Below are 230,686 nucleotides of genomic sequence, written 5' to 3'. Positions count from 1 at the left end.
GTATTTAATGTAATATCAGATAAAGTCATATTATCTATAGAGGCAGATTTTACAATTATATCGGGTTTATATTTTTCTACATATTCTCTTGTAATTTTATTAGCCTCTGATTTTACTCTAGAGCATGATACAGCTATTATTAATAATAAAATTGATATTTTTATTAATTTCATTATTCTGTAAATGTCAATTCTTTAGTATAAGGGAATTCGAATTTCATTCCATATACAGTGAATGTTAAAGTTATTTTAGCATCACATTTAAAAGATTTTGATTTTATAGCATCAAAAGCTGTTGTAAATACATCTAAATATTTAGCTTTAAAATCTAAATTAATATCTCTTGCCTGATTTGCAGGTATCTTTAATGTTTCTACAGAAGTAGCTGTTGCAAAAGTTTTTCCTGAAGTATTAATAAGGTCTATTTTTACTTTATCAATAGGAACTTCAAAGTCTAAATTGTTCTTTATTTCAAACAAAGTAGTTAAAGTGATATCCTGTAATGTTACACTTGATATTTTAGCACTTTTTGCTTTTATATCAGGTTTATGTTCTTCTATGTAGCTTCTTGTAATTTCTCTTGCTGATGACTGCAATGTTTCGCATGAAGATAGTATAAATAGCATTGATAATATTGAGATTATAACGGTTATTTTCTTAATCATAAATCATACCTTTTTATTTAGTCATATTTATATAACAAATATAACTGAAAATAGTAATATATAATAATGTATTATTGATTATCACTAAAAATAAATTAAATAGTTAGTTCTATGAATTATATAGATGTTTTATAATATCAAGTATATCAATATTATGCTCATAGTTTTTTAAATTTATTGGTATTATAGAAAACATATTTAATTTAGCAGTTATTATATGAATTTTAAATATTGATTTTTTAAAATTAAAGAAGTTATTTATTAAGTTTGAAAATTCTTTATTGTATAAAATTACATTAAAAGTAATATCTTTATTTTCTCTTGATTTTATTGATATATTATTGCATTCACTATAGGCAAATTTTTCATTTAAGCAATTAATAAGATTGAGTTTTAGATTTTCTAATTTTATTTTTATAGGATAATTATTCTTTATATTTAATGTTATTTGAAAGTATGTGCTGTCCCATTCAAATTTCTGAAGAACAAGATTTTTTATCTTAACATCTACAAGTAATTTCATTATAAATAGATTGTATCATAAAAAAGTTACAATCTGAATCAGACTGTAACTTTTTATTTTATAATTAAATATTAATTAGCTAATTTTAAATTGCATTCATGCTCTTCTTTTTTGTACATAGCCTGTCTTTTCATAAGAAGATCGAAATCGATTAAGTGTCCGTCAAATTCAGGGCCTTCAACGCATGCAAATTTAGTTTGATCTCCTACTTTTACTCTGCAGCATCCGCACATACCAGTACCATCTATCATAATAGGGTTTAAGCTAACAACTGTAGGAAGATTATATTTTTTTGTGAGCATAGCAACAAATTTCATCATTATAGCAGGACCTATAGCTATAACTTCAGAAATTTTTTCGCCTCTTTCATATATTCTAGTGATCATATCAGTTACAAGACCTTTTTCTCCGTAACTTCCATTATCAGTACAGATAAGAACTTCATCAGATATTTTTTTCATCATATCTTCCATAATGATAAGTGATTTATCTCTAGCACCCAATATAGAAATAACTTTATTACCAACTTTATGATGAGCTTCTACTATAGGATGTAAAGGAGCAATACCTACACCGCCGCCAACACCTAAAACTATACCATCTTTCTTTTCTATATGAGTAGGCTGACCTAATGGTCCTATGATATCCAATATTTCATCACCAACTTTAAGTCCCATAAGTTTAGTAGTTGAATATCCTATACTTTGAGTAACTATAGTAATAGTACCAGCTTCTGCGTCAGCATCAGCTATAGTTAGGGGTACTCTTTCACCTTTCTCATCTAGTCTGAATATGATAAAATTACCAGCTTTACGATGTTTAGCAATATCCGGAGCTAGTACTTTCATCATAAAAACTTTTTCTGACCATTGCTCTCTGGCAACTATTTTATAGCCCATAAAATTCTCCTTAAAATATTAAAAAATATTATTCTGCTGAAGCTGAATTATTTTCTTCTGCTGCTGTATTTTCCTCAGCAGTATTTTTTATTAAATCAGAATGTTTAGGTATTTTTACGCCCAATCTTTCTACTAAGCGAGCTTTTTTACCAACTTTATTTCTAAGATAGTAAAGTTTAGCTCTTCTTACTTTAGCTTTTCTTATGATATCAACATGATCTATTCTAGGAGAATTTAATAAGAATATTCTTTCAACGCCTACGCCGTAAGATATTTTTCTAACAATAAAACTTTTATTAATTCCTTTTCCGCGAATAGAAATAACAGTACCTTCATAAGCCTGTAATCTTTCTCTATCGCCCTCGATGATTTTTACCCATACTTTTACTGTATCACCTATTTCAAAAGGTAGTATGGCTTCTTTTTTATATTTTGCTTCTACTAATCTTATCTGTTGATCCATTTGTAATATCTCCTAATTAATTTTATTTATATTAATGTTATTTAATTTCCGTAAGAATCTAAAATAAACAAATATAACATTATAGAATATAGTTGCAATATTCTATCATAATATGTTAATTTTATCAAGTAAAATTCAAAATAAATTTTAATAATATTAATTTTGTAAATTCTCTAAAAATATTATTTTAGAATCAGAAACCTCCCAATTAGTACTAACATTTTTCTTGTATATCATTTCAAACATCATTTTACCGGCATTATATCCTTCCATAAATACGCCTTCCATAACAGTAAATGATATTATGCCTGATTTTATTAAGTTTTTGATGCTTTCTGCCATACCATGAGTAACTATTTTCTTATCTTTCAATATGCTTTTATCTATCATATCATAAATTTCCTGAGCATATCTATTAATATAAATTCCTTTAATATTCTCTTTAGAGCATATTTTTTTGATAGTATGTATGCTGTCTTCTATATTTCCGCAGTAAATAGGACCTATAGTATCTATTTTGGTATCTTTTATTCTTTGTAAGAAACCTTCTAAATACATTCCTGAAGAAATATTATCATCTCCATTATCTATAATAAGAAGTTTTTCATTATCTCTTAAAAGATTAGAAACTATTCCGGCAACTATAGAGCCTTGTTTTATATGATTAGGTCCTACATGCGGTATATTTTCAGATAATCTTGTTCCTATGGATATTATATTAATTTTACCGAAATATGGTTTTAGTATATTATATATTACTTCTCTATTTAAAGGTGTAATTATTAAACCGTCAATATTACCTTCTTCTAAGATGTTTTTTAAAATCTCTACCTGTTTTTCTGGAGAATGTATTTCTGTTGGTGTTATTTTTAGATTATAATTATATATAGAATATTCTTTTTGAATAGTATTAAGTCCACGTACTATTTCTTTTGTATAAAATTCATTAAAAGAATTAGCTATAAGGCAATGAACTGTTTTTTCTTTTTGATTTGCTAAAGAACTTCCTATATAATTTTTTTCATAATTCAATTCTGAAGCCAATTCCAATATTTTTGATTTAGTTTCTTCTTTAATAAACTCACTTCCGTTTATAGCTCTGGCTACAGTTGTTCTGCTTATTCCAAGTCTTTTAGCGATTTCTTTCTGCGTTACTCTTTTTAGGTTTTTCAATTCTATTACATTATCGTTCATGATGCTTCATACTATCCGAATATTTAATTATTTATATTATAGTAAAAGTTTTAATTTTTGCAAATATAATTAATAATATATTTTTATTTATTGAAACATATGTGAAGTTTGTGCTATAATATTAGTTCCTGTTTCAAATTTTAAGAAAGGAAATTTACCCATTATACCTGCTACTATACTTGAAGGCGGAGTTGTAGTAAGTCTGTTATATTCCAAGACATGATCATTATAAGCGGATATATATTTTTTTTCATCTTCTATTATAGGACGCATTTCATTTATAGCTTCTATGTAATTAAGATTTGTTCTTAATACCGGATAATTTCTAGCCGTATAATTAATTTTATTTATATTTTCAGTTATTCTTGCCTGAATATATTGATATTCCTGAAATGTTAATGGCTTTTCTATTAAAGTAGAGTCTGCTTCTATTGATTTTATTCTTTCTATATAATTGCTTAAAGAATGCAAAACGTATATATCTATTTTTGGTATTACAGATACTGCATTATAATAATTTTCTGAGGCTATATTTTTTTTATAATAAGTATCTAATATAGAGTCCAATGATTCTCTAGATAATTTTTCTTCTGTTAATATAGATTCTTTTATTGAAGTAGTGGATACTATCATAAATATGCTGATAGCTATTATATTCACTATGATAAATATTATTGCTACCGCAGAACCTCTCATATATTTTACATCTCCATTTTTATTATTTAATTATTTATTATTTAGGTAGAAATTATATATTATATATCTTATTAATTCAAATTCATTTATGTGATAAATCAGCATTTTAAAAGCATATATTTTACCTTGACTTTTTTACATTATTATATAGAATTATTGCAAAAATCTAGAAAGTAAAGGGTTTTATTATGTTTAAGAATAATATTATAAAAATAGTTATAGCTTTGTCAATGGTTTTAGTTCTATTCATAAGCTGTCAAAAGAAAGAAGAAAAAAACAAATTATATGTAGGTACTAATGCAGAATTTGAGCCTTTTGAATACAGAGAAGGTGATAAAATAGTTGGTTTTGATATGGATTTAATAGCAGAAGCAGCTAAGTTAATAGGTAAAGAAATAGAAATAGTGGATATGCAGTTTGACGGACTACTTCCTGCTTTAGAGGCTAAAAAAATAGACGTTATTGCAGCTGGTATGACAGCAACTGAAGAAAGAAAAAAGTTTGTTAATTTCACAGAGCCTTATTATAATTCAAAACAGTCTATAGTAGTTCAGGCAGCAAATACAGATATAACTTCTTTTGATAATTTTACAGGTAAGAAAATAGGTGTTGTTTTAGGATATACAGGTGACATTTTGGTAAGCGAGATGCCTAATGTAGAAGTTCAGAAATTCAATACTACTGCAGAAACAATATTAGCTTTGAAATCTCAGAAAGTTGATGCTGTTGTATTAGATTATGAGCCTGCTAAGAACTATGTAGCTCAGAATACTGAATTAAAATTGGTAGAAACTGATGCTGCTGTTGAAGAGTATTCTATTGCTATGAGAAAAGAAGATACAGAACTTCTTGCTCAAATGAATGATGCTTTAAAAACACTTAAAGAAAACGGCACTTATGATGCTTTAATAAGTAAGTATTTTGGGAAATAATATATATTTTATATCTTCTTCTTATTTTCTCGATTTTGTATGGGATTATAAGAAGAGGATATATTTTTTATAAGGGTTTATATATATGCTTGAATATTTAGAACTTCTAAAGTTAATATTCATATCAAATGAGAGATACATCTATATTATAAAAGGATTATTATTTTCTGTAGGAACAACAGCATGCTCTACTATAATAGGTGTTATACTAGGTATATTAGTGGCATTGCTTCAGCTTTCTGAATTTTATCCGTTCAAAAACTCTAAAAAGTTCAAAGATTTCAATCCTTTATCAAAATTGGCATTCTGGTATGTAAATATTTTAAGAGGAACTCCTGTTGTAGTACAGCTCATGATATGGGCTAATGTTATTTTTGTTGATAGTTTAAGAGATACTCCAATACTTATTATAGCGGCAATTGCTTTTGGAATAAACTCCGGAGCTTATGTTGCTGAAATTATAAGAGCAGGCATACAAAGTTTGGATAAAGGACAAATGGAAGCTGCAAGGGCTTTAGGTATGAATTATTCTATGTCTATGAAAGAAATTATAATACCTCAGGCTATCAAAAAAATACTTCCTCCTCTTGTAAGCGAGTTTATAGCATTGCTTAAAGAAACTTCTGTTGTTGGATTTATAGGCGGAGTTGATTTGCTTAGATCTGCTAACATCATTACAAGTCAAACATATAGAGGAGTTGAGCCTTTAATTGCTGTGGGAATAATATATTTTATACTTACTTCTGTATTTGCGATGATTATGAAGAGAGTAGAGGAGGGTTTGAGAGAAAGTGATTAAGGTAAGAAATTTATATAAACAATTTGGAAAATTAGAAGTTCTTAAAGGTATAGATGTTGATATTGCAAAAGGAGAAATTATCGCTGTAATAGGACCTTCAGGAAGCGGTAAATCTACTTTTTTAAGATGCTTAAACAGACTTGAAGAACCTTCTCAAGGTGATATTATCATAAATGGCAAAAATATCATGGATAAAGACACTGATATTAATGTTATAAGACAGGAACTTGGAATGGTATTTCAGCATTTCAATTTATTTCCTCATAAAACTGTTATGGAAAATATCACTTTAGCCCCTATGAAAGTAAAAAAAATTTCAAAAGAAAATGCTGAGAAAAAAGCTATAGAACTTCTTAATAAAGTAGGTTTGGTTGATAAAAAAGATGTTTATCCTAGCAAGCTTTCAGGAGGACAGAAACAGAGAATAGCTATAGCAAGAGCTTTGGCTATGGAGCCTGATATTATGCTTTTTGATGAGCCTACTTCTGCTTTGGATCCTGAAATGATTAAAGAGGTTTTAGATGTTATGATAGAGCTTGCCAGAGAAGGCATGACTATGATAATTGTTACTCATGAAATGGGTTTTGCTAAGAATGTTGCTACTAGAATACTTTTTATGAATGACGGAAAGATACTTGAGGATGAAAAACCTAATGAGTTCTTCTCTAATCCTAAACATGATAGAGTAAAAGAATTCTTGTATAAAGTATTGAATCATTAATTTTTATAATAGTTGAGTTGATATATAAAGAAATATGAAGTCTACATCGAAATACAAAATCATAGAAAATTATATACTAGATAAAATTAATAGTTCATATTATAAAAATGGGGATTGCATACCAACAGAATATGAATTAGCTAAACAATTTAATGTAAGCAGATTAACAGTAAGGCATGCTACAGATAATTTAGTTGCTAAAGGTTTTTTGGTAAGAACTAGAGGAAGCGGTACATATATAGCTAAATCTAATATAATTTCAAGAAGCATACCTATAAAAAGTTTTACTAATGAGATGTCAACATTAGGCAAAAAAGTAGAAACTAAAGTAATAATATTTAATATAATTCAAAAATCTGAAAGAATATCGCATATATTAAAAATACCTGAAGATGAAGAAATATATTATTTTGAAAGATTAAGACTTGCTGATGGAATACCTATGATGTATGAAAGCACATATATGTCTGTGAGTAAATTTCCTGATTTGTCTTATGAAGTGCTTCTTAATTCTAAATATGATTATGTAGAGAAGAAAAAAAATAAAAAAATAGTATGCTGCGAACATACTATTGTACCAATCATAATAGAAGATGAGAATATAAAAAAATTAATGGGGATATTAGATAATACCCCCGTTTTAAAAATACATAATATTACATATCTTGAAGAAGGAGATGTATTGGATTATACCGAGCTTATAATAAATACTCAGTATTATCAATACAACATAACAAAAACTATTTAATAATTATAAATAGTCATTTGGATCCTTAGAACTAGGATTTAAACAAGTAACTTTATTTACTTTCCATTTTTTATCAACTTGTATATTTCCATTTAAAAGAGGATCATTTGTTTCTTTCATAATCTTATCTAAACTATTTCTAAGATTTTGTAATATATCTGCATATTTATTATCATTAATAAGATTATTATTTTCTCCTATATCATATAGAAGATCATACAATGCTTCTTTAGACTTTTCAATAGTTTTTAAATCGTTATTGATATAATAATCTTTTGACTCAGAATTATCTATATTAGACAAATTGATATTTAAATAACTATCATCATAATATTTTATGTATTTATATCTTTTTGTTCTTATAGATCTAACAGGTTCATAGGATGTATGGAAATTAATTTCAGAGAATATTTCTTTTCTAATTTCAGTATCTTTAGAATTAAATATTTCAGCAAAAGATATTCCTTGTAAATAATTAGGTTTTTTCACTCCGATTAAATCGCATAAAGTAGGAAATACATCAACATGAGAGATTAAATTATCATATACTTCGCCGTTTAATTTTGAGTTTGGCACTCTCATTATAAATGAAACAGCTATTCCGCTATCTTTCAAATTACATTTTGCAAATGGAAATGCTATTCCATGATCTGTAGTGAATATGATAATGGATTTGTCATAAATACCTGCTTTTTTTATAGCTTTGATAATATTATCAAATGCTTTATCAAAATATTTTGCTGAATCTAAATATCTTGCATAATCTCTTCTAGTATATTCATTATCCACTATAGGCATTGGAGGTTTTACATAATTAGGATTTTCTCCGTTTTCATTATTTATAGGGAATTTTCTGTGAGTTGCAAAAAATCCAAAAGACATAAAAAACGGCTTATCTGAATTATAATTAGAAATCCATTGAGCAGCATTCAATGAGTTATTATAATCCCAATTATGCAATTCTTCTTCTTTTAATCCTGTATTATCAGTTGATATATCTTCATCGTATCCTATAACATTTGCACCATTTTTATGATCAAGATATGAACCTGCTTCATGCTGTATTCCGCATAAAACAGTATGATAATTATTGCCTTTTAAAAATTGTACTAAATGTTTTGAGTAATCGTATATGCTGAATCCCCTTTGAGCAAGCCCTAGCATTCCATTAGAATGAGGATACATTCCTGTTAATAAAGCTGATCTGCTTGGAGAACATGTAGGAGATGCTGCATATGCTTCTCTAAATAAAAGACTATCCTGAGCAAAATTCAAAAGCGCATCATTTTTAGTATTATATCCATATGGACTTAATATTCTTCCGCTGTCATGAGTATGTATATATATGATATTCATAAAAGTCACCTACATATGATTTTTTTATTTATTATATTGTTTTTCCTATAGATTGTAAATATTCATCTATCTCTGTTCTTATCAAATTAACTTTAGGTCCGTATATAACCTGAATATTTTTACCTCTAACTATTGCATTAGGGCTTCCTGTTTTCTTTAAATTCTCTATATTAACAGGTTCTATTTTTTTCACTGTTACTCTTAATCTAGTAGCACAGTTATCCAATTCTACAATATTTTCTATTCCTCCTAAAGCATCTAATATCATTTGAGGATTACCTTTGAAATCTACATTTAATTTCATTTCAGAGCTTAATTCTGTATCATCATCTAAACCAGGTGTTTTAGCATGTAATTTTTTAATTAAGAATTTAAATACAAAGAAATATACTACAGCTACAGGTATGCCTACAAGCAATAATGATAAATAATTAGTTTTTGAATTTCCTTGGAATACTCCGAATAATAAAAACTCTAATATACCTGCTGAGAATGTAGATCCTATAGTAATATTTAATAATGCTGCTACAAGGAATGAGAAAGCAAATAGTATAGCTTCAGCAATAAAAAGCATAGGAGATGCAAATAACAATGCAAATGATATAGGCTCTGTAACTCCTGTTATAAAACATGTTAAAGCTATTGATAATAGGAAACCAAAAGTTGCTTTTCTTTTAGGACCTTTTGGTATAGAATAATACATAGCAAGACAAACTGCAGGAAGTCCGAATATCATATGTATGTATCTTCCACTGTTATATAAAGCTATGTTGCTAAAGTATTTAACAGTATTTGGATCTGCAAGCTGTGCTAAGAATATTTGCTGCCATCCTTCTATTACTTTTCCGCCAACTTCTAAAGTACCGCCTGCTGCTGTAGTCCAGAAAGGAAGATAAAATACATGGTGCAATCCTATTATGTAGAATAGTCTTAATATAAGTCCGTATATGAATGCTCCTAATAATCCTAAATTTTGAGTTATTTTACCTATATAGGAAATTATATTTGCTATTCCAGGCCATATAAAGAACATTATTAAACCTACAAATAAGAAAACAACAGTATTTACTATAGGGACAAATCTAGATCCTCCAAAGAAAGCAAGATAATCAGGTAATTTAGTTTTATAAAATCTATTATGAACTATTCCTGTTACTACTCCTGCTAATATACCGCCAAATACATTCATATTAAGAGTTTTTATTCCAAATTGCATGCCCTGACCTAATAATCTCATATCAACGCCTTCAGGAGCCATTTTTCCTGTTATAGTAAGTAAGGCACTGATAGAAGTAAGAAGTACAAAATAACCTACAGTTCCGGATAATCCTGCAGCTCCTTTTTCATTTTTAGCTAAACCAACAGATATACCTACAGCAAATATTAATGGAAGTGCTGTGAAAACACCATTACCAACTGCATTCATTATAGATAAAATATCCTGCAATACTACATTACTAAGTATAGGGTATGTAGTTTTAACTGCCTGAGATGATAATGCTGCTGGTATTCCTAAGAACAAACCTGCTACAGGCAAAACAGCTATAGGCATCATAATTGCCTTTCCTAATCTTTGACCAAGACCGCCTATTTCATCTTTTAAAAAGGTTAATAAATTACTTGACATATAAAAACTCCAAAGTTATTATAATTTTAAGATATCCAAATAGGAGATGACCAAGCAACGGCTCCATCTCTTTGAATTACTTTTACTAAATAATAATCTCCGATATTCGTTTTATCTGTTTTGAAAGAGCAATTAACTTTATAAGCCATTTCAGGTGCTCCTTTTAATAAACGAACTTTATAAGCATTTTGATAGAAAGGATCGCCTCTGTAGAATTCTTTTAAATTGTAACGTTCCAATACAAGTTTTTTAGCTTCGTCCAAAAATACTATTAAATCAGTATTGGCAAGTATGTCAGAGATTTTTTTCTTAAACTCTTTTCCGTTTATATTTAAAATTAAATCAGAGTTGATATTATCTTCTATTTCAAATATTACTGCTTCATTTGTAATAGGAGAAGGTCCCATCCATTTTCCGGATTGAGTATTTTTATGTGATGTAAGAGTGAATTTACATTTATTGCTTTTATTATCCCATTCTAAATGCTGTCCGAATGTAGAGAAACATTTTTCAACTGATACTATTTTTCCGCTTGTTTGAAGTTCAACGTCCCATACTTTACTGCTTATATCTTCAAATATTTTTGTATCTGGTCCCCAGCCAAATTCTATTTTAAATTTGAATTTTACAGTATCACCTAATTCTTTTTCTTCCCAAGTTCCGTTATGTACATAAGTTTGATGTACATTTCCATTTTTTATTAACTCTATTCTTGATACGGCATCTGAAGCATATACTTCTACATTATGAGTATTTTCTTTATAATCATAATCTAATAATATTTTACTAGATGTAACAGCATAAACTTCTCTATTTTTTATAGCTTCCCAAATATCGTTTTTTGATTTAGATTTTGCTTTTATGCATGCAAATCCATGTTCATACATTGTAGAAACTACATGGTTATCTCCGGAAGCTATTATTCCAAATTTATAGCCTCTATTTAATCCGTCAAATACAGTTCCGCCTCCTGTTCTAGGTCCCATATGTATATGTCTTACCATAGGAAGATCTGTAAATGCACTTTCAGAAGAACCATGAGATGAGAATATCTCTACAACAGGAGATACTTCTTCATTATGAGTATCCCAATTCTTGCCTCTGAATCCTTTTAAGTATCCAACATGATGCGGTATTGCTATAGCAGTTTTAGGCAGCTGATCGCATAATTCCTTATATGTTAAAGGAAAAATAGGTTCGCCGTCATCTAGAAAAAATACATTGTGATCTCCGTCCTCACCATTACCCTGCCATTCATATGCTAAAAATACAGGGAAGTTAGGATCGTTATGTTCTTTTAAAAAATTACGTATATACTCCCAGTCTTTTTTTATTATTTCATCTGAATGTATTGTTTCTACAGGCATTCCGCCTTCTGTTTTTACCACATGGTATGGATAATATACCACAGCCCAAAAATCAAGCATTTCTTTTGCATGATTATACCATTTTTCTAATTCATGAATTTGTTCATGATGTAAATTTGAATGTAAATCTGTAAATAATTTTAAGTGTCTCATACAATAAAGTATATATAAAATTGTATATATGTCAATATATATTTTAAATTTATATATATAAATTTAAAATATATAACAAATTTGTATATATATTTGTTGTGTAAATTTTTTAAATTTGCAAAAAATATAATTTATACTAAAATTGTATAAGTTTCTTATATTTAAACATCAGATATTTTAAGGAAATGAATAAAAAATGGTTTATGAAATATTTTCTAACAAACTTTCAATAGGCATTATATCCTATGTTGTATTTATAATATCAGCAAGTACACATGAATATTCTCATGCTAGAACAGCATTTATGTTTGGAGATAGAACAGCTATGAGTCTTGGAAGGCTTACTTTAAATCCTTTAGCACATATTGATATATTAGGAAGTGTAGTTCTTCCAATAATTGCAGCAGTTACAGGTATTCCGGTTATAGGCTGGATGAAAGCTGTACCTGTTAATCCTCATAATTTTAATAATTTTGAAAGAGATCAGGCATTGGTATCATTTGCAGGTCCTTTTGCCAATCTTGTGATAGCAACTGTATCATTTATTATATTGAAAATACTTACATTTAATGTAGATGGTACTTTTATCATATATAAAATAATAATGTTTTTAGAGCATAATGGTAATGCTTTATCTAATATTTTAATTAATGCCTTGCCTGTAATTTTAACAATGTTAGTTATGTTTTATATGATCAATATAATGCTTATGTTTTTTAATTTTCTTCCTTTTCCTCCATTAGACGGCGGTTGGATATTAAGATTTTTCTTATCTCCTAAAGGAAAAGATACTTACGATAGAATATATCCTTATGGTTTTTTAATACTTTATGCATTGTTATTCTTTGGAATATTAAGAACTATACTAGCATTCATACAGACCATATCCCAGCATTTATTAGGAAAGAGTATTAATATTATATTTTCTATATGATTATATAATATTTATTTTTTTAAGCTCCACCAATCCCATTGAGGAGTATAGAACATATATTCTATAGCAAAATTAAATGTTGCAGTATTTGGTGCATTTCCTGTTCCATATACTGTTTTCTGATATGATACAGTCATATATAGAAAATCAGATATTGTTGCTTTGAATTTTACAAATATATCTAAATAGGATAAATCTGAGTCTTTAGTATATGGGAATATATAATTTACGCCGGTATATAAAGTTATGAAAGGAGAAGTTATAACCTCTATTCCTCCGGATATTTCACCTGTATTAAGTATATCTTTTAATAAATTATCTCTTGTGTCAAACGTGTAGCAGAAGAAAAAATTAAGAGGTATTACCTTTGGAATTCCTGCAAACATTATAGTTGTATATATATTAAAAGGATCTTTTATATCAGCATATATATGATTATTTTTCATAAAGCTGTAACTTAATCCTACTTTAACCCCTATAGATAAATACCAATCTAAAAGTGTAGCTTTCATAGTAGCATTTATAGAATCAAAATTAAAAGTATCAGTCATATTTGTGGCGCTTGTTATATCATTTCTCCAATCCTGCCTTTGATATGTGAAGCTTGTTGATACTCCCAATTCTAAATATTTTATAGGTCTTACTTTGAAATAAGGCATAAATGTAAAATATAAATCTCTTCTGCTTATATTAGGGTTATAAGGATCCAAGATATTTAATTTACCATTATTAAACCAGCCATTATATTCAGAAAATATTCCTCCCATACCTACAGAAAACATTTTATTTTTCTCTATAAGCGGAGTTACATCAAATTCAAAATCATTTCTTCTTGCAAAAGATATTTGAGAAAAACAGAATAATATAAAAAATATAAAGTATATAATTAATAATCTATTTTTCATAATATTAGTTAATAATCACTTCTTTAATAAATCAATATTTTTTTCTATATTGTATCTGTATCTTAGATCTGTAACTAATATTTGATATTTTTGCTGAGTTTTAGCTTCAACCACTAAACTGGCCAATGCCTTTTGGGCATCTGCATAAGGCAAAGAATCTATATTATACATTTTACCATATCTTTCATAAGCAAGATTAATTTCTTCTTCTGTAGGAGTAGGTATAGTAGATCTTATAGTTTTATCTATATAATGTGAAGTAACAGCACTTCTAGTTAAGAAATTTTCTATGGCTTTAGCTTGAGGAGTATCATAAAATCCTTCCTTTTTAGCTTCATACATCATAATTTCTCTTGCAACAAAAGCTTTAAACATTCCTTCTTTTGCCTGTAATCTCAAAGCTGCCGGTATATTAGCTCCTGCTTGTTTTATAGATTCTTCAAACATATCATTAAATTCTGACAAAGGTACGGTTTGATCTTCTATAGTAATGCAAGGATCTGTATCAGCTGAATATTTCAAATTATATTTACTTTTTCCCATTTCTATAATTTTGTCATATTCATTTCTCATACGCTCTTGAAGAATTGTTGTTTCTATTTCCATAGCAACCTGTTCATATCTTACATTAGGACCTACAGCAGCTCTTATTCTTGATATGTTATCATTGAAGAATTTTCTTTTTTCAGCATCTGTTACTACAGCAAAATTATCAGATACTTTACTTTGCATATAAATCTGAGATAATTGATTATCTCTTTCTTTTGCTATTAATTTTAATATCTCTTCATCTTTATCATATCCTTCTTCAACAGCTTTTAAGTATAGTACTTCTTGTTCTATGATCTGTGAGGCAAACTGCCATAATTGCAATTCATTAGTAAGCAGAGTATTAACAGCCTCTTCTGGAGCTCCTCTTAAAATGGTAAGATTAGATATTTCAGATAATGCTTCCTCAACAGTTATAAGTTTTTTGATATTTCCTTCGCTGTCTCTTATTCTAATTACCCAATTTGTATCCTGTGAATATAAAAAAGAAGAAAATAAAATTATACAAAAGATTGAAAAAAATATTTTTTTTATCATAACTAAACAATTCCTAAATTATAAATCAAAAATCATCATCATCATTTTCTGTGAAATCATCTTTTTTTCTATTTTTACCAGTGAATAAGGCAAATATAGACTTAAATATATTAATAATACTAAAATTATTAGATATATCTGTAGTTATAGAACTGAAATTATTAATACTATTAGATAAACTATTAAAAGAATCATGTATGCTGTCTAATGTTACTTTTACTTTATTAGCTTCATCATTAACTGTATCAGTGATGCTTCCTATTTTTTCACTAATAGATTCGATATTTGCAAGTATTCTATCGAACCTATTAGTAAATCTAAAATAACCTGCAAGTAAAACAAAAAATATAGCTAATACTAATATCAATATAGAAATAGCTATGAAAGCTAAAGATATAGCTATAACATTAATTTGAAATGTAATATCTTGCATGCTAATTATTATTCTTCAACAGTTTCTTCAGAAGATTTTTTCTTTCTTTTTTCAAAGAAATCATTAGTTCTTTCTTTTCCTTTTTCAACTAATTCTGAAGTTTTTAATACGCTTCTATGATAAATATCATCTACTTTATATTTGATATTGTCCATAGTTTCTTTGATATCTTCTCTTGTTTCTTCACCTGCTTTTGGAGCAAATAGTACACCTAATGCTAAACCAGCTGATAAGCCTAGTAAAAATGAAAACATACCTGATACTTCTTTAGACATAATAATATCCTCCTAGTTACATAACTTAGCTTTAATATTAAATTTAATTTACATTTTTGTCAACTAATCAAAAATGGTTTTATAGTATAAAAACTATAAATAAACTAATAAGTAATATTGTTTTTTTATATAAAAAGCATTAATATGTATGATAGTTTTTGCAGATAATGTAAGTGAGTTTATCTATTCTATAAGCAATAATAGGAGTTTTATATATGGAATTAAAAGTATTAAATAAACAAAACAATTCAAGAATGTGTTTAGTATGCGGTTTTAAAAATGATTTAAGTTTGAAAGCTGAATTTTATGAATTAGAAGATAAATCATTATGTGCTTTGGTAACTTTTAAAGATGTGCATCAAGGTTATCCATCAAGAGTTCATGGCGGTATACTTGCTGCTATATTAGATGAAACTATAGGAAGAGCTATGATGCCTTATACAGGAGAAGATAAATGGGGTGTTACTATGACACTTACAACAAAATATAAAAGACCTGTACCTATTAATGAAGAAATCAGAATAATAGGAAAAATCACTTCCGGAGACGGCAGAATATTTGAAGGCGAAGGTTATATACTTCTTAATGATGATAAAGTTGCAGTAACAGCTAAAGGTACATATATATGTATGGGACTTGAAAAAATAGCTGAGATGGATCCTAATAATGAGGAAGATTGGACAGTTGAGAAAAAAGATACCGATCCTACAATAATAAATATACCTTAATTTTATAAAGCATTATTAAATTTGACTTTGATTAATACTTTTTGTATAATAATCTTTAATTCTTAAGTATAAACAAATATAAAAAATTTTGACTGAAATGTAAATTATGAAAATAAATGAATTAGTATCTATATTGGTTCCTGTATATAATATAGAAAAAACAATAGAAAAAAATATTAATATACTTATAGAAAAAGTTTCTCCTTTTTTTATGAATTTTGAAATAATTATTTCTGATGATGGAAGCAGCGATAATTCAAAAGAAGAAATAAAAAAATTATGTGATAACTTTCAAAATAATAATACTAATAAAAATTTAAAAAATATAATAGGTATTTATGCAAGAGAAAATCAAGGCAAGGGACATGCTTTAAAAAGAGCATGCGAAATGTCAAGCGGTGAATATATAATATTTTGTGATGGAGATATGGAAATAGATCCTTCTCAATTAGAAAATTTCTTTGTTATTATGCAAAAAGAAAATGCTGATGTTGTTATAGGCTCTAAAAGGCATAAAGATTCTATAGTTAATTATTCTAATATAAGAAAATTAATATCTTTTATATATTTTATGTTTGTGAAGGTATTTTTTCATCTTCCAATACAGGATACTCAAACAGGATTAAAACTTTTTAAAAGAGATGCCATTATAAATATTTTTCCTAGAATATTAGTTAAGGCTTTTGCTTATGATTTAGAAGTATTAGTGGCTTGCAATTCTAATGATAAAAAAATAGTATCTGCTCCTGTTATAGTTAATCCTAATAGGCATTTTGGATTTATTAGATTTCCTATTCTTTGGAGAACATTCATTGATACATTAGCGATATTTTATAGGCTTAATATTGTTCATTTTTATAAAGATTTATTTTGCGAGTTAAAAGAAAAACCGCTTGTAAGTATTATAATACCTTTAAAAAAAATCAATGATTATATAAAAGAAGAAACAGAATATTTACTTGAACAGATATATACAAACTTTGAAGTGATAATACTTCCAGACAAATATACAGAAGATGAAATTGATATAGAATTATTTAAAGACAGCAGAATAAGAATAATAGAAACAGGAGAACTTCCTCCTGCAATAAAAAGAGCTATAGGAGTAAAAAAATCTAATGGTAATATATTAGCATTTTTAGATGATGATACATATCCTGAAAAAGATTGGCTTTTAAATGCATTGAGGGCTATGGAGAGCACAAAAATTTCTGCTTTAGGCGGTCCTGCTATAAATACACCTAAGGACAATTTTTCAAAACAGATAAGCGGACTCATTTACAGTTCAACACTTATGAGCGGAAAGCATAAGGCTAGATATATCCCAGACAAAGTTCAGTATGTTAACGACTATCCTAGCTGCAATTTTATTATTACAAGAGAGCTTTATGATAGGGTAGGAGGTTTTGACAGTGAGTATTGGCCTGGTGAAGATACTATTCTTTGCAATAACATCATGAAAGAAAATGAAAAAATATTATATACTCCTGAGGCATTAGTTTATCATCATAGAAGGGATTTATTCTTCGGACATTTCAAGCAGTTAAAAAGTTATGCTTGGCATAGGGGATATTTTGTTAAAAGATTTGGAGGCAACTCTTTAAGTTTATCATATTTCATTCCTTCAATATTCTTACTTTATACAATTTTTGTGCCTTTTGCTTTATATTTTAATTTACCCCAAGTTTTAAATAATTATATTCCAGCTATTAATAAAAATATATTTTTAGCTTTATTATTATTTCCTCATAGTTTTTATGTATTATGTTTGATTGGAAGCTGGGTTAGTACATTATCGCCTATAAAGGGTTTTTGTAAGGCTGTAGGTATATTTTTATCGCATCTTACTTATGGTGTATTTTTTATAAAAGGTTTTATAACAGGATTTATAAAAAAATAAAATTAGAATTCTATAAAAGATAATTCCATTTTTCTTATAATACTAGATATTGCTTTGATTTTTTCATCATTGTCTATATCTGATATTTGATAAGATTTAGGATCTGATTTTATCATTTCCAATAATTCAAAAGAGTAAACAAATAAATTTTCACTCATCATATCATCTAATACAATATCATCTTCTAACAATTCATTTATTTTTAAAGCATTATCTAATAATATTTGATAATCTATGTTTTCTATTAAGTTATTTAATTCTTCACAATTAGCCATATCTTTACATCCATTTATAAAAATTATACATAATTAATAGTATATTTAAATAAAATGTAAAGTCAATATTTTTTAATACAATAAAACAAAATATATTGTCATACTAACAAAAAATAAACAACTATTTATTAATAGATTTAGAAGAGGCAATATATTATAGATATTTTAGTATTTTGAATATAGTTATATTTTCAACTATGATTTTTTATCGCACGCAGAGTGAAGCTAAGAATATATATTTATTTATGATTCAAATTTTATTATATTTTAAATTTCGTTAATCGTGCGTTTAAATAAGTTAAAAATATATTTAACGCTTGGGTGGGTGCTGAAATTTCTAATTAAACTATAAAGATATTTAATATTAAAATTCAAAAGTTAGTTGTAAGGTATAAAGGGCGGGGTATGTAAATTAAGCTTTAAAATTTAATTACATTTGCCCGCCCTATAGGCTTATAGTTTATTTTTGATATTTTTGTATTATTTTTCTTTTTTGTTTTCACTGTTATTTTAGCTGTCCACCCAAGATTTTTTTAAATTTGCTGTATATTTACCGCACGAAAAATAAAATTATAAATATATATGATTATTAAATTAATAGAATTTTATTTATAATAAAGAGTATTAACCGTGCGTTGGGCTTATAATAAATAAAGCCGAGAGCCTTAAAAACTCTCAGCTTTTTATATGCGGTAATTATAGATTTTATCTTACACTCTTATCATAAGGAATACCTGATGCCTTAGGAGCCTGTGAATTTTTAGAAGTAAATGCAAGCACTATTATAGTTGTTATATAAGGAATCATTTTGTATATATTGTTTGATATAGGAAGACTTGCAAGTATAGGTATTCCTGAATAAGCAGAAGCTAATGTTTTCATAAGTCCAAAGAAGAAAGCCGCATAAAGTATTTTCATAGGCTTCCATTGTCCGAATATAAGTACTGCTAAAGCCAAAAATCCGTAACCTGCAACAGTAGCATTAAAGTTTGTAGAAGTAGGAATAACAAATACTAGTCCTCCTAAACCTCCTAATGCTCCTGATATAGCAACACCAATATAACGCATCTTATAAACATTAATACCAACAGAATCGGCAGCCTGAGGATGTTCTCCGCAGCTTCTTAGTCTAAGTCCGAATCTAGTTTTATAAAGTACAAACCAAGATAAAGCTAATATTATGAATCCGATATATGTTGTTATGTATGTGTTTTTAAATAATAATCCCCCTATTATTGGAATGCTTCCTAGTATAGGTACAGATTCTATTCTAAAATTATTAACGAAACTTATTTGCTGAACAACTTGAATAGCTCTTGTAACATATATAGCAAAAGCAGGGGCAAATATATTTAAAGCAGTACCGCTTATAACCTGATCTGCGCTCATACTAATAGCAGCATAAGCATGAAGAAGAGAAAATATAAGACCTGATAAAGCCGATATAATCATAGCTAAAAATAATGTGATCATAGGAGGGAAATTGGCTCCTAATCTGCTTATGAAAAATATACCGGCAAAAGCTCCTATTATCATTATGCCTTCAAGAGCAATATTAACTACTCCGCTTCTTTCAGAGAACATTCCGCCTAATGCTACAAGTAAAAGCGGAATAGAAAAAAACATTGTCTGCTGTACTAAAAAATAAATTGTTTCCATTAAAAAAATCTCCTTTTATATTTTCTATTCTTTACTCATTAGCATTCTTTTCTTCTTTTTTGATTAGCTTTTTAGATATGAATCCAACAATAGATTTGAAAAGCAAAGCAAAAGCACTGAAATATATTATAGATGATATAATCATTTCTATAATTTCAGGAGTAAAATCATATATCTGCATATAAAAACCGCCCACAGTAATATGAGCAATGAAAAGCCCAGCAATTAATATCCCTATAGGGTGAGAAAGTCCAAGCAATGCAATAGGTATTCCCATAAAGCCTTCTTCAGCAAGTATATCAACTACTTCTATATGCTTTCCAACACCAGAAAGATATAAAAGTCCGCCGCCAAGTCCCGCTAAAGCTCCTGCTATAACCATAGAAAGAACTATATTTCTTTTTTCGTTGATGCCGGCATATTTACTTGCATCTTTGTTCAGTCCGCATGCTTTAAGCTCGAAACCGAATGTAGTTTTAGAAAGAATTATATATACTATTATTACTACGATAACAGCAATGAAAAATCCTCCATTAGCACTTGAGCCTCTAAATATAACATTAAGTCCCATAGTAGGCATCATAGCAGAAGGAGGTATATTTTGCGACTGATTTTTAAGCATATCATAAACTGTAAGTGTAACAAGATAATTAACTAAATACATACCAATATAATTCATCATAATGCTTGAAATAACTTCATTAACATTGAAATGAGCCTTTAAAAAACCCGGTAAATAAGCCCAAAGTCCTCCAGCTATAAAAGAAACTATTAAGGCTACGAACCAATGTAGAGCAGGAGGAAGAAATGTGCATTTTACTGCCACTAATACAGCAGCATAAGCACCTACTATAAATTGTCCGGGAGCTCCTATATTAAAAAGTCCGTTTTTAAAAGCGAATCCAACCGAAAGCCCTGTTAGTATTAAAGGTGTGGCAGTGTATATAACCTGTCCCATTCCTCTAGAGCCTCCAGAGAATCCTCCTGAAAGTATTGTCATAAAAGCGGGAAAAGCATCATGAACATTACTTATAAGAAGTATTATAAGACCCAGAAGCAGCCCTATAATAATAGCGAGAAAAGAAGAAAATATATTAACAAATCCTTCTTTTTCCAAAATACCAGCCAATTTGTTTTTGAAATTCATTAAGTACTCCTTTTATAACAATACATTATTAATAATTTTATCTAGTATTTTTTATAAAAACTTGTTCGCTGTTGCTCACACATTTTTTATTTTTTATTTATCTATAAAAAAATTATTCGCTTCTAGGCTATTTTAAGTAAACTTAAAATAGGCTCATAATTTTTTTATTTCTTCTATCCTTTATAAAAAATTTATTCGTAATAAACCCTGCCATTCTATCGAATGTCAGGCACTCACAAATTTTTTATTTCTTCTATCCTTTATAAAAAATTTGTTCGTTAATAGGTCCTGCCATTCTATCGAATGTCAGGCACTCACAAATTTTTTATTATAGTTTTTCTACTTCTTCTATCCTTTATAAAAAAATTATTCTCTTTTAGGCTATTTTAAGTAAACTTAAAATAGGTTCATAATTTTTTTATTTCTTATATCCTTTATAAAAAATTTGTTCGTTAATAAGCCCTGCCATTCTATCGAATGTCAGGCACTCACAAATTTTTTATTTCTTCTATGCTCAAACCTGTATTCTCACTAATTATTTTTATATCTATTCCTGATTTTTTTAAATTTCTAGCTATAGATATTTGCTGTTCTTTTTTACCTCTTTCTATGCCTTCTTCAATTCCTAATCTTCTTTCTTCTTCAAGCATTATTTGATTTCCATATAAATATGCTTGTCTTTTATCATATTCATTCATCATAAGTCTGTCTTTTATGAAATTATTATATTTTCTTTGAACTTCTTCCATTATTGTTTTTTCTTTAACTAATTCGGACATAATTTTCTCCTTATTATCTTTCTCTTTCATAGTAAAAAACTTTAACCAGCAATTTAAATCAGGTTTTAATAAATTATACTGAAATTTTTTAAGTTCTATTATATGTATCTGTAAATGATCTGTCAAAAGTCTTTGATTAACTGTATCATAAATCATATAACAGGAATGTATATTATTACTTTCGTCTAAATTAAAATTAAGAAGATTAATATTTATTACTGGAGTTAGGGCATCATATTTTTCTCCATGTTTTAAAAGTTTACTGTAATTAGAAGCCCAATAGTATAATATTCTCTCTGGAAATCTTGAATTGCCTTGAAGCTGAATTTCTATTATAACAACCGAACCATTTTGGGTAATACATTTTACATCGGCAATTGTTTCTTTATCTTCGTAATTCTCTTTATAATTGAATGGAGTTAATATCTCTACTGATCTAAAAGTTTTCATGCCAGAATCAAGCATTATAGAGTTGATGAAATCCAATAATATAGACTCACTTCCTTTATCAGAAAAAAGATATCTCACAAAATAATCATTCAAAACATTAAAATCTTTATTACTTCTCATAATTCAATTATATAAAATATCATATCTTCATTAACTTTATGCACTTCTCTTAGATCCTGCCATGTAAAGACCTAATTCATTAATAGTTAAATCTTTATTATTAACATTAGCTACAATCTCGCCTTCATATATAACAAGTATTCTGTCGCTTAAATTCATAACCTCATCAAGCTCTAAAGAAACAAGTAAAACCGCCTTTCCATTATCACGCTGTCTTATTAATTCTTTATGTATATATTCTATAGCACCAACATCCAATCCTCTTGTAGGCTGAACTGCTATAAGTAAATCCGGATTTCTGTCTATTTCTCTTGCTATGATAGCCTTCTGCTGATTACCTCCTGACATACTTCTAGCTATAGTTTTAGCTCCTTCCGCACTTCTTATATCAAATCTTTTTATAAGTTCATTAGCATAATTTTCTATTTCTTTAAATTTTAAGAAGCCCTTATTTTGAAATCTTTCTGTGAAATAAGTTTGAAGTATTGTATTTTCTCCAAGAGTATAATCAAGTACAAGTCCATGTTTATGTCTGTCTTCCGGAATATGTCCTATTCCGCTTAAAGTTTTATTTCTTATTGATAGGTTAGTAATGTCTTTGCCATTTAAATGAATGCTTCCGCTTGACATCTCAATTAAACCTGTAAGTGCATATATAAGCTCGCTTTGTCCGTTTCCGTCAATACCAGCAATACATACTATCTCTCCTGCACGAACATCGAAAGAAACATTTTTTACAATATTTTTTTCACTATGAGGAGATTTAACATTGAGATCTTTTACTGATAATATTATATCTTTAGGTTTTGCCTCTGTCTTTTCTACTACTAAAGATACCTTTCTTCCGACCATCATTTCAGACATCTCTTCTTTTGTAGTGCTTTTTACATCAATAGTACCTATATATTTACCTTTACGAAGTACTGAACATCTGTCAGCAACTTCTTTAATTTCATTTAATTTATGGGTGATGAAAAGAATAGATTTTCCTTCTTTAGTTAAGGATTTCATAATTTTCATAAGCTCTTCTATTTCACTAGGAGTAAGTACGGCAGTAGGCTCATCAAAAATAAGTATATTATTATCTTTATAAAGCATTTTTAAAATTTCTACTCTCTGCTGCATACCTACAGTTAAATCGCTTATCAAAGAATCAGGATAAATTTCAAGACCATAAGTTTTGCTTAATTCCATTACTTTTTTTCTAGCATCATCAACCTGAAGTATTCCGTTTTTTACGGTTTCTACACCAAGCATAATATTTTCCAAAGCTGTAAAATTATGAACTAATTTGAAATGTTGATGTACCATACCAATGCCCAAAGCATTAGCAGTATTAGGATTATCAATATTTACTTCTTTACCATTAACTTTAATAATACCTTCTTCTTGTTTATAAAGTCCGAAAAGAACACTCATTAAAGTGGATTTTCCAGCTCCATTTTCACCAAGCAAAGCATGTATTTCCCCTCGTCTTAATTGTATAGTAATATTATCATTAGCTACTATACCTTTAAAACGTTTAGTTATATTAAGCATTTCAACTACATATTCAGAATTTTCCATTATATTTCCTATGATAATTTTTATTTAATAATTAAAAAACAATTATATATAAAATATAGTTAAATGATTTTAAATTGTCAAATATTTATAAAAAAAATAGAGATACCAAGTTATAATATCAGGTATCTCTTAAATATATTTTATTAATATTTTTATTGTATCAAATTAACTGTAACTATATCTAAAGGTAATTGATTAACATCTTTAGCATCTTTATCAGTAAGAACTTTTACTTCTCCATTATTAAGTTTTTGATATATCATATCATAATCATTTTGATTGAATTTTTGGAATTTAGAAGTAGCCATAGGAAGTCCTATACCATTAACTTTAGCATCAAGTATAACAGATTTTCCGCCAGGGAATTGATTTTTATAGAAATCATCTATAGCATTGTAAACAGATTCTCCAAGCATTTTCATAGCAGAAGTAATAACAGTAGGAGATTCAGCACTTTGATCAATATCAACACCTATAACTAATCCGTTATTTTGTTCAGCAGCACTCATAACAGAGTTTCCAGCACCGCCTGCAGGAGCAAATATTACCTGTACTCCGCTTTGATACCAAGAAGTAGCTAAAGTTTGATTTTCTGGAGTAGCATTAAAATTACCTATATAAGTATAGTTGATTTTTATATTTCCTACAGACATATTCATTTCTTTAGCGGCATAATTAGCACCTTGTACAAATCCATATCCGAATCTTATAACTGCAGGTACAGCCATACCAGCCATAACTCCTAAATTAGTATATCCTTCTTTTACTATAGCATATCCAGCTAAAAATCCTGCCTGTTCTTCAGCGTAAAGTACAGAATAAACGTTTTTTTCTATTCTGAAATCAGTATAAGTTCCGTCTTGAGGAGTACCATCCAAAAGTACAAAACTTACATTAGGATGAGTATCTTGAGCTCTATATACAGCAGGTTCAAATAAAAATCCTGGAGTTACTACCAATTTAGCACCTGCTGATACTGCTAAGTCTATAGCATCAACATAAGCATCTGTAGTTTTTTGAGCAGGCTGATAGTATTTATGAGATATACCTTTTTCCTGTGCATACTTTGTTAATCCTTCCCAAGAACCCTGATTGAATGATCTGTCATCTATGGTACCAACATCTGTTATTAATGCTAGTTCATATCCTCCAGACTTTTTTTCTCCTCCACCGCATGAAACTACTAGAATGAAGCTAATTAAGGTGATGATTAAAACAATAATTTTTTTCATAATCTGATGTCTCCTCTTTTTAATATATTTATTTGCTAAAAATTATTAAAGCCAAAAGTTATCTTATATAATTAATTTCTACTATATCCAAAGGTAATTCTTTTACACTTCTTGCATCCATATCTTTTAATATATTAATATTATCATTTGAAATCTGCTGATATATTGCATTATAATCATTTTCTGTGAAATTTTTAAACTGAGAAGTTTTTATAGGAAGCCCTATACCATTAACTTTGGCATCTAATACAACAGTTTGTCCTCCTTTAAAAGTGCCATTATAGAATGAATCAACACTATTATAAACAGAATTTCTTATTCTTTTTATGGCAGAAGTAATAATAACAGGAGATTCAAAACTTTGATCAACATCAACTCCTATAACTAATCCATTATTTTCTTCAGCAGCACTTATAACAGATTTTGCAGCACCTCCAGCAGGAGCAAATATTACTTGAACACCGCTTTGATACCAAGAAGATGCAAGTTCTTTATTTTCATCTGTATCATTAAAATTACCAATATATGTATAATTGATTTTTATGTTTCTAATAGGCAGGTTTAATTCTTTGGCGGCATAATTAGCACCTTGAACGAATCCATATCCAAATCTTATAACAGGAGGAACAGGCATACCTCCTATAACTCCCAAATTAGTATATCCTTCTTTTACTATAGCATATCCAGCTAAAAAACCAGCCTCTTCTTCTGCATAAATAACAGAATGAACATTTCTTTCTATTCTGAAATCTGTGTAATTTCCATCCTGAGGTATTCCATCTATAATTATAAAGCTTATATTCGGATGATTATCCTGAGAGATATATACTGCTTTTTCAAATAAATAATTAGGAGTTATTATTAATTTTACACCTTCATTAACTGCTAAATCTATAGCATCAATAAATGATTCTGTAGTATTTTGTGCTGCTTGATAGTATTTGTATTTTTTTCCTGTACTTTCAGCATATCTTATTAATCCTTGCCAAGCTCCTTGATTATATGATTTGTCATCAATTGTTCCCTCTGTGATTAATGCTATATCATATTCACTTTTTTCTATATTATCTTTATTATCTTTTTTGCAGGAAATAATTAGTATAAAAGCTGTAATAATTATTATAAATATACCAATTTTTTTCATACCAGTCTCCTAATTAATTTATATAATTAATTTTTACTAAATTTAAAGGTAATTTGTCAATACTTTCTGCATCAGTATCTTTTAATACCTTAATTTTTTTTTTCACAAGAGAGTCATATATTATATTATAGTCATCTTCTGTAAAAACTTTAAATTTAGAAGTAGCCATAGGTAGTCCTATACCTTTAACCTGAGCACCTAATACTGTAATTTTTCCTCCGTTGAAATTACCATTATAATAAGAGGCAATAGCATTATAAACAGATTCTCTTATCAATTTCATAGAAGAAGTAATAACAGTAGGAGATTCAAAACTTTGATCAACATCAATGCCTACAACTAAACCTCCATTATCTTCAGCAGCATTTATAACAGATTTTACAGCACCTCCTGCCGGAGCAAATATTACCTGTGTTCCGCTTTGATACCAAGATTCAGCTAAAGTTTGATTTTCAATAGAATTATTATAATTTCCAACATATGTGTATTTTATACTTATATTACCTTTAGGTATCTTTAATTCATTGGCAGCAAATTCAGCGCCTTGTACAAAACCATATCCAAATCTTATGACAGGAGGAAGAGCCATACCTCCTATAACTCCTAAATTAGTATATCCTTCTTTTACTATAGAGTATCCTGCTAAGAATCCTGCTTCTTCTTCAGCATAAAGAATAGAAACTGTATTTTTTGCTATTTTATAATCTGTATAAGTTCCATCCTGAGGTTTTCCATCTATCAATATAAAATGTACATTAGTATACATATACTGTGCTTTATAAATAGCTGTTTCAAATATATGTCCTGGTGTTACTATCAATTTAGCTCCCATACGAACAGCAATATCTATTGCATTTAACGTTAATTCTACATTTTTATCAGGAACTCTATAATATTTATAGCTTATGCCATAATTTTCAGCATAATCCTTTACTCCATTCCAAGTACTTTGATTAAATGATTTATCGTCTATATTTCTTACAATGACAGCTATTTCATAACCAGATGATTCCTCACCATCTATATCACTACAAGAAGCAGCATACAAAAAAACAATCATAATAAGAAAAGTAAGAAATTTGTTCATATTTCTAATTCACCTGTTACTGATAAATCTTTTTATATAGAGAATATAATCATTTTATATAATCCAATTTTATTGTATTTATTGGTAATTCTTTAGGAGTTTCTGCATGAGTATCTTTTAAAACTGTTATATTTTTATTCATCAGCATTTTATAAATAAAATCATAATCATTTTTATTAAAAATTTTAAACCTAGAATTATCCATTGGAAGACCAACACCATTAACACTAGTACCTAATATGGTTGTTTTTCCTCCGCCAAAATTGCCATTATAATAAGAGGCAACAGCATTATAAACAGATTCTCTTATTAATTTTATAGCAGAAGTAATAACCGTAGGAGATTCAAAACTTTGATCAACATCAACACCTATAACTAATCCATTATTATTTTCAGCAGCACTCATAACAGAATTGCCGGCAGCACCAGCAGCAGCAAATATTACCTGTACTCCGCTTCTATACCAAGAAGTGGCTAGAGTTTGATTTTCTGGAGTAGGGTCATAATTGCCTACATAAGTGTATTTTATATTAACTGAATCTTTAGGTAATTTTGATTCAACAGCAGCATAATCAGCACCTTGTACAAATCCATATCCAAATCTTACGACTGCAGGGTGAGCAACTCCTCCAATAAATCCTAAATTAGTATATCCTTCTTTTACTATAGAATAACCTGCTAAAAATCCTGCTTCTTCCTCTGAATAAAGAATGGCAACTGTATTAGATGATGTTTTATAATCTGTATAAGTTCCATCTTGAGGTTCTCCGTCTATTAATATGAAATGTATATTTGTGTAAATATCCTGAGCTTTATAAATTGCAGGTTCAAACATATATCCTGGAGTTACTATAAGTTTAGCTCCGCATCTAGCTGCAAGATCTATAGTATTCATATAAGAATCTATATCCTTATCAGGAACCCTATAATATTTGTAGCTTATACCATAGTTTTCGGCATAATCCTTTACACCTTCCCAAGATCCCTGGTTAAAAGATTTATCATCAATAGGACCTAAATCTATAAGTACAGCTATTTCAAAAGTACCTGTATCGGTATTTGTTTTTTTACCGCATGACAATACAAATAAAGATGTGATGAATAACACACATAACACTATTTTTTTAATCATAATTACATCCTAAAATTATTTTTTTATTATTGTTTTTATATTGTTATTATTTTTTATCTTTTTCTATCAAAATTTTAATTGATTCTATTATCAAATCTATTGCTTCTTCTCCAGTATAATCTTTTGGGTCATTAATATTATTTTTCACTCTCTCTTGATTATGTAAAACTAGCATAGCCGCTCCGGTTCTTACATTCTTAGCAGCACCTACTGCAAATAATGTAGCAGATTCCATTTCAGAAGCCAAACAGCCAGCTTTGATATAACTATCCCATTTATATAATAATTCTTTGTCTACTGCCATACTTTCAGGTGCATGCTGAGCATAAAAAGCATCTTTGCATTGTACCACACCAACATGAGTTCTTGTTTTTATTTTATCAGCTCCTTCAATCATAGCTTCAAGCACATCTATATTAGGCACGCATGGAAACTCTTTAGGTATATAATTGTCCATTGTACCACCGCCTTTTATAGCACCATTAACTATAACAACATCGCCAGGCAATACATCAATATTCATACCTCCGCAAGTACCAACTCTTATAAATGTATCAGCTCCAACTTTGATAAGTTCTTCCAAAGCTATAGCAGTTGAAGGGCCTCCTATACCATGAGAAGTAGCTGAAACTTTAACTCCGTTTATATATCCTGTATAAGTGGCATATTCTCTATAATCAGCTATTAATTTGGCGTCATCAAATCTTTTAGCTATTTTCACGCATCTTTTAGGATCCCCCGGCATAATAACATATCTTCCGACATCACCTTTCTTTAATTTCAAATGATGAACTAGATTTTCATTTTCTTGATAATAGGCTTTTGGAAACATATTTGATTACCTCTTTAATTACTTCTTTTCAGCTTTTTTGTCTTTTTCATTTAATAAAATAATAGCTTCTAACGCTGTTAATATCATATTTTCTATATTATCGCTGTATTCTAAATGAGTACCCATTCTTTCAACCATAGTATTTTCCACTATATGCATTATTCCACCGGCTCTTACCTTTCTTAAAGAGGCACATGCAAAAAGAGCGGCACATTCCATCTCTGAAGCTATAGCACCGCATAATGTATAATATTTAAGATTATTTTCAAATTTTTCTCTGAAAAAAGAATTCTGAGGTTCTAATTCTCCATAGAAACAATCTTTACTATGAACCACACCTATATGATAGTTAGCATTTATTTTTTTAGCAGCATCTCTCAATGCGAGCATAACATCAGTATTTGCAATAGCAGGATATTCAAGAGGTATGTATTCTTTTGTAGTGCCTTCATCTTTTATTGCAGCCTGGGCTATTGCTAAATCATTAGGCCTTACTTTAAGGCTAAGTCCGCCTGCAGTTCCAACTCTTATAAATGTATTAGCACCAACTTTAATAAGTTCTTCCATAGCTATTGAAGCTGAAGGGCCTCCTATACCTGTAGAAGTTACAGAAACATCTACTCCTTTATATTTACCTGTTACAGTAACATATTCTCTGTAATCAGCTTTTAATTCAGGATTATCCAAAAATTTTGCAATATATCCCACTCTTTTAGGATCTCCAGGAAGAAGTACATATCTCGCAACATCGCCTTTTTTTAATTTTATATGGTATTGAAGAAGATTATTTTTAAATGCATCTTCATCATAGAATGCTTTAGGTTCATTATATTCCATAGATGATTATCTCCTATTTTGATGCTGATTTTACTATTGCTATACTGCTGCTTGTTCCTAATCTATTTGCACCTGCTTCTATCATTTTTAAAGCATCTTCATAAGTTTTTATGCCTCCTGAAGCTTTAACTCCCATTTCTTTTCCTACAGCTTCACGCATAAGTTTTACATCATGTTCTGTTGCTCCGCCTGTAGAAAATCCTGTAGAAGTTTTCACAAAATCGGCACCGCATTCTTTTGCTATTTTACATGCCAATACTTTTTCTTTATCTGTTAGAAGACAAGTTTCTATAATTACTTTTAATATGCTGGCATGGCATGCATCTCTTACTTTTTTTATATCTCTTTCAAAAAGATCTATTTTTTTACTTTTTAAGAAACCAACATTTACTACCATATCTATTTCATCAGCTCCGCTATCAACTGCAACTTTTGTTTCATAAGCTTTTGCCTCTTTCATCATAGCACCCAAAGGAAAGCCTACCACCGAACATACTTTTACATCTGAATGCAATAAAAAATTATAAGCTACATTTACATAAGCTGAATTTACGCATACAGAATAGAATCCATATTCTTTAGCTTCTATACACAGCTTTCTTATTTCATCTATCGTTGCATCAGCTCTTAAAATAGTATGGTCTATTAATTTATTAAGATTATCCATATTTACTCCTCATATTAAATATGATATAAAACATTGTTCTATTTGTCAAATTTTTATGTTATATATTATTAGTATATAAATTAATTTATTAAAATCATGGTATTGTAAAAATTAAAAGAGAATTTTCTTATTTATTTAAATTTAAAATAAAAAAGCAAGTGCCTAAACACCTGCTTTTATCATAATTCTAAATTAATTATTTATTAACTACCTTTTTGACAGCCTCTATAACAATATCCTGTTCTTCTTTAAGAATATCATTATCTATAGGCAAAGCCAAATTATGTTTTGAAGCATATTCTGATACAGGCATATCTCCTTCTTTATATCCCAATTTTTTTACAAGTATAGGAGCCAAATGTATAGGGTGTGGATAATAAAGTGCTGTAGGTATTCCTAATTCATTTAATTTAGTTCTTACTTCATCTCTGTTATTTTCTACCTGTATAACATACTGAGCATGTACGCTTTGAGTATACTCAGCAACTTGAGGTACTTTTACTACATCTTTTAATTTTTCATTATAGTATTCTGCAGCACTTCTTCTATGATCCATATCAGCATCAAAGCCTTTGAATTTCTCAAGCAAAATACCAGCTTGTAAATTATCAAGTCTTCCTGTAGTTCCTAATTTAACATGAATCATTCCGCCTTCATCACCATGATGACGAAGCTGTTTAAGGTTTTTATATAATTCTTCATTATTAGTGAATACCATTCCGCCATCACCAAAACAGCCTAAAGGTTTAGCTGGGAAAAATGATGTTACAGCGATATCTCCTAATTTTCCGGAACATGATTTTATATTTTTATAGCTGGCTCCAAATGACTGACAAGCATCTTCTATAACAAATATATTATTCTTTTTAGCGATATCTAGTATAACATCAAAATTAGCACATTGACCAAATAAATTAACTGGTATAATAGCAGCAGTATTTTTATTTATTAAGCTTTCAAGTTTTTTTACATCCATATTAAAATATTCATCAATGTCGCAAACTCTTACCTTCATGCCTAAAAAAGCAGGAGCCTCAGCAGTTGAGAAAAATGTCATAGCTGGTACTATTACTTCTTTTTGAGAATGATCTTCTCCAGCATTGAATCCTAATGCTAAGAGGGAAAGTACTAAACCAACATGTCCTGATGAAACTCCAACAGCATATTTAGCACCTGTATAGTTTGATAATTCTTTTTCTAATGTTTCTAACTCTTCGCCGAATATAAATTGGCTTCTTTCTATAATAGAAGATATTTTTTTATCAATGGCTTCTTTTCGCTTTTCATATCCTCTGTAAAGGTTCATATATTTCATAAAAAATCCTTTATAAAAAAATAAAATAACAGTTAAATTGTATTCAAAATAGAATTAATGTCAATATTTTTATATTTTAAAAAACTTGACAATGGGTCTTATTTTTCTATACTTTATAGTTATATAATGTAATTAGTTATAGTATTATAGAGTTGAACTATGAGTATAGAATATTGCGGAAATAAAGTAGAAAAAAGATTATCGGTAAAAATTCCTAGTAATAAGTTATTGGTACCTAAAGTTTCCAATGATTTTTTATCCTTTTTACATTCTAATGGAGTAAAAGAATGTGATGCATTTCAAATAGCTTTTGAGGAAGCTTTGACTAATGCTATAATTCATGGAAATAAAAATGATTGTGATAAAAATGTAAATGTATGCTTCCATATTGATGATGAAATGGTTAAAGTAATTATAGAAGATGAGGGAGATGGATTTGATTATTTTTCTGCTATGATATGTTTAACAGAATCACAGGATAATATTTATAAAGACAGCGGAAGAGGAATATTTCTTATTTCTTTATATACAGATGATTTTTATTTTGAAGATAATGGAAGAAGGATAATAATAATAAAAAATAGAGATTAATCTTTTATTGTTTTTAATAAATCTGTACGATCATAATTTTATATTTGTTTTTCCAGTTATATTACTTAATTTTAATTCCAATCCCTTTTGTTTTTTGTTTTTGTTTATTATCATCTAACTATATTTAGTGTTTTTAGAAAAAAGCATGTCCGCCATAGTAATAATTATATTTAAAGATTTAATTAACGCACGGTGAACGGCATTTTTTAATATAATTAAGTTTGAATTCAAATATTATTAATATTTATAATTTAGCTTAGCGTGAGTTGAGTTATATGCTTTTTTAAAAAAGCTTGGGTGGGTGTTATAATTTCTTAGTAGATAATAATGAAATATAAAATTGTATATTTCTAAATTGATTGAAAAATAAATTGGGCGGGGAGTGAAAATAAGTTTTAAAACTTAAATTTCACAGCTTACCTAATATTTGTTTAAATTATTGCATAGTAATATTAATAATATGAATTAGTTTTGAATTATTAGTCTAATTTAATAATACTATTAATTCTTGCTTGGAATACCAAAAGGCATTCTTAATTTTACTATAGTTCCGGCTCCCTCTGAACTGTCTATATTTATTGTGCCTTGCATAGTATCAAGCAAATCTTTTACAACAGATAAACCAATACCCATTCCGCCGTACTCTCTTTCAAATCTTGAATCGGCTTGATAAAAAGGTATGAATACTTTTTTTAATTTGCTAGGCTTTATTCCCTTTCCAGTGTCTTTTACTATTATCTCAATTTCATTAGGTATAATATTTTTCATAGTATGATAATTAAATAAGTCTGGAGAGAAATCAAGTTCTTTTTTTTCTATAGTATCTAAAGTTCTTACATTTATTGATATAGTTCCGGATTTTGTGAATTTGAAAGCATTGGATATTATGCCTTCCATTATAAGCCGGAATCTTTCATGATATCCTATCAATGTGGTGCAGTTTTTTTCTATATTCATTTCTATATTTATATTTTTAGGGTAAATGAATTTATAACCTTCTATAATAATATCAAGCTCTTCTTTAATATTGAATTCTGATACATATTTATAACTTTCATCATCTTTTAAAGCTATCTGTATAAGATTGTTATTAGTATCATAAAGTTTTTTAATACTTCTTGAGACAATATTAAAGAATTCCTCTCTTTTTTCTTCAGGCATATTATTCTTTTTAAGAAGATTAATGTATCCCATAATTTCTGTAAACGGATGTCTTAATTCATGAGAAACGGTTGCTTTGAATTCTCTTATTAATTTATTATAATGTTCAGCACTTTTTTTGAGAGAATTTATTTCATTCAAAAGAGCATGAAGCCTTTTTTGAAGTATTAAATTATGATTCTTTTGATGTTCATATAGTATAGAGAAATAAAGTCTATAAAGTCCTATTTCAGTACCGGCATTTTTTATAACACCTTCTTTACACCATCTCATAGCCTTATCAAAAGGTACAAAAAAAGATTCTATATTTTCTTCCATTACAGAGCCGTCGGTTTGTATTTCCTTTTTCGGAGTTAATCCTGTTATGTCGCATGTGGCAATGTTGATTCTTTCTGTTATAATGCCTGAAGAACTATAATATCTATGACCTAATACGTTTATTTTTTTTAAATCTACATTATATCCTGTTTCTTCTTCAAGTTCTCTTTTAGCACATTTTTTTATTCCCTGATTAGGATTCTTTTCATTAATTTCATCTTCTTCAAGCATTCCAGCAGGGAACTCTAAGAAATTCATAATATGTTCATCTATCTCTTCTATTTTTTTTCCTGTCATTACTTTTTCTCTGTAATAAACAACAGGTCTGAAAGTACTTATCATAAGAACATGTATTTGATTGTCTATATAAGTATATGGTACTATAATAACAGCATCTCTTCCTTTTCTATTTATTATATCGCAGTTATATTCTCTGGAAAAAGAACCGTCATCATACTCATTTATAGCCATAAATCTTTCTAAGCTTACAAATCCTGTATCTAATTGTATAGGCGGAGATTTACGGAAATATTTAGTATTTTTTACTTTTTTTATTTTCTTATCATTGGACATAAATTGAATCTCTTTAAAATTATTTTTATTGTTAAAATTAACCGACAGATAATAATGTCTTTATCGCTTTATAAATTAAAAAATAATTATTTTTACTACTCTTTTTTTATTAATTTTATTAATGTTATAACATTGCCTTTTTTATTAAATTTTACTTCATCAAAGTATGATTTAATCATCATAATTCCTCTTCCGCTTTCACGTGCAAATCCATCATTATTTATTTTTTTAGCTTCCTGTTTAGGTTTAAATCCAAGTCCCTGATCTTTAACAGCAATAATAATATTATCATCTTCTATCTGCAATGTTATTTCTACATGTGTATTTTTGGCTTTTTCAGTTTTTAGAAGTTCTTTTAATTTTTTATGGTAAATATTTTTCTTGAGCCAATTTTTTTTAGTTTCATATAAGATATTAAGATTTCCATGCTCAATTGCATTCATAATTACTTCATATAAAGCAGCAGAAAATAAATCCATTTCATTATTTGGTATATATTTTTTTACCTCAGCAGATAAATTTTCTATTAATGGAGTAATATCTTCCAATTTATTCTCAAGTAAGTATTTCTTCATTCTAGTATTATATCATTAAATCATATAATATCAAATTTATAAATGAAATATTATAATATATTAATATATAGCTGTTTTTTTGCATTGTTTTTGTGTACTTGACAAGACTAAAATTGTATAGTATAATACTCGAGTATATTTGTATAAATTTTTTTAGTATGAAAATCAATAAAGAAATATAATCTTTAAGGAGACATATATGAAACGAACTTATCAGCCAAGTAAGTTGCGTCGTGCCAGAAAATTCGGATTTTTTAAACGTATGGCAACTAAACATGGACGAGATGTTTTAAAACGCAGAAGAAGAAAAGGTAGATATCGCTTAACTGCAGCAGATGAGTAAAATATTAAGCAATTATTAAGCAGTACTTATGGAAAACTGTTACAGGGAATACTCATTAAAATTGTATAGTAAAGAGCGGTTAAAGCACAGAAGCGATATATCAGCATTCTTTAATAATAGCAGCAGTGTTAAAAGAATTTATAATTCTAAATACACTGTGCTCTTATTAGAAAATAATCGCTCATATTCTAGGTTTGCTGTAACTATAAAAAAAAATAAAACTAATTCTGTGGGTAGAAATAGAGTTAAGAGAATAGTTAGAGAAATATATAGAACTCAAAAAGATAAAATTCCTGTTGGATATGATTATTTTATTATAGTTAATAGGTTTGATAGTTATAAGCTGCCTTCATTTGATGATTATAAAAAAGACTTATTAAAATTATTTCAGAAGGTTTTGCATATATGAAAAATGTTCTTTTGTTTTTGATTTTTTTATATCAGAAAGCTATTTCCCCTTATTTAAGACCTTCCTGCAGATATATACCTTCATGTTCTGAATATGCTAAACAGGCTGTAATTAAATATGGAGCTATAAAGGGTGGTTTTCTTGCAATTGCCAGAGTACTGAGATGTAACCCGCTAGCAAAAAAAATATATGATCCTGTACCATAGTATTTTTATGTGTTAGTCCATCTTCCTTTTTTAATTGCTTAACGAATTCTTGTTTGTATATAATTGATTTAAGGAGCTTAAACATTTTATGAGCAATAATAAAAGAATGGTTATAGCTATTGGACTTTCCGCTATAATAATGTTTCTATACATGTTTTATCAGGCAAAAACAGTGAAGCCTGTTTATAATTCTAATGTAAATACAAATTCAAATGCTGTCAGTAATAATAATACAACTTCTGAAAACACTTTATTAAATACTGCTCAAATGCAAAAAATAGAAAATACAAATGCATCAATTAATAATGAAAAAATACTTGAAAATGAGTATGTTATAGCAATTTTTAAAAATGGTTCTTTGTATTCATATAAATTAAAAAATTATTATCCACAGGATTTAGGTGCGGATGCTACTAATGAAATTATTGATATGGTAGAGCAAGTTTATGAAGGTATTTATCCTTTCACTGTAACTTTTCAAAACCTATCAAATTCTATCGCAATACCTGAAAATTTGGATTACCAATTGATAGAAGAAAGCAGCGATAAAGTTTCATTTTCTGCTAATGCTATTATAGATAATACAGAAGTTAAAATAACTAAAACTTTCACTTTTGGTGAGGATCCTTATCAGTTAAAAAATTCTGTTAATATAGAGAATATCGGTGAAAAAGATCTTTCTCTATTCTACTCATATTTCTTGGCTACAGGTATAGGGCCATATAGAACAGATAAAAATGCTATAAGAGAAGATGCTACTAAGGCGCAATATCTGATAAAAGGAAATGGTAAATCCAAAATATTATTAACAGGAGATATAGTAAAAGATAATATTTTCTCTAGATTATTTGGATTTGGCTCTTCTTCAAGAGGAATTAAAACTAATCAGATGAGATATGCTGTATATGAAGGTGAGGATAAATGGGTAGCTTTGAATAATAGATATTTTGCTATTATTTCTTCTCCTGCTCAATCTAATAATACAGTTTTTGAAACAATGACTTTTTCTAAACCTTCGACTAATGAATATAGAAATGATTTTCATGTAGCAAATTTAATGTCTAAACATACTATTAAAAGCGGTTCTTCTATTACTGATAATTATTCAGTATTTATGGGACCTAAAGTAAGAAGAACTTTTTCTAAATATTATTTGGAAGAATCTTATGAGTCTATATTCCAAGAATCCTTTTTAGGACTTAATTTGAGACCATTAACTTATATATTGGATGTTATTCTTAATGCTTTGTATAATATTACAAAAAATTATGCTTGGGCTATATTACTGTTTACATTCTTGTTTAAGCTTGTAACTTTTCCGCTCAATCATGCTTCTTATAAATCTATGAAAAAGATGCAGTTGGTTAATCCTAAAATAGAACGTATAAGGGAGCAGTATAAAGATAACCCTGATAAATTGAATGCTGAAATAATGGCTATTTATAAAAAAGAGAAGATTAATCCTTTAGGAGGATGTCTTCCTATGCTTCTTCCATTTCCACTTTTGATAGCATTTTTCTATCTTATGCAGTCTATGGTAGAATTAAGGAATACTCCATTCTTATGGATAACAGACCTTTCTTCTCCTGATAAGTTATTTGTATTTCCGGCAGGAATACCTATATTAGGTGGATTTAATTTTAACTTATTCCCTATAGTGATGGCTGTAACAAGTTATTTAAGTATGAAACTTCAGCCTTCATCTTCTGCATCAGGTGGCGGAGCTGCTGCAACGCAAATGAAAATGATGACTACTATTTTCCCGCTTATGATGCTTCTTATGTTCTATAATTTTGCAAGCGGTCTTGCTTTATATTGGACAGCACAGAATATATTTGGGGTTGCTCAGCAGTTCATAACTTCAAAGATAGATAAAGCTAATACAAATGAGATAGTTGAAGAAGAGGAAGTAAAACAATCAAAAAAGAAAAAGAAAAAAAGAAAGTAATAATTAAAGTGGTATTATATATACTTTATCATATGAAAGGAGGATACTATGTTAGTAAAAGAGTTTAGTGGTAAATCAGAAAAGGAAGCCGTTAGTAAGGCACTGGAGGAACTTAATCTTACGGAAGATCAGGTTAGAATTGAGGTAATAGATAAGGGTAAACGAACATTGTTAGGTTTTGGAGAGGAATCTCCTACTATTATAAGAGTTTATTATGAAGAAATTTCTACAAATTTGGGTGAATTTCAATCTATAGTATCTAATATATTAAAATATATGGGGGTTGAGGCTGAAGTTACTGCTAAGGAAGAGAGCGAAAAGAGAATTTATATTAACATTTCTACAGATGATTCTGGTGTATTAATAGGAAAAAAAGGTGCTACATTGGAGGCTTTACAATTTATAATTTCATTAATAGCTTCTAAGAAATTTAATGATGATATTGAAAGACATATTATATTGGATGTTGATGGATACAGAGAAAGACGCGAAGAAACTTTGAAGCATATTGCTCGTCAAGCTGCGCAGCAGGCTAAAAAGACTAGAAGAGTTGTAGCTTTAGATCCTATGTCGCCTTATGAGAGGAGAATCATACACTTAGAACTTCAAAATGATAATGATGTTGAAACTAAGAGTGATGGTGAGCCACCATACAGAAGTGTAAAAGTATATTCAAAAAGAAAAGGCGGTTACAATAATAAAAGATATAATGATAGAGGCGGTTATAATAAATCATATTATAGAAACAGATAATTATTATATGATTTAATTAATAATGGGGGCTTTTAAAGCCTCCTTTTTATTATATTGAAATTTTATTCACATTCCCCCCTATATATTTATTGCCTTTATTTCACATATTTATATTCTTTATTTTTTTTAACTCAATACAAAAAAGCATAACCCACCCAAGCTTTTGATTAGATTTTTTGACTATCTCAACGCACGGGAGAAGATTTTTATTATATAATTTAAATTTGAATGATTAATTAATTTACATATTTAGAATTGCTAAACGTGCGTATTGGAAATCTATATATTTAAAATAAGCTAGGGCGGGCATGTTTTTTTAATTATAGCCGTAAAGGAAATAAAAACAAAAATTTTATAAATTAATTGAAAAGCATAGAGGGCGGGGAATTAGAATAAAGCTATAAAAAAGGGACTTAATTTAAGCCCCTTTTTTTATAAATAACAAAGTAAATAATGTATTTAGTCAGCAGCCCAGCGTGATTCAAAATTATCTTTTTCAAGTTGTAATGAGTTATCTATTGTATCAAAAAAGTCTTTATTACTCAATTCTAAAGTACTATATTGACCTTTTACAGCATTACGTATATCTTTTAATGAAGCTTTTGCTTTACTCCAGTTTTGAGGGCTAAATACTTTGTTATTATTAATAGCTTCTTCTCTCGCTATTTCAAATGCTATATTTAAAGATTGAGCAGTAAATTTTATTACTGTATTAAGTAAATTATTATTTTTTAATTTTTCTAACACTATATAAGGATTTGGTACTAAATCATGCATTTGATTTACTTCACAAAATAATAGAGAAATGGCATATAAATGATGAAATGGTATATATGCTTTCATAGCAAGTAGGGCTTCATTTAGTCTTAATGGATTTTTATTATTCCAATTTTTTAAAATGTTATCATATAACTCATGCAATGCTTGTATATTTTCTGCTTTGTATTCTCTATGAAATAATTGATCAAAATATTTATCGAAAATTTTACTTTCGCTATATGAAATAGTAGGTCTTTGAGAATGCCAAGCTATTAGCTGCTTTCCTAATAATGTTAAATCTACGATATGAGCCGTATTATATTTAAGCGGATCAGCGAATTCTCCGCGTTTAGTAATAAAATATCCATCTGAAAAATACTGTTCATAATCTTTTTTCATCATAAGTACATTTTTATCATTACTTCTAAGATCTCTAGCTTTTACAGTACTTTGAGAATTAGTTGATGTACTAATATTATCAGCATATTGAGCATCATTTATCTCATAAAAACGGAACATTATATACGCATTGTCAGTATTGCGTATTGATTGACTGCAGTTAAATATAGTATTTAATGATTGGCAACCATTTACTACATTAAGTTCTTTTACGCTTATAATACCATTATCAATATTTATTGACGAACAAATAGCAGTTATACCATTATGAAGGAAAAAAAATTTTTCCGGGTCACTCCTTAATGTATGGGCTATGCCTTTATTCACTTTATTATCCATACCCAAAGACTGACGTACATTTTTTCTAAATAAACTACCATCTTTAATACCAGGAATTTTAATACATTCTTTTAAAGGTATTGCTGCTATAACAGCTTTTTTATTACCAATATACATTTCCATATACTTGTTTGATTCAACACTGAAATTATGATTAATATAAGGTCTATTCATATTTAATGCTTCATTGTATCGTGTTTGTAAAGTTTCATTATCTACAACTATGAGATTAGCATTAAATTTATCATTTTCAGAAATAGTTTTTTGAAATATTTCTAAATCATTTTTTGCAGAATCTGTTAATTCAGATGTTGTAATTAATTCAAAACATATACTATAGTCATCATCAAGTGCAGATGCAATTTCAGTAATTTTTACTTTAAGTTTTTCATTAGCATTATGCTGTAATTCTTCTAAATTTTGAATTTGAATCCATGATGATAATACTTCTCTTAAAGGTTTAGAATCTATATTTTCTTTTTCATGAAATTTTCCTTGAATAATATAAATAGTTGAGTTTTGGTTATTTATATAAACTGCATCTATCTGTTTATCACCTGCTCCATCTGTAATACAATCTTTTGTTTCATACTCATCTAAATTAAATATATTTCTAAGATACCATGCTATAAAACGCTGTCCATCATTAGGAAAAGTTTTTGTATAATATTCTTGTGAAATATCTTCTTTAATTTTATTATACATAATATAACTCCATAACTTATTATACAAAAAGAGGCTCTGAAAAATAGAACCTCTTTATTTATTTTACATTTACTATGAATATTATTAAATATTATCTGTCATTATATCCGTTAGGGTGATTCTTATGCCAATTCCAAGCAGTTTGTACTATAGTTTCTAATGAGTCTATAGTAGGAGTCCAGCCTAAAATTTCTTTTGCCCTCTTACTGCTTGCTATAAGCTCTGATGAATCTCCCGCTCTTCTAGGACAAACTTCTGCTGGTATAGGGTGTCCTGTTACCTTTCTAGCTACTTCAATAACCTCTTTTACACTAAATCCATTTCCATTACCTAAATTACATGAAACACTTTTTCCGCCTTTCTTTAAGTAATTCATAGCAGCAATATGAGCCAAAGCTAAATCGCATACATGTATATAATCTCTTAAACAAGTTCCATCAGGAGTAGGGTAGTCATCACCGAATATTTTTATAGACTCTCTTTTTCCAAGCGGTACTTGAAGTATTAATGGTATCAAATGTGATTCAGGTTTATGATCTTCTCCAATATGTCCGTCTGGGTGAGCACCTGAAGCATTAAAATATCTCAAAGCTACATAATTAAAATCATAAGCTTTACTATACCAAGAAAGTATTTTTTCTAATGCTAATTTACTGTCTCCGTAAGGGTTTGTAGGTTCTTTTCTGCAATCTTCTTCCAAAGGAATTTTTTCAGGTTCCCCATAAACAGCAGCAGTAGAAGAAAATATAAAATTCTTTACTTTGGCTTTGAGCATTGCATTAAGAAGATTAATAGAATTGGATACATTATTGTGATAATATTTAGCAGGATTTTGTACACTTTCTCCTACTTCTATATATGCGCATAAATGCATTACAGAATCTATATCATGACTTTTAAAAATTTTATCAAGTAAATCACTATCTCCTATATTTCCATGATAAAAATTCTTACAGTCTTTGATAGCATCTTTATGCCCATATTCTAATGAATCTATTATAACAGTTTCTATATTCTGTTTTAAAAGTTCATTAACTACATGTGAGCCTATATATCCGGCTCCTCCGCATACTAAAACAGCCATATTAACACTCCAAATTAAAAGTTTTATTATTATAAGTAAAGTATAATTAAATTATAAAAAAAGTCAAAGAATTATTTTGATAAAATAAAATGTAAGCTTTTGATTATAATTAATATTTTATTTTTTTCTTTTTTCATATATACTCATTTATATGTATTAATATTATTTACTAAACAATAGAAATCGAGGAGTTTATATGATTTACACTTTAACACTAAATCCTGCAGTAGACTATTATATTGATATGAATAAATTAGAAGAAGGAGAATTAAATAAAGTAAATACTTCATATACTTTGGCAGGCGGAAAAGGAATAAACGTTTCTAAAGTATTAAAAAATTTTGGCATTGAATCTGTTGCCTTGGGATTTTGCGGAGGCTTTACAGGGGAGTATATAAAATCAGATTTAAATAAATACGGAATAAAAGATAATTTTATCTCTCTTTCACAAAATACTAGAATCAATGTAAAAATAAAAACAGAAAAAAAAGAAACTGAAATAATGGGTAAATCTCCTAAAATATTGCAGGAGAATATAGATCAGCTGCTTTCTATTATAGATAATAATATTCAGGATAATGATATATTAGTACTTTCAGGAAGCGTGCCTAGTTCAGTAAAAGAAGATATTTATAAAGATATTATACAAAAAACAAAATTAAAAAATAATGTAAAAATAATACTAGATTCCAGAGAGAATGCTTTTAAAATAGCAGTTAAAGAAAATGTATTTCTTACAAAGCCAAATAGAAAAGAATTATCTGAATATTTTGGAAGAGATATAAAAACTGTTTATGATATCATAACCTATGCTAAACAATTAGTGGAAGATGGAAGTGATAATGTTTTAGTATCATTAGGAAAAGATGGTTCTGCATTGGTTACTAAGGAAGGATCTTATATAGGAAATGCCCCTGAAGGAAAACTTGTAAGTTCTGTAGGTGCAGGGGATGCCATGGTGGCTGGTATTGTATATGGAATAAGCAAAAATTTAAGTATACTAGATTCTTATAAATACGCTATAGCTTCAGGTACTGCTACTGCTTTCAGTGAGGGGCTTACGACATTTGAAGATATGAATAATTTACTTGATAAAGTTGAAGTTAAAAGCATAAATTTAAAATAAAAATTTTATTTGTTATATTCTTTTTTATTGCAGCAGAAGGCTAATTTTTTAGTTTTCTGCTGTTTTTATTTCAATATGTAAACTAAAATCATCAAAAATTTTTTTTAATTTTGTATTTATTGTTGATTTTAATTGATAAAACTATCATAATATAATATAGAAAACTAAATGGAGTTGCTTATGAAAATAATAAAACAAATTATTATTGCTATGATTTTTATCAGTTCTTCTATATTGTATTCACAGTATTATGCAATAGGTGAATGGCATTTAGTTGAGAAAATAGACCCTATAACAGATGAAAAAGAAATTTCTATATTCATAAAAAAACAGGAAGAAAATAGTTTAAACTTCAATACATTAATGATAAAAGTAAACAGCAATTCCATAAATATAAATTTATATACTCCTTCTCTGCTTTTTAAACAACGTTTTAATGATAATGATAAAATAGATATCGTATATAGATTAGGCAAAAACGAACCTAGAAATACATCATTAAATAAATACGGAGAAACTGAATTTTATTCATTAACCAATTCTCAAATGGCAAGTCAGAAAAGTATAATGCTTCTTAAAGAATTATTACATCATAATACTTTTGCAGTTAGAGCTTTAGAAACTTTAGGCAGTGCAAAGTATACATATACTTATGTTTATGATTTAGAAGGATTAAAAGATATCTTATTATATGCTGATTTCAGCGGTACTATATTAGAGAATTATAAATCAGAATTTGAATCTATACTTGAAAATCAAAGATCTGAAGATAAAAGTTCTCAAGATACAGAAAGATCAGAAAATTCAGAAACATCAGAAGAAACTGAAACTCCTAAAACAAATCATAAAGATAATATCTATTTGATAGATGATATTAACTATAAAAATCCTATCATTTAATATTATTAAATATTCGGTTTCTTGAAGCATGGGCTAAAGCTATAGCTACGGCATCGGCTGTATCATCTTGAATAATATCGGCACCGGTAAAAAGGTTAACCATTTTCATCATAGCATCTTTATTAGCATTTCCGTTGCCTGTTATTTGAGATTTCACCTCTTTAGGTTTGTATTCATAGAATTCAATATTATTAAGTGTTAAAGCCAATATTATAACACCTCTAGCTTCAGCAACTTTTATTGCAGTTTTAGTATTTTTTGAAAAGAATAATTCTTCTATTGCGGCATTAGAAGGCTTGTATTTTTTTATAAGTTCATCTAATTGGGTATAGATAAAAGAAAGTCTTTGATTATATTCTTGATTTTGAAAGGTTTCAATAAGCCCGGAATCTACTATTTTGTATACGGAGTTTTTTGCTTCTATAAAAGCATATCCGCATCTAGCAAATCCCGGGTCTATTCCTAAAGTTATCATAAAGATATTAATTGCTTTTAATTGTTTATTTTATGATAATTATTATTCTTCTATTAAGTTATCAGTGATTTCTAAGTTAGTAGCTACTGCAGAAACATCATCATGATCTTCAAATAAACCTATTATTTTCATAACTTTTTTAGCATCATTTTCAGCTATAGTCATAGTATTATCAGCAACGCGTACTATTTCAGCACTTTCAGGCTCTATGCCTTTAGCTTTTAAAGCATCAACTATAGATGATAAAGTTTCCATAGGTCCAGTAATAGTAAATACTTCTTCATCTTGTTCTATATCTTCGGCACCAGCATCTAAAACTATATCCATTAAGCTTTCTTCAGTATTTCCAGCAGCAGGTATCATTACAACAGCTTTTTTCTTAAACTGCCAAGAAACTGCACCGTTTTCTGCCAAGTTTCCACCATTTTTACTGAATATAGATCTTATTTCAGCAGCTGTTCTATTTTTATTATCTGTAGCAACGTCTACTATGATAGCTACTCCGCCTGGAGCATAACCTTCATAAGACATTTCTTCGATATTAGCACCTTCGCCTGCTCCAGCACCTCTTTTTATAGCTCTGTCTATATTATCATTAGGCATGTTAGTACCTTTAGCTTTTACTATAACCATTCTTAATCTTGCATTCTGGTCTGGGTCTGGGCTTCCGCCTTCTTTTACTGCGATTGTTATTTCTTTTGCTATTTTTGACCAAATTTTACCTTTTTTTGAGTCATTTGCGGCTTTTTTATGTTTAATACTAGCCCACTTGGAGTGTCCTGACATATTACACCTCTGTTTATTAGATTTTTTATTTATAGATTATTTATTCGCCGTAATTATATATCAAAATACAACTATTGTCAACTTATAATATATATTTTGATTGATTACCATACTTATATTATCTCACCGCACGCAGAATAAAATTAAAATATAAGCTGATTATTATTATAATTTAAATAATAAATTAAAATGCATTAAGCGTGCGTTAAGCAGATTATATATTTAAATAACACTTGGGTGGGTGGCTTAATTTCTAATTGAAGCTTTAAATATAAAAAATACTAAAATTTAAATTTTAGCTATAAAGAATAAAGGGCGGGGTATGTAATGTAAGTTTTAAAATTTAATTACATTTGCCCACCCTCTAGGCTTACAGTTTTAATCTGCAATATAAGATTATTTTTTCTTGTTGCTTCAATTAGATTTTTTTAGCTGCCCACCCAGGATTTTTTTAAATTTATATTGCATTCACCGCACGCATAACATAGCTTTAAATATAGATTAATTGAAAAATAGAATTTTGATATATATAAGAATATGTTTACCGTGCGTTAATAAAATTTAATTTTGTTAAGTATATTTCATATTATTTGATTTTTTGTTAGAATTATATTGAGAAAATTATGAGGAGTAAATTTTATGTTAAAAGAAGTAATGCATATAGGTATTACTGTGAGCAATATAGAAAGATCTATTAATTTTTACAGAGATATTTTAGGCTTAACATTAATAGGCGAGGCTTTAATGGAAGGCAAAGAAACAGATGCACTTTTTGCCATGAATAATTGTAAGGTAAAAATTGCTTATCTTAACGGTAGTGATAATATAATAGCTCCTCCTATAGAATTATTGCAGTTTGTAAGTCCTGAAACTATAAAAGATGAACCTAAATTAAATAAAATTTCAGCATCAGAGATTTGCTTCAGAGTAGAGGATATAGAAAAAGTATATAAACATTTAATTGATAATAATGTGGAATGCCTATCAGCATCTCAGGAATTTGATTTTACTTCTTACGGATTTTCAAAGAGCAAAGCATTATATTTCAAAGACCCTGATGGTATAATATTAGAATTGATGGAAACATTTTGATTTCAATAATAGTATTTGTTTTGTATGATATACGTAAAAAATAAGGAAAATATGAACTATAATATACTAAATATATTTTTTATGCTTAATTTAATTATTGAAAAATAAAGCAAATGATTTAAAATATTAATATCAAATTATGGTGCTATGAGTATGAAACATCTTTATAAATTGGACAATGCTGCTAAACTTTTTGTTTCTATAAAAAATAAAAAAAATATACCAATATTCAGAGTGTCAGTTGTACTTAATAATGAAGAAGTTAATCCTGATATACTTCAGAATGCATTAGACATTACAATAAAAAGATTTCCAACACTTTCGCTTATGATAAAGAAAGGATTATTTTGGAATTACTTTGAAGAAAATCATAGAAGATTGATCGTAGAGGAAGATAAATATTATCCCTGCTATAATATAAACAGCAAATTAAATAATGGCTATCTTTTGAGAGTAGGCTATTATAAATATAGAATTTTTACTGAAGTTTATCACTCTCTTGCTGATGCTACGGCTTTAATAAGTTTTTTAAAATCTTTGCTATATCATTATTTTGTTTTGTTAGGAAAAAATATTGATGATAAAAATGATGATATATTTAAAGATACTGTTCCTATTATTGCAGACTATGATGACAGCTTTTCTGTGCATACAAAGGATAAAATAGAAACTAAAAAAGAAAAAAAGATAAAGAATGTTTACTTAATTAAAGGAAAGCCTTTGAAATTTTACGGCGATAATGTTGTGCATGGAATGATAAGTTTGAAAAGCATAAAGGAAGAGAGTAAAAAACATAATACCACAATCACATCTTATATATTGTCAGCTTTGGTTTATTCAATTTATGAAACTAGAATAAAAAACAGACTTGACGGAAAAAATATAGTGATGTGTGTGCCTGTTAATTTAAGAAGTATATTTCCTTCAATATCTTTAAAAAATTTCTTTGGTGTTGCTAATATATTGATTCCCACAGATAAGGAATTAACTTTTGATGATATTATAATGATCACAAACAGAGAGATGAAATATAAAATCAGTAAGGAAAAACTTCAGAATTTTATATATGAGAATACGAAATTAGAAAATAATATATTTGCAAAATTTATACCTTTAGTTATTAAAAATTTTGTTGTTAATTTAGCATTTGAACTTTTTGAAGATAAATTGAAAACTATGACAGTATCAAATTTTGGTAATATATCTTTGCCCGATGATATGAAAGATTATATAAGTCATTTTGAAGCTGTTGTATATCCTACAATAAACAGTCCTTTAAATTGCGGCTTATGCAGTTTCGGTGATAAATTATCAATTACATTTAATAGAACGGTAATAGAAACTGATATAATAAAATATTTTTTTAGATATATATCTAATATTACAGAAGTGGAAATTTATTCTAATGATTACGGAGTATAAATAAAATGGCGTATTGTAATAACTGCAGATTGAAAATTAAAACTAATAGAAATATATGTCCTTTATGTTTGAAAGAATTAAATAATAATGATAATGCTATAATAAATGAAGAATATCATTCTTATGAATGGTTTTATAAAATGCAGAAAAAAATCAATGCTCAAAAAATAGTTTTGCTTTCATCATTAGCAGCAATAATAGCTTTGATAATAGTAAATATTTCAACTAATTCAAAATATAATTGGGCTGTAATATCTGTTATATCAATATTATGTTCTTATTTTACTTATGTATGTTTTACAGCGGATACTTTATATTTAAGGCAGAAATTACTTATAGAGTTTTTTATACTTATGCCACTCGTGATTGTAATAGATATATTTACCGGTTTTTATAAATGGTCATTTAATTATGTTATTCCTTTCTTGTCGCTTGGTTTAAATATTGCTATGTTTTTTATTGCGGTTATAGATAGAAAATATTTTAATGAATATGTTTCTTATATAATGTCTGCTTCATTTATATCAATAATGATGATAATTCTGCCTTTATTTAATTTTGTATTTTGGAGCAGTTTATCAGCTTTGGGAGGAGGAATAATAGTTATTTTAGCTATGCTTATATTATTTAGAATTGATTTTATTTCATCTACAATAAAGATTTTTCATATATAATTTATAAGTTTAAGTTAAGGAGTATTCTTATGGAAGATAATAAAAAAGAAGAAAAAGAGCAAATAAAAAAAGAAAAAGAACAGAGGAAACTTGAAGAAAAAAAAGCCAAATTGGAGAGAAAACAGAAAAAAATAGAGGAAAAGATAAGAAGAAAAAATTTGCTTGGTGAGTATCTAACTTATCCAAGTATGGCTGTTAATTTTATAAAAGCTGATAAGAAAATAAAGCCTGAAAAGTATATATTCGATAAAAATAAGGCTCAATATATATTATATTTTGCACCTCAGTTAAAAGAAAATGAAAGTCCAAAGAAACAGGTTATAGTTTATCTATACGGCGGAGGCTGGAGAGAGGGTAATGCTAATTTATACAGATTTGTTGGAAGAAGATTTGCAAAAGAGAAATTCCATACTATTTTATTAGGATACAGACTAAGTAAAAAATATAAATACCCTGCTCAAATAGAAGATGTATTTGCAGGATTTAATAAAGCATTGGAAATTTTGAAAAATAAAAATATTGATTATTCTGATATTATAGTGATAGGCTCATCTGCCGGTGCACATTTGGGAGCTTTGCTTGTTTACTATAAAGAAATGCATAAGAAATATAATGTGGATTCTAATATTTTTAAAGGCTATGTATCTCTTGGAGGGCCAACAGATTTAAATGTATGTACTAATGATATAATAACTCCTATGCTTGATCAATTATTTGAAGAGGGCTACAATAGGGAAGAGGCTAATCCTTATAATCATATAGATGGAAGCGAGAAAACAAAGGTATTATGCGTTCATTCAGAGTTAGATCCTATTTGCGATGTTGATAATTCTATTAATTTTTCTAATAAGGTTAATAGCTTTCATGACGGCTTAGCTGAGTGTATTATATTTGATAATAAAAATATTTATCATAATAATTTAGTTAATGGCATATTCTTTGAGGCCATGGACAGTGAACATATATTGGATAAAGTATTTAAATGGATTGAAAAGTTAAATTAAATGTATAAAATTTAAATGCTAAATATTAATTTTAATCATACGATATATTTTAAAAGTTGCATCTGAATTTTATTAGTAAATTTATTGTAAATTTTAATATATGAGTATAAATTCATTGCAATTTTTTTACTATATTTTATAATTTGATTAGAGGTATAACTTAATGATTGAAAAAGTAAAAGATTTTTACAGGACGAAAAAGATTTTATTTTTCATAATTTTATTTGTTTGGTTATTATTAGTAATACTCTCTGGAATATTAATAGGATCTTGCTCAAAACCTAAAGTAATACCATTAAGTCCGGAAGAGGAAAACTCAAAAGCCATCAATCTTCTTAAAGAAGATGAGGAAAAAATTTTAAAAGGCGAAATGTTATCTACAAAAGAAAATCTGAATTTTGAAGATTTAGAGTACTCAAGAAACTTTGTAGAAAGCCGAAAAAAATAATACTAACTTTTAGGAGAGAATTATGCGTGTTTTTTTATGTTCTTCTATTGTTGCAATGTTTGTTGTGATCAATGCAGCATTTGCTCAGGAAACAATTACTGTACAGCCGGATGATCAGGTTGTAACTAATGCTTCTTCCGTTCGTGTGAAAAATGGTCCTATAGAAGCTGATTTGGTTAAGTCTGTAGATTTATCTGAAAATACACTTTTCTCAATTAAATTGAATGCTACTAACTTTGACAGATATATTCGTATAACAAGCTATTCTACTAATCTTGACTTCGTAAGATTTACAAGAGATAAAACTAATGCTTTCCTTACTTTCAGAACTTTAACTGCAGGTATAGGTAAACTTGATTTCCAAGTTGACAATGAAGAAAGTATCATAAGAAAATATTTCTATACTGTAAATGTAACTAATAGTCAAGGTATAGCTGCTATGGAAACTAATGCTATATTAGATCCTGATAACGATACTAACACTATGTCTACTAATGATATGATGATGACTAATGATGTTATGACTGATGATATGATGGATACTAACAATACAGATACTAACATGGTTAATACAAATGATGTAGTTCCTAATGATGCAAATCAGACTAATCAGGCAGCAAATAATGCTCAAACTTCAATAATAAAAAAAGAAACTGATAAGCCTGCTAAAGTAACTGAAACTAATCCTGAAATCATAGCATTATTCAATTCAGCAGAAGAATTAAAAAATGTTAAAGATTATGAAAATGCAATCAATGCTTACAGCAATATTATAACTTCATATCCAAATTCTAAATATTCTGTATACAGTCATTTTAGAATAGGAGATATTTATAATCAAAAGAAAGATTATAACAATGCTTTTAATATGTATAATGAAGCCTCAAAATTAAAAAATAGCGGCAACAATGAAAAAGCAGCAGCTATATATTCTATGGGCGTTATGAAAAAAGCTGAAAATAAACATGATGAAGCTATAGTATATTTTAATGATGTAATGAATAATTATTCTCAAACTCCTTTGTATGGAAATGCTGTTTATGAAATGGCTGATAGTTTGAAACAGCTTGGAAGAATTTCTGACGGTGCTGATATGTTAGAAAAATCTTTAGAAAAAAATGTTAAATTTTCTAAACGAGGAGATTCTATACTTCTTCTAGCTGAAATATACGAAAAAGGCAATAATAATATAAGAAATTTTGAAAAAGCTTATAAAACTTATAATCAATATTTAGCTGAATATCCTACTTCTTCTAAAGCTAAATATGCTAATGACAGAAAAAATTTCTTATCACGTAATGCTGTTCATTTACAATAATCTAATTAAATAAGAATTAATTACCCTTTTAGAAATACAGTTTTTCTAAAAGGGGTTTTTTTATTAAAAATATCAATTATACAATTTCTATCCCAACAAAATAAATTCTAATAGCATTCAGTTTTTTATCGATAATTTAAATGATATATAATACTCTGGAGTAAACAAGTGCCAAGATACGAGCAGCTCAAATCAAAATCTAAAAGTATATCATATACGAGACAAATTAGAAATGAAAGTAAAGAAATAAATTTGAAGAAACCTATTATAATATCTATAACTTTTATCATAGCAGCAGCTTTGATATTTACGGTTGTAAAAAAATATTCTCCTATGGTAGATATAGCTATAAAAGATTTCTTTTCTATTAATCATAAAGAAGCATTATTATTAGAAAGTGATGGTGTAACAGAAGATCAAAGTAAAATGAGCTTCTTAAGTAATATGCCATTATTCAATTTCTTTATAAAAACAGATACAAATGAAACTCTATCTGTAATGGCTTATGAAACAAATTCAAAAATAGAAACTTCTTTGGATATTATGTCAGATAGTATTACAAATTCAAGTATCATAACTAAAGAATCTTTGCTTCCTTTTTTTAATAATAGCGGAGTAAGTAATTCTATACTTTATGACAGCGGATATGTAGATTACGGCAATAATCATGAATCTATAATATATTCAAATAGTATGAACACATTAAATAGAATACCTGAAAATGATTCTACAAATAATACTAAAGAAAATATTATTGTTGCAGATATTGAAAATACTGTGAAAGAAGAAAAACCATACAATTATCTTGAGCAAATGATATTAGAAAATAGACAAGACAATAATACTCAAGATATTAAAACAAATATAAACACTGCTAAAAAAAATAGCACTGAAACTCAAAAAAGTATATTCGATGATATTCTAAAACCAAAAGATAATACTACCAGAAGAGAAACTACAACTATGAAGCCGGCATCAAGTACTACTTTCAGTACTAAGCCTCCTGCTAGCTATGTAGAAAATACTAAAAAAAATAATTCAAATACAAATGATGATTTTAATATTGATAAATATTTGAATAATAATGAAAATAAAGAAAGAGTAATAAATAACAATCAAGTTAATAGTAATACGCCAAATAATGATATAAAAGAAAATACAATAAATGATAATACTAAAAAATCTGCAAACAATACTATAGTAAATAATAATAATACAAAGCCAAATAGAAAAGATATAATGCAGACATCTGTTTATACAATGACTAATTCTTTTGATAAACCCAATATTGATTATAACAGAGTAATAAACGATTTGGTTAATCCAAATAATAATAATCCTGTAAGGGAAAATAATACTATAGTAAATAACAGCAGGGAAAATAATAATAATTCAATAATAAATAAGCCTGCAAATGAGAAAAATAATACAAAAGAAAGTATAGAAAGCACTATAGTAAAAAATAATGAATTAAAAGATAATATAAAAGAAACTGATGAATTAAAAAATAATAATATAATAAATAATAATACTGAATATAAAAAAGAAATTATTAAGAAAGCTCAGAATGATATTAATAATTACAATATCAAAAAAGCTAATAATAATATTACTAGAGATTTAAAAGAGAGAAAGCTTAAAGAGAATAGTAATGAAGGAATATATTTAGTTGAATATAGTGAATCTACAGGCTCTATTACATTGATATTTAGAGAAAGAAAATTTAATAATAAATCTTCTGTAGAGGAAGCTATAAAAGAATTATTGATTGGTGCTACTGATGAAGAAAATAACAGAAATATAATAAGCTGCATACCTAAAGATACAGAATTGCTTGATATATTCATTGAGAATAATACAGTATATTTAAACTTCAATGAGAATTTTGAATTTAATCCTCTTGGAAATGAAGGAACTATGGTGCAGATTTATCAGTTGGTATATACAGCAACTCAATTTGAAGGTATAGATAATGTCATATTCCTTATAAATGGACAATTAAATGAAACTATAGGTGCGGAAGGTGCTATAGAGAATATGCCTTTCACCAGATTCGAGTAAAATTTAATAAAAGTTATATTGATTTTATATATATTTATGTTATCATATACCTATAGTGTGTATATAAAAAATAGGTGTTTATAATGTTAAAATCTTTAAATGTTCAAGAGGCTGCTGATTTAATAAAGTCAGGTAATGATATAAAGTTATTAGATGTAAGAAGCAAAATGGAAGTTAATATGACAGGAGCAATAGAAGGAAGCATATTAATAGATTTAAATGATCCAAAAGCTGAAAATTTAGTTAATGGCTTGGATAAATCTGAAAAATATCTTTTATATTGCGCTACAGGGGCAAGATCTGAAGCATTAGCTAATTATATGGATAGGAACGGATTTAATGAAATCTATTATTTAATTTACGCCGGACACAGTCAATTAGCAATGGCCTTAGCAAAATAATTAATAAAAAATGATTAGAAAATAATAAAGAAAGTTAGTATTCAAAAAATCAAATACTAACTTTTTTTATTATTATGCTTTAATTTAATAATCGAAAAAATATGTATAAAATATAATTTTTATTCTAAATATGAATAAAAAAATCTTCTTATTTCCAAAGTATCAACTAAAACATTTTTTAATTTAGGACTTTGCATTGAACAAGATGTATAATGATAAATAGGTATAAAAGCCATATCTTCCCCTATAAGTTTATCTTCAGCCTTATGCATATTAGTCATTCTTATATTATTATCAATAGTGTTTTTAGCTTCTAATATAAGTCTGTCATATTCAGGATCATTGTATCCCACTCTATTTCCAGCACTTGTACTTATAAATAGATCAGCAAAAGTCATAGGATCAAGATAATCTCCTATCCAATCGGCTCTGCATACCACATAATTTCTTGTTTGTCTGTTCTTTTGAAATACTGACCATTCTTCCTGAGTGATAGTCATATCTATATTTAGATTCTCTTTCCACATTTGCTGAACAGCTTCTGCTATTGTAATGCCTGTTCCAGGATTTGTTTTAAACTCTAGTACAGGGAAATTTTCTCCATTAGTATATCCTGCTTCTTCTAAAAGTTTTTTGGCTTCTTCTATATTAGCTTGATAATCTTCTTTTTTAACACTGTAATATCCGCCTCCATTTTCTCTGAAATCACCTTTTACATCTTTTAAACCATAAGGTATGAAAGCAGCCGCAGGTATCTCTCCGCCTTTTGTAATATTTTCTACTATGTAGTTTCTATCTATAGCTAAAGCTAATGCTCTTCTTACTCTTTTATCTTTTAAAACTTCATTTGTATTATTCAAAGCATAGTAAGCTGTTCCTAGAGAAGGTGTTGTAACTAAATAGCCTTCCTCTCTTAGCAAATCTATATCTGTAGTAGGTATTTTATATGAATATAAAATAGATCCTTCTTTCAAAGCAGCATAAGCAGTAGATACATCAGAGAACATTATAAAGTCTATTCTTTTAGCTATCATAGCATCTTTATTCCAGTAATTGGTATTCAATTCTAAAGATATTATTTCATCCGGTTTTCTTTTTATCATTCTATATGGACCATTACCTATGTATGTATTGGTAGAGAAAGTCCAATCATCACTTATGAATTCTTCTCTAAGAGGTGAGAATATAGGTATAGCTGCTAATTCTAAAAAGTATGCTGTAGGGCTTTCAAAATATACTTCTAAGGTTTTGTCGTCTAATGCTTTTATTCCTAGCTCTTCTACAGGAAGTTCTCCTTTGAGTATTTTACCAGCATTTTTTACAGGAGTTATTAAAAAGCTGTATGCTGATGCTGTATTAGGATCTGCTAATCTTCTAAAAGAATATACAAATTCATCGGCAACAACATTCTTTCCATCAGACCATTTAGCATTATCTCTTAAATGAAATGTAATAGTGAGTCCGTCTTCAGATATATCCCAACTTTCAGCAACTCCTCCTATTATATTTCCATTTTCATCTTTTGATGTAAGTCCTTCAAATACATGTACTGCATAAATCATACTGTCTATTGCTGACAAAAATGAAGGATCTATACTTTGAGGTTCTGCCCCAATACTTACTCTTATAGTTTCAACGCCATCCTGATCATTACCGCATGATATCAATAATAAACAAACTGTGATTAATAAACAAATTATTTTTTTCATAGAACTTATCCAATATATTAATTTACTATGTTAACATATTATTTATATCCTAATATAAATATTTGTCAATAACTAATTAATTAAAATTTAATTAGCTGCTATATAAATTATAAATTGATAAAAAAATAGTGAATTTTATTTAAAGAATGTTGATTTATTAAAATAAAAAAAGAGGCTTATAATAAAGCCCCTTTTAAATTAGTAATTATCAATTATTATTTTATTGATTATTCTATGTAACAGTAATTGAATTTATGTTTTCCTAAAGCATTGTACACAACATTTTTTAATTTAGGACTAACCATCAAAGTATATGATCTATGATAAAGAGGTATAAAAGGCATATCATCAATCAAGAGTTTTTCTGCATCCATCATATATTTCATTCTAACAGCAGGATCAGCAGTTTTTCTAGCATTGTTAATTAAAGTATTATAAGCTGCATTATCATATAAACCATAGTTGAATGTATTGCCTTTTACCATAATCTCAAGCATAGTCATAGGATCTCTGTAATCTGCATTCCAAGCCATAGAACCAATATCAAAGTTTCTCTCTAATAAATATTGGAGAACTAAAGGATATTCATCATTCTTTAATGTTACATCTATATTTAAATTCTCTTTCCACATCTGCTGTATAGCCTCTGCAACTATTATATGAAGTCCAGGAGAAACTCTTATCTCTAATACAGGAAAACCATCTCCGTTAGCATATCCAGCTTCAGCCATCAAAGCTTTAGCTTTTTCTACATTTTCTGTATAGTTGTCAGTGTCTATAAGTATTCCTGCTTCTTCTCTATAAGGGCCATTAATACCGTCCATAGAAGGAGGAACAAAACCCTGAGCTGCTACCTGTCCTCCCATAGTAACATTAGATACTAAATAATTTCTATCAATAGCCAAAGATAAAGCCTGTCTTACTCTTTTATCTTTCAAAGCATTATTTGTAATATTAAGAGATAAATAGAAAGTACCTACTCCGTCTTTAAGAGCAATATAATTTTCTGCTTTTAATTTTTCTATTTCACTAGAAGGAGGTTCTAATGCTGAAAAATGTATAGTGCCTCCTCTAATTCCAGCAATAGCTGTATTAGGATCAGCCATAGAAATAAATTTTAATTTCTTAGCAACTGTTTCATCATTATAATAATTAGTTCTAGCTTCAAAAGTGATATACTCATCCATTACTCTTTCAGTCATTTGATAAGGACCATTACAAATATAAGTTTCAGGAGATAAAGTCCAATCATCTCCATACTGCTCTATAATATCTTTTCTAACAGGTGCGAAAACAGAAACTGTAGTCATAAACTCCAAGAAGTAAGCAGCAGGATCAACAAGCTCTACTTGGAAAGTATGATCATCTATAGCTTTTACGCCAAGTTCATTATAATCCATATTACCTGCATTAATCTCTTTAGCATTTTTTATTATTTCTAATAAAGAAGCATATTGTGCTGCAACATCAGGATTAACAACTCTTTTCCATGCATATTCAAAATCGTATGCTGTTACAGGTTTACCGTCAGACCATAAAGCATTAGTTCTTAAATGAAAAGTATATGTCTTTCCGTCCTCTGATATATCCCAGTTTTCTGCCATACCACCTGTAAGTTTTCCGTCAGCTCCTATTTTTGTTAAACTTTCAAATGGATGATACAACATAGCAGAAACAACATTCAAACTATTTAAACTAGGGTCTATAGTTCTAGGTTCTGCCCCCATATTAATTACTATAGTATCATTATTATTTCTTCCGCTTCCGCCGCATGACAGAACAAATAATGAAGCAGCCATTAAAAATAAAGTAATTATTTTTTTCATATTTTTTCTCCTAACATTTTATTATCTAATATACGAATAATTGAATTTATGTCTTCCCAAAGGATTTAATACTACACCCTGCAATTTAGGATTTTTCATAAAAGAATCTGCTCTATAATATAAAGGTATAATAGGCATTTCTTCCATAAGTATATTTTCAGCTTTAGCCATAGCAGTCATTCTTATATTATTATCTTCAGTTTGTTTTGCTGTTAATAAATTATCATCATATTCTTTATTAGCAAATCCTGTATGATTTACTCCGCCGCCGCTTGTCATCACATCAAGCATAGTCATAGGATCATTATAATCGCCAGTCCAGCCCATTCTAGCCATTTGATAATCTTTTTCTACCAAAGTTTGAAGTGTTATAGGAAACTCTTCCTGTACTAAAGATACATTAACATTTAAATTCTCTTTCCACATCTGCTGCAAAGCCTCTCCAACTAATACATAAATACCAGGAGAAACTTTTAATTCTATTACAGGATAATTTGCACCGTCAGGATAACCAGCCTCAGCCATTAATGCTTTTGCTTTTTTTACATTATTCTCATAATCATTAACATTTATATATTCTTTATTTTCTTTTCTAAATGTGCTGTTTAATCCTTTTACTTCAGTAGGAACAAAAGCTCCTGCAGGAACCTGTCCGCCTTTAGTAACATTCTTTACTAAATAGTTTCTGTCTATTGCAAGAGATAAAGCCTGTCTTACTCTTTTATCTTCAAAAGCTTTATTAGTGATATTTAATTCTATGTAATAAGTACCTATAGCATTATTTGCTACTATATAACCCTCATTATTTAATTTTTCTATTTCAGCAGAAGGAGGCTCTAATGCAGAAAAATCTATTGTACCGCCTCTTATACCGGCTATAGCAGTATTAGGATCGCTCATAAGTACAAAATTAATCTGTTTAGCTATTTGCTTATCAGCATCGTAATAGTTAGTATTAATATCAAAAACTATTTTCTCATCTATTACCCTTTCTTTCATCTTATAAGGGCCATTTCCTATATATGTTTCAGGAGTTAAAGTCCATTTATCTCCATATTGTTCTATAATATCTTTTCTAACAGGCATAAATACTACTGTAGAAGCTATGAAGTCTATAAAATAAATAGCAGGATTTTCAAGCTGTACTTCAAATGTATAATCATCAATAGCTCTTACACCTAAACTATTATAATCCATATTGCCTGCATTAATTTCTTTAGCATTTTTTACTATTTCCATCATATATGAATACTCAGCTGCAGTATTTGGATCAATAGCCCTTTTCCAAGAATATTCAAAATCATGAGCTGTTACAGGTTTACCATCAGACCATTTTGCATTCTTTCTTATATGGAATGTATATACCAAACCATCATCTGATATATCCCAAGTTTCTGCCATACCTGGTCTTACATTATTATTTGAATCTATCTTTGTTAAGCCTTCAAAAGCATGAAGTATATAAGATGATACAACATTGATAGAATTTAGTGTAGGATCCATAGTCTTAGGTTCAGGTCCCAAATTTATAGATATAGATGGAACTGACTCAGTACTTGTTTATGATTTTTTAGTGCATGATACTATAACCAAAAACATCATCAAAAAAACAATCAATATTCTTTTCATAATAAGCCCTTAAATATATTATATAAATTTTATTTATGTTATATCATAAACTTCATAATGTCAATAAAAAACTTCTTTATATAGTAATATTTTTCTATATTGACAAAATAAATAATATAAAATATTATGTTTACTAGATTTTTAAAATTTAGGAAAAACAATTATGATTAGAAATATTCTTGCATTATCTTTTATACTTTTAATAATATCATGTTCAAATAATAACATTAATAATAATCAAACCAATACTAATGCAATAGAAACTCAAACCAATGAAACAAAAACAAATGAATTAAAACAAGCCGAAGAATCAAACAATAATAATACAAAAAATGATAGTTCTAATACACCAAAAAATATAGAATGGATATCTCATCACTATTATATGAAAAATGATGAAGGAGATTTCTTTTCAGTTTATTTAAATGACAGATGGCCTGAAAATAACTCTGAATTAATGCCAAATTATGAAAAAATAAAGGCAGCTTTTAATTATAAAAATTTAAATGATATATACCAATTCTATGATAAAAACAGCATTCTTGATATAACAAATAATAGAATATATGCAGAAGCTGAAAACGGCGACAGTATAGAAAGTACATATTCAAATATTACATCATTTAAAATGACTTCCAAATCATTAAATAGTTCATCAAAAGAAATAAATACAACTTCATCATTAAAAGCAGCAGTATATAACTATGCATATTCAGATGTTTCTGAAACTAATGAATATGGAAGTGCATCAACATTCTCATATAAAGATTCTATATTTTTGCTTATACCTGATGACACTAACAAATTAGAAATATATGATAAAATTTCTTTTGATATAAATGAAGGTTTCAATCTAAATAATCTAAAAAGAAATGAAAATTTAGAATTTGAGGATAAAAAGGGAAGCATATCAAAATTATTTGAAAATGATATGAGTGATCCTTATGATGAATGGTTAACCAATTCAGCTGACAGTTATGAATCAAGTAAATCTATTAGTATAACTTATTTTAATGATAAAAGTATATCAATAAGAAGAACTTCAACATTATATTTAGGCGGAGCACATGGGGTGTACAATAATTACAATTTAGTATATTCATTAGAAACAGGTGAAAAAATAGAAGTTACTGATCTGATAAAAGATTTTGATGATAGTGAATTAAGAAGCATTATGAGAGATAAACTTTTATCGATAGAAGATAGAGATGAAGAAAGTTACTTAGTCCCTTTAGATGAAATAACTTTAGCTGATACATCTTTTTACATTTATGCTGACGGAATACATTTCGTATGGCCTATATATACTATAACAGCTTATGTTTATGGTGAAACAGAAATAGTTTTTGACTTTGATGAAATTAGACCGTTCATAAAAGATGAATATCTATACATAATAGAATAATTTTTTATTATTGCTAGCGATAAACTTATTATTAATAATAAAAATTGTTCGCTCGATATGCAAAGGCTCTGTAAAATAAACTTGCCAGAGGCTCACAATTTTTATTTTAAATATTGTTAGAGAACAACTTCATTCGTCAGTTATCAGCTGCTTCTTTATCACTCTAAAACTTATAACATCACTAATATTTAATTTTTTATTATTGATAATAAAAATATTATAGTATTATAGTATATAAAATACAAAAAGCGAACTGAAGCCATTCCATCAGGGATACAGGCGTGTAACTTAATTTATTAGGTTAAGACTTTAGGCGTATACGGGCATAACAATAATAATAAATAATAATTTTGAAATATCAGAATAAAAATATAAAAGCGAGTCGTAGCAGCTAGTGAGTTTATTCACTAGCTTATTGTAGGCGACACCTGCCTAGGTGGACTTCGTCGACGAGCATAGCAATAAATTTGTATAAAAAAACAGTAAAGAAAATTGGCTGGCATATGTAAATATTGTAAAATGTATAAAATTAATTGACGGTTAACATTAAAAATTAAGGTTAATATTTCCGAAAATATATAATAAGAAATATAAAAATATATATAATAGAAGAAGACTATGGCTATAATAGAATTTAATATACCAACAAAAATAACATTCGGAGTTGATTCTCTTGACTGCTTACCAGATGCAATAAAGAAATACGGCGGAAGAACTGTATTAGTTACAGACGGAGCATCATTTAATCAAACCGGATTAATAGATCAAATAGTGAGTAAACTTAATGATAATTTTATCAATGTAATGGTTTATTCTGATATAAATTCTACAAGCACAAGCGATGCTGCAGATATCATTGCCAATTTAGTAAGATATAGTAGAGCAGAATCTATAGTTGCAGTAGGAGGCTTTAAAATACAAAATACTGCTAAAGGTGCTGCAATTGTAGTAACAAACAGCGGAGAAGCTTCAGACTATATCAATGGTCAGCCTGTATACCATAAACCTTTGCCTATTATAGCTGTGCCTACAATATTGGGTTCTTTATCTGAAATATCTACAGGAATGTGCTTATATGATAAATATGAAGAAGTGAATAAGCAAAATAATGAATCTAATGTTTATTCATCTAATTGTATTATAGACCCAACTTTATATGCAACAGTACCTGTTAAATATACTATAAGCAGTGCTTTATCTGTATTTGCATTATCATTCGATATATATATGAGTAATACTCTTACAAGCATAACAGAGCCTTTAATAGTGCATGCTATGAAGATAAGTATGCAGGGCTTAAAAAAGCTTATAGCTGACAGTAATAATATAGATAATATAACAACTTTGGCAACTGCCAATATGTTATGTGCTACTTCAGCATGTCATAGCTCTTTAGGAGCTATAAGAGCTTTATCTATAGCTATAAACAGTGTATATGCCGTTAACAAATCTATGGTATGTTCTATATTACTTCCTCATATTATGGAATATTATATTACTGTTGCTCCTAATAAATATGTTGTACTTTCAAATGTTATAGATGGAATAGATCCTGAAATGACACCTTTTGAAATTGCTAACCAATCTGCACAGCATATAAAGCAGTTTCTTCATAATATAAATTTGCCTACAAGACTTAATGAAATAAATATAGACAGAAGTAAATTCGATAAAGTTGCCGAATTGGCATTAAAATATCCTGGAATGGATCAGCTTCCTAGAACTATGAATTTTGATTCAATAATGACAATATTGGATCAGGCTTATTAATCTTCACTTTTAGGAGCATATTTATAAGGCTTTTTGTGTAAAGCATCTATTAATTTTTTATTAGGTTTATAATGATTTACAGAAGGTAAAGTTTTATATTCTAAAAGCTGGCAATTATAACTTTCTGCATATTTATTATATGCTAAACGAAGCAAATGCTCTAAATTAATAGTATCCAATAGATTATAATGTATCAATGAATCTATAGCTGTTTCATCTTTCGTATCTTGATAATAATTCCATAGTAAAACAGCAGTATATCCATTAACACCTTCCATATCATCTCCTCTGGAAATACCTACATCTTGTTCTATCTTTTTTAATCCGCCTGTATATCCTAAATCTTTAAGTACAAAACGCAAATCTATTTGAGCAGATTTTATAGTTGTAGCAAAATATCTCTCTAAAAATGGTATATCAAAACAAGAACCATTAAAAGTTACAATGATAGAATAATTCTTTATATAATCTAAAAATTCATGCTCATTTCTGCCATGCACAAAAACTTTCATCTCTTTTCCGTCATAACATCCTATAACTGTAACATGTGCTTTGGACGGTTTTATACCTGTAGTTTCTATATCCAAAAATACAGTCTTATCCATAAAAATAGGATAAAGTCTGTATATTATAGAATCAGGAAACCTTTTTAAAAAATAACCATAATTTTTTGAATTATAATTATAAATAGATTTAGGAAGCTCATTTTTTAAAGCCTCTCTCATGCTACTTGGCATAGCATAATAATTTATATTCTTTAAAGTATCTTCCCAATCAACAGCACCTTCTTCCCATAAAAGAGTTTCCTTTTTAGGTCCTATACCTTCTATATGCTGAAATGTTTTTTTTATTAAATCCACACAATTCCTTTATATTTATTTTCTTTTCCACTTAACACCTTGAGGCGTATCCATTATCTCTATTCCCATAGATAATAACTGATTTCTTATCTCATCTGCTTTTTGATAATTTTTTTCTTTCTTAGCAAGAGTTCTTTCTTCTATTAATTTATTTATCTCATCTTCATTATCTGCTTTTTTATCAGTATCGCCTATATTAAAACAATTTATAATATTATTTACTCTCTCTATAAATTTTAATATAGCATCTCTTGTACTCACATTAATAGAATCAAAAGATGTATTTACAGTTTTCACCAAAGTAAATAATATACCAAGTGCCTCTGATATATTTAAATCATTATAAATAGAGTCTGAAAACTTTTCATTAGAAACTTCTAACTCTTTTAATAAATTTTGATTAACTTCATTAGATTCGGTATTATTTATATCTTTGAGTCTGAATATCAAATCATTAACCCTATCAATAGCACTTTGAGACTGTTTAATACCTTCAATAGTAAAGTTCAGCTGTTTTCTATAATGAGAATTAATAAGCGAGTATCTTATAGCCTCAGGAGAAAGTCCTTTATTAAGCAAATCTCTTAAAGTGTAGAAATTACCTTTAGATTTAGACATTTTCTCGCCATCAACTATCAAATGCTCGCAGTGAAGCCAATAATTAACGAATTTCTCATCAAAAGCAGCTTCATTCTGTGCTATTTCATTTTCATGATGAGGGAATTTGTTATCAACTCCTCCAGTATGTATATCGAAATGCTTTCCTAAATATTTGCAGCTCATAGCAGAACATTCTATATGCCATCCAGGTCTTCCCTTTCCGAAAGGAGAATCCCAATAAACTTCACCATCATCTTCTGTGTATGCCTTCCAAAGTACAAAGTCGCTTGCATTTTCTTTATCATATTCATCATTAAGAACTCGTCCGGAAGCCCCGTCTAATAATTCCTGTTTATCCAAATTAGCTAATTCGCCATATTGCGGGAATGTGCTTATTTTAAAATAAACAGAACCGTCTGACTCATAAGTATGTCCATTTTTTTTAAGAAGCTCTATAATCTCTATCATCTCTTTTATATGGTCTGTTGCTGCAGGATTTACTGTAGCTTTTTTTATTCCTAATGTTTTTATATCTTCAAAAAATGCTTCTTTATATTTCTTTGTATAATCATTCAAAGATATATGATTTTCTTTAGAATTTTTTATAGTCTTATCATCAACATCTGTCAAATTCATTACAAGCTTAACATTGTATCCGTAATCTTCTAATACTCTTCTAAGTAAGTCGCTGAATATATATGCTCTAAAATTACCTATATGGGCATAATTATATACTGTAGGTCCGCATGAATACATACCAACTTCATTTGCATTAATAGGTTTGAATACTTCTTTTTCTCTGGTTAGTGAATTATAAAATACTATATCTTTCATATTAAATTTTATTCCTTAAAATATAATTAACATTTTACTTAAAAGACTTTATTTGTCAAGGTGCTATTATTCATTTTTTACAAAATGATTTTTTATACAGTATTAATAATATAAAAAATCCCCCCTAAAACTTTTAGGAGGGATTCTCAAATTTTATTTATTAAAAATAAATAAAATAATTTTCTAAATATAATACTAAAATAATAAAATCAAACAGCCTTGCTTTTTCTTATTACTACAGTAGCCTGCTCCTTATATTTAGATATTAGGCTTTTAAGGTCTTTTTTTACCTTATCTTCTGTTTGTGTCATTATTTAATTCCTCCTTGAATAATGATTTTTTAGAAGCTGCCGTCTCTCCAAACTTTAAAGTCTGGATAGTCCAATTTCTTGGATTTATCTTCATACCATTTGCATACAGCTGCTGACATATTAATAACATAAAAATTAAATTCTGTCTTCCAACCGTCATTTTTAAATTCGGCAAATGATGGTATAAATTTATTATTAATAGAATTGTATATATTATCTTGTGCTGATTTTGTAGGAATATTATTATCTTTTATTGCTATTCTTAATATTAGATGTATAGACATACATGATAAAGTAGATGTTACTCTGCTGTATTCATTGAACATCTCATCTTTTGTATAATTAGCTGCTAAAGTATCCATCCATAATTTTATTATACTCCCTAAAGCTTCCAATTGTTCTGGGGTAGCATTTTTATTCATAATGATAGCGGCATAATTTTCTGCTAATTGCTGAAATGTCATAGTGGAATTTTCATCTGAAATGGATATATCTGCTACATCTTCTATTTGCATAGACTTTATCATAGATGCTGCATTATCCTGACTATAGGCATTAATGGATATAACACTAAATAAAACTAATAACAAATAAATTTTCTTCATAAAATATATTCCAGTATAATTTCGTTTTATTTATTATCGTCATCAATTAATTTGTCAATACATTTATTTTTTATTATTATCAATAAAATATAATTGTTGCATAATATAAAAAAAATAATATTATTAATGTATGAAACATGATTTAAAATCCGATTTAGACAAATTGGAAAATAGGGGAATGGCATTAGAAGATGATATCAATACAATGAAAGATAAGTCTTCAGAAGATCTTATACATTGTTTGAATGATGATAATGCTGTAATAAGAACATCGGCTTCTATCAATTTGAAGTATTATATATGTGAAGATAATGTACAAAATGAGTTATTAATGCAATTATCTATAGAAAAAAGTTTATATACTAAAATAGCAATATGTGAAACTCTTCAATGTGGAAATATTGACACTGCAGAAAAAATGACTGAATATCTTGGCATAATAGGAAATAATCAATATAAAAAATTGCCTAAAAAAATATCATCAAAAAAATCATATCCTTTGCCAAGAGATATAATAGCAAGAACTTTATCTAAAATGGATATAAGTATTATACCTGCCTTAATAAAAATACTAAAAAGTAATAATTTAATAAAAATTTATGAAGCTATAGATGCTTTTGGATATATATGTTTTTATAATAAAACTTTACAAAACGAAAAAAATCTTGAATATATAATAAAATTAATGAATAAATATAAAGATGATAAACTTCTTATATGGAAATGCCTCACTTGTTTATCATCATTTAATCTTGAAAAATCTAAAAACATATTAAATATATTCATAGATAATGAGGAAAATATTTTATCATTGGAAGCTAAAAGGTCTTTGTCTATACTAAACAAAAAAACTAAATAGAAAATTATCCAACATATAAACACTTGATAGATTAATAATTTCAATGTATTATCTTATATTAAAAATCTGCTATTATAAAAAATAATTAGTATATAAAAATAATTAATAAATTTTTTAAGGAAAATATATGACATATCCTGAATTTTTTACTCCTTATGTATTTCCGCCTAGCATACCAATATTAGGTGCTATAAGATGGTACGGACTTATGTATATAGTTGGTATTCTAACTTCATGCATAATTCTATATTTTGTTAAAAAAAGAGGCTGGATAAAATTCAATCTTGATGAAAAAAACGGCGGTATATATGACATGGTATTCTATGCCGCAGTTGGGGCTATAGTTGGGGCTAGAATTGGTTATTTTCTTTTCTATTCGCCAAAAAGTTTTTTAACACCTTGGGAAATAATAGGTATTAATCTTGATAATGGATTTACTTTTACTGGTTTTGCTGGAATGTCATTTCATGGTGGATTTATAGGAATGTTTATGGCATTATTTATATTCAGCAAAAAGTACAAATATGATTTTTATAATATCACAGATAACGGCACACTTCCTGCTAGTTTATGTTTATTCTTTGGGAGAATTGGAAATTTTATGAATGCTGAACTTTACGGAAGAGTTACAGATTCTTTTTTAGGAATGAAATTTCCATTATATGATGCAGTAGGCGGTTATGATAGATGGGCTTCAATGTTTCCAGCAATAAGACCATATACAGAATTAAGACACCCTTCACAATTATATGAAGCATTTCTTGAAGGTATTGTTCTTGCTTTGGTATCTTTTTTAATAGGTTATTTAAGCGAAAAGAATAAAAATATAAGACCAGGTACAAGGCTTTGGGTTTGGATTTTCCTTTACGGACTTTTCAGAACTTTAATAGAACAGTTTGCAAGGGACATTACAGAATGGACTGTAGGCCCAATCACAGCAGGTGCTATTTATTCTATGCCTATGATGTTAATCGGTATTGTTATGCTTGTTTATATTTACACAAGAAAAGATTATAATCCTGCACTTGAAGTAAATACAAAAGAAGCAAAAAAGAATAAAAAGAAATAAATTGATTAACAATCAACTTAATAATAAAGCCTAGTGTGGTAAAAGATATTAGGCTTTTATTTTTTTATAATATTATCATTTTAGAGTTTGTCAAAAAATACAATTTTAAATTTAGGTTATTTGTGGGGACTAGCCCCACCGCTCTGCGTACTTCGTAACCCCACAGTTCTTTTATACCAATAAAAGAACTGGTGTATGGGGCAAAGCCCCAGATATAAAAACAAAAATATAAATTTATTTTTGACAAAATATAGTTGTTTAGGTATATATTATGAATATCTCCTAGATGATAGTGTGAATATACATGCTGTTTCTACTTCTTTGCCTAATTCTATATCATTTATTCTTTTTTCTACTAATTCAATATTTCTTTCTTTTTCGTCTTTAGTATCTTGACTCTTATTTGTATATATTTCTAATACTCTTTTATATGTTTCTAAAGCTTCATTTTTATTTTCTAACTTTATATATAACTCTGCAATAGAACTCAAATAAAATATGTCTGATAAATCATTTTTGTCAGTTATTAGGCTTTTATATATTTTTATAAGCTCTTCATAAATCGGAATACTTTTATCTGGTTTTGAAACTTGTTGATATAATAATGCCAAATATGATAAATCTTTCATATAACAATCTTTATATTTTTCAATCGTATCTAATGCATTTTCATTTTTTAAATCTTCTATTTTTTTAATACATAATTCTATTGATTTATTGTATGTTTTTAATGCATTTTCTTTATCATCAAATTTTAAATGTAAATCCCCTAAATGTTTTAGAAATTGATAATAATCTTTATCTTCATCTATATTTTTTTCATAGCACTCTATTATAAAATTATATGTTTCTGCTGATTTTTCTTTATCATCAAATTTTAAATATAAATCCCTTAAATATTTTAGAAATTGATAGTAATCTTTATCTTCATCTGTATTTTTTTCATAGCACTCTATCATAGAATTATATGTTTCTATTGCTTTTTGCCTATCTCCTAGTTTTGCATAAGCATCAATTATTTTTTTATAATAAATACTAATATTGTCAAAAGAAATTAAATTCCTATTTTTTATAGTTTCTATTACTTTTTGCTTATCTCCTAATTTCATATAACTATTCATTAATTCTTCATGCAATTTATCTGTTCCATCTATACCATAACTTTCAATAATTTCTATCTGTTTCTTATAAAATTTAATAGCTTCATCATATTTTTCTAACTTTTCATAGGCATAAGCAATCTCTTTAAAATAGTATATAGTATCACAAATTTCTATAGCCTCATTATAATAATTAATAACTTCCTCATAATTTTTTGCCTCTTCATAAATATGAGCAATATCAATATAATAATTTAATTTATTATCCGGATATATTTCTATAAGCATTTTATATATATCTATTGCCTTATCATAATTTTTACATTCTCTATATGTTTCAGCAATATTTTTATAATTTTCAATAGATATTTGATTATATAATTCTATAGCTTTATAATATTCTCCATATCTTTTATATAAGTATGCTAACATTTCACGGTATGCAGCTTCTTTATATAAGTCTGATAATTCATTAACAAATGTATATTTTGAATAATAACAATATTTTATTATATCAGTGTATGCATGAACTATATCATTATAAGTTTCGCTTTTAAAATTTTTATCATCATCTGGTATAATCATAAATGGTGCTGATATATCTTTTTCTATACTATCTTTCAAGGCGTACAAAGCATCATCATTTTTACCGAGTCTTTTATATAAATCATACAATGACTTTATTGTATAAAATTTTTTGTAAAAATAATCATCTAACTCACTTCTTACATTTATATCTAATGCCTTTTTATAACTTTTCAAAGCTTCATCATACTGTCCGTTTTTTTCATAGCTTAAGCCTAAATAATGCAGTATTTGAGATAGAAAATATTCTTCAGATGAAATATTTATAGATTTTGTAAAATTTTCTATAGCCTCTTTGCTGTTTCCTAAATATAAATTTATTTGTCCTAATCTATAATAATAATCTTTTTTATGGTTATGAATTGTTTCCGTATAATTTATTTCAGCTGCTTTTTTATAATAGTATAGAGCTTTATTATAATCTTTTTTTATATTAAAATGTACATCTCCTAATGAATACCAATACTCAGAATCTTCATTATTTAATTCAATTGCATTTTCTAATAATTGAATAATTTTTTCATAATCATTGTAATAGCAATACCTATAATATGATGATGCTAAATAATATAAAACTTTATCTTTTTTATAATTAAGATTTAAAAGTTTTTCTAATGTTGTTATTACTTTTTTATATTCATCATTAATATATGAATCCTCATACTGCACCAGAGCTAATAAAAATAATAATTCTTTATTATTAGGATCATTTTTTAAATGCTTCTTTAATATTTCTTGAGCTTCTTCATAGTAAAGCACATCGTCATCTTCAAGTTCTTCATTATTTATTTTTTTATTTATTAATTCTTTTATTTCTTCTATTGTGTAATTTTTTTTATTATCAGACATTTTATTCTCCTATTTTTTCTAAAAAATTAATTAGCTAATAAAGCCTAGTATGATAAATAAAAACATATTAGGCTTTTATTATTTAAATACTATTTATCTTTTCTCCTATTGTTTATACTTCCTATTCCATAATTCAAAAATGTCTGCTGTTTCTACCTCTTTTCCTGATTCTATATCTTTTATTTTTTCTTTTGCTTCATTATTATCTTTATCTATTTCTAAAATCCTTTTATATGTTTTTAAAGCATTATCTTTTTGATTTAATTTTATATAAAGCTCTGCAATAGATTCTAAGTAAAATGTACTCTCTTCATCATCTGTTATATTTTCTTCATATATTTTTATAAGTTTTTCATAAATATTAATACAGTTTTCTGGTTTTGAAACTTTTTGATAGAAAAATGCTAAATATGATAAACCTTCCATATAAGAACTTATTTTATTTTTATCATCATTATCTGAAATCGATATTTTTTTATTTTCAAAACTTTTTATATTTTTAAGGCATACTTCTATAGCTTTATTGTATGTTTCTAATGTACTTTCTTTATCATCAATTTTCAAATATAAATTAGCCTGTTTTTCAAAAAGCCCATAATTATTTTTATTTCTTGATATTTTTTTATTATAGTTTTTTATTAAGTCATTATATATTTCAAAGGCTTTTTCTTTATTTCCTATTTTTATATAAATATATGCTATTTCTTTTAAATATCTTTTTTTGTTTCTCTTATCTTTTTTTATAAGTTTTCTGCATTTTTTTATGGCTTTTTCATAATATAAATTTCTATTTTCTATATCATTAAGTTTATCATATAAAGAAGCAATCTTTTTTAATGTATCAAGTTTACTGCTGCCATTTGTATATATATCATATAAGAATGGTTTATAATCTATTTTTAAATATTCTTTATATGCTTCTATAGAATTATTGTATTTTTCAAGACTTTCATAACATTCTGCTAATTTTTCATGATATTCGCATGGCTCATTTAAAATTTCTATAGCTTTATTATAATAATTAACAGCTTCTTCATAGTTTTCTAATTTTTTATATATTTCAGCAATATTAATATAATAGTCCGAATTTTCACTGTCAATTTCTATAGCTTTATTGTAATAATCAATAGCCTCATTATAATTTTCTGCCTCTTCATAAGTACGGGCAATATCAATATAATAATTCAATTCATTATCAGGATACATTTTTATAATAATTTTATATGTATCTATTGCCTTTTTATAATTTTTTGCTTTTATATATGTTTCAGCTATATTTTTATAATTTTCTATAGATATTTGATTATATAATTCTATAGCTTTATCATATTCTCCATATCTTCTATAAAGATCTGCAAGCTCTTCACGGCATGCATTTGACTGACAATAATGCCAACTACCATCTATAATATCAGTGTATGCCTGAACTATATCATTATAAGTTTCGCTTCCTTTAAAATCCTTATCACCAAAAGTTATAATCATAAATGGTGCTGATATATCTTTTTCTATACTGTCTTTCAAGGCGTACAAAGCATCATCATTTTTACCGAGTTTTTTATATAAATCATACAATGATTTTAATGCCTTTAAACAATCATAAAAATAATCATCTAACTCGCTTCTTACATCTATATCTAATGCCATTTTATAACTTTTCAAAGCTTCATCATACTGTCCGTTTTTTTCATAGCTTAAGCCTAAATAATGCCAATAATCAGATGCTTTATAAAAATCATTAAAACAATCTATCGAATCTTCTATAGCTTTTTTAAAATTTTCTATAGCCTCTTGGCTTTTTCCTAAATATAAATTTATTTGTCCTAATCTATAATAATAATATTCTTTATTGTTACAAATTGTTTCTGTATAATTTATTTCAGCTGCTTTTTTATGAAACTCTATAGCTTTATCATAATCTTTTATAACAAAGAAATGTACTGTTCCAAGTAAATACCAATATTCAGAATCTTTATTATTTAATTCAATAGTATTTTCTAATAATTCAATAATTTCTTTTTGTATTTTTTTATTATTATCATAATAATATCTGTCATAATAATATGATGCTGCTAAATAGTATAATACTTTATCTTTTTTATAATTAAGATTTAAAAGTTTTTTTAATGTTATTCTTAATTTTTTATATTTATTATTAAAATATGAATCCTCATACTGCACCAGAGCTAATAAAAATAATAATTCTTTATTATTAGGATCATTTTTTAAATGATTATTTAATATTTCTTGAGCTTCTTTATAGTAAAGTACATCATCATATTCAAGTTCTTCATTATTTATTTTTTTATTTATTAATTCTTTTATTTCTTCTATTGTGTAATTTTTTTTATTATCTAGCATTTTATCCTCCTATTTTTTCTAAAAAATTAATTTATAACTTTATTATTCATCAAAATTATTTGTATTAATTCCTATGTCTTTTGCTATGTTCAATATTTCTTTTGCCAAATCATCTTTATTTAATTTTTTATAACAGCTGTAAAGTCTATGATAAATGCCTATTTTTTCATCATAAGAATATTTATTTAGAACATCAAAATATATAAATAAAGCTTCTTCATACATTTCTAATTCTTCAAATATTTCTCCAATTTCAATAGAAGTTATATAACCATCATTATAATGAAATTCATTCATGTATGTTTTTATATTTTTACTTTCAAAAAAATGTATATCTTTTTTATTATTATCTTTTTCTCTGTATATGTAATCATTAAAAACTTCTTTTATTTTTTGATATTCTACTAAATCTTTATAGCTTAATAATGTGTATAATAATTCTTCTTTACTAACTCTTTCATATTTCCAATCAGTATTATGAAAATCTTCTTTTTCTTCTTCTGTTTCACAGTACTTATACATATTTTTATAATAAAAGTTTTTTAATATTTCCGCTCTGTTTTCAAAATTACTTATTAATTTATTATATATTTTATAAGCCTTTTTATCTTTTCCCTGTTTTTTATAACTTGCAGCAAGATAATATAAAGGAACTATATAGTCTTTATCTATTTTTAATGCTTCTTTTGCTGCTTCTATTGCTCTGTCATAATCATTAGATAAAAATCTGTATTTTGATAAATAAGCCCAGTTTATTTCTTCATCAGGATCAATATCAGCCATTTTTTCTCTCATATATGCTGCTTTGGAATATTTTTTAATAGACTCATAAATTTTAGCTAATCTTTCCATATAAGCTAGCATATAAAAATGTTTATCATTATCTTTCGCCAATTTCAGTATTTTTATTGCTTTTTTACTGTATCCTAGAAATAAATATATATCAGCTAATTCATATCCGTAATCGTAATAATCCCTGTATATATTTTTTCTGCAAATTTTTGCTGCTTCTTTGAATTGATTTGTTGAGTATAGATATATATTTAAAAGTGATTTTTCATCATATAATAATTTATATAACTCTACAGCATTATCATAACTATGTACTGTTTCATAAATATATGCTAATTGTTCAGTTAAAGATTTTGAATAACAGTTTTGATAAAAATTTTCAAGCAGATTAATAGCTTCATCATATTTATTTATCGAACATAGAATATTTGATATTTCTATTGTAATTGTTTCATCGCTGCTTTTTAATTCAATAGCTTTTTGTATAGTTTTATAGGCATTATCTTTATCATCTAATTCAATATAAGTTCTTGCTAAATTAGCAAATACTCTTATATCTTTATCATTAATTTCAAGAGCCTTCAAATATGCTTTTTCAGCTTCTTTAAAATTACCATACATATCCAAGTAATTACCTAATATTTTCCAAGCATTATAATTATTTTTTTCTATCTCCAAATATTTCTCTAAATATATTTTTGATTTTTTATAGTTTTCAATCTGCATATATGATGTGTATAGTGTTTTTAATGCTTCTTTATTTTCTGATTCATTTGATAATATTTCTTTTGCTTCTTTAATTTTTTCTTTTATAGTTTTATACATAATCATTAGCCCTATTAATTAACTCTTTATTTATATTATAAAGTAATGCTATGACAAAAAATGTCGCAAAAACTGATTATTTTTATATATACCTAAACAACTATATTTTGTTAAAAATTATTTTATTATTTTTATTATTTGTGGGGACTAGCCCCCACACCCCCAGTTCTTTTATTGGTATAAAAGAACCAAAAGAACTGCATTTTTTACCTAAAATACAAGTATTATTTTATAGTCAATACATATTCCAAACAACGAAGATAAATCTTTTGCATTTTTTGAAACTTTGACGAAGTACGCAGAGCGTATGCGGCGGGAAAAAGTTGAATAAAAAAATTGACAAAATTTAAAATTTTATTTAACACATGGTAAGCTACATTTTATATATAATTTAAATGTTATTATCATCAATTTATATTATAAATATAATTCAAAATAAAAAATTAAAATAATATGTGCTTTTGCAACTTTTGCCACGGGAAAAGTTGATATAAAAATAAATATTAATTTCTATTTTTTATTATATTAGAATTTCCTCAACGCACGGTAAACAAAATCTTTTATATAATTATCATGCCATTACTAATTAATTCATATTCATAAACTTCATTCTGCGTGCGGTGAGTATACAATAAATTTAAATACAACTTGGGTGGGCAGCTAAAATAACTATTGAAAGTTTAAAAGAAAAGTAATACAAAAATATCAGAAAAAATTAAAAAGCCTAGAGGGTGGGCAAATGTAATTAAGTTTTAAAACTTTATTCATATACCACGCCCTTTATTCTTAATTACTTTATTTTTATATTTTAACTTTTATTTACTTTATTACCATAATCAGAATTTCCAGCACCCGCCCAAGTGTTAATTAAATTTAAAATTTATTTAACGCACGGTTAATCAATTTCTCTTTATTGATAAAAAAATATGAATGTTAATCTATTAATATTTATTACTATGATCTGCGTGCGAATAATTTTATACTTTACTTAATATTTGAAAAAATATAAAATGTAATAAATAAATTTTAGGAATTATTTATGAAAAGTATACAAGATATAATAAATACAAAAGATATAAATAAAAGAAGAGAGATATTAAAAGAGAAATATTTTAAAGATTCAATATACTGCGTAACAGCAGAAGATTTCTCTAACGGCAGAAATAATATTGAAGTTGTAAAATCAATGCTTGAATCCGGAATTAAAATCATTCAGTACAGAGAAAAAGACAACCCTAATAAATATATGCGTGAAAAGTATGAAGAATGCTTAAAGATTAGAGAGCTTACGAAAGAGTATGATGCTTTGTTTATAATAGATGATTATGCTGATTTGGCAATTGCAGTTGAAGCTGACGGAGTTCATATAGGACAAAAAGATATGCCTATCGAAGTAGTAAGAAAAATTGTAGGATACGATAAAATAGTTGGTCTTTCTACCACTAATGAAAAACAGGCAGAAAAAGCCATTCATACAAGTGCTGATTATATTGGAATAGGACCTATATTTTCAACTAATACTAAACCTGATGCTAATGAAGCTACTGGTATTGATTATCTTGATTATGTAGTTAAAAATTTAGATATTCCTTTCGTTTGTATAGGCGGAATAAAATTAAATAATATGGATTTGCTTATAGAACATAAAGCTATGAGTTTATGCATGCTTACAGAGATAGTATCTTCTGAGGATATAAAAGCTAAATGCGAACTTCTAATCAAAAAAATGAAAAGATTATAAAGGCTTGTATTTATACTGTCATTATAATATTTGCTTTTATTTTTATTATAAAAACTTCTAATCTTAAAGAAAGCAAAGATTTAATCATTGACTCAAAATCAATAATAAGCATGATAGAAAATAATAAAGCAAGCATTATATATGATTATATAAAAAACAGAGATAAAGTTTATGTATTGTATGCTGGAAATGATGATAAAAAATATATAAAAACTCATTTTCCAAGCATAAAATTTATATGCAAGTTCAAACTAATTTTTTATACTTTATTTTTCAAAGACAAAATTATGTTTTATGCTAGCGATGATAAGCTGATTGATAAACTTAGATTTTTTAAAATTCATTATAGCCATGTAGTTTTAGATATTAACTATATAAACAGCGATGAATATTTAACTCTAAAAGATTCTTACAATACAAAACTTTTTCTATCATTTACAAATAAAGATTTTTATAATATAGATTCCAACTACAATAAAGAGCTGTCAAAATATTTAAAAGCCCTCGATAAAAATTCTATAAGAGTGGTAGACGGCGATACTATAAAATACAAAGATAATTATTACAGATTTATAGGACTTGATGCACCTGAATTAAAACAGAACTATGGAACCAATGTTAAAGACTATGTTGAAAACAAAATTAATAATGCTTCAAATGTTAGCATGCTCGTAGGCTCTTATGATGCTTTTGGGCGTATACTATGTCATTTATTTATAGATGATACTCCATTAGCATATTCTATGATGAAAGACAAGCAAGCCAAAGAAACCATAATGAAATACGGAGATAACGGATTTGTAAATATAGCAAGCAATATAGTTTATTTATCGAAATTTCAAGGTAGACGCCCATTCACAGATCCAGCCAAATTCAGAAGCGAGAACAGATAATATTTTTAATTATTACTTTTCTGTATAAAACACAACTCAGAATAAAATCTGGGTTGTGTTTCTATTTAGTTTATGCTGTTAAATTAAATTTTTTCAAATCTTCATCAACATTAGTTATTCCAGATATTCCAAATTTTGAAACTAATATATTAACTACATTAGGCGATAAGAAGCCAGGTACTGTAGGTCCAAGATGTATATTTTTAACTCCTAAATATAAAAGAGCAAGTAAAACTATTACAGCTTTCTGTTCATACCAAGCTATATTATAAACTATAGGTAAATCATTAATATCTTCTAAACCAAATAAATCTTTAAGTCCCAAAGCAATAACTGCTAATGAATAAGAATCATTGCACTGACCTGCATCTAATACTCTAGGTATACCGTTAATATCCCCTAAATCCAATTTATTATATCTGTATTTAGCACATCCTGCTGTTAATATTATAGTATCTTTAGGAAGTTTTTTAGCAAACTCAGTATAATATTCTCTTTCTTTATGTCTTCCATCACAACCGCCCATTACAATGAATCTTTTTATAGCTCCAGATTTAACGGCTTCAGCTATTTTATCTTTAAGAGATAATACCTGATTATGTGCAAATCCTCCCACTATAAAACCGCTTTCTATTTCTTTAGGGGCTTTACATTTTTTTGCATGCTCTATTATAGGAGTAAAGTCTTTATCATTTTCTTTATCAGTATGACTTTCTATATGTTTCAATCCTTCATAACCAGCAGCACCTGTTGTATATACTCTATCTTTATAACTTTCTAAAGGCGGTACTATACAGTTTGTAGTCATAAGTATCGGACCATTAAAGTTTTCAAAATCTTTTCTTTGATCCCACCAAGCTCCGCCATAATTTCCTACAAAATGTTTATATTTTTTTAATTCCGGATAATAGTGAGCAGGAAGCATTTCTGAATGAGTATATACATCTACTCCTGTACCCTCTGTCTGCTTTAATAATATTTCTATGTCCTTTAAATCATGTCCTGAAACTAATATACCAGGATTTGTACCAACACCTATATTTACCTTTGTAATTTCTGGATTGCCGTAAGTAGATGTATTAGCTTTATCAAGTAAAGCCATTCCATCAACTCCATTTTTTCCTGTTTCAAGCACCAATGACAAAAGCTCATCAGCATTTATATCATTTCTTAATGTTTCATTTAAAGCTCTTTGTATGAATGCATCTACATTTTCATTCTCATAATCAAGCATATTGGCATGCCTTATATAAGCACTTAATCCCTTAACTCCATATACAACTGTTTCTTTTAAACTTCTTATATCTTCATTTTTTTCTTCTAGTATTCCCACAGTTTTTGATTTAGCATATATATCTTCTTTACTTTTAGGTGTCCATAAAGATTCTTCAAGTATTAATGATTTATCCTTTACCTGATTTGCTAATTCATTACAAAGTTTTGAAGTATATTCTATTCTTTTATAAAAAACTTCTTTATCAAAGTTGGCATTTGTTATTGTGGTAAATAAATTGAATGTTATATCATGATTAATTTTTTTATCTACTTTTCCACCTTCTTTTCTTATAGCAGTTGTTATATTAGAAAGTCCTTTAGTTACATGTACAAGTAAATCTTCTAAATATGCTAAATCTGGCTTTTTACCGCATACTCCTGATATAACACAGCCTGTATTATTCATTGTTTCCTGACATTGATAACAAAACATTTTATTATCCATATAATAATTACTCCTCTATTTGTTTATTATTGTTTTTATTTTTTATCATTTGTTTTTTTATTTATTTTAAAATCTTTATCTAACAGATAATGATCTTTTATAGTATGGCTTTCCATATAATTTTTGAATTTTCTATTTATATCATTAACTAAATCACCCATTATACAGCTTGAACAATATTTGTCACATTTAGAATGAAACAAACAGCTTCTTTCCCAATTCTTGCCTTCTATAGTTTCATATATTTCAAGAAATGAAGTATTTTCTTTTCCTTCAGCTATTCTAAATCCTCCGGCCGGACCTTTTGAAGAAGTAATATATCCAGCCTTTACAAGCATTTGAAGTACTTTTGATAAATGATTTGAAGATACATCAAATCTATCTGCTATATCCTTTAGAGATGCAAAATCTTTTATAGATATATATACAACAGAATGTAATGCTATAGCTGAAGCTTCTGATATTTGAATCATTCTAGTCCCCTTATTTAGTATATTGGTACTATAATACCAAATTAATTTTTTGTCAATACTATATAATTTTTTATTATAAAAGAATTTCTAATCAGGTTTAAAATTTTAATCACATACCAAGCATTTATACTTATTAAATTATTTTTAAGCAAATTAGAATCAAAAGATTGTAAAGTGTAATGATAGTATCTAAGAAAAATAAAATTAATTACTATTGACAATAATTTTATATTGATATATAATCTATAGTTAATTATTAAATAAATATATTAGGAAATATTGTAAATGAAGACAATCATCGTTATGAACAAAATGTTTTGCCTCATGCAAATGTGTATGTTTAATAATGATGGCTGTAAATAATAATTTATTTTTTATTTTGTACTTTAAAGCCGTCAAAGTTATTTGGCGGCTTTTTTTATTTTAATCTATTAATATAAAGGAGTATTAAAGATGTCAAGAGAATTGAAATTTGAAACATTAGCTGCACATGCAGGACAGGATTATAATGATACATTCGGAAGCAGAGGAGTGCCGGTATACAAAACTACTTCATATTTATTTAGAGATTCAAAACATGCTGCTGACTTATTTGATTTGAAAGAACTCGGTTATATTTATACAAGACTAGGAGATCCTACAGCAGATGTATTAGAAAAAAGAATTACAGCTATGGAAGGCGGTAAGGCATCTATTGCAGTATCTTCAGGAACAAATGCTATTTTTTATACTATAATCACTATATGTGAGGCTGGAGATGAAATAGTTTCTGCATTCAATGTGTATGGAGGAACATATTCACAATTTGGAGCAATACTTCCTAAACTAGGAATTAACACAAAATTTGTAGATGCTAAAGATCCAGAGAATTTTGCTAAAGCTATAACTGATAAAACTAAATTAATATTTATAGAAACAATTTCAAATCCTTCATTAGATTTTACAGATATTGAAGCAGTTGCTAAAATAGCACATAATGCCGGAATACCATTAGTTATAGATGGAACTTTTACAACTCCTTATCTTTTGCAAACTATTAAACATGGTGCCGATATTGTAATAAACTCGCTTACAAAATGGATAGGCGGACATGGAAGTGCTGTAGGAGGAATAATCACTGACGGCGGTAACTTTAATTGGCAAAGCGATAAATTCCCTCTATTTTCAAAACCGGATGCAAATTATCATGGATTAAGATGGGCTTATGATTTGCCTGATGAACTTAAAAATATAGCATTTGCTTTGAGAGTAAGAACTGTACCTCTTAGAAATTTGGGGGCTTGTCTTTCTCCTGATAACTCTTGGATATTCATTCAGGGAACAGAGTCTTTGGCAGTGAGAATGGACAGACATTGCTCTAATGCTTTAAAAGTTGCTGAGTTTTTAGAAAAAGATGATAGAGTTGAATGGGTAAGATATCCTGGACTTAAAAATGATCCGTCTTATGCTACAGCAAGCAAATATTTAAAAGATAAATTCGGAGGTATGGTTGTATTCGGTATAAAAGGCGGATATGAAGCTGCAGTTAAATTTATAGACAATATAAAATTATTCTCTCATTTGGTGAATGTAGGAGATGTTAAGAGTTTAGTTGCACATCCTGCTTCCACTACTCATTCACAATTATCTGAAGATGAATTGAAAAAGGGAGGAATAAGCAAAAACTTTATAAGACTTTCAATAGGTATAGAACATATTGATGATATACTTTATTATTTAGATGAGGCTTTAACTATAGCAAATAAATAATAAATAATTTAAATATAAAAAACAGGGGTAATTACTCCTGTTTTAATAAGAGGATTATTTTATGAAGAATATTATAAAAAATAAAAAAGAAAAAGAAAACAATGAACAAGGAAAAACAGAAGTTAAATATTTTAATTATGAGAAGCCTTTCAAATTTGAAAACGGAGCTTCAATAAATGAATTAACTATAGCATATACTGTAAACGGACATTTAAATGTAAATAAGGATAATGCTATTTTAGTATGCCATGCTTTTACAGGAGATGCTGATGTTCTTGCTTGGTGGGATAATTTTGTTGGTAAGAAAAAGGCTATAGATACAGATAAATATTTTGTAATATGTTCAAATGTATTAGGAGGCTGCAGCGGAACAACAGGGCCTTCTTCCAAAAAACCAAATAGCCATTCATATTATGGTACAGACTTCCCAACTTTCACAATTAAAGATATAGTAAAAGTTCAAAAAATATTAATTGATAGCTTAGGAATAAATAAACTTTATTGCGTGGCCGGCGGTTCTATGGGAGGAATGCAGGTATTACAATGGACTGCAACTTATCCTCAAATGATGGAAAAAGCAATAGTAATAGCTAGTTCTATGAGCCATTCTCCTATGCAGATAGCTTTGAATGAAATATCAAGACAGGCGATAACAGAAGATACTGAATGGTACGGCGGAAAGTATTATGGTATGTCATCTCCTGACAGAGGTCTTGCGTTAGCTAGAATGCTTGGACATATAACATACATGAGTGAAGAGTATATGAGAAAGAAATTCGGAAGAAAGAGAAAAACAGCTGTTAAATATTTTACACCTTCTTTTGAAGTAGAAAATTATCTTCATTATAATGGAGAAAAATTTACAGCAAGATTCGATGCTAATAGTTTTTTATATCTTACTAAAGCTATGGATTTTTTTGACGTTAAAGATGAAATAAAAAAAATAAAACATAAAAAGAATATTAATTTAGAAAAAGTTCTAGTAATATCTTTTATATCAGATTGGCTTTATCCAAGTACACAGTCTGCAGAGATAGTTGCTGCTTATCAGCATTCTAATATAGATACAACATTTCAGGAAATAGAATCTAATTACGGACATGATGCCTTTTTGCTGAAAAATAGCGAACAAACTAAATATATAAAAAATTTTTTAAATAATTAATATTTTAATATTATATAAAAAAATAAAGGCTTGCTTATAATAGCAAGCCTTTATTTTTAATTATTATTAATAATGAATTATTGTCCCATAGTACCTAAATACTGCATTATCTGAAGTCTTCTGCTTTCAACATCTTTATCTAAATTAGCTATAACATCATTACTTGCAGCTAAAGGAGACATTATTCTTCTGAAGTCATTATAAATATTTAATGCCTCTACAATTTTATTTTGCTCTATGTATATATGTCCTATAGCATATAAAGCAAATGCACCGTCTTGAGTAAGATCATTAGTATATTTTGAATATGTACTTATAGCTTGATCATACATTTTATTGTTTAGATAAATATTAGCTAAATCAAACTCTAGTCCTCTTCTTTCATCTCTAGTCAAATCAGGCATTTTTAAAGTATCGTTCAATATGCTTATAGAACTTGCTGTGTCGCCTAAATTAGCATAAAGTATTGATATATCTTTATTAACACCTATTATATGATCTTTGCTTATAGCTCTCTTCTTAGCTTCCAATTTAGCCCATAAAGTTTCTTCTATATCTTGTCTGTTTTGATATATATAATTAGCATAAGAAGAATAGCTTTCAAAAGTATCTTCTTTCATAGCCTGAGCTTTAAGATTATCAGCCTGCTGTCTTGTAGTTTTAAGCTGCGCATCTATTCTAGCCATAAATTGTTTTATTTGCTGATAAGTTTGATTCTGTTCTCTTGCAGCATCTCCCATATCTTTTCCTCTATGGAAAGTTTTTTCTGCTCTTTCAAGAGTTTCTTTAGCTTTATTTAAATATTCTGCCTCTTTATCATAAGGAGTATCTTTTGAACGTGCTAAATATTCATAAGAAGCAGTCAAATTGAAATATGCAGGATAAATAAGTTTTTCTAACTTTATAAGCTCTTCAAACATCATAGCAGCTCTTTCATAATTGCCGTCCATAATAGCCTGATTTCCTACTGCAAAATATACATTAGACATATCAAAGCCTATAGTAAGCATTCTGTCTTCTTCTTGTTTCTTTAAATCCTGAAACTCTGCTATTTTTTGATTAGCCTCTGCTCTTGTTATACCATTTTTAGCAACATCGCCATTACCCATAAAGCCGAGTAATTTCTGATAAGTTTTTATTCTTCTATTATATAAATCTATTCTAGCTAAAGAATAAGAACTAACGAATATCTCTCTTGTTAGGAAGTCATAATGTGATATTTCTTCAGCAGTTCCCTGCATAGTATAGCTGTTCCAATAATCTTCTTCTGTTTTGAATTGAGGGAAAGGAAGTTCATACATTTTCACGAAAGTTATCTCTTCATTTCCGTCATATATATTTTTTCTTGCAACCGAAATTAAACCCTCATCTAATAATGCATTTAAGTCAGCTGCTAATTTGTCATTCTCATAATCTCTTTTTAAATGCTCTTTAGCAATATCTTTATAATCATTAACAGTAAGAACTTTAAAGAACTCTAATTCATCAACTAAAGCATATTTAATAGGCTGAACTTTGAATACCAAACCATAAGCCTTGAAATAATAATCTCCAAGTCTGTAAAGTCCGTCTCTTCTCCAAGCCATATAATAAGGTCTGCCTGATTCTATAAAGTCTTTATCAACAGCATCACTAATATCTCCAAGCCATCTGCCGTCTGTTTTCATAAGGTTACCGTATATTCTTTCAAATACATTACCTTTTTGGTCATATATTTTCAAATCCGGTCTTCTTCTTTCTACCATAGTATAATATACAAGTCCGAATACTTGGTTATCTCCTCCCTCTGTGGCAAATATAGCATTGTCCGGAAGTGAGTTCATCATATTGTATGAATAGTCATGGTTACTGTAATCTTTTGAGTTATTGTTACGGCTTAAATTCATAACGAATATAGGTATCATTATCAAAAGTATTGCAGCAAGTGATATAGCATGATAAGGCTTTAATACTGTATCTGCTGTTTCTTCTGATGCCGGCTTTAATACATTTTTTATATTAGTATTGAAATATTCCATATACCATTGAATACCAAATCCTATTATTACAAGCATATATAAAGTTGCTGGCAAAAAGAAAACTTCAACGAATGATAAAGTTCTTACACTTGGAGGCGGATTAGTATATGCCATTAAAGACACGGCAAAACTCAAAAGACCAAATACTGAGAATATACCTATAAACTTATTTTTCTTGAATATTTGGAATAATCCGGGTATTAAGAATAACAAACCTAATACTGTTAATTGAGTTTTAAATATATTTATTAAAGCAGATATCTGTTCTGGGTGAAGTATGAAGGCTGCAGCAATATCATTTCCTGAAGCTCCATACTGTTTTCTATGTATCATACTAAATAAATAACTTAAATTCTCCCAGCCTGAAGGTTCATTTAATTGTCCCCAGTTTAGAGGAGGCAATGCTCTGGCTCTTATAGGCATGTATGCATATATCATAACGCCTACTGCAAGCATTAAAAGCATTTTATAATATGATATTGATATTCCTGTGATAAAGTCATTATCATTATTGAATTTATCTATCTTGCATAAGAAATATCTATATACTAAGCACCAAACAACTACTAAAAATAAAGGCCAAAATACTAAGAACATACCTTTATATAAAGTAGGATAGAATGGCGACTTTAAATTCTGTATCATATCAGGTCTTAAATAAGAACCGTTAGCAAGTGCTGTAAATATATCGCTCATTATATTCATATCAGCGAAAGGCTTGAATATTATAGAGAATATTGAATCATTTGAAGCTACTCCAGGAGGGAAATATAAATAAGCCTCATAATTCATAATAAATCTATAGTATCCGAAACCGCCTATAAATAACAACACCAAAAATACAAATATTGATATAAATGAAGTTTCTATATGATTGATATATCTGTCTTTATGTACCAAAAATAAAACAACGGCTATAAACAAAAGAGGAGCAAAAGCGAAAGGCAAAGTTACATGGTGATTTGCAAGTGCCACACCATAAAGAAAGCCGAAAGCCATTAAAAATTTATTTCCATAATAAGGTACTTCATCATTAGCATGCTTCCAAACGCTTTCAAACCAGTAAACAAGTATTAAAAGCATAGAAGCTATTTGAAGTATATTCAAGCTGTAAACCTCGGCCATTGTAGCCTGTGCCCACATATTATCAGATATAGTAAAAGCAATGCTCGCAAAAAGTGCAGGTATCTGTACTATAGGAGAGAATCCTCTTTCAACTCTGTTTTGTCCTAATACTTTTACCATAATAAGATAGAAGAAAATCATTGCTATTGCAGCACAAGTACCTGAGAATAAATTTGTTCTCCAAGCAATATTTCCAAAAGGTATATAAGTAAATAATTTGGACATCAAAGTATAGAAAGGATATCCCGGAGCATGCCCTACTCCCAAGAAATAAGCAGCGGTTGTAAGCTCTCCGTTATCACCTGCTGAAAGTGAAGGAGTTAATGTAAATAAATACAAAAAGAATGTGAAAAGAAAAGCAACAGCAGCAAATATAGCATCTATTTTAGAAAGATGATAAGGCTTTATTTCATATCTCTTATAAATAGGTTCCTGATTTTCTTTCTTAGAGAATAATTTAGAAAGTATATTTCCGCCGTTTTCTTTATTTACTTTTTCTTTTTTAGTTTTTGTATTATTTTTTTGACTATTTTGCAGATTATTAATATATTCTTCTATTAACTCTCTGTCTTTTTCTAATTTTTTTGTAAGTTCATCAATGCTTTTATTTTTATAATTAGCTTTGATGTACTCTTTTTCCAGATGCGAAAGTTTTGCCATTTAGTTATTTACCTCTTATTGAATATTAGTTTTCATTAAGTGAAATTGCAGGGCTTTGCCCACCACGCTGTGTGCTTACGCAGCACCCAACTTCTTTTGCGACCAAAGGAAGTGGCTGTGCTATTGGCCAAAGAAGCTATATCCTAAATAGGCTCGGATACGCTTCGCGAAAGACTGCAATTTATCAATTTTATGATAAATAATTTATAATAATGTCTATTCACTATTTTTATTTACCAAAATAAAAAATATGTTAATATGAGAAATCATTATATAATAAAATCGCTTATTATTCAAGGATGTAAAATATATATTTTTATCTCAATTATCTTTTAGTATTGAAATAATACTTGTTTTAAATTATAGTAAAACTATATTTGTTAGTCATATTCAGGAAATAAAATGAAATTCTTAAAAAGAAATAGATTAACTATTATACTAATATTCATTATAATTTCTTACATATTTTATAATGACTTTATAAAAAATAATAACAATAAAGAAATTAACATTTATAATTTAAATTATATAGTAGAAGATAACTATATAATAGAAGATAATTATAATACAGACTCTGATATTAAGTATCAAAACATAAGAAGATACAGAAGTGATGTTGATCTTGACCTTGAAGAAGACAGAGTGTTTATTATGTTCATAGGCTCTCTTATTATAGGTCTTTTACTTAGTTTTATATTATTATTAAAAAATAGCTTACCTAAAAAAGAATTAATTGCTGCCAAAATAATACTCATTGTATCTGTTATAATTACAGGGCTAATTATTTTTATAAATTATGAGAATATAAAAAACATATTGGAGTATTTATCTTTACCTATAGGCTTTATAATAGGCTTTGTATTGGGAAGATTATTATTTAAATAAAAATAATATATTTGTTTAAATTTTATTCTAATTCCCCGCCCTTTAATAATTGTTAATCTCTTTTTCTATCAAACTTTATTTATAATAAAAATTAATATATTCTTTTTGGCCCCCGCCCAAGCTTTATTTAAAATTTACTAACCGCACGGTGAATAAAATTTTATAGTTAATAAGATTTGAATTATAATTAAATTTATGTTTTTAGCTTTGTTCTGCGTGCGTTAAATTTATTCTAATTTTATTAATACATTATGTAGGTACTAACAAATAACTTGAAATAAAAATCAATTTATGATAAATATGTATTAATTTGCAGTAAGTATTTTTTAAGAGGTTTATATGAAGATTAGTATATTAGCGGTTGTAGTGATTATCCTTTCTTTTATATTTTATAATGAAATTACAAAACATAAATATAATGTAATAGAAGAAATTGAAGAAAACAACATTTATAATGGAAACTATATAGTAAGTGATAATAATATTATTTTAGAAAATAGTTATGATTTTAATAGTAATATAGAAATTAAAGAAATTCGCCGCAACTACCTCAGATGGAGAGATAAAGAGCATCTTAACGTAGATTTTGAAGAGGATTCAAAAGATTTATATGTTAGATTAATAATAATATTTATGATGGGATGTGCTATTATAGGTGTTTTAATAGAGATAATCTTTTTTAGAAACTACTCTTATAAATTTTATATTATTCTACTTACAATAATTCTTGTAATAAGTTCTGTTATTATTTATAAAATACATGAAAACTTAGCTATTTTTAATATGGCTGGAAGTATAGATAGCATAATAGAATTATTAACCTTCTTTGGAGGCGGTGTAATATCATTTATAGGATTGTTAATTAGTAAATACATTAAGGCTAAAGATAGTAAAAAAAATAATGAATAATTATAAAGATTTCATGCTTGTATAACTAATGCAGAAACTTTTCTTAGATTCTTTTTTTATGTGTGTATAAAAATAGAAGTTGATAAAATAAAATCTATTACACATACAAAGATTAAGAAAGTATATTTTTGTCATTATATTTATTTTGATTTTTTCTTTTCAATTCTTTTAATTATATAAATAATTACAGTTGCAGATAAAATGAAAATTAATCCTATAATGATATAATCTTTTAATGTAATATCACCAAATAAAACCGAAGCAAAAAGATTGTTATATCCTAATAATAAGTCAGCAATACCTTTTTGAGTAGATAAGGTAGATTTCAAATCATTAGTATAATTATTTGTAATAGTTTGATTGTTCATAGATACATCATTTATAGTGGATGTAGCATGAAAAAATGATGCATATAAAAGTATAAGAAAAAATATCAAAGTTACAATTAATGTCTTTTTTGTATTATCTTCGTTTATATTGAATAATGCCGTTATAATACCAATGGTTATAAATATATATTCATAAGTATTTTCAATGTATTTTATTATAAAAAATCCTGATACTCCAAAAAATCCTATTATTAATATTATAATTATTCCCAAACCTATACCATTACTATCACCAATGAACTCATTAAAGCTAAAATCTCCTTTAATTAATACTAATATTAAAAACACTATTATAAAAGAGCATAAAAATAATGCCGACATTCTAAATAAATCATTTTCTGGTATATTGATTTTGTATATTAAATTAAAAATAATATCTTTCATAGATATTTATAATATCTCCTTAATTCTTAAATATCTTTGCGAGTAGTAAACCAACTGTAATTCCTGTTTATTTAATCCTTCTTTTTTATTTTATGAATTGCTAAATTACAAAACAGAGCCGATGCAAAGCTAAGAAAAAACATAATCGTAACTCCCAGGAATACATTCAAATTTCCTATAGTGAATACGGCTTGGAGTTATAAAACTTATAATTGAATTAAGTAAATCATGTTTTTTAGAATATTTATACATTGTTTCTGATTTATTATTTACTACATCATGCTTAGTTACTATTGTAGGTGCATTAATAATAAATAGTATCAACAATATCATTATTGCCATAGTAGGTACAATAAAAATAATAGCTCTTATATAAATATTTTCTTCTTTATGTTTTTTTATCATAACTGACTTTTAAGCCTTTATAGATATTATGATTAGAAAAATTAAAGACAATACTTTTTATTATAATATAGACTTTTATATAGGAAATAAAACTGTATTGTGTAAATTAATAAATGTCTAATTAAATAGCATTTTATTTTTCATAATCCTCATAATGATTTTATTATATATGCTTTTTTTGTCAATACAGTATAGATGTTTATTGAATTATTGACTGAATATAAAACAAAAAATATAGTTGTTTAGGTATATACTAAAAATTTTTAACTTTGTCAATTTTTTATTGTTCTTTTTCCCGCCGCACGCCTACCTAAATGTACTTCCTTCGGTCGCAGCGGATAGCGTCAAAGAACCTTATATCCTCGGCAAGCTCGGATACGCTTCGTGAAAGTGCAAGTGTAAAAATTAGTACTAAATCATACTAAAAATGTCTTACATGTAATATAATTTATTAAATTAAAGTCCAAATGTAGTCTTTTTGCTTCTTTGGGGCACCAAAAGAAGTGGGGTCTGGGGCAAAGCCCCAGATATAAAATTAAAAATATAAATTTATTTTTGACAAAATATAGTTGTTTAGGTATATACTAATAAATTTATGATATTTTTCTAATGATAATACAGGCTATAAAACCGAAAATCACTCCGCTGAAAGCTAAATATTCTCTATTACTTTCCATATTTATTACTGCTACTATTAAAATGAATGCAATTAATGCCAGAGTAATCAACCCTACTAATATTGTTCCTATAGTCTCTCTAATATCTTCTTTTATTTTTATATCTTCATGATAATATTTTTGGGCTATAATTGCGGTAATTGCAAGCGATAATATATAAGTCAGTCCATATACAATTAATACTCTTATACCAAGAATTTTTAAATCCACTTTTGAGCCGCTATATTTAGATGATGAATTTCCTTTTAATAATAATGATGTTATTATTTTTTGAAGTACTTCTTCTTTGTCAAAATTTGCTGCATTAGTTTGTTTATTATTATCTATTATTTCTTTATCATTATATATTATTTCTTTTTTTTCTTGTATATTTTTATCAGCCATAGCAAAAAATGATATTGCAGTGGACGGTATAATTAAAGATAAGAAGAGATATATTATTAAAACTATTACATTATCTTTGCTGTCATTTTTTTTCTTTTTAATTTTCATTTAACTACTCTTTAATTAAAATTATTTTTTATCATATATAGTTTTTCAATTCTAATGTATATAGTTTTTTTGTCAATACGGTATATATGTTTGTTGAATTACGTACGTTGTGCAGATTTTTTTAATATTAATAAATATATAATAACTTTAAAATAACATAGTAAAATAACTTTAATTCTAAGATAAAACTTATTCATTAATTTTTTATTAATTTCTAATATAGGCAATATATGTGTTGTATGTATCATTATTACATTTCTATATATAGAAATACTATCGTTATTACAACAAAATTTCCAAATGAGCAGAATTTTTATATTGATTTATATTTCACATAAATATATTTTTATAAAAAACAAAAAATGGAGATATTATGAAAGCTATTCAAATAAAAAAATATTCAAAGGAAATAGATATAGATATTGCAGATATTCCAATACCGGAGATTTCTGATAATGATGTATTAATTAAGGTAAAGGCTGCAGCAGTAAACCCTCTTGAAATGTTAATATTAACAGGGGCAGTAAGACTTATACAAGATTATAAAATGCCTTTAACATTAGGTAATGAATGTTCTGGAGTAGTTGAAAGTGTAGGTAAGAATGTAACCGATTTTAAGAAAGGAGATAAAGTTTATACTCGCTTGCCTATATCAAAGATAGGTGCTTTTGCCGAGTATGTAGCAGTGGACGGTAAGTTTATATCTCTTATGCCTAAGGATTATGATTTTATTACATCGGCTGCGATACCTTTAACTGCTCTTACTGCATATCAAGCATTTACAGAAGAATTGGAGGCAAAATCCGGACAAACTGTTTTAATAACTGGAGGTTCTGGAAGTTTTGGTGAACTTGCTGTTCCAATTGCTAAATATTTAGGTTTAAATGTTATAGTTTCTGGAAGTGAAAGATTAAAAGAACATTTCATTAATTTAGGTGCTGATAAATATATTAGTTATAATAAAGAAAATTACTCAGAATTAGTTTCAAATGTGGATCATGTTATAGATACGCTTGGAGCAAATGAATTTGACAGAGAATTATCAGTATTAAAAAAAGGAGGACGTCTTTTAAGTTTGAGAACCAGTCCTAATAAAAAATTTGCTGAAGACAATAAATTTCCTTTCTTCAAAAAATTATTATTTTCTCTTGCCGGTTCTAAATATGATAAAAAAGCAATGAAGGAGCAAAAAGAATACCGTTTTATGTTTGTGCGTGCTGACGGAGAACAGCTTCGTAAAATTACAAAAATTGTAGAAGATAAAAATATAAAACCTAAAATATATTCCACTGTATTTAATATTGATAATGCATCAGAAGCTTTAAAATGCATTTTACAAAAACATACAGATGGAAAAATAATAATATCTATGTAATTAACTTTATATTGGTTTACGCATGGTGTGAAGATTTTATAAGTAATTGAATTTATTTTTAGAATAAGCAAATATTTATAATTTCATTATTCATGCGGTAAATATTTTCTAAATTTAAATAAATCTAGGGTTGGTGTTAAAATAACAAAGCAAAACTAAAAAGAAATATAACACAAAAATAACTAATGAATATAAAAAGCCTAAGGGTTGGCAAATGTAATTTAAGTTTAAAAACTTTATTTACATACCCAGACCTTTATGTTTTATAAACTTATTTTTCAATTAAAATTTTATTTGAAGCTTTTGCCTAATAGAAATTTTCAGTACCCGCCCAAATGTTATTAGATTTAAAAAATTTATATAACGCACGTTTAACTTAATTTGATATATAATTTGAATTTGATTGATAATTAGTTTCTATTTATGATTTTTTTAGCGTGCGTAAAAATAATAAAACAAAAATGCAATCACCCAAAATTGAAGCGATTGCATTTTTGTTTACTTTTTTTCATATATTCTCTTAGTTTTTATTATTTTATTATATAACAGTTTTTTGTCAATACCCTATATACCTTTATTTTATTTTTTTAATTAAATTAAATGAATTAAACTTTACATTTTATTTTTACATGTTAATGAACTTCGTTCAAAAATTGTAGAATTCATATGATACCTAAATGAATAATAATAGATTGTATATGTGTATTTATTGGTACTAATTTGGGAAGTATAATAAAAAATAGAATACCTAATAAAATAAAAAATCCTATGAATGTAGTATTTTGACTTTCCGCTATGGCTATAGGTATGGCTTCTGTCATAAAATTTCCTTCTTTAGCTGCTATAATATTAGCTTTAATTTTGGGAGCATTGATAGGTGAGATTATTGATTTAGATTCAAAGGTAAAACATATATTTCATAATGCTATTGAAAAACTTAATTTTAAAATACATGGAAATAAAGATTATTATATGGCTTTTTATTTAATAGTGGTAGTTACATTCTGTACAAGCGGAACTAATATTTTTGGAGCTATTAATTAAGCTATAACAGGAGATTACAGCATACTTTTATCTAAGGCTATTATGAATATATTTGAGGCAACTATATTTGCTACAATTTTAGGTACTGCAATGAATTTAATTATAATACCTCAGTTTATAATACTTAGTATATGTTTTTATATAGCTAAATTTTTCATGCCTTTTATATCAACTACAATGCTTAATGATTTTGTGGCTATAGGTGTACTTTTAACTTTTGTACTTGGTTTGAGTATAGCTCAGATAAAACAGATAAGTGCAGTTAATTTACTTCCATCATTATTATTGATATTGCATAGTTCTTATTTGTTTAGTTTATTTATAGGATAAAAATATTATGTTTAAAAATATTTAAGGCTTGAATCTGATTAAAGACTCAAGCCTTATATATATTAATTACTTTAGAGAGATACAAAATGATAAAAGTTATGCCATTATTAATTGACCATTGTTTCTTATGCAGATTTCTAAAGAATTAGTTAATCTTACTCTATAGAACTCTATTCTTTTATTGATTTCAAATATATAAGTATTATTGTATTTTTTCATTATGTTTTTAATTTTACTTGCTATAGTTTTTGGAAGTATATTTTCAGATAATTTGTCATCGCTGCTTATATAGTTCCAAGAACCGTTTTTGTCAAAGTTGATATAAATACCATTACTTAATTTAATTTCATATTGATCTTTCACTTTATCGATATAAACGATTTTAGCTTTGCTGTAATTAGAAGCTATAAATCTTCTAATATTCTCAGGTAATTGGCTAGGTGTAATTTTAATAAAAAGGTTTAAGCTGTTAGTCATATTGTATCTCCTTATAGCGTATATTGTAAAATCTCTTTACATTTATAATTATAGCAGAATGTAAAAATTAAGCAATATTTATTTACGAATAATTTACAATAAATTTACAAAAATTAAATAAAATACGGTATTATAATACATATAATACACAAATAGATAGTATGTCAAGAATAAATGTAAAATATATTTACAAATACTATAAAATTGACTGTAAATACGATATTTTGCTATGAAAATTAGAATAAAATTGGAAATTTTTATTAAAATTTATCATTTTTAGAGTAATATAATTAAAATAAATTAAAAAAATTATTTACATACACCGCCATTTATTCTTTTGTATTTTGGCATAAAATTATTATTTTACTTTTCTTCATTTTCTTCAATGCCAATACAGAAATTTTAATCCCCACCCAAGCTTTATTTATATTAAAAATGTTCTATGCACACGGTTAATAGAATTTTTGATATTAATTATATTTGAATTTCAAATATATTTTTAATTTTACTTAGAGTGAGGTATAAGAATAAAAAATTAAAAAATATTAGGCTTTAAATCTAAAATAATAAGATAATTAAAAATAAAATGTAATTAATGTATTATAAACAGTTAAAAAAATTATAGGGTAGGGAATTAGAGAAAAATTTATAAAAAAAATTAATAAAATTATTAAAGATTAAAAAATATAATGCTTAAAAAATCAAAAAATTGATAAAATAGATATAATTTTTATGATTTTTATGATTATATTTAGGTATTTTTTGTGAGAATAACGATGTTTTTATAATTTTTTCGCATCATATGTAAGATATGTATAATACAGTATGTTTTTTAGATTTTTTTTATTAAAAAAGAGAAAAAAATGCTAAACCAAATTAAACTTTATGCCGACAGGGCCGAAAATTATTGTATAGCAAAATGAGAGTTCAAGTATTTGGCGGTCTCGAACTCCCTATTTGCTTAGTTGATACCATATAATTTATTAAGAATATATTTATTGGCGTTATAATATATTCTTTATATAGGATTTAATGGTATTTTGGCAACTTCATATAGTTAATTAGATTGTCGGAATACCTTAAATTCTCTTTAATATTTTTTGCCAATTAGGCACGGATGCCTTTTTGAATAAATATCATGGAGGATGACGATGATCATCAATAACAACATTAGTGCTATAAATGCACAACGTACTTTAAAATTTAGAAACGTAGACCTTTCTAAAGATATGGCTGCTCTTTCTTCTGGAATGAGAATCAACAGAGCTGGCGACGATGCTTCTGGATTAGCAGTATCTGAAAAAATGAGAACACAAATTCGCGGTTTACGTCAGGCTGAAAGAAATACTCAAGATGGTATATCTTTCATTCAAACTACTGAAGGATATCTTCAAGAGAGCCAAGACATCTTACAAAGAATACGTGAATTATCTGTACAATCTGCTAACGGTATTTATACTGATGCTGACAGAATGCTTATTCAAGTTGAAGTTTCTCAATTAGTAGACGAAGTTAACCGTATTGCTAGCCAAGCTCAGTTCAATACTCTTAACATGTTAACTGGAAGATTCTCTAACCCTAATGAAGGCGGAGCTCCAGTTGCTTCTATGTGGTTTCATATGGGTGCAAACATGGATGAAAGAAGAAGAATTTATATAGGAACTATGACTGCTGCTGCTTTAGGTTTACAAACTGCTGAAGGTACTGGTATTTCTATTTCTTCTATAGACAAAGCTAACAGTGCTATAGGTATAGTTGATGAAGCTTTAATGAAAGTTTCTAAACAAAGATCTAATCTTGGTGCTTATCAAAACAGATTAGAGCTTACTGCTCAAGGCTTGATGATCGCTTATGAGAACACTGCAGCTTCTGAAAGCAGAATAAGAGATACTGATATGGCTGAAACTTCTGTTAAATTTGCTAAAGACCAAATCTTAAGTCAGGCTAATTTAGCTATGTTGGCTCAAGCTAATACTATGAACCAAGGCGCTTTACGTTTAGTTCAGTGATATAGTACGTTTATAGCATACTAATTTAAAAATAGCTGGTCTCATTTTTATAATGGGACTGGCTATTTTTTATTTTATAGTTTTTACTAAATCCCGCCATATATATTTGTTAATCTAATTACATTCATTTATTTTCATTTTCTTTAATAAATAAAAAAGAAAAAACATGCCCGCCCAAGTGTTGATTAAATTTATAATCTATATTTAACGCACGGTGAATGCATTCTTATATTTTATTTTAGTTGAATTGATAATTTAGTTTATATTTTAAATTCGGCTCTGCGTGCGTAACGAGTATTTTTAAATTTAAAAAAGCTAGGGTGGATGCTGAAATTTCTTATTAAGTGATAAGGATAATAAAATTAAAAAACTCAAATAAAAATAATAGAATATAAAGGGTGGTAATTATAATAAAATTAAAAACCGCCATAATATATTTATTATCATGACAGTTTTTATTAAATATTAAATTATTCTAAAGCTCTAAAAGAAACACCAAATGTAAACCCAAAATCTAAATTGGAATAATCATATTTATATAACATTCCGCCGCTAGGAACATAATAGTTATGTAATTCTGGTATAATACTATTTAATACAGAAGTATCATACTTCATACCAAAGTTATATTCAAATATACTCCAAGTACGAAATCCATTTCAGCATTATCCATTTTATAAGGTCTTAATGCATACTCAGCAGTTATCTTTATATATGGTGCAACAGGACTTTAAATATCTTTTTTATATATGCATAATCTAATTCCTTACTATAAGGTGAAATCATTGAGGCATTTCTTATTGGCATAAGTACAGATGTTATTACATTCTCAGGATTATTTGAAATACCATAACCAGATATTGGAAATAATACACCTGCTCCTATACCTATAGAAAAATTGTTAAAAACTATTTTTTCTAAAGCACCTAAAACTAAATTATAAAGATAAACTATATCTGTAAAAGTATAATCTTTATATTTATCATTACCTTTATATGTTGTACTTATTATATATGGGCTGTATCCTATTTCTAAAAGAGAAGTTAAGCCAGAACTATATTATTATTAATATTGTTTTTTACACCTAATTGAAAAATAGCTTCAAAATCTACAAATATATCGCCTTTTATTGTTTTGAAATCAACTAGGTATGAATATTCATTCTGATTTACTTCTGTTTTAGTAAAAATTTTTGAACCGCCTATATTCATAAATATACCAATTTCTGGAGAAATACTTATTGAATATAAAATGTTAATATTAAATAAAATTAATATAATTGATAATACTATTTTCATAATAATAACCTAAATAAAAACTGATATAGATATTGTAAAAAAAATAACTTATGTCAATGTATTTTACTTAAAATTTATTTTACATATCCCGCCCCTATACTATATTGCTTTTATTTCATTTTATAACCCTTAAATATTTTTTAATGCAAAATAAAAAAGCATTCCCGCCCAAGTGATGATTAAATTTAAAATCTATTTAACGTACGGTAAATGAAATTAAAAAAATAATAAAATTTGAATTATATTTTTAGTTTTATTCTGCGTGCGGTAATAGAGTAAGAAATTTAAAAAATCTTGGGCGGGCGTTAAAATTTTTAATTGAATTAGTAAATATAATAAATTAAAATGTATGAATTAAATAATAAAATATAGATGGCGGGGGATTAGAATAAAATTTTATTTACTTGAAAAAAATATTACTTATACTATACTAAATCAAAGTTTAAAATAAGTGAGGGATTTTTTATGACAGTACAGGAAGAATATTTTCAAAAATTATCTTTAGTTTTAAAAGATAAATTCAATAAAAAAGGTTTTGCTTTCGATAGTTTTTCAAATAAAGAAGAAGCAAAGAAATTTATTTTATCTCTTATTAAAGAAGATGATACTATTACTTTCGGAGGAAGCACATCAGTCAATCAAATGGGAATATTAGAAGATTTAAAAAACTATAAGAATTTTGTAGATAGAAATAATAAAGAATTAAAAGCTGAAGCAGAGATTAAAGCATTTAGCAGTGATGTTTATTTATGTTCAGCTAATGCAATAACAAAGAATGGTGATATAGTATCAACAGACGGTGGCGGAAACAGAGTTGCTGCTACTATTTACGGACCTAAAAAAGTATTTTTAATTGTTGGAAGGAATAAGGTTTGTAATACAGTTGAAGATGCTGTAAAAAGAGTAAGAAGTATTGCTGCTGGTGAAAATTCTGTAAGATTTAAGGTAGATAATCCTTGCTGTACAGGAAATATGGTTTGCGATGAAGCAAATTGCGATATAGAAAAAAGATTATGTGCCTATACTATTATAGTTAATAAATGCCATATAAAAGACAGAATACATATTATATTTATAGATGAAGAATTAGGATTTTAATTTTCTATTTAAAAGTTATATTGTGCTTATAAAAAATATTTATTATGCACAGTATAACTTTAATGTATTTATAGGTTTTAAATATAAAAAATAAGTTTAAAAATTTATTTATATATCCTGCCCTTTATAATTTTCTGCTTTATCCTGAGTTTTTATATTAATTATCTTTATAGCTTCATTAGAAATTTTAGTTCCCGCCCAAGTTTTAATTAGATCTATAATCTATTTAACGCACGATGAACTAAATTTTATGATATAATAAAATTTGAATTGTTATTAAAATTATATTATTAGTTTTGTTCTGCGTGCGGTGGGTAAATAAATTAAAAAATTACTTACATACCCCGCACTTCAAAATTTATAGCTTTATTCTGAGTTTTTATCTTAATTATATTTATAGCCTCATTAGAAATTTTAGTTCCCGCCCAAGTGTTAATTAGATTTATAATCTATTTAACGCACGATGAACTTAATTTTATAATATAATAAAATTTGAATTATTATTAAAATTATATTTTTAGTTTTGCTTTGAGTGCGTAATAAAAGCAAAATTTTTAATATTTATTGTTGTAATATCTGACTCTTATATTTTTCCAATAGAGTTCCAGAGAAATCAGTTTTCTGCATTGCCTCTTTTAATCCTGTAATATCAATAGTATATGCCTGACTATTACTACTAGGTTTTATTGATAGAGTTTTACTGTTTATTAATCTGCTTAAGAACTCAATAACTTCTTTTTCCTGTATGATTCCAAAAGCAGGTGATATTGTGTATAATATATCGAAATTATCACTTGAAGATCTCATAAAAGGCTCTACAGATTTATAAGGTGAATTATTGAAACTATATTCTACTACAGGAGTATTTTCATCTACTTTATCTTTATACCAGTTTATGCTTACACTAACTTGATTATTTCTAGCTGCTATATATACCTCTAAACTATTATTGTTTTTTATAGTCATTGTAACAGTTTTTGTATCAGTATTGTTATATGTTATTCTTCTTATTTTCCAATTATTATAATGTGTTGTTACAGCAGCAGAGAATGCCTGTATTGATATTGTTAATAATGTTATAAACACAAATACAATTTTTTTCATATGTTTTTTACTTCTCCTGTATTTTTATTAATTTTATTCAACTATATATTATGTTTACTAATTATAATTCTCGTTAATTTTTTGTAAAGTATTAGAAATAAAAAAATTATTATTATTTTAATAAATAAGCAATTTTATATCATTGTACCATTTATTCATATAGTTTTTTAACTCTTCATAGCTTATAACAGACTTCTCAAATTTTTCAACATGCCAAGGTGATATTATATCAGCAATATTTTTCATATTGTTATTAAAATTTTCTTTACTCATATTTTCTTTATTGAGGTTATTTATAAAATTATCTATTTCTTTCACTAATTTTTCTTTATCTATATTCTCTTTTAAATAGTTTTTAATTTCTATATTTTTATTGTTAGAATTTATATTGTTATTATTGTATATTTTTACATTTTTTATGCTTGCAGATTGTACTGTTAAAGTGAAAATATCAGTAGTTTCAGAAATCTCCTGAATTAAAGATTCAAAATGATTTTTATAACTCAAAAGTGATGAAGAAGTATTTCTATAAACATTATCGTAGCATTTTATTTTTTGATTATCATTAAGCCTTTTATATTTAGCAGATTCAAAAGTTTTTAATTTACTACTGTTAATATAATCATGGGCTGAAGCATTTGAATATTTAGAATGCGTTTTATCATCAATATGACAAAAATCACATCCTGCAAGCAATATATATTTAGGATTGAGCATATATGCTATTCTTAAAGCAGGCATTATAACGCTTCCTTCCATATAGAAATATATATTGTTATTATCATCATCATTTATAGGATATAATATCTTTTCGAAACTTTCATCATGTGAGAAATAAAATATTCTTTTGTTTTCTATATGAGTGAGAGGAAAAGGATATGCTGTATGCGTAGTGAATATATTTATATTTTCATTTTCTTTTTTAATAAGTTCTTTTAAATGTATCGACGAATAAAAACCGCCGTCAGTAGATACAACAGCATCAGGCTTTATATTATTTTTTATTAAGCTATTAAAAGCATGCGATAATACTATAACAAAATGTGTTTTTGATAGTTCTTTAATGTTTTCTATATAATCATCAGCTGAGGCACCTGCAGATACTAATAAAACAGGCGTTTCTCTTTTTAATATATTATAGAATGTTTTTATAGAGTATCCTTCATTGAAATGCATATTATATAATGTATTTCTAGCCCATACAGGAGCAAAATAATAATTAGATGTTAATGACATTAATTTTTCTTTTATACTGTTGGCAAGCGATATATTAATATTGTCATAATATTCTCTTGTTTCATCATCTATATTTGAAGCTCTTATATGTCTTATATAAACTATTTTTTTAGAATCATTATCATTCATATAAAAATTAAAGAATGCCAATATATTTTCTAAATCTTCATTCAAAATGAGTATGGTATTCTTTAATATATTTTCATTTGAAGGCTTTAAATTTTCTAAAATAATCTTAACTATTTCTATATCTTTTTCTATTATTATTGCTTTGTTATTTTCATTTAAAGATAAAAAATATTCTATATGAAAGAATGATGCAATAGATAAAAATATGCCTATATGTTCATTGTTATTTGTTATGAATTGAGATATTAATCTTTTAGCTTCTTCCATAGGATTATATAGAGAAGTCAAAGGCTTATTATTATACATAACAGCAAACAAATCATTTTTAGCCTGCTTTAATTGATATTTATTATTAGATGCATTATATTCTATTAATTTTTTTACAGCCCTGAAATTATATTTATTTTTATTTAAAAGCTCTATATTTTTAGTGAATATAGTATTATCCATTTTATATTTCTCTGCAGATTAATTTTAGAATATGCCGTATTTTTCTATAAGCTCGTATGTAGCATCTTCATCATTTTTTATTTTGTTATATATAATGAGTTCCGGCCTATATTCAAAATGTATGGTGTCATAATTATGCCATTTACCGCCCCATATAAAACCATACTTTTCAAATACTTTTACAACTTCTTTAGGAGGATGCCATCTTTTATCATAAGGCACAGCATACCAAGCTTTATTATTAACTCTAGTCCAAGCCCAATATATTTGCTTACCATTATTTTTTTTAGGCAAAGTATCGAAAGCAACACCATAACTATGATAGCTTCTGCTTGCACTTTTTGAAATTATTTTCCAAACATATCCGCTTACTATTTTCAAAGAATCTAAGAAATTTTCAACTTCCTGATTAGTTTGTGCTATAAGTTTCACTTCTACACTTACATTAGATAGAGGTTCATACACATAATCATGAACTCTTACTTTGTATCCTAATATACTTTTTGTACTTATATGCTTTACCATACTCCTTTCGCTTGTTCCGTCATAAAGAGTATCTAAGAATTTATTATTGATATATTTTGTATTATTAACTCTTCTTTTGTAATATTCCTGAAGTTCTTTAGTTCTTTCAGGGGTTTCCTGCTGTACTTCAGGCATTCCGTCTACAGTATAAGAATAAAATCCGAAAGGTATATAATTATCCTGATTGGTCATATCTTCATCGGTTAAAAGTTTTCCATTAGCCCAGTTAAACCATATTCCGTCTAAATAAAATCCTAGTTCCCTGTTTTTTATAGTAGGAGGTGATATTCTATTTGAATAAGCTAAATGAAGAGCTATAGTTTCTATTGCTCCTGGTCTTATTATTATATCTTTTCTTATTCTTTTTTTCTCTTCTTCAAGCTGAATTTGCTTTAAATCAGAACCGGACATTATATCTTTAGTATTGTTTATATATATAATTCCTACCGCTGATATAGATGATACAATTACTGTCATAAGAGCTATTGTAAATATTTTGTATTTAGATCCGGCCTTTATTATAAAGCTTATCAGTGCTAGTACTACTAGTATAGTTGTTATTACTAAAACATATTGAAAAACGGTCATATTATTCTATCATTACTCTATAAAAAAATTATTTGTTTACATAATATTAACATGTATTAATATTAAATTCAAATTTATTATCGTTAAAAAAATCATATTTAATAGGAAGTTTTATCAAAAAAGATTTATCTGTAAAGGGGAAAAATTGGGCGATGACGGGCTCGAACCGCCGACCTAGTGCTTGTAAGGCACCCGCTCTCCCAGCTGAGCTAATCGCCCTTTCTTTTGAAATGTTAATTTATAATAGCATATCATTAAAAAAAAGTCAAGTATTTATATCGTTAAAGTGTATTAAATTTTATATTTTTACTATTTATATATAAAACTTTATCAAATATATATTGCTAAAATAATAAAAAATGTTATTATATTATAATGTAAATATTATAAAAAAATAAGTAGAATTTTATTAAAATGAATGTAGAATTTTTGCTGTCAGCGACATTTGATAATAGAAGGGTTATTCCTAACCAAGACAGATTATTTAAAGCGATAGTTTCTTCTTTAAATGAAGTTAATATTAATCCGCTTGTTATGATTTCGGAGTTTTCTATAATAGAAGACGGCAGCACTCTTATATATTCTTTTCATCCTTCCGCTGATCCTATATATTTTGAGTTTAAAACAGATACTTTATTCATAACTATAACTACAGGTTCTTTCGGGGCCGGATATCATAGATTTATAGTAGGTGTTTTGGATAGAATAGCTAGAAGGCTTGATATAGAATTTAGAGAGGATTCTGTTCATAAAGATCCTAGCGGTTATTTTAATAGCAGAGATTTTGAAGCTTTAAAGAAATTTTTTGTTAATTCTCTGGCTGATTATGCTAAAATGCTTATAACTCATCATGATAATGGTTTCAGCAATTTCTTGATATCTATGCCTTACAATTACCCTGTAATAGAAAAGGAGTATTTTGCTTTGTCTTCTTTAGGATATTGGGGCAAAAATTGGTTTACTGATTTTATAGATGCTAGTGAAGAGGATAGATTAACCTTAGCAGCAGATTTCTTCATATGGGATACTGAAGAAATGAATGCTAAATTTTGGTTTAAAAGCTTTATTAGTATGATTTGGCTTTATTTCCCATTTAGAGAGGCTATTGACAACAAAGAAAAGACTATGTATAAAAAAATTATGTATGCTTTTCAGGAATCATATAAAAAGGATGCTTCATTAAAATATCCTTGGGATATACTTATTGATATTGCTCATTATTTAGATGATGAAAATTTGGCTAAATTTATAGAAAGTAAAAAGACTGTTAATCAGCAGCAGTCTCTTCAAATAGGATTCAGACTTGAAAAGGCTCGTTATCCTATAGCGGCAGGATTCACTATTATTCTGCCTATGCGTATGAATGTATTCAAAAATGATAAATCTTTAATAGAATTCAAAGATATTAATGTATATATAGCTATGCAGGTTTACTCTTTTGCTAATGAAGAGATAGATGTAATAATGGAATATGTACTAAAACAGATAGATATTGCCGGAGAAGATAAAGGGGAAAAGCTAGATATAAAATCTCAAAGCGGTAAAATAGAAAGTATAGTATATGAAAAAGAATTAGAAGATAATGATCATATTATTACAGTAGCTTGTGCGGCTAAAAAACTTGCTTTGCTTGCTTGGTTTACTTATTCTGAGCCTGAATATAGAGATATCTGTTTAGAGGCTATAAAATCCATAGATATAGAAAATTAATAAAAATATTTAAAAAAATTATGTAAAGTAATCATAATAACTGCCGATAAATTCTCACATAGCTGATTAATAATTTCGATCGGCTTTAACTTAAAGGTGGTATTTATGTTTAACTTATATGAAGAACTTACAAAAATAGAGATTCTTTTATCCAAAGAAATAGAAGTTTACAAAATAATATTAGAAGATGAAGAAAAAAAGGTTAATTCTATAATCAATACAAGATTACAGGATATACATTTATATTGTGATCATCAAAATGAAAAAATGACTGAAGCTAATGAGCTTAGAAAAATGAGAGAAAATGTTATTGATTTGATAGTATTAAATAAATTCCCTCATTTATCAGAAACAGCAACATTATCTGATATTATTAGAAGAATACCATTGAATAAAACAGCTAGAATATCAGCTTTACGCCTTGAATTAGTTACTTTAATGGCTAGATTAAAACATTTAAATAAATTGGCTCCTAAACTTTTTGATGAAGCTTTAGATTTATTTGCAAATATGAAAGAAGTTTTGAATGAAAGCAAAAAAGTAGGCTATAACAACAAAGGTAAAGAGCATGTTGTTAATAGGAAATTATCAGTATTAGTAAATAAGCAAGTTTAATATAGAATATTTATATCTTAATTAAACGTATGGCATAGTTTTATGTTATACGTTTTTTTTATATATTTTATTTTCAAATTTATAAAATTATAGAAACATAATATTGCAAAATTATAAAAACGATATATAGTATTACTCAAAAAAATAATATTAAAATTTAAACGGGAAAAAATTATGAAAAAAGTTAATTTATCAGGAAGACATTTTATTAATTTGGAAGATTTTACAAGCGAAGAGTTATCAGCATTGATTGATTATACCTTCGAGTTAAAATCAAAGGTAAGAAATAGAGAAGAAATTGATATAATGAAAAATAGAACTATGGTGATGTATTTTTCAAAGCCTAGTTTAAGGACTCGTTTAAGTTTTGAAATAGGAATGAAGAAATTAGGAGGAGATGCTTTCGTACTAAAGCAAGATGAGATTATATTAGGACAGAGAGAAAGTATTGAAGACAGTTCTAATGTTATTTCTAGATACTGCGATTTGATTATGATTAGAACTTTTGCTCATAGTGATGTTGAAGACTTTGCTAAATATTCAAAAGTACCTGTTATAAATGCTTTGACAGATCTTTCACATCCTTGTCAGATTATGGCGGATTTATTTACTATGAAAGAACATTTTGGTAAATTGAAAGGCTTAACATTAACATATATAGGCGATGGTAATAATGTTTGTAATAGTCTTTTAACAGGCTGTACATCTTTAGGAGTTAATATTAAAGTAGGAGTTCCTAAAGGTTATGAACCGGATGCAAAAACTATAGAAGTAGCTAAGAACATAGCAAAAAATACAGGATGTACTGTTGATATTGTTAATGATGTAAAAGAGGCAGTAAGTGGAGCCGATGTAGTTTATACAGATGTATGGGCTTCTATGGGACAGGAGAGTGAAAAAGAAAAAAGACTTAATATATTTAAGGGCTTTACTCTTACTAAAGAATTATTTGATCTTGCTAATAAAGGAGCTATAGCACTTCACTGTTTGCCTGCTCATAAAGGAGAGGAGATAAGCGAAGAAGTATTCAATATGAATTCTCAATATATTTATGAAGAGGCAGAAAACAGAATGCATGCTCAAATGGCTATAATGAGCAGTATAGTAAAAGAATAATTTTTAGAATGTAATAATAAATTATTGATAATATAAAATTCTATTTTATTGATTTTTATTAAAAATATAAGATATAAAAAATGCAGTCTTTTTGGTTCTTTGTGTCAACAAAAGAACTGGGGGTGTGGGGGCTAGTCCCCACAAATAATATAAATTTAAAATGTTATTTTTGGAAAACTAATGTTTTAAGTATATATTGAAACAATTACAGTTTGCCAACTCATATATTTTTTATATATGTATCATAAACTTTTTTATTGTAGGTATGTAGAGCCTCAGTAAAGTAAATAGATGTTACCCTCACGTAATATAGACTTCATTCGGGTATGCTTCTTGTACATCTGTGTACTTCTCAAGGGCAAAGCCCAATAAATATAATAATTGAAAAAACATTTTATAAGTAAAGAAGGGATTTATCATGAAAAAAAAATTAGTATTAGCCTATTCAGGCGGTTTGGACACTACAGTTATTATACCATGGCTTAAAGAGAATTATGATTATGATGTAATCGCTGTATGTGTAGATGTTGGTCAAGGTACAGAAACTGACGGCTTAGAGGAAAGAGCTTTAAAAACTGGTGCTGTAAAATACAGATTAGTTAAATGCGAAGACGAGTTTGTTACAGATTATATTTATCCTATAGTTAAAGCTGAAGCTACTTATGAGGATAAATATTTACTTGGTACTTCTGCAGCAAGACCTTTAATAGCAAAAAAACTTGTTGAAGTTGCTTTAGAAGAAGGTGCTACTGCTATAGCTCATGGTGCTACAGGAAAAGGTAATGACCAAGTAAGATTTGAATTGACTGTTAAAGCATTAGCTCCTAACTTTGAAATAATTGCTCCTTGGAGAGAATGGAATATATCTTCAAGAGAAGAAGAAATCAAATATTTGGAAGACAGAAATATAGAAGTTCCTATGAAGAAAGATGATTCTTATTCAAGAGATAAGAACCTTTGGCATTTATCACATGAGGGATTAGAGCTTGAAGACCCTGCTAATATGCCTAATTATGAAAGACTTCTTAAATTATCAAACACTATAGAGAATGCTCCTAATGAAGGTCAGTTTGTAGAATTAGAATTTGAAAAAGGCATACCAACTAAAGTAGACGGAAAAACTTTCTATCCTTCTGATTTAGTTAAATACTTAAATGAGATAGGCGGAAAGCATGCAGTTGGTATAGTTGATTTATTAGAAAACAGAGTAGTAGGAATAAAATGCCGCGGTGTATATGAAACTCCAGGAGGCACTATACTTTATGCTGCTCATAGAGAAATTGAACATTTATGTTTAGACAGAGAAACATTATATTTCAAACATGTAGTTTCTCATAAATTAACTGACTTAGTATATAGCGGAAGATGGTTTACTCCTTTAAGAGAGGCTTTATGTGCATTCATTGACAGCACTCAGCAAACTGTAACAGGAAAAGTAAAATTAAAATTATATAAAGGTAATATTATACCTGCTGGTGTTACTTCTCCTTATTCACTTTATAATCAGAGTTTGGCTAGCTTTACTACAGGCGAATTATATGATCACCATGATGCTCAAGGCTTCATTACATTATTCGGTTTACCTTTAAAAGTTAATGCTTTAATGAAAGAGCAAGCTAAAAAAATGGGGTTAAATATTTAATTATGAAAGAAAAATTATGGGGAGGACGCTTTTCTAAAGAGCTTAACAAGGAAGCTAATGATTTTAATTCTTCATTATCTTTCGATTGTAAGATGTACAAAGAGGATATATTAGGAAGCATAGCACATGCAAAAATGCTTGGAGAATGCTCAATTATTCCTCTTGATGAAAGCGTAACTATAATAAATGGTCTAAAACAAATTTTAGATGATATTGAAAATAATAAACTTCAATTCGATTTTGAATTAGAAGATATACATACTCAAGTTGAAAGATGGCTTATTGACAGAGTAGGCGAAGTAGGAAAAAAAGTTCATACTGGAAGAAGCAGAAATGATCAGGTGGCACTTGATTTGAGAATGCATTTAAAAAACAAAGTAGAAAATATGAAATCTTTAATACTAGATTTAATTTCTACATTGGTAAGCATTCAAAAAGAGCATACAAAAACCTATATGAGCGGATATACACATCTTCAAAGGGCACAGGTTATAACATTTGCACATTATTTAGGTGCTTATGTAGAGATGTTCAAAAGAGATTTTGACAGATTAACTGATGCCTACAAGAGAATAGATGTTATGCCTTTAGGAGCAGGTGCTTTGGCTTGTTCTACTTACAAGATAGACAACAAAAAAACTGCTGAAACTCTCAATTTCAAGAATGTTATGCTTAATTCTTTAGATGCAGTATCTGACAGGGATTTTGTTATTGAGGTGGAATCTGCTTTATCAATAATAATGATGCATTTAAGCCGTTTTTCTGAGGAGCTGATATTATATTCTACTTCAGAATTCAAATTTGTAGAATTTGATGATGAGTTTACAACAGGTTCAAGTTTAATGCCTCAAAAGAAGAATCCGGATATACTTGAACTTATTCGCGGAAAGACAGGAAGGGTTTACGGAAATTTATTTTCTATATTGACAGTTATGAAGTCTTTACCTTTAGCATACAATAAAGATATGCAGGAGGACAAAGAGGGTATATTTGATTCTTTAGAGAATGTTAAGAATTGTTTATCAATACTTCCTAATGTATTAAAAACAATGAAAGTTAATAAAGATAATATGCTTAATTCTGTTAATGAAGGATTTTTGAATGCTACTGAGGTTGCTGATTATCTTGTAAGGAAGGGTATACCTTTTAGAGATGCACATGCTGTTTCTGGACGTCTTGTAGTATATTCAATAAACAATAACAAAAATCTTTCTACTCTTTCTATAGAAGAATATAAAAAAGAGTCCGATTTATTTGAAGATGATATTTATGCTTGTATAACTCCAGAGGCTCAGGTTTCCAACAAGACAATGATTGGAAGTCCTAGCGAGAATGCTGTTTTAGAAGTAATAAAGATAAACGAAGAGTGGCTTAAATCAAACGGAAAATAAATTTATTATTTTTAATTAATAAAAAATATAAAACAAGGGTGCTGTTGAAAAATGGTACTCTTGTTTTTTTATTGCATGATTTTTAACGCACGGTGGGCAAAGCTAAAAATATAAATTTCATTATCAATTCAATTTAAATAATATATTTAAATGCATTTACCGTGCGGTATATGCATTATAAATTTAAATAACGCTTGGGTGGGTGTGCTTTTTCTTATTTAGCTTCTAACATAAATAAAATTTTTAATTGAAATTAAAACTATAAATTTAAAAGGGCGGGATTTAAAATACATTAAAAAACTTATTTAATTGTATTTTCCTAATAATAAACTATAATTAAATAATCATATTTAGGGTTTTTATCATGAAAAAAATATTATTAATTTTTATTTTAATTTTTAGCTTTGTTTTTGCTGGATATTCTATTAGTTTTCATGCCGATGAAAATTTTTTAAAAAAATATTTTAGTTATGATAAAAAATCAAACAGTTATGTATTTAATATGAAAAAATTTAATACATTATCTTTTAAAACTCTAAAAATAGAAGAGAATTTATTTGTTATACAAACTATAATTAGATTTGATAAACAATTAGAAGGTTTAAAAGAAGTACAATTTAATAATGAAGTCGATACTTTTGTAATTCCTAAGATTAATTTAATTTATGCAGAAAATAGTTTAGTTTTTATAGGTTTTAACAATATCAATAGTATAGATAAGCTTATAGAATTTTTTTATAATGGAAATGTTTATTTAGAATATGTTACAGAAAATGATACAAATAGATATAAGATAAATAGCAAAACCTGCAAGATATTTTATGAAATATTAAAATACAATTATGAAAAACAATTAAATGCACAGTAATAAATTTATGAAAATTAATTACATACCCCACCCTTTAAAGTTTGCTGCTTTATTTTTGAATTTTAATATTAATTATCTTTATAGCTTAATTAGAAATTACAGTACCCGCCCAAGTTTTATTTAAATTTTTTATCTAATTAACCGCACGCAGAGTAATATTAAAAATATTAATTTGATTATAAATGCAATGAAAATAATATATAAAAATATATTCACCGTGCGTTTAGGAAATTCATAAATTTAATTAATACTTTGGCGGTCATGTTTTTAACATAAATAATATTTTCAGTTTTATTAATACTATATTATAATTAACCTTTTGTATTTTATTAAAAAGATTATATAAAATTTATTTTCTATAAATTATAAACTTATTAATCGGTAAATACCTGCACCCAATATAATCTGCCATTATATTCAAATACACCAACACCTATTTTACCGAAATTTTTCTGAAGTATATTTGCTCTATGACCCGGTGATTTAAGCCAAGACTTCATAACATCATCAGCATCAAATTGTCCGTTAGCTATATTTTCACCAGCTGTTTTATAAGCAATGTTATATTCTTTTAATACTGTAGAGAAATCTGTTCTGTTCGGTCTTGTATGTGAGAATAATTTTATTAACTCTTCAGCTCTTTTCTGTGCAGCTTCGCTTAATTTTGCATCTAAAACTAAACTAACAGATACATTATTTTGCTTTCTAGCTTCATTGCATAACTCAACAACTCTTTCTCTCTCTTTTTGTATGTTCAATTCCTGTTTTACTATGCTGTCATTTCTTGATACTACATAAATCATTACCCAATATTTTTTACCATTGCTTTCATATACAGATGTAGCAGCATGAGTAAATTTATTATTTAGTATTAAATTTTTTTGTGATTTAAGCATTTGAGCAAATACTTCTTCTACAGTCATATCTGCTATGATGGAACCTTCAGAGTATGATGAAAATTGTATATTATTATCCTGTAAAGCAGTAGATTTTCTTATTCCGCCTGCTATTTCTTTTACTCTTTGATTGGCAGCATTTTGTAATTGAGTTTCCGTTTTGTATTCATCAAGACCTGATTTTTTTCTTTCATCATTTATTAATTTAAATAATTGAGATGCTTCATTATTGTTTTGAGCAAAAGATATTTGAGTAAAAACTATTAAACTTAATAATATTAAATATGCTGTTTTACAATATTTCATTTTTAGTCCTTTTGAATACATTATTTACAAAAATTATATTTCTTATATAATACTACATATGATAAAAACTGTTTATTTTTAAAGTATGTAAAATAATAGTAAATTTTTTAAGTTGGTTTATTAATAATAAAGGATTATTATATGAAATATACGATAGCTTTAACAGGTGCCACTGGAAATATGGGCCTTGAAACATTAAGACAATTAATGGAAATAGAAGATATTGAGCTTGTAAAAGTGCTTATAAGAAAAGAAAGCAGAAAAATAGGTGAAAAATTTAAAAAACAATATGGAAAAAGAGTAGAGATAGTTACAGGTTATTTATATGAAAGAGATGACTGCGAAAAATTATTGAAAGACTGTCATTATGTACTTAATCTTGCTGCAGTGATACCTCCGAAATCTGACAGATACCCTAAATTAGCGCATCTTACAAATTTTGTTGGAGTTAAGCATATAGTAGATATATTGGAATCAATGGAAAAAGATAAACGCCCTAAACTTGTGCATATATCAACAGTAGCACTTTACGGTAACAGAAATGAAAAACACCCTTGGGGCAGGGTAGGCGATCCATTATTAATAAGCCCTTACGATGCATATTCTTTTTCAAAATTAAAAGGTGAAAGATATGTACTTGATTCATCATTAGAAAACAGAGTCATAATAAGACAAACAGCAATGCTTCATAGCAGAATGCTTACTGATAATATGAGTGATGGATTAATGTTTCATACATGTTATAATGCCCCGCTTGAATGGGCAACTGCAAGAGACAGCGGACTATTGATGAAAAGAATAATTGAAGAAGATATTAAAGGAAATTTAGATGATTATTTCTGGAAAGGCTGTTTCAATTTGGGAAGCAAATCAGAAAACAGACTCTTAGGTTATGATACATTTAATGACGGATTCAAACTTATAGGCGGATCAACTAAAACATATATGAAGCCTAATTGGAATGCTACAAGAAATTTCCATGGACTTTGGTATTATGACGGATACAAACTTGAAGAATTATTCTCTTATCAGAAAGAGTCTGTTACAGATTATTGGAATGAAATAGGAAAAACACATTGGTATTATGCATTTGGAAAAATAGTACCTTCTTCTTTAATATCATTCTTTGCTATACAAAGACTTTTGCCTCATCCTAATTCGCCTACATATTGGAGAAGAAATGGAGAAGACGGAAAGATTATAGCTACATTCGGAAGTTTAGAAAATTTTGATAATCTTCCTAAGAAATGGGAGAATTTTAATTTATTATTTGAAAATAAAGACTCAGAAGGAAATTATATAGATTATAAAGCTTTACTTGATATAAAGAATGCTAAACTTCTTAATCATGGTTATGATGAAAGTAAAAAAGATAGTGAGATTGATATAGAAGATCTTAAAAAAGCTGCCGAGTTCAGAGGCGGTAAACTTTTAAGCACTAGCATGACTAAAGGTGATTTGCATACAAAATTAAAATGGGCTTGTGCTGAAGGACATGAATTTGAGGCTTCACCATTTACTGTAATAAAAGCTGGCCATTGGTGTATGGAATGTATGCCTGATTATACTTGGAACTTCGATATGCTTGCTAAGAAAAATCCTTACTTTGCCCAAGTTTGGTATGATTCTCATAAAGAAGATGAAAATATGCTTTATTATTTTGATGAGGATTTTAAAGCTCATCATAAGAAAATTGATCAATAATAATCATTTTTTTAATTATATTAGTTATGATTAAATTATAATTAATATTAGATGTATATAAAAACTCATAATAGGATAATAATATGTCAGAAAATAAAAAAGCTGTAATATATTGTTTTTCTGGAACAGGAAATACTGAAAAAGCAGCCAAGGAATATAAAAAAATATTTGAAGAAAACAGCATTGAAACTTTATTATATAATGTAGGTGATAATTTTGATAATATGCCTAATCCTGAAAATTATGATTATGTAGGGCTTGCTTATCCTATACATGGCTTCAATGCCCCTTATCCTATTTTTGATTTAATTAAATTATTTCCAAAGTTAGATAATAAGAAGATATTCATTATAAAGACTTCAGGAGAGCCTTTAACAATTAATAATATTTCTTCAGAGCCTTTGATGGCAAGACTTAAGCCAAAGGGTTATATACTTACCAATGAATATCATTATATAATGCCTTATAATATAATATTCAGACATACTGATGAGTTTGCTGCTAAGATGTGGAAAACTGCTAAGGCTTTATGTGTTATAGAGGCTAATGAAGTTCTACAAGGCAAAGAGTGCTTTTTAAAGAAATTTCCATTCGGCAGATTCATTGCCTTTTTATTTAGAATAGAGCATCCTGCTATGAAAGTTAATGGCAATTTATTTAGAGTGAAAAAGATTTGTACTCATTGTAATTTATGTGTTAAAAAATGTCCTGTTAATAATATTTATAATGATGAAAATGGAAATATCAAATTCAAAAATAAATGCGTAATGTGTACAAGCTGTGCTTTCAGATGTCCTGTTGATGCTATAAATATAGGAATATTAAACTTTTGGAGGGTTAATGGTGTTTACAAGTTTGAAAATCCTCCTACAGGCATAAAAGGCAAGCATGATAATTACTGTAAAAAAGCCTACGACAGATATTTTGCAGATGCAGACAAAAAAATACATAATTATGTCAGAAGTGCAGAAGAAGAATATAAACAAAAATCATATTATAAAAACATAGAAAATTATATATTGTAACAATAAATATTATTCTAACGGTTTTTTTATAATTTCCGAAAATAAAAAAACAATATTAAAATAAGTTTGGAGCGGAAAATGATAAAGAAGTCTTTAGCAATATTAATAGCTTTATTGATAGTTTTTACAATATCATGTAAAAAACCGTCAGAAGGTAATATAGAAGATGATTATATCAATGAAATAGAAAAGGAATATCAAAATTCATCAAGTAATGATGTTGTTGTAGAAACTAATAATGGCGTTTCTGATAATATTGGAAATACATCAAATAATATGTCATCTGCAGCAAATAATAACAATCAAGCAGTAAATAATAAGCCTAGTCAAAATATTCCTAATATTGATAACACAGATAATACAGTGACATCATCTGCAGCACCTGTTAAGAAAAGACCATTAAAAGCTACTATATATAATTTCTATAGCCCTTGGACTTCTCAAGATGATCCTTTGATGATTAGAGAAATAAGAGTTATGATAGCAAATAAAGAATATAGTCAGGCTCTAAACTATATAAATAAATTAGATTTTAATAATTTACCTGAAGATGTTGATGTAGGGCATTTATATCAATTTAAAGGTATAGTTCATTATTTCCTTGCTAAAGAATTAAAATCTAATAATACTATAGCTAAAAATCATATTACTTCAGCTAATGAATGCTTTAAGAAAGTAGAAGGATTAACTTCCATAGAAAAATTTAAACCTCTTTCATTATTATGGAATGGTATGCTTTATCAAACTTACTCAAGTGATAAAAATGAACTTCAGGAAGCTATTGCTTTATTTGACAGAGTAATTACAGAATATCCTAGAACTAGATTTGCTAATGATGCTGTATTCTATAAAGCTGTAACTATGAAGAAATTAGGTATGCCTGAAAATGAATATAATGATCTTTTCCTTTCTATAAAAAGAGGCGGTTTTGTTGATACTTTAGTTTTCTCACAAGTAATAAATGACTATGTTCCTGCTAATGATTTAGTAGATAGAGAAATGTTAAAATAAATTTTCGCTTATTTTTTGTTTTCAAAAAGTGATAGTTTATATAAAAATAAACTATCACTTTTTTATTTTTATGATTATTTTTTTATTATAGTTTTTCATCTTTAAGAAGATTATTAAATTGATTTCTTGAATAAACTGTTATTTTATCATTGTATGAAACATAGCTTTTAGCACTATTACTTAATGTTACAGGCACTATTAAAATACCGTTTTTAGCTCCTGATTCATTAATCATCATTTGGAAATCTCTTATTAATAATTCTCCTATTTCAATTTTTTTCCATCTTTTGAAAGATATTAAAGTGGTATCTCTTTTATTTCCTTTAGTATTGTATGTTATATAATTAACCTCATCACCGTAATCACTTTTAGAAGCAGCATCAGTATATTCCTGTATTATAGAATATGATAATTTTGTGCGTATTAAATTCTGACATAATTTTTTAAAGTCAATCATATTCATATTATAAATGTGATCTACTTTCTGAACAATCTTTAAGCTTATTTCATTATTGCTGTTATTATCATTTATTTTTAATTCATCTAATATTTTCTTAATATTTATATTATTTTTTATTGTTATAAGAGAAGCCAAATAACTTATATCTATAAAAGAACCTTCCCATAAATCAACAGCTCTCTCCCAATTTTGAATATCTTCTTTTTCTACATATTTTTCATAATTATCATTTTTAGAATTATCCAATTTCATTAAATTTCTTAATTTATTAAGCTGCTCTGTAGCTTTACTTATATCTGATAAATATTTTATTATAAGATCAAAATTATAATTATTTAATTCAGTTAATTTTAACTCATTTATAATTTCAAATAATCTTTTTGATAAAGATATATCTCTTAAAAAATATGAGTAGAAAGAATAGTCTAATATTAAATCTGATATTTTTTTATTAGGGTTTGATATATTATATTTTTTATATAGATTATCATATAATTCTCTAAACTTTTCATTATCAAGAACTTTATACAATATATGCAAATAAATTCTATCCATATATAATTGATTATTAATATGTTTATTGATTATAATCTGCTCTATAAAACCTCTTGCTATATTTAATTCATCAGAAAGCATATACATAGATATTAAAGTTTTATTAATATTATCTATATCTTTATCATTTTCTTTTGCTAATCTTTTTTGAAGTTCTTCTAAAAATACAATAGATTTTTTATAATCTTTTGTTTTAAAAAAACTAAAAGCAGCTGCTTTAAGATTATCTGTATCAAATTCATTTTTGTTTAATATAGCTTTATTAAAATAATCGCAGGCAAGTATATAATATCCTTCATTACAAAGAGTAGTTCCTGCTTTAATATTACAAGGCATATTATTGGAATCTAATCTGGCAATTTTTAGAGTATATTTGAAAGCTTCATCATTTTTATCAAAATTTTCATAAAAGCTTTCGAGTTTTTGACATATTTCTAATTCTTCTTTTTCTTTAAAGAAAGAAAGCTGCATCAATTTTTCGTATATTTTTAATGATTCTTCTATTTCGCCTATCTGTTCTTTAAGTTTTGCTAATTGGTAAAGAGATACATAATCTTTTTCATCTTCATTAATTTTTTTTGTCAATTCTTCTATTTGCTTTTTTACATATTTTGGCGATAAAGTTTTCTTGTTATTGAAAATTCTTTTTATAAGAATAATAATTAAAATTAATAATACTATTGCTGATAATATAATATATACCATTTTTATAACCTTTTTACTTATATCTATATACAATAAATATAATAAAAATTATATAATTTTTTTACATAAAATCAATTTTTTTATTATAAAAAAAATTATAGACTAAAATATTTTTTTAGTATATTATATATCAGCTTATATAAAATTAATGGGTTTTAATTATGGAAAAAGAAGAAAATTTTAGTATTTCATTTATTACTATACTGATTATTTGTTCTTATATAGCTTGCCAAATGATATCAAATATAGCAAGTGTTAAGATAGCTAATGTTTTAAATCTAGCTGTTGATGGCGGTACATTTTTATATCCTTTAGCTTTTACAATTAGGGATATGGCGCATAAAACTATAGGGAAGAAAAACACTCAAAAACTTATAATAGTGTCAGCAATTATTAATATTTTTTCACCTATATATTTTTATATAGTGTCTCAAATACCAGCAGATGCTAGCTGGGAGTTTAATGAGGCTTTTCAATTGACATTAAGCCCTGTTTTAAGAATAGCAATAGCATCTATAGTAGGTTCTACATTATCAGAACTTGTTGACACAGAGATATATCATCTTTTTGTAACCAAGATAACAAAGAAACATCAATGGCTTAGAGTATTAATAAGTAATGCTTTCAGTATACCTGTAGATAATTTGGTATTTGTTGCTATAGCGTTCTGGGGAGCTTTGCCTTTTGATGCTTTAGTAGGAATATTTATATTTAATTTCATAGTAAAATATGCTGTTACAGTGATAAGCGTTCCTATGATATATTTAGTAAAAGATAAAAATATATAAAATATAGTTAATTATAACTATAAATACTATTGACATAAAATCATATGATTGTTATCTTTTTGTAAATAAAAATTGATTTTAAGAAAATTAATAAAATAATATAAAGAGAGAGTTTAATTAATATGAAAGCTAGTATTAAATATTTATCATCATATTTACCTGAAAATGTAATGACTAATTATGATTTAGAAAAGAAATTAGATACTAATAATGATTGGATAGTATCAAGAACAGGAATAGAAGAGAGAAGAATAGCTGATAAAAAAGAAAGTACAGGAGATATGGCTGTTAAGGCTGTATCAAAATTAAAAGATAAAGGTGCAGTAATAGAAGATGCTGATGCTGTAATAGTAGCCACTTCAACAAAATCATATACATTTCCATCTACTGCAGGACTTGTTCAAAAGGCATTTAATATAAAGAATTCATGTCTTGCATTTGATATATCTGCTGCTTGTTCCGGATATATATATGCTTTAAATACAGCTTCTTCACTTATAGAAAGCGGGGAATGTAAGAAAGTTTTGATAGTTGCTGCTGAAAAATGCTCTGATATACTTAATTGGGAGGATAGAACAACTGCCATATTATTCGGAGATGGTGTAAGCAGTGCTTTATTAGAGGCTTCTTCAGATGATTCTAAAGGCATTATTTCAACAGATATAGGTGCTGAATCTAATGATGAAATACTTATAGTAAAGGGTGGGGGAAGTGTTAATCCTATTACAGAGGAGAATGTTGAAGATAATACCAATACTATAAGTATGGCAGGTACTGAAGTGTTTAAAAAGGCTGTAAAAACTTTCGATGAAACTATTAATAAAACAGTAAAAAATGCTGATTTAGAGTTAAAAGATTTATCACTTATAATAACTCATCAGGCTAATACTAGAATAATGAATGCAGTTGCAAAGACTTTAGGCTTGAATGATGATAAATTTTATATTAATATACAAAAGTATGGTAATACATCTGCAGCAAGTGTAGGTATAGCGTTTACAGAGGCTTTTGAATCTAATGCTATAAAAGAAGGAGATTATGTTCTTCTTACTGCTTTCGGAGCCGGTCTTACTTGGGGTTCTACTTTAATTAAATTTTAATTGAGAGGTGTATTGTTTATGACATTATATGAATATTTATATTCAGGATTTGGTAAAGCAGAAGATTTAAATTGTGCTGAGAAAATGCTTTACGGAGCTAATAAAGTTTATGAACTTGGTATAAATAGAAATGATTTGAAATTGGCAGCAGGTTTCGGAGGCGGAATGGCTGTTGGTATAACTTGCGGTATATTAACAGGAGGAATAATGGCTTTTGCTAAGGCTTTTATAGAAGATAGAGGACATGAAGGCACTCTTTTAAAAGAAATAGAAGCAGAATATATAAATAAGTTTAATGATAAAATGAATAGTATTAATTGCGATTATTTGGTAGAACATTACAGAGATGAAGAAAAAGGATGCGATTATTTAATATTTGAAGCTGCTAAAATATTCGATGAATTAATGGAAAAATATAAGGATTATAGAAAAAATTAATTTATAAAGTTTTAAAAAGGTAGAGTATTAAATAATACTCACTTTTTAAAACTCTATGTAAATACTTTTAAACAATATCACATATAGAATTGATAATATTTACTTTTTTTCTTTCTCTTTCACTTAAAGGTGCATACTTAGATTTGTACATTATATCATTAGCAAGCACTATAAATTGTTCTTTAAGCATCTCAGCAGCCTCTTTTGGAGTTTTTCCTGTTGCTTTAATAGCCAAATCTTCATTGCCTATAACATAATGATCATCTGCTATCTTTAACATATAACCTTTCAATGTTTTTTTAAAATGAAAATCATCTACATCACTAAAATTTAATTCTATTTTTTGTTTTTGTGCCATTAATATATACCCGCCTTTTTTGCATAATCTTCATTAGTTAAACTAAATGTTTTTTGTGTGAATATAATATCATTGGTATTGAATGCATAAGGAACTTTTCCTTTTAAACCGCTTACTCCATTTGATATGGCCTGATCTATAACTATATACAATTCTTCAGCATGTCTTTTTTGATATTTCATAACATCAGCTATAACTATTTCATAAGCAGTTTGTCTGGTAGGTGCTCCTGTATCTCCTATTATATAATAGGAAGCTCCATTCAAAGTATCTATCCATAAATAATTTCCATCTATATCATAAATTTCAAAGTCTATAGTAACTTTTTGAGACCAAAAAGACATAGCCGATTCAGCATACATTACTCCGTCTACTTTATCAGCAAGCAATGTTAAAGTTTCTTCGCTTAATCTGTTGGTTGCAAGTGTTCCGGTAGCTGCAACATAATCAGCACCCAATATAGAATGATTAGGTAAATTAGCAAATTCTTTGTTTCCTATAGCTTCTTCTAAAGTGATAAGTTTAACCATTTCATTTTGAGAGTTAAAATTACTAATGAAGCTGTTTAGCACAAAATCGGTGTATATCTCAGTATTTAAATATTTTAATCTATCCCAATACTGATTAGTCATACTCTTTGGAAAAGTGAAAGAAGCAACAGCAATAGTCCTATTTTTTTCTATTATATCATCTACTCTAACATAAGAATATTTTGATGCACATGATACAGTAATAAATAAAGATAATATTATTATAGATATAAAAAGAAAATTAATTTTATTATTCATTTAATATATTTTCCTCTGCTATGTTATTATTCTGCTGATGCTGTTTCTTTTACTTCCTCTTCTTCTGCCGGAGTATTTTTCTTATTTTTTCTATACTCTATTACCTGATTAATAGTAGATCTTACTGCATAATCTTTATCTGTAGAAGCCAATAGATTTAAGGATCTATCAACTCTAACATCATCATAATCTTTTAAAGCCTCAACAGCAGCCATTCTCACCCATTTATTTTTACTTGATAGACTATCTAGTATAGAGTTTAAAAGCTCTTTAGCATTTATTCTTCCAGCTACTTTAAGACCTTCTATCTGAACCTGCAAATCAGTATCAGATATAGCTCTTTTTATTCTATCGATAGCTTCAGGATTATTTGCTTCTAATTTACCTAGTCCCAAAACGGCTAAACATCTCACATTAAAATCAGGATCTTCAACACTAGCACGTAGAAAATCACTGTATGCAATATCTGCTTCTATTTTTCCAAGTACCCATATAGCTTCAGCACGTACTTCTCTGCCTCCATTTTGAGCAGCATTGAGTACTTCTAATATAGTTTCTTCATCATCAGGGTTTTTAGCAAGTTTTTGCTCTGCTTTATGTACATCTTCGATTCTTCTTAATGTAACATCCTTGGCAGAGCATGAAATAATAAGCATAGAACTTACTATAAATATGAAAATTATAATCTTTTTCTTCATATTAAAATCTTATAACCATTTACTCTTTAATTTATTAATTTCTTCTTTAGCTTTTTCTATATTTTCTATAGAACCCTGAGCGAAAGTATCTTTTCCGCCTCCGCGTCCTCCTGCAGCAGCAATAATATCTTTTATTATATTATTAGCTGATAATTTCTTTTCTTTTAATGCATTACCTGTTATCTGTACAAGTATAGAGTTGGAAGAATCAGTTTTGCTTATCATTACAGCAATACTGTCTTTTACTCTCTCTTTTATAGTATCAGCATATAGCCTAACTTCTTTAATATCTTCATTAAACTCTAAATTATAGAATTTAATTCCTTTCAAATCTTCAAAATTATCCATAAATGAAACAGCAGAAGCACCTGAAGTTTTAAGCTGTTTAATTTCTTTCTGTAATTTTTTTACTTCATTTTGAAGACTTTCGGCTCTTACAGTAAGTTCATCTGTTTTTGAAGCATTAAGTATATGTGCTAAATTTTTCACTTTACTAAATAATTTACTAGCTTCATTAGCAGCTTTTAATCCTGTGATAGCTTCTATTCTTCTTACTCCGCTAGCTACAGAACCTTCACTCACTATATGGAAAAAACCAACTTCTGATGTATTTGTCAAATGGCTTCCTCCGCAAAGTTCTACTGAAAAACCATTTCCTATATCTAATATTCTTACAGTATCGGGATATTTTTCCCCAAATAAAGCCTTAGCACCGCAGGCAATAGCCTCTTCTTTAGGCATATATTTTATAACAGCAGGCATTGATTTGAATACAACCTCATTAACCTGATTTTCTATACTTATTAATGTATCTTCAGAAATTGAATCAGGATGAGTAAAGTCAAATCTCAAATATTCATCATTTACAAAACTTCCAGCCTGATTAACATGGCTTCCTAATGTAAGCTCTAATACCTTTTGAAGTATATGAGTAGCTGTATGATTTTTTCTTATAGCACATCTTCTGTCGAAATTAACAAATAACTTTATTTCTTCTCCTACACTTAAAGAATGACTGCTGCAGTCTGCTATATGTATAATAGTATTTTCTTTCTTTTGAGTATCTATAATTTTTATTATTTCTTTTTTGCTGTTTTCTATATATCCATTATCTCCAATCTGTCCGCCCATTTCTCCGTAGAAAGGTGAAACATCTGTGATGATAACAGCATTTGAAGATGATGTTTTATCTTTTTTTGCATTATCTTCATATACAGCAACTATTTTTGCATTAACTCCGTTTATAAGATTATCAGTTTCTTCTCCGACATATTTAGTTTCATAATTTTCAACATATCCGAATTTAGATCTTTTATCTTCTCCTGCTCCTCTGCTTCTTTTCTTTTGCTCTTCCATAGCCTCTTCAAATCCAGCCTTATCAACTGTAAAGCCATGATCTGATGCTTCTTCTTCTGTTATGTCTATAGGAAGTCCGTAAGTATCAAATAGCATGAAAGCATCTTTACCTGATATTACTTTGCTGTCTTTATTTTCTTCCATTACAGCATAAAGTTTATTCATACCGGCAGATATTGTATTAATAAATTTATTTTCTTCATCTTTTAATATTCTTTTTACATTTTCTTCTTCTTTAGGAAGATAATCATATATTTCTTTATATACATTAACTACAGATGATGTAATTTCATTTAAGAAAGAACCTTTATGTCCTAAATCGCTTGCAGTTTTCAAAGCTCTTCTTAAAAGTCTTCTAAGTACATAGCCTCTTCCCTCATTAGAAGGAGTACAGCCTTCAGATATTACGAATACTAATGCTCTTAAGTGATCTGCTATTAAATTGATTTTAGTTTTATTTTTATCATCATATTTAACATTCAATTTTTTAGCTATAGCATCAACTATAGGCTTCATTACATCAGTTTGATAATTGCTTTCTACGCCTTGAGTAATATAGCATAATCTTTCAAGTCCCATTCCTGTATCTATACCAACATTTGGAAGAGGAGATAAATTTCCTTCAGTATCTTGGAAAAATTCATTGAATACTAAATTCCAGAACTCTAAATATCTTTCGCAATCGCATCCAACAAAACAATCAGGCTTTCCGCATCCTTTCTCTTCTCCCATATCAATATAAAGCTCACTGCAAGGTCCGCAAGCTCCTGAATCTCCAGCAGGTCCCCAGAAATTATCTTTCTTTCCAAGTCTTACTATCTTTTCTTTTGGTACTCCAATATGTTCATTCCAAATTTTAAAAGCATCATCGTCTTTTTCATAAATAGAAACATATATTCTTTCAATAGGAAGTTTAATAACTTGAGTAGAAAATTCCCAAGCAAATTCTATAGCTTCTTTTTTGAAATAATCGCCCATAAAACAGAAATTACCGAACATCTCAAAGAATGTATGGTGTCTTGCTGTTTTTCCTATATTTTCTAAGTCAGAAAGTCTGAAACATTTTTGTATAGTAGCCACTCTTGAATATGGTGCTTTTTTTATACCGGCATAATAAGGTTTGAATTGTAACATTCCCGCTGTTGTAAATAATAGGCTAGGGTCATCTATTGGTATAAGAGATGATGATTTTTCTATAGCATGCTTTTTACTTTTAAAAAACTCTTTAAATTTTTCTCTCAATTCTAAATGTGTCATAATAAACTACTCCTATTTTTAAGAACATTTATATATATGAAAATTTAAATTTTTATTGTCAAATAATATATTTCATTAATAATATATTAAATCAATTATGAATGCAAGTACAAAATACAAAAATAGTTAACATAATTAATAGAAAGTATTGAACATAAAAAAAGAATTGCAAGCATTTACCTGCAATTCTTTTTTATTAACTTTTATTAAAGCACTATTCTATAATTATAACATAAGTCATTCTTGCTCGTTTTATAGTTATTGTAAAAGACTTATCATTACCATAAGATTTTACAAAGTTGTCATAATCATCAGTATTTGATATTGTTATGCCGTTAATAGCTTTGATAACATCTCCAGGTCTAAGTCCGTATTGATAGGCTTTTGAGTTCTGAGTCATATTAAGAACTACAACACCTCTCTCATTGCTTCTTATCTGAAGTCTTTGAGATATTTCAGGAGTGATATTAGAAACATCTAATCCCATCCAAGAACGAGTACTGCCTTGTGAATTATTCTGAGATTGTCTTGTAGGAACAACTTCCTCATCTTCAACTCTAGCTTCTATAGTGATTTTAGTACTTCTTTCTCTTCCGTTTCTTAAATATTTAACATTAACCTCTTTTCCTACTTTAGTAGTAGCTACTTTATTGAATAAATCTCCTGATTTAGTCATTTTTTCGCCGTCATACTCTATTATAATATCTCCGTCCTGTAAACCTCCTTTTGCAGCAGGTGAATCAGGTACAACTTCACTTACATATACTCCACTGTTTTGCTTAACATTTAAACCTCTTGAAAGATTTTCATCAATGTCTTGTAAATATATACCTAAATATCCTCTTGTCACTCTTCCATTTTCTTTTAAGTCAGTCATTACTGAAGTAGCTAGATTAATAGGAGTAGCAAATCCTATACCTATGCTTCCTCCTGAAGTAGAATATATTAATGTATTTATTCCTATAACCTGACCATGGATATTAAATAAAGGCCCTCCAGAGTTACCAGGGTTTATAGCAACATCAGTCTGTATATATCTTTGATATTTATTTGCACCAACATCGCTTCTTCCTTTAGCACTTACAATACCGAAAGTAACTGTATTATTAAGTCCGTAAGGGTTTCCTATAGCAATAGCAAATTCTCCAGGTTCTATAGCATCGCTATCTCCTAAAGCAACATAAGGAAAAGTTCTGTTATTTGCTTCTATTTTTAATAATGCCAAGTCATAAGCCTCATCATATCCTATAAGTTTTGCAGGAAGTTCTCCTTCTTCTCCATAAAGTGTAATCATAATTTTAGTAGCACCTTTCACAACATGGTAATTGGAAAGTACATATCCTTCTTCATTGATTATGAAACCGCTTCCTAAAGATTTCTGACTTCTTTTTTGTCTAGGCATTTGATCGCCAAAGAAAAATCTAAAGAATTCATCAGCATATCTATCTTCTTCAGTTTGTCCTGCTTCTATTTCAGTAGATATATTAACTACAGCAGGCATATTTTTATCAACAACATCTCTTATAGCATTTTCAACAGCTAAAGCACCATCTAAAGAACCTGTAAAAGATGTTTTTTCAGGTGCTGCTTGTGCATGAACCAAGAACTCGTCTTTTTTATAGTTTTTTTCATAAGAAAATATGAAAAACGAAATAATTATACCAACCAAAGTAAATGTAAGCCCAAGGTTTAAAAAGAACATAAATGAACGTTTTTTTTGCTCCATATACTCATAACCTCCAGTTTAATGTATTTTTCAGACTAAAATTTTAATAATTTGCCACAACTTTATTATAGTAAAAAAATATCAATTTTTAAATAAAAAATCATAATAAAATAGAATATATTATATGAAGATCATTACCTCATCGTTTTATAAAATCAAGAAATTTATATAATGTTATTCTGACAATTATTATTGTTTTAGTACATTTAATATATAATATAAACCTATTAAAAAAAAACAAAGTAAAAAACTATTTATAATTATTATGTTTGTAAAAAATTTCAGGTTCTCCTTTTGGTCTTGTATTCCATCTAGGATGAACCCAAAGCCAATTCTCAGGATGTTTTGATATTATTTCCTCCAATTTTTTTGTATATCTTTGAACATTATGCTTTATTGTTTCTTCTTTAGTCTCTTTTTCTTCTATATACATTATATCATGAACTATGATTTTATGATGTCCATATCTGTCTGGAAGATTATAAAGTATAGCAATTGGGGAGCCTGTTTTCATAGCAATAGCAACAGGACCTACTGCTGTGGCACATGGATATCCAAAAAAATTAACAAAAATTCCATCTAAATAATTTTGATCACATAAGAAAGCAACAGGGCTATTATTATTTAATACTTGAAATATTTCTCTTAAATCTCCCCATCTTGATATACATTTCATTCCTCTCTTTTCTCTCCAAGAACGCATATATGCATCAAGTTTAGGATTGTCTAATGGTCTGAATATTACTCCAGGATTATATCCTTTAATAGCAAAATAAAATGCTATATATTCCCAGTTTCCTATATGTCCTGTAATTGCTATGATTCCTCTTTTTTTCTTGTTCATAGCTTCATCAAATTTGTCCTGACCTTCTATCGTTATTCTTTTTAATATTTTATCATTAGACATTCTTGATGATTTTATGAATTCGGCAAAAGTCATTATCATAGATTTCATAGATCTTTTTGCAATTATTTTCCTTTCATGAAAACTTTTTTCTGGGAATGCCTGCTTTAAATTAATCAAAGCAACTTTTCTTGCACTTGGTACGAAATAGTACATTAAAGTACCTATTAACTTAGCAAATAATATAACTATAATATAAGGCATAAATGCAATTATTTCCATTAATATACGAAGCGGAATATATTCAAGCATTATAACCTTTGGGGATTTATAAGCCAAAACAACCTCTCTACTTACTGTTTTAAATCTTCATCTTCTTTTTCTACATCATCAAACAAATCTTCGTCTTTTAAAGATTCATTAAATCCGTCATTTCCTAATACCATTTCATCTGAACCTGATTCATCAGCATCAGAATTGTCTGCATTATAATTTTGTTCTTCATTTGTGATGTTATTTTCATCTGTTTGATTTTCAGAATTATTATTTTCTGTATTATTATTTTCAGGATTATTTTCTGCATTAATGTTTTCTGTTGTATTATTAGATACTTCAGTATATGCAGTATTTTCTTTTTTTTCTGCAACACTAGTATCCATTTCTTCGTTATCATCTCCTTCTATTAAAATACCAGCTCCGGATAATTCTCCTTGAGTAATTAAGTAGTTAAATCCAGATATGAAATAATAAGCTTCAGTTAAAGCTTTCATTACATTATAACCTTGTATTCTTTTTTTACTTTTTCCTACTTCTGCTGAGAAACTTAATATATCATTAGGGTTTTCTATTATTCTTTCTCTTTCTTCTTTGTCCAATAATAATTTATCTAATTTTCTTTTAAAAGGTGTTATTATTGATACGAAAGTGTTTCTTAAATTTTTAGCTAAATAAGAACGCTGTCCGTTTTTATCTGAAAGCATAGAAACTCTTTGTTCAAAACGCATAGTTTTGTCTTCTTCAACTTTGTTTATTGTTTTGCAAAGTTCGCTGTATTCATTTAATCTTGAATTAGTATCTGATAATGATAAAAATATATTATTAAAATCATTTTTATAATCTGTTCTTACCTGATTATCGTAAACTAAGTTATATCTTACTTTATTAGAAACAAATACAGCAGAATATTCTCTATCCAAAAAGTCTATCAATACTTTTATTCTATATATTTTATCTTTTATAGGTACAATGAAAAACGGATCTGCTTCATATTCTATATTATTGTCAGATTTTTTGAATGATACGCATTTTTCTATAAGTTTTATACCTATAGATTCTACTTTGCTTAATTTTTCTTCCTCATTATCTTTTTGCTTACCTATATTTTCTTTTGCCTGTTCTATTTTAGTTTCTTGTAATTTTTCTTTTTCTTTTCTTAATTTTGTGTAATATCCTAATATATCTTCATCAGTAATATTAAGATAACGGTTAAAATCATTTATAGTTTCTAATGGTTCTTTTGAAGCATACTGTAAAAGAGTAAATAGTTTTGGATAATATTTTCCATATATTAAATCTACAGCTCTTTTAAAAGCGGATATTCTTGAGTTTACTATTCCTTTGCTTATATTATCAACCATTGCATATGCAAACATAGCTTTTTCACCAGCTAATTTTATTCTTGAAGAATAAGCATGAAGAACATAAAGCGGTCTGAACATAGCCTTTATTTCTTTTACATAACTTTCAGCCATAACAGCACTGTTTAATTCTTTATATGGTCTTAAAAAGTCTTTATATACGCCTTCATTATATTGATCTTTTATTCTCTCTAAAAGCTCCAAATCATCCAATGTTTTAGCAAATTGAGAAACTACTTTCTGATGTTTGGCTTTTGCATCTATATCAGAAGCTTCACTTGGGTTTAATGCATTGAATATTAAAGTATCCATTTCTAAAAGGGCAGCTATGACATTTTTATCTATAAAGTTTAAAAATTTAGGATTAACATTCCCGCCCATTAATGTGATTACACCAGAGCTTAAAGCATTGAACCATAATTTAACATTAAAAAATAATCCATTATTTTTTTTATTTGGAATACTTATGGTAGTAGAAGAAGATTTATTATTTTTACTATCGTTTTTTGAATTAGCAGAACTTGAGCCTCTAGAGCTTCTGCTGCTATTTCCTCCTACCACAGTGTTTTGACTTTTTTTTGATGATCCTACAAGAGTATTGCCGTTATCTTTTTTTTTGTCGGCTACTACTTCTCCGCCTGCATCTACAAATTTATTAAATAAATCTTTTCTTGCATCTTTATTAAGTTCATCTAACTTTAATCTATCTCTAGTGTTATCTATATCACCCATAAATAAACTCCCTAAATATTTATTTCTTAATTGTTTTTGTATATTATAGTAGCACTACCTTGATTTTCTGCCATAATAGTCATACTCGATATTTGTACATGACTTTTTCTAGTTAATGCATACTCTATATTATCGGCTATATCTTCTGCATATAAAGGATTAAATCCTTTATATACATTATCAGCTTTTTCTTTATCTCCTTTGAATCTTACAGTTGAAAACTCTGTATTAACAGCACCTGGTTTTATATTTGTTATTTTTACAGGCTTATCTATTAATTCTACTCTTAAACTGTCTCCAAACATCTCAACAAAAGATTTAGTGGCACAGTATATTGCCCCTCCGCTGTAGGCTTCATCTGCAGCAGTAGAAGATAAATTCACTATATGACCATGTTTGCTCTCTAATATATAAGGAAGAAGAAGTCTTGTTAATACTATTAATCCTTCGCAATTAACTCTAATCATTTGTAGAGAATCTTCTATTGGGTTATTATAATAGAAGTCTTTACCTAAAGCTAAGCCGGCATTATTTATAAGTATATCTATTTTTTTATCTTCATCCTTAAGAGAATCTATTGCTTTTACTATATCTTCAGGTTTTGCAAAGTCCAATTTTATTACTTTTACTTTTACATTATGATTTTTTTCTAATTCATTTTTTAAAGTTTCAAGTTTTTCTATTCTTCTGGCAGCTAATATAAGATTAACACCATTAGAAGCAAGCATTTTAGCTACAGCTTCTCCAATACCTGCACTTGCTCCTGATACAAATGCGGTTCTTCCTTTAATATTTTCTACATACATAATGAATTCCTTAATTGCTAATAAAAATTATTTTTTAGAGGTTATGTCAAGTAAACTTGCCAGAAGAAAATAATTTTTATGATTAGCTTTTTATTATTTTTTCACCTATTATAATTATCAATAAGTTTCTACCATTCCAGCAACATCTTGAGCCGTATATTGCATACCAACTTCATTAAGATATTTTGTGATTAATGCATCTACCTGTTTTTTTAATCCTTTAGAATAAAGTTCCATAACCACAGTACAATTCTGCTTAGAATCCCATTTAGTTTCTACAACAGAAGCTCCTCTTATTCTTCCAGCAACTCTTTCCTGTATAACATATTCATCTATCATACCTTTTTCAGTAGAGCTTAAAGATTCTATATAAGAACCTACTATTCTTGCTACTATTTTGTTTTTAGCATCTAGTTCAGCTGCTTGTTTTGATGTTAATTCTCTTCTAAATTTATCATCTATATCTATATCTTCTGCTGGAGAACCCATTCCCATTACTCTGAATGTATCATCATTGATCCAACCTTCTGGTCTTTCTCTGCTTACTCCGCTTCCACATGAAATAACGAATAGTGAAAGTATTGATGTCATAATAAATAATTTTATAAATTTATTCATATTTAATCCTTCATAATTTGATTGTAGTATTATATATTTTGAATACTATATTGCAATACCATGATAAAAAATAATTTTCTCCGTATATTTTAAATATAATAAAAAAATATAGCAAATTTTAATTGCTTTGATTAATTATCGATTATTATTATTGTTAATTTTAAAAAAAATAAGGACTCCCATTAAGGAGCCCTTTTTTAATATCATATTTTAATAATTATTTATAAGTTCTTACCATTCCTGCAACATCTTGAGCAGTATATTGCATACCAACCTCGTTAAGGTATTGAGTTACTAAATTATCCATTTGTTTTTTAAGATTTTTTGAATATAGCTCCATTACTATAGTACAGTTTTGTTTAGAATCCCATTTGCTTTCTATAACAGAAGTACCTCTTATTCTTCCAGCAACTCTTTCTTGTATAACATATTCATCTATCATACCTTTTTCAGTAGAGCTTAAAGATTCTATATAGGAACCTACAATTTTTGCAGCGATTTTATTTTTAGCATCTAATTCAGCTGCTTGTTTTGCTACTACTTCTCTTCTGAATTTATCGTCTATATCATCTGAAGGAGAGCCCATTCCCATTACTCTGAATGTATCATCGTTAATCCAGCCTTCTGGTTGGCTTCTGCTTACACCTGTTCCGCATGATACTACAAATAATAGCAGAGAAATAGAAATTGCTACATTAAACATTTTTCTTATCATATATTTTTAACCTCCTGATAAAATAATATGTAAGTTTATATGCGATTATATACCTTTAGTAGTATATTGCAATATCTTTTATAATATTTTTTTATATTATAATTGACATAAAATAAACATTATATATAATTATTAATCGAAGTTATTTTAAAATCATAAAGGAACAAAAAATGAAATTAAAACATACAATCAATTTCATTAAAAAACATACTGTAGCAGTATTTGTAAAAGTAGAGAAAGAGCAGCTTAAAGTATGCTCATTTAATGAAGAATACATAAAGTTATTTAATAGTTTGGTAAAAGATAAATATTATAATACTTCTACTCCATTCGCATTCGCATTTGCAAGCAATACAAGAGTGATTTATATTACATATAAAGAAGTAAAAAATTATATGTATGAAACTTGGAAGAATGCTGGTGCTTCATTAGTAAAAATAATGAAAGATTTACATATAGATGATATAGAAGTTGATATGGCTGAATTATTTGCTGAAATAGCTTCTGAAGAATCATATATTCAATTTTGTTTAGGTATTTTACTTTCTTCTTATAGCTTTGATAATTATTTAGGCAATAAGAGATTGAAAGAACAATCTAATATTAAAAATATACTTTTAGTTTCTGAGCATAAAAAAGATACTGAAAATGCTATATCTAAGGCCAATCAGATAGCAAGCAGCATATTTTGGGCAAGAGATATGGTTAATGAACCTAGCAATGTTATAAATTCTTTGACATTTGTTGACAGAGCTAAAAAACAGGCTGAAAGCAGAAAAATAACTACTACAGTTCTTACTGAAAAAGAATTAAAAACTCTTGGTATGAATGGAATATTAGGTGTTAATGCCGGAAGTAAGAATCCTCCTAGAGTGTTTATTGCTCAATATAAGAAAGCTAAGGCTAAAAAACATATTTTATTAGTAGGAAAAGGTATTACTTTCGATACAGGTGGAATGGTATTAAAGCCTAGTACAAGTATGCTTGGTATGAAAGACGATATGGCTGGTGCTGCTGCTGTTTGCGGAGCTTTGTTCTTAATATCTGATATGAATTTGGAAGCAAATGTTACTGTAATATGTCCTTTAACTGATAATAAAACAGGAAGTGCTGCTATAAATCCTGGTGATATATTGAAAATGTATAATGGTGTTACTGTAGAGGTTGTTAATACAGATGCTGAAGGAAGACTTATACTTGCTGATGCTTTGGCTTATGGAATAAAAAAATATAATCCTGATTTCGTAATAGATATTGCTACTTTAACAGGAGCTTGTTCAATAGCTTTAGGAAAGCATGCTTCAGGACTTCTTTCTAATGATGAAGCTTTATCTGCTGCTTTAAAAGAGGCAGGCAATGATACTTATGAGAGAGTATGGGAACTTCCTATGTTTGATGAATATAAAGAAGATATAAGATCTGATATTGCTGATATAAAAAATTCAGGCGGAAGATATGCTGGAGTTATAACAGCAGCACAATTCTTATCATACTTTACAGAAGGAGCAAGATGGGCTCATTTGGATATAGCAGGTACAGATATGAGTGATGTAAATGTAAAATATATATCTAAAGGTGCTACAGGAGTAGGTGTGTATTTACTTGCTAAAACAGTAGAAAAACTTGTTGATATAGATAAATTTTAATTTGTGAATATTAATTAATTTTTTAATAGTTATAAGAATAATCATAGTGTTTTTATAAAATGCTATGATTATTTTTTTATCTATAATAATATTTTTTATTAGTATATTTAATTATTCTATATTTAAATATTATCTTTTAAATAAATATAAAAAAATAAAATTAGTTTTTAGTTTAAACTTGAAATTATTTGTGTAAAATGTTATAATGAATTTTCAAATTAGATAAAAATGGGAGTGTATATGCCTTCAGGAAGAAAAAGACTTCGTCAAAAGATGGCTACGCATAAACGTAAAAAACGTTTACGCAAAAATAGGCATAAGAAAAAGTAATATAATATAACATTATACATATTAATGTTTTCATCTCTTGGAATTTGTATTTTTAATGGGAAAATAATATGGCAAGCAATGTAAAAACTGTCATAGAAGTATGCGTAGGACTTCATTGCTCTATGAAAGGGGCTTATGGTCTTTTAGAAGCTATTCGTTCCCATTATGATTTAGAAATAGGAGTGCCGTCATCTGATGGTATGCTCCTTAAAGAGATGGAGTGTATGCATGATTGCCATAATGCCGTACCTATCCTTATTAATGGTATGGAATGTACAAAATCGTCTTTTAAAAGTATTATTAAGTATATAGAAGCTATACATGTAAGAAAAAGATGAAGAAATTTGTACTGCATAGTGAAAATAATATAGAAAATATTCAGTCATACAGAGATCATTTCGGAGAATATTTAGCAGTTCAAAAAATAGGTAATTCTTTTTTTGAAGATTTAAAAGAATATCCTTTATTTAAAAGAGATATTACACAAACTTCTATATATCAATTATTAACTGACGGAAATATTAAAGAAGATTATATTCTAGTAAATGCCGCTTCATTTGATTATTTGGTTTTCAAAGATAAATTTCTATTAAAAAATAATCCGCATCTTATATTAGATGGTTCTGTTTTTATAGCCAAAATTTTAAATATTAAAAGAATAGATATAATATTAAAAGATTATTATTTGGAAGAAAGAGATATTTTATTAAAAGCCATAGTTGAAGCGGAAGATGCCAATTTTGCAGCTGATATAGAAATAAATATATATGATGAATATGGCTACTATAATAAATATAATATCAGAATCACACCTTCTTTTTTAGAAAATAAAAAATATATATTTGATTTGGAAACTATATCACAAATTGCATATTTGGCTCATATCGGAGGATTTACTTTCAAAGATTATGGAAATGGAGAGTATAAAGGAAGTAATATACTTTCTATTACAGGGGATATTATTAGTCCTAATCTATATGAATTTGAAATGTATACTCCATTAAGAAATATTGTCAAAGCTGCCGGCGGAACGGTAAAAGAATATACTATAAAATGTGTATTTACTAATGGTTTTTTAAACCCTCCTATTGATTTTGAAACTTTCCAGAAAATGACTTTAGATTATGAATGTTTTGACAGTCTTAATATGAAGATGGGAAATGGCGGTATATGTTTCATACAAGAGGATAGATGTATAATAAGGGTTGTAGTAAAAATAATTCAGTTTGGTAAAAGCATATCATGCGGAAAATGTTCTCCTTGTCATAATGGATTCGATTTATGCGAATATTATATTAATAGAATGCTTTTAGGAAATTCAAATTTTGATGATTATTCTAATTTGAAAGAAGCTGTTGAAATGATTAAAATAGGGGCTTCATGTTTATATATAAGAAGTCTTGCTAACTGTATATTATCTGCTATGGAAATGTTTAGAGATGAGTTTGTGTATTTGATAGAGAATAAGATAACATTATATAGTTTTTTAAAAAGTTAAAAATCTTTTTTATATTAGAGGTTTTATTTAATGATAGTAAAATTTAATGTTGATGGAAAGACGGTATCATCTCAGAAAGGATATACTATACTTCAGGCACTGTCCTACATCAATATAGATATACCTCATTTATGCTCATATAAAATAAATAGTACAAATACTTTTGAAGATAAAAATAATATTCTAAGATGCAAATTATGCTTGGTTAAAGTAAAGAAAAAAAATGAAAATGATTATTCTTATAAATATGCCTGCAATGAAATAGTAGAAAATGGAATGAGTGTTTTAAATGAGCATGATGATGATATTATAAGATATAGAACTTCTTTATTAAAGGCTATGCTTTATATGCATGAGCCTATATGTGAAAGCTGTAAGGCTGACTATATATGCAGATTAAAAAAATATTTAGATATTTATAATGTTTCAATAGAGGCATCTCCAAATGCATTCGATGAAAATGATATTAACTTAATAGAATTAAAGAATATAGTAGAAAAAATGAATCTTCCTAACTTTATAAATGTCAATTTTGACAGATGTATTAATTGCGGTATATGCGAAGATTATAAAGTTGTAGACGGATATAATTCTATGATAACAGATTTATGTCCTACTCATGTATTTGAAGTTCAAAGGGATATAGATAATAAAATCAATGATGATATAAGTACAGTAAGAAGCATAGACAGTTTTTGTATAGGATGCAATCATTTATGCGATGCTAAATACAGTTATATTGATTATAGTATAAAAGATATATCATCTCCAAAGGGCAAAAAATACGGAATATGCGATTATGGAAGAAAGCTGGATTATTATTCAAATAATACATTAGAAAAGCCTTTTTACAGCGGTATGCAGTATGAGTTTGATGAGGCTAAAGAATTGTATCATAAATTTATTAATGATATTGAGGCAGAATCTACTTTGGCTTTAAACTCTAGTATGTATCCTATTGAAGATATTAAGGCTTTCAATGAATTTATTGATTCTTTGGGAATACAAAATTTAATATTCAAAAAAAATAGAATGGCTACCAATTCAAAAAATATCAGAGATAATTATACAAATATTAATGATTTTTCTATAAGAGATTTAAAGCAGGATATAAAGCATTCTATATTTGACGATAATTATATATATAATGAAAAATTTAAAAAATTTATTATAGTAGGCGACTCATTAGATGATAATGATAATATGATTGATTTTGCCAAGAAAAATAAGGGTAATTATATAGTATTTAGTCCGAATTTTTCTGTTTTGGCTTATAATGCTTATTTAAGTTTTCCTATATCATATCTTGGTGAGTTTGAGGGGCATTATATAGATAATCATGGCAAGGTTAAAGAGATGCAGGCTTTTTTGAAAAGTAGTAAAAATCGTATGAGTTTGAGAGAATTGTTAAAATATTTGTATTTATAATGATTTTGTATATACTAGAATATATGAGGCTTATATATTATTTTTTTATTATTGCTAATACAAAGCGAGTTTATTTATAAACAATAAAAAACGATAAACGAGCAGCTGATAACTGACGAAGGAAGTTGTCAGCTAATGTATAGCGAGTTTATTTATAAACAATAAAAGGAGAGTTTATTTATGCCAAAAACAAGAGCTGAGATACTCCAAAATAGTAATAAAAAATATGATATTATTATTATAGGCGGCGGGGTTATTGGTGCTACTATAGCATTAAAGGCTTCCAGAGTAGGACTTTCCGTACTTTTGCTTGATAAGCATGATTTTGCTTTCGGTTCTTCTTCCAGAACTTCCAAAATGCTTTCAGGCGGATTTAATGATATGAATAGTAAAAATTTAATGTATACAATTCATAGAGTAAGAGAAAGAAATAACCTTATGTATAAGGCTTCATCCGAACATTTTGGCATTATCAATCCTATATATGAACATAGTAGTACAGGGCTTTTAAGAGAAGAAATAAAAATGATGCTATATGATATGTTTTCCCTGTTTGGAAAAACTAAAAGACATAAATCACTTAGCAGAAATGAAACATTAGATGCATTGCCCGATTTGATAAATAATGATGTTATAGCATCTGTAGAATATTATGAAGGCTTATTAGATGATTCCAGATATGTTATAGAACTTCTTTTGAAAGCTGAAGAGTTCGGAGCGGATATATTAAACTACTGTGAAGTTAAGGCTTTTGAATATAATCAGAAAGAAATAGAAAATGTAGTTTTTACGGATCATATAACAGGAAGAGTATATACAGCAAATGCTAAAACTATATTAATAGCTGCAGGAGCTTGGGGACATAGTATAAGTTCTCTTCTTCCTAATGGAAATTTTGAAGACAGACTTGTTTATGTTAAGGGAAGTCATTTAATCATAGACAGCGATTTGATTCATATAAATAAATCTGTTATTCTTCCTAAGATAAAATCAAGACCTAATGTATTTTTAATGCGTTGGAAGAACAATACCATCATAGGACCTACAATTAAAAAAAATACTCATGATTTAAATTGTATATACACTACAAGTGATGAAGCTGAATATTTGCTTGATATATATAATACTTATTTCAGCTCTATTGTTAATAAAAACCATATAATAACTACTCAATCCGGAATGATGCCTCTTAATCCTTCACAGGTAAAAATACATTCTCATCCTCAATACAGACTCTTTTTAGTTGAAGGCGGAAACTTTACAACTTCTTCTGCTGTTACTATGAAGACATTAGTAAAAATGTACGGCAAGCCTTATAAATGGTTTAGTAATCAGAAAGTTGTTAATAATAAATTTGAGAAAAATGTTGAATTGGTTTTAAATGAAGATTTAGTTAAATTCCTTATAGATTATTTCGGTTCTGTTAATTTGATTTTAAAATTAAATGAGCTTTGCAAAAATGATTCATCTCTTTTAGTGGAGGTTGGTCTTGATTATAGAATCAACAGAGGACTCATAAAATATTTTGTAGAAGTTGAACATGCTATGCATTTAGATGATATAATGATAAGAAGACTAAGATTTATATTAACAGAGAATGACTGCGGTACTTTAATATCAGAGCATATAGCAGAAGAAATGGCTAATATACTTAAATGGGATAAAAACAGAACTGAATGGGAAATAAAAAGATACAGAACAGAGATTAAAAGGGCAAGAGTAGCTTTATTTTAATTTAATTTTTTTGTACTAAATCTTTGAAGCCTCTTAATATATTAAGTCCTGTATTTCCGCTTTTTTCAGGGTGAAACTGTATTCCGTATACATTATAATTTTTTACTATAGCTGGTATTTGAACATCATATTCACTGTCAGCTATTATACTTTCATCACAATCCTTACCATAGTATGAATGTACAAAATAAACATATTCCATATTATTAATATATTTAAATAGTTTATCTTCTTTCTTTATATTAAGATTATTCCAGCCCATATGAGGCACTTTCAAATCTTTATTTTTTAAATCTTTTTCTATAGGGCATATATTTCCTTTTATAAGTCCAAGTCCATTATACTCACCGTATTCATAGCTCTTATCAAAAAGCATTTGCATACCCAAGCATATACCCAAAATTAATTTTCCTTTTTTAGCTTCTTCTATAATAGTATTCTTTAATGTTCCGTCTTTTCTTCTTTCAAGTTTTGCTAAAGCATCTCTGAAAGCTCCTACTCCCGGCAGTATCAAAGCATCGGCTTCTTTTATAGTTTTTTCATCATCTGTAAGTTTAGCATCTATTCCTATATACTTTAATGATGACATAAGAGAGAATAAATTTCCTACTTCATAATCTATTATAGCTGTCATAAAAAAATCCTATTAATTTATTAAAGTCATTATACTAAAATAAAACATAAAAGTCAAAGTATAGGGGCGGGTGGGCGGGCAGAATAAATTAAAAAATATTAATTATATGCCTTTTATAATAAAAGCAAAAAATCAATTTTTTAATTTTTATTATTTTCAAGCATTCCCTTTGTAGATAATACTTCATTTTTATATTTTTCATCTATTTCACAAGCCTGTGCTAAAGCTCTTGCCACACCTTTAAAAATAGATTCTATTATATGATGAGTATTCTCTCCATATAAAGTATTTATATGCAAAGTAATATTCATAGAATTAGTAAATGCTGTAAAAAATTCTTTAACAAGTTCAGTATCGAAGTCCCCAACTTTTTCATGTTTTAAATCGCTGTTAAAAACTAAATGACTTCTTCCGCATATATCAACTGCAGCCATAGTAAGGGCCTCGCACATAGGCATACTAAAATTACCATATCTTTTAATTCCTTTCAAATCTCCTAAAGCCTCAGCAAAACATTTACCTAATACAATTCCTACATCTTCCACAGAATGATGATAATCAATATGAATATCCCCATCGCATATAGTTTCTAAATCGAATCTCCCATGGCGTGCAAACAAATCAAGCATATGATCCAAAAATCCTACTTTAGTATTGTTTTTGTATTTTCCTGTTCCGTCTATATTTAATTTAATTTTTATCTTTGTTTCATTAGTATTTCTTTCTATTTCAGAAACTCTCATTTTATTATTCTCCATTTATAAAAATTATAATTATTTATTATTATTAATATTTGATATATATATCATTTTTAATATATAATTGCAATAATATATTTTAATTGATAAAAGTATTTTTAATAAATGTTTAGGAGAAATAATAATGAATAATTTAGATGCTATGAATAGTTTTAATGATTATAAACCTAGAATTACAAAAGAAGAAGTGAGAGATAAAATTTATAAAGATTCTAATATTGAGAAGAAAATAAAAGAAGGCGTGGAGAATTATTTAGATTTATTTATATTAAAAAAGTATTCTGATAATGCCTATAGCGAATATGATTATATAAATAATTATATGCTTATTACTACAGAAGTATTTGAAGAAGGATATATAATCAGCGATGTTCATATAGATGTTAACATTAAAGTATATGATTATATGCCTAAAGGTGATAATAAGAATGAAAGATATATAGCTTTAGATAATACATATTTAATGGGACTAAATTTAAAATTTTCATTGAAAGAAATAGATGATGATATAGAAAATATAGAAGTGAGATATTTTAATATTTATGGTGTTTCTGATAACTTACATCAATCATAAATAATTAAAAAATTAATATATTGAAACAAATATACTTTGTACGCATCTATATATACTAAAATTTTAGAGTTTGTCATTTTTTTAGTCAATTTTTTCCCGCCGCTTACGCTCTGCGGGCTTCGCCAAAGTTGCTGCCACAGGCACGCTTCGCGAAAGTGCAAGTATAAAATTAGTACTAAATCATACTAAAATTGTTTTGCATGTAAGATAAATTACTAAATTTAAATCAAAATGCAGCCTTTCGCGAAGCGTATCCAAGTTTATCGAGGATATAATGTTCTTTGACGCTGTCGCTGTAAAAAGAATAATATAAATTATTAATTTTCGTATAATAATAAGTAATCAGCCGCACGTATAGTTGTCTATATATAATAATTTGCAGTACCGTGCGGAAAGCCCATATGGCTAATATTTGATAAACTAAAATCATTTCAATATATTTCAATTATGTTTTTTATTATAATATTTTATAATATTTATTTTAAATCTATATTTATAAATCTTAATGCTCTTTCAGAAGCATTTTCCACTAAAACAGAAGTATTATAAATAGATTCTTCAAGAGTCATAGCTTTTGGGCATAGAGGCATTATAGATTTAATACCCAAATCGTATACAATTTCAGCTCCTTCTCTTATCTCACCAACTATAGCAATTACCGGTATATTTCCGGCTCTTTTTGCAACTCCTACAGGCACTTTTCCTTCTTTAGTTTGTCCGTCAATAGCTCCCTCTCCCGTTATTATAAGAGAAGCATCTTTTATTTTTGATTCAAAATCTATTATATCAAGCACAGCATCTATTCCACTTTTTAGCTTAGCATTACAAAAAGCAACAAGTCCTCCTCCTAGTCCTCCTGCAGCACCGGCACCTTCCATATAGTCTATTTCCTTTCCAAATTTTTCTTTTATGATTTTTGCTATATTTTTAAGTCCGTCATCAAGTATATAAAAAGTTTCTTCTGTAACACCCTTCTGTTTTCCATATATAGCAGTTGCACCATTCTTTCCATAAAGAGGATTTTTCACATCGCATGCAACAGTTATTTTTATATCAAATATTCTTTTATCAACATTACTATCATCTATATCAGCAACATGCATCATGTTTTCAGCAATTGCTTCAAGCTCATTATTATCTTTATCAAGAAATTTATATCCTAAAGCATTAGCCATACCTATACCGCAGTCATTGGTTGCACTTCCGCCTATTCCTATTAAAATTTCTTTTATATTGTTATTGACAGCATCTTTTATAAATTCGCCAGTTCCGTAAGTAGAATATTTTAAAGGATTCCTTGTTTTATCATCAACTAAAGTAAGTCCTGAAGCTTCTGCCATTTCTATAACAGCCTTTTCTTTATTAATGATTCCGTATTTAGCTTCTATTATTTTGCCTTCAGGATTTCTTACATTTATTTTTTTGATATTTCCGCCTGCTGCATAAAGTATAGATTCTACAGTTCCTTCTCCTCCGTCAGCAACAGGAATTTTTATTATATCAGCATCTTTAATAACTTTTAATACTCCTCTTTCTATATAATTGCAAATTTCTAAACTGCTTGCACTGCCTTTGAAAGAATCCGGTATTATTATGATTTTTTTCATACTATATTCCTTTTATTATTTATCTATTATATTTTTTATATCTACTTTTTTGTTTAATATACACAATAAATATTTAAAAAATTGTATTTATGATACAAAGAAATATATATACAATTTTGATATAATTAAAATAACTAAAACAAATATAATTGAATTATGTAAGGAGTTTTATATAGTTTTTTATTTTGTTGATACAATACATTAATTTTAGTGATACTAATCATAATTATTTTTTATAATAAATTTGTTCCAATACCATATTATATGCCTAGTATTTAATCCTGCTAGGCATATATGTATTTTAAAGTGCAAATATTTTCTTGTTTTTTTTATATATTAAAGGATAATATATAAAAAATTAATTATTTTCAAGGTGCTTATGTATATTGATAATGAAATGGCTCAAAGATTATTAGATAAGATAATGAAAGTTATAGATTATGAAGTCAATATTAATATTATGAATGAATATGGGGAGATTATTGCAAGCGGAGATAAGGGGAGAATTGGAAAAATAAATTTGGGAGCTTTGGAAGTATTAAAAAATTCTAAAAATATGAATTATTTTAATTTTATAGATAATGATAAGGAAAGCAGCAGACCAGGTATTAATATGCCTCTTATATTTAATAATGAACTTATAGGAGTTGTAGGAGTTACAGGAGATCCTAAAGAAATAAAATTAATAGCAAATATCATAAAAATGACTACTGAAATATTAATTGAAAGAGAGATTGATATTGATAAAAAAACATTAAAACAAACAACATTAAATAATTATATATATAAAATCATATCCAAAGAAAATTATAAATATTTATCATCTATTAATATATGGGCTGAAAATAATGGCTATTCATTTAATATTAATAGAATGGTATGTTTAATTAAAATAGAAAAAAATGATGAGTATGATATAAAAAAAATATCTGAATGTATATTTCAGAAAATAAAATTAATAAAATACTTTAGCAATCAGGATATAATTTCTAATATTGGAAACAGGCAGTTTATCATTATAAAAAGTTTGAATGATAATGATAAAAATAAAACAGTATCATCATTTTTTAAATATCTCAGAAAAGAAATAAAAATAAAATTTTCTGTTATGTGCGGATGTATAGTTAATAGTTTAGATAATATACCTAATAGTTTTGAACAGGCTAATTTTCTTTTTAATTATATTAAATATACAAATAACGATATTTACTTTATAGAAGATTATATATTAGAATATATTGTTTTAAACGAAGGTTATTTTAGCTCTTCTATGATTCTAAAAAATACATTGAATATTATTAATAAAAATTCTACTTTCAGAGAAACTATAATAACTATATGTAAATATGATCTTAATATTAATAAAACCTGTGAAGAATTATCTCTTCATAGAAATACTATTTTGCATAGAATGAAAAAAATTAAAGAAGTTTTATGTCTTGATCCTATTAAAAATCATACAGATAGAATCAAATTTTATATTATAGCAGCTTTATTAGAAAAATAGTTGTTTAATTGTAAGTATTATAAAATATTGTGATATTCATTACAATTTTAAGTATATATAAATGCTATATTATTAATAATATCTAATTATGTAAAAAATAATTTAATGGTTTTAATATAAATTTTATGTGAAAAAATAAATAAAAAATTTCTATAAAAAGTATTGATATTTTATGATTTTACATATATTATAAAAAATTGATAATGAAAAAATAAAAATAAGGAGAGGAAAGATGAGTCATCATCACAGAGGACAGTGGGGAACTAGAGCTGGATTCATACTTGCTGCTATAGGTTCTGCTGTTGGTTTAGGTAATATATGGCGTTTCCCATATATGGTTGCATCTAATGGTGGTGGTGCTTTTATGATAGTTTTCCTTTTAGCTATGCTTACTGCGGGCATACCTATAATGATACTAGAGTTTTCTATAGGTCATAAAACTCATAAAAGTGCACCTGGTGCTTTGAAGGCATTGAACCCTTCTTGGGAATGGTTAGGTTGGTTACAAGTATTTACATGTTTTGCAATAGTTATTTATTATTCAGTCATTATTGCTTGGTCATTATCTTACGGACTCTTTTCTATTCAAGGTTTAAAATGGGGAGCTGATACAGCTGGTTTCTTCACAAAAGAGTATTTAAAACTTCAAGATGGTTTTTCACTCAGCAATTTTAATATTGGAGTTGCTATACCATTAATTATTGTTTGGGTTATTATATTAGTTTCTGTTATTGGCGGTGTTAAAGATGGTATAGAAAAAGCAAATAAAATATTTATGCCTTTATTAGCTATATTAGTTGTAATTATTCTTATTAGAGGTGTAACTTTACCTGGAGCTTTAGCTGGACTTGATTATATGTTCAAACCTGATTTTTCTAAACTTGCTAATCCTAAAATTTGGATAGATGCTTATGGTCAGGTATTCTATAGTATGTCTGTAGCGTTCGGTATAATGATTACTTATTCTAGTTATTTGCCTGATGATTCAGATATAGCAAATAATGCATTTATGACAGGTTTTGCTGATACTAGTTTCAGTTTATTTGCTGGTATAACAGTATTCAGTATAATTGGTTATATGGCTTATTCTCAAGGAAAACCAGTTGCTGAAGTTGCAGGAAGCGGCGGTATAGGTTTAGCATTTATGGTATTCCCTGAAGCTATTAACTCTTTACCTGGTTTTAATGGATTATTTGGAGTAGTATTCTTCTTGGTACTTTCATTTGCAGGATTAACATCTGCTATTTCACTTGCTGAAGTTGTTATATCTTCATTTATAGATAAATTCCATTTCAATAGAAAAAAAGTAAGTATTGTTATTATTATAATACAAGGTGCTATATCTATGGTATATGCTACAGGAAGCGGACTTTCTATACTTGATATAGTTGATGCTTTCATAAACAATTACAATATTGTAGTAAGTGGTTTAATAGAGATTATATTAGTTGCTTGGGTATATAAACTTGGATCATTTAAAGAAACTATTAATACAGTAAGTGAATTCAGAGTAGGTAATTGGTGGGATTTCTGTTTGAAATTCTTAACTCCTGTATTCTTGGCTATAATGTTATCATTAAAATTAATAAATGATTTCAAAACACCTTATGGCGGTTATCCTACTTGGGCATTATTCGCTTTAGGTTGGTCAATGCCTGTTATAGCATTTATAGCTGGAATATTATTGGCTAAATTTAAAGACAGACAGCCTAATATACCTCATCAAACAAAATAAATAAAAGGAGGAATTAATTATGGGATTAGATTCTGCTATATTTATGGGATTCAGCTTATTAGCTATTTGGGGAGGATTTGCTTTCTTTTTAGGAATAGCTTTAAGAAAGATGTAAATTATAATTTGAATTAAAAATATAAGGCATAGGCTTATTCTTTAAGTCTATGCCTTTTTATTATTAAAATAATATTTTAGTATTATTAAATCTTAATTTTATCAATAAAATTCATTCTAAATTGTTCTTTACTATATAAATATACTTCTTTAAATATGAAATTTTTTAATGATAGTATTTTATCCATATTGTATCTTTTTGTTATTTCCGGCATATTTGCTCTTTTTTTGAAATGTGATTGTCTAGTTTTGGGATTATTTTCTTCGTTATATACAGCTATATATATTATATTTTTTCTAGAAAAATCAAGTATATTTTCTATATAATAATCACCATTACTATGCTTAATATTAGATAAAACGAATAAGCTGTCATATATTTTTGTTTTTAAATCATCCAGTATAGTATTACCATTGATATATCCTCTAAAATTTCCTTTAATGTCTCCTCTAATATTGTATTTTTCATTTGTATTTTTATCTGTTATCTCACATTTAGAAGAATATCCTTCAATAGAGCCATCAAAGTTATAATTGTTCTCACTATTCATATTAGTATTAAAACTTCCTTCACAATATCCTGTGAACCCTCCTTTAATGCTTCCTTTAAAATTATTAAAAACTATCTTTTCTTTTGTTTTGTTATCTTCAGCATCAATAAAAGCATTAGAAATAGATCCTTTTATATGGTTTACATTAAAATTAACATTAAAATATCCATTTTTAAATTCTATAAAATACAAATTTTCATCATCAATATAAAGTGCATCATTAGATTTAGGATCCATATTTATTTTATTATTTCTTTTATATTCTTTAGTAACTTCATCAAAATTAATAACAGAATATTCGCAATCAGTCATATATTCAGGATTATCTTTCTTAGAAAAATCTTCAGATGTTTTTTTAAATGTATCCATATTGTTTTTCAATATATCAGGTAGATTATCAATTATATTTGGATCCATATAGTTATACCTTTTTTATATTTTATAATACTTCATTAAAACATATTTGATAAATCTTCAAGCTCATCTATAGGCTTTACCATTTTATAATATATTTTTTCTATATTTTTATTAACTAAATAAAAAATAGAATAATTGTTTTCTATATCTGATAGATAATAATTTGTCTTTTCATTTAAATTATGTTTTTTTGAGTACATTTCTATGGCCTCTAAGAAATAAGGGCTATGTGTTGTTATTATTATATAAACATTGAATATCTTTTGCAATAATACTATTATTTCAGCATATAGCAGCTGCCATTTAGGATGAAGATGTATTTCAGGTTCGTCCAAAATTAAAATATCTTCTTCTTTCAATGCATTTCTTTCTATTAACATTTTTATTATAGCAAATGATTTTAATCCTGCTGATAAGCTATGTATTGAAATTGGTTCTATAAAATTTTCTTCTTCTAAATAAAAATCATCGTCTTTGTTTATGATTTTACCATTTATAGCTTCTGATAATTTATTATATATTTTTTCAAGTTTTTCTTCTGCTAATATTATGTCTGCTATGTTAATTTTGTTGGTATTATTATATATTTTTTCAATTAAATGATATTCATACTTAGTCATATATTTTTCATCACGTTTTTTATCCAATACAAAAGGATTATCTATAAAATAAACATTTTTATCATAAGTATTATTATATTTTGATTCTATACATATATCATCTTGAAATTTAAATGATAAATCCATTACATTGATTTCTGATACAGTATTTTTATCTATTCTGCTATTTATTTGATTATTAAAAATTGAGTTAAAATATTTATCAATCTTTTTATATGCTATTTTTTCATTTGGGATACTTATATATTCTTCAATTTTAGAAGCATATTTCTTTATAATTTCAATATTTTTTTCATCTTCTATATCAATGTATTCTTTGAGATTATCTTTTAAAACATCATAGGTGTTTTTTTTATCATTTTCATTTGTCAAATCAACTATAATATTAATAATTAAGTCACTTGTACTTTCAATATTTCTTTTTTCTTTTTTTTTATTTATACCAGATAAAGTACCATATAATCTAAATTCTAATAACAATAAAGGTAAAACATCTGCAGCTGCTGAGACTATAGATGATATGATACCCCAAAAAAAAGGTGTATTGTTATTATTGTTATTATTGTTATTATTGTTAAAGTTTGGAATTAATTTTTTTATTGATTCATTATTTTCAGATAATTCTTTCATAAAATCTTTTAAGTTTTTTATAATAGGTGTAAATTTTGATTCGTATATTTCATCAAATATATTTTGAGTGCTGTTAAAAGAAGAAAATAAAATTTTTCCTATAGTGCTTTTTCCTGTATTATTCTCTCCAGCTATTACAGTAATACCGTCTATTATTATATTAGCTTCTTTTATTTTTGAGAAATTTTTTATATTTAATTCCATTATGTTTTATCCTTGAATAAGGTTAATTAATTATATCATAAAAAATAATAATATCGAAATATTATTAAAAAAATATATACCATTTTTATTTATTAATTACTAATATGAATTTTTATCTATTTTTTATATCTATGTTTGGTTTTATTTTAAGTATATATATTTTTTTACATTATTATTTTTATATTATATGAATATTAAATAATGTATATGTATTTACATTTGTTTAATTTTGTATAATATATTATATCAATATAATTTAGGTGTGCAAAATGAAAAAGATTTTTTTAATTATGATGGCATTACTAAGTATGTCATATTGTTCAATATTTGGTATGTATGGAGATCAGGACGATTGGATTGATTTTCTTACAGACGGCAATCAGTTTAGAGCTAGAATGGATCAATTAGGATTTGTTTTAGGTAATAGTACTATTAAAGGTACTTTCGGTTTTAGAACTCAAAGTTCATCAACTCAATTAGGATATATTTTGTTGAATAATAATGTTGGTACTTATTTTGGAGCAACCATTTCCGGCGGTATAGGATATACTTCCGAGGCTTTTAGTATAGGCATAGGCTATAATTATACTAGCCATTCCTTATTTCCTACTAGCGATAACTTTGGTTCTCATACTCCTGTACTTATGATTAATGCTTTAAATGATAATTTGAGGATAGTTATTCCTGTGCAAATATTAGTACATAATGAAAGTATTGATCAACTTGGGTACTATAGAGATAATTATTTAGGTATAAGTACTGATACGCAAATAAGATATTATACAGGTATAGATGCTTTTAATGAAATAAGATTATATGTAAAATATGGGCAATTAGGATATAAAATTAATCCGCATGATACTATAAATTATACGCAAGAAGTTTTAGCAAGATCATTTGGTTTTGAAACAAGATTCTATTTTTTGAATACTGCTGTTGGAAATGTAACTATCAATCCTTTTATTAAAGTGGCATATAATACGGCTTTGCATGGATATAGTATCATGGTAAGAGCATTGGATGGTATGTATGAAGAAATAGAAGGTTATTATCCAGATAGTCCTGCTCAATCATATGAAGATATTAATGTTAAATGGGATAAGAATCCTTATGATGTAACTGTGCAGGCAGTATTGGGAGTAACAGCTAATAGTGATATAGTATCACTTTATGTTGAGCCTTCTTTAGGTTATAGGGCTAAATATTTAGGAAAATTGACATATGAAGATCAAGATGGAAAATTTAATTTTGATTTTAAAGTTAATCATTATTTATCTTGGGGTGCTTATGCAGAGCTTTATATAACACCTGTAAAAGATTTGGAATGGTATTTTGAAATGGATGTTAATAATAGTGATTCAGATTCTACAGGAATACCTGTTAGTTTTGCTTCTACTACAGGAATAACTTGGTATTTGCCAGAATTTTAATTATAAAGAAAATTTTATATGATAAAATAAAAATTGGAAGTATTTATTTTTTATAATCAATACTTCCAATTTTATTAAATGACTTCTTCAGTAATTTTACATTTATATATTTTTTAGTATAATAAAAATATAAACTTAAATTTAGGTGTATACAATGAAAAAAATTTTTCTAATTATGACAGCATTACTAAGTATGTCATATTGTTCAATATTTGGTATGTATGGAGATCAGGACGATTGGATTGATTTTCTTACAGACGGCAATCAGTTTAGAGCTAGAATGGATCAATTAGGATTTGTTTTAGGTAATAGTACAATTAAAGGTACTTTCGGTTTTAGAACTCAGAGTTCATTAACTCAATTAGGATATATTTTGTTGAATAATAATGTTGGTACTTATTTTGGAGCAACTATTTCCGGCGGTATAGGATATACTTCTGAGGCTTTTAGTATAGGTTTAGGTTATAATTATACTACCCCATTTCCTATTAGTTATAACTTTGGTTCTCATACTCCAGTACTTATGATTAATGCTTTAAATGATAATTTGAGGATAGTTATTCCTATACAAATATTAGTACATTATGGCAATATGAATATGACGGATAATATTAATTATTTATATAATTTTTTAGGTATAAGTACTGATACTCAAATAAGATATTATACAGGTATAGATGCTTTTAATGAAATAAGATTATATATAAAATATGGACAATTAGGATATAAAGGCGGTTCATATACGGATAAAAGTTATGATGAAGAATTTTTTGCAAGATCATTTGGTTTCGAAACAAGATTCTATTTTTTGAATACTGCTGTTGGAAATGTAACTATTAATCCTTTTATTAAAGTAGCATATAATACAGCTTTGCATGGATTTAGTACTATGGTAAGATCATTAGATAGTGTTATTGAAGAAATAGAAGGTTATAGTTCAGATCGTACCGCTACAGCAGCAGGAAATATTAATGCTAAATGGGATAAGAATCCTTATGATGTAACTGTGCAGGCAGTATTGGGAGTAACAGCTAATAGTGATATAGTATCACTTTATGTTGAGCCTTCTTTAGGTTATAGGGCTAAATATTTAGGAAAATTGACATATGAAGATCAAGATGGAAAAGTTAATTTTGATTTTAAAGTTAATCATTATTTATCTTGGGGTGCTTATGCAGAGCTTTATATAACACCTGTAAAAGATTTGGAATGGTATTTTGAAATGGATGTTAATAACAGTGATTCAGATTCTACAGGTATACCTATTAGTTTTGCTTCTACTACAGGAATAACTTGGTATTTGCCAGAATTTTAATTCTAAAGCAAATTTATATGACAAAATAAAAAATGGGAGGCATTTGTTTTTTATAATCAATACTTCCAATTTTATTAAATGACTTCTTCGGTAATTTTACATTTTTATATTTTTTAGTATAATAACAATATAAACTTAAATTTAGGTGTGTACAATGAAAAAGTTTTTTCTAATTATGATGGCATTACTAAGTATGTCATATTGTTCAATATTTGGTATGTATGGAGATCAGGACGATTGGATTGATTTTCTTACAGACGGCAATCAGTTTAGAGCTAGAATGGATCAATTAGGATTTGTTTTAGGTAATAGTACAATTAAAGGTACTTTCGGTTTTAGAACTCAAAGTTTACCAACTCAATTAGGATATATTTTGTTGAATAATAATGTTGGTACTTATTTTGGAGCAACCATTTCCGGCGGTATAGGATATACTTCCGAGGCTTTTAGTATAGGTTTAGGTTATAATTATACTACACCGCTTCCTATTAGTGATAATTTTGGTTCTCATACTCCAGTACTTATGATTAATGCTTTAAATGATAATTTGAGGATAGTTATTCCTGTACAAATATTAGTATATAATGGTAATGTTCAAAAAGTTGATAAACAAGGTAATATCTCTTATTCATATGATTATTTAGGTATAAGCACTGATACGCAAATAAGATATTATACAGGTATAGATGCTTTTAATGAAATAAGATTATATGTAAAATATGGACAATTAGGATACAAAAATGCTCCACATACTATTAAAAATTATGAGGAAGAATTTTTTGCAAGATCATTTGGTTTTGAAACAAGATTCTATTTTTTGAATACTGCTGTTGGAAATGTAACTATCAATCCTTTTATTAAAATAGCATATAATACAGCTTTGCATGGATTTAATACTATGGTAAGATCATTAGATGGTATGTTTGAACCAATAGAAGGTTATTATCCAGATCGTCCTGTTTCAGCACCAGCAAATATCAATGCTAAATGGGATAAGAATCCTTATGATGTAACAGTGCAGGCAGTATTGGGAGTAACCGCTAATAGTGATATAGTATCACTTTATGTTGAGCCTTCTTTAGGTTATAAGGCTAGATATTTAGGAAAAATACAATATGAAGATCCAGATGAAAAAGTTAATTATGATTTTAAAGTTAATCATTATTTATCTTGGGGTGCTTATGCAGAGCTTTATATAACACCGGTAAAAGATTTAGAATGGTATTTTGAAATGGATGTTAATAATAGTGATTCAGATTCTACAGGTGTACCTGTTAGTTTTGCTTCTACTACAGGAATAACTTGGTATTTACCTGAATTTTAATTATAAAGAAAAATTTATATGATAAAATAAAAAATGGTAGGTATTTATTTGTTAATAGTAAATACCTACCATTTTATTTATATTTTTTAATTTAAAAATTTTAATCTCTTCTTCTTTGTGCTAACATTAAAAGTCTTAAAAGTGTAAGTATAGCAGTAACAGCAGCAGCAACATAAGTTAAAGCGGCAGCAGATAAAACTTTTTTAGCTCCGTCAAGTTCTTCACTGTCTAAAAATCCGCCTTTATCCAATATCTTTATAGCTCTGTTAGACGCATCAAATTCTACGGGTAAAGTAACTAAAGAGAAGAATACAGCAAATGCAAAAAGTATAATACCAGCCATCATAATATAATATGAAAAACTTCCGGCACCTCCTATCATAATACCCAATAATACTAAGAAAGGTCCGAATTGATCACCTATAGCACATAAAGGATAAAAACCGTTTCTTATAGAAAGCGGAGCATATCCTCTGTTATGCTGTATGGCATGTCCTACCTCATGAGCAGCAACCCCCAAAGCAGCAACATCTGTACCATCATAAACTCCATAAGAAAGCCTTAATACTCTTGCAGAAGGATCGTAATGATCTGTTAATGTACCGCCTATTCTTTCAACAGGTATATCTATTCCATATCCTTCTAAAATATATCTTGCAGTTTGTGCTCCTGTAATACCTCTTTTATTTTCCATTCTGCTATATTTAGCATAAGTACTTTTTACTTTCATCTGTGCCCAGAAACCGAGAAGTATTCCCGGAATTAGTATCCATATATATCCGAAATAATATTCAAAATATCCAAACATTAAAAACCTCCTATTTTTTAGTATTTTTCATTTGTAAATATATGAATTAATTGCAATAATTATAACATTTTTCTATAACAATGTTAATAGTTTTAATGTAAAATTAAATTTTGTATGTTATATAATTATTTTATAATAGATTACAATTTTATTTTTATTCATAAGTTATCAGCTGCTCGTTTATGACTGAAAATTAATAAACTTTATTAGCGTTCTTTATCGTATATTCGATTGTCTTTCCTACTGCTTCTAAAGTCTTTTTATCTAATTTATCGATAGTATCCTGTGATGTATGATGAAATGGATATCCCATATCTATAACATCGATGAAAGGTATTCTCTCAATTAAAAACGGAGTATGATCATCTACTATAGTACCATAATGTCCTTCAATAAAATATTCTTTGTATCCCAAGTTATCAGCATAATTCCAAACTTTATCGTATATTGCAGAATAATATGTATGAGCAAAACTTTCATATCTGAATTTTGCATTCTTACTTCCAACCATATCAAGAAGTATACCAAATTTTATTTTTTGTTTATTTATTACTTTATCTCTTAATATAATTTCATTCAAAAAAGCAATGCTTCCCTGTATCCAATCGGTTTCTATTAAAGAATCACCTTCCACATCAAATAGATTTCCATCATCTTCCAAATCAAATAGTACAAAGCATACACTATAAGGCAAATCATTATAATTTTTTAAAGCCTTCATAAGTTCAAGTAAAACTCCACTGCTGCTTGCTCCGTCATTAGCACCGCTTATAGGTTTATCTCTATTAAATTGTACAGGGTCTTTTTCAGCAACAGAACGGCTGTCGAAATGACTAGTAATAATTATATAATCATCAGTTTTGCCTTTAAGAAATGCATATATATTTTCTCCTTTTCTTCCTTTTATGTAAGGAGCTTCAAAATTATGACTATGAACTTCATATCCAAGATTAGAAATTTCTTGTTTGAAAAACTCTCTTACTTTTTTATGAGCTTCACTGCCGTAATTGCGTGGACCTAAATCTGTTTGTTTCTTTATATAATTATATGCATTATCAGCATTGAAATAAAAATTTTCATTAATTTTTTGATTGTTTTCTTTTTGAGCTGTATTTGCTTTAGCATTACTGCATGAAGATAATAATATAGTCATTACTATAAAAAGCATTGTGATATATTTCATATTTTTTTGCAACCAAGTATTTTTATTTATATTATGTTCATTAATTTTAATTTAATAATAACAAAAAGTCAATAAAATAGCCTGTTTTAATGTATGATAATACAGTAAAAAGTTCTATCGGAATTTTTTTATAAAAATTTAGTCTTTACTTTTTTTTAAAAGATATTATAATATGGGGTACGTGAAGTTAATATTATGTTACTGTTTTGTAGGGGATGACTAAACAGATATAAAATGCATAATATAGATAGCTTTAGAAAATAAAATTACAAAATATTTTAAGCACTATTCATGGAGGGTAGTTATGATTATCAACAATAATATTTCTGCATTAAATGCAAACAGACAATTGAACTTAACAGGAAGTTCAATGACTAAAACTATAGCACAGCTTTCTAGCGGTATGAGAATTAACACTGCTGGAGATGATGCTTCTGGATTAGCAGTATCTGAAAAAATGCGTTCTCAATATCGTGGTTTACAACAAGCTACTAGAAACGCTCAAAACGGTATATCTTTCATTCAAACAACTGAAGGTTATTTAAATGAAACTACTAACATTATGCAAAGAATGAGAGAGTTAGCTATTCAATCTGCTAACGGTATATATTCTGACAGCGACAGAGCTTTAATCCAAGTAGAAGTTAATCAATTAGTAGCTGAAGTTGACAGAATCGCTTCTCAAGCTGAATTCAACAAAATGAACATGTTAACAGGACGTTTTGCTGCTGATGGTCAAACTCCTATGACTTTCCACATAGGCGCTAATATGGATCAAAGAGTATCTGTTAATATAGGTTCTATGACTGCTGCTAACTTACAAGTTGGAGGAGATACTCCTATTTCTATTTCTTCTGTTGAAACTGCTAACCAAGCTTTAGGAAGAATTGATGAAGGTATTCAAATGGTTGTAGCTCAAAGAGCTGAATTAGGTGCTGTTCAAAATAGAATGGAATCTATGGTAAAAAGCTTAATGATCGCTACTGAAAATACTATCGCTTCTGAAAGTGTTATACGTGATGCTGATATGGCTTCTGCTATGGTTGCTTATACTCGTGAACAAATCTTACAACAAACAGGTGCTGCTATGTTAGCTAACGCTAATATGAAAAACCAATCTATAATGAGAATTATTGGATAATTTGATTTAAGCGACTTATTACAAATGTAGATATAAAGCCCATTAATAGAAATATTAGTGGGCTTTTATTTTTTTATTTAAATTTAATGTTTTTATTTATAAAAGGATTTTTATGCGTGAGATAGATGTTAATCTTATAACAGAAACTGTGCTTAATTACGTACAAATTCTAGTATTTATTTGAATGATTATATTAAAAAATCTATTATTAAAATTAAAAATAATAATGAAGAAAATAAAATTGCAAAATATTCTTGATGTTTTGATAGAAAATGCTGATTTAGCTTCTAAATAATTGAAGACTATATGTTAGGATACTGGTATGGCTATTATATATATGGATAATAGGAATGGATGTGCATTTTACCGGCGTTAATTTAACAGATGCTATTAATAAAGGTGTTGCTTTAGGATATACAAAAAGCTATTTGAGAAAGTCGGTATTAAATGATCCGATAGACAGAAAAAATACTACTAATAATACTCCTGCAATAATACATTATAATATTTTAGATACTGATAAATTGAGAATCACAACTGACTTAAAGGTTTCAGCAGTAAAAATTATGTTTATTAAATATTTTAGTATCAATAATTTTTTTACAGGTTAACACTACAATTATAAAACCCACCCAAAATTTATTTAGAATTTAAAAATATTATTACCGAATGCAAAATAAATTTTTATTAATTAATAAATATAATAATATTTATATAAAATTTTCTAACTGTGTTATTTATAGTTAATAATTTTATAATAAATAATTTAATTATTAATTAGAACAATATGTCTGTATGCTTCATAAGCAACTATAGCTGCAGTGTTCGATACATTTATAGAACGTATATTATCACTCATAGGTATATATACAGAATTCTCTAAATCATTTTCCCATAATGATTCTCTAAGCCCAGTTGATTCTCTGCCAAATAAAAGTATATCATTATTAGAATATAGAAACTCATCATATCTATGTTTTCCAAATTTCGTAATAGGCACTATTCTTTTATTGTTATTATTGCAGTATTCTAAAAAAGTATTTTCATTTTCATGCTTTACTAATTGCAAATGTTCCCAATAATCAAGTCCAGCACGTTTTACTTCTTTAGAACTTATTATGAAAGAAGGCTTGGAAACTATATGTAAAGGTATATTAAGTCCAACACATAATCTTCCAATATTTCCTGTATTAGCAGGTATTTCAGGACGATATAGAGCTATAATTATATTAAAATCATCATTTATTTTTTTTTGATACATAATTCCACACTAAATTTTATCAATTTATTTTTATTTTATTCTAGTATAGATTATATTTTTTTCAATATGTTTTATAATATCTATTGATTTTTTTTGTTTATAAGTTAAAGTAATAACATGGCTATTTAGATCAAATTAAGGTAAGGGAAGAAAGTGAACAAAATAGAAGAATTTAACCAATCCACTTCCAAATATGAATTATACACTCATTTAAGTGAAAAAATAGTATCAGGAGAAATAAAAACATTTTCAGAAATTTTTACTTATGCTAAAAATGTTAATTTTGAAAAAGTACATGACCATAAGAAAATATTAAAAGGTTTATTTGATCTCATACGAAAAATTAATTGGGGTTTTTTTAATAATTTAGATAAAGAACTCTACCCGAAATTATGGTCCCAATTCGTTACTGAAAATCAAAAATATAATTTTGCTGGAGATTTAAAATTAAGCCTTTCAATAGCTGATATTTATATAGCAATGCTTGATATACATGGTTATACAAAGTTCTGCGAAGAAAATAAAAATAATCTTTCCAAAATGCATGCCTTAGATGATTTAATGCAAAATAAAGTAAGCGAAGTAACAAGATTTTATAATGTTATATCACATAGAAAACAGGGTGATGAAATAATTATGGTATGCCCTACAGCAACAGATGCTTTGAGTGCTACCATTGCTATAATAGGTGTGTTAAGCAAGAAAAGATTATTGAATGAATACCCAAGTGTAGATACAAGCGGTTTGCCTGAGTTTAAAATCAGTGCTGGAATATCCGGAGGTAATACCAATAGTTCTTTGATTATTACTGAAGACGGAGATTTATCAGGATTTTTAATTAATAATGCGGCTAGAATGCAGGCAAGAGCAAATACTTTGGCCCCTAAAGAAAATAAAGTGATAGTAACTAAAAATTTACAGTTTAACTTTTTGAAAGAAAACAGTAAAGTTAAAAGTGAAATATTTGAAAAGGATATAATATCTTTTTATGATAATGGTATGATATCATTTAAAGGTACTGAAATACCGATAGTAGAAGCGATATTCAATCCGGATGAAAAATATAAAGAGCATTTCTTCACAGAGATGGAAGAGCTTGTTAAAAGTGTTAAAGGTAATTTATGGAAGCAGAGAATGTTTACAGCAATTTTAGATTTGATATCAAAAGTTGCTAAATCAATGCCTCCTTTCCAAATAGATGAGCATGTAAATGAATATATATCAAGCTATACAAATTCAACTATATGTGATTTATGCGATAAGGCAAACGGAGCTTATGTAGTTAAAGAAAATTATAAAGAGGCTATAGATACTTTTGCTTTGATTATTAAGTTGCTAAAAACTATTCCGGATTTTGATAAAATGGTTTTAGAATATGCAGAAAGTATTTGTGCCGGATATGAAAAAGTTTTGCCTATATATGATGTTGTTATTAAGAAAGATATAGAAGCTAATATATCAGAGATTTTCCCTGCTAATCATATACCAATATTTCAGAATGTTCAGAAGGCTAATGAAACCTATAATAAATTAATGAATATTGCTATGAGCAGTAAAACACTAAAAAGAAGAAAATCTATTTGGTATGGAATATTAGAAAAAGAACTTCCTAATTTAGTAATTAATATGTATTCAGGAAAAAAATAATATTTCTTTATTTATTTAGGAATTAATTATTTTTGTCAAGTTTATATATGTAAATTTTATATGTTTTATACTTGCAGAAATATTTATATATGATACACTATACTATTATTAAATTGTTTTTTTATTTTAAGGAGTATTTATGAGTTTGAAAAACCTGAAAAAATTAATATTGATAATATCTTCATTTTCTATAATAGCTTGCTCACAGACTCAAGGAAGCGGAAGTGGATCAACAACTTCATCAGATTCTCTAGCTTATTTGAAAGGCGGAGAAGGTGAATGGGTATTAAAAGTAGATGATTTTACTATTAATCAAACTAATTTTAGTAAAGATTTAGAAGCTTCTTTAATACTTCAAGGTGCTACACCAGAACAAATAGCTATGTATGCTAATGATGCTACTACTAAACAAATCTATGCAGATCAGTTGATAAATTCTATTTTATTAATAAATAAAGCAGAAGAAGAAAAATTCTTCGAAACACAAGAAGCTAAAGATTTTATTAATCTTTCAATAAGAAATATAAAATTCCAGTATTATGTTACAAAACTTATGGCAGATGCTGCTAAAAATATACCAGATCCTACTCCAGAACAGGCTCAGGCATTCTTTGAACAAGCTAAACAGCAATTGACTCAAATGTATGGAATTACAGCTTATAATACAGAAACAGCTCCTTATATTGCTCAGTTATATAAAAATGCTTATGCTGAACAATTAGTACAAAGAGATATACAAGATTTAAAAGATAAAGCAGTAATAGAAAGAAATACTACTGTATTAGGTGAGGCAAGCATACTTCCTCCTCAAATAGGAGATACTAATGCTACAGCTATACCGCAAGGTACAAATAACCCAGCAGCTTTACCTCAACAAGGTGATAATTTATTACCAAGAACAAATAATTAAAATTTAATATTAATGGGAAAGGAAAAGAATGTCTCAAAAAAATGAGAATAATGAAAAAAATTTAAATCAGGAAAGCTCTGCAGCTGATAATAAACCAAAAGTTATTATTAAGAAAAATAATGCATCTAATAATAATAATAATAATGATGATAATCAAGCTGCAGCAGCTGTTAAGAAAGTAAAAAAAGTTATAGTAAAAAAGAAAATAATAATACATAATAAATCAGATAAGCCTGATGCTCAAAAACAGGATAATAATAACAATAATACTCCTGAAAAAAATAATATAGCAAAAGAAAATAGAGATACTAGAGATAACAATAAAGAATCTAAGAATAAAAATTATTCTCATAATAGAGAAAATAGAGATTTTAAAGAAAATAAATCATATAAAGATTCTTCTCCTATGGAAGCTCCTGTTGAAGATGTATCTTCTTTCAAGAAAGACAATAAAAAAGATAATAAGAAAAGAGACTACGAGAAGAAAGATAAAGAATACGATAAAAAATCATCTCAAAAAGATTCTAAAGCAGAAGCAGCACAAAGACAGGAAAATAAAATATTTAATAAACTTCAGGCTAAAAAACGTCAGCAGGAACAAAGACTTGCAAGTGTTGAAAAAGAAATTAGCATAATGGAAACTATTACTGTTGGTGACTTAGCTAAAAAGATGAATTTAAGAGCTTCTGACATAATATCCAAACTTATGGGTATGGGTACTATGGCTAGAGTTAATGATATAATCGATTCTGATACCGCTACAATTATTGCCGATGATTTCGGATGTAAGGTTAATGTTATATCTTTACAGGAAGAGGCAACTATTGAAGTAAAAGAAGACAGAGAAGAAGATTTAAAACCTCGTCCTCCTGTTGTAACAATAATGGGACACGTTGACCATGGTAAAACTTCTCTTCTTGACGCTATAAGACATAGTAATATTACATCAAAAGAAAGCGGCGGAATCACTCAAAATATCGGTGCTTACAAAGTAAAAATACCTAGCGGAGAAATAGCTTTTATTGATACTCCAGGACACGCTGCATTTACTATGATGAGAGCAAGAGGAGCTAAAAGTACTGATATAGTAATACTTGTTGTTGCTTCAGATGATGGTGTAATGCCTCAAACAGTTGAAGCATTAAATCATGCTAAAGAGGCTAATGTTCCTATAATAGTTGCTGTTAATAAAATGGATTTGCCTAATGCCAGTATGGATAAGGTAAAAGCAGCATTATCAGAGTACGGACTTACTCCAGAAGAATGGGGCGGGGATACTCAATATATAGGTGTGAGTGCCTTAACTAAACAAGGTATTAACGATTTATTAGAAGCTATTATATTACAAGCTGAAATGCTTGAATTAAAGGCTAATCCTAATAGAGAAGCAATAGGTATAGTATTAGAGGCTTCACTTGATCCGGGCAGAGGTCCTGTAGGTACTGTTCTTGTACAAAATGGTACTTTGAAAATAGGCGATTATTTTGTATGTGGGCTTTCGGTTGGTAAAGTACGTGCTATGGTTAATGATTTAGGACAGAGAGTTACAAAGGCTTTACCTTCTACTCCTGTTGAAGTTTTAGGTTTTGAAAAGACTCCTGAAGCTGGAGAATCATTCAATGTTATGCTTGATGAAAAAGAAGCTAAGGCTATAGCTGATAAGAGAGTTCAATTAAAACAGCAGGAAGCTTTAAAGGCTAATGTTAAAGTTACATTAGAAAACCTTTATGAGAAAATAGCTTCTGAATCTATGAAAGAGTTCAAAGTAATCATTAAAGCCGATGTTCAGGGTAGTGCGGAGGCTTTGAGAGATGCTTTAAATAAAATACAAAGTGATAAAATAAGATTTGTTTCAATATATAGTGCATCAGGTGCGGTTACTGAAAGCGATGTAAACTTGGCTCATGCTTCCAATGCTATTATTATAGCTTATAGAGTTCGTCCTTCCGGAAAGGCTAGAGAATTAGCTGAAAAACTTGGAATACCTATAGAAAGATATGATATCATTTATGAGGCAATAGAGGCTATTCAAAATGCTATGAAAGGTTCTCTTGAAAGACTCAAAAAAGAAGTTGATATTGGTACTGTTGAGGTTAGAGATGTATTCCATGTACCTAAAGTTGGTACTATTGCCGGCTGTTATGTAACTAATGGTAAAATAGAAAGAAATGCTGGTGTAAGAGTAATGAGAGATAATGTTCTTATTTATACAAGCAAGATTTCTAGTTTAAGAAGAATTAAGGACGATGTTAAAGAAGTAGCTAGCGGTTATGAATGCGGTGCTTCTATAGAGAACTTTAATGATATTAAAAAAGGTGATGTTCTTGAGATATTCAAGATTGAAGAAATAGCTCAGGATTTATAAATATTAAATTCATTGATGAAAAATTATAGGCAGTGCATCTTGAATGTATTGCCTTTTTTATTACTTTAGTAAGATAAGTTGTATATATTGTTATATTGATTCTTACAAATAAAAAAAAATTCTTGTAAATATAATAAAATATTGGTATACTTAATAAATATTTTTTCTAATTTTTAATTTATCAAATAAGGGAATTATTTATGGGCATTTCTTATAAAGACAGCGGAGTCAGCAGAGAAGAAGGTTATAAAGCTGTATCTCTGATGAAAGAAGTTGTGGCTAAAACTATGCATACAAATGTACTTAATAATATAGGAAGTTTCGGTGCTTTGTATGAGCTTGGTAAGTATAATAATCCAGTACTTGTATCCGGAACTGACGGAGTAGGTACAAAGTTAGAAATAGCATTTTCTATGAAGAAGTATGATACTGTCGGAATAGATGCTGTTGCTATGTGTGTTAATGATGTGCTTTGTCATGGTGCTAAGCCTATTTTCTTTTTGGATTATCTTGCATGCGGAAGATTAAATGGAGAGACTGCTGCTTTAATAGTTAAAGGTATTGCTGACGGATGTTATGAGGCTGGTGCTGCTTTAATAGGCGGAGAAACTGCCGAAATGCCTGGTTTTTATAAAGATGGAGATTATGATATAGCTGGTTTTTGTGTGGGAGTTGTAGAGAAGGATAAAATTATTGACGGCTCTAAAGTTAGTGAAGGAGATGCTATTATAGGTATTGCTTCATCTGGTTTTCACAGTAATGGATATTCACTTATAAGAAAACTTGTGAGGGATTATAATGCTGTATATGAGGGTGAAAAAATAGGAGAAACTCTTTTAACACCTACTAAAATATATGTAAAAAAAGTACTTCCTTTATTAGAAAAATATAATATTAAAGGTATGGCTCATATCACAGGAGGCGGTTTAATAGAAAATGTTCCTCGTTCTGTTGCTAAAGGATATAAGGCTGTAATTAAAAAGGATAGTTTTGTTACCCCTAATATATTTAATTATATTCAGTATCTTGGTAATATAAAAGAAGAAGAAATGTATAATACTTTCAATATGGGTATCGGATTTGTAATAATAGCTTCTAAAGAGGATAAAGATAGTATCATAAATGATTTGAAAGAGAAAAATGAATCCGCTTATGAAATAGGGTATATTGCTAAAAATGATAATGAGGATAAGAGTGATATATGCTTAGAGTAGCCGTTTTAATTTCCGGAGGCGGAAGTAATTTAAAATCTTTGATAGATTCACAAGATAATGATTATTATAAAATAGATATAGTTATTGCAGATAGGGATTGCGGCGGACTTAATATTGCTGAAAATGCTGGAATAAAGGCCGTATTATTAGATAGAAAAGTATATAAAAAAGATTTATTCAAAAAAATAGATGAAGAGATTTCTAATATAGATTTGGTTGTATTGGCAGGATTTTTATCAATAGTAGACAGTGCCTTTATAAGAAAATGGGAAGGAAAAATTATTAATATTCATCCATCTCTTCTTCCTAAATATGGTGGAAAGGGAATGTATGGTATTCATGTTCATGAGGCTGTAATTGTAAACAAGGAAAAAGAATCAGGCTGTACTGTTCATTATGTTACTGATACTATAGACGGCGGAGACATTATAATGCAGACTAAAGTTGAAGTAAAAGAAGATGATACTGCAGAAATTTTACAAAAACGTGTATTAGTAGAAGAACATAAATTACTTCCTGCTACTGTGAAAAAACTTTCTAAAATGTGATTTTAAATTTGGGCTTTATTCTAATTCCCCACCCTTTAAGTTTATTGTAGACATTATAAATATAATAGTCATTGTTTTTTTATTTTTATAAGAAAAAGCAATGCCCGCCCAAGCTGGGATTAGATTTATAGCTTTGTTAAACGCATGCTTAGTTATTTTTAATCATATTGTATAATTGTGAATTTCAAATTAATTTATATTTTTTATCTATTTAGCATGCGTTATTTACCCATATAATAAATATATGCAGACATTATAGATATCTCGGCATTATTATAATTTTCATCTGATGATGCTTCTGCTGCTTCAGGGTCAAGATCCCCATAACTAAAATAGCTTGATAAAGGAGCATAATCCTCTTCAGTATTATAATCATCTATGCTAGTTCTTATTATAGAATCATTCAAATCAGCAACCATTAATTTAGCAGCATCATTTGAATTGCCTGGAATATTATTATTGTTGTATATTGTACTTACAGCACCAAATATGAGTAAAGCAGCAGCTATTGAACTTATAGATGCTATAACTCTCTTTTTATTGAAAATGCTTGCAGGCTTCTTATTTATTTTGATATTTGACATACCTAAAAGTATAGATGACATAGAATTGATTTCATCTCTGAATTTCTGACAAGATTTACAAGAAGCTAAATGTTTTTCCATTTCAAATATTTCATTAGCATCTAAATCATTGTCCTTATGTCTGCTGATAAGCATTTCATAATATTCATGATTATTTTTCATAAGCTCACCCCCATTTTTTTCATAATAGATAGAAGTTTTTTTCTAGCTCTGAATATCCTAGTTCTAACAGTATTAACCGGCAGATCCAATTTTTCGGATATTTCATTGTAAGAATAATTTTCATATTCAGCCATCATAAGCGGAATTCTGAAATCATCTTCCAATTTTTCCAAAGCCTCGGCTAATATAATTCTATGTATGCTGTCATCATTTCCAGATTCCTGTACTTCAGAATTTCTATATTCTTTTAAGCGGTATTTTTTTTCTCGCTCTTTTTTTCTTATATGATCAACAGCCCTGTTAAAAGAAACCCTATAAAGCCAAGTGTATATTTTACTTCTTCCTTCAAAACTTTCACGTTTTATGTAAAAACTTACAAAAACGTCCTGCACAATCTCTTCAGCTTCATCTTTATTAGAAATGATAGAATAAACCAAATTGAATAATGGTTTTTTATACATTTCTATAAGCTCTTTGTAAGCTTCCTCATTACCTGTTTTGAATGCATCTATATTATCTTCATAAGCCATAGCGCTGCTCATATTTATCCTTATAAAAATTACCTATCTCATCATGCAACTGTTTAGCTGAGCTTTTTGCTCTGGAGTAAGAACAGCTATAATATCCAAATCTCTCACTATCCTTAAATAATCTCTTAAAGCCTCTTGTTCTTTTTTCTGTTTTATCAGCTCTTTAATAGCATTTCTATCAGTATTGTCTTTCATTAACTCCAATCTTATACTGTTCTCTATTCTTTCTATTTCTAATCTGATAGGTTCTTCTTCTGTAATAAATTTGATGGCTATATCATACATTCTTTCAGCCTGTTCATCAGTTAGAGTTATACCAATTTTTCTAAAAAACTGTAAAGGATCATGTCCTAATCTTTTATCAAATTCGCCCCCTCTTCTGTTTCTTCCATGTCCAGGCCCATGAGGACCGGGACCTTTAGGACCCGGTTGTGCAAAAATTGACAAAGATAATAATAATATTAAAGATACAGTATAAAATATTTTATTCATAAACTCTCCTTATCACTCCATAACTTTCAATATTATATTATCTTTTGCATTGTTAGACGTAATTCTTATATAAAAAGTTCCCGCTATTTTTTAAAAATAATATAATATTTTATCCTTTTTATCTCATTATTTGAAAATAATGATAATATATCCAAGTCGCATGACATTATAGTATAATCAAAATCGGCTTCTTTTGCTTTTTTCTCGAATATTAACTGTTTAACACTGTCTAAATCTATATCTTCTTTTTTAAATTCATCATTTATTTTCATATCGATTTTATTTATTTCAAATAAAATCTTTCTAGCATCTTTTAAGTATTTCTTTGTGATTGAATTTATAGTGTATTTTTTTTCTAGACTTATATCCACTCCGGCATCAGTTAACACTTTCATAGAAGCATCATTTATTATAAAATGTTCTTCGGCATATAAACTATATATATTAAAAATTAATATGGCAATAATCATTATTTTTTTCATATAAAAACCTCTTAATTGATTATTTATCATTTAGACGAATGAATTATTAAAAAGTTCCTAAAATGATCATATCTTTTTATGCTTTAAAAAATAAAGTATTTATATTATAATAAAACAATATATTTTCATATGATTTGGATAACTAATGTATAAAATAATTTTTTTAGACGGTAAATCAAAAACAATAAAACTTCTTTATGACAATAAAAGTAATGATGAAAAAGCTATGTTTTCACTTATGAAATATATAAAATCCAAAATAAATGCAAAAATAGAACAATCAGATGAAGGTTTTTTATTGTTTAATGATGAAAAAAAATATTTATTTTATATATCAGATAATGATGCTATATGTATAAAAGTGCTTATGCATGATGATAAAGTTGCTTTTACAAATTTTAAATATATGGAAAGAGAGTTTAAAAGCTATATAGATGAAATTAATATATTGATTGCAAAAGAGAAGATAGAAAATATAAATAATTCAATAAAAAATAATATGTGGCTTGATTTTATGATTTCTAATTATGGAAATAACTTGAATATAGTAGGAGGTAATGATTTAAGCTGCAGTCATATTATAGAAATTATTTTTAGAAATGCTTCTTTTGTGCAATGCTCAAAGTATTTTAATGCATGCCCAAATGAATATGATATATTTCATTTATGCAGTAATGATGAAATTGAAGAAGTAATAAAAAAATATAAAAATGTTATTAACGGTAAATATTCTATAATGATAAAAATTAAAGCAGATGATATGAACAGTTATTTTTATATAGCATGCGATGGGATAGATTTTATTTATAAAGAGGTAGTATATGATTATAATTTTACTTCTCTCTATACCGCTGACAAAGAAAATATAATAAAAAAATATGATCTTATCAAAGAAGGAGATTCTTGGTATCAGGAGAAAGAAAACTCACATAAGACATTAATATTTACTGACAAATTTTTGAATAGGAATGATACTATAGGTATATTATTCAGAATATATAAATTATGTTTTGCTAAAGTTAAATATTTTAGAACCTACATGTTTAAATTTGAACCTTATAAATATGATTATAAAAAAGGCTTTATAGAAACAGAACTTTGGGATGCTGAATTTTTTAAACATATTGATTCAGGATATATGATAGATTTAAGATATTTGCAGTCTATAAAAGTTTATGAAGACTTTATAAAGTTATGTGAAGAATTAGAAAAATTTGAAAAATAAAATAATTATATTGATAAAAAAATAGTTTATATTGCAACTTTTTTTTTAATTATTCGTCTAAAATAAAGAATTTAATAAGAGTTTAACATATATAGTATGCTATATAAAAGGTAGGGTGAAGCGAATGAGAAATTTTATAGAATTAGTAGTAAAAAGACCCGTAGCGGTTTTTATGTGTATGATAGCAGTATTGATATTAGGGTTTGTAAGTTTAAGTAAATTAGCAGTTGATTTTTTACCGGATATGGAGCTTCCCTATATAACAGTAAGTACAGAGTATGAGAATGCTGGTCCTGAAGAAGTAGAAAAATCAGTTACAAGAATAGTTGAAAATGCAGTTGCCACTGTAAGCGATATTAATACAATCACTTCTACTTCGGAAGAAGGTAAATCAAGCGTATTTATAGAATTTAACTGGGGTACTGATTTAGCAGTTGCTACAGCAGATGTAAGAGAAGCTATAGACGGAATAAAAAATTCGCTTCCGGATGATGCAGACAGCCCTACAGTACTTAAATTTTCTACAGATATGACTCCTATAATGGAAATAGCTTTTTTCGGTACAGATAATTTAGGAGCATTATATACATTAATAGATAATCAGATATTAAATAAAATAGAGCAGGCTTCAGGAGTAGCAAGAGCTGAAATAAGAGGCGGACTTAAAAGTGAGATGAAAGTCGATTTAGTTTTAAATAGACTTCATGCTTATGGAATAGATATTAACAGTATAGTTTCTCTTTTATCATCAGAAAATCAGAATCTATCAGGCGGTGATACTTATGAAGGAGTTTATAAGTATACTCTAAGAACTATGGGAGAGTTTACAACTCCTGAAGATATTGAAAATACTGTTGTGGCTTTAAAAACAAATGATACTCCTATAAAATTAAAGGATATAGGAAGAGTTTATCAAGGATACAGTGATGACTCTGAGATAGTAAAAATCAATGGAATGCCTGCAATATCAGTATCAGTTAATAAAGAATCAGGCGGAAATTCTGTTAATGTATCAAAGGCTGTAAAAAAGCAATTAGCTAATCTTAATCTTCCTGAAGGCGTAGAGTATGAAATATTATTTAATAGTGCTGATAATGTAAATGAGGCTATAAACGGAGTATTAGATACAGCTTGGCAGGGAGGATTATTTGCCGTTATTATATTAATGCTTTACTTATGGAATGTAAAAACAGTTTCTATAATAGCAGTTTCAATTCCTATATCTATTATAATTACATTTACATTGATGTATTTTATGGGAATAACTTTGAATATTATATCATTATCAGGACTTGTTTTAGGTATTGGTATGATGGTTGATAACTCCATTGTAGTTTTGGAAAATATATTCTATTATCGAAATAATGGATATGGTAAATATTCATCAGCTATAAATGGTACTTCTACAGTAGCTCTTGCAATATCTGCTTCTACTCTTACAACTATAGCGGTATTCTTACCTTTCCTTTTCGTTGAAGGACAAACAGGACAATTATTCAGAGATTTATGTATTACAGTTACAGTTTCAATGATAGGTTCTTTATTCGTTGCTCTTACAATAGTTCCTATGCTTGGTGCTAGACTTGTAACAAATAAGAAAACTAAATTTTTAATACCTATAGAAAATTTTGTTAATGATAAATTCCATAGCAAAATTAATAACTTATATTCTAATTTATTAAGCTATTCTATAAAAAATAAAAAGAAAGTATTTATCTCTTCATTATCAGTAGTATTTGTAATAATAATATTAGGTTTAATTTTTATAGGTAAAGAAGGATTTCCTACTTCAGATGAAGGACAATTTAAGATAGAAGTAAAAATGCCTGTAGGGACTAAATCAGAACAAACACAGGCTTTCATTACAAGAATGGAAGGCGATATACAAGATGCTATAGGAGAGGATTTTGACAGAATGCAGTCTAGAGTAAAATCAGGTTCTGAAGAAAATTCTGCGGAAATAAGAGTGCAGCTTAGAGATAAAAGTGAAGGAAGAAAATTGTCTGTTGATGAATATATAGAGATAACAAGAAATAGATTAGTATCATATCCGGCACAGATTAATATATCTGCTGTAACAACTTCAGCTATAGGAGGAGGCGGAAGAAACGGAGGAACAGGAGGACAGGAAATAGAAATAGAACTTGTAGGAGATGATTTAGATAAGTCTACAGAAATAGCAAATAATATAATAAAATCAATATCGGATATAGAAGGAATAAGAGAGCCTAGACTTACAAGAGATGATTCAAATCCTGAACTTAAAATATATGTTAATAGAGAAATAGCAGCCAAAATGGGTATTAATGTAAACACAATAGCAAATATTATTAAAACAAGTTTTGCAGGTACAACAGCTACAACTATGACACCTCTCAATTCTGATGTTACAGATATAGATGTTAATGTTCAGCTTGGAGAGCCTGACAGATTAAAAATAGATGATATATCAAGACTTATGATACCTACAACAGCAGGAATAGTACCTATATCATCAGTAGCAACTATAGAAAAAAGCTATGGCCCTACGGAGATAGAAAGAAAAGACAGTACAAGAATTACAACTATAAAAGCATCAGCATATAATAGAGCATTAAGCGAAATAATGCAGGATGTTCAGGAAAATATTTCAAAAGAAGTATTTCTTCCTTCAGGATTTACTATTAATTATGCCGGAGATTTTGAGGATATGAAAGAAGCATTTTTACAACTTATTCAGGCCTTTATATTAGCATTGGTTTTAGTTTATGCTATAATGGCTAGTCAGTTTGAATCTTTTATTGCTCCTTTCGTTATAGCATTAGCAATACCATTTGGTTTCGCTGGTTCTTTATTAGCATTATTTATAGGAAGACAAACTTTAAGCGTATACAGCGGAATAGGATTTATTGTTTTGATTGGTATTGTAGTAAATAATGGTATTGTACTTATAGATTATATGAATCAGCTTATGCATGAAAAAAATCTCAATGGAGATGAATCGGCATTGGAGTCAGGACCTAGAAGATTAAGACCGGTACTTATGACAACGCTTACAACTATATTAGGACTTTTACCTATGGCATTATCAGGAGGAAGCGGAAACGAAATGTATCAGCCTTTATCTATTGCTATACTAGGCGGGCTTTTAGTTTCAACAGCATTTACTCTTATAATAGTACCTACTGTTTATGCTGCTATAAGAAATAAAATACCTCTAAAAGATTATGAGAAAAAAGATATTGAAAGTAAAAATGATTTCTCTGATTATGATGCTATAAATGTTACAGGTAAGTGATTTTTTATAATATATGTTAAGGGTTTGATTTTTTATTAAAATACAAGCCCTTAATTATTGTTATATTATTACTAATTTATTCATGCTCTAATAATTTTTTATAGGTAGCATCTATTGCAAAAGCTCCTAATGGGGCTGTTATAAGTATGGCAAGAACTGCTATAACAAGTATAATCTCTCCTGAAGCAAAACCTAATGATAAAGGAATTGAACCTATTGCAGCCTGCACTGTTGCTTTTGGACAATATGCAATCATACTAAATATTCTCTCTTTTTTATTTAATTTAGTTTTTATTAATGATACAAGCACCCCAAACATTCTGAATATCAAAACAGCAAATATTAATATAACTCCTAATGCTCCGGCTTTCATAGCATAATTAATATTTACAGCAGCTCCTACAAGTACGAAAAGCATAATTTCAGCAGCTACCCAAAGTTTAGAATATTTTAATGAAAGTCTTTTTGATAATTCTTCTTTTGATTTTTTAAGATATGCTCCTATACTCATAACGGCTAAAAGTCCGGATATTCCTATAATGCCTCCAAATAGATTTGATATTGAATTTTCTATGCTTACAAGTATAAATGATATGCTTAGTATTATAACTACTTTAGCACTGTCTCTTATATGAAATCTGGTAAAGAATTTGGATAATATGAAACCAATAATCACTCCCAACAAAAGCCCGAATATAATTGAAGTAGGTATTTTTATAAAATCAAGATAAGAGATATTGCCTCCTTTTACAAGAGAAGTAAAAGATGTAAATAATACTATTACAAATATATCATCAACGGAAGCTCCTGCCATTAATAATTGAGGTATGCTTTTATTAGTACCGTATCTTTCATCTATGAGTTTAAGCATCTTAGGTACAAGCACAGCAGGAGATACAGCAGCAACAACAGAACCCATTAAAGCAGCATCCAATAAACTTATATCAAAAAGTTTTGGAGCCACTAAAATCATTCCTATTATTTCAAAAGTTGCTGGAACAAAGCACATAAGTATCGCGGGACGTCCTACCTTTTTTAAATCTTCTATATCAAGATTAAGTCCAGCACGTGTTAATATTATTATTAGTGCTAATTCTCTTAAATCTGCTGATATTGAAAGTATTGAATTATCAAGCAAATTAAAGCAGTATGGACCTAGTATTATACCTGTGATTATAAGACCTAAAAGAGAAGGAAGTTTTAAAAGTGAAAATATTTTTCCAAGTATCATTCCGCATAAAAATATCAAAGCTAAACTGAGAAGCATAAATATATAATCCTTTTTTATTAGTATGTGATTCTTTATGAGTATATGAATTATTAGATATTAGTTGAAAAAAAAATATAAAAACTGAATCTGCAAATCCATATATCAATTATTAAAGATTTTTATTTATTCTTCAATAATCATAAAAAATCATAGAAATTTGCAGAAGTCATCAGCTTTTATATAAAAAATAAATAAAGCGGTTTAATTATTTAATAAATTGATTAAATAATTTAAGGAGACCTCATTCCTTATTTGTTGTATACTTTATCATAAAGTATTTTTTATTTCAAGTTATTTTTTTAAATCTTTAAAACTTAAAGCAGTATTTGATTTTTTATCAACCTTTAATTTCATACCTAAAACTTTATTATAATATTTGGCAGGTATTCCAACGCAAGGTCTTAAAGCTATTAAATCTTTTTCTGTGATTATTTCACCTCTAAGCATAGCATGGCTTAAATAAATACCTCTTTTGGCATATACAAGTTCCTTTTTTTCCTGCTTGCTTAATACATGCTCTTTCTTGCTTGCAGTATCGCCTCCAAGCATAGTTAATGTTTTATCAATAGACTTTATCATTTCAGACATGCCATTTGTATCTAAGCTAATTATATGATCTCCTGTTTCTTTTTCAGGTGTAACAGTAAAGTGTTTTTCTATTATTTTAGCACCTAAAGAAACAGCAATTATAGGAGCTTCAATACCTATAGTATGATCTGAATATCCTATTATATTATTTTTAAATAGATTTTTCATAACAGATATTCTGTTGAGTCTAGCATTCTGTAAAGGAGTAGGGTATTCTACAGAGCAATGTAATAATGCTACTTCATTTTTTTTCAATATTTTTAAGGCTTCTTTTATATCTTTATTTAAAGCTAGCCCTGTTGAAAGTATGACAGGCTTTTGAGTCTTAGCAACAGCTTCAAGCAAAGGTATATTATCTATATCGCATGAAGCTATTTTTATTATAGGTATATCGTAGCTTACAATATCATTTACAGAATCTACAGAAAAAGGAGTTGTTATAAATATGATTTTATTTTTTTTAGCTTCTTTTATTAACGGTTCATACCATTCTTTTTTTAATATGATATTATCAACACCGTCTAAAGCATCATCTTTTAATTTCAAAATTTTAGTATATTCTTTTGCGGCGAATAAAGTTTTTTGTGTGAAGCTTTGAAATTTTACAGCATCAGCACCGGATTTAGCAGCTTCTTGAATAAGTTTTATTGCAGTATTTAAATCGCCTTCATGATTACATCCTGCTTCAGCTATTATGAAATATCCTTTTTTATTTATAAGATCTTTTAATTTTAACATACAATCATATCCTAACTATTAGTTTGTAATATATTATCGAAATAGAATTGTTTAATTATTAAAACTTTTTAGTATTGGAAAATATTGAAGAAATAAATGCGTTAAAAAAAAATGAGCTGGTGATGGGACTCGAACCCGCAACCGGCTGATTACAAATCAGCTGCTCTACCAATTGAGCTACACCAGCGAAGTGATTATTATTATACAATAACAGAAAAAAAAGTCAAGCGTTTGAATAAAAAAATGTATATTTTTTTTATTCATTAACTTAATTATTCTTCTCTGTCCTTTAATCCTTCAACCATATCCAATCTATTTATATAATAAGCACTCATTATAGATACAAGGAATATTACAGTTACAAGCAATGCTATAGCAAGTATATAGCTTGACTGATATACATGCGGAACGAATGAAAATAATTTGCTTGAGAAAGGTTTTTTTACTAAATATAATATTCCGTATCCTGCCGCTATTCCTAATGGTATAGCAACTATTATTTGTGTGATAGTTTCTTTTAATGAGGCTATCATAATTTCTTTTGTGGTATATCCCATAACTTTTAGAAGCGTGAATTCATATCTTCTAGTTGCAAGCGTTATAACACCTACACCATAAAGAGAAGTAGCACCAAGTAAGAATGCTATGAATATAAGTATCTGCACCAAAAGATATATAGTGGCTATCTGATTTTTATAAGCCTCATATTCATCACTTCTGAAGCTGTAATATGAAACCTCTTTACTTTTATCCAATATATCTTTCATATCTTCCTTAGTGAAATCATCTTTAGTTGATATAAATATGCTGTTATAAACATTTTTTATATCGAATGTTTCCTCAGCAAAATTTTTATCTATATAGATATAAAACATACCTTGCTGATCAACGAATTTGCTTACTTTAACTCTTCTTGAAATACTATTTCCTAAAGTATATAACTCTATTCCAATATAATCATTTTCTTTAATATTTAATTTTTCAGCTAAATATTTAGGAATCATTACAGAATCTTCTTTATCATTATTATTAGGTATATCCATAGAAGAAAAACTGTCTTTATATATCAAAGCAGGTATATATAAACTTTCAGCATTATCTTCAAATGCAGGATATAACCTTGCCTGATAAATAGCTGCTTTATCATAATATTTAATACCATCATTAGTTAATATATCAGAATTATCTTCCCATTTTGTAGGATTTACATTTGCAACAACATCATATAAAGCAAACTTTTCGTATAAGTTGTATAGAAAATAGTCAAAAGAATTATTAAATCCCTGAGCAAATATAGTCATACTTATAGCAGCGAACATTCCCCAAAGAGATGCTAAATATCTTGTTTTGCTTCTTGATGCATTTTTTATAGCATATCTTGTATTGAAAGAAAATTTATTCCAAATCGGTAATTTTTCTACAAAACTTTTACCTGATCCTTTAGGAGGCTCTCCTCTCATAGACTGAGCAGGATTTAATTTCAATATTGATACAGCAGCCAAAAGATTAGAGAATATGCATACGAATAATATAATTGCTGCTGATATTATCCATAAATCTATATAGGTGTTATGATTAAAATTAGGCATATCGAATATATTTCCTAAAGCATTGAATATAGGAGGCAAAAGGAAATTGCTTGCAATAAAAGCTAAAAGTATACCAAAAAATGATACTAAGAATGAATATTTTATATACATAAACATTATAGAAAAATCTGTAAGTCCAATAGCTTTCATTATACCTATTTGTTTTCTTTCTACGGCAACATTTCTTCTTTGTATAATATAAAGTAAAAGTATTGCCATAAGAAGAAGTATAGAAGGACATATATATGAAAAAGAATCTATTTGAAGCAATGTTTGTTCATAGTTCACATAGTTAACGGATTGTTTTCTATCTGTGAATAAGAATATTTTTTGTTTTAATTTTATTCTTATTAGATTTTCAACATTTTGTTTATTTGCATCTTCTGTGTATTTTATATATATTGAATTGTAAGGTATATAATTAAAATGATCCTCATGAACTTCTATAACTGCAAAATCTTTAGCTTCTGAAGCAGTGCTTGCTCCGTCTTTAAATAAAAATACATAATTAGGATAAGATACTAAAGCGGCTATAACAAATGAATTGGTTTTATCATTAAATACTAATTCTACAGTATCGCCTAATTTTAGAGAGTTAGCTTCTGCAAAATTTTTATTGATTGCTATTTCATTAGTTTTTAATTCAGATTTTCCTTCATATACATAAGGCTTATTTATCCTATCTTCAGAATTATCAGTGCCATAAATTATAGCATCAATATTATCTATTTTACCCTGAAATCTATGCTTAGCAACTACTTTATCAATGCCTTTCATTTCTTCAAGAGTTTCTATATCATTGGTATTAAACATACCGAATAATACTAAATCGTCTAATGTATTTTCTTCAAAATAATTTTCAGCTGACAATTTAAAATCTCTATATACTGTTTTTACGGCAACAAAGAAAAGTACAGCTAATGTTACTATAAATACAGCAGACATAAATATAGCAAGCTGCTTATATATTTTTCTAAATAATAGTTTAGTTTTTATATTAATCATTATTTTTTTACCACTCTATATCTTCAGGATTCAAAGGATTTGGCACATCATATTTATCTAATACTTCACCGCTTAAAATTTTCACAACAGTATCAGCCATTTTAGCTATTTCTTTACTATGTGTAATAAGTATGATGCTTGTTCCTAAATTTCTGTTTAGGTCTCTAAGTATTTTTAGAGCCATAACACCTGTTTTATTATCTAATGCTCCAGTAGGCTCATCGCATAATACCACTTTAGGCTTTTTAGCTATGGCACGTGCTATACTAACTCTTTGCTGTTCTCCTCCGGATAATTCTGTAGGATAATGTTTTACTCTGTTTTCAAGACCTAATAATTTTAAAGCCTCTTCTGCATTACCTCTTGAAAGTCCTGTAATTTCAGTAGAAAATTCAACATTCTCTATAGCTGTTAGGTTAGGAAGTAAGTTATAGCTTTGAAATACGAATCCTATATTTTCTCTTCTAAATTTAGCTAATCTTTTATCACTATAATGAGAAATATCCTCACCCAAAAATAATACCTGTCCGCTTGTAGGTTTATCCAAAGCACCTAATATATTAAGCAAAGTACTTTTTCCTGAACCGCTAGGTCCTAATATAGCAGTAAGTTTTCCTTCTTCTATTGTAAGGTTAACAGATTTTAATGCCTGTGTAGCACCTCCACCATGTCCATATATCTTACTAATTTCTTTTATTTCATAAAGATAGCTCATTATTTAAAATCCCGTAATATTATTTTTTTTCTTCCATTCTGAAACAGCTTCAGAAACTATTTCTTTAGCACATTCTTTTTTACTTAAAAGAGGAAAAGATTTAAATCTTCCGTCTTTAAAAAATATTGTAATTTTATTAGTATCTTTTCCTATAGCATCCTGTATTTTGTTTGCAACTATCATATCAGCATCTTTTCTTTTCATCTTATCTACAGCATAATTTTTTAGTTCCTCATCATTTTCAGCAGTTTCCGCAGCAAAAGATACTATTAATGTTCCATTTTTCTTTTTATTTTTTGAAGATGCAAGTATATCATCATTTTCAATTAATTCTATAGTATTTATATTATGTTTTTTTACCTTTTTATCAAAAACTTGTGCAGGTCTGAAATCTAAAGGAGCAGCAGCCATAAGAAGTATATCTGTATTATCAAGTTCATTTAATACATTATCCTGCAATTCTTTAGTAGTATTTATTTTAATTTTTTTATCATTATTTTTTACAGCTAAAGAATCATTAACTTTGCCCTCTATATATATAGATATTCCACCATTTGAAGATATTTCTTCATATATAGAAGCTCCCATTTTTCCGCTTGAATTATTAGTGATATATCTTATAGGGTCTATCCATTCTATTGTAGCTCCTGATGTGATAGTGAATCTGATATTATTGTATTTCAATGATTCATTATTTGAAGTTACTGTTTTTATTATAGTATCAAGATCAGCAAGCCTTCCAACACCTTCATCATTGCATGCCATATTTCCGCTTTCAGGCGGTATTAGTTCATAATTTAATTCTTCTATTAAATATTTAACATTTTTTTGATTTGCTTTATTAGCCCACATATGAGGATTCATAGCAGGAGCAAAATATTTCTTTTTTGTATATGCACATGCTATTGTACTTATTGCATCATCGCATATACCATTTGCTATTTTTCCTATAATATTAACATCGGCAGGGGCAATTAATAATATATCTGTTTCTTCATTAATGTGAATATGCCTAAGGATATCATCTTCCTGCCATAAATCTGTTATTACTTTATTTCCGCTCATAGTTTCTAATGCTTTAATACCTACCATGTTTTGTGCATTTTTTGTAACTGCACAAATAACATTATGGCCTTGTTTTTTTAAATGACTAACAAGGAAAGGAGTTTTATATGCAGATATTGAGCTTGTTATTGCAAGTAAAATTCTCATAATTTAAAATATAATTTCATACCCTTTATTAAACTATACTATTAAACTATTATATACTACTATAAATAAAAAAAATAGTCTATATATTTTTATAATTTTTTTTATTTTTATTGACAATAATAATATACTTCATATTGAAAATTATTTTATTTTTTAGTAGCTATAAGTAAAATAATATGAATAAAATAATATTTATATATATATAATATGATATATGAATTTTATATATGTGAAATAATATTTAAAAAATAATGTGTAAATTACTAACATATAAAAAATGATTTTTTTAATAAATTCTAAAACCATATAAATAGAATTTATTATTTTATCGATATTTTAATACACTATAAATATTGTAAAAAATGTTATATTTTTTTTAGTTGATATTGACAATAGATATGATTTTAGTATATTATTAAAGTAAAAGATATTAAATTTTTTAAAAAAGGGACTTAATATAATTAACAACAAACTTTTAGATAATAAAGTAAAATTCAAAGATAATGCTTCTTTTATATCTGTATGCGGAGTAGAAGATAAACATCTTGAAATATTAGAAAATAAATTTAATGTTTCCATATATCCAAAAGGAAATGAATTAACTATAAAAGGTGATTTAGTAAAAATAGAAGACACCATAAAAGTTTTATATACTTTAAAAGATTTATACAATTCATCTGCTGAAATAACCGAACAAAAAGTAATCAATATAGCCGACAACATCTATAATGATAAAGAAAATAAATTTATATCCATGAAAATAAAATTGCCTTATTTGGGCAGAAATATAGAAATGAAAACTGTATCTCAGGGAGAATATTTATATAAGATGCAAAAAAGCGATATAATATTTTCTACAGGTGCTGCAGGTACAGGTAAGACTTTTCTTTCCGTGGCTTATGCTATAAATTTACTTTCTGAAGGAAAAATAGAACGTATAATTATAACAAGACCTGTTGTAGAAGCAGGTGAGAGTTTAGGATATTTGCCTGGTGATTTTAAAGAAAAAATATCTCCTTATATGCGTCCTGTTTATGATGCTCTGTACAGCATTATATCTGCCGATATGATATCAAGATATACTGAAGAAGGTAAAATAGAAGTAGCTCCTCTTGCATATATGAGAGGAAGAACTTTAAGCCGATCTTTTATCATACTTGATGAGGCACAAAATACTACTATATCTCAGATGAAAATGTTTTTAAGCAGAATAGGGGAGAAGTCTAAAGTTGTTGTTACGGGCGATATATCTCAAAGTGATTTACCAAAAAATGCTCAGTCAGGACTAGAGCATGCTTTGAAAATATTAAGCAATATAAACGGTATTAGTTTTCATCATTTTGAAAAAAAAGATGTTATAAGGCATCATTTAGTTTCTAAAATATTAGAGGCTTATGATAATGCTGATTATTAATAAAAATTTTATTTTGAAAGGTATTAATTAGTTATGAATACAAATAAAAAAATAGTAAAATCTGTTTTAAATAAAACACCGAATATAGAAAGATTTTTCCAATTAAGTATAGCTATATTATTATACTGCTTTACTTTATTTTTGGTTTTCCCAACTTATATGCAAAAAGTTAATATACCTAATGTAGGCGATATAGTTACAGAGCCTTTTATAGTAAAGCAAAATGTAAGATATGAAAATAAGGAAGAAACTGAAAAACTTTTATATTATACAGAAGCAACTATATCTCCAGTGTTTGATATGCCTAAAAATATAGAATATGAAGCCTTATCTAAAATAAGCAATATGTTTTCTTTTATGAGAATATCCCATGATAATAATATCTCTATTGATGAAATGTATAATCAATTTTTACTTATTTATGATGAACCTATCAATAAATCTGTATTTTCAAATGCGGTAGTTAATGACCTTAATATAGGTTATGAAGCTAAAGTAATAGAAACAGTTAAAGAATTATTCGGAGTAGGTATCATATCTAGAGGAAATTTAAGTTCTGATACATTAAGTTTAATATTAAATAATGGTATATTTGTGTATAGTTTTGATAATTATATAATAGAAGAGAAATTGCTTCCTAGAAATAGGGTTTTCTTTTTGGAAGATTTAAGAGTAGAGCTTCCTTCAATAGTAGGTACTAAATATAGAAACCTTAATATCAATCATATAAATTCAATATCATCTATTGTAAATGCATTTTTAAGAGATAATTTAATATATAATTCTTCAAAAACTAAAGAAAAAATAAACAATACAAAATATAATGTCAATCCTGTTTATAATTTAATAAAAAAAGGTTTTCCTATTTTGACAGTGGGAGAGAGAGTAACAGAAGAAAAAGCTGAGTTAATCAGAAATTTGTTTGGAAGTAATTTTGGAGGATACAATATATCTATATTTATAGGACAAGCTTTATTTATTCTGCTTCTTTTTTCATTTATTGGATTTATAATTTTAAAATATAAAATACCTTTTTATATAACTTTTAAAAATTTCTTATTGTTTGCTATAGAGTATGCTGTAATAATTGGTATCACTTATATTTTTTATAATCATATTTCCTATAGTCTATTAGATATTCATATTCCTTTTTATATATATACATTCATTCCTATGTTTAGTATAATAAACTCTTTGCTTGGAGCTAAAAGAGGAATATCTTCTATGATAACATTATGTATTACTTTACTTGCAGCAAATGTTGCGCAGGCTGGAATATTTGAAATATCCGCATTATTTGTTATATCTGTATTTGCATCTATATTATCAAAGAAAATACATAATAGATATTCTATTATCTTTATTGGGCTTTTTATAGGGGCATATTTAAGTTTAATGTGTTTAGTAAGCGTATTACTAAATGATAATATGAAGATAAATTATTTAACATTTATATTTGCATTTGTCAGCGGATTTACTCAGTCTATACTTGTTATGATATTTTTACCTATCATTGAATATGTACTTGAAACAGCTACCATATTTAGACTTCAGGAATTATCAGACTTGAATAATCCTCTTCTTAGAAAACTTCAGATGAATGCTCCTGGTACTTATCATCATTCTATAAGTATGGCAAATTTGGTAGAAACTATAGCTGAGGAGATAGGAGAAGATGCAAGGCTTGCCTGCGTATCAGCATATTATCATGATATAGGTAAAATGGAGAACCCTCTCTATTATATAGAAAATACAAATAAAACAGAAAATAGACATAATAAATTAAAGCCCACTCTTTCTGCTTCTATAGTAAAAGCTCATGTACGTTTGGGGGTTGAAATAGCTAAAAAATACAGACTTCCTAAAGAGGTTATTGCAGCAATTAAAGAACATCATGGAACTAGCTTAATAAAGTATTTTTATGTGGAAGCTTTAAAAGAGAATCCTGATGTTGATGTCAATTTATTTACATATCCAGGTCCCAGACCTCAGTCAAAAATTACTGCTATATTGATGATATTAGATTCTATAGAGGCAGCAAGCAGGTCTTTAGATTCACCTAGAAGAGAAGATTTAGAAATGCTCATAGAGCATATCGTAGATGATAAAATGTCAAATGGTGAGTTAAATGATAGCGGACTTACTTTGAAAGATATAGAAATAATTAAAAAGATATCATTCCAGCAGATAATAGCATCATTGCATGAGAGAATTAAATATCCTGAATTGAATAATGATAATAATAATGAAGAAGAAATAAATAAAAAAGAAGAAAAGAAAGATGAAAAAGATTCTAAAAAACAAACTGCTAAAGAGATTAAAGAAGAGAAAAAATCTAAGAAAGTAGAAAATATAAAAGAGAAAATAGCCAAAAAAATACCTTTGAAACATAAAGGTGAAAAGGATGCAAAAGAATTAATATATAGCAAAGATACAAAAGAAACTAAAGATATTAAAGAAAATAAACAAAATAAAGAATCTATTAAAAAATAATATATTATGAAAGTAAATGTTTTTAATGAAACTGATTATGATATAAATATAAAGTATTATAAATATTTTTTATATTACTCTGCCAGAACTGCTGATATTGACGGAGAAATTAATTTACTTTTTTGCGATGATGAGTATATTAAAAATCTTAATAAAGAATTTAGAAATAAAGATAAAGCAACTGATGTGCTTACATTTCCTATGGGCAATATAAATGAAGGAGGAGATATAGTTATTTCTTATGAATGGGTAGTAACTAGATATAGTAAGGAAAAGATAAGAAAGACTATATTAAAATTAATAATTCATTCGATACTTCATTTGAAAGGAGTACATCATAATTATACTAGGAAATCATTAATGGAAAATCATAATAAAATGAGAGAATTATATAAAAAAGTGATAAAAACAATAAAAGAAAATAAATCATAATTTAAGGATATATATAAAAATGCCAATAAAGAAATTAATATCTAAAATAGTAAAAAAAAAAGATAGTGATACTGAAAAAAATAATTATGTGAATTTATCTACATTAACAGAAGCTGAAAGAGAAATTATAACAAATACTATAGAATTGAAATCAAAAAGTGTAAGAGAAATAATGGTGCCTAGAGTCGATGTTGTGATGATACCTATAGAGTCTTCTTATGATAAAGTTATAAAGGCTTTTAATAGAGATAGAAATTCTAGAATTCCTGTATATAAAGATGGAATAGATGATATAGTAGGTGTTTTATATGTTAAAGATTTAATTGATGCAGAAGAAAAGAATTTTTCACTTAAAAAGATTCTTCATAAGCCTTTATTTGTTCCAATATCAATTTCATTAATGGAATTATTAAAGAATTTTAGAGAGAAGCAAATTCATATTGCTATGGTTGTTGATGAATATGGAGGATTTTCTGGTATTGTTTCTATGGAAGATGTTCTTGAGCAGATTATAGGAGATATAAGAGATGAATACGATGAAGAAGATGAAGAAATAAAGAGCAATGATGATGGAACATATTTGGTTGATGCAAGAACTAGAATAGATGATTTTAATAAATATGAGATACTTCCACCTATACCAGATGATGAGGCAGATACAGTTGGCGGATTTTTATTTTCATATTTGGGCAGACTTCCTAAAAGAAATGAAGATATAGAATATAATGGATATTCATTTACTGTTGTTGGAAAAAGTGGAAATATTGTTACTAAAATAAGAATAGAAAAATTAAAGAAAGAAGATACAGAAAAGAATAAAAATTAATTCAATTATTTAATTATTACAATTTTATAATAAAGCCTCGTCTATTTTTATACGAGGCTTTATTATTTTTAATGAAAATGATTCTTATATTTACAAATGCAATTTTTATATTTATTATTCTAAATAAGCACAATGAAACAGATTTTTATTATTGCTAATAAAAATTATTAGTTTACAAGCCCTGCCATTCTTTAAAATAGCAGGCACTAGTAATTTTATATTTTATTCCAAATAGGCATAATGGAAATGATATTCCATTAATGGTGTTAGTACATAATCTTTCAATTTTTTACTTACTAAAACAGGATTTGAAGGATTGTATATAGGTATTAACAAATTATCTTCTGCTATTAATATCTTTTCAGCTTCATGCATAGCTTTCATCCTTATTTCCTGATTAACAGAATTCCTAGCAGCTTCCATATAATTATCAAATTGCTTATTGCTGTATCCTGATGTATTTTGGCTTCTATAGCTTAAATAGTTTTCTAAGAAAGTCATAGGATCGCTGTAATCACCAATCCATAAAGTTCTTATAAGCTGATAATTTTTTTCACTTCTCATCTGCTGATAAGCTACCCATTCCATAGAAGATATCTGTAAATCAATACCTAAATTTTCTTTCCACATCTGCTGAACTGCTTCTGCTACTTGTATATATACTAAATCGGCAGTAGTTTTGTATTCAAGTACAGGGAAACCCTCACCATTAGGATATCCGGCTTCAGCCATTAATTGTTTAGCCATTTCAACATTATTAGAGTAAGCTTCTTTTGATAAATCTATATATTCTCCTCCATTTTCTCTGAAATCTCCCTTTACATCATAAGCACCAACAGGTACCCAAGCACTTGTAGGAGATTTTGCTGTAGGCACAACATTTTCTACTATATAATTTCTATCTATAGCTAAAGATAAAGCCTTTCTTATTCTTGTATCTTTCAATACTTCATTAGTGGCATTAATACCAAATGCTACAGTAGAAAAATACGGAGCAATATTAACTATGCCTTCAGATTTTAATTTTTCTAAATCCTGTTCTATAATATAAACAGAAAAGTCTAATGATCCGTCCTTAATTCCTGCTAATGCTAAAGTAGGATCTTTCATCATAACGAAAGTAATTTTTTCAGGCACTATATTATTTTTATTCCAATAGTTAGTATTTTTCACAACAACTATTTTTTCATCAATATTTCTTTCAGTCATTATAAATGCCCCGTTTCCTATATAACTTTCAGGTTTTAATGACCATTGATCTCCATACTTTTCTATTATATCTTTTCTAACAGGTGCAAATATAGGGTAAGTTAAAATATCCAAAAAATAACCTATAGGGGCTTCTAAAGTTATTTCTAAGGTATAATCATCAATAGCTTTTACTCCAAGCTGATCCACAGGAAGTTCTCTTGATAATATTTGAACAGCATTTTTTATATATTCTATAAAAGATGTATATTCAGCACCGCTTATAGGATTTGCTGCTCTTTGTAATGCATATACAAAATCATCAGCAACAACATTTTTTCCATCAGACCATTTGGCATTTGTTCTTAAATTGAAAGTATATACAAGTCCATTATCAGAAATATTCAAGCTTTCACAAGCTCCTGCCTGTAAATTTCCAGATTTATCCTTTGTTATCAAAGTTTCAAATACATGCCTTGGATATACAAAATCATTTCCGGATAATGTAGGGTCTATTGTTTTTGGTTCTTCTCCTGCATTAATGAATAATTCTTTATTGTTTCTTGTTTTAGGTGATGAGCATGATATTGCAAATATCATAATCAATGTTAATGAAATAATTAGTATCTTTTTAAACATAACTTTTTTCCTTAAGTTTATATTATTAGTTATCATAATACTATAATAATCTATATAATGCAATTATTTTTTAATAATAATAGTAATTTATTTTTAATTAAAAATTAGTAAAATAATTTTACTAATCATAGTAATTTTTTGTTTTAAAAAAAAACTAAATTGGAGAGATTACATGAAAAAGATAGTCAGTATTTTATTTATTTTAATTTTATCTATTCCTCTTTATTCGCAAACTTCAAGATTTAAAAGGCTTACACCAGAGCAATTAACTAATCTTGCTAACCCTAGAAGACTTTCTCACAGAATATTCTATACTAGAGCTTCTCAAGGTCCTAATGCTAAATGGTTTGATGCTGTTAAAGAAGGAAATCTTAATGAAATAAAAAGAATGGTTGAAGCAGGACAGGATATAGAAGTTCAGGATACATATAGTTTGAAGCAAACTGCTCTAGGATGGGCTGCTTTTATAGGGTATTTAGATGTTGTTCAGTATTTAATATCTAAAGGTGCTAATCTTTATGCAGGAGATACTGCTGATGTTACAAGTGCTTTTAAATCTGCTATACTTGGAGGAAATATAGACATTATAGAATATTTATATCCTTTATATAATGGAAAATTAGATCTTAATGAGCAGGATAAAAGAGACGGAGAAACAATGCTTATGGTTGCAGCCGGAAATGGTAGAGAAGATGCTGTAAAATTTTTATTGGATAAAAAAGTTGATGTTAATATAGTAAGTAAACAATTAAATAAATCTGCTTATACTTATGCATGTGAATCAAGAAATCAGAATATTATCAAGATGATATCCGATGCTGGTGGAATAAATGTACGTACTGGAAAGGCTTCTTGTCAATAATAAATAATAATTAAATACTATAATGGGGCTTGATAAAAGCCCTATTTTTATATATATGCTTATTAATTTAATAAAATTCTTTACGATAATTAAATTACTATGAATAACAAAAACCGTTTTATTATATTTTCTACAGTTATTATCGTTTTGATAATAGTATCATTTTCATCTCTTATAGTTACTGCTAATACTAAAGTTTCTGAAACTATAGTACGAGAAAGCGAATTGAATAATGCTGAAAATCCCAGCAAGAAATTTAACGATATAATAGAAAACAGAAAGGTAAGAATACTTATAGATCCTGGTCATAATGCCGCTACTAAGGGTGCTTTAGGTTATTTGGGTTATGAATATTATATGAATTTAAGGGTGGCGAGAGAGTTAGCTAAAATACTTTCTGAAGATGATAGATTCGAGTACTTCTTAAGCAGAGAGGGAGCATATTATAGTAGACCTATAAAAGAGTATATGACTAATAATTATGATGAGCTTTTAGATATATATAATACTAAAGTAAAAGGTGAGGAGAGAACAGGAAATTTAACTAGATATCAGACTTTAGAATTATATGCTATAAGACATTATGCTATAGATAATAATTTTGATTTACTTTTAAGCATACATTTTGACTATATGCCTTATATAAGCAGAAGAGCTAAAACTTCAGGCTTTCATGTTATAGTTAGTCCTTATAATAGGGAATTTCCAGCTTCTATGCAGGTTGCCTATAAATTATCTGAAAGAATGCAGGAAAAATATAAAATCTCTCCAATAATAGGACATGATAGAGTTCTTCCTAATTCAGTTTGGAAATTCTATGATAAAGAAGAACTTATAAATAATGCTATATCTCTAAGAGGTTTAATAGTTATAGGAGATGCTTTTGAAAATGCGTATAATAAACAGGAAATAAAAAAGGATGTTCCTTCTGTACTTATAGAATCTGCTTTTATACATGAATGGCAATTTGGAAGTAATAAAGCTGTGAAAGAATTGGCTAATCAAATGTATTTGGCTTTAGTTGATATATATACTACAAAATAAACTATTTAACTGTTATTATATTATTGATTAAAAATCAATATTTTGTTAAAATAACTCTAAAATAGGCAGTAGTAGAACTATGTATATAAAACCTAAAAAAAAGAAAAGTAATAATATAAAATATACAAATAAAAAAGAAAATTTTTTTCATTTATTTTGTTATAAAATAGGTAAATTTCTTAACCATAGAATTTACTTTATGTTTATACCACATTCCAAAAAGAAAACTAAAACCTTATCTCTTCCAGTGTACTCTATTATGATAATAGTATTAATAATTTCATTATCATTACTTACAACTTTTTCTTTTCTTACAAAAAATACTGTTTTGGCAAGTAAAACTGAAGTACTAAGCGGAAGTTATAAGGATAAATTAACAGAGATAAATTCTCTTGAAAATATATTTAATTCTGTTGTTACCAATGATTATTACAGAAATGATATGTCAAATATTGCTTCTCTTATGAAAGTTGAGTCAAACAATATTAATCTATCTACAAATTATGTGGATAATATTTTACTTATGAATTTAAGGGCAGAAGAATTGGAAAAATTGAAGATCTATTTAGATGAATTAAAAGCCAATGTAACTTCAAAGAATAATGCATTAGAGCCTATACCCTCGATACTGCCAATAGATTCAAGATATGCCGTTATATCCAGACCTTATCAAGAAGGATCTATTATATCTAAAGGAATAGGTTTTGAGACTATTGCAGGTACTTTAATTAGGTCTACAGCATCAGGTACTGTTAATGATGTATCTTATGATAAGGATACGGGATTTACAATTACAATTTACCATAGATTTGGTATTATTACTAGATATAGTGGACTTGCAACTTCTTTGGTATCTGAAAAAATGGATGTAAAAAAAGGTGAAATATTGGGAAATGCCAAAACAGGTGTTTTTGAATATGAATTGAGAATAGCTACAGAATATGTTAATCCATTAATATTTACAACAGTGGAATATGAATGAATATAACAGAAAATAAAAAACTACAAAATGGAATAAAATATGCGGCACTTGGTGTTGAGTTTGGAAGTATGGTATTAGGTTTGACTTTCGTAGGACATTATGCTGATAAACATTTTAATAGTAAGCCTTTATTTACAATAATAGGCATATTTGTAGGTTTTGTCTCGGGAATTTATAGGCTTTATAAAATATCCAAAACTTTTGATAAAATTAATAAAAATAGATAAGGATAAAAAATGAAACCTATAATAAATAGTTTGTTAGATACTGATTTATATAAATTCACTATGCAGCAATGTGCTTTAAGGCAGTTTTCTGATGTTTGGGTTCGTTATGTTTTTAGAAGCAGGAACATTTTGGAATGGACTGAAGATATGCATAAAGAGTTTTTAAAACAGATAAAATATTTTTGTGATTTAAGTTTCAGAAAAGATGAATTGGAATATTTAGCTTCTTTAAGATTTATAAAAAAAGATTATATAGAGTTTCTCAAATTGTATAGGCCTTTAGGAGAACATATAAAAGCATTATTTGATGATGATAAATTAACTGTAGAGATAGAGGGGCCTTGGTATCAAACTATTCTTTGGGAGATACCAATTCTTGCTATGATTAGTGAGATTTATTATGCTTATACTATTTGTAAAGATGATAATGGTAAAAAAGCTGCTTATGAACAGGCTGAAATTAATTTAACAAAAAAAATAGATGAAAAATTACTTCCTATACATAAATCAGATAATGGTTTTAGATTTTCTGAATTTGGAACTAGAAGAAGATTTTCTTTTGATTGGCAAAAAAGAGTTGTTTCTATATTAAAAGAAAAGCTTCCTCCAGCATGTTTGGTAGGAACAAGTAATGTATATTTTGCCAAAACTTATGATTTACTTGCTGTTGGTACTAATGCGCATGAATACTATCAAATAGGTCAGGCATTAGATAAAGTAAGACTTGCAGAAAGTCAAAAATTTATGCTTCAGTCTTGGGTTAATGAATACAGAGGTGATTTGGGAATAGCTTTATCAGATACATTAGGAACCGATAAATTTTTAAAAGATTTTGATTTATATTTTGCAAAACTTTATGATGGAATAAGGCATGATTCTGGAGATCCTTTCATTTGGGGATATAAAGTCATAAATCACTATAAAAAACTGAGAGTTGATCCAAGAACTAAAACATTGCTTTTTAGCGACAGTCTTAATTTTGACAAAGCTTATAATATATATAAAGAGTTCAAAGACGAAACTAATGTGGCATTCGGCATAGGTACTTATATTACAAATGATTTTGAGCCTGTAGCAAAGCCTTTAAATATAGTTATGAAACTTCAGAGTGTTAATGGTAAGCCTGTTGCTAAAATATCAGATGATGAAGGTAAAACTATATGCGAAGATGAGGCATTTTTGAATTATTTAAAAATAGTTGCAAAAGAATAATTATTAACGTACGGTAAACAAATTATTATATTTAATTATGATTTTAAATAAATTATATATATTAAGAATTTATTATGCGTGTGGTACAGATATGATAAATTTAGGCATTATTAATAATTAAAATTATTGTAATTCTTCTATTTTTTCCAAAGCTTTATTATTATAAGGATCTATTTCCAATAGTTTTTTATAAGAATTAATAGCATTATTTTTATCATTAAGTTTTATATATAAATCTGCCTGTTTTTCTAGATGATATATATCTTGATTGTTATTATATATTTCTATAGCTTTTTTATATGCTTTGTTTCTATCTTCTATATTTCCTAATTTTTCATATAGATTTCCAATATTTTCAAAGCTGTAAGCATCATTATCATTAATATATATTTCTATAGCTTTTTTATATGCTTTGTTTCTATCTTCTATATTTTCTAATTTTTCGTATAAGTCGCCTAATGCAATATATGCTTCAACATTATTTGAATCTTTTTCTATCACTTTTTTTAAAGTATCTATAGATTTATTATATTCTTTAATATCTTCATATAATGCTGCCATTGAAATATAATAATTATAATCATTAGGATTTGTTTCTATGGCCTTATTATATAGTTCTATGGCTTTATTGTATTCTTTAATATCTTTATATAATTCAGATAAATAATAATAATATTGATTATTTGTAGGATTTTCTTCCATTACATAATTATATGCTTTTATAATATTATCATACTGTTCGATTCCAGCATTTTTATCATAAAATTTTGTTATAATACTCCATAAAGAAGGATTAATTTCTATATATTTTTTATATATATTTATAGCTTCTTCATTATTTCCAGTTTTTATGTATATTTTTGAAAGTGCATCTATTGCAGCAGAAGAAAAATCCTCTAATTCACTATGATAATCTATTGTTAATAATTTTTTATATGCATCTATGGCTTCATTATATTGTTGATTTTTATCATAAGCCAATGCCAAATAATGCATAATTTCATTATCATTTTTAAAGTTTTCTAAAGATTTTTTAAGATATTTTACAGCTTCTTCAAAATTTTTAGTTTTTAGATATTCTTTACCCAAAGTAAAAGCATAATATTGTTTATTATTATTAATTTCTGATGTATGGTTTATTTCATAAGCTTTTCTGTATGCAATAGAGGCATCAATATAATTTCCTATATTATCGTATATTTCTCCAATCAAATACCAATATTCAGAATCTTTATTATTTATTTCTATAGCATTTTTTATGTTTTTTAAAGCGTCATTAATTACATTGCAAGAATAGTATACGCATGCTATCCAATATAAAGCCCTATCATTTTTGCTGTCTAATTCTATTATTTTTTTTAATACTTCTATGCTGTTTTTAGAATCAAAATTTAGATAATATGCTTTTGCCAACAGGAATAATTTTTCGATATTTTTATCATCATCTTTTAAATATTCTTGTAATATATTTATAATATTAGAATATTCTTTATTATATATGAATTCTTTTTCATCATTTTCGGAATCATCGCTATAGAACTCATTGTCATTGAGTATTTCCTCAATTTTTTCTAAAGTATAATATTCCTTATTATGTGAACTCATTTTATCCCCCTATTGTATATTAATGATTTATATAAAACTACTAATAGAGAACAACTTCATATTTAATATTATTTAAGAAAATCCATATAATCGATTATATAATAATTTTAACATATTTTTATGTTTATTTCAATTATTATTATATAAATAGTATATATAGCATTGTAAGTAATAAAAAAGTACTAAACAAATTTTAATTATACCGAAAATATTATACAAGAAATATTAAAATTTTGGAGGAATACGCCTTATGATGCGTTCATTATTTGCCGGCGTGTCTGGTTTGCAAAATCATCAAACTCGAATGGATGTGGTTGGAAATAACATAGCTAACGTTAATACTTACGGATTTAAAAGAGGAAGAGTTACTTTCAAGGATATGATAAGCCAATCTTTAAGCGGAGCAGCTAAGCCGCAAGAGGATAGAGGCGGTATCAATCCTCAGCAGGTAGGCTTAGGTATGATGGTTGCAACTATAGACACTATACATACTCAAGGTGCTTTACAAGTTACAGGTGTAAACACTGATTTAGCTATTCAGGGAGAAGGTTTCTTTATTGAAAAAAGAGGCAATAATTCTTATTATACTAGAAATGGTGCTTTTTCTTTAGATAAAGACGGATATTTAGTAAATCCTTCTAACGGTTATAAAGTACAAGGTTGGAATGCTGTACTTAATCCAGAAACTGGTGAAATGGATTTAAATACTGCAGCTGGTGTAGAAGATATTATTATACCAGTAGGTTCAAAAGACCCAGCAAGAGCTACAGCTAATACAAAATATTTCTGTAACTTACAGAAAAGCGGAGAAACTCATCAATCAGATTTAACTATATACGATTCTACAGGAATACCTCGTCAATTAAGAGCAACTTTCACTAGAACAGATGTTAACAGATGGGATATGGTAATAGATATACCAGATGCTACTGAAGGAAGTGTAAGCGTATCTGCAGGAGATCCAGTAGAAGGCGGCGGAAACAATACTTTCCAATTAGTATTCAATGATGCTGGTTCTTTGATTTCAGTAAGCGACGGAACTAACACACAAACAGAAGGTGTATTAATGCCTAATGTATCTTTCACTTATCAAGGAACAGAAGGTGAAGTAAATCAAACTATTAACCTTACTTTAGGTGAAGTTGGTTTATTTAATGGTATTACACAATTTGAATCACCATCAACAACTAAAGCTATAGAACAAGACGGTTATACTATGGGTATGCTAGAAGGTTTCAGCTTTGACGACAGCGGTCAAATTACTGGTGTATTCACTAATGGAAATAGAAAAACTTTAGGTCAGGTTGCATTAGCTAAATTCAATAATGCAGGCGGTTTAGAGAAAGCAGGAGATACTTTATTTGTACAAAGCAATAACTCAGGAGCAGCTAATATAGGTGTTGCTTCAGCAGAGGGCAGAGGTTCTATTAAAGCAGGAACTTTAGAGATGTCTAACGTTGATTTGAGTGAGCAGTTTACAGATATGATAGTAACTCAAAGAGGTTTCCAATCTAATGCTAGAACTATTACTACAGCAGATCAAATGCTTCAGGAAGTTATAGCTCTTAAAAGATAATAAATAATATTATTGACTAATTATATAATATTATTAAAATAGACTTTTTATAATTTTATAGTATAATAGAGTTAGGAGTTTCTGATAATGATACATATAACTAGATTTGATGGAAGTATATTATATGTGAATCCTCATCAAATAGAATTCATGGAGGAGACTCCTGATTTGGTAATAACAATGTTATCTGGAAGGAAGGTTGTAACTAAAGATAGTTTTGAAACAGTACTTAATAGAATAATAGATTACAGAAGTAGAATAATTGATGAAAAAAGTATAAAAAAGCCTTCGTTCTATGGTAATGAAGAATAAAAAATAAATAAAAAATAAAATTTTAGGTAGAGAGTAAAATATGGATATAATTGTACCTTTAGGTGTTTTTTTAGTAATAGGTATCAATTTATTTGGTATTATTTCAGGAGGTGGTAATGTCGGACACATGGTGGATATTGCCTCTGCAGTTGTAACAGGTTTAGGAGGAACTACTTCGCTTTTAGTTGCCAATGACATGGGAACTATATTGGGTGTTCCTAAAGCTATTAAAATGCTTTTGAATAAACCTAATTATGATGAAGCACAAATAATCATAACTCTTTTAAGTTTTTCAGAAAAAGCTAGAAGAGAGGGTTTGTTAGTATTAGAAGATGATATACAAGAAATTTCAGATCCATTGCTTAAAAAAGGTATGCAGCTTGTAGTTGACGGAACAGACCCAGAACTTGTAAAAAATATTTTGAATACAGAGATAGATAACGTAGAAGCAAGGCACGATACAGTAAGAAAAGTATTTGAAGATGCTGCTTCATTGTATCCTGCTTGGGGTATGATTGGTACATTGATCGGACTTGTAATCATGCTTAGAAGCTTAGGCGGCGGCGGCGGTGTTGAAGCAATCGGTTCTGGTATGGCGGTAGCTCTTATTACTACATACTATGGTTCTGTTATAGCTAACGGTTTTGCTTTGCCTATAGCAGGTAGATTGGCTGCTAGACACTCAGCAGAGGCTACAGTTCAAAGTATTATGGTTGAAGGTATATTGTCTATACAAGCAGGTGATAACCCTAGGATAGTAAAAGATAAGCTTATATCTTTCTTGCCTCCTTCTCAGCGTCAGAAAGTTAATGAACAAGTTGGAGATAGATAAAATTTAGAGGTAAATAATGGCTACTATTAAATTTGGTAAAAAAGCTAAAAAAGTAGGTGATAAGGCTCAGGTACCTGGTCCTTCAGCTCCTTTATGGCTTCAAACTTATGGTGACTTTGTAACTTTGGTATTAACATTCTTTGTATTGTTATTATCTACAATGTCTACATCAGTAAGTGATTCTTCTATTCAGCTTATTGCTACAGCATTCCAAGGATCATTTGGTGTTATGCCGGGCGGTACTACTTTATCACAAAGCAGACTTATTTATGGTGGTGCTACTGTTGATAATTTACCTTCTACTGATAGAGGATATTCTGTTGGAAGAAGTATTGATAAGGCAACTTCTGTTTTAGAATCAGAAATTAAAAGCAGAAAGGTGAGAATAGAGGAAGATGAAAGAGGTTTTATAATAAGTCTTGGTGCAGATCAATATTTTGAATCTGCTTCCACTAATTTGGTTGATAATCAAAATAATGTTGAGACTTTTATAAAATTGGCTTCAGTACTTAGCGGTTTACCTAATGATGTAAGAATAGAAGGTCATACAGATTCAGGTTCCATTATTCCTGGAAGTATTACAGAACAGAAATTTGGTAATAACTGGGGACTTTCTTCTGCAAGAGCTATGGTTATTTTAGAAAAAATATTTGAAAATGATCAGGCTGGAAAATTGGATAGAAATAAATATTCAATTGCAGGATATGCTGATACAAGACCAGTTGCCTCTAATGATTTACCTGATGGAAGGGCGTTAAATAGAAGGGTTGATATTGTTGTAGTAAGAAATGATGTTACCTATTATAATCAAAGGTAAAGTGTAAAAAATAAAATGCTCTTAGCTGATAAATGGAAAGACTATAAAATTATAGATTGCGGTGAAGGCGAAAAACTTGAGAATATAGGCGGATTTTTAGTATCTCGTCCAGATTCTCAAGTTATTTGGTCTAAACAGTTAAAGAAGTGGGATAATTTAGATGCTATATATCATCGTTCAGATAAGGGCGGAGGTCATTGGCAGTATATAAATAAGCCCAAAGATAACTTTATCATTAGATATCAAGATTTATCATTCAAAATAGAATTTACTAATTTCAAACATATAGGAATTTTTCCAGAACAGGCTGTTAATTGGCAGTTTATTATTGATAAAATAAAAGAAAAAAAGTCTTCTACTCATAAAGATAAAGAAATAAAAGCATTGAATCTATTTGCTTACACAGGCGGTGCAACTGTTGCTTGTGCTTATGCTGATTGTAATGAAGTTGTGCATGTTGATGCTTCAAAAAAAATAGTAGGTCATGCACAGAAAAATATAGAAATAAATAATTTACAAAATAAAAAAGTAAGATTCATTATAGAAGATGTTATTAAATTTGTTTTAAGAGAAATAAGGCGCGAAAGAAAATATGATGTAATAATTATGGATCCTCCTGTATATGGAAGAGGACCTAATGGAGAACTTTGGCAAATAGAAACTAGTTTAAAAAGATTGGTAGAAGAATGCGTGAAACTTTTATCAGATGATCCTATTCTTTTTTTAATAAATTGTTATACAGCAAGTTTTTCTCATATATCATTAAAAAATATTTTATCAACTTCTATAAAATATAATGGAAGTTTTGAAAGCGGTGAAATAGGTATTCCTATAGAAAATTCTGATATTATTCTTCCTTGCGGAATATATGCAAGGTTTTATTCTTAAATAAGTTAAAAAATAAAAAAGGAGCCATTTTACTGACTCCTTTTTTATTAATTATATTTGCACTAAGTTAATAACTTATAGTACCACCTTTTTCATGTATTTCTATGAATCTTAATAATTCAGCTTTAACTTCTTCAGCGGTATCAAGTGAAAGTACTCTTTTTGCTAACATCTGACATTCAGATTTATCCAAAGATATAATCATCTTTTTAACTTCCGGTATTGATATTGCTGACATAGAGAATACATCAAGACCAAGTCCGAAAAGCAGTGGTACAGCAAGTAAATCCCCAGCAAGCTCACCGCACATAGATATTATAATTCCGCTTGCATGTGCTCCTTCTATAGCCATTTTTATAGCTATAAGTACAGAAGGGTTATAAGGATCACAAATAGCTGCTATCTTTTCATTTCCTCTATCAGAAGCTAAAGTATATTGAGTTAGGTCATTAGTACCAATAGAGAAGAAATCAGATTCTCTTGCAAAAGCCTCAGCTCTGAATACTACAGAAGGTGTTTCTATCATCATACCCAATTCTAAAGCTTCATTAAATGCAATATTTTCTTTCATAAGTTCCAATTTACATTCATTGAATATAGATTTAGCTTTACGAAGCTCTTCTATAGATACTATCATAGGAAGCATAACTTTTATTTTACCAAAAGCAGAAGCTCTAAGTAAAGCTCTGAATTGAGTTTTAATAATAGCAGTTTTGTCTAAACATATTCTTAAAGCTCTCCATCCAAGTGCCGGATTTTCTTCTTTAGGCATCTCTAAATAAGGTAGATATTTATCTCCTCCTATATCCATAGTTCTTATGGTAACAGTATGACCGCTCATAGCAACAGCAACTTCTTTATAGGCTTTAAATTGTTCATCTTCTGTAGGAAAATCAGTATTTTCCATAAAAAGGAATTCTGTTCTATAAAGTCCTATACCATCAGCACCATTTTTCAAAACTCCGCCTAAATCAGCAGGAGAACCTATATTAGCATATACTCTAATCTTTGTACCATCTTTAGATATAGCATCTTTATGAGCATACTCTTTTAATAAAGCTCTTTTCTTATCGAATTCTTCTTTGAGTTTCAAGCATTCATCTATAGATTCTTTTGTAGGATTTACTATAACAGAACCTGTGTTTCCATTAACGATAATAATTTGATCATTTTCTAAATCTTTTAAATTATCGCCTACACCTACAACAGCAGGAAGCTCCAAAGATCTAGCCATAATAGAAGTATGAGAAGTTCTTCCTCCTATTTCTGTAACAAATGCAAGGGTATTATCCAAATCCAAATTAGCAGTGTCGGAAGGAGTTAAATCTCTTGCAATTACTATAGAATCTTTAGGAAGATTAGAAACATCAACTATATCTTCTCCTTGAATATTTCTTATCCATCTGTCAGAAATATCAATTAAATCCCCAGCTCTTTCTCTTAGATATTCATCTTCAACTTCGCTTAACATTTTAGTATAAATTTCTATACCCTGTGATAAAGCGTATTCAGCACAAACTTTGTCATCAGTTATAATGTTATTAACCTCTTCAAGTAAATCTTCATCTTCAAGCAAAGTGATATGAGCATCAAATATTGCTGCTTTTTCTTCTGAAACTTTTTTGGCTGTAGATTCTCTTATTTTTATAAGCTGTTCTTTTGTTTTGTTTCTAGCTTCTAATAATTTTGCCTTTTCAGAATCTACTTCTTTACATGGGCATTTAGAAATTACTATATCTTTTTTTAAAAAGAGATAAACTTTACCTATAGCTATACCGGGAGAAACCCCTATTCCAGTAATTCTTTTTTCCATATTATAATTCCATAAATAAAATTAATTAGTCTTTTAAATTAGCTATAAATTCTTCTATTTTCTTTAAATTCTCTGCTTCATTTTCACCATCACAATAAACTGTAAGTACAGAACCTTTTTTTACACCTAATGATAAAACTTTTAAAAGAGATGAAGCATTAACTCTTTTACCGGCTTCATTTTCTACTTCTATTTTACATCCTGTTAATGATTTAATAAATGTTACGAACTCATTACCTGGTCTGGCATGAAGTCCTGTATCATTTTGTATAGTTACTTTACCTGTAGTCATTGGCAACTCCTCCATTCTTTTCTTATATATAGTTTAAAGTATATCAGTTTTTTCTCATTTGTCAAATTATATATGTACTAAATGATATATTTTATTATACTAAGTGCATAGTTTTTAGTGAATTTTTTTTATAAAATATAAATTTTTTATTAGAACTTATTAGTGATTAAGTTAAAAATTATTTATTATTTTTACCTATAGTATTAAAGTAAATGCCTTGTAAAACCAAAAAAGGGTAGACTTTGCATTTTAATAATTTTAAATTGGATATTCCGCCTGTTAAAAATATTTTGCATTTAATATTATATTTGGATTTTATATATTTTTTAGTTTCTGATACGGCATAATTAACTGTACCTATTGTATTATATATGGCACCTGACATAATAGCATCTTTTACATTATTATTTATAGGATTAGGTATTGATTGTATAGGACCTATTTCATAATAAGGCAAAGATGTGATATTTGATAATGCCTGATAACTTGTTTTTGTACCTGATATTATCATACCACCTAAAAATGTAAAATCTGATATCATAATACTTATTGTAGTAGCTGTACCCATATCTATAACTATTGAAGCATATTTTTCTTCATTACTGTTACTGATTTTTTCAAGACATATAGAAGCATAAGTGGATAATATTCTATCTATACCAACGGAATCTTTAGGTTCATAAAAATTATCTTTTAATTCAATATCATTATGAGTAATTCTGTAAGGCTTCATATTAAAACAATCTTCAATACTTCCTTCAAATAAATCATTTACTTTTAGTGAAACACTGCTGTAAAATACCTGCTTTATATATGTATGATTATTTTTTATTTCATTCAGTGCATTTACTAGATCTAAAGCATTGCTATGTTCTATAGCTTTATAGTATAAAGGTTTGCAATTTTTTTCTTCAAAAATTCCTAGCTTAACTCTAGTGTTTCCTATATCTGAAAGCAAATACATTTTTAAACCCCGTCTGTTATATTATTACTCTCTAAAAAGTTTTTTGTTTTTTCCATAAGGAATTCTCTATTATTCAATTCTGGTTCATCTAATATTAAATCTAGTAAATAATTTAGTATTTTTCCTATTAAAGGTCCTGGATTTAAATTAAATTCATTGATTAAGTCATTTCCGTTTATTTTTAGATCTTTAACTGTAATAGCATTTTCTTCTTCGATTATTTTGTCTATTCTAGCCAATAATTTAGGTATAGCTTTGCTTTCTTTATCTTTTCTGTTTCCGCTTCCAAGTCTGTCAGCTTCTCTCAATCTTAAAAGGGGTCTTATATTTTCAACACCAATAGCACGCATAAATCTTCTAACCGCACCGTCAGTCCATTCATCTTGATAATAGAACATATGCTGTCTTACTAGCAATGTGACAAAATCTATTTCAGAATTAGAATATTTTAATCTTTTCATTATTTTTTTGGCAATACTAGCTCCTACAACCTCATGATTATAATAAACTGGATCATCTTGTTTTGATACTTTTTTTTGAACCATAGGTTTAGCTATATCATGAAAAAGTGCTGCAAGTCTTACCAATAATGTTAATTCTTCAGTTTCTAAAGGCTCAACTGATTGTATTGTATGCAGAATATGATAATAAACATCATATTTATGGAATTTATTTTGATTTACTCCAAAACCCTGCATTAGTTCAGGCAATATTAAAGATAATACACCAGTTTTTCTAAGTAATTCTAAACCTCTGAAAGGATTTTTGGATAGCAATATGCCGTTAAACTCTTCTCTTATTCTTTCTGCTGCAATTGAAGCAAGCATTCCTGTAGAATGAGTTATAGCATCAAATGTTTCTTTTTCTATATCGAAATCTAATTTAGTAGCGAATCTTATGGCACGCATTATTCTAAGCCCGTCTTCGCTAAATCTTTCATAAGGATTTCCTACAGATTTAATTATCTTTTTTTTTATATCTTTCATGCCGTCAAACATATCTATTAGACTTCCATCTAAAATGTTATATGCCATGGCATTTATTGTTAAATCTCTTCTAGGTAAATCTTCTTCTATATTAGAGGCATATTCCACATGATCAGGATGTCTTCCGTCACTGTAATTTCCGTCACTTCTAAAAGTTGTTATTTCCACATGCATATCTTCTATAATTACAAGTATAGTACCATGCTTGATGCCTGTTGGGATAGTATATTTAAATATTCTTTGTACATCTTCTGGTCTGGCATCTGTAGTGATATCATATTCATGCGGAGTGATGCCCATTATAGAATCTCTAACTGCACCGCCTACTAAAAAACACTGAAAGCCTTCAACGTATAATATTCTCGCTATTTCTTTTATCGGATGAGGTATATCTGTAAATATTTTCTTCACTTAATATCCTATAATGTTTTTATTTTATATAGTATATACAATTTTTGATTAATTACAAATTTTTAATACTGTACAAATATGCTAATATTATAGTATTAAATCAATTTTCCTTTCATATCTAAACATAAATCAAGTATTGAAACAGCAATAGCCGCTTCTATAACTGGTACAGCTCTCACAGCTATACATGGATCATGACGCCCTTTAATTACAAGAGTTTCTTCTTCTTTAGTTTCTATATTTAAAGTTAATTGTTCTTTTGATATTGATGGGGTAGGCTTTATTACCACATTAACCACTATAGGCATACCATTTGATATACCGCCCAGTATTCCTCCATTATTATTAGTTTTTGTTTCAACTCTTTTGATATTATTATCATCTTTTATAGTGTAAGCATCATTACATTCGCTTGCTTTATAATTAACAAAATCAAAACCAAGTCCAAAATCTATTCCCTTTACAGCGGGTACAGCAAATACAGACTGAGCTATTCTGCTTTCTATAGATGAATAAAAAGGATCTCCAAATCCAGCAGGCATATTAAACACGGCAGCAGTTATAATGCCTCCTACTGAATCCATATTCATTTTAGCTTCTTCTATGGTCTTTATCATTTTATTCATTGCTTCATTATCAAATACACTCAATTCTTTATTATAATTATCAGTAAACTCTTCATAAGTTGGGAAAACATTATTTGGATATTTATCTTTTATATTGTATATTTGTTTTATATGAGCCGCTATATTAATATCAAATTTTTCTTTCAATGCTAATTTTGCTAAAGCACCTGCAAACACTAAAGGAGCTGTAAGTCTTCCTGAGAAATGTCCGCCTCCTCTTATATCATTAAATCCGTCATATCTTAGCATTGCAGTATAATCACCATGAGAAGGTCTAGGAAGAGTTTTTAAATTAGAATAATCGCCGCTTCTTTTATTTTCATTTTTTATGATTGCTGATATAGGCATACCTGTGCTTTTATCATCAAGTATTCCTGATAATATTTCTACTTTATCAGCTTCATTTCTTGCAGTTGCTAGCTTTGCATTTTTAGCTCTTCTTCTGTCCATTTCATTGTCTATAAATTGACTATCTATATTAATACCATAAGGAAAACCATCTATAACACAGCCTATAGCTTCTCCATGTGATTCTCCAAATAAACTTAATTTAATATTATTTCCAAATACGCTTCCCATTATTTATATTCCTAAAATTTAATTTGTACTAGTATATATTATTTTTGATAAACTTTCTATATTTGAATTATTAATTGATAAATTAAAATAAGATTTTATTAAAAGAATAATAATTATTTTTTATTGTTTTTTTATACCTAGAATTTCAACGCCTGTCTGAGTGATTAAAACAGTATGCTCAAAATGAACAGCTAAAGAATAATCTGGAGTTGATAAAGTCCAACCGTCTTTTTCTTTTTCGTACTTGTCTGTACCGTTTGTTATCATAAGTTCTAATGCTAATACCATATTAGGCTCTAATATAACATCATTATTAGGATGATAAAAATTGAATATGTAAGGAGCTTCATGATATTCATAACCTACGCCATGACCTGTAAGCGACTTTATTACACTGAATCCATATTCATGCACTTTGTTTTCAACAGTTCTTCCATATTCGCTTAAAAGCACATTAGGTCTTAATTTATAAATAGCATATTCTAAAGCTTTTTTGCATGCTTCTATGAGTTTATAGGCTCTATGATTAACAGAACCCATACCGCCTTCTATAACTATAGTTCTTGCACAATCAGCATAATATCCATTGTATTTAACTCCAACGTCAACGCATACAGGTTCGCCATGTACAAGTATTTTATTATTTGTAGGTCTTCCATGTGCTATTTCATTTCCGCTTGATATACTTGTAGCAAACCCATAATCAGGAACTTCAAAGTTAGCAGGGTAGGCATTTTGTGATTGTATATATTTTTCTACTTCTTTATCTACTTTAGAAGCTCTTACACCTGACATACAAAGTTTAAATGCCAAGTCAATAGAATTTTGCGCTATTTCAGCTGCTTTTCTTATATTTTTTATGGCATCTTCATCTTTTATTTTAGGCTTTACTATTTCTTTCACTTCTTTTATAAACATGTATTTATATCCTTTATTTCAAAGATTTAGGAGTAAATATATATAAAAGAATCACCAATATAAAAGATCCCAATATAGCAGATGATAAATTTATTTTTATATATTGTATATTACTTATTCTAGGCAAATAGTATGAGCCAAGTAGAGCACCGACAGTTGCTATAAGAAACATCATAACCCAGCCGCCGAATACTTTTATTTTAAGTATTTTACCAAATATCAAACTGACAATGATTCCTATAACTATAAACGCCGATACTACTATAATATATTCCATTTGTTTTTATAACCTCTTTTATTTTACTAGTTAGATGATAGACCTATAAAAAATGATTTCAATCCTCCTTCATCATTTTCTATTGGTACAAATATCATATGAGAAATATCTTTTCTATCTTCAGAATCGAATTTGCTTTTTATAGAGTCTGAAGCAAAAGGATCAGATACATATAATGTTTTTTTATGAGATAGAATTTTTTTGAATAAAGCTTCATTCTCGCTAATATTCAATTTATCTTTTGTATTATCAGATATATTTTGAGATTCTACTATATTATAACTTCCATTATCTTGTCTTGTAAGCATAGCAGCATGTACAATATCTAGTCCTGACTGCTTTTTTACCCATTCTAGCATTTCATTCATATTTTTATTAATGAATTTTTTACCTCTAAGAGCTTTTAAAACTTTTTTCCAATTAGAAGTCATATTTTCTTTTACTTTTTCTTCTGCTTCTCTGTAAAAATCATCTGGAACTTTAGGTACTTCCTCAGGATCATATAAATCTTTATCTATTAAATCTTCCGTATCGAAACTGTCTTTTTCACTTGCAGGTTTTATTACTTCTCCATCATCATATTCTTCATTGAAGTTAGGTGATATATTAGAGCTTTCATCGTTATTGTCATTTTCCTCATCATCATAATCACCTAGCAAGAAATCTTTATTAAGCGAAAAATTGAAAGCATCACTTGAAGAAAAATATTCTTCTTCTTTTTTTACTATTTCATCTTCTAAAATAGATCCATGACTTATCAAAATATCCCCCTCTTTATTATCATCATTATCATCTATAATATCATCAATTCCCTTTATAATATCATTATCAGATGAGTTATTATTATCATCAATAGTTTCTTCTAGTTCTTCATTATTATTTTCTTCAGACTCTTTAATTTCATCATGTAAATCAGGTATATCGTCTAAATCTTCTACAGTATTATCTATATTATTATCTTCTTCATCGTCTAAGATATTATTAGAATCCAAAAGCTCTTCATCAGAATACTCTTTCATTTCAGGAATATTTTCATCATCATTTTTATTTTCTTCTTCATTATTATTCTCTTCATCGTTAGTATCAATTACATCATCTAAATTAGGTACATCATTATTTTCTTCATCAAGTACATCATCTAAATCAGGTATGTTGTCTAAATCTTCTACAATATCATCTATATTATTATCTTCTTTATCGTCTAAGATATTATTAGAATCCAAAAGCTCTTCATCAGAATATTCTTTCATTTCAGGAATATTTTCATCATCATTTTTATTTTCTTCTTCATTATTATTCTCTTCATCATTAGTATCAATTACATCATGTAAATCAGGTATATCGTCTAAATCACCAACAGTATCATCTATATTATTATCTTCTTCATCATCTAAGATATTATTAGAATCCAAAAGTTCTTCATCAGAATATTCTTTCATTTCAGGAATATTTTCATTATCATTTTTATTTTCTTCTTCATTATTATTCTCTTCATCGTTAGTATCAATTACATCATCTAAATTAGGTACATCTTCTGATTCATTATTTTCTTCATCAAGTACATCATCTAAATCAGGTATATCGTCTAAATCACCAACAGTATCATCTATATTGTTATCTTCATCATCATCTAATATATTATTAGAGTCCAAAAGTTCTTCATCAGAATATTCTTTCATTTCAGGAACATTTTCATCATCATTTTTATTTTCTTCTTCATTATTCTCTTCATCGTTACTACTATCAATTACATCATCTAAATTAGGTACATCTTCTGATTCATTATTTTCTTCATCAAGTATATCATCTAAATCAGGTATATCGTCTAAATCACCAACAGTATCATCTATATTATTGTCTTCATCATCATCTAATAAATGATTAGAATCTAAAAGCTCCTCATCAGAATATTCTTTCATTTCAAGCATATCATCATTATCTTCTTTATCTTCTTCAGGTTCTTTTATTTCATCATGCAAATCAGGTATGTCGTCTAAATCACCAACAGTATCATCTATATTATTGTCTTCATCATCATCTAATATATTACTAGAGTCCAAAAGCTCTTCATCAGAATATTCTTTCATTTCAGTAATATTTTCATCATCATTTTTATTTTCTTCTTCATTATTCTCTTCGTCGCTACCAGCAATTACATCATCTAAATTAGGTACATCTTCTGATTCATTATTTTCTTCATCAAGGATGTCATCTAGATTAGGTACATCTTCTAATTCATCATGTTCTTCATCAAGTATATCATCTAGATTAGGTACATCTTCTGTGTTATCTTCTTTTTGCTCATCGAGCACATCATCTAAATTAGGTACATCTTCTAATTCATCATGTTCTTCATCAAGTATATCATCTAGATTAGGTACATCTTCCGTATTATCTTTTTCTTGTTCATCAATTACATCGTCTAAATTAGGTATATCTTCTAATTCATTATTTTCTTCATCAAGTACATCATCCAAATTTTCTATATTTTCTAATTTGATGCTTTCATCATCATCATTATCTTCATTTTCTAATACTTTATCTAGAGATGATAAATCTTCTAATTTTATATTTTCATCTTCTTCATTATCGTCTTGAATTGTTTCTCCGCCGTCTTCTAATACATCATCTAATTTTATTGTATCATCATCATCGTTATCTTCATAATCCATTACATTATTCAATGTTGTATTACTGTCTTCAACTTTTATATCTTCTATTTCATCTATATTAGGAAGATCAATCTTACTAGCTTTTGTTATTTTATCTGCTTTATTTAGATATTTTATACTTTCATCATCTAATCCTTCCAAATCACTGTCATAATCATCAATATTAAATTCTTCATCATTTACAATATTAGCATTATCATAATTATTTACAGGCGGTTCGCTGTCATCGTATATATCATCATCTTCAGATTCATTATTTGCAATATTATTAGCAGCTGGCTTGAATCTTTCTACTAAAGCTGTTGTAAGTAAGAAAATAAAAGATAAAGATAAAAGTGCTAATATTATATATTTTAAATATTTTTGAACTATAGGTACATTAAGCTCTAATATACCTATGCTGAAATTATCTATATCTTTAACTTTACCTGAATAAAATGCAAATGTGTTGTTATCAGCTTCAATACTTCCTGTACTTCCTATATCTTTGTTCATATATTGAGTTAAACTATCTATTGATATGCTGTTAATATCTATAGAAGGATTATAATAAACAACACCATTAGAAAGCACTACAAAATTTAAATTGTATGGAGTATTTTCAAATATTTTTTTAAATACGCTTGCTACTATGTATCCTACTTCTATTCCTCTATCATTTTTTATAGGTTTAACAAAATATACGCCGTCATAATCTTTATCGAAAAATGCGATTGCTTTAGAGTTTTTATAGCTTTCCAAATCTACAGGTTTAGTTTTTACAGGTGAAGAAAATACCGATTTTCCATCTGCCAAATATAATGCTACAGTATCAAATGGATAGTTTCCGCTTCTGAATATTGATATTATTCTATCTCTCTCTGCAGTGTCTATTCCATTTAATATAACCTGTTGTAAAAGATTAATAAAAGGATAGCTATCAACTATTTTATTAAGTCTTTCGTCATAATCTTTAACCAGATTTACTATACTATTCTGACATATCAAAGCATTTCTATCTAGCTTCTTTGTATCAACATCAAAAGCATCTTTTTTAAGACCGAATACAAATGTAATAAATAAAGCAAGAACTATCAAATTTATAAGTATAGATACATACACAAAGATAGATATCTTATTTTTGTCAGACATATTAACACCTCTAAATAACTATTATTTTTTTGTTATGCTTTTTCTCGCATCTTCCTCTGCTTTGCTTATTATAGATGATAACATTTTATCAAAAGCAGCAAACACATCATCTTTTCTTGAATTAGATTCGTTATCTAAGTTAGATGCTTTTACTTCCTCTTTAGAATCTTCATCTTTTTCGTTTTTATTTTTTATATTATCGATAGCTTTATTATATGAATTTAATATATCCATACTAATATCATGAGAATCATTTGTTGTTATATGATTTTCAGTTTTCTTGCTATTAAATAAATTTTTCACATACTCTTTATTTTTTTCTTCTTCTTTTTCTTTATAACTTGATAATAAATCATTTTTTATTATTTTCTTATTAAATTCATTATCAATATTGTTATAATCGCTTTCTTTTTCTTCAGTATTATTTAATATATTATTTTTTAATATATTTTCATCTAAAGATAAACTTTCTTTAATAAAATTAGAAGATGAATTATTTAATTCTTCATCAGATATAGACATAAACTCTTCTTCATGATTATTTTCGCTATATTCTTCCTCTTTTATTTCTATTTCATAATCATTTATAATTGTATCATTATTTTCTTCATATTTTTCTTCTTTTGTTTCTATTTTATAATCATTTATAACCATATCATCATTTTCTGTTTCTGATACTTTAATGTCATCATAAGCATCTTCTTCATTGCTCATATCATAAAGACTATCTGCTAAGAAGTTTTCTTCTATAGCTCTATCATACTCTTCTTGCAAATCTTTTTTAATATTAGCAAATGCAGTTTCTATATCTATTTCTTCAATTGTTTTTTCTTCTTCCTTATTTTCTATATTTTCTATTTTATCTTGCAAATCTTCTTTGGAAACTGCAAATTTGTTTTTGCATGCATTTATTTCATCTTTTATATTGGATACTATATTTAATATATCTTTTCCTATATTGAATTTATCCTCATTTTTTGAATCATTATTTTCTTTTATATATTCATCAGGTATTTTATATTGTACCTTTTGAATCATAGGAGGCATTTCTTCTATAGAATTTGATTTAGGTAATTGTGAGTTCACTATACTATTATTTATAAGCTCATCATTTCCTTTTATGCTTTCAACATAGTCTTTATTGCTTTTAACTTGCATTATATACTTGAAGAAATAAACTATGGCTTTTATGAATAATTGACAAACTAGTATTAATAATGCTGTTATAGCAAGTACTATAAGTTCAAAATAGTTAGGATACTCTTTTCCTATCATAGAAACAGAAAGAGAATCATTTACCATAAAACTAGGCTGTTTTTTATAGTATGCATATCTATTTATAACAGATGAAACTTTTTCTATGTTGTTATCTCCAACAGCTTCTCTTACATTGTAAACAGAGTTTCTAGCATCGCTTACATAAAGTCTTTTATCAGCCACTTGATAATACATAGCTATGTCAGATACATAAGCATAATCATTTCTAGTAGTAACTATTATTTCCCCATAAGGATTTTTTATGTATTCCATTATATAAAAGGCATTTTCATTTGTAGCATTTAAAACTAATGATCCTTTATTTTTTATTTCATTTATTAAATTATCCTGAAGTTCTAAAGGCCAAGATTTATTTCTTGATAAATATAAATTAAGAAGCATTTTTCCTTCTGTATTGAAAACAGTCATTCCTCTTAAATATGGGTTTTCAACAGTCATTTTATAATAATTATTTTTATATTTATCTATTTGTGCTTTTGAAGGCGTATTATTAGGATTAAAGTCTTTTAAAGAATCTGATGTCTGATACATACTATATCCTACATAATCAGATATTGACTGAGTTATTAAATTAACTTGATATTCAGATACGCTGTTTCTTTTTATTTTCATTTTTACAGCTATTTTATCTATTCTCTGCATCATCATATCTAAATAATCATTTATAAATACTGCAACGCCATTATTTTCTGGAAGTACAGTATTACTTGCAGCACGAGCAAACATAGCAACTATAAAAATGATAAGGAAAGATATCATTAAACTTAAAACTGTTTTCATTATTTTCTGTTTTTTATTTTCATTCATAGTATTTAGCCTTTAGATATAGTTATCTTATAATAAAGATATAAAAAACTATATTAGTTATCGGCTAAAGCGAATTTTACTTGAAATGTTTTCTTTGCTATTGGGATTAATTTGGTAGGTATTATTAAAAAGCTCCGCTGAGCCGTATACGACATAAATGCGCCTGACTTTTTTCGTCAGGTGGGTTCCTCAGAAACATGACCTTGATTTCTCAAAACCGTATCGCGATAACGGCGAGCCTATCATTAATGCTTCGCTCTAGATCCCTAATGCATTAATTTATACTGGCGCAAGAATGTACTATCGTTTAACGAGAACAGCAGAGTTGCCTACAATATAAATTCTTTTTAATTATTTGTCAAGACTAGGATTGTAAAATTAACATAATATTGATTGTTTTGTAATTAAAAAAATTATTTTTTATATATTATCTCTATACTTGACAAACATTTTATAGAAAATATAATATTAATAAATTTTTGTTTTTAAAAAAGGTTATTTTTATGATTAAAAATATTGTGTCAGATATCGGAAATGTATTATATGAATTTAGTGTGAATGATTTTATTAGTAAATACATAGATGATGAAGATAAAGAGAAATTCTTAAAAAATTCATTTTCTAATGAAAATTGGCGTCTTATGGATAAAGGAGATTTGGCTTTTAATGATGCAAGAAACTTCTTTATAGAAATGAATCCTAAATATAAAAAAGTTATAGATGATTTATTTGATAGTTCATTAACTTTATGTCTGAATAAAAATCATAATAATATTTCATTATTGAAAGAATATAAAGATAAGGGATATGATATATATTATCTATCTAATATGCCGTCAGAAACATTTGAAGCTTTAAGAAAAGAAACAGATTTTTTTGATGGTACCTGTGTAGGAGGGGTTATATCAGCACATATAAAGATGATTAAACCTAACAAAGATATTTATGAATATTTTTTAAATAAATTTGAGTTAAAACCAGAAGAATGTTTATTTATAGATGATAATATCAATAATGTTAATACAGCTTTAGAGATTGGTATAAATGCAGCACAATTAAAAAAAATAGATGATATGAAAATTGTACTAAAAGATATGCTTAAATAATAATTATATTATGAATTTTATAAAAAAAATAGTATCAAAAATAAAAACTAGGTATGGAATACTATTTCCAAGTATTATATGTTTTTTTGTTTTAGTTAATTTTATAGCAGCTTTATGGATAAGTAGTTTTATATATGAACCAAACATTACGAATCAATTTTATATGTTTTCTGTAATGTTTTTCCCTTTAACTAGTATCTTAATAGGTGTTATAGTCATAATTAAATTTGTTGTTGATGCTATAATGAAAAAGGAAGGTTCTCATTTAAAATTAGTAATAGTATTGATAATGGGACTTATGACTGTTGTCCCAAGTTTATTTATAAGTAAAATATCCACTTATATTATTAAAACAAATTTGAATTTATTTTTGGATCAAAATATTAATAGTGCTGTAGAATATGTAATAGATATTTCAAATAAAGAAATAATGGATAAGCAGATATTTATGTCAAATGTTATTGAAAATATTGGAGTAAACTATTTTAATAATATATATCATAATTTAGCAATTGGTAATATAAAGTATGATGATATAAGCAAAATTGTCAAATCTTCAGAATATTTTAAAAATATAGTATTTTTATCAAATTCATATAATTTAAATAATATAATTTTTTTTAATTCTGCCAATTACATACCGCTTGATATTAACTACAAATTAACTAATACCAATACATTATTTATTAATAGTGAATATAATGGTTCATTTTATGTTAATGCTATTATACCATTATCATATAGTAATAATTATGTTATATGGTCTGAATCTATGCCTAAAAATTATATAGAGGTGAGAAATAGCGCTTTGGAAACTTTCAGAATATATAATTCTGTTAATATGTTTACAAATGAATTTTCTATGATACTTAGTCTTTTGTATATATTTGTTTTAGGTATATCTGCATTTTTTTCTATAATATTTGGAATAGCTTTATCCAGGCTTATAACAAGACCTATAAGTTTAATACTTAATGCTACTAATTCTATCACAAACGCTGATTTTAATATAGATATGAAACTCGGCGGAGTTCATGATATGAGAAATCTGATACATAGATTTAATGTAATGGCAAGGGCATTAAAATACCATAGAGATAGAGAGAATACGAGAGCAAGACTTGAAACTTGGAGGGAGGCTGCTATTAAGGTAGCTCATGAAATAAAAAATCCTCTTATGCCTATAATAATGAATGCAGAACTCATAGAAATGAAAATATCTACCAATATGACAGATAAAGATGTTGAAAGAGCCAAAAAATCTTCAAACATTATAATAAAAAATGCCAATGTAATTTCTAATTTGGTGAGATCTTTTTCTGAATTTTCATTTGCTATTAAACTTTCTGATGAAAAACAATCTATAAATAGTGCTTTAATAGAGGTTTTAGAGTCTTTTAAGAATATAAATACTGTTAAATTTAGTGTTGTTTTGAGTAAGCATGATTATTTTATCAATATGGACAGAGAAAAATTGATAATGGCTTTCAGAAATCTTATAAAAAACGCAATAGAGGCTATGGAAAAATCTTCAAGATCTGTTATATATATATCATCATACCATGAAATTATAGATTTAAATGAATTTTTTATTATCAGTATTACAGATACAGGGGTTGGAATAGAAAATAATAATTTACATAAAATATTTGAGCCTTATTTTACTTCAAAAGAGAAGGGTACAGGTATAGGACTTTCTACTGTAGAAAAAATCATATCAGAACATAATGGAACAATAGATGTGGAATCAATACCAAATGAAGGAACTACTTTCTTTATAAAATTTATGGTTGAATCATAAAGATTCTATTATCGTTATTAATTTATTTATATGAAGAGGGTATTTCATACATATTATATTATGTTTTTTTGCCTCTTTTTCCAAGTCTATATCTATATCTTCATATAAAAAGAATATTGTAAATTCATCGTAATTAGGAAGTTTTTTGAGTTCTGTAATAAATTCTATAACATTTATCCATACAAGGTTAGGATTAAATACCAGAATTTTTACGCTATATTTATATATTTTGCTTATAAGTTCATATAAATTTTCAGCTATTAATACTTTTATAGAAGAACTTTCTAAAGTAGCTTTTAGTTTGTTCAATCTATTATTATCATCATCTATAATTATAGCTGAGTAATTCATAGGCACACTCATTTATAGTAATTTAATGTGCCGAGAGAGGGACTCGAACCCTCACTGAGTTGCCTCAGGCAGATTTTGAGTCTGCTGCGTCTACCAATTTCGCCATCTCGGCTAATATGTCATAATAAACATATAAATTTTAAGCATTTTTATTGCTTAGATTATAAGTTATACTGCATAAAAATCAAGTATTATATTATATATTTTTTCTTTTTTTGTAGTTATATGTTTTATTTATTGTAAAATATGGTAAAATAGCTACTTATGAAGGTTGTTTATTATGAAGATTACATTAGATATGTCAATATCAAAACTGCTTGATGCTTTTGATAGAGAATTTGGGGTATCTTTAGGTATATATAAAGGTGCTCACAAATCAGATAATATTAAACTATTCGAAATATCTGATCCTAGAAAAAATCAAAAAGCTTTTATAGTTATTAATAAAGATACCAGCGTAGAAAGTGCTGAAGCTATGTTTAGAAATACATTCGGAATAAGAGTGCAGATTAAGGATAAGAATGGAAATACAGTAAGTCAGGAAAGCACATTAGGAGGAATTAGGAAATTAGATAAGGGTTTTGTAGATACAAGTAATGAAAATAATATTGACCTTACAAATAATGATGATGAAGAAATGAGTGAAACTTCCGAAGAAGACAATAAAAAAAAGAAGAAAAAAAAATCATATTTTTTAAAGCCTAAAATAGTTAAACATACAGTAGAAGATAAAATAAAAGAGATAGATAAATATTATTTAGGATTTCAGAGATCTGAAAGATATAAATCTATGCTTAATCTTTTGTCATGCATAGAAGAAGCAAAATTAACATATCCTGAATCAAAAGAACTTTCTGATCATATAGAAGAGATAAAGTCAAAATCTTTAAATATATCTAATTTAAGCATAAAAAAACGAAGATTTGCAATATTAGTATTAATTATAATAACTTCCATTTTGTCGCTTATAGGTATAGGAACTTGGGGATATAATCTTTACAAAAATATAAAGAAAGACAGAGAAGCGGATAGTATAATACAAGAAATAGACAATCTAAGAATGAGAAAAGGTTCTCTTATGGAAAGCGGAAATATATCCGAAGCTAATGCAATAGATGAAAGTATAAATTCCAAATCAGAAAGACTTAATACTATACAAAATGAAAATACAGTATCTATAGCTAATTATTTTATAATAGCAGCATTATTTTTTGCTGTAATATTGGCTAGTTTTATATTAAGGCTAAATAAATATAATGTAACATCAATAAGATTTGGAAAAAATACATAAATTTATAATTATCACAACATTTTATATATATAAATTAACATAATTTTACTTGATAATATACAGCTATATGATATTATATCTTTAATATAATGATTTATTTATAGTGAGGAACTAAATGCCAAAGATTGTTATACCATTAAATGAAGTAAAAGAAGGAATGAAAGTAGCTAGCAATATATATAATAGTGATGATAAAAGAATTGTAGATATTGGAACTATTATTACAAAAGATATTATAGAAACTTTAAAAAGAAATTCTATCACTACAGTTAGTGTAATGGAGCTTTTGGATTTAAAAAAAGAAAATACTGTTAATACTTCCGGAGACAGTAGAAAACCTGTACTAAGAGGTATAATGGAAGAAGATGGAAAGAAAATACTAAAAATAGATAGTCAGGAAGTTGTAAAAAGACAGGAAGCTACTATAGAAAGAACTAAATCATTATATGAAACAGCCAAAAAAGGTGGAGGAATAGATTTTGATTCTATGAAAAAGGAAGTAAACAATATGCTTTCCTCTATTGTAGAAAATAAGGATGCCCATTCATATCTTTCTATGTTAAAAAGAAAAGATGAGACTATGTATAAACATGCAGTTGATGTAGCAACATTAGCAGCTATTACGGCAGGCGAATTGAATCTTACTAAAGTAGATATGGCCAATATTATGCTTGGTGCTTTAGTTCATGACATAGGAAAAGTGCTTATACAGGAAAGTCTTCTTACAAAAGTTAATCTTACAAAAGAAGAAGAAGCTATACTAAAAAAACATCCTACCCAGGGTTATAAATTGGTCAAAAGAGATAACTTAGATGATAACATAGCTGATATTGTATTAGAACATCATGAAAAATATGATGGAAGTGGATATCCTTTTCAAAAAGACAATAAAGATATAAGTTTATATAGTAAAATAGTATCTATTTGCAATACTTTTAATAATTTAATAACTAAAGGCGAACATGGTATTCCATGTACTCCGGATAAAGCCGTTAAAATTATCATATCTTTGGCTAAAAAAGATTTTGACAGCGATGTTGTAAAAGCATTTCAAAAGGCTGTAGGATTTTACCCTAATAATACAAGAGTAAAACTTTCAAATGGTTCTATAGCAAGAGTTATAGAACAAAATCCAAATTTGCCTTTAAGACCTGTATTATCTATTGTTAAGCATCTCGATGGTACAGTTAGTGATGGATTAGAGGTTGTTGATTTATCTACATCTAATGATTTGTTTATAAAAGAAATAATGTAATAATCAATATTTTAATTTTTGCTTTTTAGATAAAAGACGCACTAAATATTTTAATTCATATCTTGAATAATAATCTTTTACCATAGTAACGCCTCTTTTATTAAAGAAAGAAAAATAATGATATTTCTCTAGTGTGGATAAAAGTTTTGAAAAATGTTCTTTTTCTAATCTAAAAGCCGAAGAAACTTCTTCCAAAGAATATAATTTCTCTTCATCTTTGAAGTATTTATTTAAAAACTTATTTGATTTTACTCTTATACAAATATTATCAATAATTATTTTTGCTATTAAAACTATAATAAATAATATTAATGGATATTGTATTATTTTGGGCATTATCAATTAGTTTGATTAAACAAAATTAAGTTCATAAATATTTCACCCAATTCTGTTTTATAATTTATAGATAATATTTTATCATTTTCCTTTTCAAGCATGGACATTTGCTCACTCATAAGTATTGCAGGAGGAGTCATATCCAAATCTATATGTTTTGTTGATAAGTCATTAATAGCACTTCCAGCAACCATATTAACGAATTCTTTAATAGTTGCAATAAATATATCATCTATTGTAGTTATAGATTCCATATTAAGAGCTGAAGCCAATTTAAAAGCAGTAGCTTTACTCATATTAAACATAAGCCTTCCGCTTAAATCTCCTGTAATACCAACGAATACTATAACACCGCCTACATGATTTGCGTTTCTGTATATTCTCACATCACCTTTTCCAACTTTTGAATTGAAATAACTTTTTAATATAATTACTGTACCTTTGCTGAAAGCATTTACTACATCTAAATCAAACATATAATAACACCATATAATTTATTTTTGTTAATAATAATCGGAAATAAATATAATATTTTTAATAGTATATAACTATTATGTAAATATTCAAGTAAAAAATATAATTATTACATATTAATTAATAGAAATCTTGACTACAAATAAAAAGAATGATATCATTAAATAAATTTATATAGTTATATAAAATAGTAACCGATAATATTATGAGAGATAGAATACTTTGTTTATCTTTTACATTATTTATATTTGTATTTGGTATGTTTATAAATATTTTTTATGTTGCTAAAAATACAAATAATGAGTTAATTACTATTACAGTAAAAGGAGCTGTTGTTAATCAGGGAGTATATTTTTGTAAATATGGCATTTCAGTGTCTGAAATTTTAGAAATTTGCGGAGGAATGACTGAATTGGGTTTTTTACCGGTAGGATTCGATTATAATATGCCAATAACTAATGATACCACGATTAATATACAAAAAAGATATTCAACTATAAGAAAAAATTATGAAGAGAATTGATAGTGGAAAAAGAGTTCGCTAGTATTTTTGAAAATAATAAAGACATCCATCTTGATGAATATGAAATAAATAAGCTTCTAGAAAGAGCTATAGAAATTAATGAAAATGAATTTCCTGTTATATCTATAGGTAATTCTGATAAAGAAACTCCAAAAATAAATGGTACAATAACTACAAAAGAATACGAAGAAAAAGAAAATTCTGTAAATATTAATGATTATTTAGGAGCAGGAGATAAAGAAGAATCAGAAATAACTAATAATGCTTATTCAGAAGAAGAAAATAAAAATTATAAAAACCTTCAAGAAACTTTAAGCTTGTCAGAAAACGATATTGAAGTGGCAGGTGAAATAGTTGATTCTGAAATAGATATGTCAAGGTTATTTCCAGATAATTCTGATAAAGAAGAAATTGAAGTTCATAATGAAGAAGAAGCAAAAGAAACTTCAGAATTAACCGAAGAACAATCTGAAATAATAAATAATATATATTCTAAAGAAGAAAGTGATATACATAAGAAATCTGAAGAGGAATCTTTGGAGGGTTATGAATTAAGTAATATTGAAACTGTTGAAGATTTTAGCTTAGATGAAAGCTTTAAAAATGGGAATTCTTTAGAATATAATAATGAAGAAGAAAATGTAGAAAATTCTGAAGATGATAGCATAAGTTCAGATGATGATTTAAATAGTCTAGAAGATAACTTAAAAGAGTTGTCAGATGATATAAAAGGTCACAATAAGTCAATAGAAGATATAGATATAGAAGAGTTAATTGGTGAAGAAAATTCTCTTAATATAGAAGATATTAAGGATGAAAGTATACGTTTAGCTGAATCTGATTTAAATAATTTAGAAGATACTCTAAAAGACTTACCAAATGATTCAAATAATAATGGAGAAAATAATTTCTCTGATAAAGATATTAATATAGAAGATTTAATTGGTTTAGGAAATGTTCAAAATATAGAAGACGATAATGAAGAAGAATACCTAGATGATGATGCTTCAAAAGAAGAATCAAATTTAGATATGAGGGAATATACAGAAGAAGAACTTCTTGATGTTAATAATATATTAGACGATGAATTAGAATCAGAAACTAATGATTTATCTGCTTTTAAAAATCTTGAAAATATAGAAGAAACTATTGACGAACAATTATCAGAAGATAATAATGAAGAAGAATATCTAGATGATGATGCTTCAAAAGAAGAATCAAATTTAGATATGAGAGAATATACAGAAGAAGAACTTCTTGATATTAATAATATAGAAGAAGATGAAAAAATAGTTGATGAAGGTTTATCCGCTTTAGAAGAGCTCGAAGATATAGAAGAAATTATCGAAGATCATTCAAAAGAAAGTACTGAAGAGTCATTAGTAGAAGAAGAAACAATCAATTTAGAAGAATCTTCTTTGAATGAATCAGAAACTGAAAGTTCTGCAGAGGAATTAAATAAAGAAGATGAAAAAATAGTTGATGAAGGTTTATCCGCTTTAGAAGAGCTCGAAGATATAGAAGAATCAATTCCTGAAAATAATAATGAATTGTCATTGGATAAATATACATTAATAGAATTAGAGGATGGAACTAAAGTAAAAAGAACTTCTTATGCTAAAGATAATATAGATGTAGAAGATGCTGTATTTTCTGATGAACAAAATTATGTTGTTCAGCATATATATTCTGAAGAGCAAGATATTCTTATGAAAGAAGTATCTGAGAAAGATGCTCTTACAGAAGAAGAATTAGAAACTCTTGATTGTGTTGAAGAATTTGATTTGAGTGCTTTTTTTAATAATCAACCAGTCAATAATGATAAAGAGTTAAATGAAAATAATGAAGAAGAAAATATTGTAATAGTTGATGAAGAAATAGAAGTACCTGACTTAGATGATGATAATTCTGTAGTTATTGATAATGACGATTCGTTAGCAATAAATGATGATCTAGAATTACCTGAAATAGATGATGAAGAACCAAAAGAAATAGATTTAATAAAAGAAGATAATTTAAAAGAAGATGAAATCAATATACAATATAATGATAGAAACGTTATAGTTCCTGATATAGATAATGTTGATTATATAGACGAATCTAATTATATAAGTGAAATAGATAATGATGATGATGTAATACAATTATCAGGTAATGAACTTGATTTAATAACTAAAGATGTTGAAATTAATGATATTAAATCAGAATCATCAAAAGAAGAAGATATTACAGATGATTACAGAGAAAATAATTATACTATATCAGAAATATCTGACGAAGAGTTAGAAGAAATAGATGATGGTTATGTAAATGAAAATGAAGAAGATATCATAGATGATTACAGAGAAAATAATTATACTATATCAGAAATATCTGACGAAGAGTTAGAAGAAATAGATGATGGTTATGTAAATGAAAATGAAGAAGATATCATAGATGATTACAGAGAAAATAATTATACTATATCAGAAATATCTGACGAAGAGTTAGAAGAAATAGATGATGGTTATGTAAATGAAAATGAAGAAGATATCATAGATGATTACAGAGAAAATAATTATACTATATCAGAAATATCTGACGAAGAGTTAGAAGAAATAGATGATGGTTATGTAAATGAAAATGAAGAAGATATCATAGATGATTACAGAGAAAATAATTATACTATGTCAGAAATATCTGATGAAGAGTTAGAAGAAATAGATGATGGTTATGTAAATGAAAATGAAGAAGATATCATAGATGATTACAGAGAAAATAATTATACTATGTCAGAAATATCTGACGAAGAGTTAGAAGAAATAGATGATGGTTATGTAAATGAAAATGAAGAAGATATCATAGATGATTACAGAGAAAATAATTATACTATGTCAGAAATATCTGACGAAGAGTTAGAAGAAATAAAAGATAGTATATTAGAATCAACTTCTGAGTTAGAAACAGAAGAATTAAAAGAAGAAGATACATCAGAATCAATAGAGGAATCAATTTCAGAATCACAGGAAGAGGAACCAGAAGAAGGATCTATTGAATTAATAGAAGAGACAGAAATAAAAGTAGAAGAATTATCAGAACCAACAAGTGAAGTAAAAGAAGAAGAGATATCAGAATCAATAGAGGAATCAACTTCAGAATCACAGGAAGAGGAACCAGAAGAAGGATCTCCTGAATTAACAGAAGAAACAGAAATAAAAGTAGAAGAATTATCAGAACCAACAAGTGAAATAAAAGAAGAAGAGATATCAGAATCAATAGAGGAATCAACTTCAGAATCACAGGAAGAGGAACCAGAAGAAGGATCTATTGAATTAATAGAAGAGACAGAAATAAAAGTAGAAGAATTATCAGAACCAACAAGTGAAATAAAAGAAGAAGAGATATCAGAATCAATAGAGGAATCAACTTCAGAATCACAGGAAGAGGAACCAGAAGAAGGATCTATTGAATTAATAGAAGAGACAGAAATAAAAGTAGAAGAAGTATCAGAGCCAATAAGTGAAGTAAAAGAAGAAGATGCATCAGAATCAATAGAAGAAGTAGAAGATAAAACATTGGATCAATCAGAAGAGTCAAGTTCTGAATTAGAACCTCAAGAAATAATTAATAATGAGGAAGATTTAACAGAAGAAGATAAATCTATGATAGAAAACTATCTAGATAAAGTGGATGTCTTATCAGAGGATTTAACAGAAGAAGAAAAAGAACAATATCAAAGTTATTTATATAATACCACAGAACCTCAATCAGAAGATAAAGAAGAAAAATCATTTGCAGAATCAGATGAAAAATTAAAAGAAGAATCATCTTCTGAAATACGAGAAGAAATAGAAAAAGGTGCATCAGAGCCAACAAGTGAAGTAAAAGAAGAAGAACCATCAGAATTAACTAATGATTATATATCTAAGATGCATGATGAATATCTTAGAAGTCAGGCATCAAATGATAATCAAAATAATTCAAATGATGACTACATATCTAAATTCAAGAAGATGAATGAAGAGTATGTAGAAAGTCATAAGCAAGATGAAATACCACAGGAAAAATCATCAGAGCCAACAGGTGAAGTAAAAGAAGAACCATCAGAATTAACTAATGATTATATATCTAAGATGCATGATGAATATCTTAGAAGTCAGGCATCAAATGATAATCAAAATAATTCAAATGATGACTACATATCTAAATTTAAAAAGATGAATGAAGAGTATGTAGAAAGTCATAAGCAAGATGAAATACCACAGGAAAAATCATCAGAGCCAACAGGTGAAGTAAAAGAAGAACCATCAGAATTAACTAATGATTATATATCTAAGATGCATGATGAATATCTTAGAAGGCAGGCAACAAATGATAATCAAGATAATTCAAATGATGACTACATATCTAAATTTAAAAAGATGAATGAAGAGTATGTAGAAAGTCATAAGCAAGATGAAATACCACATGAAAAATCATCAGAGCCAACAAGTGAAGTAAAAGAAGAAGAACCATCAGAATTAACTAATGATTATATATCTAAGATGCATGATGAATATCTTAGAAGTCAGGCATCAAATGATAATCAAAATAATTCAAATGATGACTACATATCTAAATTTAAAAAGATGAATGAAGAGTATGTAGAAAGTCATAAGCAAGATGAAATACCACAGGAAAAATCATCAGAGCCAACAGGTGAAGTAAAAGAAGAAGAAATATCAGAACCTGAAGAAAAAGCTGAATTAGTAGAAGAACAAAAAGAAGAAGATCATACACCTGAAACAGAGGAAGAAATAAAAGAAGAATTATCTGAAACTGCTGAGGAATCAGAAGAAGAAGAAATCATTAATAATGAAGATGACTTGACAGATGAAGATAAATCAATGATAGAAGGCTATCTAGATAAAGTAGATGCTTCTTCAGAAGATTTAACTGATGAAGAAAAAGAATTATATCAAAGCTATCTATCTAATACAGCAGAAGAGATAGAAAGTAAAGATGAATCTTCAGAATTAGATCCAGAGGAAGAAATAAAATCAGAAGAAGCAGCAGAACCAACAAATGAAATAAAAGAAGAAGAAATATCAGAACCTGAAGAAAAATCTGAATTAGTAGAAGAACAAAAAGAAGAAGATCATACACCAGAAACAGAGGAAGAAATAAAAGAAGAATTATCTGAAACTGCTGAAGAAGTAGAAGAAGAAATCATTAATAATGAAGATGACTTAACAGATGAAGATAAATCAATGATAGAAGGCTATCTAGATAAAGTAGATGCTTCTTCAGAAGATTTAACTGATGAAGAAAAAGAATTATATCAAAGTTATCTATCTAATACAGCAGAAGAAACAGAAAGTAAAGATGAATCTTCAGAATTAGATCCAGAGGAAGAAATAAAATCAGAAGAAGCAGCAGAACCAACAAATGAAATAAAAGAAGAAGAAATATCAGAACCTGAAGAAAAATCTGAATTAGTAGAAGAACAAAAAGAAGAAGATCATACACCAGAAACAGAGGAAGAAATAAAAGAAGAATTATCTGAAACTGCTGAAGAAGTAGAAGAAGAAATCATTAATAATGAAGATGACTTAACAGATGAAGATAAATCAATGATAGAAGGCTATCTAGATAAAGTAGATGCTTCTTCAGAAGATTTAACTGATGAAGAAAAAGAATTATATCAAAGCTATCTATCTAATACAGCAGAAGAGATAGAAAGTAAAGATGAATCTTCAGAATTAGATCCAGAGGAAGAAATAAAAGAAGAATTATCAGAATCTGTTGAGGAAGTAGAAGAAGAAATCATTAATAATGAAGATGACTTAACAGATGAAGATAAATCAATGATAGAAGGCTATCTAGATAAAGTAGATGCTTCTTCAGAAGATTTAACTGACGAAGAAAAAGAATTATATCAGAACTATTTATCTAATTCTGAATCTCAAGAATTAGAGAATAAAGAAGAAGAAATATCAGAGCCTGAAGAAAAATCTGAATTAGCAGAAGAGCAAAAAGAAGAAGATCATACACCTGAAACAGAGGAAGAAATAAAAGAAGAATTATCAGAATCTGCTGAGGAATCAGAAGAAGAAGAAATCATTAATAATGAAGATGACTTGACAGATGAAGATAAATCAATGATAGAAGGTTATCTAGATAAAGTAGATGCTTCTTCAGAAGATTTAACTGATGAAGAAAAAGAATTATATCAAAACTATTTATCTAATTCTGAATCTCAAGAATCAGAGAGTAAAGAAGAAGAAATATCAGAACCTGAAGAAAAATCTGAATTAGTAGAAGAACAAAAAGAAGAATTATCAGAATCTGCTGAGGAATCAGAAGAAGAAATCATTAATAATGAAGATGACTTGACAGATGAAGATAAATCAATGATAGAAGGCTATCTAGATAAAGTAGATGCTTCTTCAGAAGATTTAACTGATGAAGAAAAAGAATTATATCAAAACTATTTATCTAATTCCGAAACTCAAGAAGAAAAGCTCGATGAAGAAGAATTGAATAGCGAAGATAATGAATTACAAGAAGAAGTTAGCGATGAAGAATTAGAAGATCTTGTATATATAAATAATGTTCAAATAGATGAAATAAGAGATTCTGATGTCAATATGCTTGAAAATATTATTAAAGGCAATGATGAAGACGGCGTAGAGCTTATAAGAATAGACGATAAAATAAATGATAATAATAATAATCAAGAAGATAATACTAAAGCTAAATCTTTAGAAAATTTTGATTCTATGGAAGAGCTTTTAAATAAGGAGACTAATATGTCTGAAGAAAAAGAATTAGAAACTATTGAGAAAGAAAATTTAGATGAGAATGTAGCGGTTGAAGAAGAATTTAGTTTAGGTGATGACAATGAACCTATACTAATGGAAGATGAAAAGCATGCAGAAGATGATGAAGAAGATTTTGACGGAGAAATTACTCAATCTGATCTAGATTATGCTATTAAATTATTTGAATCTGAAGAGTCTAATGGAAATACTAATGAGTATAGTTCTAAACAAGATATACTATTATCAGAAAATGAAATTAATAAGTTTAAAAAACTCTTTGGATATTTCAAAAATATTGTAGAAAAAATGTCTCCTGAAGATTTAAACGATTTTTCAAAAACAGAGTTCTATGATATGTATTCATCTTTATTCAGAAAATTTGGTGATTAAAATTAATTTTTTCTCAAATAAAAAAAGGGACCTTAATAAGTCCCTTTTTTATTATTCAATATATTTTAATTTCTATCTTTTAGAAGAACTAAATCTTCACCTTCCAACTCTTTTACTCTTACAGACACATATTGATCCTGAGGTACATTAAGAGCAATTCCTACATAATTTGCAGATACAGGAAGTTCTCTTCCGAATCTATCAACTAATACTAATAATGCTACTTTTTTTGGTCTTCCATAATCAAATAAAGCATTAAGAGCCGCTCTAATTGTTCTTCCTGTATAAAGAACATCGTCAACAAGTAATATAGTTTTTCCTGTAATATCAAAAGGTATGTCAGTTTCTTTGATTTCTGGAAATTCAGAAAGGGAGGATAAGTCATCTCTATAAAGATTAATATCTATTGCTCCGATAGGTACTTCTTTATTTATCTTTTCTTCTAGAAGTTTTTTTAATCTTATACCTAAAAAATCACCTCTTCTTCTTATGCCAACAATAGCCAATTTTTCCATATCTTCTTTTTCAATGATTTCCGCAGCAAGTCTAGGGAGAACTTTTTCATATTCTTCAGCTTTTAGTAAAACTCTCATTTAATACTCCTTTGATATTTTAAGTTAATCGCTTTGTGAAGTTGTAATTAAGCAATTATGAAAATTATAACGATTATGATAAAAAAAATCAACATAATATTTTTTTACTTTTGCATAAAAAATATGTTAAGTGTTTTTTTACTTTACCGATATTATATATAAGGACAGTAAAAAAAGTTAAAGTTAACATAAGAGTTGCTAATTTTATTTTACTGTTATATAATTGTAAAATAACATATTAATTTAAGTGAGGAAATTATATGGCAGACGAAGAAAATTTAGATTTGGAAGAAGGCGAAGAGGAAGAACAAGCCGAAGCTGCACCAAAGAAAAAATTTGGTTTAAGCCCTATGATTGTAAAAATACTTATGGGAATTGCTGCCATTTTAGTTGTGGCTTTAATATCCGGGCTTATAGCATTTTTTGTATCTAAAAGTGTAGGAAAAGCTGCAGGCGTACAGGGCGGCGTAGTTGATGATATGGTAAAACAGCCACCACCATCAATCTATCGTATAGACCCTGAGTTTAACGTAAATACTGCAGATATGGATGTAGCAAGATATGTAAAAGTAAGTATTATATTAACTTATACTACTAATACTAAACAGCTTGCAGTAGAACTTCCAGAAAGATTCTATATGATAAGAGATAGAATTACTACTATACTTAGTTCTTATACTTATGATCAGTTGAGGACTAATGAGGGCAGAGAGCAATTAAAAGCTGATATTAAGCGGGAAATTAATAGTATGCTTAGAAATGGTCAAATAGATGGTATATTATTTGATAACTTCTTGTTAAGCTAATGCTAAAGAATGCTATTGAAAAAATTTATAAGAGAAGGATATTCGTATGACAGAAGTATTGTCACAAAGCGAAATAGATGCGTTATTAAGTGCTATATCATCAGGTGAAAGTTTAGATAATATTGATACTAAACGTGTAGAAGTAGAGCATAGAAAGATAAAGATATACGACTTTAAACGTCCCGATAAGTTTTCAAAAGACCAAATTAGAACGCTTCAGATGATGCATGAAAACTTTGCTCGTGTTACCACAACTTCATTATCTGCACAGTTAAGAACTTTAGTAGGTATTCACGTAGCAAGCGTAGATCAGCTTACTTATGAAGAGTTTATAAGAAGTGTTAGCAATCCTTCTACTTTGGCTATTGTAAGTATGGACCCTTTGAAAGGAAGTTCCATATTAGAGATTGACCCATCTATCACATTTACTATAATTGATAGATTGTTTGGAGGACCCGGTGAAAGTCCTAAGAATTTAAACAGAGAGCTTACAGATATTGAGTTATCAGTTATGGAAGGTATTATAGTAAGAATACTAGGTAACTTGAGAGAGGCTTGGTCGCAGGTAATAGATTTAAGACCGCGTTTGGGTTCTATAGAAACTAACCCTCAGTTTGCTCAAATGGTTAGTCCTAATGACATGGTTGTTTTAATTACTTTGGAAACTAAGGTAGCTGATGTTGAAGGTATGATGAACTTTTGTATACCATATATTACTATTGAGCCTATACTATCTAAGTTTTCAGCTCAATATTGGTATGCATCTATTAGAAGAGGCAGCACTAGCGAGAATTTAAAGATAATAAAAGAAAAATTACAAAATATATTTGTTGAAACTTCGGCGGAACTTGGATCTATGCAATTACCGCTATCAGACATTCTCAATCTTCAGAAAGGTGATGTTGTTAAGTTTACAGATACTAAGATTACAGATCCTGTCATATTCAAGATAGGAAACAGAAAGAAATTCTTATGTCGTCCTGGTATATCAGGCAGCAGAATGGCTGTACAGCTTACAGGTGTTATGGATGGAGAGGCTGATATAACCGAAGACGATTTATTAAAAGAGGAGGATTAAGGTTATGATGAGTGACGGTGCATTATCTCAAGACGAAATAGAAGCTTTGTTAAAAGGTGCCGATGAAGCTTTTGGAGGAGACACTGCTCCTAAAGCATCAAATAACGGAGGCGGAAATGTAGATAAACAGCTTTTCAATGAAGCTGCTAAAATGATAGCTGAGAATCAGGCTTTCTCATTATCTTCTATTTCTACAAAGACTGTATCTATCACTAATATTACAACTACAGTCGGAGATGTAAATAATTTACATCAAATGCTTTCCGGCAAAATGATAGAAGCTAAAGTAGGATATACAGGCTCTATTACAGGAAATGTTTATTACTTCATGGGAGAAAATGAAGCTTTAATAGTTGCTTCTCTTATGATGGGACAAAAAGAAGCAGCTTTGAATGATATGGTATCACAAGTATTGAAAGAGGCTTTCTCTCAAATGGTGGGAGTTTCCGACAGTGCTTTATCTTCAAGGTTTGGAGGAACTTTTACTAACTCTCCTATAGAAACTTCTATATTAGAGGATGCTTTCAGTATTAATATACCAGGTCCTTTAGCTATAGTAAGCGGTTCACTTTCTATTGAAGGTGAAGTGGAGAATGCTCCTTATGTATTTGCTTTAGAGCTTCCATTATTACAAAGCCTTATAGGTTCTGCATCTAATAATGCTGCAGCACCTTCTGCTGGAGGAAATACTTCAAATGCTGGAGCTTCTGCTAATAACTCTATGTCAGGACTTGTAGATAATCAAGCCTTTGATTCCGGTCCTCAATTAGGAGTACAGCATGCTGAGTTTAACTCTCTAATGCCTGCATCTGACGTACAAGGAACAGGAAATATCGGTCTGCTCATGGATGTAACCATGAATATGACTGTAGAGCTTGGTAGAGCTACTATGACTATTAGAGATATATTAGGACTTGGTGAAGGTTCTATTATAGAGCTTCAAAAATTAGCCGGTGAGCCTGTTGATTTGCTTGTTAATGGTAAGTTAATAGCAAAAGGTGAGGTTGTAGTAATAGATGAAAACTTCGGTGTTCGTGTTACTGATATTATCAATCCTATGGATAGACTTACTAATAAACCTAGATAATAAGTTAAAATAATTACCAATATAATGAAGCGGGAGTAATTTCCCGCTTTTTTATTATTTTTTTATAAATATAATTGAAATTATTGAATAAATATATATAATATAATCGATCATGTAATATAATAAATAATAAAAGTAAAATAATGAGTAGTGTAGACAATAAAAATTCTAATGGTATACCTTCTAATAACATCGGCCTATTGATGGATGTTACAATAAATGTAACAGTAGAATTAGGAAGAGCTCGTTTAAGCATTAAAGAGATATTAAGTCTTGGTGAAGGTTCTATTATAGAGCTTCAGAAACTAGCTGGTGAGCCTGTTGATTTGCTTGTTAATGGTAAATTAATAGCTAAAGGTGAAGTTGTAGTTATAGACGAATGTTTTGGAGTGAGAGTTACTGATATTGTTGATTCTGTATATAATACAGTTGCAGCAGATACTGAGAAAAAATAAATAATATATTTCCATTAATTCCATAATTTTTATATTCTGATAATTCAAATCTTTTTATAAAAAAATAATTTAGTTTTTCTTGACTTTTAATATATTATTACATATAATAATATTACTATAAATAAAAATTTAAGGAGTTTAGAATGTACACTTCATTCACCTGTATTTCAGGCCGTTCATATAATCATTCAAATATATGCTTTCAATTTTCTAAATTCTATAAATCTTCAAAACGTACCCTTTCAAAATCTAAGAAGTAATCTTTTTAATAATTCTAAAATTAATAAAAATAATATACATAGTAATGTTTTATATCTATATGGTATAACTGTTTTTTTATTGAGGTGTTTAAATAATGCAGGATAATATAATATCAGAAAATGCTCTTTCAGCTATGAAAGACTTTTTAATAGATTTAAGAAGAGATTTGCATGCCCATCCTGAACTTGGATTTCAAGAGTTTAGAACATCAGAAAAAATTTCTTCTATACTTGATTCATTAAATATAAAATATAAGAATAAAGTTGCTGAAACAGGAATAATAGCAGATATAGAAGGCGAAGATAAAGATTTTACTATAGCTTTTAGGGCAGATATGGACGCTTTGCCTATGGAAGATAAAAAAAACTGCTCTTATTCATCACAAAATAAGGGTAAATGTCATTCCTGCGGACATGATGTTCATACTGCGGTGCTTACAGGCGTATCAAAATATTTTTCGGAAATAAAGCCTCCTTGTAATATTAGGCTTATATATCAGCCTGCAGAGGAAACTACAGGCGGAGCTTTGCCTATGATAAATGAAAAAGCTTTAGATAATGTTAATGTTATTTATGGGCTTCATGTTCGTCCTGAAATAAATGTAGGACAAGTAAGTGTTACTTATGGAGCAATGTATGCTAGTTCTAATATGTTTGAAGTGCATATATATGGAAAATCTGCCCATGGAGCTAAATCATATAATGGTATAGATGCTATAGTAATTGCTGCTCATATTATAACTCAGCTTCATAGCTTTACTTCAGCTTTTACAGACGGAAGTATGAGGCTTCATATAGGAACTATAAACGGAGGAAGTGCTAATAATGTAGTGGCTGATAATGTTAAGATGGAAGGTATTATCAGAATGCTATGCGATGATGATACTAGAAACAAAAGATTAAGTATGATAGAAAATATAATTAACAATACAGCAAAAAGTTTTAATGCTGATGCAAAATTTGTTAATATTCCTTCATATCCTGCTTTGATTAATCATGATGATGCTGTTAATATAGTAAAAAATTCTGCTGAATCTTTTTTGGGTAAAGAAAATTGCCTGCTTGAAAAAGCTAATATGACAGCTGAAGATTTTAGTTATTATGTTCAAAGAGTAAAAGGAGCTTTCTTTAGTTTAGGAGTTTCTAATGAAAAAATCAATGCACCTATTCATAATGGTTTATTTGATATAGATGAAAATGCCATTAATATAGGGGTGAAAATGCAGATATTAAATGTTTATAATACATATAAAAATAAAGATAAGTTTATAAAGTAATATCATTATTTTGTTTTTACTATAGAAAAAAAAAGAAATACAATATATAATTAAAGGAGATTAATATGTCATTATTTGAGGGAGCTGGTGTAGCTTTAATAACACCATTTACGGAAGATAATCAAGTTAATTATGAAAAATTAGAAGAGTTAATTGAATTTCAAATAGCTAATAAAACAGATGCTATAATTGCAGCGGGTACTACAGCAGAAAGCGCTACTCTTACACCTGAAGAAAGAATGCAGGTTATTAAATTTTGTATAGAGCGTACAAAAAAAAGAACTATAGTTATAGCCGGTACAGGAACTAATAACACAGCATCAGCAGTAGAGTTCAGTAAAAAATCTTACGAGTATGGTGCTGATATGGTAATGGCTGTTACTCCGTATTATAATAAAGGTAATGAAAGCGGAATTATTGATTATTATACGAAAATAGCAAATAGTGTTAAATGTCCTGTGATTATATATAGTGTTCCTTCAAGAACAGGGGTAAAATTATCTCTTAATGTTATAAAAACATTGTCTGAGATTTCTAATATTTTGGGTATTAAGGAGGCAAGCGGTGATATTGGTTATGTTGCCGATATAGCTAATATTGCACCTAAGTTGGATTTATATTCTGGAAATGATGATATGGTAACTCCTATGATGGCTTTAGGTGCTAAAGGTGTTATATCTGTTACTAGTAATATTATTCCTAAAGAAAATCATGATATGGTTATGAATTTTCTTAATGGAAATGTAAATGAGGCTATCAAAGCTCAAATTAAATATATAGATTTAACAAGAGCTATGTTTATAGAAACTAATCCTGCTCCTATAAAAGAGGCTATGAATATTATTGGATTTAATGTTGGTGAATGCCGTTCTCCATTAGGTCCTTTGAGTGATAAAAATAGAGAGCATGTAATAAATATTATAAATAAATACGGATTAAAAAAATAATTTTATAAAAATTAAAAGGAGAAAAATATGAAAGTATTAATACATGGAACAGGAGTTATGAGCTCAATTTTAAAAGAAGTTATAGAAAAAGAAGGAGAATTAGAAATATCAGGTTTTGCTGATGATTTTACAAATGAAAAGGGAGATATTATTATAGATTTCTCTCATTTTTCAAGACTTCCTGCTATGATAGATTATAGTATTAAAAATAATATACCTATGGTTATATGTACTACAGGTTATGATGAAACTATGCTTGCTAAGATTGTTGAAGCTTCTACACATGTACCTATAGTATTATCATCTAATACTTGTATAGGAATAAATCTTATGAATGAGATAGTATCTAAAATAGCTCCTCAGCTTAGGAATTTTGATATTGAAATCATTGAAACACATCATAATAGAAAAGTTGACTCCCCAAGCGGAACAGCTAAAAGTTTATTCAATGTTATTAATGATGCTTTAGATAATGAAATGTTCTTAGTAAGCGGAAGAAGCGGTCTTCATGTAAGAGATAAAAAAGAAATAGGTATGCATTCTGTAAGAGGAGGATCTGTTGTAGGAGATCATAGTGTTATTTTTTATGGAGATGATGAAATTATAGAGATTAAGCACTCATCTACTTCTAGAAGAATTTTTGCTAATGGTGCTATTAAAGCTGCTAAATTCCTTGTAGGTAAAAAACCTGGTCTTTATAGAATGAAAGAGGTTTTAGCTTAATAAAAATTATAAATAACAAGTCGATAATGCTGTTAAAAATTATTATAGGAGAATACGGAAATGGATATGTTAGAAAAGTCAGAAGATATTATTGCTTACATTAAAAATTCTAAAAAGAAAACACCAGTTAAAATGTATATAAAAGGAAATTTAGCTGAAATAAAAACTAATGCTAAGGTATTTTCTTCAGGAAATTTTCATTTTGTAGTTGGAGATTATGAGGATATAAAAGCTATATTAGAAGGATATAAAGATTCCATAGAAGATTATTATTTGGAAAATGACAGAAGAAATTCTGGTGTTCCTACTTTAGATTATTTTAATGTTAATGCAAGAATCGAGCCGGGTGCTATAATCAGAGATAAAGTAACAATAGGTGATAATGCTGTTATTATGATGGGAGCTGTTATAAATATTGGTGCTGAAGTAGGAGAGGGTACTATGATAGATATGGGTGCTGTTTTAGGAGGACGTGCTATTGTAGGAAAGAATTGTCATGTAGGTGCTGGTGCTGTACTTGCAGGTGTTATTGAGCCTCCTTCTGCTAAACCTGTTATTGTAGAGGATAATGTTGTAATAGGTGCTAATGCAGTTATTATTGAAGGTGTTCATATTGGAAAGAATGCTGTAATAGGTGCTGGTGCTGTTGTTATAGAAGATGTTGAAGAAAATCAGGTGGTTGCTGGAAATCCTGCTAAAGTAGTAAAAACTAAAGATGAGAAAACTGCTGATAAAACTAAATTGGTAGATGATTTAAGAAAATAAAATAATTTCTTACAATAAATAATAATTGTAAAGCCTCTGTGTATACGGAGGCTTTTTTATTTCAAAATTTTAATTAATACTTATTACTTTATATTAAATTTATATAGCTAATTATATATTTTTTTATAAAAAATATTCCACTTTTTTATAATAGAAATTGACAAATTAAATATTTTTGGTAAAATATATTGATTATTATATATAATATTATTGTATATAATATTATATTTGAATGTATTAATTAAAAAAATATCTATGGAGAATCGTTATGGAACTCAATAAAAACATAGTTCAAGTGCCATATTCGCTTATAAGAGAACTTACCGAAAAAGCACAGAAAAAAGAAAATGCTATAATGCTTACAATAGGTGAACCTGATTTGCTGCCTCCTAAAGAATTAATTGAATACGGATGTGAGTATGCTAAAACTCACACTTTAGGATATACTCAATCAGGCGGAAGCGAACATATAAGAACATTGGTAGCTAATCATTATAATAAATATTATAATTCTGATATTAAAGCTGATAATGTAACTATGCATATTGGTTCTATGGAAGGTATTTCTTCTGTATTTAGAACTATTTTAAATATAGATGATGAAGTTATAATACCTACTCCTTTTTTTTCTCCTTATGAACAGTCTGTAAATCTTTCTTATGGTAAATGTGTATTTTTAGATACTAGACCTGATCATCTTGTAATTAAGCCTGAGGCAATAGAAAAAGTTATAACAAATAAAACTAAGGCTATACTTTTCAGTAATCCTGGAAACCCTTCAGGATATATGCTTAAAAAAGAAGAGATGGATGAGCTTGTTAAATATTTTGAAAAAAAAGATATATTTATAATAGCTGATGAAATATATTCTGCTATATCATTTTATCCTTTTACTTCATTTGCTTCTTATCCTTCTATAAAGGATAAAGTTATAGTGCTTAATGGTTTTTCTAAATCTCATTCTATGACAGGCTGGAGAATAGGATACAGTATATCTCCTGAATATGTTAGAAAATGTTTAGTTAATGCGAGTTTCAATAATGTAGGAAGTATGGTAACTCTTTCTTGTGCTATTGCTGAATATGCTTTAGAAAAATATCCTGTTATAGAGAGCTTCAGAGATATTTATAAAGAGCGTGCTTTCTTCCTAGCTAAAGAATTAACAGATTTAGGATTCGATGTAATAGAGCCCAGAGGAGCATTTTACTTATTTGTAGGATATGAGAAATTTTCTAAAGAGCCTTCACTTGATTTTGCTATGAGATTATTAGATGAAACAGGTGTTGCTGTAGTTCCTGGTATTGCTTTTGGAAGTGAGAATTACTTTAGAATAGCTTTGACTCAGGATATACCTTTATTGAAAGAGGCTGCTAAAAAGATTAGAGAATTCGTACATAAGTGATCATAAATTTATATTTGACGGCAGGAAGAATAGAAACTTCTTGCTGTTAAATTGTGATTAATTATCAAAAAATATATTTACAACAGCATTCGCATTTATTATACTTACAGGTCTTATATAATATTTAGTTTTTTCTAATACAATAAATCTATCTTTATCAACACTTGAATTTTTATAATTCATTATATATTTGATTCCATTTGAATGAATAGATGTGTATTTTACATTCAAAGTTAATCTTTCTTCATTATCTTCTTCATAGTGATTTATAATATCAAAATAAAGTACTTGATCTATTTTATCGAATTCCTGATTTTCTATTATTTGAAATTCAGCTATTATGATTTTTGCTCTGTCATTTTTATTGAAATAATCATATTTGAAATCTATATTTTTTATATCATCATAGTTTTTAGCAAATAGTTCTTCATTATTTTTAGAATATTTTATTTCTTTTAATAATGTATAATTCATTCTATCATTTAGAATAACTGAAGTAAATTTGCTTGATGATATTCTCTCTTCATCATTAACTTTATAATTTATAAATTTAAGTTTATATTTTGAAATTTCTTCTATAGATATATTATTTTCAAAGTGAATTTTTTTTCTATAATTGCTCCTTACATCATCATAAGAAGTCTTGGCATTATCATAAAAAGTAGGTATAACATAAGAAAAGAATGATAATTTTTTAGTATTTAAATTATAAAGATAAGCACTTGCTCCCAAATATCCTGTAGAAGAAATCCAAGGATAAGCACCTAAACCTAATAATTCAGCACTTTTTCTATTTATATATTTACTTCTATTTTCTCCTGTTAGAAGTTTTACAGTTCTATTATCATTGTTTTGTTTTGCTTTTTCTATATTTTTTATTGTATTATAAAGTCTTGAAAGTATAGCGAAAGTAAATAATTTATTAAATGATGCATGCTTATTTATCATAGAATCAATACTGTCGGCAATACTTCTAAACATCTTTGCCAATTCAGGCATATTTTTTACTTGAAGTTTTATACTTAATTGTTCTGCTATGTCAAAATCTTTTTCACTGCATGAATAAACTCCCTTTTCAAAAATATTTTCTATGTAGTCTTTTGAAAATTTTAAAATGTTTTCATCTATTTCTTTATCTTCTTCTTTAATTTCTTCAAGTGAATTGTACATCTGTTTGTATTTAAGTATTGCCATTATTTTATGAGCACAAAGAGAAGAATCTTTACAGGAACATACTGCCTTTTTTATACTGTCTTTTTTTGGAAAATAAATAATTACATTTTCTTCAGGTATATTTATTTCAAGCATTGCTTTTTCTTCTATATCCGCTTCAATATCATCATTAAATCTATCTAAAGCATATTCAAAATTTCTTTTTGTGCTTGATTTTTTTATTTCATCATAACTAATATTTTTTACTTCATCGAATGTATTATTTTGTATATCATCATTTATTTTTTCTATTTCTGTATTATTTTCTGCTGTATCGTTATTGCTTTCATTTTCTTTATTTTCTGTGTCTAAATGTTCTATATATAAAAGCGACATTATAATATGCTTACAAATATCTTTTGAAGGGCATGAACATTTACTTGATTTTATATCTTCATCATTAAGAATTACTTCTATTTTTTCGCCTGTATCTATAGTAACTTTTATTTTATCTTCAGCTTCTTCAATATGTATTTTTTCAGGGCTGTTATTTATAATATTATCAATATCTTTTATAGAACGATTATATATACCTTTATTTGTCAATGTAAGGAGAAAGTTCTCATTGATATATTGTTTTAAGTTATTAATTTTTTCAGTCATTATAAAGCCTAAACAATTTTGTGAATATGATATATTAAAATCAATATATTGTCAAAAGTGCGAGCCGCACCACCAACCCGCACGGTATCGCTTATCCTTATCAAATGCCAACTATACGTGCGGCTGATTACTTATTATTATACAAAAAACAAACAATTTATTTTACATATAAAACATACTTTCTAAAAAGGAATAGTATTTTATACTATTAATAAATCAAAATTACATTCATAAATAATTGAAAATTGACAAAATATAGTTGTTTAGGTATATACTAAAAATTTTTAAGTTTATAAAAAATTATTTTTATATTGTTATAAAACTTTTATATTGCAAATAAAAAAGAG

The 230,686-nt window shown here is 27.5% G+C and carries 197 protein-coding genes, 3 tRNA genes and 2 pseudogenes (1 of these 202 running past the window's edge); 99 read left to right on the top strand and 103 right to left on the bottom strand.

Annotation, left to right across the window (positions count from 1 at the left end; translation table 11 throughout):
- The 7 genes from BRSU_RS11635 to BRSU_RS11605 all read right to left on the bottom strand — a co-directional run.
- On the bottom strand, window positions 1-173 hold the beginning of the coding sequence (locus BRSU_RS11635) for a hypothetical protein (RefSeq protein WP_048595605.1). It extends 316 nt beyond the left edge of the window; the window shows 173 of its 489 coding nt (coding positions 1-173); its start codon is at window positions 171-173; the stop codon falls past the left edge of the window.
- Window positions 173-664, bottom strand: a complete 492-nt coding sequence (locus tag BRSU_RS11630; protein WP_048595603.1) for an LEA type 2 family protein — start codon at window positions 662-664, stop codon at window positions 173-175. The genes BRSU_RS11635 and BRSU_RS11630 overlap by 1 nt, the downstream gene beginning before the upstream one ends.
- 109 nt (window positions 665-773) lie before the next feature.
- Complete coding sequence (locus BRSU_RS11625) at window positions 774-1,187, bottom strand: hypothetical protein (protein WP_048595601.1); 414 nt, start codon at window positions 1,185-1,187, stop codon at window positions 774-776.
- Between the two features lie 71 nt (window positions 1,188-1,258).
- Window positions 1,259-2,086 carry a sulfide/dihydroorotate dehydrogenase-like FAD/NAD-binding protein gene (locus tag BRSU_RS11620; protein ID WP_048595599.1) on the bottom strand — a complete coding sequence of 276 codons (828 nt, stop codon included), beginning with the start codon at window positions 2,084-2,086 and terminating at the stop codon, window positions 1,259-1,261.
- Window positions 2,087-2,114: 28 nt separating this feature from the next.
- Window positions 2,115-2,549, bottom strand: coding sequence for a 50S ribosomal protein L19 (rplS, locus tag BRSU_RS11615; RefSeq protein ID WP_048595597.1), 435 nt, complete (start codon window positions 2,547-2,549; stop codon window positions 2,115-2,117).
- A 156-nt stretch (window positions 2,550-2,705) separates the two neighbouring features.
- On the bottom strand, window positions 2,706-3,743 hold the full coding sequence (locus BRSU_RS11610; RefSeq protein WP_048595595.1) for a substrate-binding domain-containing protein: 1,038 nt from the start codon (window positions 3,741-3,743) through the stop codon (window positions 2,706-2,708).
- An 87-nt stretch (window positions 3,744-3,830) separates the two neighbouring features.
- Entirely contained in the window at window positions 3,831-4,439 is a 609-nt protein-coding gene (locus BRSU_RS11605) for a LemA family protein (RefSeq protein ID WP_048595593.1), read from the bottom strand.
- A gap of 188 nt (window positions 4,440-4,627) precedes the next feature.
- On the opposite strand from BRSU_RS11605, the gene BRSU_RS11600 reads away from it, so the two are divergent.
- The 4 genes from BRSU_RS11600 (at window position 4,628) to BRSU_RS11585 (ending at window position 7,639) form a co-directional block, all read left to right on the top strand.
- Window positions 4,628-5,371: a basic amino acid ABC transporter substrate-binding protein gene (locus tag BRSU_RS11600; RefSeq protein WP_048595591.1), complete on the top strand. Its 744-nt coding sequence runs from the start codon at window positions 4,628-4,630 to the stop codon at window positions 5,369-5,371.
- 85 nt (window positions 5,372-5,456) lie between these two features.
- Window positions 5,457-6,170, top strand: a complete 714-nt coding sequence (locus BRSU_RS11595; protein WP_048595589.1) for an amino acid ABC transporter permease — start codon at window positions 5,457-5,459, stop codon at window positions 6,168-6,170.
- Window positions 6,163-6,891, top strand: a complete 729-nt coding sequence (locus BRSU_RS11590) for an amino acid ABC transporter ATP-binding protein (RefSeq protein ID WP_048595587.1) — start codon at window positions 6,163-6,165, stop codon at window positions 6,889-6,891. The genes BRSU_RS11595 and BRSU_RS11590 overlap by 8 nt, the downstream gene beginning before the upstream one ends.
- Before the next feature lie 34 nt (window positions 6,892-6,925).
- A complete protein-coding gene (locus BRSU_RS11585; RefSeq protein ID WP_048595585.1) occupies window positions 6,926-7,639 on the top strand; it encodes a GntR family transcriptional regulator in 714 nt (237 codons plus the stop codon).
- Window positions 7,640-7,642: 3 nt separating this feature from the next.
- On the opposite strand, the gene BRSU_RS11580 is transcribed toward BRSU_RS11585, so the two are convergent.
- Genes BRSU_RS11580 through BRSU_RS11570 form a run of 3 tightly spaced genes read right to left on the bottom strand, consistent with a single transcriptional unit; the run spans window position 7,643 to window position 12,142 of the window.
- Entirely contained in the window at window positions 7,643-8,995 is a 1,353-nt protein-coding gene (locus tag BRSU_RS11580; RefSeq protein ID WP_048595583.1) for a sulfatase family protein, read from the bottom strand.
- Window positions 8,996-9,026: 31 nt separating this feature from the next.
- Window positions 9,027-10,622 (bottom strand): PTS transporter subunit EIIC, encoded by a 1,596-nt coding sequence (locus BRSU_RS11575; protein ID WP_048595581.1) that lies wholly within the window; start codon window positions 10,620-10,622, stop codon window positions 9,027-9,029.
- 26 nt (window positions 10,623-10,648) lie between these two features.
- Complete coding sequence (locus BRSU_RS11570) at window positions 10,649-12,142, bottom strand: PHP domain-containing protein (protein WP_048595580.1); 1,494 nt, start codon at window positions 12,140-12,142, stop codon at window positions 10,649-10,651.
- A 196-nt stretch (window positions 12,143-12,338) separates the two neighbouring features.
- Between BRSU_RS11570 and BRSU_RS11565 the strand changes: the two genes are divergently transcribed.
- Window positions 12,339-13,076, top strand: a complete 738-nt coding sequence (locus BRSU_RS11565) for a site-2 protease family protein (protein ID WP_048595578.1) — start codon at window positions 12,339-12,341, stop codon at window positions 13,074-13,076.
- 11 nt (window positions 13,077-13,087) lie between these two features.
- On the opposite strand, the gene BRSU_RS11560 is transcribed toward BRSU_RS11565, so the two are convergent.
- From BRSU_RS11560 to BRSU_RS11545, 4 genes are read right to left on the bottom strand one after another with little or no spacing between them, the layout of a single operon-like run.
- Window positions 13,088-13,981, bottom strand: a complete 894-nt coding sequence (locus BRSU_RS11560; protein WP_048595576.1) for a hypothetical protein — start codon at window positions 13,979-13,981, stop codon at window positions 13,088-13,090.
- A 15-nt stretch (window positions 13,982-13,996) separates the two neighbouring features.
- Window positions 13,997-15,067 carry a hypothetical protein gene (locus BRSU_RS11555; protein WP_048595574.1) on the bottom strand — a complete coding sequence of 357 codons (1,071 nt, stop codon included), beginning with the start codon at window positions 15,065-15,067 and terminating at the stop codon, window positions 13,997-13,999.
- Between the two features lie 25 nt (window positions 15,068-15,092).
- Window positions 15,093-15,500, bottom strand: a complete 408-nt coding sequence (locus BRSU_RS11550) for a DUF948 domain-containing protein (RefSeq protein WP_048595572.1) — start codon at window positions 15,498-15,500, stop codon at window positions 15,093-15,095.
- Between the two features lie 8 nt (window positions 15,501-15,508).
- The gene (locus BRSU_RS11545) at window positions 15,509-15,775 is read right to left on the bottom strand and encodes a YtxH domain-containing protein (protein ID WP_048595571.1); all 267 of its coding nucleotides are present in this window, start codon (window positions 15,773-15,775) and stop codon (window positions 15,509-15,511) included.
- A 215-nt stretch (window positions 15,776-15,990) separates the two neighbouring features.
- Here BRSU_RS11545 and BRSU_RS11540 point away from each other — a divergent pair, with 215 nt between their 5' ends.
- Together BRSU_RS11540 and BRSU_RS11535 are read left to right on the top strand one after the other, a co-directional pair.
- Window positions 15,991-16,503 carry a PaaI family thioesterase gene (locus tag BRSU_RS11540; RefSeq protein WP_048595569.1) on the top strand — a complete coding sequence of 171 codons (513 nt, stop codon included), beginning with the start codon at window positions 15,991-15,993 and terminating at the stop codon, window positions 16,501-16,503.
- 106 nt (window positions 16,504-16,609) lie between these two features.
- Window positions 16,610-18,403, top strand: a complete 1,794-nt coding sequence (locus BRSU_RS11535; protein ID WP_048595568.1) for a glycosyltransferase family 2 protein — start codon at window positions 16,610-16,612, stop codon at window positions 18,401-18,403.
- A 2-nt stretch (window positions 18,404-18,405) separates the two neighbouring features.
- Here BRSU_RS11535 and BRSU_RS11530 read toward each other — a convergent pair whose 3' ends face one another.
- The 13 genes from BRSU_RS11530 to BRSU_RS11470 form a co-directional block, all read right to left on the bottom strand.
- Entirely contained in the window at window positions 18,406-18,678 is a 273-nt protein-coding gene (locus tag BRSU_RS11530) for a hypothetical protein (RefSeq protein WP_048595566.1), read from the bottom strand.
- 705 nt (window positions 18,679-19,383) lie between these two features.
- Window positions 19,384-20,337 carry an ABC transporter permease gene (locus BRSU_RS11525; protein WP_048595564.1) on the bottom strand — a complete coding sequence of 318 codons (954 nt, stop codon included), beginning with the start codon at window positions 20,335-20,337 and terminating at the stop codon, window positions 19,384-19,386.
- 31 nt (window positions 20,338-20,368) lie between these two features.
- Window positions 20,369-21,484, bottom strand: a complete 1,116-nt coding sequence (locus BRSU_RS11520) for an ABC transporter permease (RefSeq protein WP_048595561.1) — start codon at window positions 21,482-21,484, stop codon at window positions 20,369-20,371.
- Between the two features lie 488 nt (window positions 21,485-21,972).
- On the bottom strand, window positions 21,973-22,833 hold the full coding sequence (locus BRSU_RS11515) for an Rpn family recombination-promoting nuclease/putative transposase (protein WP_048595559.1): 861 nt from the start codon (window positions 22,831-22,833) through the stop codon (window positions 21,973-21,975).
- A gap of 36 nt (window positions 22,834-22,869) precedes the next feature.
- Window positions 22,870-24,399, bottom strand: coding sequence for an ABC transporter ATP-binding protein (locus BRSU_RS11510; RefSeq protein WP_048595557.1), 1,530 nt, complete (start codon window positions 24,397-24,399; stop codon window positions 22,870-22,872).
- A 152-nt stretch (window positions 24,400-24,551) separates the two neighbouring features.
- Window positions 24,552-25,631, bottom strand: coding sequence for a BMP family lipoprotein (locus tag BRSU_RS11505; RefSeq protein ID WP_048595555.1), 1,080 nt, complete (start codon window positions 25,629-25,631; stop codon window positions 24,552-24,554).
- Between the two features lie 58 nt (window positions 25,632-25,689).
- The gene (locus tag BRSU_RS11500; protein WP_048595554.1) at window positions 25,690-26,775 is read right to left on the bottom strand and encodes a BMP family lipoprotein; all 1,086 of its coding nucleotides are present in this window, start codon (window positions 26,773-26,775) and stop codon (window positions 25,690-25,692) included.
- 13 nt (window positions 26,776-26,788) lie between these two features.
- On the bottom strand, window positions 26,789-27,862 hold the full coding sequence (locus BRSU_RS11495) for a BMP family lipoprotein (protein ID WP_048595552.1): 1,074 nt from the start codon (window positions 27,860-27,862) through the stop codon (window positions 26,789-26,791).
- Between the two features lie 49 nt (window positions 27,863-27,911).
- Window positions 27,912-28,994 (bottom strand): BMP family lipoprotein, encoded by a 1,083-nt coding sequence (locus BRSU_RS11490; RefSeq protein WP_048595550.1) that lies wholly within the window; start codon window positions 28,992-28,994, stop codon window positions 27,912-27,914.
- A gap of 46 nt (window positions 28,995-29,040) precedes the next feature.
- Window positions 29,041-29,826 carry a nucleoside phosphorylase gene (locus BRSU_RS11485; protein WP_048595548.1) on the bottom strand — a complete coding sequence of 262 codons (786 nt, stop codon included), beginning with the start codon at window positions 29,824-29,826 and terminating at the stop codon, window positions 29,041-29,043.
- A gap of 18 nt (window positions 29,827-29,844) precedes the next feature.
- Entirely contained in the window at window positions 29,845-30,663 is an 819-nt protein-coding gene (locus tag BRSU_RS11480) for a nucleoside phosphorylase (protein WP_048595546.1), read from the bottom strand.
- A 13-nt stretch (window positions 30,664-30,676) separates the two neighbouring features.
- Window positions 30,677-31,330 (bottom strand): deoxyribose-phosphate aldolase, encoded by a 654-nt coding sequence (gene deoC / locus BRSU_RS11475; protein WP_048595544.1) that lies wholly within the window; start codon window positions 31,328-31,330, stop codon window positions 30,677-30,679.
- A 196-nt stretch (window positions 31,331-31,526) separates the two neighbouring features.
- Window positions 31,527-32,645, bottom strand: a complete 1,119-nt coding sequence (locus BRSU_RS11470; protein ID WP_048595542.1) for a DegT/DnrJ/EryC1/StrS family aminotransferase — start codon at window positions 32,643-32,645, stop codon at window positions 31,527-31,529.
- A gap of 159 nt (window positions 32,646-32,804) precedes the next feature.
- Between BRSU_RS11470 and BRSU_RS11465 the strand changes: the two genes are divergently transcribed.
- A complete protein-coding gene (locus tag BRSU_RS11465; RefSeq protein ID WP_048595540.1) occupies window positions 32,805-33,236 on the top strand; it encodes an ATP-binding protein in 432 nt (143 codons plus the stop codon).
- A 501-nt stretch (window positions 33,237-33,737) separates the two neighbouring features.
- Here BRSU_RS11465 and BRSU_RS11460 read toward each other — a convergent pair.
- Both BRSU_RS11460 and BRSU_RS11455 read right to left on the bottom strand, forming a co-directional pair.
- Window positions 33,738-35,288 (bottom strand): ATP-binding protein, encoded by a 1,551-nt coding sequence (locus BRSU_RS11460; RefSeq protein ID WP_048595538.1) that lies wholly within the window; start codon window positions 35,286-35,288, stop codon window positions 33,738-33,740.
- Window positions 35,289-35,383: 95 nt separating this feature from the next.
- A complete protein-coding gene (locus BRSU_RS11455; RefSeq protein ID WP_048595537.1) occupies window positions 35,384-35,863 on the bottom strand; it encodes an ATP-binding protein in 480 nt (159 codons plus the stop codon).
- A gap of 199 nt (window positions 35,864-36,062) precedes the next feature.
- Between BRSU_RS11455 and rpmH the strand changes: the two genes are divergently transcribed.
- The 5 genes from rpmH to jag all read left to right on the top strand — a co-directional run bounded on the left by rpmH (window position 36,063) and on the right by jag (window position 39,522).
- Window positions 36,063-36,206: a 50S ribosomal protein L34 gene (gene rpmH / locus BRSU_RS11450; protein WP_008723263.1), complete on the top strand. Its 144-nt coding sequence runs from the start codon at window positions 36,063-36,065 to the stop codon at window positions 36,204-36,206.
- Between the two features lie 28 nt (window positions 36,207-36,234).
- A complete protein-coding gene (gene rnpA, locus BRSU_RS14375) occupies window positions 36,235-36,615 on the top strand; it encodes a ribonuclease P protein component (protein ID WP_048595535.1) in 381 nt (126 codons plus the stop codon).
- Complete coding sequence (gene yidD / locus BRSU_RS11440; protein WP_048595533.1) at window positions 36,612-36,821, top strand: membrane protein insertion efficiency factor YidD; 210 nt, start codon at window positions 36,612-36,614, stop codon at window positions 36,819-36,821. Before rnpA ends, yidD begins: the two co-directional genes overlap by 4 nt.
- A gap of 88 nt (window positions 36,822-36,909) precedes the next feature.
- Window positions 36,910-38,769 carry a membrane protein insertase YidC gene (yidC, locus tag BRSU_RS11435; protein ID WP_048595531.1) on the top strand — a complete coding sequence of 620 codons (1,860 nt, stop codon included), beginning with the start codon at window positions 36,910-36,912 and terminating at the stop codon, window positions 38,767-38,769.
- A gap of 48 nt (window positions 38,770-38,817) precedes the next feature.
- Window positions 38,818-39,522 (top strand): RNA-binding cell elongation regulator Jag/EloR, encoded by a 705-nt coding sequence (gene jag / locus BRSU_RS11430; RefSeq protein ID WP_048595529.1) that lies wholly within the window; start codon window positions 38,818-38,820, stop codon window positions 39,520-39,522.
- A gap of 459 nt (window positions 39,523-39,981) precedes the next feature.
- Here the strand turns inward: jag and BRSU_RS11425 are convergent, their stop codons facing one another.
- Together BRSU_RS11425 and galE are read right to left on the bottom strand one after the other, a co-directional pair.
- On the bottom strand, window positions 39,982-41,724 hold the full coding sequence (locus BRSU_RS11425; RefSeq protein WP_048595527.1) for an AIPR family protein: 1,743 nt from the start codon (window positions 41,722-41,724) through the stop codon (window positions 39,982-39,984).
- Window positions 41,725-41,815: 91 nt separating this feature from the next.
- A complete protein-coding gene (gene galE / locus BRSU_RS11420) occupies window positions 41,816-42,808 on the bottom strand; it encodes a UDP-glucose 4-epimerase GalE (protein ID WP_048595525.1) in 993 nt (330 codons plus the stop codon).
- A gap of 196 nt (window positions 42,809-43,004) precedes the next feature.
- On the opposite strand from galE, the gene pfkB reads away from it, so the two are divergent.
- Together pfkB and BRSU_RS11410 are read left to right on the top strand one after the other, a co-directional pair.
- On the top strand, window positions 43,005-43,934 hold the full coding sequence (gene pfkB, locus BRSU_RS11415; RefSeq protein ID WP_048595523.1) for a 1-phosphofructokinase: 930 nt from the start codon (window positions 43,005-43,007) through the stop codon (window positions 43,932-43,934).
- Window positions 43,935-44,114: 180 nt separating this feature from the next.
- Window positions 44,115-44,834: a hypothetical protein gene (locus BRSU_RS11410; RefSeq protein WP_048595521.1), complete on the top strand. Its 720-nt coding sequence runs from the start codon at window positions 44,115-44,117 to the stop codon at window positions 44,832-44,834.
- On the opposite strand, the gene ruvC is transcribed toward BRSU_RS11410, so the two are convergent.
- Both ruvC and BRSU_RS11400 read right to left on the bottom strand, forming a co-directional pair.
- The gene (gene ruvC, locus BRSU_RS11405) at window positions 44,827-45,309 is read right to left on the bottom strand and encodes a crossover junction endodeoxyribonuclease RuvC (RefSeq protein WP_048595520.1); all 483 of its coding nucleotides are present in this window, start codon (window positions 45,307-45,309) and stop codon (window positions 44,827-44,829) included. The genes BRSU_RS11410 and ruvC overlap by 8 nt on opposite strands.
- Window positions 45,310-45,351: 42 nt before the next feature.
- Window positions 45,352-46,095 carry a YebC/PmpR family DNA-binding transcriptional regulator gene (locus tag BRSU_RS11400; RefSeq protein ID WP_012671045.1) on the bottom strand — a complete coding sequence of 248 codons (744 nt, stop codon included), beginning with the start codon at window positions 46,093-46,095 and terminating at the stop codon, window positions 45,352-45,354.
- Window positions 46,096-46,734: 639 nt separating this feature from the next.
- Here BRSU_RS11400 and BRSU_RS11395 point away from each other — a divergent pair.
- From BRSU_RS11395 to BRSU_RS11360, 8 genes are all read left to right on the top strand, one after another.
- Window positions 46,735-47,187: a VOC family protein gene (locus tag BRSU_RS11395; protein ID WP_048595518.1), complete on the top strand. Its 453-nt coding sequence runs from the start codon at window positions 46,735-46,737 to the stop codon at window positions 47,185-47,187.
- Window positions 47,188-47,340: 153 nt separating this feature from the next.
- On the top strand, window positions 47,341-48,609 hold the full coding sequence (locus BRSU_RS11390; protein WP_048595516.1) for an alcohol acetyltransferase: 1,269 nt from the start codon (window positions 47,341-47,343) through the stop codon (window positions 48,607-48,609).
- 5 nt (window positions 48,610-48,614) lie between these two features.
- Complete coding sequence (locus BRSU_RS11385; protein ID WP_048595514.1) at window positions 48,615-49,283, top strand: DUF6320 domain-containing protein; 669 nt, start codon at window positions 48,615-48,617, stop codon at window positions 49,281-49,283.
- A 29-nt stretch (window positions 49,284-49,312) separates the two neighbouring features.
- Window positions 49,313-50,287 carry an alpha/beta hydrolase gene (locus BRSU_RS11380; protein WP_048595512.1) on the top strand — a complete coding sequence of 325 codons (975 nt, stop codon included), beginning with the start codon at window positions 49,313-49,315 and terminating at the stop codon, window positions 50,285-50,287.
- Between the two features lie 163 nt (window positions 50,288-50,450).
- Entirely contained in the window at window positions 50,451-50,735 is a 285-nt protein-coding gene (locus tag BRSU_RS11375; protein ID WP_047104760.1) for a hypothetical protein, read from the top strand.
- A 22-nt stretch (window positions 50,736-50,757) separates the two neighbouring features.
- Entirely contained in the window at window positions 50,758-52,053 is a 1,296-nt protein-coding gene (locus BRSU_RS11370; protein ID WP_048595510.1) for a tetratricopeptide repeat protein, read from the top strand.
- 168 nt (window positions 52,054-52,221) lie between these two features.
- Window positions 52,222-54,114 carry a GerMN domain-containing protein gene (locus tag BRSU_RS11365; RefSeq protein WP_048595508.1) on the top strand — a complete coding sequence of 631 codons (1,893 nt, stop codon included), beginning with the start codon at window positions 52,222-52,224 and terminating at the stop codon, window positions 54,112-54,114.
- Window positions 54,115-54,197: 83 nt separating this feature from the next.
- Window positions 54,198-54,515, top strand: a complete 318-nt coding sequence (locus BRSU_RS11360; protein WP_048595506.1) for a rhodanese-like domain-containing protein — start codon at window positions 54,198-54,200, stop codon at window positions 54,513-54,515.
- A gap of 119 nt (window positions 54,516-54,634) precedes the next feature.
- On the opposite strand, the gene BRSU_RS11355 is transcribed toward BRSU_RS11360, so the two are convergent.
- From BRSU_RS11355 to BRSU_RS11345, 3 genes and pseudogenes are all read right to left on the bottom strand, one after another.
- A complete protein-coding gene (locus BRSU_RS11355; RefSeq protein ID WP_048595504.1) occupies window positions 54,635-56,224 on the bottom strand; it encodes a peptide ABC transporter substrate-binding protein in 1,590 nt (529 codons plus the stop codon).
- A gap of 227 nt (window positions 56,225-56,451) precedes the next feature.
- Window positions 56,452-58,050 carry a peptide ABC transporter substrate-binding protein gene (locus BRSU_RS11350; protein ID WP_048595503.1) on the bottom strand — a complete coding sequence of 533 codons (1,599 nt, stop codon included), beginning with the start codon at window positions 58,048-58,050 and terminating at the stop codon, window positions 56,452-56,454.
- 21 nt (window positions 58,051-58,071) lie between these two features.
- Window positions 58,072-59,679, bottom strand: a pseudogene (locus BRSU_RS11345) (peptide ABC transporter substrate-binding protein).
- 163 nt (window positions 59,680-59,842) lie between these two features.
- Here BRSU_RS11345 and BRSU_RS11340 point away from each other — a divergent pair.
- Window positions 59,843-61,084 carry an RsiV family protein gene (locus BRSU_RS11340; RefSeq protein WP_048595501.1) on the top strand — a complete coding sequence of 414 codons (1,242 nt, stop codon included), beginning with the start codon at window positions 59,843-59,845 and terminating at the stop codon, window positions 61,082-61,084.
- A 618-nt stretch (window positions 61,085-61,702) separates the two neighbouring features.
- Entirely contained in the window at window positions 61,703-62,854 is a 1,152-nt protein-coding gene (locus BRSU_RS11335) for an iron-containing alcohol dehydrogenase (protein WP_048595499.1), read from the top strand.
- Here BRSU_RS11335 and BRSU_RS11330 read toward each other — a convergent pair.
- The 3 genes from BRSU_RS11330 to BRSU_RS11320 all read right to left on the bottom strand — a co-directional run bounded on the left by BRSU_RS11330 (window position 62,851) and on the right by BRSU_RS11320 (window position 66,064).
- Window positions 62,851-63,714: a ribonuclease H-like domain-containing protein gene (locus BRSU_RS11330; protein ID WP_048595497.1), complete on the bottom strand. Its 864-nt coding sequence runs from the start codon at window positions 63,712-63,714 to the stop codon at window positions 62,851-62,853. The two genes, BRSU_RS11335 and BRSU_RS11330, sit on opposite strands and share 4 nt — an antisense overlap.
- A gap of 15 nt (window positions 63,715-63,729) precedes the next feature.
- Window positions 63,730-65,148 (bottom strand): cysteine--tRNA ligase, encoded by a 1,419-nt coding sequence (gene cysS, locus BRSU_RS11325; protein WP_048595495.1) that lies wholly within the window; start codon window positions 65,146-65,148, stop codon window positions 63,730-63,732.
- Window positions 65,149-65,488: 340 nt separating this feature from the next.
- On the bottom strand, window positions 65,489-66,064 hold the full coding sequence (locus tag BRSU_RS11320) for a hypothetical protein (RefSeq protein WP_048595493.1): 576 nt from the start codon (window positions 66,062-66,064) through the stop codon (window positions 65,489-65,491).
- Between the two features lie 130 nt (window positions 66,065-66,194).
- Here BRSU_RS11320 and BRSU_RS11315 point away from each other — a divergent pair, with 130 nt between their 5' ends.
- Both BRSU_RS11315 and lgt read left to right on the top strand, forming a co-directional pair.
- A complete protein-coding gene (locus BRSU_RS11315; protein ID WP_048595491.1) occupies window positions 66,195-66,923 on the top strand; it encodes a hypothetical protein in 729 nt (242 codons plus the stop codon).
- Window positions 66,924-67,050: 127 nt separating this feature from the next.
- Window positions 67,051-67,992 carry a prolipoprotein diacylglyceryl transferase gene (gene lgt, locus BRSU_RS11310; protein ID WP_048595490.1) on the top strand — a complete coding sequence of 314 codons (942 nt, stop codon included), beginning with the start codon at window positions 67,051-67,053 and terminating at the stop codon, window positions 67,990-67,992.
- Window positions 67,993-68,261: 269 nt separating this feature from the next.
- On the opposite strand, the gene BRSU_RS11305 is transcribed toward lgt, so the two are convergent.
- The 3 genes from BRSU_RS11305 to BRSU_RS11295 all read right to left on the bottom strand — a co-directional run bounded on the left by BRSU_RS11305 (window position 68,262) and on the right by BRSU_RS11295 (window position 74,504).
- Complete coding sequence (locus tag BRSU_RS11305) at window positions 68,262-70,526, bottom strand: tetratricopeptide repeat protein (RefSeq protein WP_048595488.1); 2,265 nt, start codon at window positions 70,524-70,526, stop codon at window positions 68,262-68,264.
- A gap of 105 nt (window positions 70,527-70,631) precedes the next feature.
- Window positions 70,632-72,887, bottom strand: a complete 2,256-nt coding sequence (locus BRSU_RS11300) for a tetratricopeptide repeat protein (protein WP_048595486.1) — start codon at window positions 72,885-72,887, stop codon at window positions 70,632-70,634.
- Window positions 72,888-72,929: 42 nt separating this feature from the next.
- The gene (locus BRSU_RS11295) at window positions 72,930-74,504 is read right to left on the bottom strand and encodes a tetratricopeptide repeat protein (RefSeq protein WP_048595484.1); all 1,575 of its coding nucleotides are present in this window, start codon (window positions 74,502-74,504) and stop codon (window positions 72,930-72,932) included.
- 1,039 nt (window positions 74,505-75,543) lie between these two features.
- On the opposite strand from BRSU_RS11295, the gene thiE reads away from it, so the two are divergent.
- Both thiE and BRSU_RS11285 read left to right on the top strand, forming a co-directional pair.
- Window positions 75,544-76,245: a thiamine phosphate synthase gene (gene thiE, locus BRSU_RS11290; protein WP_048595482.1), complete on the top strand. Its 702-nt coding sequence runs from the start codon at window positions 75,544-75,546 to the stop codon at window positions 76,243-76,245.
- Window positions 76,209-77,138: a thermonuclease family protein gene (locus BRSU_RS11285; protein ID WP_048595480.1), complete on the top strand. Its 930-nt coding sequence runs from the start codon at window positions 76,209-76,211 to the stop codon at window positions 77,136-77,138. The genes thiE and BRSU_RS11285 overlap by 37 nt, the downstream gene beginning before the upstream one ends.
- Before the next feature lie 70 nt (window positions 77,139-77,208).
- Here the strand turns inward: BRSU_RS11285 and hcp are convergent, their stop codons facing one another.
- Both hcp and BRSU_RS11275 read right to left on the bottom strand, forming a co-directional pair.
- Window positions 77,209-78,858, bottom strand: a complete 1,650-nt coding sequence (gene hcp, locus BRSU_RS11280) for a hydroxylamine reductase (protein ID WP_048595478.1) — start codon at window positions 78,856-78,858, stop codon at window positions 77,209-77,211.
- A 35-nt stretch (window positions 78,859-78,893) separates the two neighbouring features.
- Window positions 78,894-79,331, bottom strand: coding sequence for an RrF2 family transcriptional regulator (locus tag BRSU_RS11275; RefSeq protein ID WP_048595476.1), 438 nt, complete (start codon window positions 79,329-79,331; stop codon window positions 78,894-78,896).
- Between the two features lie 453 nt (window positions 79,332-79,784).
- Between BRSU_RS11275 and BRSU_RS11270 the strand changes: the two genes are divergently transcribed.
- Together BRSU_RS11270 and metX are read left to right on the top strand one after the other, a co-directional pair.
- Entirely contained in the window at window positions 79,785-81,080 is a 1,296-nt protein-coding gene (locus BRSU_RS11270) for an O-acetylhomoserine aminocarboxypropyltransferase/cysteine synthase family protein (protein WP_048595474.1), read from the top strand.
- Between the two features lie 61 nt (window positions 81,081-81,141).
- The gene (gene metX / locus BRSU_RS11265; protein ID WP_048595472.1) at window positions 81,142-82,245 is read left to right on the top strand and encodes a homoserine O-acetyltransferase MetX; all 1,104 of its coding nucleotides are present in this window, start codon (window positions 81,142-81,144) and stop codon (window positions 82,243-82,245) included.
- A 77-nt stretch (window positions 82,246-82,322) separates the two neighbouring features.
- On the opposite strand, the gene BRSU_RS11260 is transcribed toward metX, so the two are convergent.
- Window positions 82,323-86,048, bottom strand: coding sequence for a DUF2723 domain-containing protein (locus tag BRSU_RS11260; protein WP_048595470.1), 3,726 nt, complete (start codon window positions 86,046-86,048; stop codon window positions 82,323-82,325).
- 402 nt (window positions 86,049-86,450) lie between these two features.
- Between BRSU_RS11260 and BRSU_RS11255 the strand changes: the two genes are divergently transcribed.
- Window positions 86,451-86,933, top strand: coding sequence for a hypothetical protein (locus tag BRSU_RS11255; RefSeq protein WP_048595469.1), 483 nt, complete (start codon window positions 86,451-86,453; stop codon window positions 86,931-86,933).
- A 339-nt stretch (window positions 86,934-87,272) separates the two neighbouring features.
- Window positions 87,273-87,842: a hypothetical protein gene (locus BRSU_RS11250; protein ID WP_048595467.1), complete on the top strand. Its 570-nt coding sequence runs from the start codon at window positions 87,273-87,275 to the stop codon at window positions 87,840-87,842.
- Window positions 87,843-87,982: 140 nt separating this feature from the next.
- On the opposite strand, the gene BRSU_RS11245 is transcribed toward BRSU_RS11250, so the two are convergent.
- The 3 genes from BRSU_RS11245 to BRSU_RS11235 form a co-directional block, all read right to left on the bottom strand.
- On the bottom strand, window positions 87,983-88,615 hold the full coding sequence (locus BRSU_RS11245) for a hypothetical protein (RefSeq protein ID WP_048595465.1): 633 nt from the start codon (window positions 88,613-88,615) through the stop codon (window positions 87,983-87,985).
- 129 nt (window positions 88,616-88,744) lie between these two features.
- The gene (locus BRSU_RS11240; RefSeq protein ID WP_048595463.1) at window positions 88,745-89,020 is read right to left on the bottom strand and encodes a hypothetical protein; all 276 of its coding nucleotides are present in this window, start codon (window positions 89,018-89,020) and stop codon (window positions 88,745-88,747) included.
- Between the two features lie 593 nt (window positions 89,021-89,613).
- Entirely contained in the window at window positions 89,614-90,189 is a 576-nt protein-coding gene (locus BRSU_RS11235; protein WP_048595461.1) for a hypothetical protein, read from the bottom strand.
- Between the two features lie 373 nt (window positions 90,190-90,562).
- Between BRSU_RS11235 and BRSU_RS11230 the strand changes: the two genes are divergently transcribed.
- Window positions 90,563-91,564 (top strand): NADP-dependent oxidoreductase, encoded by a 1,002-nt coding sequence (locus BRSU_RS11230; RefSeq protein ID WP_048595459.1) that lies wholly within the window; start codon window positions 90,563-90,565, stop codon window positions 91,562-91,564.
- Between the two features lie 662 nt (window positions 91,565-92,226).
- Here the strand turns inward: BRSU_RS11230 and BRSU_RS14675 are convergent.
- A complete protein-coding gene (locus BRSU_RS14675) occupies window positions 92,227-92,385 on the bottom strand; it encodes a hypothetical protein (RefSeq protein WP_209435155.1) in 159 nt (52 codons plus the stop codon).
- Between BRSU_RS14675 and BRSU_RS11225 the strand changes: the two are divergent.
- Window positions 92,360-92,938 (top strand): annotated as a pseudogene (locus BRSU_RS11225) (DUF554 family protein). The gene BRSU_RS14675 and the pseudogene BRSU_RS11225 sit on opposite strands and share 26 nt — an antisense overlap.
- A gap of 96 nt (window positions 92,939-93,034) precedes the next feature.
- Here the strand turns inward: BRSU_RS11225 and BRSU_RS11220 are convergent.
- On the bottom strand, window positions 93,035-93,415 hold the full coding sequence (locus BRSU_RS11220) for a PepSY-like domain-containing protein (protein ID WP_048595457.1): 381 nt from the start codon (window positions 93,413-93,415) through the stop codon (window positions 93,035-93,037).
- A gap of 1,151 nt (window positions 93,416-94,566) precedes the next feature.
- On the opposite strand from BRSU_RS11220, the gene BRSU_RS11215 reads away from it, so the two are divergent.
- Window positions 94,567-95,424 carry a flagellin N-terminal helical domain-containing protein gene (locus tag BRSU_RS11215; protein WP_048595455.1) on the top strand — a complete coding sequence of 286 codons (858 nt, stop codon included), beginning with the start codon at window positions 94,567-94,569 and terminating at the stop codon, window positions 95,422-95,424.
- A 470-nt stretch (window positions 95,425-95,894) separates the two neighbouring features.
- On the opposite strand, the gene BRSU_RS14885 is transcribed toward BRSU_RS11215, so the two are convergent.
- Both BRSU_RS14885 and BRSU_RS14880 read right to left on the bottom strand, forming a co-directional pair.
- Window positions 95,895-96,041: a hypothetical protein gene (locus BRSU_RS14885; RefSeq protein ID WP_245158096.1), complete on the bottom strand. Its 147-nt coding sequence runs from the start codon at window positions 96,039-96,041 to the stop codon at window positions 95,895-95,897.
- A gap of 426 nt (window positions 96,042-96,467) precedes the next feature.
- Window positions 96,468-96,722, bottom strand: a complete 255-nt coding sequence (locus BRSU_RS14880) for a hypothetical protein (RefSeq protein WP_245158095.1) — start codon at window positions 96,720-96,722, stop codon at window positions 96,468-96,470.
- Between the two features lie 465 nt (window positions 96,723-97,187).
- Here BRSU_RS14880 and BRSU_RS11205 point away from each other — a divergent pair, with 465 nt between their 5' ends.
- Window positions 97,188-97,820, top strand: coding sequence for a lactate utilization protein (locus tag BRSU_RS11205; RefSeq protein ID WP_048595453.1), 633 nt, complete (start codon window positions 97,188-97,190; stop codon window positions 97,818-97,820).
- A gap of 561 nt (window positions 97,821-98,381) precedes the next feature.
- Here the strand turns inward: BRSU_RS11205 and BRSU_RS11200 are convergent.
- The 4 genes from BRSU_RS11200 to BRSU_RS11185 all read right to left on the bottom strand — a co-directional run bounded on the left by BRSU_RS11200 (window position 98,382) and on the right by BRSU_RS11185 (window position 102,071).
- Complete coding sequence (locus BRSU_RS11200) at window positions 98,382-98,924, bottom strand: hypothetical protein (RefSeq protein ID WP_048595451.1); 543 nt, start codon at window positions 98,922-98,924, stop codon at window positions 98,382-98,384.
- Window positions 98,925-99,041: 117 nt separating this feature from the next.
- Complete coding sequence (locus tag BRSU_RS11195) at window positions 99,042-100,739, bottom strand: motility associated factor glycosyltransferase family protein (RefSeq protein WP_048595449.1); 1,698 nt, start codon at window positions 100,737-100,739, stop codon at window positions 99,042-99,044.
- 24 nt (window positions 100,740-100,763) lie between these two features.
- Entirely contained in the window at window positions 100,764-101,852 is a 1,089-nt protein-coding gene (locus BRSU_RS11190) for a M15 family metallopeptidase (protein WP_048595447.1), read from the bottom strand.
- Between the two features lie 146 nt (window positions 101,853-101,998).
- Window positions 101,999-102,071, bottom strand: a tRNA-Val gene (locus BRSU_RS11185).
- A 195-nt stretch (window positions 102,072-102,266) separates the two neighbouring features.
- Between BRSU_RS11185 and BRSU_RS11180 the strand changes: the two genes are divergently transcribed.
- The 6 genes from BRSU_RS11180 (at window position 102,267) to BRSU_RS11155 (ending at window position 109,194) form a co-directional block, all read left to right on the top strand.
- Complete coding sequence (locus BRSU_RS11180; protein WP_048595445.1) at window positions 102,267-103,562, top strand: hypothetical protein; 1,296 nt, start codon at window positions 102,267-102,269, stop codon at window positions 103,560-103,562.
- A gap of 105 nt (window positions 103,563-103,667) precedes the next feature.
- Window positions 103,668-104,177: a flagellar export chaperone FlgN gene (gene flgN / locus BRSU_RS11175; RefSeq protein WP_008730356.1), complete on the top strand. Its 510-nt coding sequence runs from the start codon at window positions 103,668-103,670 to the stop codon at window positions 104,175-104,177.
- A gap of 174 nt (window positions 104,178-104,351) precedes the next feature.
- On the top strand, window positions 104,352-105,293 hold the full coding sequence (gene argF, locus BRSU_RS11170; protein WP_048595444.1) for an ornithine carbamoyltransferase: 942 nt from the start codon (window positions 104,352-104,354) through the stop codon (window positions 105,291-105,293).
- Between the two features lie 418 nt (window positions 105,294-105,711).
- On the top strand, window positions 105,712-106,935 hold the full coding sequence (locus tag BRSU_RS11165) for an argininosuccinate synthase (RefSeq protein WP_048595441.1): 1,224 nt from the start codon (window positions 105,712-105,714) through the stop codon (window positions 106,933-106,935).
- A gap of 2 nt (window positions 106,936-106,937) precedes the next feature.
- Window positions 106,938-108,326: an argininosuccinate lyase gene (gene argH, locus BRSU_RS11160; protein ID WP_048595439.1), complete on the top strand. Its 1,389-nt coding sequence runs from the start codon at window positions 106,938-106,940 to the stop codon at window positions 108,324-108,326.
- 364 nt (window positions 108,327-108,690) lie between these two features.
- The gene (locus BRSU_RS11155; protein ID WP_048595436.1) at window positions 108,691-109,194 is read left to right on the top strand and encodes a hypothetical protein; all 504 of its coding nucleotides are present in this window, start codon (window positions 108,691-108,693) and stop codon (window positions 109,192-109,194) included.
- A 374-nt stretch (window positions 109,195-109,568) separates the two neighbouring features.
- Here BRSU_RS11155 and BRSU_RS11150 read toward each other — a convergent pair whose 3' ends face one another.
- A complete protein-coding gene (locus BRSU_RS11150; RefSeq protein ID WP_048595435.1) occupies window positions 109,569-110,396 on the bottom strand; it encodes a CAP domain-containing protein in 828 nt (275 codons plus the stop codon).
- Window positions 110,397-110,537: 141 nt separating this feature from the next.
- Here BRSU_RS11150 and BRSU_RS11145 point away from each other — a divergent pair, with 141 nt between their 5' ends.
- From BRSU_RS11145 to BRSU_RS11135, 3 genes are all read left to right on the top strand, one after another.
- Window positions 110,538-112,100: an NAD-dependent epimerase/dehydratase family protein gene (locus tag BRSU_RS11145; protein WP_048595433.1), complete on the top strand. Its 1,563-nt coding sequence runs from the start codon at window positions 110,538-110,540 to the stop codon at window positions 112,098-112,100.
- Between the two features lie 83 nt (window positions 112,101-112,183).
- The gene (locus BRSU_RS11140) at window positions 112,184-113,125 is read left to right on the top strand and encodes an EFR1 family ferrodoxin (RefSeq protein WP_048595431.1); all 942 of its coding nucleotides are present in this window, start codon (window positions 112,184-112,186) and stop codon (window positions 113,123-113,125) included.
- Window positions 113,126-113,203: 78 nt separating this feature from the next.
- Window positions 113,204-114,136, top strand: a complete 933-nt coding sequence (locus tag BRSU_RS11135) for a tetratricopeptide repeat protein (RefSeq protein ID WP_048595429.1) — start codon at window positions 113,204-113,206, stop codon at window positions 114,134-114,136.
- Window positions 114,137-114,221: 85 nt separating this feature from the next.
- On the opposite strand, the gene BRSU_RS11130 is transcribed toward BRSU_RS11135, so the two are convergent.
- Entirely contained in the window at window positions 114,222-115,856 is a 1,635-nt protein-coding gene (locus BRSU_RS11130) for a tetratricopeptide repeat protein (RefSeq protein ID WP_048595428.1), read from the bottom strand.
- 161 nt (window positions 115,857-116,017) lie between these two features.
- On the opposite strand from BRSU_RS11130, the gene BRSU_RS11125 reads away from it, so the two are divergent.
- The 3 genes from BRSU_RS11125 to BRSU_RS11115 all read left to right on the top strand — a co-directional run bounded on the left by BRSU_RS11125 (window position 116,018) and on the right by BRSU_RS11115 (window position 118,182).
- Window positions 116,018-116,644, top strand: a complete 627-nt coding sequence (locus tag BRSU_RS11125) for a queuosine precursor transporter (RefSeq protein ID WP_048595427.1) — start codon at window positions 116,018-116,020, stop codon at window positions 116,642-116,644.
- A gap of 122 nt (window positions 116,645-116,766) precedes the next feature.
- Window positions 116,767-117,744: a beta-ketoacyl-ACP synthase III gene (locus tag BRSU_RS11120; protein ID WP_048595425.1), complete on the top strand. Its 978-nt coding sequence runs from the start codon at window positions 116,767-116,769 to the stop codon at window positions 117,742-117,744.
- An 18-nt stretch (window positions 117,745-117,762) separates the two neighbouring features.
- The gene (locus BRSU_RS11115) at window positions 117,763-118,182 is read left to right on the top strand and encodes a C-GCAxxG-C-C family (seleno)protein (RefSeq protein ID WP_047116810.1); all 420 of its coding nucleotides are present in this window, start codon (window positions 117,763-117,765) and stop codon (window positions 118,180-118,182) included.
- Window positions 118,183-118,249: 67 nt separating this feature from the next.
- Here the strand turns inward: BRSU_RS11115 and BRSU_RS11110 are convergent, their stop codons facing one another.
- The 10 genes from BRSU_RS11110 to BRSU_RS11065 form a co-directional block, all read right to left on the bottom strand.
- Window positions 118,250-118,540, bottom strand: coding sequence for a hypothetical protein (locus BRSU_RS11110; protein WP_048595422.1), 291 nt, complete (start codon window positions 118,538-118,540; stop codon window positions 118,250-118,252).
- Window positions 118,540-119,328 (bottom strand): hypothetical protein, encoded by a 789-nt coding sequence (locus tag BRSU_RS11105; protein WP_048595420.1) that lies wholly within the window; start codon window positions 119,326-119,328, stop codon window positions 118,540-118,542. Before BRSU_RS11105 ends, BRSU_RS11110 begins: the two co-directional genes overlap by 1 nt.
- 26 nt (window positions 119,329-119,354) lie before the next feature.
- Window positions 119,355-120,026 (bottom strand): HEAT repeat domain-containing protein, encoded by a 672-nt coding sequence (locus BRSU_RS11100; RefSeq protein WP_048595418.1) that lies wholly within the window; start codon window positions 120,024-120,026, stop codon window positions 119,355-119,357.
- A 9-nt stretch (window positions 120,027-120,035) separates the two neighbouring features.
- On the bottom strand, window positions 120,036-122,639 hold the full coding sequence (gene alaS, locus BRSU_RS11095; RefSeq protein WP_048595417.1) for an alanine--tRNA ligase: 2,604 nt from the start codon (window positions 122,637-122,639) through the stop codon (window positions 120,036-120,038).
- Window positions 122,640-122,853: 214 nt separating this feature from the next.
- Window positions 122,854-124,365, bottom strand: a complete 1,512-nt coding sequence (locus BRSU_RS11090) for a DegQ family serine endoprotease (RefSeq protein ID WP_048595416.1) — start codon at window positions 124,363-124,365, stop codon at window positions 122,854-122,856.
- A 250-nt stretch (window positions 124,366-124,615) separates the two neighbouring features.
- Window positions 124,616-125,548, bottom strand: coding sequence for a lysophospholipid acyltransferase family protein (locus BRSU_RS11085; protein WP_048595415.1), 933 nt, complete (start codon window positions 125,546-125,548; stop codon window positions 124,616-124,618).
- A gap of 14 nt (window positions 125,549-125,562) precedes the next feature.
- Entirely contained in the window at window positions 125,563-127,578 is a 2,016-nt protein-coding gene (locus BRSU_RS11080) for a hypothetical protein (protein ID WP_048595414.1), read from the bottom strand.
- A 26-nt stretch (window positions 127,579-127,604) separates the two neighbouring features.
- On the bottom strand, window positions 127,605-128,384 hold the full coding sequence (locus BRSU_RS11075) for an SDR family NAD(P)-dependent oxidoreductase (RefSeq protein ID WP_048595413.1): 780 nt from the start codon (window positions 128,382-128,384) through the stop codon (window positions 127,605-127,607).
- A 117-nt stretch (window positions 128,385-128,501) separates the two neighbouring features.
- Window positions 128,502-129,002 (bottom strand): hypothetical protein, encoded by a 501-nt coding sequence (locus tag BRSU_RS11070; protein ID WP_048595412.1) that lies wholly within the window; start codon window positions 129,000-129,002, stop codon window positions 128,502-128,504.
- 217 nt (window positions 129,003-129,219) lie between these two features.
- Window positions 129,220-129,717 (bottom strand): hypothetical protein, encoded by a 498-nt coding sequence (locus tag BRSU_RS11065; RefSeq protein ID WP_048595411.1) that lies wholly within the window; start codon window positions 129,715-129,717, stop codon window positions 129,220-129,222.
- 170 nt (window positions 129,718-129,887) lie between these two features.
- Here BRSU_RS11065 and BRSU_RS11060 point away from each other — a divergent pair, with 170 nt between their 5' ends.
- The 5 genes from BRSU_RS11060 (at window position 129,888) to BRSU_RS11040 (ending at window position 136,353) form a co-directional block, all read left to right on the top strand.
- On the top strand, window positions 129,888-131,363 hold the full coding sequence (locus tag BRSU_RS11060; RefSeq protein ID WP_048595410.1) for a leucyl aminopeptidase family protein: 1,476 nt from the start codon (window positions 129,888-129,890) through the stop codon (window positions 131,361-131,363).
- Between the two features lie 398 nt (window positions 131,364-131,761).
- Window positions 131,762-132,031 carry an NAD(P)H-dependent oxidoreductase subunit E gene (locus BRSU_RS11055; RefSeq protein WP_048595409.1) on the top strand — a complete coding sequence of 90 codons (270 nt, stop codon included), beginning with the start codon at window positions 131,762-131,764 and terminating at the stop codon, window positions 132,029-132,031.
- Entirely contained in the window at window positions 132,028-133,191 is a 1,164-nt protein-coding gene (locus BRSU_RS11050) for an NADH-ubiquinone oxidoreductase-F iron-sulfur binding region domain-containing protein (RefSeq protein WP_048595408.1), read from the top strand. The genes BRSU_RS11055 and BRSU_RS11050 overlap by 4 nt, the downstream gene beginning before the upstream one ends.
- Window positions 133,192-133,221: 30 nt before the next feature.
- A complete protein-coding gene (locus BRSU_RS11045) occupies window positions 133,222-134,619 on the top strand; it encodes a 2Fe-2S iron-sulfur cluster-binding protein (protein ID WP_048595407.1) in 1,398 nt (465 codons plus the stop codon).
- A gap of 180 nt (window positions 134,620-134,799) precedes the next feature.
- Window positions 134,800-136,353, top strand: a complete 1,554-nt coding sequence (locus BRSU_RS11040) for an FAD-dependent oxidoreductase (protein WP_048595406.1) — start codon at window positions 134,800-134,802, stop codon at window positions 136,351-136,353.
- 1 nt (window position 136,354) lies between these two features.
- Here BRSU_RS11040 and hisH read toward each other — a convergent pair whose 3' ends face one another.
- Together hisH and hisB are read right to left on the bottom strand one after the other, a co-directional pair.
- Window positions 136,355-136,987, bottom strand: coding sequence for an imidazole glycerol phosphate synthase subunit HisH (hisH, locus tag BRSU_RS11035; RefSeq protein WP_048595405.1), 633 nt, complete (start codon window positions 136,985-136,987; stop codon window positions 136,355-136,357).
- A 140-nt stretch (window positions 136,988-137,127) separates the two neighbouring features.
- The gene (gene hisB, locus BRSU_RS11030; protein ID WP_048595404.1) at window positions 137,128-137,730 is read right to left on the bottom strand and encodes an imidazoleglycerol-phosphate dehydratase HisB; all 603 of its coding nucleotides are present in this window, start codon (window positions 137,728-137,730) and stop codon (window positions 137,128-137,130) included.
- Between the two features lie 139 nt (window positions 137,731-137,869).
- On the opposite strand from hisB, the gene BRSU_RS11025 reads away from it, so the two are divergent.
- A complete protein-coding gene (locus BRSU_RS11025; protein WP_209435153.1) occupies window positions 137,870-138,319 on the top strand; it encodes a hypothetical protein in 450 nt (149 codons plus the stop codon).
- A gap of 476 nt (window positions 138,320-138,795) precedes the next feature.
- Here the strand turns inward: BRSU_RS11025 and BRSU_RS11020 are convergent, their stop codons facing one another.
- Window positions 138,796-139,926, bottom strand: a complete 1,131-nt coding sequence (locus tag BRSU_RS11020; RefSeq protein ID WP_048595403.1) for a glycerate kinase family protein — start codon at window positions 139,924-139,926, stop codon at window positions 138,796-138,798.
- A 379-nt stretch (window positions 139,927-140,305) separates the two neighbouring features.
- Between BRSU_RS11020 and BRSU_RS11010 the strand changes: the two genes are divergently transcribed.
- From BRSU_RS11010 to BRSU_RS14505, 3 genes are all read left to right on the top strand, one after another.
- Entirely contained in the window at window positions 140,306-141,433 is a 1,128-nt protein-coding gene (locus BRSU_RS11010) for a CdaR family transcriptional regulator (protein ID WP_048595401.1), read from the top strand.
- Between the two features lie 232 nt (window positions 141,434-141,665).
- Window positions 141,666-143,168, top strand: coding sequence for a sodium-dependent transporter (locus tag BRSU_RS11005; RefSeq protein WP_048595400.1), 1,503 nt, complete (start codon window positions 141,666-141,668; stop codon window positions 143,166-143,168).
- Between the two features lie 19 nt (window positions 143,169-143,187).
- Complete coding sequence (locus BRSU_RS14505; RefSeq protein WP_020064978.1) at window positions 143,188-143,283, top strand: MetS family NSS transporter small subunit; 96 nt, start codon at window positions 143,188-143,190, stop codon at window positions 143,281-143,283.
- Window positions 143,284-143,368: 85 nt separating this feature from the next.
- Here BRSU_RS14505 and BRSU_RS14220 read toward each other — a convergent pair whose 3' ends face one another.
- A complete protein-coding gene (locus BRSU_RS14220; protein ID WP_053082765.1) occupies window positions 143,369-144,250 on the bottom strand; it encodes a hypothetical protein in 882 nt (293 codons plus the stop codon).
- A 35-nt stretch (window positions 144,251-144,285) separates the two neighbouring features.
- Complete coding sequence (locus tag BRSU_RS10995) at window positions 144,286-145,704, bottom strand: AAA family ATPase (RefSeq protein WP_048595399.1); 1,419 nt, start codon at window positions 145,702-145,704, stop codon at window positions 144,286-144,288.
- Between the two features lie 269 nt (window positions 145,705-145,973).
- Between BRSU_RS10995 and BRSU_RS10990 the strand changes: the two genes are divergently transcribed.
- From BRSU_RS10990 to BRSU_RS10980, 3 genes are all read left to right on the top strand, one after another.
- On the top strand, window positions 145,974-147,134 hold the full coding sequence (locus tag BRSU_RS10990; protein WP_083997905.1) for a variable surface family protein: 1,161 nt from the start codon (window positions 145,974-145,976) through the stop codon (window positions 147,132-147,134).
- A gap of 154 nt (window positions 147,135-147,288) precedes the next feature.
- On the top strand, window positions 147,289-148,449 hold the full coding sequence (locus tag BRSU_RS10985) for a variable surface family protein (RefSeq protein WP_083997904.1): 1,161 nt from the start codon (window positions 147,289-147,291) through the stop codon (window positions 148,447-148,449).
- 154 nt (window positions 148,450-148,603) lie between these two features.
- Window positions 148,604-149,773, top strand: a complete 1,170-nt coding sequence (locus tag BRSU_RS10980) for a variable surface family protein (protein WP_083997903.1) — start codon at window positions 148,604-148,606, stop codon at window positions 149,771-149,773.
- Between the two features lie 100 nt (window positions 149,774-149,873).
- On the opposite strand, the gene BRSU_RS10975 is transcribed toward BRSU_RS10980, so the two are convergent.
- Complete coding sequence (locus BRSU_RS10975) at window positions 149,874-150,581, bottom strand: zinc metallopeptidase (RefSeq protein ID WP_048595398.1); 708 nt, start codon at window positions 150,579-150,581, stop codon at window positions 149,874-149,876.
- Between the two features lie 193 nt (window positions 150,582-150,774).
- Window positions 150,775-151,764 carry a M28 family peptidase gene (locus BRSU_RS10970; RefSeq protein ID WP_048595397.1) on the bottom strand — a complete coding sequence of 330 codons (990 nt, stop codon included), beginning with the start codon at window positions 151,762-151,764 and terminating at the stop codon, window positions 150,775-150,777.
- A 304-nt stretch (window positions 151,765-152,068) separates the two neighbouring features.
- Here BRSU_RS10970 and BRSU_RS10965 point away from each other — a divergent pair, with 304 nt between their 5' ends.
- Both BRSU_RS10965 and BRSU_RS14875 read left to right on the top strand, forming a co-directional pair.
- Entirely contained in the window at window positions 152,069-152,905 is an 837-nt protein-coding gene (locus BRSU_RS10965; protein WP_048595396.1) for a flagellin N-terminal helical domain-containing protein, read from the top strand.
- Between the two features lie 350 nt (window positions 152,906-153,255).
- Window positions 153,256-153,516, top strand: coding sequence for a fumarate hydratase (locus BRSU_RS14875; RefSeq protein ID WP_245158094.1), 261 nt, complete (start codon window positions 153,256-153,258; stop codon window positions 153,514-153,516).
- A gap of 155 nt (window positions 153,517-153,671) precedes the next feature.
- Here the strand turns inward: BRSU_RS14875 and BRSU_RS10955 are convergent, their stop codons facing one another.
- Window positions 153,672-154,166 (bottom strand): tRNA (cytidine(34)-2'-O)-methyltransferase, encoded by a 495-nt coding sequence (locus BRSU_RS10955; RefSeq protein ID WP_048595395.1) that lies wholly within the window; start codon window positions 154,164-154,166, stop codon window positions 153,672-153,674.
- A 153-nt stretch (window positions 154,167-154,319) separates the two neighbouring features.
- Here BRSU_RS10955 and BRSU_RS10950 point away from each other — a divergent pair, with 153 nt between their 5' ends.
- The 5 genes from BRSU_RS10950 (at window position 154,320) to purN (ending at window position 160,850) form a co-directional block, all read left to right on the top strand.
- Window positions 154,320-155,813, top strand: coding sequence for a hypothetical protein (locus BRSU_RS10950; protein ID WP_014486883.1), 1,494 nt, complete (start codon window positions 154,320-154,322; stop codon window positions 155,811-155,813).
- A 139-nt stretch (window positions 155,814-155,952) separates the two neighbouring features.
- The gene (locus BRSU_RS10945; RefSeq protein WP_048595394.1) at window positions 155,953-156,723 is read left to right on the top strand and encodes a hypothetical protein; all 771 of its coding nucleotides are present in this window, start codon (window positions 155,953-155,955) and stop codon (window positions 156,721-156,723) included.
- A 28-nt stretch (window positions 156,724-156,751) separates the two neighbouring features.
- Window positions 156,752-159,088, top strand: a complete 2,337-nt coding sequence (gene infB, locus BRSU_RS10940) for a translation initiation factor IF-2 (RefSeq protein ID WP_053082764.1) — start codon at window positions 156,752-156,754, stop codon at window positions 159,086-159,088.
- Window positions 159,089-159,288: 200 nt separating this feature from the next.
- Entirely contained in the window at window positions 159,289-160,302 is a 1,014-nt protein-coding gene (gene purM, locus BRSU_RS10935) for a phosphoribosylformylglycinamidine cyclo-ligase (RefSeq protein WP_048595393.1), read from the top strand.
- Entirely contained in the window at window positions 160,290-160,850 is a 561-nt protein-coding gene (gene purN, locus BRSU_RS10930; RefSeq protein ID WP_048595392.1) for a phosphoribosylglycinamide formyltransferase, read from the top strand. Before purM ends, purN begins: the two co-directional genes overlap by 13 nt.
- 221 nt (window positions 160,851-161,071) lie before the next feature.
- On the opposite strand, the gene BRSU_RS10925 is transcribed toward purN, so the two are convergent.
- The 4 genes from BRSU_RS10925 to BRSU_RS10910 form a co-directional block, all read right to left on the bottom strand.
- Window positions 161,072-161,596: a zf-HC2 domain-containing protein gene (locus tag BRSU_RS10925; RefSeq protein WP_048595391.1), complete on the bottom strand. Its 525-nt coding sequence runs from the start codon at window positions 161,594-161,596 to the stop codon at window positions 161,072-161,074.
- On the bottom strand, window positions 161,593-162,138 hold the full coding sequence (locus BRSU_RS10920) for an RNA polymerase sigma factor (RefSeq protein WP_014486893.1): 546 nt from the start codon (window positions 162,136-162,138) through the stop codon (window positions 161,593-161,595). Before BRSU_RS10920 ends, BRSU_RS10925 begins: the two co-directional genes overlap by 4 nt.
- A 21-nt stretch (window positions 162,139-162,159) precedes the next feature.
- The gene (locus tag BRSU_RS10915; RefSeq protein ID WP_048595390.1) at window positions 162,160-162,618 is read right to left on the bottom strand and encodes a Spy/CpxP family protein refolding chaperone; all 459 of its coding nucleotides are present in this window, start codon (window positions 162,616-162,618) and stop codon (window positions 162,160-162,162) included.
- Between the two features lie 83 nt (window positions 162,619-162,701).
- A complete protein-coding gene (locus BRSU_RS10910; protein ID WP_048595389.1) occupies window positions 162,702-163,100 on the bottom strand; it encodes a hypothetical protein in 399 nt (132 codons plus the stop codon).
- Window positions 163,101-163,245: 145 nt separating this feature from the next.
- Here BRSU_RS10910 and BRSU_RS10905 point away from each other — a divergent pair, with 145 nt between their 5' ends.
- Window positions 163,246-164,325: a hypothetical protein gene (locus tag BRSU_RS10905; protein ID WP_048595388.1), complete on the top strand. Its 1,080-nt coding sequence runs from the start codon at window positions 163,246-163,248 to the stop codon at window positions 164,323-164,325.
- A 124-nt stretch (window positions 164,326-164,449) separates the two neighbouring features.
- A complete protein-coding gene (locus tag BRSU_RS10900; RefSeq protein ID WP_048595387.1) occupies window positions 164,450-167,602 on the top strand; it encodes an efflux RND transporter permease subunit in 3,153 nt (1,050 codons plus the stop codon).
- Window positions 167,603-167,678: 76 nt separating this feature from the next.
- On the opposite strand, the gene BRSU_RS10895 is transcribed toward BRSU_RS10900, so the two are convergent.
- From BRSU_RS10895 to coaBC, 6 genes are all read right to left on the bottom strand, one after another.
- Window positions 167,679-168,869 carry a cation:proton antiporter gene (locus BRSU_RS10895; RefSeq protein ID WP_048595386.1) on the bottom strand — a complete coding sequence of 397 codons (1,191 nt, stop codon included), beginning with the start codon at window positions 168,867-168,869 and terminating at the stop codon, window positions 167,679-167,681.
- Window positions 168,870-169,163: 294 nt separating this feature from the next.
- On the bottom strand, window positions 169,164-170,198 hold the full coding sequence (locus tag BRSU_RS10890; RefSeq protein ID WP_048595385.1) for an N-acetylneuraminate synthase family protein: 1,035 nt from the start codon (window positions 170,196-170,198) through the stop codon (window positions 169,164-169,166).
- 114 nt (window positions 170,199-170,312) lie between these two features.
- A tRNA-Thr gene (locus tag BRSU_RS10885) sits at window positions 170,313-170,385 on the bottom strand.
- 85 nt (window positions 170,386-170,470) lie between these two features.
- Window positions 170,471-172,792 carry an ABC transporter permease gene (locus BRSU_RS10880; RefSeq protein WP_048595384.1) on the bottom strand — a complete coding sequence of 774 codons (2,322 nt, stop codon included), beginning with the start codon at window positions 172,790-172,792 and terminating at the stop codon, window positions 170,471-170,473.
- 7 nt (window positions 172,793-172,799) lie between these two features.
- On the bottom strand, window positions 172,800-173,507 hold the full coding sequence (locus BRSU_RS10875; RefSeq protein WP_048595383.1) for an ABC transporter ATP-binding protein: 708 nt from the start codon (window positions 173,505-173,507) through the stop codon (window positions 172,800-172,802).
- 3 nt (window positions 173,508-173,510) lie between these two features.
- Window positions 173,511-174,719 (bottom strand): bifunctional phosphopantothenoylcysteine decarboxylase/phosphopantothenate--cysteine ligase CoaBC, encoded by a 1,209-nt coding sequence (coaBC, locus tag BRSU_RS10870; RefSeq protein WP_048595382.1) that lies wholly within the window; start codon window positions 174,717-174,719, stop codon window positions 173,511-173,513.
- Window positions 174,720-175,473: 754 nt separating this feature from the next.
- On the opposite strand from coaBC, the gene BRSU_RS10865 reads away from it, so the two are divergent.
- From BRSU_RS10865 to tlyC, 4 genes are read left to right on the top strand one after another with little or no spacing between them, the layout of a single operon-like run.
- Window positions 175,474-176,133: a PhoH family protein gene (locus BRSU_RS10865; RefSeq protein WP_083997901.1), complete on the top strand. Its 660-nt coding sequence runs from the start codon at window positions 175,474-175,476 to the stop codon at window positions 176,131-176,133.
- 33 nt (window positions 176,134-176,166) lie between these two features.
- Window positions 176,167-178,626 (top strand): HD family phosphohydrolase, encoded by a 2,460-nt coding sequence (locus BRSU_RS10860; protein ID WP_048595380.1) that lies wholly within the window; start codon window positions 176,167-176,169, stop codon window positions 178,624-178,626.
- A gap of 6 nt (window positions 178,627-178,632) precedes the next feature.
- Window positions 178,633-179,058 (top strand): rRNA maturation RNase YbeY, encoded by a 426-nt coding sequence (gene ybeY, locus BRSU_RS10855; protein WP_048595379.1) that lies wholly within the window; start codon window positions 178,633-178,635, stop codon window positions 179,056-179,058.
- 19 nt (window positions 179,059-179,077) lie between these two features.
- On the top strand, window positions 179,078-179,884 hold the full coding sequence (gene tlyC / locus BRSU_RS10850; protein ID WP_048595378.1) for a hemolysin C: 807 nt from the start codon (window positions 179,078-179,080) through the stop codon (window positions 179,882-179,884).
- 222 nt (window positions 179,885-180,106) lie between these two features.
- Here the strand turns inward: tlyC and BRSU_RS10845 are convergent, their stop codons facing one another.
- Entirely contained in the window at window positions 180,107-181,711 is a 1,605-nt protein-coding gene (locus BRSU_RS10845) for a peptide ABC transporter substrate-binding protein (RefSeq protein WP_048595377.1), read from the bottom strand.
- Window positions 181,712-181,883: 172 nt separating this feature from the next.
- Between BRSU_RS10845 and BRSU_RS10840 the strand changes: the two genes are divergently transcribed.
- From BRSU_RS10840 to pncB, 5 genes are all read left to right on the top strand, one after another.
- Window positions 181,884-182,573, top strand: coding sequence for an ankyrin repeat domain-containing protein (locus BRSU_RS10840; RefSeq protein WP_048595376.1), 690 nt, complete (start codon window positions 181,884-181,886; stop codon window positions 182,571-182,573).
- 99 nt (window positions 182,574-182,672) lie between these two features.
- Window positions 182,673-183,617, top strand: coding sequence for an N-acetylmuramoyl-L-alanine amidase family protein (locus BRSU_RS10835; protein ID WP_048595375.1), 945 nt, complete (start codon window positions 182,673-182,675; stop codon window positions 183,615-183,617).
- Between the two features lie 79 nt (window positions 183,618-183,696).
- Window positions 183,697-184,599 carry a M23 family metallopeptidase gene (locus BRSU_RS10830; protein WP_048595374.1) on the top strand — a complete coding sequence of 301 codons (903 nt, stop codon included), beginning with the start codon at window positions 183,697-183,699 and terminating at the stop codon, window positions 184,597-184,599.
- On the top strand, window positions 184,596-184,826 hold the full coding sequence (locus BRSU_RS10825) for an AtpZ/AtpI family protein (protein WP_048595373.1): 231 nt from the start codon (window positions 184,596-184,598) through the stop codon (window positions 184,824-184,826). Before BRSU_RS10830 ends, BRSU_RS10825 begins: the two co-directional genes overlap by 4 nt.
- A 9-nt stretch (window positions 184,827-184,835) precedes the next feature.
- On the top strand, window positions 184,836-186,038 hold the full coding sequence (gene pncB, locus BRSU_RS10820; RefSeq protein ID WP_048595372.1) for a nicotinate phosphoribosyltransferase: 1,203 nt from the start codon (window positions 184,836-184,838) through the stop codon (window positions 186,036-186,038).
- Window positions 186,039-186,161: 123 nt separating this feature from the next.
- Here the strand turns inward: pncB and BRSU_RS10815 are convergent, their stop codons facing one another.
- The gene (locus BRSU_RS10815; RefSeq protein WP_048595371.1) at window positions 186,162-187,643 is read right to left on the bottom strand and encodes a tetratricopeptide repeat protein; all 1,482 of its coding nucleotides are present in this window, start codon (window positions 187,641-187,643) and stop codon (window positions 186,162-186,164) included.
- 250 nt (window positions 187,644-187,893) lie between these two features.
- On the opposite strand from BRSU_RS10815, the gene flgE reads away from it, so the two are divergent.
- From flgE to BRSU_RS10790, 5 genes are all read left to right on the top strand, one after another.
- The gene (flgE, locus tag BRSU_RS10810; RefSeq protein ID WP_014486918.1) at window positions 187,894-189,219 is read left to right on the top strand and encodes a flagellar hook protein FlgE; all 1,326 of its coding nucleotides are present in this window, start codon (window positions 187,894-187,896) and stop codon (window positions 189,217-189,219) included.
- 87 nt (window positions 189,220-189,306) lie between these two features.
- Window positions 189,307-189,531 (top strand): flagellar FlbD family protein, encoded by a 225-nt coding sequence (locus BRSU_RS10805; RefSeq protein ID WP_048595370.1) that lies wholly within the window; start codon window positions 189,307-189,309, stop codon window positions 189,529-189,531.
- 40 nt (window positions 189,532-189,571) lie between these two features.
- The gene (locus tag BRSU_RS10800) at window positions 189,572-190,363 is read left to right on the top strand and encodes a motility protein A (RefSeq protein WP_048595369.1); all 792 of its coding nucleotides are present in this window, start codon (window positions 189,572-189,574) and stop codon (window positions 190,361-190,363) included.
- A gap of 16 nt (window positions 190,364-190,379) precedes the next feature.
- A complete protein-coding gene (locus BRSU_RS10795; RefSeq protein WP_008730641.1) occupies window positions 190,380-191,180 on the top strand; it encodes a flagellar motor protein MotB in 801 nt (266 codons plus the stop codon).
- Between the two features lie 15 nt (window positions 191,181-191,195).
- On the top strand, window positions 191,196-192,068 hold the full coding sequence (locus BRSU_RS10790; RefSeq protein WP_048595368.1) for a class I SAM-dependent methyltransferase: 873 nt from the start codon (window positions 191,196-191,198) through the stop codon (window positions 192,066-192,068).
- 67 nt (window positions 192,069-192,135) lie between these two features.
- Here BRSU_RS10790 and ptsP read toward each other — a convergent pair whose 3' ends face one another.
- From ptsP to BRSU_RS10745, 9 genes are all read right to left on the bottom strand, one after another.
- Window positions 192,136-193,881 carry a phosphoenolpyruvate--protein phosphotransferase gene (gene ptsP / locus BRSU_RS10785; RefSeq protein ID WP_048595367.1) on the bottom strand — a complete coding sequence of 582 codons (1,746 nt, stop codon included), beginning with the start codon at window positions 193,879-193,881 and terminating at the stop codon, window positions 192,136-192,138.
- A gap of 25 nt (window positions 193,882-193,906) precedes the next feature.
- The gene (locus BRSU_RS10780; protein WP_048595366.1) at window positions 193,907-194,173 is read right to left on the bottom strand and encodes an HPr family phosphocarrier protein; all 267 of its coding nucleotides are present in this window, start codon (window positions 194,171-194,173) and stop codon (window positions 193,907-193,909) included.
- A gap of 178 nt (window positions 194,174-194,351) precedes the next feature.
- Window positions 194,352-195,137 carry a type III pantothenate kinase gene (locus BRSU_RS10775; protein WP_048595365.1) on the bottom strand — a complete coding sequence of 262 codons (786 nt, stop codon included), beginning with the start codon at window positions 195,135-195,137 and terminating at the stop codon, window positions 194,352-194,354.
- 2 nt (window positions 195,138-195,139) lie between these two features.
- Window positions 195,140-196,534: a CCA tRNA nucleotidyltransferase gene (locus BRSU_RS10770; RefSeq protein ID WP_048595364.1), complete on the bottom strand. Its 1,395-nt coding sequence runs from the start codon at window positions 196,532-196,534 to the stop codon at window positions 195,140-195,142.
- A 95-nt stretch (window positions 196,535-196,629) separates the two neighbouring features.
- Window positions 196,630-197,739, bottom strand: coding sequence for a chorismate synthase (gene aroC, locus BRSU_RS10765; protein ID WP_048595363.1), 1,110 nt, complete (start codon window positions 197,737-197,739; stop codon window positions 196,630-196,632).
- A 120-nt stretch (window positions 197,740-197,859) separates the two neighbouring features.
- Window positions 197,860-198,657 carry a type I methionyl aminopeptidase gene (map, locus tag BRSU_RS10760; RefSeq protein ID WP_048595362.1) on the bottom strand — a complete coding sequence of 266 codons (798 nt, stop codon included), beginning with the start codon at window positions 198,655-198,657 and terminating at the stop codon, window positions 197,860-197,862.
- Window positions 198,658-198,670: 13 nt separating this feature from the next.
- Window positions 198,671-198,934, bottom strand: a complete 264-nt coding sequence (locus BRSU_RS10755) for a hypothetical protein (RefSeq protein WP_048595361.1) — start codon at window positions 198,932-198,934, stop codon at window positions 198,671-198,673.
- 26 nt (window positions 198,935-198,960) lie between these two features.
- A complete protein-coding gene (locus BRSU_RS10750) occupies window positions 198,961-202,737 on the bottom strand; it encodes a midas domain-containing protein (protein ID WP_245158093.1) in 3,777 nt (1,258 codons plus the stop codon).
- Between the two features lie 21 nt (window positions 202,738-202,758).
- Window positions 202,759-204,822 carry a hypothetical protein gene (locus BRSU_RS10745; protein WP_048595360.1) on the bottom strand — a complete coding sequence of 688 codons (2,064 nt, stop codon included), beginning with the start codon at window positions 204,820-204,822 and terminating at the stop codon, window positions 202,759-202,761.
- 503 nt (window positions 204,823-205,325) lie between these two features.
- Here BRSU_RS10745 and BRSU_RS10740 point away from each other — a divergent pair.
- A complete protein-coding gene (locus BRSU_RS10740) occupies window positions 205,326-205,928 on the top strand; it encodes an HAD-IA family hydrolase (protein WP_048595359.1) in 603 nt (200 codons plus the stop codon).
- A 10-nt stretch (window positions 205,929-205,938) separates the two neighbouring features.
- A complete protein-coding gene (locus tag BRSU_RS10735) occupies window positions 205,939-207,729 on the top strand; it encodes a sensor histidine kinase (protein ID WP_048595358.1) in 1,791 nt (596 codons plus the stop codon).
- On the opposite strand, the gene BRSU_RS10730 is transcribed toward BRSU_RS10735, so the two are convergent.
- The gene (locus tag BRSU_RS10730) at window positions 207,724-208,080 is read right to left on the bottom strand and encodes a response regulator (RefSeq protein ID WP_048595357.1); all 357 of its coding nucleotides are present in this window, start codon (window positions 208,078-208,080) and stop codon (window positions 207,724-207,726) included. The genes BRSU_RS10735 and BRSU_RS10730 overlap by 6 nt on opposite strands.
- Before the next feature lie 28 nt (window positions 208,081-208,108).
- Window positions 208,109-208,192 (bottom strand) — tRNA-Leu (locus BRSU_RS10725).
- A 168-nt stretch (window positions 208,193-208,360) separates the two neighbouring features.
- Here BRSU_RS10725 and BRSU_RS10720 point away from each other — a divergent pair.
- Window positions 208,361-209,371: a hypothetical protein gene (locus BRSU_RS10720; RefSeq protein ID WP_048595356.1), complete on the top strand. Its 1,011-nt coding sequence runs from the start codon at window positions 208,361-208,363 to the stop codon at window positions 209,369-209,371.
- Window positions 209,372-209,486: 115 nt separating this feature from the next.
- Complete coding sequence (locus BRSU_RS10715; protein ID WP_048595355.1) at window positions 209,487-210,626, top strand: HD-GYP domain-containing protein; 1,140 nt, start codon at window positions 209,487-209,489, stop codon at window positions 210,624-210,626.
- 3 nt (window positions 210,627-210,629) lie between these two features.
- Here BRSU_RS10715 and BRSU_RS10710 read toward each other — a convergent pair whose 3' ends face one another.
- Together BRSU_RS10710 and BRSU_RS10705 are read right to left on the bottom strand one after the other, a co-directional pair.
- A complete protein-coding gene (locus tag BRSU_RS10710) occupies window positions 210,630-210,962 on the bottom strand; it encodes a hypothetical protein (protein ID WP_048595354.1) in 333 nt (110 codons plus the stop codon).
- Window positions 210,963-210,964: 2 nt separating this feature from the next.
- Window positions 210,965-211,438 (bottom strand): chemotaxis protein CheX, encoded by a 474-nt coding sequence (locus BRSU_RS10705; RefSeq protein ID WP_048595353.1) that lies wholly within the window; start codon window positions 211,436-211,438, stop codon window positions 210,965-210,967.
- Between the two features lie 203 nt (window positions 211,439-211,641).
- On the opposite strand from BRSU_RS10705, the gene BRSU_RS10700 reads away from it, so the two are divergent.
- Together BRSU_RS10700 and BRSU_RS14500 are read left to right on the top strand one after the other, a co-directional pair.
- Entirely contained in the window at window positions 211,642-211,959 is a 318-nt protein-coding gene (locus BRSU_RS10700; RefSeq protein WP_048595352.1) for a hypothetical protein, read from the top strand.
- Window positions 211,960-211,961: 2 nt separating this feature from the next.
- Entirely contained in the window at window positions 211,962-219,131 is a 7,170-nt protein-coding gene (locus BRSU_RS14500) for a hypothetical protein (RefSeq protein WP_048595351.1), read from the top strand.
- Window positions 219,132-219,196: 65 nt separating this feature from the next.
- Here the strand turns inward: BRSU_RS14500 and pyrR are convergent, their stop codons facing one another.
- Window positions 219,197-219,724 carry a bifunctional pyr operon transcriptional regulator/uracil phosphoribosyltransferase PyrR gene (gene pyrR / locus BRSU_RS10690; protein WP_048595350.1) on the bottom strand — a complete coding sequence of 176 codons (528 nt, stop codon included), beginning with the start codon at window positions 219,722-219,724 and terminating at the stop codon, window positions 219,197-219,199.
- Between the two features lie 260 nt (window positions 219,725-219,984).
- On the opposite strand from pyrR, the gene BRSU_RS10685 reads away from it, so the two are divergent.
- From BRSU_RS10685 to BRSU_RS10645, 9 genes are all read left to right on the top strand, one after another.
- Window positions 219,985-220,530 carry a flagellar basal body-associated FliL family protein gene (locus BRSU_RS10685; protein ID WP_012670913.1) on the top strand — a complete coding sequence of 182 codons (546 nt, stop codon included), beginning with the start codon at window positions 219,985-219,987 and terminating at the stop codon, window positions 220,528-220,530.
- A 46-nt stretch (window positions 220,531-220,576) separates the two neighbouring features.
- Window positions 220,577-221,608 carry a flagellar motor switch protein FliM gene (gene fliM / locus BRSU_RS10680; protein ID WP_008722421.1) on the top strand — a complete coding sequence of 344 codons (1,032 nt, stop codon included), beginning with the start codon at window positions 220,577-220,579 and terminating at the stop codon, window positions 221,606-221,608.
- Window positions 221,609-221,612: 4 nt separating this feature from the next.
- On the top strand, window positions 221,613-222,695 hold the full coding sequence (fliN, locus tag BRSU_RS10675) for a flagellar motor switch protein FliN (protein WP_048595349.1): 1,083 nt from the start codon (window positions 221,613-221,615) through the stop codon (window positions 222,693-222,695).
- A gap of 143 nt (window positions 222,696-222,838) precedes the next feature.
- Window positions 222,839-223,150 (top strand): flagellar motor switch protein FliN, encoded by a 312-nt coding sequence (gene fliN / locus BRSU_RS10670; protein ID WP_048595348.1) that lies wholly within the window; start codon window positions 222,839-222,841, stop codon window positions 223,148-223,150.
- A 355-nt stretch (window positions 223,151-223,505) separates the two neighbouring features.
- Entirely contained in the window at window positions 223,506-224,687 is a 1,182-nt protein-coding gene (locus tag BRSU_RS10665; RefSeq protein WP_048595347.1) for a M20 metallopeptidase family protein, read from the top strand.
- Window positions 224,688-224,752: 65 nt separating this feature from the next.
- Window positions 224,753-225,634: a 4-hydroxy-tetrahydrodipicolinate synthase gene (dapA, locus tag BRSU_RS10660; protein WP_048595346.1), complete on the top strand. Its 882-nt coding sequence runs from the start codon at window positions 224,753-224,755 to the stop codon at window positions 225,632-225,634.
- Window positions 225,635-225,661: 27 nt separating this feature from the next.
- On the top strand, window positions 225,662-226,357 hold the full coding sequence (gene dapB, locus BRSU_RS10655; RefSeq protein ID WP_048595345.1) for a 4-hydroxy-tetrahydrodipicolinate reductase: 696 nt from the start codon (window positions 225,662-225,664) through the stop codon (window positions 226,355-226,357).
- 60 nt (window positions 226,358-226,417) lie between these two features.
- Complete coding sequence (gene dapD, locus BRSU_RS10650) at window positions 226,418-227,122, top strand: 2,3,4,5-tetrahydropyridine-2,6-dicarboxylate N-acetyltransferase (RefSeq protein WP_048595344.1); 705 nt, start codon at window positions 226,418-226,420, stop codon at window positions 227,120-227,122.
- Between the two features lie 268 nt (window positions 227,123-227,390).
- Complete coding sequence (locus BRSU_RS10645; RefSeq protein ID WP_048595343.1) at window positions 227,391-228,524, top strand: pyridoxal phosphate-dependent aminotransferase; 1,134 nt, start codon at window positions 227,391-227,393, stop codon at window positions 228,522-228,524.
- Between the two features lie 57 nt (window positions 228,525-228,581).
- On the opposite strand, the gene BRSU_RS10640 is transcribed toward BRSU_RS10645, so the two are convergent.
- Window positions 228,582-230,339 carry an SWIM zinc finger family protein gene (locus tag BRSU_RS10640; protein ID WP_048595342.1) on the bottom strand — a complete coding sequence of 586 codons (1,758 nt, stop codon included), beginning with the start codon at window positions 230,337-230,339 and terminating at the stop codon, window positions 228,582-228,584.
- Window positions 230,340-230,686 lie beyond the last annotated feature (347 nt).

It is taken from the genome of Brachyspira suanatina (genome assembly GCF_001049755.1).
GTDB classification, from domain to species: Bacteria; Spirochaetota; Brachyspiria; order Brachyspirales; family Brachyspiraceae; genus Brachyspira; species Brachyspira suanatina.
Note: the sequence above shows the minus strand (reverse complement) of the source record. Positions and strands in the feature narration are given on the sequence as shown.

Excerpts from the sequence above, each read along its gene's own strand:
- BRSU_RS10900 (WP_048595387.1), top strand. The coding sequence starts at position 164,450 with ATGAGAAATTTTATAGAATTAGTAGTAAAAAGACCCGTAGCGGTTTTT.
- BRSU_RS11380 (WP_048595512.1), top strand. The coding sequence starts at position 49,313 with ATGGAAGATAATAAAAAAGAAGAAAAAGAGCAAATAAAAAAAGAAAAA.
- BRSU_RS10645 (WP_048595343.1), top strand. The coding sequence starts at position 227,391 with ATGGAACTCAATAAAAACATAGTTCAAGTGCCATATTCGCTTATAAGA.
- BRSU_RS10965 (WP_048595396.1), top strand. The coding sequence starts at position 152,069 with ATGATTATCAACAATAATATTTCTGCATTAAATGCAAACAGACAATTG.
- BRSU_RS10800 (WP_048595369.1), top strand. The coding sequence starts at position 189,572 with ATGGATATAATTGTACCTTTAGGTGTTTTTTTAGTAATAGGTATCAAT.
- BRSU_RS11295 (WP_048595484.1), bottom strand. The coding sequence starts at position 74,504 with ATGTATAAAACTATAAAAGAAAAAATTAAAGAAGCAAAAGAAATATTA.
- BRSU_RS11070 (WP_048595412.1), bottom strand. The coding sequence starts at position 129,002 with ATGAATAAATTTATAAAATTATTTATTATGACATCAATACTTTCACTA.
- BRSU_RS11065 (WP_048595411.1), bottom strand. The coding sequence starts at position 129,717 with ATGATAAGAAAAATGTTTAATGTAGCAATTTCTATTTCTCTGCTATTA.
- BRSU_RS11400 (WP_012671045.1), bottom strand. The coding sequence starts at position 46,095 with ATGTCAGGACACTCCAAGTGGGCTAGTATTAAACATAAAAAAGCCGCA.
- rnpA (WP_048595535.1), top strand. The coding sequence starts at position 36,235 with ATGGAAAACTGTTACAGGGAATACTCATTAAAATTGTATAGTAAAGAG.
- BRSU_RS11350 (WP_048595503.1), bottom strand. The coding sequence starts at position 58,050 with ATGAAAAAAATAATTACTTTATTTTTAATGGCTGCTTCATTATTTGTT.
- BRSU_RS11075 (WP_048595413.1), bottom strand. The coding sequence starts at position 128,384 with ATGTATGTAGAAAATATTAAAGGAAGAACCGCATTTGTATCAGGAGCA.
- BRSU_RS11490 (WP_048595550.1), bottom strand. The coding sequence starts at position 28,994 with ATGATTAAAAAAATAGTGTTATGTGTGTTATTCATCACATCTTTATTT.
- BRSU_RS11285 (WP_048595480.1), top strand. The coding sequence starts at position 76,209 with ATGCGAACTTCTAATCAAAAAAATGAAAAGATTATAAAGGCTTGTATT.
- BRSU_RS11245 (WP_048595465.1), bottom strand. The coding sequence starts at position 88,615 with ATGAAAGATATTATTTTTAATTTAATATACAAAATCAATATACCAGAA.
- BRSU_RS10895 (WP_048595386.1), bottom strand. The coding sequence starts at position 168,869 with ATGCTTCTCAGTTTAGCTTTGATATTTTTATGCGGAATGATACTTGGA.
- BRSU_RS11600 (WP_048595591.1), top strand. The coding sequence starts at position 4,628 with ATGTTTAAGAATAATATTATAAAAATAGTTATAGCTTTGTCAATGGTT.
- BRSU_RS11385 (WP_048595514.1), top strand. The coding sequence starts at position 48,615 with ATGGCGTATTGTAATAACTGCAGATTGAAAATTAAAACTAATAGAAAT.
- BRSU_RS10750 (WP_245158093.1), bottom strand. The coding sequence starts at position 202,737 with ATGTCTGACAAAAATAAGATATCTATCTTTGTGTATGTATCTATACTT.
- alaS (WP_048595417.1), bottom strand. The coding sequence starts at position 122,639 with ATGACACATTTAGAATTGAGAGAAAAATTTAAAGAGTTTTTTAAAAGT.
- BRSU_RS11155 (WP_048595436.1), top strand. The coding sequence starts at position 108,691 with ATGAAAAAAATATTATTAATTTTTATTTTAATTTTTAGCTTTGTTTTT.
- BRSU_RS11200 (WP_048595451.1), bottom strand. The coding sequence starts at position 98,924 with ATGAAAAAAATTGTATTTGTGTTTATAACATTATTAACAATATCAATA.
- BRSU_RS11150 (WP_048595435.1), bottom strand. The coding sequence starts at position 110,396 with ATGAAATATTGTAAAACAGCATATTTAATATTATTAAGTTTAATAGTT.
- BRSU_RS11605 (WP_048595593.1), bottom strand. The coding sequence starts at position 4,439 with ATGAGAGGTTCTGCGGTAGCAATAATATTTATCATAGTGAATATAATA.
- BRSU_RS10920 (WP_014486893.1), bottom strand. The coding sequence starts at position 162,138 with ATGAGCAGCGCTATGGCTTATGAAGATAATATAGATGCATTCAAAACA.
- BRSU_RS10985 (WP_083997904.1), top strand. The coding sequence starts at position 147,289 with ATGAAAAAAATTTTTCTAATTATGACAGCATTACTAAGTATGTCATAT.
- BRSU_RS10700 (WP_048595352.1), top strand. The coding sequence starts at position 211,642 with ATGAGAGATAGAATACTTTGTTTATCTTTTACATTATTTATATTTGTA.
- BRSU_RS14880 (WP_245158095.1), bottom strand. The coding sequence starts at position 96,722 with ATGAAAATAGTATTATCAATTATATTAATTTTATTTAATATTAACATT.
- BRSU_RS11470 (WP_048595542.1), bottom strand. The coding sequence starts at position 32,645 with ATGAAATATATGAACCTTTACAGAGGATATGAAAAGCGAAAAGAAGCC.
- BRSU_RS11005 (WP_048595400.1), top strand. The coding sequence starts at position 141,666 with ATGAGTCATCATCACAGAGGACAGTGGGGAACTAGAGCTGGATTCATA.
- BRSU_RS10795 (WP_008730641.1), top strand. The coding sequence starts at position 190,380 with ATGGCTACTATTAAATTTGGTAAAAAAGCTAAAAAAGTAGGTGATAAG.
- BRSU_RS10845 (WP_048595377.1), bottom strand. The coding sequence starts at position 181,711 with ATGTTTAAAAAGATACTAATTATTTCATTAACATTGATTATGATATTT.
- argH (WP_048595439.1), top strand. The coding sequence starts at position 106,938 with ATGAAAGAAAAATTATGGGGAGGACGCTTTTCTAAAGAGCTTAACAAG.
- BRSU_RS10975 (WP_048595398.1), bottom strand. The coding sequence starts at position 150,581 with ATGTTTGGATATTTTGAATATTATTTCGGATATATATGGATACTAATT.
- BRSU_RS11120 (WP_048595425.1), top strand. The coding sequence starts at position 116,767 with ATGAAAGCTAGTATTAAATATTTATCATCATATTTACCTGAAAATGTA.
- BRSU_RS11115 (WP_047116810.1), top strand. The coding sequence starts at position 117,763 with ATGACATTATATGAATATTTATATTCAGGATTTGGTAAAGCAGAAGAT.
- coaBC (WP_048595382.1), bottom strand. The coding sequence starts at position 174,719 with ATGAGAATTTTACTTGCAATAACAAGCTCAATATCTGCATATAAAACT.
- BRSU_RS11390 (WP_048595516.1), top strand. The coding sequence starts at position 47,341 with ATGAAACATCTTTATAAATTGGACAATGCTGCTAAACTTTTTGTTTCT.
- deoC (WP_048595544.1), bottom strand. The coding sequence starts at position 31,330 with ATGGATAATCTTAATAAATTAATAGACCATACTATTTTAAGAGCTGAT.
- BRSU_RS11510 (WP_048595557.1), bottom strand. The coding sequence starts at position 24,399 with ATGGAAAATTCTGAATATGTAGTTGAAATGCTTAATATAACTAAACGT.
- purM (WP_048595393.1), top strand. The coding sequence starts at position 159,289 with ATGGGCATTTCTTATAAAGACAGCGGAGTCAGCAGAGAAGAAGGTTAT.
- BRSU_RS11550 (WP_048595572.1), bottom strand. The coding sequence starts at position 15,500 with ATGCAAGATATTACATTTCAAATTAATGTTATAGCTATATCTTTAGCT.
- BRSU_RS10880 (WP_048595384.1), bottom strand. The coding sequence starts at position 172,792 with ATGATTAATATAAAAACTAAACTATTATTTAGAAAAATATATAAGCAG.
- BRSU_RS10720 (WP_048595356.1), top strand. The coding sequence starts at position 208,361 with ATGAAGATTACATTAGATATGTCAATATCAAAACTGCTTGATGCTTTT.
- BRSU_RS11275 (WP_048595476.1), bottom strand. The coding sequence starts at position 79,331 with ATGATTCAAATATCAGAAGCTTCAGCTATAGCATTACATTCTGTTGTA.
- BRSU_RS11535 (WP_048595568.1), top strand. The coding sequence starts at position 16,610 with ATGAAAATAAATGAATTAGTATCTATATTGGTTCCTGTATATAATATA.
- yidD (WP_048595533.1), top strand. The coding sequence starts at position 36,612 with ATGAAAAATGTTCTTTTGTTTTTGATTTTTTTATATCAGAAAGCTATT.
- BRSU_RS10735 (WP_048595358.1), top strand. The coding sequence starts at position 205,939 with ATGAATTTTATAAAAAAAATAGTATCAAAAATAAAAACTAGGTATGGA.
- BRSU_RS11205 (WP_048595453.1), top strand. The coding sequence starts at position 97,188 with ATGACAGTACAGGAAGAATATTTTCAAAAATTATCTTTAGTTTTAAAA.
- BRSU_RS10925 (WP_048595391.1), bottom strand. The coding sequence starts at position 161,596 with ATGAAAAATAATCATGAATATTATGAAATGCTTATCAGCAGACATAAG.
- ruvC (WP_048595520.1), bottom strand. The coding sequence starts at position 45,309 with ATGATAACTTTAGGAATAGACCCGGGATTTGCTAGATGCGGATATGCT.
- BRSU_RS11300 (WP_048595486.1), bottom strand. The coding sequence starts at position 72,887 with ATGCTAGATAATAAAAAAAATTACACAATAGAAGAAATAAAAGAATTA.
- BRSU_RS11020 (WP_048595403.1), bottom strand. The coding sequence starts at position 139,926 with ATGAAAAAAATCATAATAATACCGGATTCTTTCAAAGGCAGTGCAAGC.
- lgt (WP_048595490.1), top strand. The coding sequence starts at position 67,051 with ATGACATATCCTGAATTTTTTACTCCTTATGTATTTCCGCCTAGCATA.
- BRSU_RS11130 (WP_048595428.1), bottom strand. The coding sequence starts at position 115,856 with ATGGTATATATTATATTATCAGCAATAGTATTATTAATTTTAATTATT.
- BRSU_RS11315 (WP_048595491.1), top strand. The coding sequence starts at position 66,195 with ATGAAACATGATTTAAAATCCGATTTAGACAAATTGGAAAATAGGGGA.
- BRSU_RS11495 (WP_048595552.1), bottom strand. The coding sequence starts at position 27,862 with ATGAACAAATTTCTTACTTTTCTTATTATGATTGTTTTTTTGTATGCT.
- BRSU_RS10755 (WP_048595361.1), bottom strand. The coding sequence starts at position 198,934 with ATGGAATATATTATAGTAGTATCGGCGTTTATAGTTATAGGAATCATT.
- BRSU_RS11320 (WP_048595493.1), bottom strand. The coding sequence starts at position 66,064 with ATGAAGAAAATTTATTTGTTATTAGTTTTATTTAGTGTTATATCCATT.
- cysS (WP_048595495.1), bottom strand. The coding sequence starts at position 65,148 with ATGAAAGATATAGTATTTTATAATTCACTAACCAGAGAAAAAGAAGTA.
- BRSU_RS11530 (WP_048595566.1), bottom strand. The coding sequence starts at position 18,678 with ATGGCTAATTGTGAAGAATTAAATAACTTAATAGAAAACATAGATTAT.
- thiE (WP_048595482.1), top strand. The coding sequence starts at position 75,544 with ATGAAAAGTATACAAGATATAATAAATACAAAAGATATAAATAAAAGA.
- rpmH (WP_008723263.1), top strand. The coding sequence starts at position 36,063 with ATGAAACGAACTTATCAGCCAAGTAAGTTGCGTCGTGCCAGAAAATTC.
- BRSU_RS10740 (WP_048595359.1), top strand. The coding sequence starts at position 205,326 with ATGATTAAAAATATTGTGTCAGATATCGGAAATGTATTATATGAATTT.
- BRSU_RS11050 (WP_048595408.1), top strand. The coding sequence starts at position 132,028 with ATGAAGAAATTTGTACTGCATAGTGAAAATAATATAGAAAATATTCAG.
- BRSU_RS10910 (WP_048595389.1), bottom strand. The coding sequence starts at position 163,100 with ATGAAAAAAATAATGATTATTGCCATATTAATTTTTAATATATATAGT.
- BRSU_RS11355 (WP_048595504.1), bottom strand. The coding sequence starts at position 56,224 with ATGAAAAAAATAATTTGTTTATTAATCACAGTTTGTTTATTATTGATA.
- BRSU_RS10745 (WP_048595360.1), bottom strand. The coding sequence starts at position 204,822 with ATGAATGAAAATAAAAAACAGAAAATAATGAAAACAGTTTTAAGTTTA.
- BRSU_RS10945 (WP_048595394.1), top strand. The coding sequence starts at position 155,953 with ATGAGTTTGAAAAACCTGAAAAAATTAATATTGATAATATCTTCATTT.
- flgN (WP_008730356.1), top strand. The coding sequence starts at position 103,668 with ATGTTTAACTTATATGAAGAACTTACAAAAATAGAGATTCTTTTATCC.
- BRSU_RS11190 (WP_048595447.1), bottom strand. The coding sequence starts at position 101,852 with ATGACCGTTTTTCAATATGTTTTAGTAATAACAACTATACTAGTAGTA.
- hisH (WP_048595405.1), bottom strand. The coding sequence starts at position 136,987 with ATGACAGCTATAATAGATTATGAAGTAGGAAATTTATTCTCTCTTATG.
- BRSU_RS11360 (WP_048595506.1), top strand. The coding sequence starts at position 54,198 with ATGTTAAAATCTTTAAATGTTCAAGAGGCTGCTGATTTAATAAAGTCA.
- BRSU_RS11140 (WP_048595431.1), top strand. The coding sequence starts at position 112,184 with ATGTCAGAAAATAAAAAAGCTGTAATATATTGTTTTTCTGGAACAGGA.
- BRSU_RS11080 (WP_048595414.1), bottom strand. The coding sequence starts at position 127,578 with ATGGGTGATATAGATAACACTAGAGATAGATTAAAGTTAGATGAACTT.
- BRSU_RS10640 (WP_048595342.1), bottom strand. The coding sequence starts at position 230,339 with ATGACTGAAAAAATTAATAACTTAAAACAATATATCAATGAGAACTTT.
- BRSU_RS10710 (WP_048595354.1), bottom strand. The coding sequence starts at position 210,962 with ATGCCCAAAATAATACAATATCCATTAATATTATTTATTATAGTTTTA.
- BRSU_RS11485 (WP_048595548.1), bottom strand. The coding sequence starts at position 29,826 with ATGTTTCCAAAAGCCTATTATCAAGAAAATGAAAATCTAGTTCATCAT.
- BRSU_RS11455 (WP_048595537.1), bottom strand. The coding sequence starts at position 35,863 with ATGAAGAAATACTTACTTGAGAATAAATTGGAAGATATTACTCCATTA.
- BRSU_RS11040 (WP_048595406.1), top strand. The coding sequence starts at position 134,800 with ATGCCAAAAACAAGAGCTGAGATACTCCAAAATAGTAATAAAAAATAT.
- BRSU_RS11610 (WP_048595595.1), bottom strand. The coding sequence starts at position 3,743 with ATGAACGATAATGTAATAGAATTGAAAAACCTAAAAAGAGTAACGCAG.
- BRSU_RS10705 (WP_048595353.1), bottom strand. The coding sequence starts at position 211,438 with ATGTTTGATTTAGATGTAGTAAATGCTTTCAGCAAAGGTACAGTAATT.
- BRSU_RS11560 (WP_048595576.1), bottom strand. The coding sequence starts at position 13,981 with ATGAAAAATAGATTATTAATTATATACTTTATATTTTTTATATTATTC.
- BRSU_RS11565 (WP_048595578.1), top strand. The coding sequence starts at position 12,339 with ATGGTTTATGAAATATTTTCTAACAAACTTTCAATAGGCATTATATCC.
- BRSU_RS11060 (WP_048595410.1), top strand. The coding sequence starts at position 129,888 with ATGAAATTAAAACATACAATCAATTTCATTAAAAAACATACTGTAGCA.
- BRSU_RS10990 (WP_083997905.1), top strand. The coding sequence starts at position 145,974 with ATGAAAAAGATTTTTTTAATTATGATGGCATTACTAAGTATGTCATAT.
- BRSU_RS11595 (WP_048595589.1), top strand. The coding sequence starts at position 5,457 with ATGCTTGAATATTTAGAACTTCTAAAGTTAATATTCATATCAAATGAG.
- yidC (WP_048595531.1), top strand. The coding sequence starts at position 36,910 with ATGAGCAATAATAAAAGAATGGTTATAGCTATTGGACTTTCCGCTATA.
- BRSU_RS11425 (WP_048595527.1), bottom strand. The coding sequence starts at position 41,724 with ATGTATAATAAAATTAAAGAAGATATTTCACAAGAATATTATACAAAA.
- BRSU_RS10830 (WP_048595374.1), top strand. The coding sequence starts at position 183,697 with ATGTATATAAAACCTAAAAAAAAGAAAAGTAATAATATAAAATATACA.
- ybeY (WP_048595379.1), top strand. The coding sequence starts at position 178,633 with ATGAAAGTAAATGTTTTTAATGAAACTGATTATGATATAAATATAAAG.
- BRSU_RS11215 (WP_048595455.1), top strand. The coding sequence starts at position 94,567 with ATGATCATCAATAACAACATTAGTGCTATAAATGCACAACGTACTTTA.
- BRSU_RS14885 (WP_245158096.1), bottom strand. The coding sequence starts at position 96,041 with ATGAAGTATGATACTTCTGTATTAAATAGTATTATACCAGAATTACAT.
- BRSU_RS11585 (WP_048595585.1), top strand. The coding sequence starts at position 6,926 with ATGAAGTCTACATCGAAATACAAAATCATAGAAAATTATATACTAGAT.
- tlyC (WP_048595378.1), top strand. The coding sequence starts at position 179,078 with ATGCCAATAAAGAAATTAATATCTAAAATAGTAAAAAAAAAAGATAGT.
- galE (WP_048595525.1), bottom strand. The coding sequence starts at position 42,808 with ATGGCTGTTTTAGTATGCGGAGGAGCCGGATATATAGGCTCACATGTA.
- BRSU_RS10815 (WP_048595371.1), bottom strand. The coding sequence starts at position 187,643 with ATGAGTTCACATAATAAGGAATATTATACTTTAGAAAAAATTGAGGAA.
- BRSU_RS11260 (WP_048595470.1), bottom strand. The coding sequence starts at position 86,048 with ATGGCAAAACTTTCGCATCTGGAAAAAGAGTACATCAAAGCTAATTAT.
- BRSU_RS11375 (WP_047104760.1), top strand. The coding sequence starts at position 50,451 with ATGATTGAAAAAGTAAAAGATTTTTACAGGACGAAAAAGATTTTATTT.
- BRSU_RS11090 (WP_048595416.1), bottom strand. The coding sequence starts at position 124,365 with ATGGAGCAAAAAAAACGTTCATTTATGTTCTTTTTAAACCTTGGGCTT.
- BRSU_RS11255 (WP_048595469.1), top strand. The coding sequence starts at position 86,451 with ATGAAATTCTTAAAAAGAAATAGATTAACTATTATACTAATATTCATT.
- BRSU_RS11580 (WP_048595583.1), bottom strand. The coding sequence starts at position 8,995 with ATGAATATCATATATATACATACTCATGACAGCGGAAGAATATTAAGT.
- BRSU_RS11370 (WP_048595510.1), top strand. The coding sequence starts at position 50,758 with ATGCGTGTTTTTTTATGTTCTTCTATTGTTGCAATGTTTGTTGTGATC.
- BRSU_RS11045 (WP_048595407.1), top strand. The coding sequence starts at position 133,222 with ATGATAGTAAAATTTAATGTTGATGGAAAGACGGTATCATCTCAGAAA.
- BRSU_RS11025 (WP_209435153.1), top strand. The coding sequence starts at position 137,870 with ATGAATAATTTAGATGCTATGAATAGTTTTAATGATTATAAACCTAGA.
- BRSU_RS11010 (WP_048595401.1), top strand. The coding sequence starts at position 140,306 with ATGTATATTGATAATGAAATGGCTCAAAGATTATTAGATAAGATAATG.
- BRSU_RS11110 (WP_048595422.1), bottom strand. The coding sequence starts at position 118,540 with ATGGCACAAAAACAAAAAATAGAATTAAATTTTAGTGATGTAGATGAT.
- BRSU_RS11235 (WP_048595461.1), bottom strand. The coding sequence starts at position 90,189 with ATGAAAATTAAAAAGAAAAAAAATGACAGCAAAGATAATGTAATAGTT.
- BRSU_RS10840 (WP_048595376.1), top strand. The coding sequence starts at position 181,884 with ATGAAAAAGATAGTCAGTATTTTATTTATTTTAATTTTATCTATTCCT.
- BRSU_RS10775 (WP_048595365.1), bottom strand. The coding sequence starts at position 195,137 with ATGTATTTGCTTTCAGATATAGGAAACACTAGAGTTAAGCTAGGAATT.
- BRSU_RS10955 (WP_048595395.1), bottom strand. The coding sequence starts at position 154,166 with ATGTATCAAAAAAAAATAAATGATGATTTTAATATAATTATAGCTCTA.
- BRSU_RS11165 (WP_048595441.1), top strand. The coding sequence starts at position 105,712 with ATGAAAAAAAAATTAGTATTAGCCTATTCAGGCGGTTTGGACACTACA.
- BRSU_RS10805 (WP_048595370.1), top strand. The coding sequence starts at position 189,307 with ATGATACATATAACTAGATTTGATGGAAGTATATTATATGTGAATCCT.
- BRSU_RS11410 (WP_048595521.1), top strand. The coding sequence starts at position 44,115 with ATGAAAATAATAAAACAAATTATTATTGCTATGATTTTTATCAGTTCT.
- BRSU_RS11620 (WP_048595599.1), bottom strand. The coding sequence starts at position 2,086 with ATGGGCTATAAAATAGTTGCCAGAGAGCAATGGTCAGAAAAAGTTTTT.
- BRSU_RS11480 (WP_048595546.1), bottom strand. The coding sequence starts at position 30,663 with ATGGAATATAATGAACCTAAAGCATTCTATGATGAAGATGCATTTAAA.
- BRSU_RS11250 (WP_048595467.1), top strand. The coding sequence starts at position 87,273 with ATGAAGATTAGTATATTAGCGGTTGTAGTGATTATCCTTTCTTTTATA.
- map (WP_048595362.1), bottom strand. The coding sequence starts at position 198,657 with ATGTTTATAAAAGAAGTGAAAGAAATAGTAAAGCCTAAAATAAAAGAT.
- BRSU_RS11630 (WP_048595603.1), bottom strand. The coding sequence starts at position 664 with ATGATTAAGAAAATAACCGTTATAATCTCAATATTATCAATGCTATTT.
- BRSU_RS11195 (WP_048595449.1), bottom strand. The coding sequence starts at position 100,739 with ATGGATAATACTATATTCACTAAAAATATAGAGCTTTTAAATAAAAAT.
- BRSU_RS10980 (WP_083997903.1), top strand. The coding sequence starts at position 148,604 with ATGAAAAAGTTTTTTCTAATTATGATGGCATTACTAAGTATGTCATAT.
- dapB (WP_048595345.1), top strand. The coding sequence starts at position 225,662 with ATGAAAGTATTAATACATGGAACAGGAGTTATGAGCTCAATTTTAAAA.
- BRSU_RS11220 (WP_048595457.1), bottom strand. The coding sequence starts at position 93,415 with ATGACTAACAGCTTAAACCTTTTTATTAAAATTACACCTAGCCAATTA.
- BRSU_RS11500 (WP_048595554.1), bottom strand. The coding sequence starts at position 26,775 with ATGAAAAAAATTGGTATATTTATAATAATTATTACAGCTTTTATACTA.
- BRSU_RS11625 (WP_048595601.1), bottom strand. The coding sequence starts at position 1,187 with ATGAAATTACTTGTAGATGTTAAGATAAAAAATCTTGTTCTTCAGAAA.
- BRSU_RS11340 (WP_048595501.1), top strand. The coding sequence starts at position 59,843 with ATGATTAGAAATATTCTTGCATTATCTTTTATACTTTTAATAATATCA.
- BRSU_RS11575 (WP_048595581.1), bottom strand. The coding sequence starts at position 10,622 with ATGTCAAGTAATTTATTAACCTTTTTAAAAGATGAAATAGGCGGTCTT.
- BRSU_RS11395 (WP_048595518.1), top strand. The coding sequence starts at position 46,735 with ATGTTAAAAGAAGTAATGCATATAGGTATTACTGTGAGCAATATAGAA.
- BRSU_RS10780 (WP_048595366.1), bottom strand. The coding sequence starts at position 194,173 with ATGACTACAGGTAAAGTAACTATACAAAATGATACAGGACTTCATGCC.
- BRSU_RS10835 (WP_048595375.1), top strand. The coding sequence starts at position 182,673 with ATGAATAACAAAAACCGTTTTATTATATTTTCTACAGTTATTATCGTT.
- BRSU_RS14220 (WP_053082765.1), bottom strand. The coding sequence starts at position 144,250 with ATGGATCCAAATATAATTGATAATCTACCTGATATATTGAAAAACAAT.
- dapA (WP_048595346.1), top strand. The coding sequence starts at position 224,753 with ATGTCATTATTTGAGGGAGCTGGTGTAGCTTTAATAACACCATTTACG.
- BRSU_RS11570 (WP_048595580.1), bottom strand. The coding sequence starts at position 12,142 with ATGAGACACTTAAAATTATTTACAGATTTACATTCAAATTTACATCAT.
- purN (WP_048595392.1), top strand. The coding sequence starts at position 160,290 with ATGCTTAGAGTAGCCGTTTTAATTTCCGGAGGCGGAAGTAATTTAAAA.
- BRSU_RS11520 (WP_048595561.1), bottom strand. The coding sequence starts at position 21,484 with ATGAATTTCAAAAACAAATTGGCTGGTATTTTGGAAAAAGAAGGATTT.
- rplS (WP_048595597.1), bottom strand. The coding sequence starts at position 2,549 with ATGGATCAACAGATAAGATTAGTAGAAGCAAAATATAAAAAAGAAGCC.
- BRSU_RS11180 (WP_048595445.1), top strand. The coding sequence starts at position 102,267 with ATGAATGTAGAATTTTTGCTGTCAGCGACATTTGATAATAGAAGGGTT.
- BRSU_RS10730 (WP_048595357.1), bottom strand. The coding sequence starts at position 208,080 with ATGAATTACTCAGCTATAATTATAGATGATGATAATAATAGATTGAAC.
- BRSU_RS11100 (WP_048595418.1), bottom strand. The coding sequence starts at position 120,026 with ATGAAGAAAAAGATTATAATTTTCATATTTATAGTAAGTTCTATGCTT.
- BRSU_RS10995 (WP_048595399.1), bottom strand. The coding sequence starts at position 145,704 with ATGGAATTAAATATAAAAAATTTCTCAAAAATAAAAGAAGCTAATATA.
- BRSU_RS10685 (WP_012670913.1), top strand. The coding sequence starts at position 219,985 with ATGGCAGACGAAGAAAATTTAGATTTGGAAGAAGGCGAAGAGGAAGAA.
- BRSU_RS10715 (WP_048595355.1), top strand. The coding sequence starts at position 209,487 with ATGCCAAAGATTGTTATACCATTAAATGAAGTAAAAGAAGGAATGAAA.
- pyrR (WP_048595350.1), bottom strand. The coding sequence starts at position 219,724 with ATGAGAGTTTTACTAAAAGCTGAAGAATATGAAAAAGTTCTCCCTAGA.
- jag (WP_048595529.1), top strand. The coding sequence starts at position 38,818 with ATGTTAGTAAAAGAGTTTAGTGGTAAATCAGAAAAGGAAGCCGTTAGT.
- fliM (WP_008722421.1), top strand. The coding sequence starts at position 220,577 with ATGACAGAAGTATTGTCACAAAGCGAAATAGATGCGTTATTAAGTGCT.
- BRSU_RS11505 (WP_048595555.1), bottom strand. The coding sequence starts at position 25,631 with ATGAAAAAAATTATTGTTTTAATCATCACCTTAATTAGCTTCATTCTA.
- BRSU_RS11145 (WP_048595433.1), top strand. The coding sequence starts at position 110,538 with ATGAAATATACGATAGCTTTAACAGGTGCCACTGGAAATATGGGCCTT.
- BRSU_RS10790 (WP_048595368.1), top strand. The coding sequence starts at position 191,196 with ATGCTCTTAGCTGATAAATGGAAAGACTATAAAATTATAGATTGCGGT.
- BRSU_RS11525 (WP_048595564.1), bottom strand. The coding sequence starts at position 20,337 with ATGGAAACAATTTATTTTTTAGTACAGCAGACAATGTTTTTTTCTATT.
- BRSU_RS10825 (WP_048595373.1), top strand. The coding sequence starts at position 184,596 with ATGAATATAACAGAAAATAAAAAACTACAAAATGGAATAAAATATGCG.
- BRSU_RS11540 (WP_048595569.1), top strand. The coding sequence starts at position 15,991 with ATGGAATTAAAAGTATTAAATAAACAAAACAATTCAAGAATGTGTTTA.
- BRSU_RS10905 (WP_048595388.1), top strand. The coding sequence starts at position 163,246 with ATGTATAAAATAATTTTTTTAGACGGTAAATCAAAAACAATAAAACTT.
- dapD (WP_048595344.1), top strand. The coding sequence starts at position 226,418 with ATGGATATGTTAGAAAAGTCAGAAGATATTATTGCTTACATTAAAAAT.
- BRSU_RS11460 (WP_048595538.1), bottom strand. The coding sequence starts at position 35,288 with ATGTCCAATGATAAGAAAATAAAAAAAGTAAAAAATACTAAATATTTC.
- BRSU_RS11125 (WP_048595427.1), top strand. The coding sequence starts at position 116,018 with ATGGAAAAAGAAGAAAATTTTAGTATTTCATTTATTACTATACTGATT.
- BRSU_RS11465 (WP_048595540.1), top strand. The coding sequence starts at position 32,805 with ATGAGTATAGAATATTGCGGAAATAAAGTAGAAAAAAGATTATCGGTA.
- fliN (WP_048595349.1), top strand. The coding sequence starts at position 221,613 with ATGATGAGTGACGGTGCATTATCTCAAGACGAAATAGAAGCTTTGTTA.
- BRSU_RS11230 (WP_048595459.1), top strand. The coding sequence starts at position 90,563 with ATGAAAGCTATTCAAATAAAAAAATATTCAAAGGAAATAGATATAGAT.
- argF (WP_048595444.1), top strand. The coding sequence starts at position 104,352 with ATGAAAAAAGTTAATTTATCAGGAAGACATTTTATTAATTTGGAAGAT.
- BRSU_RS11305 (WP_048595488.1), bottom strand. The coding sequence starts at position 70,526 with ATGTCTGATAATAAAAAAAATTACACAATAGAAGAAATAAAAGAATTA.
- metX (WP_048595472.1), top strand. The coding sequence starts at position 81,142 with ATGAAGAATATTATAAAAAATAAAAAAGAAAAAGAAAACAATGAACAA.
- BRSU_RS14875 (WP_245158094.1), top strand. The coding sequence starts at position 153,256 with ATGGATGTGCATTTTACCGGCGTTAATTTAACAGATGCTATTAATAAA.
- BRSU_RS10970 (WP_048595397.1), bottom strand. The coding sequence starts at position 151,764 with ATGAAATATATCACAATGCTTTTTATAGTAATGACTATATTATTATCT.
- BRSU_RS10915 (WP_048595390.1), bottom strand. The coding sequence starts at position 162,618 with ATGAATAAAATATTTTATACTGTATCTTTAATATTATTATTATCTTTG.
- BRSU_RS11555 (WP_048595574.1), bottom strand. The coding sequence starts at position 15,067 with ATGATAAAAAAAATATTTTTTTCAATCTTTTGTATAATTTTATTTTCT.
- BRSU_RS10860 (WP_048595380.1), top strand. The coding sequence starts at position 176,167 with ATGAATACAAATAAAAAAATAGTAAAATCTGTTTTAAATAAAACACCG.
- BRSU_RS11055 (WP_048595409.1), top strand. The coding sequence starts at position 131,762 with ATGGCAAGCAATGTAAAAACTGTCATAGAAGTATGCGTAGGACTTCAT.
- BRSU_RS14675 (WP_209435155.1), bottom strand. The coding sequence starts at position 92,385 with ATGACAGAAGCCATACCTATAGCCATAGCGGAAAGTCAAAATACTACA.
- flgE (WP_014486918.1), top strand. The coding sequence starts at position 187,894 with ATGATGCGTTCATTATTTGCCGGCGTGTCTGGTTTGCAAAATCATCAA.
- BRSU_RS10875 (WP_048595383.1), bottom strand. The coding sequence starts at position 173,507 with ATGAGCTATCTTTATGAAATAAAAGAAATTAGTAAGATATATGGACAT.
- infB (WP_053082764.1), top strand. The coding sequence starts at position 156,752 with ATGTCTCAAAAAAATGAGAATAATGAAAAAAATTTAAATCAGGAAAGC.
- hcp (WP_048595478.1), bottom strand. The coding sequence starts at position 78,858 with ATGGATAATAAAATGTTTTGTTATCAATGTCAGGAAACAATGAATAAT.
- BRSU_RS11240 (WP_048595463.1), bottom strand. The coding sequence starts at position 89,020 with ATGATAAAAAAACATAAAGAAGAAAATATTTATATAAGAGCTATTATT.
- pncB (WP_048595372.1), top strand. The coding sequence starts at position 184,836 with ATGAAACCTATAATAAATAGTTTGTTAGATACTGATTTATATAAATTC.
- hisB (WP_048595404.1), bottom strand. The coding sequence starts at position 137,730 with ATGAGAGTTTCTGAAATAGAAAGAAATACTAATGAAACAAAGATAAAA.
- aroC (WP_048595363.1), bottom strand. The coding sequence starts at position 197,739 with ATGGGAAGCGTATTTGGAAATAATATTAAATTAAGTTTATTTGGAGAA.
- fliN (WP_048595348.1), top strand. The coding sequence starts at position 222,839 with ATGAGTAGTGTAGACAATAAAAATTCTAATGGTATACCTTCTAATAAC.
- BRSU_RS11135 (WP_048595429.1), top strand. The coding sequence starts at position 113,204 with ATGATAAAGAAGTCTTTAGCAATATTAATAGCTTTATTGATAGTTTTT.
- BRSU_RS10890 (WP_048595385.1), bottom strand. The coding sequence starts at position 170,198 with ATGTTAAAATTAAAAGATCTTATAAATAAAAAAGGATATTTCATAATA.
- BRSU_RS14505 (WP_020064978.1), top strand. The coding sequence starts at position 143,188 with ATGGGATTAGATTCTGCTATATTTATGGGATTCAGCTTATTAGCTATT.
- BRSU_RS11105 (WP_048595420.1), bottom strand. The coding sequence starts at position 119,328 with ATGAATAATAAAATTAATTTTCTTTTTATATCTATAATAATATTATCT.
- BRSU_RS10665 (WP_048595347.1), top strand. The coding sequence starts at position 223,506 with ATGCAGGATAATATAATATCAGAAAATGCTCTTTCAGCTATGAAAGAC.
- BRSU_RS11545 (WP_048595571.1), bottom strand. The coding sequence starts at position 15,775 with ATGTCTAAAGAAGTATCAGGTATGTTTTCATTTTTACTAGGCTTATCA.
- BRSU_RS11335 (WP_048595499.1), top strand. The coding sequence starts at position 61,703 with ATGGCTATAATAGAATTTAATATACCAACAAAAATAACATTCGGAGTT.
- pfkB (WP_048595523.1), top strand. The coding sequence starts at position 43,005 with ATGATTTACACTTTAACACTAAATCCTGCAGTAGACTATTATATTGAT.
- BRSU_RS11270 (WP_048595474.1), top strand. The coding sequence starts at position 79,785 with ATGTCAAGAGAATTGAAATTTGAAACATTAGCTGCACATGCAGGACAG.
- BRSU_RS10865 (WP_083997901.1), top strand. The coding sequence starts at position 175,474 with ATGAAAATAAAATTGCCTTATTTGGGCAGAAATATAGAAATGAAAACT.
- ptsP (WP_048595367.1), bottom strand. The coding sequence starts at position 193,881 with ATGGAAAAAAGAATTACTGGAATAGGGGTTTCTCCCGGTATAGCTATA.
- BRSU_RS11515 (WP_048595559.1), bottom strand. The coding sequence starts at position 22,833 with ATGAGAAGTAATAAAGATTTTAATGTTTTGAATGATTATTTTGTGAGA.